The following is a 226,615-nucleotide window of genomic DNA, read 5'->3' as shown; positions in this document are numbered from 1 at the left end:
GGAGAGGTCGAGGACCAGACTGTGCCGCCCGTCGGCCACCGCGTCGTGGACGTGCTGCCGCACGGCGGGTGAGGTCACCAGGTCCATCTCGCCGGAGACGCGCAGGACGGTCCACTCACCTCGCTTCTCCTCCACCACCTTCAACGACACGTGTCCGCTTCCCTTTCGTCGCCGAGCGTTCTCCCCCGCGCCTTCCCACTGGATACTCCTCAGCTTCCGGCTGCCCGGGGGACGGCCGTCAAAACCGTCTGCCTGCTGCGACCCTAAGCCCTGACCCGCTCCGCGCTCTGCCGACTTCCGGTCAGAACCGCAAGACTCACGGGCATATGCGGGCGCTCCAGACCGACTTCGATCACGGAATCCTGCGGATTGTGAGGCTGTCGGCACCTTCCGCAGTCCCGTCCCGGCGCACATTGCCGTAAAGGGGCGTACGTTGTCAGCGCCTCCCACTACATTCGTTCACAGCGAGCGGGGATCTTTCGAGCGGGGGCAGGGGACGGGCGGCGGCACGGGAGCGGAACCGATGGCACAGGACACACCACCGCGCTGGGACCGGAAGATGCAGCAACGGCTGGCGCGGGGCGAGGCGGCGGCCCTCGGCGAGCTGTACGACCGTTTCGCCGCCATGGTGCACGGGCTGGCGCACCGCGTGCTGGACGACGAGCCGGCCGCCGACCGCACCACCCGCGAAGTGTTCCTGAACCTGTGGGAAAACCCCGGCGAGTGGAACCCGCAGGAAGGTTCGCTGCGCTCCTGGATCGCCACCGTCACCCAGCGGCTGGCCGCGGACATGCTCCGCGAGCGGCAGCGGGACGGCACACCCGAACAGATCGAGGAGAAGGTGCGGACCGCCTCCGCGGCCGCCCGTGCCGACTACATCGTGAACTGCATGCCCGCCTCGCTGCGCGCCGCACTCGAATTCGCCTACTTCCAGCGGCGGGACTACCGGCAGACCGCCGAGCGCCTCGGCGTCACGGAGGACGAGGCACGCCGCCGGCTCCGGCTCGGTCTTCAACTGCTCTCGTCGGCGGCCGCGCGGTCTCTCCCGGCCAGGCCCGGCGGGCCACCGGGCGCCGCACCGGACCTCGGGCGGGCCGGATGAACGGCCCCGACGCGCCGAACGGCCAGGATCCGCAGGAGCCGGACGGCTCCTCCGGTCTGCCGCGGGTGCCCCCGCCGCGCACCGCCGCCGAGGACGGCGCCTGGCCCCCGGACCCCGCGGCCCTGCCGCCACCCCGTCCGGAGAATCCGGGACCTGCGGCGCCTCGGAGCGGAGGGCCGGTGCCCCCCGACGCCGCGCCGCCCCGCCTCGCGCCGCTCAACGCGGGCCCGGTGCCGCACGGTTACAGCCACGGCCTGCTCAAGTCGCTTCTCGGCGCGTGGGCGCTCGCCGCCTGCTCGGCGGAGGAGACCGCGGCCGTCGAGGCACACCTGACCGACTGCACGGGCTGCGCGGACGAGGCGCTGCGGCTGCGCGACGCCGTGGGCCTGCTGCACCCCGAGGACGGACTGGACCTCGACCCGATGCTGCGCTCGGAGGTGCTGGAGGGCTGCCTGAGCCGCCGCCCCGCCCGGATACCCGTGCCCGAGTGGGCCACCCCGTACGACGCGGAGACCGCGCGGCTGGACGCGCTGCTGCACGACCTGGCCGAGGTGGAATGGCGCGCCCCGGTGCGGCTGCGCTGGTTCGACGGCCTCCGGCACGCCGAACGCACCACGACCGTCGGCGGCGTGCTCGGACACCTGAGCGTGGTCGACGGCACGGTGGCGGCCACGCTCGGGCTGCCCGACCCGCTGCACCCGGAAGCGTTGCGCGCCGACGCCCGGCCGTCCGCGCGTACCGACCCCACCGCGCGCACGGAGGCCTCCTGGCGCACGGAACCGGCGGCCCGGCGGGCCCGCGGGCAGTGGCGCGACCAGCGCCACGCATTGATCCGCACCGTGTCCTTCGGCGGCGACCGCACCCCCGGACTGCCGGTGCCCTACGGGGACTTCTCGCTGCCGATGCGGGACGCCTTCCTCGACCGCGCCTTCGAGTGCTGGGTACACGCGGGCGACATCGCAGACGCCATCGACTATCCGTACGGACCTCCGGCCGCGCCACACCTGTGGCGGATGCTCGATCTCGCCGCGCGGCTGCTCCCCGTCTCGCTGGCCGCCCGCCGCCGGGCCGGACTCGCCTCCCCCGCCCGCACGCTCGGCGCGGCCGGCGCGCCCGGCCGCTCCCTGCACCTGGAGGTGGAGGGCCCGGGCGGCGGCGACTGGTACGTGCCGCTGGACTCGCCGGGAGCAACCGGCTCGCCCGAGCACGCGGTGGCCCACGTCGCGCTGGACGGGCTGGAGTTCTGCCAGCTCGCGGCGGGCCACGTGGCGCCCGAGGAGGCCGCTGCGGGCCACGACGGCGACCGGGAGGCCGTCCGTGACGTCCTGTTCGCCGCGGCCTCCCTGTCCCGCATGTGACGGCCTCGGGCGACCGGGGCGTTCACCGGGTGGGAGGGGCGTGCGCTACGCGAAGACGACCGTGCGGTGGCCGTTGAGCAGGACCCGGTGCTCGCTGTGCCACTTCACGGCGCGGGCGAGCGCCTGGCACTCGACGTCCCGGCCGACGGCGACCAGTTGGTCCGGGGAGACCTCGTGGCCCACCCGTTCCACCTCCTGCTCGATGATCGGCCCCTCGTCGAGGTCGGCGGTCACGTAGTGCGCGGTCGCGCCGATCAGCTTGACCCCGCGCGCGTGCGCCTGGTGGTACGGCTTCGCGCCCTTGAAGCTCGGCAGGAAGGAGTGGTGGATGTTGATGATCCGGCCCGAAAGCGCCTTGCAGAGGTCGTCGGACAGCACCTGCATGTAGCGGGCCAGCACGACGAGCTCGACGCCCTCCTGCTCGACCAGCCGCAGCAGCTCCGCCTCGGCCTGCTGCTTCGTCTCCGGCGTGACGGGGAGGTGGTGGAAGGGCACGTCGTGCGAGGCCGCCAGCTCGGCGAAGTCGGTGTGGTTGGAGACGACCGCCGCGATCTCGACCGGCAGCGCACCGCTGCGGGCCCGGAACAGCAGGTCGTTGAGGCAGTGGCCGAAACGGCTGACCATCAGCACCACCCGCATCCGCTGCTCGGCCAGGTGCAGTTGCCAGTCCATACGAAAGGAGTCGCCGACGGCGGCGAAGCTGGCCCGTAGCTTCTCCAGCGTCACCGGCGGCTCGGCGGAGAAGTGCACGCGCATGAAGAAGAGCCCGGTGTCGTGGTCCCCGAACTGCTGGCTGTCCTCGATGTTGCAGCCGGTCATGAAGAGATAGCTGGACACCGCGTGCACGATGCCCATCCTGTCCGGACACGACAGCGTCAGGACGAACTGTTCGGGTGCGGGCTCGCTCATGAGCACAGCGTGGCACACCGGCCACGCTCCGGGCGGGGGTGTCCGCCCCTCGGGCGGGCCACGCCGGGGGCCCGGCCTCGCCGGTCCGGCCGGTCGTGCCGGTCCCGCAGTCGCCCGGTCATACCGCGCGCAGCGACAGCGCCAGGGCGTCCAGCGACTGCGGCGGCACCTCCGGGTCCTCCCCGTCGTTCACCGCGAGCCGCTGATGCGCGTCGCGCGCGGCCCGCACGGCCTCGGGCCAGGCGTGGTGCTCCAGGTACGCGGCGACGGGCGCGTCCGCGCCGACCTGGTGCATGATCCGCAGCACCCGCAGGACCGCGGTGTCCACGAGCGCGGCCTCCTGCGAGTCGCGGAATATCGTCCCGACGTATTTCTCGGCCGACCAGTTGTCCAGCCAGGTGTCCTCGACGAGGCGGTACACAGCGTCGGTGACGTCGCCGTAGCCGGGGCGCCCCGTCGCCCAGCACTCCTGCTGGAAGGCGGGGTCGGAGAGCATGTGCAGCGCGGAGCGGACGTTGCTGCGCCAGCGCCACCAGGGCATGTCGTGTACGGGCATGCCGCCCATGGTGGGGGAACGACGTCCGCGGCGGGAAGACTTCTCCGGAGCTTGGTGCGCGTGCTGCATGGCACCCGAGCCTATGTGCGCCCATCGCCGCCACCGTTCCGCCCCCCGGAATTCACCAACCGGTCACCGTCCGTCGACCGAAGGCCATCGTCGCGTTACGGACGCGGGGCATCGTGACCCGACATGACCGCTCGGAGACGTTTCCGCCGCTTCCATCCCCGACGTCCGTGCAGCGCCGCTCCCCGCTCTCCGCGCCACCCGCTCCGCGTCCGCCTCCGCCGGTACACCGCCCTCGCCGCCACTGCCGCCCTGAGCGGACCGCTGCTCACCGGCTGCGGGCTCCTTCCCGGCGAGGCCCGCGCCGACGACGAGACGGTGAAGGTGATGACCTGGGCCCCGCAGCACACCCACGCCGCCGCCATGGCCGGCATGACGGCCATGGCCCAGGCGTACGCCCGCTGGATCAACACCTCCGGCGGTGTCGCCGGGCGCCGCCTGGAGGTGCTGACCTGCGACGAGCGCAACGACCGCCTGGCGGCCGCGCGGTGCGCCGACCGGGCGGCCGACGAGGACGTGGTCGCCGTCGTCGGCTCGTACAGCAGGCACGGGCACACCTTCATGCCGCCACTGGAGGGTGCCGGCATCCCCTACCTCGGCGGCTTCGGGGTCGCCGACGACGAGTTCGAAAGCCCGCTCTCCTACCCCGTCAACGGCGGCCTGCCGGTCCTGGCCGCCGGCAACGGGCGGCAGCTCGCCGCGGGCGGCTGCACCGACGTCACCCTGGTCCGCCCCGACACCGTCGGCGGGGACCAGCTCGTCCCGCTGCTCGACGCCGGCCTGCGGGACGGCGGCGCCGACGCGGCCGCGCCGGTCCGGGACGTCGCCGCGCCGGAGGACGCGACGTCCTACCTGCCCTCCGCCCGGCGCGCCCTGGACGGCGCGGAGGCGGCCACCGCCTCCGGTGCCGGAACGCCGTGTGTCACGGCCGTCCTGGGCGGCCGTACGGACACGTTCTTCGACTCCTTCCGGCGGCTCGCGCCCGAGGACGCGGGCGTCACCACCGCCTCGGTACTGGGCAGCATCCGGCAGAACCTCGTGGACAGCACGGGCGGCGCCGCCAGTTCACTGGAGGGGACCTACGCCACCGGCTGGTACCCGACCGCCGACGACCCCCGCTGGGACCCGATGCGGCGGGTGGTGCGCGGACACGCCTTCGGCGACGACCGGATCGACCCCGACGACCCCGGCGTCCGCACGACATGGATCGCCTACACCGTGCTGCGGGCCGCGCTGGAGGAGATCGGTCCGGACACCCCGGTCACCGCCCGCTCACTGCGCACGGCCCTCGACGAGGGCCCGGCCTTCTCCACCGGCGGACTGACACCGAAGCTGCGCTGGCAGTACGACGACCTGCTGTCGGCCGCCGAGTTCCCGCGGATCGTCAACACCTCGGTGACCTACCAGCGCGTGCGGGACGGGCGGCTGGTCTCCGTGCACGACGGATTCGTGGACGTGGAGAAGTCCCTCCAGGCAGACGACGACCTGGGATGACGCCCACCGCTCCGTCCTGCCCCGTCCTGGACGGGGCAGAGCTCGACAGGGCGCGCGCATCGGCTAGAGCTGCGTGTACTGCCGTTCCGGGAGGCCGTACTCCAGGGCGGTCGGATTCCACAGCCCCGCCGCCTTCTTCTTCGCCGCCGTGGCCTCGCCGCTGGCCCGGTTGCCGAGGGCCGTCTTCTGGGTGGTGCGGGCCTTGCCCTTCTGGCAGCCCTTGTGGCCCGCGACCTGGTCGGCCCACGCGGCGTAGGCGTCGTCGGCCTTCGCCGAGGCCTTCCACGCCTCGGTGAGCGCCGCGTTGAGCTGCCGGCTCTGCGGGAGTGCGCCGGTCTCGATCTCGGAGAGGCGGGTCACCAGGCCGTTGCGCTGGTCGGCGGCGGCCCGCAGGTCCGCCGCGGCCTGCCCGAGCTTCTGGCACGTCTTGATGTTCTGCACCGCCCGGATGACGGAGTTGCGGCTGTTGTTGCTCTTCTCCAGCAGCTTGTCCAGCGTCTCGGCCTGCTTCTCGGCGGGGTCGCCCGGTTCCTGGGACTGCTCGCCCGCGGGCTCCGTCGGGCCGCCCGGCCCGGCCTTCGGGTCCTCCTCGCCACCGCCGCCGGTGAGCGCGCCGACGCCGAGTCCGAGTGCCAGCACCACCGCCAGGCCGATCCCCGCCAGCACCGGAGGCGACAGTCTGCGGCGGCCGGGCTCCCGGTCCTCCGCGGCGGCGGTCCGTCGTCCCGGAGGACCGCCGTACGCGCCACCCGGTGCGGTGTCCGGTGCGCCCGCGCCGGCCGGCGGGTACGGCCCGGGTGCGGACGGCGTGGTCGAGGCGCTGCGGAAGAGGCTGTCGAACTCGGACGGCGGCTGCCGTTCGCCGGGCGCGCCCGGATGCATGCCGTACGGCGCACCGCCCGGCGGCGGCCCCGGGTCCACGGGGGTGTGCTGTCCTCCGTACGCCCCCTCGGGCGGCAGCGCGCCGGGGTGACCCTGCGGCGGCAGCATCTGGGTTGCGTCCGCGTCTCCGTGACCGCCCTGGAGCGGGAGCATCTGCGTGGCGTCCGCGTCACCCGGGGCGGGCGGCGGCCAGGGCGCACCCGGACCGCCGGGTGCGGGCGGTTCCGCGGCCTGCTGGAGCGGGAGCATCTGCGTGGCGTCCGCGTCACCCGGGGCGGGCGGCGGCCAGGACTCGCCGATGTCACCGTATGGACCCTGCTGACCGGCCTGCGTCGGCTGGTGCTGAGGTGGCTGCTGCTGAGGTGGCTGCAGGGGCGGGAGCATCTGCGTGGCGTCCGCTTCGCCGTGACCGCCGTAGCCGCCGTAGCCGCCGTAGCCGCCCGAACCCCCGTAGCCCGTGTGGCCCGCCTGACCCTGGCCGTAGGGATCGGCCGGCGGGGCGGCGGGCGGCGGTGGCGCCCAGGGCGCCCCGGGCCGTCCGTGGCCACCAGCGGTGTAGTCCGCATTCTCCGGGTACGGCGAGGCGGCGGGGTACGGGCCGTCCGCGGGCGGGAGCGCTGCGGCACCGGTCTGGTGGGGCAGCGCCTCCCGGTACTCGGGGGCGGGCGGGGCCGCGGGCGGCGACGGGACGTCGGGCCCCCAGGGCTCGCCCCAGGGACGACCCTCGGCGGGCTGCGGCGAACGGCCCGCCGCGTCGGCCTCGCGCTGCTGTTCGGGCGTCCACGGCTCACCGTTCGCCGGCAGCACGACGCCCTCGTAAGGGAGGTCGCCACCCTGTCCGCCTCCGCTGTGCGCTGTCACCGGAACTCCTCGTACGCCGTCTGACTGCCGAAGTCGACGACTCACGCTACCCGTTCGCTCGAACTTTCGACCACGCTCGCGAACGGGGGCGGTGCCGCACCCCCTCCTCCACCCGGCCACAACGGGAGAAAAGGGAATCTCTCATGACGAATCACCGTGTCAGTTTCCGATCATGCACTCCGCATGCGCCACGAACTCCCGCGCGACCGGCTCGTTCGCGAACGGCTCCAGCCGCCGACGGAAGCCCTCCAGGTATTCCGCTCCGCGCTCCGACCGCAGACCGTAGAGAATTTCCACCGCTTTCGTCCCGTTATGACAGGCGTGTTCGACCTCACGCGACTGGAGATGGCCCTCAGCGAGCAGGAGCAGTCCGATCGCCCGCCGCCGCGTCCGCCGCTCCGGGTGTCCGGACAGCGACTCCTCGGCATACCGGACGGTCACGCGCGCGCGTCCCAGGTCCCGGTGGCAGTGCGCCAGCTCGTCCGCGAGGTAGGCGCCGTCGAAGTGCCTGATCCACACGGGGTCGTCCCCCCGGTCGCGCTCCGCCTCGGCCCGCTCCATAGCCTCCACGGCACGGCCCGCGACGGCCTCGCAGGTACGGGAGTCGCCGAGCTGGGCGTGCCCGCGCGCCTCGGCGGCGAGGAACAGGGCCTGCGCCCGCGGCGTGGCCCATCCGCGCGCACCCTCCTGCGCCGCGCGGGCCAGCTGGGCGATCTCGCGGGCGTTCCCGAGCGAGGCCGCGAGATGGCTCATCCCCGCGGCGAGCACGTAGCCGCCGTACGCCCGGTCCCCGGCCGCCTGAGCGAGCCGCAGCGCCTGGATGTAATAGCGCTGCGCCAGGCCGGGCTGACCGGTGTCGACGGCCATGTACCCGGCGAGCTCGGTCAACCGGGCGGTGGCGGCGAACAGTTCTCGTCCCACCTCCTCGCGGTAGCAGCCGTCGAGCAGGTTCGAGACCACGCTGTTGAGGTAGTGGACGACGACCGCGCGCACGTGTCCGCTGCCGTAGCGGTGGTCCAGGTCGGACAGCGCGGCCGTGGTGGCCCGCACCGCCTCGACGTCCGCCGGGCCGACGCGCGCCCCGTTGGCCCGGGCCACCTGGGCGTCGGGCGGCGTGATCAGCCAGTCGCGGCTGGGCTCCACGAGCGCGGCGGCGACCGGCGATCCGTCCGCCAGCAGGTCGCGCCGGCCCACGTCGCTGCGCCACAGTTCGCCCGCCTGCTCGACCGCGGTCGTGACCGTGGGCGCGAACTGGAGGCCCACACCGGCGGCCAGATGCCTCCCGTTCGCCATGCCGATCTCGTCGAGCGTCACCGTGCGGCCCAGCTTGCGGCCCAGTGCCTGCGCGATGACCGCCGGCGCCCTCCCCCGCGGCTGCTGACCACGCAGCCAGCGGGCGACGGACGTCTTGTCGTACCGGAAGTCGCACCCCTGCTCGCCACCGCACACGTTGACGCGGCGGGCGAGACCGGCATGGGAACAACCGGCTTCCTGGATGAGTGCCTGCAGCCTGTCATTGGGCTGCCGTGCGACCAGTGGCCTGGCGGCCATCGTGCCCCCTCAGCGGAAACGGATCCACGGGCCCGCCCGGGCGGCGGGTTCCGGATGATCACGATCACTGCCCAGTACATATGCCGGAAAATCGACTGTTCCGGACGTAATCGCCGTGAACACCCTTACCCACGCACAACCCTTCACCCCGTCGCGCGCCCCCGGTCGTGCACCCGTGCGCCCTGCGCGGCCGGACGTGCTCCGGCGGACTCCGGACGGACTCGCGGCGGAGGAACGCTGCGGCGGGGCAGGCGTCGCGGGGCCCGTAACCGTTGCCCACCGGGGCAGTTGTGACAGGCGTGGAAGAGACCATCGCAGTCACCTCAGCCGCCGCCCGCCCGGCCACCGCGCAGTCCGTACATTTCGCGCCGTCCACGCACCGCGAGGGCGCCGGGCGCGGCGTACCGGACCCGCGGGTACCGCACCGGCCCGGCGCACCGCAGCCGGCGCCGACGGCCGAGTACGCGGCGCGGTACGCGGAGGAACGCCACTGGGACGTCTTCCCCGGCACCTGGCTGGAACGGGTCGACGGCTCCCCCGTGCCGCGGTGCAGCTGCGGCGACACGCGCTGCGAGGCGCCCGGCGCCCACCCGCTGGACGGGCGCTGGTCCGGCGACGCGACGGGCAGCGCCACGGCCGCCCGCCGGATGTGGGCCAAGGTGCCGCACGCGTCCGTGCTGCTGCCCACCGGCCGCACCTTCGACGCCGTCGACGTCCCGGAGACGGCGGGTTGCCTGGCGCTGGCCCGCATGGAACGGCTCGCGCTCCCCCTGGGGCCGGTCGCCTCCACCCCGGACGGGCGGATGCTGTTCCTCGTGCTGCCGGGGGCGGCGAAGAAGGTCCCCGCCCTGGTGCGCGGCCTGGGCTGGTCGCCGGGCGCGCTGGACCTCGCAACGCGCGGCGAGGGCGGCTGGATCGCGGCTCCGCCGACCCGCATGGGCACGAAGGGGTCGGTGCAGTGGGCGTGCGCGCCGACGGCGGCGAACCGCTGGCTGCCCGACGTCGAGGAGATCGTCGCGCCCCTCGCCTACGCCGCCGGCCGCGAGGCGGCCACCGCCCGCGCCTCCTGACCCGGCCGGGGCACGCGTCGGGACACCCGCCGCCTCCCGCCGCCTGCGAGGGCGGGCCGGCGCACCCCGCGGCCGGCCGTCGACGGCATCGGCTCACCACCACCGCGCGCCGCGCCCCGACCGCCGGGCGCGGCGCGCGGTGGCCACGGAGGAGGGCGAACGCTCCTGCTGCGCGGCGCCTCGTGGCGGGCGGCAGGGCCCGGGCGGGGCCTCCCGCCCGAGGGAACCGGGACGTATGGTGGGCGCCGCGACGGGCGCACGAACAGCCCGTTCGGCGTGCATCCGGTACGCGGCGCACGCACGGGGACGAAGGGTGACCAGAACATGGCCGGCGACCACCAGAACCGAGACGGCGGCCCCGCCGCCCGCCCGCCCCAGGGCGTGCAGGGCAAGGACGGCGCCGTGCCGACCTTCGGCGGACCGGTGCAGGGACCCCGGCGGGATCAGCCGCGCGGCACCGGCCCCGACCCGATGGCCCCGCAGCCCGGCGTCCGGCTGGAGGACCGCCCGGAGAATCGTTCCGCCGGTGCCGTCGCCGCCATGGCCCCCGACGCGCCCGCGGCAGCCGTCCGCGTCCGCGCGCTGCGCAAGGCCTTCGGCGGCCAGGCGGCCGTCGACGGCATCGACCTCGACGTGCCCGCGGGCCGGTTCGTGGGACTGGTCGGCCCGAACGGCGCGGGCAAGACGACCACCCTGTCCATGGTCACCGGGCTGCTACGGCCGGACTCCGGGGCGGTCGAGATCGTCGGGCACGACGTGTGGCGCGACCCCGTCGCCGTGAAGGCCCGGATCGGCGTGCTGCCCGAAGGGCTCCGCCTCTTCGAACGACTCTCCGGTCGCGAACTCCTCTGCTATATCGGCGCGCTGCGCGGCATCCCCACCGCCGAGGCCGAACGCCGCGCCGCTCAGCTCCTCGACGTACTCGACCTGGCAGGCGCGCAGAACAAACTGGTCGTGGACTACTCCACGGGCATGCGGAAGAAGATCGGCCTCGCCGCCGCCCTGCTGCACAACCCCGAAGTGCTGTTCCTCGACGAGCCCTTCGAGGGCGTCGACCCGGTGTCCGCGCAGACCATCCGCGGCGTGCTGGAGCGCTACACCGATTCCGGGGCCACCGTGGTCTTCTCCAGCCACGTGATGGAGCTGGTGGAGTCGCTGTGCGACTGGGTCGCGGTCATGGCCACCGGCCGCATCCGTGCGCACGGGCCGCTGGCCGAGGTCCGCGGCGACGCTCCGACACTGCACGAGGCGTTCCTCGAGCTGGTGGGCGCCGGCGAACGGGCGGCCGCCGGGGACAGCCTGGACTGGCTCGGCGGCGGCGCGGCCACGAGCACAGACACCGGAACGGGCACGGGCGCCGAAAGCGGCGCGGACTCCACCCCGCGGAAGGACGGCGGCCGGTGACCGCCACGACGCCGACGTCCGCCGCACCCGCCGCGACGGCGTCCGCCCCCTCCGTCACCCCGACGTTCCTGCGCCTGAAGCTGTCCCTGCTGCGGAACGGCCTGCGCCAGTCGACGGGCCGCACGGTCGCGTTCGTCACCTCGATCGTCCTGGCGCTGCTCCTCGCCGCCTTCCAGCTGCTCGGCCTGATCGTGCTGCGCGGCAACGCCCACGCCGACGCGGTCGTCGTGCCGCTCACCGCGCTGGTCGCCCTGGGCTGGGCGGTGATGCCGCTGTTGTTCCCCGGCGGCGACGAGACGCTGGACCCCAGCAGGCTCGTCATGCTCCCGCTGCGGCCCGAGCGGCTGGTGACCGCGCTGCTGGGTGCCTCGCTGATCGGCATCGGCCCGGTGTTCACGCTCACCCTGGTGCTCGGCGCGGCGCTCGCGGTGACGCACGGCGGCCCCGCAACGGTCGCGGCCGTTCTCGCCGTTCCGCTGACCCTGCTGACCTGCGTCGCGCTGGCCCGCGCCGTGGCGGCGGCGAACGTGCGGCTGCTGACCAGCCGCAAGGGCCGCGACCTCGCGCTGCTGAGCGGCATCGTGCTGGCGATCGGCGCCCAGTTCCTCAACCTCGGCGTGCAGAAGCTGTCACAGCCGGGCGGGCTGTCCGCACTGGAGCCGGCCGCCGCCGTCCTGGGCTGGCTTCCGCCCGCTTCCGCCGTCGCGGCGGTCCAGTCCGCGTCCGACGGTGCCTACGCGGCCGCCGCCGTGCAGCTAACGCTCACGGCCGCCGGCCTGGCCGCGCTGCTCCGCTGGTGGCGTCGCAGCCTGACCCATCTGATGACCTCCCCCGACTCCTCCACCCTCCAGGCCGCCGCCACGGACTCCGCCGACCGCACCGGCGGCCGTTCGGCGGGGCTCGCCGCCTGGCTCCCCGAAGGCCGCCCGGGCGCGGTGATGCTCCGCACCCTGCTGTACGCCTGGCGGGACCCCAAGGCCAAGGTCGCCTGGGCCTCCTCGCTGGGCATCGGCATCCTGCTGCCGATCGTGTTCCTCGTGCAGGGCAACGGGAACGTGTACAACGCCTGCTTCGCGGCCGGCCTGCTGGGCCTGCAGATGTACAACCAGTTCGGCCAGGACTACTCCGCCTTCTGGCTGGTCGCCGCCACCACCGCGTCCGCGCACGACGCGCGCGTCGAGCTGCGGGCGCGGATGTCGGCCATCGCGCTCGTCGGCGTCCCGTACGTCGCCCTGGTGTGCATCGGCTCGGCCGCCCTCCTGGACGACTGGGCCGCGCTCGCCGAAGTGCTCGGGCTGGCCCTGGCCCTGCTGGGCGCGCTCCTGGCGACGGGCGTGTGGTCCTCGACGTACTTCCCCTACTCGATCCCGCAGGACAGCGCCAAGAACGTCGCACCCGGCCAGGGGTCGCTGGCCTACCTGAGCATCCTCGGCGGCATGCTGGTCGGCGCGGTGCTGTGCATGCCGCTGCTCGCCCTCACGATCTGGCTGCACCTCGCCGCCCTGCACGGCTTCCTCTGGCTGCTCCTCCCTCTCGGCGTCGCCTACGGTCTGGCCCTCTGTGCCCTCTCCCTCCGCCTGACGGCTCCCCGGGCCGCCGCCCGCCTGCCGGAGATCCTCGGCGCCGTGTCCCGCTGACGCCGCTGCGGCGGGCCCGCCCGGGCGGGCTCAGGAGTGGTCGGCGAGTGCGGCCTGGAGGAAGGGCTCGACGACGCGGCGCCAGCCTGCGGGCTGGTCGTAGTGGACGAGGTGACCGGCGTCGGGGACCTCGGCGTAGATGCCGCGCGGCAGCACCCGCACCATCTCCTGCGCCTCCGCCCGCCCGAGTTCGCCGTCCAGCCCGCGCACCACCAGCGTGGGGCACTGCACCTGGGCCAGCTCCTCCCAGTGCGCGTCGTGCACCCAGGTCTCGCGGACTCGGAGCATCTGCTCTCGGCGGAACACTGGACGCCAGCCGTCCGGGCTCTCCGCCATCACCTCGGCGAAGAAGTCCCCCCGCGAGGCCCGAGGACGCTCCAGCGTCGGGTCGTCCTCCCCGAACCACTTCCTCACGTCCGCCAGGGTCGCGAACGGCACCGGCCAGGACGCGTACCACTCCTCCCACTCGCGCTGCGAGCGCTCGCCGAGGGCGGAGGCCCGCATGTCGCAGATGACCAGGGCGCGCACCAGGTCGGGGCGGCGCGCGGCCAGCTGCCACGCCGTCAGGGCGCCCATCGCGTGGCCCACCAGGGCCACGGGCGCCAGACCCAGCTGCTCGACGGCCGCCTCGGCGTCCGCGACGAACTCCTCGCGGCCGAAGGCGTCCTCCTGCGGCCCCTCGCTCCGCCCGTGACCGCGCTGGTCGAGTCCGACCGCGCGGTACCGCGCGGACAGCCAGCGAGCGGTGTCCGCCCAGTGGCCCGCGCGGCCCATCAGGCCGTGCAGGAGCAGCACGCCGTACGGAGGCGGAGCCGGATCGGGACCCTCCGGCCCGCCGGAGCGCTGCGTCTCCTTCAGCGGATCCGCGAACTCCCAGGCCGCGAGCCGGACCCCCTCCGCTCCCGTCACGTCGATACGTCTCACCATGCGCTTCGGCACCCCCACTCCGTCTGGACGCGCTGACGACTCGGACGACTCCCACACGCTATCGAACTTCTATTCGAACATGGGACCCTGCGCGACAAGACCCCTCGTTCGAGTGACATCCGGCCGCGGTTGATCGCCACGGCCCCGGGGAGACAGTGAGCGGGAGGGAGAACGACCTTGGGGGCTCGGGGCTCCGGGTCGTGGTCGGGGGGGCATGGGGGAGGACGGGCCCCGGCCGCCGTCGTCGGCGCCGGGGCCCGCCTTGCCCACATCGCCTTTCGGCTCCTCACATCCCGGAAGGGCGCACCGAACGCCGTATCGGCGCATCGCCCGGCCTCCCTCCGACCGCCCGTCTCCGCCACGTGGCGGAATCCGCGTAGCGACAGGGTGACACGCCGCGACCGGGTACGGGCGGTTTCCGCCAACTTGCGCACGAAAAAGCGGCCGGGTGGGGCGCGCGGCAGCTCCGCCGCGCGCCCCACCCCGCCGGAAGGACCGACGTCCGGCCTGGCCTGCGCCGGAGCGGGTCAGCGCTTGGCGACGAACACGTGCGAGGCGATGCTGCTCTCCAGCTCCGCCGACTCGCCGCTGCTGGCGACGTGCACCCCGCCGCCCGGCCCCGCGGTCACGCTGACCACGGCGCCCGGCTGCACACCGGCGCGGCGCAGGGTGTGCATCAGCTGCGCGTCCATCTGGATCGGCTCCCCGATGCGCCGCACGACCACCGTCTTCGCGTCCGTGCCCGGCCGCAGGTCGGAGAGGCTGACCATGCCGTCGTCCAGGAAGGACTCCGCCTCGGCGTCCTCGCCCAGCTCCTCCAGGCCCGGGATCGGATTGCCGTAGGGCGACTCGGTGGGGTGCCGCAGCAGCTCCAGCACCCGGCGCTCCACCGCCTCGCTCATCACGTGCTCCCAGCGGCACGCCTCCGCGTGCACCTGCTCCCACTCCAGGCCGATCACGTCGACCAGCAGACACTCGGCGAGCCGGTGCTTGCGCATCACGCGGGTGGCGAGCCGCCGGCCCTCCTCGGTCAGCTCCAGATGCCGGTCGCCCGCGACCTGGACCAGGCCGTCCCGTTCCATGCGCGCCACCGTCTGGCTGACCGTGGGGCCGCTCTGGTCGAGCCGCTCCGCGATCCGGGCACGCATGGGGACGACGCCTTCTTCTTCAAGCTCCAGGATCGTGCGGAGATACATCTCCGTGGTGTCGATCAGTCCGGACATCCGTGCCCCTCGTCAACTCGTGCGGTGGCCCTGGCCTCAATTCTGACGCATCCGCGGGCCGGCCGTGCCCGCGCGGGGGGTCACGCTCCGTCCGCCGTGATGCGGCGGTGTTGACAGGGCAGTGGTCCAGACCTCACCGTGATCTTCCCGCCGGGACGGGCGGCACTCGAGGACGGAGCGGGCTGTGGGGACGGGCGAGGGTACGGCGACCGCGGATTTCTTCGCGGCGGCGATCGGACTGCTGCGCGAGGTGGCGGAGACCGAGGCGGGGAACGTCGCGGCGGCGGGCGAACTGCTGGCGGACACCGTCGCGGGGGGCGGACGACTCTTCGCCTTCGGCGCCGGCCACTCGTCGCTGGCCGCACAGGACGTGGTCTACCGGGCGGGCGGGCTCGCGGTCGTGAACCTCCTGGCCGTCCCCGGGGTCGTCGGCGTCGACGTGCACCCCGCGACGCTCGGCAGCGCGCTGGAACGCGTGTCCGGGCTGGCCGGCACGGTCCTCGACGCCTCGCCGCTGCGGGAGGGGGACACGCTGATCGTGGTCTCCCTCAGCGGGCGCAACGCGCTGCCGGTGGAGATGGCGCGGGACGCGCGGGCCCGCGGCGTGCGGGTCGTCGGGGTGACCTCCGTGGAGTACGCGACGCGGACGACGTCGCGCCACGCGTCCGGCACCTTCCTCAAGGACCACTGCGACGTGGTCGTCGACAGCCGGGTGCCGGTCGGCGACGCGACGCTCACCGCGCCGGGGGTGCCCGCACCGTTCGCGCCCGCGTCGACGGTGGTGACCAGCGCGCTGATGCAGGCCGTCGTGGCGACGGCGGCACGGTCGCTGGCGGCGCGCGGCATCGAGCCGCCGCTCCTGCGGTCCGGCAACGTCGACGGCGGGCACGAGTGGAACGCCCGCGTGCTCGCCGAATACGGCGACCGCATCTTCCACTCCTGAGCACCGCGCCGGTGCACCGCGCCGTCGCGCACGGCGCACATGGAGGCTGAACCTCGCCGCACCGCCGACCGCTGCCGGGGACCCGGACGGCGCGCGGCGGAAAGGGCGGAGCGCGTCCGAGTGCCCTCGGCGGCGAGCCTCCGGCGCCCGGCCGCGGTCAGCCGCGGGTGGTGCGGGCGAGGTCGACCGCGGAGGCGAGGCGGACGGCGATGTCCTCGGCGTAGGAGGCGTCCGCGCGGTCGAAGCCCCGGCGGCTGGAGCCGCGCAGGAAGGTGACGACCCCCAGCGTGCGGCCGCGGCTGCGGAGCACCGCGCAGAGGCCGTGCACCGTGCCGTCGGGCCATTTGCGCCCCTGCGCCCAGCCGGGCACGGCCGCGCCGCCGACGCTGGTGCGCACGGTCGTGCCGCGGTCGTAGGCCTGGACCGCCGGGTGGGTGGGCCCGTAGCCGACGGGGATGCCACTGGCCAGCCCCGCCTCCACGACGGGGCCGTGCCCGTGGGACGAGGCCGGGGTGGCCGCCGCCCGCACCAGTGGCACCGGCGCGCCGCCGTCCCCGCCGTCGCCCTCCGCGGACGCCGGGCGGCCCACCGGGAGCAGATCCAGCAGCGCGTGGTCGGCGAAGCCCGCGAGGGAGAAGTCGAGGTGGACGGCGGCCGCCTCCATCGGGTTCTCGCACTCTGCGGCGGCCCGCGCCGCGCGGTGCAGCTGGTTGTCCCGGAAGCGGAGCCGGGAGACGTCCTGCGCCGCCCGCTTCTCGTCGGTCACGTCGCGGAACAGCCAGGCCACGCCGAGCGGGACGGGCTCCTCCGCGAGCGGAGAGGCGAGGCGGAGGAAGCCGCTGCGCCAGCAGCGACCCCGGCGTCCGTCGCCGGATGCTCCCGCAGCGGGTGCCTTGGTGCCGGTCTCGCCGTCCCCCTCGCCGCGGTCGGTCCCGCGCCGCAGCGACACCCAGATCTCGGTCGGGGCGGGCGGCGCACCCTGTGCGAGGACGTGTTGCAGTGCGCCCTCCAGTTCGTCCAGGCCGTGGTCGAGGAGTTCGCCGAGCGGCCGTCCGAGAACGGCGGTGCGGGAGGTCAGGCGCAGGGCCCGCGCGGCGTGCGTGTTGACGACGGCGGGCCGCAGGTCGGCGTCGACCAGGACGACGCCCCAGGCGGCGTCCTCGAAGAGCGCCTCGCTCAGCGCGATGGACCGCTCCAGGTCGATCTGGGCGTGCACCTCGCTGAAGGCGCAGTAGACGCCGGTTGGTCTGCCGTCGGCACCGGCAACGCCGGAGGACTGCGTGCGCACCAGCACGCGCCCGCCGTCCTTGGTGACGAGGGCGAACTCGTGGACCTGGCGTCCGGGGGTGTCCATGGCGCCCAGCAGCCGGGGCTCGACGTGGGCGGCGTCGGCGCTGCGGACGGCCCAGCCGGCCAGCCCGCGGCGGCCGACGGCCTCCTCGGCGGTCCAGCCGAGGATGCGTTCGGCCTCGCGGTTCCAGTGGGTGACGACGCCGTCCGAGTCGAAGGCGCAGAGCGCGGCGTCCATGCCGTCGAGGAGCGCGGCAAGCAGCAGCTCGTCGTCCGGGGAGCCGGCGGTGCCGCCCCCGCCCGCGGCATCGCCGGGATCGGCGCCGACGTGCTCGGCGCGGCTCTTCCCCACGGCGCCACTCCCTCCGCCACCTGCGGCGGAGTGGTCGGAGTGGGTCTCTGACTGAGCAGTCACCTGGCACCCCCAAGCTGGACGCTGCCTGCGCTGCGCGACCTGCGGCACGCACCGATCATTCAACTCGAAACGTGACCGGGGGCACACCGCCTCCGCGTAAATCGTTGCCGCCCCGAAACTCGTCGCCGCCGGGAAAAACGGCTTGCCCGTACCGGGAACGGCCTCCTACCGTGTGGGGCACACGAGAAGGGAGGTGGTTCGGTAGTGAGTGAGATCCGGACGCGTGAGGTGGCTGCGGCCTAGGGGCCGTACGTCACAGCGTGACGCCGGCACCGCCGGCCAATCCCGAGCAGTCACCCGGCCCGCGGGCTCGTCGGACTCGTCCGACCGACGCCCTTTCGCCCTAGCGGCGGAGGGAGTCGCCCGCGGGCCGTTCCCTTGCCCGGAGACGCCCGGAGACATCCGGACACATCCGGACACCCCCGGACACCCCCGGGGCCGCCCGAGCGGATCGCCCGCCCTACGGCTACGGGCAGAGGCGCTCCACGGCCCAGCCCGCTTCGGTGCGCACGTACCGCAGCCGGTCGTGCAGGCGGTTCTCCCGGCCCTGCCAGAATTCCACGGTCTCCGCGGCGACGCGGTAGCCGCCCCACTGCGGCGGCGCCGGCACGTCCTCGCCCTCCGGGTAGCGGGCGGCCAGCTCGGCGTACGTCCGGTCCAGCTCGGCTCGCGAGGCGACGCGCGAGGACTGCTCACTGGCCCAGGCCCCCAGCTGCGAGCCGTGGGGCCGGGTGCGGAAGTAGGCGGCCGTCTCGTCGCGGCCGATGCGCTGCGCTGTGCCGCCGACGATCACCTGACGGGCGATCCCGTGCCACGGGAAGAGCAGCGACACGTGCGGGTTCTCCGCGATCTCCCGGCCCTTGCGGGACCCGTGGTGGGTGAAGAAGACGAAGCCGCGGGCGTCGTACCGCTTCAGCAGCACCGTGCGCGAGCTGGGGCGGCCGTCCGCGTCGGCGGTGGAGACGACCATCGCGTTCGGCTCGTGCAGCCCGCTCTCCGCCGCCTGCCCGAACCAGAGTGCGAACTGCTCGTACGGATCCGCCGCGAGATCGTCCTCGCTGAGTCCTTCCGCCCGGTACAGGGCGCGCATCGCGGCCGGGTCGAGCGTGGGGCGCCCGGCGTGGGCCCGGGCCTGGGCGGAAGCGTCGTCGACGTGTGGCACGCCCCCCATCTTGGCCCATCGCCTCCCCGGCCGGGACGGCCCGCCCACCGGTCCGTACGCGGCGGAGATGCGGTTCTAGTCGCCGGACCGGGCACGCAGCATCAGGGGCCGGGGCGGCGCGTGTTCCCTCGCGTTGCCGCGGATACACCTGTGATCGATGATCGAGCAGTGTGCCGCTTCTCACCCTTCCCTCATAGCTGTCGGGTCCCTCAAAATCGCTCCGCGGGACACTGTGGCCTTTCGACAGACGGGGCTATCGTGTGCCGTCCGGCAGAGCTGGGTGACCTCCAGCCGCACGGGACAGCACCCGACCGGGCCAACGGCAGGGACCGCGGTCCGTACGGCGCGCACGAGGTACGCGGTCCGACAGGGCTCGCGTACCGACGCGGCACGTCCGGCACGCGCGGACTCCCGGTCCGCCGGCACCACCCACCTGGTCACCAGTCGCCGTCGACCTGCCGGCCACACCCGCCGGCACGACCACGAGGAGCCGCCTGATGTCCGACTTCGTACCCGGACTCGAGGGAGTCGTCGCGTTCGAGACGGAGATCGCCGAACCCGACAAGGAAGGCGGAGCCCTCCGCTACCGAGGCGTGGACATCGAGGACCTGGTCGGCCACGTCTCCTTCGGCAACGTGTGGGGACTGCTGGTGGACGGGGACTTCAGCCCCGGCCTGCCGCCCGCCGAGCCGTTCCCCATCCCGGTGCACTCGGGGGACATCCGGGTCGACGTGCAGTCGGCGCTCGCCATGCTCGCCCCCGTGTGGGGCCTGAGGCCGCTGCTCGACATCGACGAGCGGCAGGCCCGCGACGACCTGGCCCGCGCGGCCGTCATGGCCCTCTCCTACGTGGCCCAGTCCGCTCGCGGACAGGGCCTGCCGATGGTGCCGCAGAAGGAGATCGACAAGGCCGACACCGTCGTCGAGCGCTTCATGAAGCGCTGGCGCGGCGAGCCGGACCCGAAGCACGTGGCCGCGGTCGACGCCTACTGGACGTCGGCGGCGGAGCACGGCATGAACGCCTCCACGTTCACGGCGCGCGTCATCGCCTCCACCGGCGCGGACGTCGCGGCCTCGCTCTCGGGCGCCGTCGGCGCCATGTCCGGGCCGCTGCACGGCGGTGCGCCGTCCCGTGTGCTGGGCATGATCGAGGAGATCGAGCGCGAGGGCGACGCCACGGCGTACGTGAAGCGGCAGCTGGACCGCGGCGAGCGGCTGATGGGCTTCGGCCACCGCGTCTACCGCGCGGAGGACCCGCGGGCGCGGGTGCTGCGCCGCACGGCGAAGGAGCTGGCCGCACCCCGCTTCGAGGTCGCGGAGGCGCTGGAGAGGGCCGCCCTCGCGGAGCTGCGCGCCCGGCGCCCGGACCGGGTGCTGGAGACCAACGTGGAGTTCTGGGCGGCGATCGTCCTGGACTTCGCGGAGGTGCCGGCACACATGTTCACCTCCATGTTCACCTGCGCCCGGACGGCCGGCTGGTCGGCGCACGTCCTGGAGCAGAAGCGGACGGGCCGCCTGGTGCGGCCGTCGGCGCGGTACGTCGGGCCCGAGGCCCGCAGCCCGCGCGACGTGCCGGGATACGGCGCCGCCGCACACTGACCGCCGCCCCGTCCGGAGCACGGCCCGTCCGTCCGGGCGGGGCTCCGGACGGACGGTCAACTCACCGGGCGGGACAGCGCGGTGTCGAGCAGGGCGGCCCATTGGGCGACGACACGGGCGCGGCGGGCGCTGTCGTCGGTGAGCAGGTTCGCGAGGCCCAGCCCGCGCGCCATGTCGAGCAGCCCCTGCACCGTCTCCCGTACGCCCGGCACGTTCTCGTCCGCGCCGAGCAGCTGCACCGCCATGCGGTGCGTCTCCCGCCCGATCCGTGCCTCCAGCGCGGTGACCCTGGGGCCGAGCTGCGGCTCGTTCGAGGCCGCGACCCACAGCTGCAGGGCGGCCCGGAACAGCGGCCCGGTGTAGAGACCGACGACCGTCTCCACGGCCGCCCGCGTGGTGGCCGGGGACGGAAGGTCCCGCAGGATCGCCGAGCGTTCCTCCGCGACGTACTCGACGGCGGCGGTGAACAGGTCCTCGCGGGTGGGGAAATGGTGCTGCGCGGCGCCGCGCGAGACGCCGGCGTGCTCGGCGACGACCGTGACCGTGCTGCCCGACCAGCCGTGCTCGGCGAGGCAGGTCACGGCGGACTCCAGCAGCCGGCGGCGCGTGACGCGGCTGCGGTCCTGCTTGGGGCCGTCGGTCAGTGCACCCATCCCGGGTCCCGTCGTTCGAGGAAGGCCGTCATGCCCTCCCGCGCCTCGTCGGAGGCGAAGAGCCGCGCGGAGAGTTCTGCGAGGCTATCGGTGTCGCGGTCGAAGGCCCGCAGCACCTCGGCCGTGGCCAGCCGTTTCGACTCCGCGAGCCCTTGGGGGGAGCCGCGGCGCAGCCCGTCCAGTACGGGTTCCAGCGCCTTGTCCACGTCCTGCGCGGCGGCCGTCACCAGCCCGATGCGCGCGGCTTCGGGCGCGTCGAAGCGTTCGCCGGTGAGGAAGTACCGCCCCACGGCGCGTGGGTCGACACGCGGCAGCAGGGGCAGGGAGATGACGGCCGGGGCCAGGCCGAGCCGCGCCTCGGTGAAGGCGAAGCTCGCGCCCGGCCCCGCCACGGCGATGTCGCAGGCGGCGACCAGGCCCGTGCCGCCGGCGCGGACGTGGCCCGCGACCCGGGCGACGACCGGCTTGGGGAACGCGACGAGGGTCCGCAGCAGCCGGGCCAGGCTCAGCGGGGCGTCCGTCGGCCCCTCCGCACGGCCCGCCTCGGCGAGGTCGGCACCCGCGCAGAACGTACCGCCGGTGTGCGTGAGGACGACGGCGCGGACCGCGTCGTCGTCCTCCGCGGCGGCCAGCGCCTCGTACAGCTCGGCGACCAGGCGCCGGGACAGCGCGTTGCGGTTGTGCGGCGAGTCGAGGGTGAGGGTGGCGATGCCGCCGGTGCGCGTGGTGCGGACGAGGGGTTCGTCCGGGTTCGGGGTGGCGTTCACGGTGTCCTCTCCGGGGGAACGCGGCGGACGGGCTCGGGGGGATCGGCGCGGCGGACGGGGTCAGTAGGACTTGGGCAGGCCGAGACTCTGGTGCGAGACGTAGTTGAGGATCATCTCCCGGCTCACCGGGGCGATCCGGGACACCCGGGCGGCCGTCACCAGGGAGGCGAGGCCGTACTCGCGGGTGAGGCCGTTGCCGCCGAGGGTGTGCACGGCCTGGTCGACGGCCTTCACGCACGCCTCGGCGGCCGCGTACTTCGCCATGTTGGCCGCCTCGCCCGCGCCCGTGTCGTCCCCGGCGTCGTAGAGGACGGCCGCCTTCCGCATCATCAGGCGGGCCAGCTCGATCTCGATGTGCGCCTGCGCGAGCGGGTGGGCGATGGCCTGGTGGGCTCCGATCGGTTCCTTCCACACCTGGCGGGTGCGCGCGTAGTCCAGCGCCCGGTCGAGCGCGAAACGGGCCATGCCGAGCGCGAACGCGGCCGTCATGATGCGCTCCGGGTTGAGCCCGGCGAAGAGCTGGAGGAGGCCCGCGTCCTCGTCGCCGACCAGCGCGTCGCCGGGCAGCCGCACATCGTCCAGCACCAGCTCGAACTGCTTCTCCGGCGCCGCGAGTTCCATGTCGATGAGGTGGCGGGAGAAGCCCGGGGTGTCGCGCGGCACGACGAACAGGCAGGGCTTGAGCCTGCCGGTGCGGGCGTCCTCGGTGCGGCTGACGATGAGCGTGGCGTCACTGATGTCGACCCCGGAGACGAACACCTTGCGGCCGTTGAGCACCCAGTCCGTCCCGTCCCGGCGGGCGGTGGTGGTGATGCGGTGCGCGTTGGAGCCGGCGTCCGGCTCGGTGATGCCGAACGCCATCTTCCGCGTGCCGTCACCGAGACCGGGCAGCCAGGCGCGCTTCTGCGCGTCCGTGCCGAAGCGGGCTATCACCGTGCCGGTGATGGCCGGGGTGACGATCAGCATCAGCAGCGGCGAGCCCGCCGCGCCCAGTTCCTCCAGGACGACGGCCAGCTCCGTGATGCCCTGGCCCCCGCCGCCGTACGCCTCGGGGAGGCTGACGGAGAGGTAGCCGAGCTTGCCGGCCTCCTGCCACAGCTCGTGCGTGTGCCGGCCGGCGCGGAGCGCCTCCTCGAAGTACGGGCGCCCGTACCGCCTGCCGAGCGCGGCGACGGCGTCGCGCAGGGCGCGCTGCTCCTCGGTCTCCAGCAGGCCGCCTGCGACGGCATGTTGCGTGGTCATGAGCGGGTCCTCTCCTCGGAGTGGCTCACTGCGCGGTTTCCGGTGGGGTGACGACGGCGAGAGTGGTGCCGGGCTGGACCTGGTCGCCGGGGGCGACGGGGAGGGAGAGGAGGATGCCGGCGGCGGGAGCGGCGACGCGGTGCTCCATCTTCATCGCTTCCAGCCACAACAGCGCCTGCCCGGCGGCCACTTCGGCGCCCACCTCGACCCCCTCGGCCAGCCGCACCACCGTGCCCGGCGTCTCGGCGAGGAGCGAGCCCGGCTCCGTACGGTCCTCGGGGTCGGGGAACGCCGGCCGGGTGGTGAACGTCCAGGCCCCCGGGGACGCGTCGACGCAGACCTGGCCGTCGTCGTACCGCGCGACGTCGAACGCCCGCTCCACGCCGTCGGCTTCGAGTACGACGCACTCCGGGGTGGGCGGCCGGGTCACCCGTACCCCGGGGAAGTCCTCGGCCGGCGGGGCCGGCCGGCCGCCCGACCAGTGGTAGCGGATCTCCAGGTCACCGCCGTCCGGATCGCCGCCGTCACCGTCGCCGCCTCCCGGCGCGGGAAAGGCGCGGTACGCCTTCCGGTGCGGCCGGGAGGGCACGTTGCGCCAGCCGCCCATCCGCGCCGCCGTTCCGGCGCCGGGCGCGACGGTCCGCGCGGCCGCGTCGGCCAGTGCGGCGGCCAGTGCGGCGAGCCGTGCCGCGCGGGGGTCGTCCCCGGCGGCGACCAGGTCCGGGAGGTGCCGGTCGTAGAAGCCGGTGTCCACGCGGCCGGCAGCGAAGTCCGGGTGCCGCAGCGAGCGGACGAGCAGGTCGCGGTTGGTCACCGGCCCGTGCACGCGCGCCCGCTCCAGCGCGCCCGCCAGACGCCGTACGGCCTCCCGCCGGGTCGGCGCCCAGGCGACGGCCTTCGCGAGCATCGGGTCGTAGTGGACGGTGACCGGGTCGCCGTCGCCGAAGCCCGCGTCCAGCCGCAGCCCGGCGCCGCTGCCGGCGGAGGGTCCGCCCGTGCCCTCGCCGTCACGCCCCTCGCCGTCGCGGCCCCGGCCGCCGAACGGCAGCGCGCCCGGCACGTGGAGGCGGTGCAGCCGCCCGGTCTGCGGCTGCCAGCCGCGCGCCGGGTCCTCCGCGTACAGGCGCACCTCGACGGCGTGTCCGCGCGGCACCGGCGGACCCCCCTCCGGCAGCGGGGCGCCCTCCGCGACGTGGAGTTGCAGCGCCACCAGGTCCAGCCCGTACACGCACTCGGTGACGGGGTGCTCGACCTGGAGGCGGGTGTTCATCTCCAGGAAGTACGCCCGCCCGTCGTCCGCCACGAGGAACTCCACGGTCCCCGCGCCCTCGTAGGCCACCGCACGCGCCGCGGCCTCGGCGGCGCGGTGCAGGGCGTCCCGGGTCTCCTCGCTCAGCCCGGGCGCCGGCGCCTCCTCGATCACCTTCTGGTGCCGGCGCTGGAGGGAGCAGTCCCGCGTGCCGAGCACCCACACACGGCCGTGCGCGTCCGCGAGCACCTGCACCTCGACGTGCCGGCCGCGCTCGACGTACGGCTCGACGAACACCTCGCCGTCGCCGAAGGCGGACGCCGCCTCCGCCGAGGCGGCGCGGATCTCGCCGTCCAGGGCGCCGAGTTCGCGCACCACCCGCATCCCGCGTCCGCCGCCGCCCGCCGCGGCCTTGACCAGCAGCGGAAGGTCCTCCGGCGTCGCGTCCTCCGCGCGCAGCGCTGCCAGCAGCGGCACCCCGGCCTCCGCCATGACCCGCTTGGCCCGCGTCTTGGAGGCCATCGCCTCGATCGCCTCCGGGGGCGGCCCGATCCACACCAGCCCGGCGTCCCGCACGGCCCGCGCGAAGCAGGCGTTCTCGGAGAGGAATCCGTACCCCGGGTGGACGGCGTCCGCGCCCGCGGCCAGCGCCGCCTTCACCAACAGGTCGCCGCGCAGGTAGGTGTCGGCGGGCGCGTCGCCCGGCAGCCGTACGGCGGCGTCGGCCTCCCGTACGTGGGGCGCGTCGGCATCCGGGTCCCCGTACACGGCGACGGTGGCCAGGCCCCGTTCCCGGCAGGTGCGGAAGACCCGCCGGGCGATCTCACCCCGGTTGGCGACCAGCACACTGGTGATCTCTGCAGTCATCCCGCCTCACATCCGGAAGACGCCGAAGCCGCCGCGCGCGCCCGCCACCGGGGCGTTGTGCACGGCCGACAGGCACAGGCCGAGGACCGTCCGCGTGTCGCGGGGGTCGATGACGCCGTCGTCGTAGAGCCGCCCGGAGAGGAACATCGGCAGCGACTCAGACTCGATCTGCTCCTCCACCATGGCGCGCAGCGCCGCGTCGTTCTCCTCGTCGTACGGCTTGCCCTTCGCCGCCGCGGACTCGCGCATCACGATGGACAGCACCCCGGCGAGCTGCTGCGGCCCCATCACCGCGGACTTGGCGCTGGGCCAGGCGAAGAGGAAGCGCGGCTCGTACGCCCGGCCGCACATGCCGTAGTGGCCGGCGCCGTAGCTGGCGCCCATCAGCACCGACAGGTGCGGCACCTTCGAGTTGGAGACCGCGTTGATCATCATCGCGCCGTGCTTGATGATGCCGCCCTGCTCGTACTCCCGGCCCACCATGTAGCCGGTGGTGTTGTGCAGGAAGACCAGCGGCACGTCCCGCTGGTTGGCGAGCTGGATGAACTGGGTGGCCTTCTGCGACTCCTCACTGAAGAGCACGCCGCGCGCGTTCGCGAGGATGCCGACCGGATGGCCGTGCAGCCGGGCCCAGCCGGTCGTCAGGCTCGTCCCGTACAGCGGTTTGAACGCGTCGAAGTCGGAGCCGTCGACGAGGCGGGCGATCACCTCCCGCGGGTCGAACGGCACTTTCAGGTCGCCGGGCACCACGCCGAGCAGTTCGTCCGCGTCGTACCGGGGCGGCCGTACGGCGTCCGGCGGCGGGTCGGGCTGCGCCTTGCGGTGGTGGAGCCGGGCGACGACGCGGCGCGCCTGACGCAGCGCGTCCGGCTCGTCGACGGCGAAGTGGTCGGCGAGTCCGGAGACGCGGGCGTGCATGTCGGCGCCGCCCAGCTCCTCGTCGCCGGACTCCTCCCCGGTGGCCATCTTCACCAGCGGCGGACCGCCGAGGAAGACCTTCGCGCGCTCCTTGACCATGATCACGTGGTCCGACATGCCCGGCACGTACGCGCCGCCGGCGGTGGAGTTGCCGAACACCACGGCCACGGTGGGGATTCCGGCCTCGCTCAGCCGGGTCAGATCGCGGAACAGCGCGCCGCCGGGGATGAAGATCTCCTTCTGGCTGGGCAGGTCCGCGCCGCCGCTCTCCACCAGGCTGATCACCGGCAGCCGGTTGGTGCGCGCGATCTCGTGAGCCCGCAGCGCCTTCCGCAGCGTCCACGGATTGCTGGCCCCGCCGCGCACCGTGGGGTCGTTGGCGATGATCACACACTCGATGCCCTCGACCACGCCGATGCCCGTTACCAACGAGGCGCCCACGGTGTAATCGCTGCCCCAGCCGGCCAGCGGCGACAGCTCCAGGAACGGGGTGTCCGGGTCGAGCAGCAGCTCGATGCGCTCCCGGGCGAGCAGCTTGCCGCGCTCCCGGTGCCGTGCGACGTACTTCTCGCCCCCGCCGGCGACCGCGCCCGCGTGCTCGGTCTCCAGCGCGGCCAGCTTCTCCAGCATGGCCTCCCGGTTCGCGGCGTAGTCCGCCCCGGTGACGTCCAGCGTGGAACGCAGCGCGGTCACAGCAACTCCTCCGGTATCTCGACGTGCCGGGCGCGCAGCCACTCCCCCAGCGCCTTGCCCTGCGGATCGAAGCGGGCCTGTGCGGCGACGCCCTCGCCGAGGACAGCGTCGAGGCGGAAGTTCATCGCCCGCAGGTTCGGCAGCACGTAGCGCGTCACCGGCAGGTCCGCGACCTCGGGGAGCAGGACGCGCAGCCGGTCGGCGGTCAGCTCGTGCACCAGGAGGCGCCACACCTCCTCCGCCCGTTCGCCGTCCGGGACCCACACCCCGACGTTCGCGCTGCCGCCCTTGTCGCCGCTGCGCGCTCCGACCAGTGCGCCGAGCGGCGCCCGCCGGGTCCGCCCGCGGGGCACGTACGGCTCCGGCAGCGGCGGCTCCGGCAGCTCGGCCGGCTCCAGAGTCCGCCGCGGGGCCGGGACCTCCTCGCGGCGGCCGTCCGGCAGCACCGCGGTGTGCGGCACGTCGCCCGCCGGCACGTACGCGGCCTCGAACACGCCGTACGGCGCGCCCTTCCCGGGCGGTGCGGTGACGTGGAAGCCGGGGTAGCTCGCCAGCGCCAGCTCGACGGCGGCGCCGCTCACCCCACGCCCGACCCGTGCCTCGTCGGGGTCGCGGACGACGAGGCGCAGCAGCGCGCTTGCCTCCTCCTGCACGTCGGCGTCCACCCGGTCCGTGCGGGCGAGCGTCCAGCGCACCTCGCGCGGGCGACCCTCGGGTGCGGCGGCGAAGTGCGCCTCCATCTGCTCCCGCACCAGTGCCGCCTTCGCCGCCACGTCGAGGCCGGTGAGGACGAACACGACCTCGTTGCGGTGTCCACCCAGCCGGGTCAGCCCGACCTTCAGCGTGGGCGGTGGCGCCTCGCCCCGCACCCCCTCGATCCGCACCCGGTCCGGCCCGTCCTGCGCCAGCCGTACGGTGTCCAGCCGCGCGGTGACGTCCGGCCCGGCGTAGCGGGGGCGGTCGGTCTCGTAGAGGAGCTGCGCGGTGACCGTGCCGACGGTGACGGCGCCGCCCGTGCCGGGGTGCTTGGTGACGACGGACGACCCGTCGCGCCGTATCTCCGCCAGCGGGAAGCCCGGTCGGCGCACGTCGACCCCCTCGCGGGCGAACAGCGCGTAGTTGCCGCCGGTGGCCTGCGCTCCGCACTCCAGCACGTGCCCGGCGACGACCGCCCCGGCGAGGGCGTCCAGGTCGTCCTCCGCCCAGCCGAAGTGGGCGGCCGCCGCGCCGCCGACCAGCGCCGCGTCCGTGACCCGGCCCGTCACCACGACGTCCGCGCCCGCGCGCAGGCAGGCGGCGATGCCGCCGCCGCCCAGGTAGGCGTTGGCGGTGAGCACCTCCTCGCCCCAGCCTCCCCGCGCCCGCAGATCGTCGCCCTCCACGTGCGCCACCCGCGCCGGGACCCCGACGCGCTCGGCCAACTCCCGCACTGCGTCGGCCAGTCCGGCGGGGTTGAGGCCGCCCGCGTTGGCGACCAGGGCGACACCCCGCTCACGGGCCAGCCCGAGCCCTTCCTCCAACTGCCGCAGAAAGGTGCGGGCGTAGCCCCGCGAGGGGTCCTTCATCCGGTCGCGCCCGAGGATGAGCATGGTCAGTTCGGCCAGATAGTCGCCGGTCAGGACGTCCAGCGGGCCGCCGGTGAGCATCTCGCGCAGCGCGTCGAACCGGTCGCCGTAGAAGCCGGAGGCGTTGCCGACGCGCAGCACCTCGGCATCGCGTGGGCGGGGATCGCGTGCGTGAGGATCACGTGGGCGGGGGCTGCGTGCGTTCACCGTGCACCTCCGGTCGTCGCCTTGCGTCCTGCTCCGGGCGGCCCGGCGAACGCCTGGGCGATGTCCAGCCAGCGCTCCGCGTCCGCGCCTTCGGCGCGAAGGGCGGTGTCGCCGCGGTGGACGCGTTGGGTGACGAGCAGGCAGAAGTCCGGCGCCGGACCGGTCACTCGTTGCCCCGCGTCCTCCGGGCCGTACGCCCAGGCCGCCTCGTCGCCCTCGGGCCCGGGGAAGCTAAGCTCGACGCGGAACGGCTCCCCCGGCGGCTCCAGCCCGCGCACCGCGTACGCGAAGTCGCGGGTGCGCACGCCCAGCCAGGCGACGTGCCGCAGGCGCACGGTCGGCTCCCGGCGCACCCCGAGGGCGGCGGCCACGTCCTCGCCGTGCGCCCAGGTCTCCATCAGCCGCGCGGTGGCCATGCCGGCGGCACCCATCGGCGGGCCGTACCACGGGATGCGGTGCGACCCGGGCACCTCGGCCAGTGCGCGAGCCAGCTCCAGACGCCCCACGCGCCAGCGCGCCAGCAGGGCGTGCGGCGCGTCGGCGGCGCCCTGCGCGGCGCCCTCGTCGACGAAGTCGGTCAGCGAGCCGCCGTCCGGCAGCGCGGCGAGCGCCTCCTCCACCTCCCGCCGGAACGCGGCCTCGTCCCGCACGGCGAGCAGCGCGCGCCGGTCCGTCCAGGCCAGGTGGGCGATCTGGTGGGCGACCGTCCAGCCGGACGCGGGCGTGGGAGCGGACCACTGCGCGGCGGAGGTGTCCGCGAGCAGGGCGTCCAGCTCCTCGCCCTCGGCCCGCAGGTCCGCGAACACCTGATCGGCTGCTCCTGCCACCACACACCTCTCCAGGAAGGGGCCGGAGCTTCAGCGTGGCAGGCGACCCGGAAAGAATCAAGCATGCTTGCATGTTTTTATGTGGCTCCCGCATCCCCCCACCGCGCACACGCACCCGCAGGCGCGCACCCGCGCGAACGCCCGGGCCCTACCAGGGCCCTACCGCTTCTCCCCCAGTGCCTCGGCCAGGACTTCCGCCAGGTGGCGGCTGGGACGGCCGTCGTCGAGCTGTTCCAGCTGGGTGCGGCAGGAGTAGCCGTCCGCCAGGACCTCCGTCGCCGGGTCGGCGGCCACGGCCGCCCGTACGGAGGGCAGCAGCTGGTCCTCCGCGCAGGCCGCGGACACTTCGTAGTGCCCCGCCTCGAAGCCGAAGTTGCCGGCCAAGCCGCAGCAGCCGCCGCTCAACTCGCCGACGAGTCCGGCCCGTTCACGCAGCCGCCGCTCCGCGGCGTCGCCCAGCACGGCGTGCTGGTGGCAGTGGGTCTGTCCGGCGACCGGCCGGTCCACGCGCGGCGGGTCCCAGTCCGGGGCGTACTCCTCCAGGGTCTCGGCGAAGGTGCGCACCGCCGACGCCAGCCGCTTCGCGCGCGGGTCGTCGCCCAGCAGCTCGGGCAGGTCGGTCTTCAGCGCCGCCGCGCAGGGCGGCTCCAGCACCGCGACCGGCAGGCCGGCGTCCAGGGCGGGCTCGATCCGGTCCAGGGTCCGCCGCATCACCTTCCGGGCCTGGTCGAGCTGGCCCGTGGACACGTACGTCAGACCGCAGCACACCTGTTGCGGGGGGACGGCCAGCCGCAGCCCGGCGTCCTGAAGGACCCGCACGGCCGCCGAACCGGCCTCCGGGGAGAGGTAGTTGGTGAAGGTGTCCGGCCACAGCACCACCCGCTGCCCCTCGCCGCCGCCCTGCTCCGCCATGCCACGCCGGCTCTGCCTGCGCCACCAGCGGGTGAACGACCCGTGCGGAAGCCGCGGGATGCCCCGCTCCGGGGCGATCCCGCCCAGCCGCTTCCCGACCGCAGCCAGCGGTCCGAAGGCCGCGCCGGCGTTGAGCAGCGGCGCGCCGCGCGTGGCGTCGACCAGGCGCAGCCACTGCGGCAGACGACCCATCGAGTAGTGCGCCATGGGCCGGCGCCGCCCTTCGTAGTGGTGGTGCAGGAACTCCGCCTTGTACGTGGCCATGTCGACGCCGACCGGGCAGTCGCTGCGGCAGCCCTTGCACGACAGGCACAGGTCGAGCGCGTCGTGCACCTCCTGCGAGCGCCAGCCGTCCGTCACGACGTCCCCGGCCAGCATCTCGTGCAGCAGCCGCGCCCGGCCGCGTGTCGAGTGCTGCTCCTCGCCGGTGGCACGGAACGACGGGCACATCACGTTCGCCCCTGCCGTGGTGTTGCGGCATTTGGCGACGCCTACGCAGCGGCGCACGGCGGCGGAGAAGTCGCCGTCGTCGTGCGGGTAGCCGAACTCCACATCCACGGCCCGGCGCGGCAGCGACGCGAAGCGCAGATTGTCGTCGATGCGGTCGGGGCGGGCGAGGACGCCGGGGTTGAGGCCGTTCACGGGGTCCCAGAGGTCCTTGAAGCGGTGGAACAGCTCCACCATCTCCGGGCCGTACATGCGCGGGAGCAGTTCGGCCCGCGCCTGCCCGTCGCCGTGCTCGCCGGACAGCGACCCGCCGTGCGCGACGACGATGCCGGCCAGGTCGTGGGAGAAGGCGCGGAAGTGCCGGATGCCCTCTGGGCGGATCAGGTCGAAGTCGATGCGGACGTGGATGCAGCCGTCCCCGAAATGCCCGTACGGCAGGCCGCGCAGGTCGTACTCGCGCAGCAGCTTGCGGAAGTCGCGGAGGTAGGCGCCCAGGCGCTCCGGCGGCACCGCGCAGTCCTCCCAGCCCGGCCACGCCTCGCCGCCTCCCGGTACGCGGGTGGCGGTGCCCGACGCGTCCTCGCGTACCCGCCACAGCGCGCGCTGCCCGGCCGGGTCGGCGACCACGCTGTGGTCGGTGGTGCCCTCGGCCGCGGCCCGGCACAGCTGCTCGGCGCGGGCCCGCGCCTCGGCGGCGTCCGCGCCGCCGGTCTCGACGAAGAGCCAGGCCCCGCCGCGCGGCAGGGAGGCCCGGGCGGCGTCGGAGACCAGGTCGTTGGCCATGCCCTCCACGGTCAGCGGGCCGTGCGGCAGCAGGGCGGCGGCGGCCTCCGCGGCGGCCGACTCGTCGGCGTAGGCGAGGACGGCGAGCGCGCGGGCGGCGGGCGCGGGGACGAGGCGTACGGTCGCCTCGGTGAGCACCCCCAGGGTGCCCTCGCTGCCGGTGAAGGCGCGCGCCCAGTCCTCGTCCTTCTCGGGCAGCAACTCGTCCAGGGCGTATCCGGAGATGCGGCGCGGCAGTTCGGGGAAGCCGGTGCGCAGCCGGGAGAGATCGCCGTTCACCAGGGCGCGCACCGGGTTCCGCAGGCTCGCCGGCACGCCGCCCCCGCCGGGGCCGAGCACGGCGCGTTCGCCCGCGTAGGTCAGGACGTCGAGTTCGTGCACGTTGTCGGCGGTGGTGCCCCAGGCGACGGAGTGAGAGCCGCACGAGTTGTTGCCGATCATGCCGCCGAGCGTGCAGCGGCTGTGGGTGGAGGGGTCCGGGCCGAAGGTGAGTCCGTACTGCGCGACTGCGTTCCGCAGGTCGTCGAGGATCACACCGGGCTGCACCAGGGCGGTGCGCGAGCCGGGGTCGACCGCGCGGATGGCGTTCATGTGCCGGGTGAAGTCCAGGACGACGCCGAGGCCCGTCGCCTGCCCCGCGATGGACGTGCCGCCGCCGCGCGCCACCACGGGCACGCCGCGCTCGCGGCACACGGCGAGGGTCGCCGCGACATCGTCGGCGTCGCGCGGGGCGACGATACCGAGCGGCACGCGGCGGTAGTTCGAGGCGTCCATGGTGAAGAGCGCGCGGTCGGCGGCGCCGAACTCCACCTCGCCGCGCACCGCCCCGCGGAGCGCCGCCTCGGTGTCCCGCGCCCCTGCGCCGGCCGCCGGCCCGGTCCCTGCTGCGTCCTTAGCTGCTGCCATGCCCCCCAGCGTGCAGCCTCGCCCCCCGTTTCGGGGAGGGGGCTCACCCGGGACGCCCCGGGGATTTCCCACGCCCGCCCGGGGGCCGGGTGGCCCGGCTCCCGCCCCGGGGCCACCCGGTATTGCACGTGAACCCTGGCGCGGAGGCGCATACGCTGCGGGGGTGATCGACCAAGGACACGTGGAGGAGACCGGGCGGCGCATCACGCTGCGGGACGTCGAGGAGGAGAACTGGCGCGCCGTCGCGGACGTCGCACCGTTCGACGAGCAGCGCGGCTTCGTCGCGGCGCTCGCCGCGCGCTACCTGCTGCTGTCGCTGTACGAGGGCCCGTGGCGTTCGCTGGGCGTGTACGCCGACGAGACGGTCGTCGGCCACGTCATGTGGGGCCGTGACGACGACGGCTCGCACTGGATCGGCGGCCTGCTCGTGGACCGCGCCGAGCAGGGACGGGGCATCGGCCGCGCGCTGCTGCGCACCCTGCTCGGGTGGCTCGCCGCGCAGCCGGACTGCTGGGTGATCCGCATGACGTACCAGCGGTCCAACGTCGCGGCGCGCGGCCTGTACGAGTCGCTGGGCTTCGTACCGGCCGGTTCGGTCGCGGCGGAGGGTGAGGACGAGGAGGAGATCCTCGTCGAGATCAGCCCGGCGGCGGCCCGGCGCGCGGCCGCCGAGGGGGCCGCGGGCGCGCCGCAGGGACCGTCAGAGAGCTGACCGCAGCTCCGGGAGCAGCGTCTTCTGCGCCCGGTCGAGGAAAACCTGCTGGGTGTCCCCGCCGATCTGCACGAGGGCGACGTCGGTGAACCCGGCGTCCACGAACGGCTTCATCGCGCGCACGAAGTCGTCGGGGTCGTCGCCGCACGGGATGGACCCGGCCACGTTCTCCTCGCGGACGAACGCGGTCGCCGCGTCGAAGGACTTCGGACCGGGCAGTTCGGAGTGTCGGCCGCGCCGAGCACGCTCCACACGTCGGGGGCGTGGCCCTGCGACTCCAGCCGGGGAGAGTAGTGGTCGGAGGAGACGGAGAAGTCGAAGCCCGCATCCTCGGCGTGCACCATGTGGTCGACGAGGTCCGTGGGCCCGGCCTGCTCGGTCATCATCGTGTACCCGATCTGCACCCTGCGCCGCCGGTAACCCCGCCGAAGCGGCACAAACGGGTTTGCGGCTGCACCGTGTGCGCCGTGAACTCCCGCCGTGCCCGGCCGGGGGTCGGGCGCCGGTCGGACACGCCCTGGCCGAGCGCGACGGCGGCACCCGCGGTTCAGGGCTGTTCCGGCGACGGCTCCGCCAGCTCGCGGGCGTAGCGGCCGACGGAGCGGGTGTAGGACGGGAGGTGGGGGGCCAGGGCGCCGAGCGCGACGCCGACGGCCTCGCGGGCGCGGCCCGCGTCGGCGAGTGTCAGGGCGAGGAAGGCGGCGACCGCGTCGTCCAGTGCGTCGGAGGCGGCGTCCCGTTCGGCGGTGAGGAGGGTGACGCCCTCGGCGGGGCGGCCGAGGTTCCGCAACGTGCTGGCGTACTGGATGACCGCCTGCCGACGGCGGGGGCCGGCCAGGCCGCCGGCGAGGGCGTCCCGGTAGAGGCCGGCGGCCGCCACCTCGTGGCCGAGGGCGTCGTGGACGGAAGCCCGTTCGTACGCCGCGACGGGGTGCCCGGTGGGCAGCTCCCGCACCAGCGCCGTCATGCGGGCGGAGAAGTCGCCGGGGGTGTGGGCGTCGAACGCGTCCCACAGCGCGGCGACGCGCCGTTCCCAGTCCGGGTCGGTGTCGTTCATGGCGGCAGCATGGCAGGGGCGGCGGCAGCCCGCCCCGACGACCGGCGGAAAAGGCGTTGCCGCCGCCCGCGGGCGACCCCCAGACTGTCCCGGTGCTGATCAGACGGGAGACGCCGGCCGACGTGCCGGCGGTGCGGGACGTGACCACGGCGGCGTTCGACCGGACGGACACGCCGGTACCGGTCGAGGTGCCGCTGCTGGACGCGTTGCGCGGGTGCGAGGGCTGGCTGCCCGCGCTGTCGATGGTGGCGACCGACCCGCAGGGCGCCGTGTCGGGGCACGTGGTGTGCACGCGCGGGCGGCTGGCGGAGGTGCCGGTGCTGGGGCTCGGCCCGCTGAGCGTGCATCCGAAGCACCAGCGGACGGGGGTCGGCTCCGCACTGGTGCACGCCGTGCTGGGAGCGGCCGACGCGCTCGGCGAACCGCTGGTCGCGCTGCTGGGCGACCCGGCCTACTACGGCCGTTTCGGCTTCCGCCCCGCCACCGAGTACGGCATCGCCCCGCCCGATCCGGCCTGGACCACGGCCTTCCAGGTGAGGACGCTCAGCGCGTACGACCCGGCGATGCGGGGCACGTTCGCGTACGCGGAGCCCTTCTCGCAAGTGTGAACGCGCACCGGCCGCCGTCGCCACGCCCGTCTCGCGGTGCGGACGAATCGGCCGGTGACCGGTGCGGAAGCACTACGCTCGCCACCGTGGCCGACATTCAGATTCCCGCTGACATCAAGCCCGCCGACGGTCGCTTCGGATCGGGTCCCTCCAAGGTGCGGACCGAGGCGCTGAGCGCGCTGGCCGCCACCGGCACGTCCCTGCTCGGCACGTCCCACCGCAAGCCCCCGGTGAAGAACCTCGTGGGGCGCGTACGCGAGGGCGTGCAGAGCCTGTTCCAGCTGCCCGAGGGCTACGAGGTCGTCCTCGGCAACGGCGGCTCCACCGCCTTCTGGGACATCGCCACCCACGGCCTGATCGAGCGCCGCTCCCAGCACCTGACCTTCGGCGAGTTCTCCTCGAAGTTCGCGAAGGCCGCCACGCTGGCGCCGTGGCTGGAGGAGCCCTCCGTCGTGTCCTCCGACCCGGGCACGCACCCGACGGCGCGCGCCGAGGCGGGCGTCGACGCGTACGCCCTCACGCACAACGAGACGTCGACCGGCGTGGCGATGCCGATCGAGCGGGTCGCGGGCGCCGACGAGGGCGCGCTGGTGCTGGTGGACGCCACCTCGGGCGCGGGCGGCCTGCCCGTGGACGTCGCCGGGACGGACGTCTACTACTTCGCGCCGCAGAAGTCGTTCGCCGCCGACGGCGGTCTGTGGATCGGCGTGTTCTCCCCCGCGGCGATCGAGCGGGCGGAGCGGATCGCCGCGTCCGACCGGCACGTGCCGGAGTTCTTCAACCTCGCGACGGCCATCGACAACAGCCGCAAGAACCAGACGTACAACACCCCGGCCGTCGCCACGCTGTTCCTGCTCGCCGACCAGCTGGAGTGGCTCAACGGGCAGGGCGGCCTGGACTGGGCGGTGCGCCGCACCGCCGACTCGGCCCGCCGCCTGTACGGCTGGGCGGAGGAGCACAAGCACGCCTCGCCGTTCGTCGCCGACCCGGCGCAGCGCTCCGCCGTCGTCGGCACGATCGACTTCGACGAGGCCACGGACGCCGCCGCGGTCGCGAAGGTGCTGCGCGCCAACGGCATCGTGGACACCGAGCCGTACCGGAAGCTGGGCCGGAACCAGCTGCGGGTGGCGATGTTCCCGGCGATCGAGCCGGCCGACGTGGAGGCGCTGACCGCCTGCGTGGACTACGTGATCGAGCGCCTCTGAGCGCGGATGCGGGACCCGACCGGAGAGGCCCGGACGGCTGCGCGCCGTCCGGGCCCCCTGGTCTGCCGGCCCGCAGGGGGCCGCGCCCGGCTCAGCGGCCGAGGCTCTGGTACTTGCGCGGCCTGGAGGGGCTCAGCCTCACCGACCAGCAGCGGCTCTCCGTCATCTTCGCCGTCGAGAGCTACGTCAGCGGCTCCGCGCGCGACCACCTCAACGCGCTGGAGGCGGCCCGGCTCACCGGCGTGAGCGACGAGGAGTTCTGGGCCGCCCAGGCCCCCTTCCTCACCGAGGCCATGCAGAGCGGCGGCTTCCCCTCGCTGGCCGAGCTCGACGAGGACACCTTCGACGTGGCCGGCAACGACTCCTTCACGTTCGCCCTGGCCCGGCCCGCCGACGGCATCGCCGACTTCGTCGAGACCGCCCGCGCGGACGGCTGAGCGTCCGGGCCCGTCAGTCGCGCCTGCGGCCGAACACCCGCCGCAGCGACAGCCAGATCACGGTCGCGGCGGCGAACACGATCGCCCCCACCACCAGGTCGCGCTCCTCGCCCTCCTCGCCCTCCCGGGGCGGCGCGCCGTCGGAGCTCCGCTCCGCCTTCTCCCGCTGCGCGGCGGCAGACTCCGGCAGCGCCTCACCCTCCAACTCCTGCGGCGCGACACGGCTGTTGGAGCCCTCAGAGCCGAACATGAGCGTGAGGCCGTCCGGGGTGAAGGTCACCGACTCGCCCTGCCCGAACGTCGACACCGGTACCGAGCCGACGGGCTCGGGACGTCCTTCGTCCGTCCACCGGTACATCTCGGAGCCGAAGTAGCTGCGCAGCACCAGCCGGGAACCGTCCGGGGAGAACGCCCCGTCCGTCGCCTCGATGTCCACGTCCGCGATGCGGGCGAACTCGTTCACGCCCGAAGCCGTCAGTTCCTCGGGGCCGGCATAGACGCCGGCGCTCCGTTCACTCTTGCTCGCCAGATAGACCCGGCCCGTCTCCGGATGCACCATCAGCGACTCGGCGTCGCGCGGCCCGTCGGCATACCTGACGGTGTAGCGGGTGGGCGTGACGGTGGTGTCGCGCAGCCGCTCCGGCTCGGCGAAGCGGTAGATCCACACCTCGCTCCAGCCGCCGCCCAGGTTGTCGCCGATGTCGCCGACGAACACGTCGCCGTCGGGACCCACCGACACCGCCTCCACGTCGCGCGGCTCGACGCCCTCGAGAGTGACGGTCGCGACGGTCTTGCCGGTGCCGCCGTCTACGGCGTACATGTACGGGCCGTCGTCGGAGTCGTTGTGCGTCCAGTAGACGCCGGGGTGCGCCCGGCTGGCGGCGAGCCCGCTGGACTCGGTGATGCGGGGGTCCTCCAGGATGAACGCCGACGGCTCCTCCGTCGACGACGCGGCGCCGGCGGCACCGGCCCCGAGACCGAGGGCGCCCCCCACGACCACTGCACCGACCACCCGCGCGAACCCCTGAATCCCCATGCGCCAAGAGTGCCATCCCGCCGGGCCGCTCCGGCGCGCGACGGCGCCCCGCGGGCGCGGCGGCGGGTGACCGGGGCCACGGCCGGCGGGCCGTCCCGTGCGGCAGAATGCGGCGATGCGCATCATGCCCGTCGGCGACTCCATGACCATCGGCAGCGCCGGCGAGCACCCCTGGCGGTGCCGGCTGTGGCAGCACCTCACCGCGACGGCCGCGCCCTCCCCCGTACGGTTCGTCGGCCCGCACACCACTCTCCACGACGGCTCCGCGGCGTACGCCGACCCCGCACTCCCCGCGGAGGCCCGCGGCCACCTGGCCGTGTGGGGCACCGGCTGGCAGCACCACGCGTCCACCGTCGCCGACGCCGTCCGCGCACACCGGCCGGACACGCTGCTGGTGTCCCTGGGCCTGATAGACCTCGGCTTCTATACCGACCCCGACCAGACGGCGGCCCACGTGCACCGCTTCGTCGCCGGCGCACGCCACGCCGACCCGCACGTCCGCGCCGTGCTGCTGCCCGTCCTGCCCAACATACGCGCGGCCACCGACACCGCCTTCGCCGCGCAGGTGCGGCGCTTCAACGAACTACTCGCGAAGGCCGTCGCGGACCTCTCGACACCGGCCTCCCCGCTGCTGCTCGCCTCCGAGCCCGCGCGCTGGGAGCACGCCCGGGACACCCACGACGGCACCCACCCGTCGTCCCGCGGCGCACACCGCATCGCCGCCGCGTTCGCCGCCGCGCTGCACCAGGCGTGGGAGATCGGCGGCCCGTACCCGCACCCCCGCCCGGCGGCGGACGCCCCGGTCGCGACGCCGCTCCCGTAGACGCTTGCCTCGAGTCCCCTCCAAGGCGTTGGCTTGGGTCTCATGAAGTACACGCAGCTGGGACGCACCGGGCTCAAGGTCAGCCGACTCGTACTCGGCACGATGAACTTCGGCCCGCAGACCGACGAGGCCGACAGCCACGCCATCATGGACGCCGCGCTCGACGCGGGCGTCAACTTCTTCGACACCGCCAACGTCTATGGGTGGGGCGAGAACAAGGGCCGGACCGAGGAGATCCTGGGCAGTTGGCTCGCCCAGGGCGGCGGACGCCGCGACCGGACCGTGCTGGCCACCAAGGTCTACGGCAACATGGGCACGGACGGCGCGGCCTGGCCCAACCACGACAAGCTGTCCGCGGTGAACATCCGCCGCGCGGTCGAAGCGAGCCTCAAGCGGCTGCGGACCGACCACATCGACCTGTACCAGTTCCACCACGTCGACCGTGCGACGCCGTGGGAGGAGATCTGGCAGGCCGTCGACGTGCTGGTGCAGCAGGGCAAGATCCTCTACGCCGGCTCGTCCAACCACGCCGGCTGGCACCTCGCGCGGGCCAACGAGACCGCCGCCCGGCGCGGCAGCCTCGGGCTGGTCAGCGAGCAGTGCCTGTACAACCTCGCCGAACGGCGCGCCGAGATGGAGGTCATCCCGGCCGCGCAGGGCTACGGCCTCGGCGTCATCCCCTGGTCGCCGCTGCACGGCGGCCTCCTGGGCGGCGCGATCCGGAAGGCGGGGGAGGGCGGCGGCGCGCGGACGGCGTCCGGCCGTGCGGCCGACGCGCTGGCCAACGCGTCCTCCCGCGAGCAGATCCAGGCGTACGAGGACCTGCTCGACAAGCACGGCCTGGAGCCGGGCGAGGCGGCGCTCGCCTGGCTGCTGACCCGTCCCGGCGTCACGGGCCCGATCGTCGGCCCCCGCACCGCGGAACAGCTCGCCTCGGCCGTCCGCGCCGTGGACCTGGAGCTGAGCGACGAAGTACTGAGCGGCCTCGACGCGATCTTCCCCGGCCCGGGCCCCTCCCCGGAGGCCTTCGCCTGGTGACGCACCCGCCGGTGTGCGCTGCCCGTCACCCGGAACGGGCGGCGCACACCGGCAGCGTCCCGGACGGTCTCGTCGGGAGGTGGTCCAGGGAGATGACGTTCCTGCGCCGAGGCGCCGGAGGTGCACCGCCCGCGGAATGCGGTGGGCGAGCGCGGGTACGACGGTCAGCCTGAGGGTGCCTGAAGGACCTGGTGCGCGGCGCGGAAGCCGCGCGCTGTCGGAGGCCGGACGAGAGGACACGTGAACGATGCAGACCCGCCGTATCGGGGATGCCGTGGTCGGGGCGGTCGGTCTCGGCGCCATGCCCCTGTCCGTCGAGGGACGGCCGGACGAGGACCGGGCCTTCGCGACGCTCCACGCCGCGCTGGACGCGGGCGTGACCCTGATCGACACCGCCGACGCCTACTACGCGCAGGCCGACGGTGTCGGCCACAACGAAGCGCTTGTCGCGAAGGCGCTCGCCGCGCACGACCGGGGCGGTGACGTGCTGGTCGCCACCAAGGGTGGCCATCTCCGGCCGGACGGCGGCTGGACGGTCGACGGCTCGCCGGAGCACCTGCGGCGCGCCTGCGAGGCGTCGCTGGCGCGGTTGGGCGTGGAGGCGATCGGGCTGTACCAGTTCCACCGGCCCGACCCCGCGGTGCCGTACGCGGAGTCGCTGGGGGCACTGAGCGAGCTGCTGTCCGAGGGGAAGATCCGCATGGCCGGCGTCTCGAACGTCGGCCCCGGCCTGATCCGGATGGCCCACGACATCCTCGGCGAGAACCTGGTATCGGTGCAGAACCAGTTCTCGCCGGACTTCCGTTCCAGTGAGCCGGAGCTGCGGCTGTGCGACGAGCTGGGGCTCGCGTTCCTGCCGTGGAGTCCGCTGGGCGGCATGTCCCGGGCGGGCGATCTGGGTTCGGCCCACACGGCGTTCGCCCGGGTCGCCGAGGAACATGGGGTGAGCCCGCAGCGGGTGTGCCTGGCGTGGATGCTCGCGAAGTCGCCGTACGTCGTCCCGATCCCGGGCGCCAGCCGGCCCGAGACGGTGCGCGACTCGGCCGCTGCGGCGGACCTGGTCCTCGCCGACGAGGAGATCGCCGCGCTCGACGCCGCCTGAGCACCCGCCCGGTCGGGGCCTGCTGTCTGCGCCGGGTCAGCCGCCGAGGGCGGCGGCGACGGCGACGGCGATGAGGAGGAGCACGAGGGCGGCGCTGACGACGCGCGTGCGGGTCTTGGCGTTCACGTGCCCACGGTAGCGGGCGCGGTCAGCCGCCCAGCGGCCAGGCGGCGATCGGCGCGTAGTGAGGCTGCTCACCCGGCACGCCGCTCGCGGGCAGCCGGCTGTGCACGAGCGTCAGCTCGGATGCGATCCACGGGTCGCTCTCGAAGCCGCCGAGTGCCTCGACGTACGGACGCAGGTCGGTGGCGGCCCCCTCGGACGGCCCCCGGCCGCGGCCCCTGATCCGGGCGAGCGTGAGGTGCGCACGGAACGGGCGGCCCGCCTCCCTCTGCACGCCGCTGCGGCGCCCGGCGGCCTGCGCGGCCTGGGCCAGCCGTTCCAGGGCGCGGCGGTCGCCGTCCGCCCCCACCCACAGGGCGCGGTCGCCGAACCGTCCGGCGCCGGAGAGACGCAGAGGGAGGGGGCTGCTGCGCCGGGCGGCGCGGGCGAGCCGTTCGCTTAGGTCGGGGAGGGTGTGCGCGGCGTCGACCTCGCCGTAGAAGGCGAGGGTGAAGTGCCAGCCCTCGCGGTGGGTCCAGCGGAGCCGGTCCGCGCCCGGGAGCCCGTGCAGGGGCGCGACGGCTCCGGCGAGTGCGGCGACCGCCGGGTCGGGCGGCAGCAGGGCGGCGAACAGGCGCATGCCGTCACGGTACGGCTCGCCGCCGCCTGTCTGCCTGTCACTCGCGCCAGGGCGCCCGCAGCGCGGCGTTGGCCAGGAAGAGTCCGGCGAAGACGGCCGACCACTCCGCACGGCCCGCGGCGGCGAGTGCGGCGACTCCGGTGCCGAACCAGAGCACCTCCAGCAGTACCCGCGTGCCGCCCCTGGCCGGGTGGGGCGCCTTGGGCGAGCCGAAGAGCGCCCAGACGACGGCCAGGGCCGCCGGGGCGAACACCGTCAGCAGGATGCGGACCGCTCCAGAATCGGCCACGGTGTAACCCCAGTGGCCCGCGGAGGCGTACACCGCGAGTTCGAGCAGGAACATCAACAGCAGGTTGAGGGACCTGAGCACGGGGGTCATCGGCACGCCTCGGGTTGTCGGTCGGGACGGGCGGCGGCCGGCGCCCCGTGTGCGGGCACCGGCCGCCGTGTGTCAGACCGCGGTGGGGACGCGGGCACGGTCCGGGGCGGGCTCTCCGGACGAGGGCACCGGACCGGTGGCATCGGCCCCGACTGCGGCGGGCACCCCGGAGGGCTCCTCCTCGCGCGGGACGAACGTCAGCACGCGACGGCCGTTCCCGGGCCGGAAGGCCAGCCGCAGGCCGCTGGCGCGCGCCAGTGCCAGAGCCACGCCCACCGCGACGAGCGCCGAGACCAGGCCGCCGGCGAGGAAGCCGGCCCGCGCGCCGTAGGTGTCGGTGATCCAGCCCATGATGGGCCCGCCGATCGGGGTGCCGCCGACGAAGACCATCATGTACAGGCTCATCACCCGGCCGCGCATAGTCGGGTCGGAGGCGAGCTGCACGCTGGAGTTGGCGGTGACGTTGAAGGTCATGCCCATCACGCCGATGGGCAGCATGACCGCGGCGAACAGCCAGAACGATGGGGTGAGGGCGGCGGCCATCTCCAGGACGCCGAAGAGCAGCGCGGCGCCCAGCATCAGCCGCATGCGGCTGACCGCGCGCCGGGCCGCGAGCAGCGCGCCCGCCAGCGAGCCGATCGCGATCAGCGTGTTGAGCAGGCCGTACGTCCCGGCACCCTCCTCGAAGACGCGGTCGGTGAACGCGGTCAGCCAGATGGGGAAGTTGAAGCCGAAGGTGCCGATGAAGCCGACCAGCACGATGGGCCACAGCAGGTCGGGACGGCTGCGGACGTAGGCGAGACCCTCGCGCAGCTGCCCCTTGCTGCGCGGGGCGCGTTCGGTGGCGTGCAGCTCGCCGGTCCGGATCATCAGCAGGCCCGCGATGGGCGCGAGGAAGGACAGCCCGTTGAAGAGGAACGCCCAGCCGCTGCCCACCGCGGTGATCATCACGCCGGCGACGGCGGGGCCGACCAGCCGGGCGCTCTGGAAGTTCGCGGAGTTCAGCGAGACGGCGTTGCGCAGCATGCGCGGGCCGACCATCTCGGAGACGTAGGTCTGCCGGGTCGGGTTGTCGACGACGGTCGCGAGGCCGAGAGCGAAGGCGAGGGCGTAGACATGCAGGACGTGCACGTGTCCGCTGAGCGTGAGCCCGGCGAGCACCAGGCCGGTGACGCCCATCGTGGACTGGGTGAGCAGCAGCAACCGCCGCTTGTTGCAGCGGTCGGCGATGACGCCGCCGTAGAGGCCGAAGAGCAGCATCGGCAGGAACTGGAGGGCGGTGGTGATGCCGACGGCGGTGGCGGAGCCGGTGAGGCTGAGCACGAGCCAGTCCTGGGCGATCCGCTGCATCCAGGTACCGGTGTTGGAGACGGCCTGGCCGAGGAAGAAGAGGCGGTAGTTCCGCACCCGGAGGGAGCTGAACATCGAGGTCTTCGACGGCGCTTCGCCGGTGGCGTCCGTGGGTGCGTCCGTGGGTGCGGGGGTGGGCCGGGGGGTGTCGGCAGTGGTCTCGGCGGTGGTGTCGTGCGGCGCGGGTGCGGAGTCTGCTCCGTGGCCCGAACTCAAGGGTGGCCTCCTCGTGGTGTTCTCCTTCGGCAGAGGTGCGGTCGTCGTCCTCGGAGCGTCGTCCTCTGTACAAGGTGCGGTCGTCGTTACAGGTGTGCGAGTTTCTCCAGGACGGGCGCGGCCTCGCGCAGCTTCGCCCATTCGTCCTCGTCGAGCCCGCCGGCCAGCTCCGCCAGCCAGGCGTTCCGCTTGGTGCGGCTCGCCGCGAGCATCGACTCGGCCTGCTCCGTCTGGGTGACCACCTTCTGGCGGCGGTCCTCCGGGTGCGGTTCCAGGCGGACGAGCCCCTTGCCTTCGAGCATCCCGACGATGCGGGTCATCGATGGGGGCTGGACGTGCTCCTTGCGCGCCAGCTCGCTGGGCGTGGCCGAGCCGCAGCGGGCGAGGGTGCCGAGCACCGACATCTCGGTCGGGCTCAGCGACTCGTCGACCCGCTGGTGCCGCAGGCGCCGGGAGAGGCGCATCACGGCGGAGCGGAGCGCGTTGACCGCCGCGGCGTTCTCCGCGGTGAGGTCGGTGTCGGGCACCGCTGCGAGCGTGCCGTGAGAGGACGGTTCCGGCATGTCATTAGCATAACTCATTACCCGCGCTAACGACCAGCCTCGTTCGAGCGGGTTTGACGAGGGTCTGGTCACACGTACGGGTGAGCTCGCACGGGAAAACGACACGCGCCGCGGGCCGGGTCACGGACCGTGGGAGGCATGAATTCCACGGTGCTCAGTCTGCGCATGGACAGCGAGCTGTGCGCACGGCTTCACGATCACGCCGCCCGGCGGGGCATGAGCGTGCAGGACTACGTGATACGCACACTGGTCCGCGAGGACTTCGATCAGCGCTTCCAGGCAGCCGTCGAGGAGACGGAACGTTTCTACGGCCGCACCTGACACGGGGAGTGCCGCCCGCTCAGACGCCGAGCAGCTGCTCGATCGGGCCCAGCAGGAAGTACACCAGGAAGCACAGGCCGACGACGTTCAGCAGCCAGGGCACCGAACGGAAGCGTCCGGTGGCGGCGCGCAGCAGGATGAAGGCGAGCACGCCGATACCGATGCCGTTGGTGATGCTGTAGGTGAACGGCATCGAGACCAGGGTGAGGAACGCCGGGATGCCGACGGTGGGGTCGGCCCAGTCGATCTCCCGCACGTTCGAGGCCATGATCAGGAAGCCGACGACGACCAGCGCGGGCGTCGCCGCCTGCGACGGCACCACGGTGGCCAGCGGCGTCAGGACCAGGGTGAGCAGGAAGAGGCCGCCGGTGACCAGATTGGCGAGGCCGGTGCGCGCGCCCTCGCCGACGCCTGCGGTCGACTCGACGAAACAGGTGTTCGCCGAGCAGGAGCCGAAGCCGCCACCGGCCACGGCGGCGCCGTCCACCATGAGGATGCGGCCCATGCCGGGCAGCTGACCGTTCCGGTCGGTCAGCCCGGACTCCTCGCCGACGCCGATCACCGTGCCCATCGCGTCGAAGAAGCCGGACAGCAGCACGGTGAAGACGAAGAGGGATCCGGTGAGGACGCCGACCTCCTCGAATCCGCCGAACAGGCTGATGTCGCCGATCAGACCGAAGTCGGGCGAGCCGATCACGTCGTCCGGGACGTTCGGCACCGCCAGACCCCACGCGGCGTCGGGGATCACGGCCAGCGCGTTGATCACGACGGCGACCACCGTCGCCACCGCGATGCCGATGAGGATGGCACCGCGCACCTTGCGGACCACCAGCACGCACATCAGCGCGAGGCCCAGCACGAAGACCAGCACCGGCCAGCCCTCCAGCCGGCCGGCCTCGCCGAGGCCGAGCGGGACGGTGGTGTGGGCGGAGTCGGGGTTGCGGGTGACGAAGCCGGAGTCGACCAGGCCGATCAGGGTGATGAAGAGGCCGATGCCGATGGCGATCGACCGGCGCAGCCCGTTCGGGATGGCGTCCATGACGCGCTGCCGCAGACCGGAGGCCACGAGGACCATCAGCACCAGACCGGCGAGGACGACCATGCCCATGGCGTCCGGCCAGCTCATCTTCGGCGCGAGCTGGAGCGAGACGACGGCGTTGATGCCGAGCCCGGCGGCGAGCGCGATGGGCACGTTGCCGATCAGGCCCATCAGCAGCGTGGTCAGCCCGGCCATCAGCGCGGTGGCCGTCACCAGTTCCGCGTTGTCGAGCTGGTGACCGAACTTGTCCGTTCCGGCCCCGAGGATGATGGGGTTGAGGATGACGATGTAGGCCATCGCGAAGAAGGTGGCGAGCCCGCCGCGCACCTCCCGGCCGAAGCTGGAGCCGCGCTCGGACACCCGGAAGAAGCGATCGAGGGCGGCGGAGCGCCCGGAGGGCCCGTCCGGAGCGTCGGGCTGCGGCGCGTGGGTGAGCGTCTTGCCGGCCGTGGGGGACATGCGTGACCTCGGTGGTGCGGGCGCGCGACGGGCGCGAAGGGCGGCGGTGCGAGGTGCCGGATTGGAGCTTCCGACGAGGAAAACCAGCCAGGCACAGATGGTTGCAGTATGAACAGATGATGCGCGCGGACGCCATCTCCGCGCGTAGACCACGTCGGGGCAGCGCCTGCGGGCGGGAGCCGCGGCGCACGACCGGAGCCGGGCCGAACGCCCGACCGGGCCTGCGACCGGGCCAGGCGCAGCACGCCCTAAGCTGGGTGCGACGGGCGAGCGGAGGAGCCGGAGCGCATGGGTCTGATCAGCAAGTGGACGGACGGCGAACGCGAAGCCCCCGAGCCGCTCGAGGGGCCCGTCGTCGGCGCCGTGGTCACCGGCACGCTCGTCTGGTTCCTGCTCTTCGTCGGCCAGCTCCCGTTCTACGGCTGGTTCTCCGACCACGGCCACACGTGGTGGATCTGGGCCTGCGCCGCGGGCGCCGGCCTGGGCCTGGTCGGCCTGCTGTACGTCCGCCGCCGCTTCGCGGCGCTGCGCCGTACGGCCGGCCCCTCCACGGGTGACGCGTCCCAGCCGGCACCGGACCCGGCGGGGGGAAGCGGCCGGCGCGCCCCAGCCGAATAGGCGGACGGCAGGCAGAAAGCGGTCGGTCAGACGGCGGCCAGAGCCGGCGCCGACGCCTCCGCCCACTCGGTGGCGCGGTACAGCGCGGCGTCCACCGCCGCAGCCGACGCCGACAGCAGCGGCAGCCGCACGTCCGGGCTGGGAATGCGGCCCTGCGCGTGCAGCACGCCCTTCACCACCGTCGGGTTCGGCTCCGTGAACACCGCCGAGGCCAGCCGCACCGCCCCACGCCCGAGTTCCCGCGCCCGCGCCACGTCGCCGTCCCGCCACGCCGCGACCAGCTCCGCCCACCGCGCCGTGCACAGGTGTGCGGAGGCGAGGATGCCGCCCTGACCGCCGAGCGCGAGCAGCGGCGGCAGGTACGCGTCGTCCCCGCCCAGCACGGCGAAGCCGTGGGACGCGGGCGGCGGGTCGGCGAGCAGGTTCACGGTGTCGGCGTCGATGCCGCCGACGGCGTGCTTGACGCCGGCGATGTTCGGCAGCGCGGCCAGTTCCCGCAGCGTGTCCGCGCCGATCCGCTGCCCGGTGCGGTACGGGATGTTGTAGACGACCAGCGGGACCGGGCTGTGCGCGGCGAGTGCGCCGAAGTGCGCCAGCACACCCGCCTCGGAGGGCCGTACGAACGACGGTACGGTCACCAGGGCGGCGCCGATCTCCGGCCGGCCGCCGAGCGCGGCCAGCTCGCGAACGCTCGCCCGGGTCGAGGAGGAACCGGCGCCGACGACGAGGCTCGCTCCGCGCTCCCGGCACACCCGCACGCAGACGTCCACCACCGCCCGGCGCTCCTCGTCCTCCAGCACGCCCGGCTCTCCCGTGGTGCCCAGGGCCACCAGCCCGTCGGCGCCGTCGTCGAGGACCTGGTGCGCCAGCCCCTCCAGCGCGTCGGCCGCCAGGTCGCCCTGCGCGGTGAAGGGGGTGACCAGCGGCACGTGGAGGCCCGAGAGGGCGGGCCCGGGGACGGCGGGCGCGGCGAGGGCGGCGGTGGCATCCATGCCACCGAGCGTCCCCCGCCCACTGCCGGAGCGTCCATCTCGAACTTCTGCGGTGGACCGTAAGCTGAGCTGATGCTCGACGTACGGCGGCTCCGCCTGCTGCGGGAACTCTCCCACCGGGGCACGATCGCCGCGGTCGCGGAGGCGATGGCGTACACGCCGTCGGCCGTCTCGCAGCAGCTCTCCGTGCTCGAACGTGAGGCGGGCGTGCCACTGCTGGAGCGTACCGGGCGGCGTGTCGCGCTGACCGAGGCGGGCCACGCGCTGGTCGTCCACGCGGACGCCGTACTGGAGCGACTGGAACAGGCCACCTCGGAGCTGGCGGGCATCCGCCGCGAGCCGTCCGGTCCGCTGCGCATCGGCACCTTCACGTCCGCCGCCCGGCTGCTGCTCCCGGAGGCGCTGGCGCGCCTGGCCGACACCCTGCCCCGGCTGGAGCCGCTGGTCAGCGAGGTCGACCCGGCACACGTCGCGGACGACCTGCGGTCCGGCGCGCTGGACGTGGCGCTCCTCCAGCACTACGAGGCGGAACCGCCGCCGCCCCCACCGGGGCTGAGCACGGTGCCGCTGTGCACCGAGCGCATGTACCTGGCCTCCCCCGCGCGGTGGAAGCCGCCGCCCGGCGGCCGGCACGCGGTGCGCGGCTGGCGCGAGGCGCCCTGGATCACCGCCACGCGCGGCACGCTGTGCCACGACGCGGCGCTGGAACACTGCGCGGCCGAGGGGTTCGAGCCGCGCACGGTGCACCACGTCGACGACTTCGGCGCGGTGCTGGCGCTGGTCGCGGTGGGCATGGGCGTGGCGTTCGTGCCCGAACTCGGCGTGGCGGACGGCCTGCCGGACGGGGCGGTGCTGGCGGAACTGGGCGCCTACCGCTGCACCGAGGTCGCCTTCCGCCGCGGTGCCGAGGGCCATCCGGGCGTCACGGCCTTCGCCCACGCCCTGCTGGCCGCCGTCCCGCCGACCATGCGCGGCTGACTCCGGCGCCGCACACGGCCTGCGGCGGTCACTCGAACCAGCGGGCGCGGGCCAGTTCGCCGGCGCGGGAGGGGTCCTCCAGGAGGGCCGCCAGTTCGAAGCGGCGGGCCCAGGCGCCCGCGGCCCACGCCAGCCCGGCGGCGACACCCTCCAGGGTGGCGGCGTGCAGGGTGCCGTCCGGTGTCATCCGCCAGTCCACCTCGACACCGTCGACCAGCAGTTCGTCGTGCTCCAGGTACTCCGTCGGCGCCGTCGGCAGCAGGTGCCGCACGGCCTCCGGCACGTCGCGGCGGGTGCCGGGATCGCCGCCGGGTGTGCCGGGGACCATGTCGCCCAGCCGCCGCACGTCCAACACCGACGCCAGGTCGGCCGCCCGCGCGGAGCGGACGGGGAGCATCGGGCGGTCGCCGAGCAGCGGCATCAGGTCGGGGGCCTCCACCACGACCGCCTCCGCCGCCGCGACCACGCGGACCGTCCCGCCCACGACCGCGCGGAGTTCGTCGGGCAGCGTGACCTCGTCCGGGTCCAGGCCGGCGAGCAGACCGTAGAGGCCGTGCAACTGCTGGGCGGAGACGGGCAGTCCGGGGTCGGCGAGCCGCGCGAGGAGTTCCGCCGCGCCGCCCGGCTCGTCCAGCAGGGCCACGGCGGAGGTGCGCACGCCCAGGGCGCGCAGCACCTGCTCGTCGGGCGCGCCGTCGCCGTCCGGCGCGACCAGCGCGGAGGCGTCGGCCTCCTCGTAGAGCCCGGCGAGGAGCCCGTCGCCGCCGGCGGCCCGCAGCCCGGCGGGCCGGCGCCCGTCCAGCACCGGGTGCCCGCGCAGCCACCACGCGGTGTACGGCCGCACGGTCTCCCGCGTGCCGTCCGGCAGCAGCACCCGGACGGGCGTGGTCAGCGCCTCCCGCAGCGGCGGCCGGGCCAGCATGGCGAGGGCCTCCGGCCAGTGGTCGTCGTCGACGAGGTCCAGGTCGCGGACGGCGACCAGTTCGGCGGCGACGGGCGGGACGGGTGTCTCGGGGAGACGGTCGAGCACGTCCTCGCACCACACGTCGACCGCATCGAGGAGACCGGTGTCGTCGGGAGCCGCGTACTCGCCGCCGGCGTGGGCGATCTCCGGTTCGACGACCTCGTCCGGGTCCAGGACGACGTCCCCGGCGCGGACGAGAGCGAAGTCGGCGAGCACGCCGACGGCGGTGAGGGGCTGTTCGCCCCAGCGTTCGGCGAGCGCGGCGTCGCAGGCGGGGAGTTCGCCGTCGCGGATGACGCGGGCGAACGCACTGCCGGGAAGGACGAGTTCGCCTGCGGGTGCGAGTTCGCCGTCCTCGTCGGGGAGGGCGAGGGCGCCCAGCCACGGTTCGTCGCCGGGGGCCAGTCCCGCGTCGCGCACCAGCGCCAGGACGGTTTCGGCGAGTGCGTCGGCGTCCGGGGTGTCCGCGTCCTCGTCCCAGATCTCGCCCGCGTCCAGCGACCCGGCGACGGCCTCCCGCACCTGCGGTGTGGTGAGCACCGCGCGCGGCGTGGCGGGGGTGGCACCGAGCTTCTCCAGCAGCGGGTGCACGGCGTCCGGGTGGGCGACCCGCAGCCCCAGCCGGGCCAGCGCGCGGTGTCGTTCCCCGGGGTCGCCGTGGGCGCCGGCCGGGCCGGCGCCGTCCGCCGAGGGCATGAGCACCTGCCGCGGGCCGATGACCGTACGGCCGTCGGCGAGCGGCACGGGCAGCCCGCTGAGCCGGTCCGGGTCGACGCCGGCGAGCGCGTCGTACAGGCGCCGCCACCAGGCCGGATCGCGTTCGACACCCGCGAGGCGGTCGACGGCCTCGCCGAGCGGCACGCGGCCGACATCCAGGGCGCGCAGTTCGCTGCGCCGCTCCAGCCCGGCCGGGAGCAGCGCCGGGTACAGCTCCGCAAGGACGCGCACGGTCTCCGCGCCGGCGCCCTCGATCAGCTCGGCCTCGCGCGGGCGGAGCGGGCGCAGCGCCTCGTCGGAGCCGTCGGCCGGGCCCCGGCCCGAGCGGTGCGCGAGGGCGGCCGCGCTGGGGAGGAAGGCCACGTCGGGCAGCCGTTCCAGAAGCATCCGGCGCAGCTCGCCGTCGAGTTCGCCCTTGCCGAGCGGGCCGGGCACCAGGTCGACGAGGCCGGTGCCCGCCGGGCCCCAGCCCTCCAGGAGACCGGCGTAGGTCTCGGCCGCACGGGCCAGCAGGAAGTCCGCGAGCGGGCCGGGCGCGACGTGCCGCCGGGTGGGCTCCAGCGGGAAGGACGCGACCAGCAGGGCGGGCACGCCCAGCGGCTCGTCCGTGGGCGTGGGCGCGTGCAGCACGGGTTCGGTGCGCGGACGCACGGGTGCGCCGGCGTCGTCCACCGGGATCGCCCACGTGACCGTCCACCAGGGGCGCAGCCGTTCCTCCACGGGCCGGTCCGCGAACAGGTCCGGGTCCACGCGTCCGCCTGCGGTGGACACCCGCCAGCGGGTGTGGTGGCGGACGGCGGGCGGCGTCGGCCCCTCGGTGCGCGCCACCGGCTCCGCCGCGTCGTCCACCACGACGTACGGGCCGTCGGTGCGCCGGGTCAGTGTGCGGACGCCGTCCGGGGTGTCGACGACGACCTCGGCCAGTCCGGGCAGCGCCAGCAGCAGCGCGTCGTCCACGGAGGCGAGCAGCCGCTCGGCGAGTGCCGCGGCAGCGGCGTCCCGCAGCGGCAGCACGACCGCGGTGTCGTAGCCCTCGGGGGCTCCGCCCTCGGCCGGGAGCGGCAGGCGCAGGAGCGGCACGTGGCCGTCGCGGCGCCGTACCTCGTCGGCGAGGGCGTCGGTGCGCTCTCCGGCCTCGGCGAGCGTGAGGTCGCGCGCCTCGGTCAGCGACCAGCGCACGCCGCCGGCCCTGCTCAGCACGGCCGGGGCATCGGTCACGGCGAGCACGGCGGCGAAGCCGACGCCGAACCGCCCCACGGCTTCACCGGCGCCGCTCGACGAGCCGTGGTCCTCGCGTTTGGCGGAGGCGCGCAGCGTGGACAGCGATTCCACGGCGGCCGCGTCGAGCGCGGCGCCGGTGTTCGCGGCGACCAGCACGTCGCCGCGGAGGGTGAAGCGGATGCGGCCGGGAAGACCGGCCCGTCCCGCCGCGTCGGCGGCGTTCTGCGCCAACTCCACGACGAGGCGATCGCGGTAGCCGCCGAGCGCGAGGTCCTGCTCAGCGTTGGCGTCCTCGCGGAAGCGGGCGGGGGACGCGGACCACGCGTCGAGGACGCCGCGTCGCAGGCGCAGGGTCCCGAAAGGGTCCTCGCCGCCGCCCTGCCCGACCATCACCGTGCCGCCGCCGCTCACGTCGCCGCCTCCTCGCCGCAGTGGTGCGAGGCTTGCGCCCGCACCGTTCCGTACGCCGTTTCACCCGGCCTGGTCCGGGTGACGGTACGGCATCCCGCCACAGGCCGTGCAGACGGCACGTCCCGCACCGGCGCGGGGGCGGGGCGAACGGAGGCGTAGGCTCGGGCGACGTGCCCGATCCGCAGTTCTTCGTCGTCGCCGGCCTCGCCGTCCTGGTGGGCGCGCTCGTGCAGAGCTGCGTCGGCCTCGGGCAGGGCATGGTCGCCGCGCCGGTGCTGATCGTGGTGGAGCCCTCAATGATGCCGGGCGGGCTGCTGGTGGCCAACGCGTCGATGGCGATGCTCACCGTCACCACGGACTGGCGGCACATCGACTGGCGGGGCCTGGGCTGGGCCCTTCCCGCACGGGTGGTGGGCAGCGTCGGCGGCGCGTGGGTGGTGGCCGTGCTGGAGCCGACGGTGCTGGGCGCGGCCGTCGGGGTCATGGTGCTGCTCGCGGTCGCGGCCTCGTTGTGGGGCGACGTCCGGGTGGGGATCCGCCCCGGCACCCTCGTCACAGCCGGGACGCTCTCCGGCGTCACCGGCACCGCGACGACCATCGGCGGGCCGCCGATGGCGCTCCTCTACCAGCACGAACCCGCCTCCCGCGTCCGCGCGACGCTGGGCGCGTACTTCTTCATCGGCACCGTGCTGTCGCTGGTGGTGCTCGCGGGCGCCGGAGAACTCACCGTGCCGCAGGTGCAGTCGGGCCTGCTGCTCTTCCCGTGCGTGCTCGCCGGTTTCGCGCTCGGCCGGCCCACGCGCCGGCGCTTCGGGACCGACGGCCTGCGGACGCCGCTCCTCGCCGTCGTCTCCCTCTCCGGAATCCTGCTCCTGGGCCGCGCCCTGCTCTGAGCACCCGGTGCTCTGAACGGACGCGGCTCTGAACGGGCGCTTCCCCGGCGTGCGGTGAGCCGGGCCCTCAGAGGCAGATGATGAGCACGCAGTCGTCGGACGGTTCCGGCTCGGGGTCCGGGCTGGTGGGCGTGGGCTCCGGCGCGGGCGTGTCCGGTGCCGGCGGTTCTGTGGGGGCCGGTCCGGTGTCGCCGCCGCCCGGGGCGGTCTGTTCCGGTTGCGGCTGCTCGGGGGATTCCGTCTCGGTCCGGCTGGGCTCGGCGGAGACGGAGGGGGACGGTTCGGCCGAGGAGGACGCGGAGGACGAGGGGGACGGCGAGGGGGGCGCGCTGTCCCCGGCCGTCGCGGACGGCGCGATGCGGTCGTCCTCGGGCCCGGCGGGCGTCTCGTCCCCGCCGAACGAGAAGGCGGCGACACCCGCCAGCACGACGGCGCACAGGGCGGCGACGACCACGGCGGGCCGGCGCCTGCGGCGCGGGGGTATGTCGTCCGGGTCCGGGGCCGGCCCCGGGGGCAGGGCTCCGCCGTCGCCTTCGTCACCGCCGCCGGGGCCGTCACCGGGGCCGGGGTCACCGGGGCCACCGGGGTCGCCGGGGCCACCGGGGCCACCGGGGCCGGGGTCACCGCCGGTCGGCGGCACGGCGGCGAGCGGGGCCGTCGGCTGGCCGCCGGGGCCGTGGACGGGTTCCGGTCCGGTACGGTCGCGCGCCTCCGCTTCGCGGTCGGTCCCGCCCGGCGGCCGCTCCGGTGCCGGGGCCGGCTCGGGGTCCACGTTGGGTGGGCCCTCCTGCTGGAACGGCTTCGCGACGTAGGCCTCTTCGCGAGGCGTTCCGGTCGCCGGGGCGGAATCCCGGTCCGCGGGCGCGGCGGTGGTCGTCCCGCAGTTGGGGCAGGACGCGCCGGCGTCGAAACGGCGGAGGCATCTGGGGCAGTAGTTCATGACCCGGGCAGGTTAAGCCACTTTCACGCCGTCACCGAACACACGTGCCCGTGGATGTTCGGGCCCCCGCCGGTGGAGGAACTGTGACGGCACCGGCAATGCGGCGGCGCTCCGGCGCCGAACGACCTAGGACTGCCCGTGTCGCGCCGACGCACCGATCGCTTCCGGCCACGGCGCGCGCCACGGGACGACCGGAGAAACGCGTGGAGTCGCGCGGGGGTGAGGAAGATCGACGACATCGAACGAGTCAGAGCGAGCTTCGAGATAGCGCAGCGCCGCGCGGACCGTGTGGTGCGGTTCTTCTACGCGCATCTCTTCGACTCCGATCCGCGGCTGCGCGGCATGTTCCCCGCCGAGATGCGCGAGCAGCACGACCGGCTGTTCGCCGCACTGGCGCAGATCGTCACGCACCTCGACGATCCTGCGCTGCAGGCGCAGTTGGAAGCGCTGGGGCGGGACCACCGCAAGTTCGGGGTGTGCACCGCCGACTACGACACCGTGGGCCACAGCCTGATCGCCGCGATGCGCATGGGCTGCGTCTCGGCCTGGGACGACGCGACCGAGGCCGCCTGGTGGGCCGTGTACGGCCGGGCGGCCCGCACGATGCTGCACGGCGCGGCCGCGTCCATCCGGGAGCGGGAACCGGCGTGGTGGGACGCCACCGTCGTGGAACAGAGCCTGCACAACGGCCGTACGGCCGTCCTGCGGATCCTTCCCGACCAGCCCTACCCGTACCGGGCCGGGCAGTACGCGACGTTGGAGTGCCCGCAGGTGCCCCGGGTGTGGCGCCCTTACTCGCTCGCCCGCGCCCCGCGCGCCGACGGGCTGCTGGAGTTCCACGTCGCCCGGGTGCGCGGCGGGTCGCTGAGCACAATGCTGTGCGACCACGTGCGCGCGGGCGACCGGCTGCGGCTCGGCGCCGCGTCCGGCACCGCTACGGCCCCCGGAGCCGACGGCGCACCGGTCACGCTGATCGCCGCCGGTACCGGCTGGGCGCCGGTGAAGGCCGTGCTGGAGGACCTGCTGCGCGCCCGAGCCCCGGGCCCGCCGCGGCGGATACGGCTGGACGTGCTCGCACGCACGCCGGACGACCTGTACGACGGCGCCACGATCGACGCGCTCGCGTCCGGGCACCCGCACCTGGAGGTGGCGGTGTGGACGGCGCGCGCCGCCGAGGGCGCGAGCACCCTGACCCGACGCTTCCACGAGGCGCTGCGGCGACGTGACGACTGGGCCGACGGTCACGTGTACCTCGCCGGGCCCACGCCGTTCGCCGCCGAACTCCGCGACCTGCTTCCGCGGTGGGGGGCGGACCCGGCTCGTCTGATCCACGACCCGTTCGCCCGGCGCGGCGGGGCGTCGGGGGCCACCCGTACCGCGCCGGCCGAGTACTTCCTCGCCGACCGCTCGGTGTCCTGGATCGATCCTGCGGCCCGCGCCCCCGCGGCCACCGGGCCGGAACCGGAAACGGAACCTGTCACGGAGCCGGAGGCGGAGACGGAACCAGGTCCGAGCGATCACGGAGACGAGCAGCCTGACGGCAGTCGGACTCCGGAGTCCAGTCAGCCTGCGGAGGACGAAGCGGAAGGAGAGCCGGAGGGCGAACCGGAAGGCGAGGCGCGGTGCGCGACCTCGACGGTGACAAAGTCGCCCTTCACCTCCACCCGGTAGCCCGCCGGACCCTCGCCCTCGGAGTCGAGGCCGAGACCGACGATCATCTCGCCCTCGAAGACCCCGCTCGCCCGCACCTCGCGGACGGTGTCGGTGGTGTCCGCGCGCACGGCGGGATCCTGCCGGGCGACGCCGACGAAGACCAGCACCAGCTTGTGCTCGCCCTTCAGGTCGATCGTCCTGCCCCGGCCGGGCTCGCGCAGTGCATCCATGTACTCGGCGAAGACCTGTGAGACGCCGCCGTCGAAGGTGAACCGCACGCGGTCGTACGCCGGAAGCCGGGTCACCTTCACGGAGGAGAGCTTCGCGGCGCCGCCGGCGTCGCCCTGCTCCCCCGCCTCGACGGTTCTCGGCGTGACGTCCACGGGTGCGGCGGACGGCGGGGCCGAGGACTTCCCGGCAGACGGAGCGGCTTCACCTCCGGGGGTGGAACGGCCGGAACCGTCCTCCACCGTGCCCTGACCACAGCCCGAGGTGAGCAGCGCGGACGCGAGGCCGAAGGCGACGAGGGCGAGACGAGGTTTCATGGGGCGCTCCAGTGCCGTAGGTGTCGACGGGACGACGATCGTCTTCCGGAGCCGCCCACGACGGACCCGGCCGCCACCGGTGTCGCGACGGATTCATCCACGCGGGTACCCGGCTCGAACAGCGCAGCGAACCGTCCGCCCGGCGCCGGCGGACATCCGCACGCCCCTACGCCCGCCCTGTCCGCCGTACCACTTTCGGCGGCCTCAGCGGGCGGCGGCGCGACGGCGGCCGCGGCCGTTCCGGGAGCTTTTGCCGCTCTTCCCCGCCTGCTTGCCGCTCGCGCCGTCCGCCGTGCCGTCTGCCGTGCCGTTACGACCGGACGTCCCGCTCGCGTCCGCCGTGCCGCCGTCGCCGTTCCCACCGCTGCGGTCGGCGCGACCGGTCTCGCCCGGTTCGGTCTCGGTGGCGTCGCCCGCGGGCCCGGCGGCCCGGTCGTGCAGGTCGAAGGCGTCGGCGCGGGTCTCGTCGACTACCGGGGGCGGCGGCTGGGGCGGCTTCGGCATGACCGCGGCCTCGGAGTGGCCGCCGCAGCCGTAGGACAGGGACACCACCTGGCCGTCGGCGGGGCTGTACTCGTTGGCGCAGACGCCGAACGCCTGCCGCAGCGAGCCCGCCAGGGGCACCAGGAAGCCGCAGGAAAGGCAACTCGCGGGCGCCGCCTGCGCCATGGCGGTGCGGGGGCCGTGCGACTCCTCCCAGCGGTCGGCCGCGGTGTGCAGGCCGTAGCGGGAGAGGACGCGGGCGCGTGCCATGCCCAGTTCCTGCGCGACGGCGTTGATGCCCGCCCGGGTGGGCAGCGGCTGCGCGGGAACCGCGACCGCCGCGGCGCCCCCGGCCCCGGGCTCCTCCGCGTTCCCTTCCTCGTCGCGGCCGGACATCTCCTCCGCGACGGGCGAATTGGGCGGCGGTGCGTCCTCGCCGGTGAAGCCGGGCTCCAGCCGCAGGTCCTCGCTCTCGGTGGGCAGCAGGTCGCCGGGGCCGAGGTCACCGGGACGGAGCCGTTCGTTCCAGGGCAGCCACGTGGGGGCGAGCACCGAGTCGGGCCCGGGCAGCAGGACCGTCTCGTCGAGGGTCACGACGCGGGCGCGGGACGCGCGGGCGACGGTCGAGGCCCAGCGCCAGCCCCGGTAGCCGGGTTTGCGGCACTCGAAGAGGTGCGTCACCACCCGGTCGTCGTCCGCGACGGCCTCGAGCCACTCCCCGATCTCGTCGGCCGGGGCCACCTCCTCGACGGCCCCGCGCGCCAGGGCGACGGCCTCGGCGCAGAGCCGGTCGGGCGTACGCGTCGTACGGCGGCGTCGCGTGCCGGCGCTCATGCTGCACTCACAAGAATCGTCTCCCACGCCGAAGCGCCGTCGTAGTCGTTGGCGGGCGCTGGCCGTGCGGCCGGGCGGGGCGGGGGAAGCGGACGGAGCGGAGCCTGTGGCCGCTGCGACGTCCGCGCCCACACTCGAGGCCGTGCGGGGCGCACCGTTTCATCCACGCTACCCCAACACGCCCGCCGCGACTCCGCGCGGCCCCCGGGCGCCCCCGGCCGTCGCCGGCGCGGACCCGGCCCGATCCGCCCGCGTCGCGCCCGGGGCACGCCCAATCCGCCGCAACGCGGTAGCCGCCGACATCTGGGGCACACTGAACGTCGTGGCTGCCGACGAGGCGTATCAGGAGACACCGCCCGCGGTCCGCCCGATTCCGTCGCGTACCGAGAGCGAGGGGACCGGTCCGGACCGGGCGGGCACCGGACGATTGCTGGGCGAGAACGCCGAGCGGCCGGAGAAGGCCCGGCCCGGGCGCGCCGCCCGGATGGCACGCGCGGCCGGGCGTCCACCGGCGGCGCTGGCCCGCCGTATCCGGCGTGCCACGCACGCGCAGGGGGCGGGCGAGTCGGGGCTGGGCAAGCTGATCGAGCTGCACGCGGTGAACTCCGCGGGCGACATGCTCATCACCATCGCGCTGGCATCGACGATCTTCTTCTCCGTGCCGACGGGCGAGGCGCGCGGCCGGGTGGCGCTCTACCTGCTGGTGACGATGGCGCCGTTCGCACTGCTGGCGCCGGTCATCGGTCCCCTGCTGGACCGCATCCCGCACGGCCGCCGGTTCGCGATGGCGGGCGCGATGCTGGCGCGCGCGCTGCTGGCGATCACCATGGCGGGAGCGGTGGCCGGCGGCGGCCTGGAGCTGTACCCCGCGGCGCTGGGTGTGCTGGTGTCGTCCAAGGCGTACAACGTGGTGCGTTCGGCCGTAGTGCCACGGCTGCTGCCGCCGCGCTACCCCCTGGTCAAGGCCAACTCCCGGGTGACGCTGGCCGGTCTGCTGGCGACCGGGGCGGCGGCGCCGATCGGTGCCGGCCTGCATCAGCTCGGTCCGTCGTATCCGCTGTACGGGGCGATGGCGCTGTTCGTGCTGGGCACCTTCCTGTCGTTCTCGCTCGCACCGAAGGTCGACTCGGCGAAGGGCGAGCGGAAGGCGTTCCTCGCGGGTGAGAGCGTGCACCGGCGTCGGCCGGGGCTGCGCACGGTCGGCGTGTCGGTGCGCAGCGGGCTGGTGGCGAACTCGTGCGTACGGGCACTGTCCGGCTTCCTGATCTTCTTCCTGGCCTTCCTGCTGCGCGAGGAGCCGCTGTCGGGGATGAGCGCGTCGGTGTCGCTGGGCCTGGTCGCCGTGGCGGCGGGCGGAGGCAACGCGCTGGGCACGGCCATCGGCGCCTGGCTCAAGGAACGCGCCCCCGAGATGATCATCACCACGGTGCTGCTGTGCGCGCTCGGCGCCACGGTCGTGGCCGCGGCCCTGTACAGCACGGTGATGGTGGCGGTGGTGGCCGCGACCGCCGGCATCGTGCAGGCGCTGGGCAAGTTGTCGCTGGACGCGCTGATCCAGCGCGACGTGCCGGAACAGGTGCGCACCTCCGCGTTCGCACGGTCCGAGACGCTGATGCAGATGTCCTGGGTGGTGGGCGGCGCGATCGGCATCTCGCTGCCGCTGAACGGCATCCTCGGCATGGCCGTCGGCGCCGCGCTGATCGCCGTGGGCACGCTCACCGCCGGGCGCGGCCTGCTCTCCTCGGCCCGGCGCGGGTCCCCGCACCCCCGCGTGGCCTGAAAGCGACCGCCGGGTAGATTGCCCCGCATGAGCTATGCCTTCTCCGTCTCGCGGCGCGGCCTGCGCACGGCCGCCGCCCTGGGCGCCGCCACCCTCGGCCTCCTCGTCACAACGGCCTGCGAGAAGCCGACGCCGCTGATGACGGTCACGGTCGGCAGCGAGACCGTGACGACCGAGGCCGCCTGCTACGCCGAGGACGGCAAGGCACTGTCGCGCGACGAGGGCTTCGCCTGCCTGAAGCAGAAGCCGGACGCGACCATCGGCGTTCGCCAGGGCGACCGGGTGCACGTCGGCGTCGAGCCGGAGATGGCGGACGCGGGCTGGGTGGTCTTCGCCAACCAGCGGCCCATGTCGGCCGAGGAGCTGACGAGCACGTACCAGACCTTCGACGCCGAGCAGTGGTTCCAGCCGCAGCCCGGCCAGGGCTCGGCACCCGACGAGGTGACGCTCAGCGTCGCCACCCTCGGCGAAGACGAGCTCGAGGGCGTCTGGAACATCAAGGTCACACGCGAGAAGTGACGGTGGCCGCCGAGGTGTCCGCTCCCCTTTCCCCTGCCGCCGCCGGACCGCTGCGCGTCCTGGTCGCCACCGCCGTCGCGGCGGAGCGCGACGCCGTGACGGCCGGATTCGACACCCCCGACGAGACCGCAACGCCCCACGAGACCGGCACCCGGCACGACGTGAGCACCCTGCCCGGCGGGTACGCCCTGCACCGCGTGCGCCCGGCCGCCGCCCCCGGCGGACGCGGCCTGGCCGTGGACGTGCTGGCCGCGGGAGTGGGCCCCGCGGCGGCCGCCGCCGGTGCGGCGAGCGCGCTCACCGCCGCGGCCCTCGCCGGCGAACCGTACGACCTGGTGGTGTCCGCCGGGATCGGCGGCGGCTTCGCCGGGCAAGTGGCGGTGGGCGGCACCGTGGTGGCCACCGAGATCGTCGCCGCCGACCTCGGCGCCGAGACCGCAGACGGCTTCACCTCCGTCACCGACCTCGGGTTCGGCCGCGTCGTGCACACGCCGCCGCCCGCGCTCGTACGCGCCCTCGCCGACGCCGCGGGCGCCGTCACCGGGCCGGTGCTCACCGCCTCGACGGTCACCGGCACCGCCGCACGCGCCGGCGAACTGGCCGCCCGGCACCCCGGTGCCGTGGTGGAGGCCATGGAGGGCTTCGGCGTCGCCGAGGCCGCCGCCGCACACGACCTGCCGGTGCTGGAGGTGCGCACCGTCTCCAACCCGGTCGGCCCCCGGGACCGCGACGCCTGGCGCATCCCGGAGGCGCTGCGTGCACTGACCACCGCCTTCCGGGCGGCGGCACCCGTCCTCGGCCCCTGGCCGGAAGGTCCGGAGACGCACAAGGCGGAGGCGCCGGTGCGGATCACGTATTCGCCGTGCCCCAACGACACGTTCGTCTTCGACGCCTGGGCGCACGGCCGCGTCCCCGGCGCCCCCGAACTCGACGTGACGTTCGCCGACATCGACGTCACCAACGCCCTGGCCGTGCGCGGCGAGGGCGACGTGCTCAAGGTCTCCTACGCCGTGCTGCCGTGGGTGCTGGAGGAGTACGCCCTGCTGCCGTGCGGCGGGGCGCTGGGAAGGGGCTGCGGGCCGCTGGTCCTCTCCCGCACGGCCGGAGCCGGCGGCTCCTCGCTCACCGGCGCCACGGTCGCGGTGCCGAGCGAACGGTCCACCGCCTACCTGCTGTTCCGGCTGTGGGCCGCCGACGCCGTGCCGGGCGGCGTCGGCGAGATCGTGGTGCTGCCGTTCCACGAGATCATGCCCGCCGTGCGCGACGGCCGCGTCGACGCCGGCCTGGTGATCCACGAGGCCCGCTTCACGTACGGCTCCTACGGCCTGCACTGCGTCGCCGACCTGGGCGAGCACTGGGAGCACACCACCGGGCTGCCCATCCCGCTGGGCGCGATCATCGCCCGCCGCTCGCTGGGCCCGGAACGGCTGCGCGCCCTCGCGGAGGCGGCGCGGACCTCCGTACGGCTGGCGTGGGACGACCCGGAAGCCTCCCGGCCGTACGTGCGCGAGCACGCGCAGGAGATGGATCCGGCGGTCGCCGACCAGCACATCGGCCTGTACGTCAACGAGTACACCGCGGACCTGGGCGAGTCCGGCTACGCCGCCGTGCGCGGGCTGCTCACCCGCGCGGCGGCCGAAGGACTGGTCCCGCCCATCCCGGCGGACGCGCTGCGCTTCCCCTGACCGCCGTGCGCCCGGTCCCCGCGCGCGGGGACCGGGCGCACGGCGGTCAGACGTCCAGCTGGTCGGCGACGTGCCGCAGCATGCCGGCGATCTTCCGGCCGTGAGCCTTGTCGGGGTACCGGCCGCGCTCCAGCGACTGCGAGACGCCGTCCAGCAGCGTGGTGAGGTCCTGCACGATGCCCGCCAGCTCGTCCGGCTTCCGGCGCTGAGCCGCCGCGACGGACGGCGTCGGGTCGAGCAGGGACACAGACAGCGCCTGGTCGCCGCGCTGCCCGGCGACGACGCCGAACTCGACGCGCTGACCGGGCCGCAACACCTCCACCCCGTCCGGCAGCACGGACGAGTGGACGAAGACGTCACCGCCGTCGTCGCGGGAGAGGAAGCCGAAGCCCTTGTCACCGTTGAACCATTTGACCTTGCCGGTAGGCACGTCCGTCTCGTCCCTCGTCACTCGTTCGCGCAGCCGGACGGGTCGTCCGGCTGCGCGATGGTCTGCTGATCGTGATCGCTGAAGCAGTCGAGGCGGGCCCTCCAGCCCGCCTTCCCCCAGGCTAGTGCTCCGCGGCGGGGTGGCAAGACGACCCCGGGCGCCTTCTCGCCTCCTCGGTCGCCTGTCCACGGATCTACCCTGAGCGGGTGAACACTGAAACTCCCCGAGCCGGAGACGCGCTGGTACGGACCGGTGGCGTCGTCTTCCTCGTCGGCGCCGTCGCCACCCTGGTGACGGTCGCGCCGCTGTTCCTCGGCACCGATCCGTTCCCGGCCGCGGCGTATTTCATCTGCATGCTCATGGGCGTCGGCTTCGCCCTGGCCGGGGCGGGCGTCCTCCGCTCCGCCGCCGCCCAGCGCCGCGCCGCCCGCGCCTCCAGGGCCGGGGGCCCGCCCTCCACCCGGGGCTGAGCAGGCGTCGGGCACAGCCCGGAGCTCAGGTCGCCCGGTGGCCCCCGGCCACGTACCGCGCGAGCCAGCCGGGAAAGTCGGGGAGCCCACCGTCCAGCACGACGTCGGCGCCGGCCTCGCGCAGCGCGTGCGCCCCGCACGGCCCCGTCGGCACCGTCACGGCCAGTGCTCCCGCCGCCCGTGCGCCCCGCACGTCCCCCGTGTGGTCGCCGACGTACACCTGCGCCCCGTAGGCGCGCAGCGCCTCGGCCTTCGCCTCGGCCCACAGCCACCCGACCACCGCGTCCGGCTCCAGCCCCAGATGTTCCAGGTGCAGCTTCGCGTTCGGCTCGTGCTTCGCCGTGACGACAACCGTGCGGCCGCCCGCGTCCCGCACTGCGTCCAGCGCCTCGCGGGCGCCGGGCAGGGCCAGGGCCGGGGTGATCGCGTACGCCGGGTACAGCTCGCGGTAGCGCTCGCCGGTCTCGGCGATCCGCTCGGCCGGGAACCAGTGGGCCAGCTCCTGTTCCAGCGGCGGCCCCAGGCGCGACACCGCCAGCTCGGCGTCGATGTGCACGCCCGTCTCGGCCGACAACGCCTCGTAGGCGGCCCTGATGCCCGGCCGCGAGTCGATCAGGGTCATGTCCAGGTCGAATCCGACCGTCAGCGGGTGGGAGGGCATGCCCGCCATTCTGCCGGGGGCCCGAACCCGCCGGACCGGCGCCCTCAGGCCGGGCGCCTGCGCGCCCGCCACAGCAGGAACAGCGCGGACGCCACCGCCGCAACGCGCAGCGCCACCGGCCACGACTCCTCCATCGCCTGCTGCATCGCGTCCCCGCCGGACGGCAGCGGCGGCCCCCAGCGGCCGTCCTGCCGCCCCCACAGCCACACCAGACCGCCCACGGCGGTGACGCCCGGCACACCGAGCGCGGCGCCCTTGGCCTCGCTCCGGGTCAGCCGCGGGGACCAGTACGCGGCCAGCCAGCCCAGCCCGAGCGGCACCAGAGAACCCAGCAGCGCGCCGGCAACCAGCAGCCCGGCGGCGAGGAGTTCGACGACTCCGCCCGCGGCCGGGCCCGCCGCCCGCTTCCGGCGCCCCGCGAGCAGGGCACCCAGCAGCGGCGCTCCCCCTGCCGGAGCGGCGTCGGCGACCACGGCGGCGGCGGGCGCCTGCGGCGGCGCGGCCGGGGCACCGTCCTTCCCGTCCTCGGGCGGGCGCTGGAACACCTCGGGCAGCTCGATGCCGCCGCTGAACGCGTCCGGGATGTCGAACCGCGGATCGCGGGCCCCGGGCAGCCCCGAACGGGCGGCGCCGCCCGTCGCAGGGCCGCTCCGCCACCAGTCGGGGTCGGTCTCCTGAGGGCCGAGCTCGTCCATGCCGGCCATGTGCGGCGGCGACGCACCACGCGAGGGCGGCGGCCCGGACCCGGTGTCCTCCTTCCTCATCTGCGGAAGGAGGGGCAGCCTGCGGCCGCGCGGCCGGTCCGGGTCCGCGTCGTCCGCAGGGCCGGTCTTCCGCAGTGAGACGGTCTCGCCGCCGAGCGCCTCGGAGACGACCTCCTCCGGCTTCCCGAGCCGGTCCAGCACCTTGCGTACGGCGGCCTTGCCGTCACCGCCGCCGGATGCGGCACGCATCCGTTCGATCTCGGTACGCAGCCCGCCGACCAGCCGTGCCCGGTCGGCCGCGGTCATCGACGTTCCGTGCGCGAGGTCGCCGACCCGGCTCAGATAGTCGAAGACGAGCTGCTCGCTCTCGATCCCCACCGCTGCCTCAACACCCGCCTCGCCGCCCGGAGATGTCCGATCACCGCAGACGGTACCGCGTGGCGGCGGGGCGCGTCGGCAGGTCAGTCGGCATCGCGGGTCAGGTGGCGGGTGGTGCCGCCGTCCTCCTCCGCGATATCGCGGACATGTCGAAAGTCGATCCGTTGCAGAAGCGTGAGGGAAGCGGTGTTCGCGGCGTCGACCGTGGCATGCACCTTGGTCAGCCCCAGCGTGCGGAAGCCGTAGGCGACCACCGCCCCGGCCAGCTCCGTGCCCAGGCCCGCGCCCCACCGGTCGGGGCGCAGGGCGTAGACGATCTCGTGGCCGTCCACGTCGTCGGTGCGCTTGATCTCCGCGTGCCCGACGAGGCGCCCGCCCTCCCACACCCCCCACACGTCGAGCCTGCGCGCCGGATGGACGTGGGTGAAGATCCGCCGGAACAGCGCCCGGTCCTCCGCCTCACTCTGCGGGCCGTCCCCCATCCAGCGCGACACCCGCGCATCCTGGAAAAGTGTGACGAAGTCGTCCTCGTCATCGGGCGTCTACGAGGTGAGGAGCAGCCGCCGCGTGCGCAGCTCCGGACTCGGTTGGTCGGGCATGGACGCGAACCTAGAGCGCCCCTCCTACCCCCACAACGTGTTTTCCCCCGGCCCGGCGCCGGGAAGCACGGGGTCCCGCCGACACCCCCGCTACCGTAGGACGGATGAGTCAGGAGCAGCAGCCCACCGCCGCGGCGCCGTCCCGCACGCTCGCCGACGACCTGCGCGGCCGGGACGACGCGGCGCTGGCCGCGCTGCTGCGCACCCGCCCCGACCTGCTCTCCCCCGTCCCCGGCGACCTCACCCAGCTCGCCACCCGCGCCGGTACCCGCGCCTCCGTCGTCCGGGCCGTCGAGCGGCTGGACCGGTTCGCACTGCAGGTGGCCGAGGCGCTGGCGGCCGGCCCGGACCCGTGCGGCTACGAGGAGCTGCGCGGCCTGCTGACCGGCATCGACGGCGAGGAGGCGGCCGCCGTCGACCGGCAGCTGCCCCGGGCGCTCGCGCTGCTGCGAGACCGCGCTCTGCTGTGGGGCGACGACGAGCGGCTCCGGCTGCTCCGGACGGCCCGCGTGATCCTCGCTCCCCCGCCTCCCGCGGTCTCCCCCACCGGGCTGGGCCCCTCGCTCGCCGAGGCCACCGCCGGCATCTCGCCCGGCCGGATGCAGGACCTCCTCACCGCGAACGGCCTCCCCGCCACGCACGACCCGGTCAGCGCGCTCACCGAGCTGGCCACCCTGTTCACCGACCGGGAGCGCATGACGGCTCTGCTCGCGGAGCACGTGCCGGAAGACAGCGCGGAGGTGCTGTCCCGCCTGGTGTGGGGGCCGCCGTACGGGACGGTCGACCACCGGGCGCCGACCCCGCCCGTGGCCCGGCTGCTGCACCACGGCCTGCTGCTGCCGAGCGGGGAACGTACGGTCGTGCTCCCCCGCGAGGTCGCGCTGCACCTGCGCGGCGGCCGCGCGCACCGGTCGCTGGAACCGGAGCCTCCGCAGCTCGTCGCCCGGCGCGAGCACCCCCCGCGCACGGTGGACGCCACAGCCGCCGGCCAGGCCCTCACCGCGCTGGCCACCGTCGAGGAGCTGTGCGGCGGCTGGGAGACCGACCCTCCGGGCGTGCTGCGCGCCGGCGGCCTCGGCGTCCGCGAACTCAAACGCACCGCCGTCGCCCTCGACCTTCCCGAACCGACCGCCGCCTTCTGGGTCGAGCTGGCCCTCGGCGCCGGACTGCTGGCCTCCGACGGCGCCGTGGACGAGACCTACGCGCCCACCCCCGCGTACGACGACTGGCTGCGTGCCGCACCCGGCGAGCGCTGGACCTGGCTGGTCCGCGCCTGGCTGACCGGCACCCGCGTCGCCGGCCTGGTCGGCGAGCGGGACCCGAAGGGCCGCAGCCTCGCCGCCCTCGGGCCCGGTCTCGACCGGGGCCCCGCCCCGGACGTACGGCACCGGGTGCTGTCCCTGCTGGCCTCAGCGGCACCCGGCACCTCGCCGGAACCGGAATCCGTGGTCGCACGCGTCACCTGGGAGCGCCCGCTGCGCGCCGCCGCGACGACCGGCGGCACCCCGCGCCCCCGGCCCCGTGCGGCGTCGCCGCCCGACGCCCCGGACGGCGACGGCACCGCACTCCGCACGCGCCTGGTCCGCTGGACCCTCGACGAAGCCGAACTCCTCGGCCTCACCGGACGCGGCGCCCTCGCGTCCTACGCCCGCCCCCTCACCACCCCGGAGGCGGACACCTGGGGACCGTCCCTCACCGCCCGGGAACTCACCACCGCCCTCGCCGAGGCCACCTCCGGGCTCGCGCCGCTGCTGCCCGAGCCGCTGGACCACGTGCTGCTCCAGGCGGACCTGACCGCCGTGGCCCCCGGCCCGCTGGTACGCGAACTCTCCCTGGCCCTCGGTGTCCTGGCGGACGTGGAGTCCAAGGGCGGCGCCACCGTGTACCGCTTCACCCCCGCCTCGGTGCGCCGGGGACTGGACGCGGGCCGCAGCGCGTCCGAGATCCACGCCTTCCTCGCCGCCCACTCCCGCACGCCGGTGCCACAGCCGCTGTCCTACCTGGTGGACGACGTGGCCCGACGGCACGGACGGCTCCGCGTCGGCGCCGCCTCCGCATACCTGCGCTGCGACGACGAGACGCTGCTCGCCGAGATCCTCGCCGACCGGCGCTCCGCCCCGATCCGGCTTCGGCTGCTGGCCCCGACCGTCGCCGCGACCACCCTCCCGCCCGACCAACTCCTCGCCCGTCTACGGGACATGGGCTACGCTCCGGCTGCCGAGTCGGCGGAGGGCGACGTACTGCTCGCCCGGCCGGACGCACACCGCACGCCGCCGCGCAGCGCACCGGACCCGGTACCGGACGGCCCGCCCGTACCGGACGGCGCCCTGCTGACGGCCGCCGTGCGCGCCATCCGCGCCGGCGACCACGCGGCGACGGCGGCCCACAAGCCGCGGATCCCGGCCGCGGCCGCCCGCCCGCGCGACGGCGAGCCGCCGCGCACGACCTCCGCCGACACCATCGCCACGATGCAGTCCGCGGTACTCACCGGTTCCGCGCTGTGGATCGGCTACGTCAACGCCGACGGCGCCGCCAGCCAGCGCGTGATCGCACCGGTCCGGGTCGAGGGCGGCTTCGTCACCGCCTACGACCACACCGCCGACCAGGTGCGCACCTACCCCCTGCACCGCATCACCGGCGTCGCCGAACTCGCGGAGGGCTGAAGGGGAGAGCGGCACAACCGGGCTGCGCCGCTCGCCTCCGCCCTCCTCCGACCCGCAAGGGCGAAACCGTCAGAGTTGCACACCGTATGCCGAACCGTGCAGTCGGGTGACAGTTCCGGACATTCAGTGCCTGCACCTGGCGTAATGCGTTGGTCCCTTTGTGGAACCCCGTGATCTGTGGGAGCGCAATTCCCTGCTTGCCGAGGCCTTCTGCGCCAGTGACGACGAGGTGCGGCACGCCCAGAGAATCCTGGACGAGGCGCAGGCCAATCGTACGAGAATACTGGCTGCCTTCGCGGTGACCGTCGGCAGCGACGGCGGCGTCGCCGACCTGATGGGACTGAACGAACGCGAAGTGCGGCTCGCACGGCGCACCGTCGGCAAGGACGACGCCCGCAGCGTGGCGAAGCGTCTCCTCACCTGCGACGCCCAACTCCGCCAAGAGGCAGCGACCGAGCAAGCACCTGCACCGGAAGAGACGCCGCACGCCCCGCCGCCGGAGCCGCGCACGGAGGAGCCGCCCGCCCCTTCGCAAGCCCCTCACCCGCCACACGTCCCGCACCCGGAAACGGTGGCATGGTCACCGGCGATGGACTCCGTTCTCCTCTGGAGCTGGCAATCCGGACTCGACCTCACCACGGTGGCGTTGGAACTCGGCCTCAGCCCCCGCGACCTCCTGCTCCGCGCACAGGCTCTGGCGGCGGAGGGGCGGCTCACCCTCAGGCCGTCCGAGGACTTCGGGCAGACTGGAGGGCGCCACCGCCGCGAGGGCCTGGAGGTATCTGTTCCCGACAGCCCGCAGGACCTCTACAGCCTCGCCTACCAGACCTGATTCCCGTCCGGGTGCGTCACAGCGGGCCGTCGAAGCCCGCACCGGCCTGTCGGTTCCCGGTACTCGGCCGCAGCGCGACCAGCGGTACGCCCCCTGCGTGGTCGGCGCCGATCGCGGCGTACTCCTCGGCGGACTTCGGAGCGTGCCCGAGTGCGTCCATCAGCTTGGCCGCCGTACGAGGGTGCCGTTCCGCGTACGCGGCGAGGCGGCGCCCGGACTCCTCCGGCGCGTACGGCAGCGCCGTGCCCTCGTACTTGCGGCCACCCACCTGGTACCGCACACCAGGGTGGGCGAGGATGTTCCGGAACCACTGGGACCGCTCGCCGTAGCCGGAGGCGACGACGAAGCTGCCCGGCTCCTCGCCGCGTCCGACGACCTCCAGGCAGACCTGCCGGGGCTGCCCGCTCTTCCGGCCGATGTGGGTGAGCAGGACCAGGCGCCTGCCGAGCAGGGCCCCGAGGCCCCACCGGTAGAGGGGAATCGGGGCACGCAGCACCGTGCGGCGCCAACCGCCCTGCGGCGGACCGCCCTTGAGGGGATTCACGGCGTGGACGCTCCTCTGTGCGCACCGTTCCGTGCGCGCTCGTGGTCAACGTGGTCACGGCCGTCACCGCCGGACCCGGACCACGCACCCGCACCCGCACCCGCACCCGCACCCGGCACCAGCAACCGCACCAGCGGCTCGGCCAGGGCGGCCGGGTCCACCGCCGGGTCGAAGAGCCACTGGAGCAGGCACCCCTCAAGGGCGCCCACGACCACCGCCGCGTGCGCGTCGGGAGCCGCCACCGCACGTGCCGCCCCCTCCGCCGGCACCCCCTCCGCACCCGCCTGCTCCAGCAGCGCGGCGACGACCGCCCGGTAGTCGCGATACGCAGCGGCCATGTCGACCGGCGAGTCGACATCCCGTCCGGCGGCCCAGATGTCCAGGAGCACCCGTGCGAGGTCGCGGTCCGCCGAGAGTTCCGTCACCGCGCCGCGGATCAGCGCGGCGAGCCGTCCGGCCGCCGGACCGTCGCCCTCCGCGGCCTCCCGCAGCAGTTCCGCCGAGCGCGCCGCGACGGCCTCGAAGGCGGCGTGGAGCAGCGACTCGCGGCCGTCGAAGTAGAGGTAGACGCTGCCCTTCGCGATGCCCGCCTCGCGCGCCACGTCGTCGATACGCGCGGCCGCGTACCCGCGGCGGGCGAAAACCCGTACGGCCGCCGCCAGGATCTCCTCCCGCCGGCGGGCGCGGTCCACCTTCTTCGCCATGCTGCTACCGCCCACCCTTCCGCAGCGATGGTGACTGACCAGTCAGTCACCATACACTCCCGGCCCCGGCCCCGCCCGGGTTCCGCGCGGAATGCGCGACACTGGTGGGCGGCCCTCCGGCCACCCGCGCCCGCCAGGCACCCCCGACCCGAAGGGAGAGCACGTGAACGGCCCGCTCATCGTGCAGAGCGACAAGACCCTGCTGCTCGAGGTCGACCACGAGCGGGCGGGCGACTGCCGTCGCGCCATCGCCCCGTTCGCCGAGCTGGAGCGCGCACCGGAGCACATCCACACCTACCGGGTGACGCCGCTGGGCCTGTGGAACGCCCGCGCGGCCGGTCACGACGCCGAGCAGGTCGTCGACGCGCTCGTGGAGTTCTCCCGCTACCCCGTGCCGCACGCCCTGCTGGTCGACGTCGCGGAGACGATGGCCCGCTACGGCCGGCTCCAGCTCGTCAAGCACCCCACGCACGGTCTGGTCCTGGAGACGAGCGACCGGCCGGTGCTGGAGGAGATCCTGCGGTCGAAGAAGGTGCAGCCGCTGGTCGGCGCCCGGATCGACCCGGACTCCGTCGTCGTGCACCCCTCCGAGCGCGGCCAGATCAAGCAGGTGCTGCTCAAGCTGGGCTGGCCCGCCGAGGACCTCGCGGGCTACGTGGACGGCGAGGCGCACCCGATGGAGCTGGAGCAGAACGGCTGGGCGCTGCGCCCGTACCAGGAGCAGGCCGTGGAGGGCTTCTGGCACGGCGGTTCCGGAGTCGTGGTGCTGCCCTGCGGCGCGGGGAAGACGCTGGTCGGCGCGGGGGCCATGGCCCGTGCGCAGGCCACCACGCTCATCCTGGTCACGAACACCGTCTCCGCCCGGCAGTGGAAGCACGAACTGGTGCGCCGCACCTCGCTCACCGAGGACGAGATCGGCGAGTACAGCGGCACGCGGAAGGAGATCCGGCCGGTCACCATCGCCACCTACCAGGTGCTGACCACCCGGCGGAAGGGCGTCTACCCGCACCTGGAGCTGTTCGACTCCCGCGACTGGGGTCTCATCGTCTACGACGAGGTGCACCTGCTGCCGGCGCCGGTCTTCAAGTTCACCGCCGACCTCCAGGCGCGCCGCCGTCTCGGCCTGACCGCGACGCTGGTGCGCGAGGACGGGCGGGAGACGGACGTCTTCTCCCTCATCGGCCCCAAGCGGTTCGACGCGCCGTGGAAGGAGATCGAGTCGCAGGGCTACATCGCGCCCGCCGACTGCGTCGAGGTGCGGGTGAACCTCACGGACTCCGAGCGGCTCGCATACGCGACCGCGGAAACGGACGAGAAGTACCGGTTCTGCGCCACCACGGACTCCAAGCGCCGCGTCACCGAGGCGCTGGTGCAGCGGCACGCGGGGCAGCAGACCCTCGTGATCGGCCAGTACATCGACCAGCTCGACGAACTCGGCGCGCACATCGGCGCCCCCGTGATCAAGGGCGACACCTCCAACGCGCAGCGCGAGAAGCTCTTCGACGCCTTCCGGCGCGGCGAGATCCAGGTGCTGGTGGTCTCCAAGGTCGCGAACTTCTCCATCGACCTCCCCGAGGCCACCGTCGCGATCCAGGTGTCCGGCACCTTCGGGTCGCGGCAGGAGGAGGCGCAGCGTCTCGGCCGGGTGCTGCGGCCCAAGGCCGACGGCCACGAGGCCCGGTTCTACTCGGTGGTCGCCCGGGACACCGTCGACCAGGACTTCGCCGCGCACCGGCAGCGCTTCCTGGCCGAGCAGGGATACGCGTACCGCATCGTGGACGCCACGGAACTGCTCGCCGGCGACGACGTCTGAGTCCACGACGGGACAGCGCCACACGGGGGCGACCCGCCGGTCAGCGTGTGGTCACCCCACGCCGTCGGGCCAGGACGGCGAGCAGGGCGAGGATGGCGAGACCGAGGCAGACGTACGGCGAGGTGAACGGCTGTACCCACCAGGGCCCGCGCAGGTCGAGGTCCCCGTCCCGGGGCACCAGCCACATGGTGCGGGCGGCGAACACGGCCGCCACCGCGGCGCAGAGCACCCGGCGTCCCCACAGCAGCGCCAGCAGCGGCACGCACCACACCCAGTGGTGCGTCCAGCTGATGGGCGACACCAGGAGGGCCGTGAGGGCGACGCACAGCAGCCCCCACGCGTCGCCGCGCGCCGCCCCACCGCATGTCACACCCCACGCCGGGTCGCCGACTCCGCCGGGGGGCCCGCCCCGCAGGCACAGGCGGCGGCCCAGCCACAGACCGGTCCCGGCCACCGCGGCCGCGGGCAGCATCCACAGCGGGCCGGGGTCGGCGTCGTGCAGCACGCGCGCCACCGCCCCCTGCACGGACTGGTTGTCGACGATCCACGCCGTGCCCACCCGGCCGGTCTCGAAGAGCCGGTCGGTCCAGAAGACGACGCTGTCACCGGGCAGGAAGAACGCCCCGGCCAGCACCGTGCCGCAGAAGCCGCCGAAGGCGGCGCACGCGGCCCGGGGCCGCCCCGTCAGCAGCAGGTACACGGCGAAGATCGCCGGCGTGAGCTTGATCCCGGCGGCCAGGCCGACGGCGAGGCCCTTGCCGCGAGCGCCGTCCGGCCGTCCGAGGTCCCACAGCACCAGGCACGCCAGCGCGAGGTTGACCTGCCCGAACGCCATGGTCTGGAAGACCGGCTCCAGCCACAGCGCCGCCCCGGTCAGCGCGGCCAGCGCCGGCGGCGTGACCGACCGCCCCGCGAGCCGTGCCGAGAGGTGGACGAGCAGCGCGAGCAGGGCCAGGTTTCCGGCGAGGAACGCGAGCTTCGCCCCGGCCGCCGGCAGGAGCGCGAGCGGGACGAAGAGCAGCGCCGCGAACGGCGGGTAGGTGGCGGGCAGTTCCCACTCGGTGACCGTGAAGTCGTACAGACCGTGGCCGCGCAGTGCCGCCGCGCCCTCGGCCCGGTAGACCTGCACGTCGGCCATGGGAAACGGCGTGACCAGGGTGTAGGCCGCGAAGGCCGCCAGCGACAGCGTGAGGACGGCGCCGCCGAGGAGTGCCTGAAGGGAGACGGGCGGCCGCCGCGGCGGAGACCTGCGGGGGTCGGGGACGCGGGTGGTGGCCCCGGCCGGGAGCCCTCGGGCGGCGACGGAGCCGTCTTTGAGTCGCGTGCTCGCCACCGCGCCGGTCGCCCCTTCCGTCCGGTTTCCACCAGTCCGTGCGGTGACCCTAGTCGACCGGGGTGCCTACCCGGCGATGCCCGCGCGAAGATCGGCAACGAATCGTGGGCACGCCGGGAAACGACCCGGCCTGCGCGCACGGCGGACCGTCCGGGCACGAGGCCACCGTCCCGCGGGCTCGGTACCGGCGGGCCGTGGGGCGGAGGTCAGCCCTGGCGCGTCGCGGGCTGCTCGGGCCGACCGGACTGCTCCGGCCGCGCGGAACGGCCACCCTCCAGATCACCGAGCACGACCACGTCGAACGCGGAGCTGACGAAGACCCGTGCGACGCGGAGCGTGTTGCCGACCATGTGCCGCGAGTGCCGACGCGGGCGGCCCTTTGCATCCGCCCCGAGCGCAGTGGCACCGCACCCGTGCCCAGGCCGCTGACCTGGGACGAGGCGTGCGTGCGGTGCTTTGCTCATACCCCCAGCATGGGCACTGCCCCGCCCGGGCGCATCAGCCTAAAGTCCCGATTCGCCCCGATCGTCTCGCTCTCGGTGACCACACTTCCCCCTACGGGGACCGGGCCGGGAAATCCGTTCGCCCGCGGCGCCCCGGAGGTCTAGACTTCCGCGTCTCCGCCTCCCGTCGGGAGGCCCCCGGCCGTTCGGAAACCGGCTGGCACCCGCCCACGCACCCGTTCACTCGTACGTGTCGCGCCCTGCCGCGCGCGCGTTCGCGGAGTCCAGCGGCGTGCGGCCCGTGCCGTGGCCCGGCCCTCGACGGTCAGGGGCCCGACGGCCGCGCGCTGCACCTCGGTCACTTCGCGCTCTCGCGCGCCCGCAGCCGTGCGCGCGTACGGTCAGACCGCACCGGAGGCCGTCCCGTGCCCGCGCACGACACCGACCCGTCCGCCGCCCCCGCGCCCGCCACCTCGGCGGGCGACGACGGCCCGCTGGAACGCGAACGCGCCCACCTCGCTGGCTCGCGCGCCGCGCTGCGCGCGATGCGCGCCGACGCCGAATCCCTCGACATCTCCGACGTCAGCGCGAACTGGGTGAACGCCGAAGTCCTGCGCGCCCAGCTCGACCAGCGGATCGAGTCCCTCGCCGACCTCGCGCACACCCCGCTGTTCTTCGGCCGCCTCGACTACGGGCATCCGCACACCGAGGCCGATTCCGCGCCCGCCTCTCCGTACGCCCACCACGCCGGCCACTCCTTCTACATCGGCCGCCGCCACGTCCACGACGCCGAGGGCGACCCCATGGTGGTGGACTGGCGCGCGCCGGTCTCGCAGCCGTTCTACCGCGCCTCGAAGAAGGACCCGCAGGATGTGGCGCTGCGCCGCCGCTTCGGCTACACGGGCGGCGAGCTGACCGCGTACGAGGACGAGCACCTCGGCGACCCGACCGAGGCGTCGCAGGCGAGTGCGCTGCTCCAGCGGGAGATCGAGAAGCCGCGCGTCGGCCCGATGCGCGACATCGTCGCCACCATCCAGCCCGAGCAGGACGTCATCGTGCGGTCCGGCATCGAGGGGACGGTGTGCGTCCAGGGCGCGCCCGGCACCGGGAAGACGGCCGTCGGACTGCACCGGGTGGCGTACCTGCTCTACACCCACCGCGAACGGCTGGCCCGCACCGGCACCCTGGTCATCGGACCGAACCGCTCGTTCCTGCACTACATCGAGCAGGTCCTGCCCGCCCTGGGCGAACTCCAGGTGCGGCAGGCCACGGTGGACGGGCTGGTCGAGGAGGCCGCCGCACGGTACGGCGTGCGGGTGCGCGGCCGGGACGGAGCGGAGACCGCCCGGCTCAAGGGTGACGCACGGATGGCGCAGGTGCTGCGCCGCGCGGTGCGCGCCGGGGTCACCATGCCCGCCGAGGGGTGCGTGGTGGTGCGCGGCTCCCGGCGCTGGCGCATTCCTTCGTACGAACTCCAGGAGCTGGTCGAGGAGTTGCTGCAGCGCGACATGCGGTACGGGGCGGCGCGGGAGGCGCTGCCGCAGCGCATCGCGCACGCCGTGCTGGTGCGCATGGAGCAAGCGGGCGAGGCTCCGGACGACCGGGTGCAGGACGCGGTGGCGCGGAACGCGGCGGTCAAGGCCGTGGTGAAGGCGGTCTGGCCGGCCGTCGACCCGGCGAAGCTGGTGCTGCGGCTGCTCTCCGACCCGGATTTCCTCGCCGAGCAGGCCGACGGGCTGCTGGACGCGGACGAGCAGCAGGCCGTGCGGTGGGCGAAGCCGGCCCGCGGGGTGAAGTCCGCGACGTGGTCGGCGGCGGACGCGGTGCTGGTGGACGAGGCGGCCGACCTCGTCGCGCGCACCCCGTCGCTGGGGCACGTGGTGCTGGACGAGGCGCAGGACCTCTCCCCGATGCAGTACCGGGCGGTGGGGCGGCGCTGCACCACCGGTTCGGCGACCGTGCTCGGCGACCTCGCGCAGGGCACCACCCCGTGGGCCACGTCGAGTTGGCAGGAGGCGCTGTCGCACCTCGGCAAGCAGGGCTCGCACGTCGAGGAGCTCACCCAGGGCTTCCGCGTCCCGCGTGACGTGATCGCCTACGCCTCCCGGCTGCTGCCCAGCATCGCCCCCGGGCTGGCCGAGGCGACCTCGATCCGCGAGTCGCCGGGCGACTTCGCGGTGCGGGCCGTCGCGGCGGAGGAGCAGACCGCCGCGGTACTGGCGGCGTGCCGCGCGTCGCTCGGCCGCGAGGGGTCGACGGGGCTCATCGTCGCGGACGCGCGCGTTCCCGCCCTGGCGGCCGCGTTGGAGGAGGCGGGCCTGCCGCACCTCGCCCCGGGCGAGGAGACCTCGGCCGGTGTGCGGCTGACGTTGGTGCCGGCGACATTGGCGAAGGGCCTGGAGTACGACTACGTGGTGCTCGATGAGCCGGCGGCGATCGTGTCCGGGGAGCCCGACGCGCGCACCGGCCTGCGCCGCCTGTACGTGTGCCTGACGCGCGCGGTCTCCGGTCTCGCCGTCGTGCACGCCGAACCGCTGCCGGAGGCGCTCACGCGTACGTGACGTCGACCCGCTCGTAGCCCAGCGAACGCAGCAGCTGCTCCAGCATCTGCGTGGTGTTCTTCTCCGCCCGCTTGCGCAGGCCGCTGTCCTCGGCGGCCTGCGTGATGTGCTTCACGGCGGTCTGACGCACCTTCTGCTCGCTGTTGGGGTTGTCGGAGAACCAGTCGCCGTAGCGGTCGAAGAGGCCGCGTTCGCGGGCGACGACGTAGGAGCGGTCCTCGTTCAGTGCCGGCTTCTCCAGCTCGGCGCGCGGCAGGGTGAGGGTGGCGGACGTGCGGGCGTCGTTCACCTTCACCGCCTTCTTGTCGACGTCGCCGAGGTCGACGTACGCGCCGACCGAGCCGGCACCGACGAAGAGGGTGCGCTCGCCGAGGAGGGCGTCCGGCAGGTACTTGGCGTCCTTCTCCAGGTCGACGACGACCTGGAAGTTGCCGGAGGCGGCCTGGTAGCGGCTCATGTCCTGGATGGAGGTGAGCAGCGTCGGGCCGGTGCGGTCCTTGGTGTCGCTCTCGAACGGGTTCGGCAGCCCGGGGATCAGGTTGAGCCGCCCGGCGGCCGCGAGCAGGGCGACCAGGACGACGAGGGCGAGGGGCAGCGAGACCCACCAGGGGAGTCGTACGGCCCGCACGGTTCACCTCCGGTGAGTGTTCGACGGTCGTACCTTCCGCGATGTCCTCTTCCCCGTCCCCGCGGGTCTGAACGCCGCTGGGGCACCGTCGGCGCGTGCGGCCCCGCTCGCGGGCGTCGATGCCGGGGACGGCTGGCTGCTCTTCGAGCCGCGGCACGACACGGCGACCGCGCTCCGACGGGCCGCTCCCGACCGGCGGGCCGGGTCCGCGTCAGCCGTCCAGCAGGGTGCGCCAGCGGGCGACCGCCCCGGCCGTGACCGGACCGTGCCAGCCCTCGGGTCGCGCGGCGCCCCCGATGTGAAACGCCGTCACCCCGGCGTCCTTCAGGCCGGGCACGTGGTCCAGCCGCAGACCGCCCCCGACCATCAGCAGCGGCTCGTAGCCGGGTTCGCCCGCAGCCGTACGGGCCGCCTCCGCGACCAGCACGTCCCAGCCGTCGTCCACGCCGGCCGCGGAGCCCGCGGTCAGGAAGGCGTCCGGGCCGGGCAGGTCGGCCAGGCGCTTGCGCAGGCCGTCCCGGTCGGCGGCCCGGTCGATGGCGCGGTGGAACGTCCACCGGCCGCCGCCGGTCGCCGCCGCCAGCGCGGCGACCGCCTCCACGTCGGGCTGCCCGGACTCCTCCAGGAAGCCGAGCACGAACTCCTCCGCGCCCTCCGCGCGCAGCGCCTCTGCCTGCGCACGGAGCACCGCGACACCTTCCGGTCCCCCGGCGGAGAACCCGTCCGCCGCGCGCAGCATCACCCGCACCGGCAGATCCACGGCGGCCCGTACGGCCGCGAAGGTACCGGGCGAGGGCGTGAGCCCGTCGGCGGCCATATCCGTCACCAGTTCGAGGCGGTCCGCCCCTCCGGCCTGCGCGGCCCGGGCGTCGTCCGCGTCGAGCGCGATCACCTCGAGCAATGGTCTAGACATGTAGCACAGCCTGCCACACCCCCGGTGACCCGGAAACCCCGCCCCGGCCCGCCCACGCCGCACCGCGCGGCTCCTCGCGGAGCTCCTCGCGGGCCGGAGTGGGCACAATGGCGGTATGCCATCCGGGATTCCGTACGTGCCCGAGCCGCATCAGGAGCCGGGACCGGACCGCGACGCGCTGCTCGCGCGGTGGCGCGAGCTGCTCGTACGCACGCGGGGCGGGACCGCGGAGCCGGCCCCGGAGCCGTACGGGCGGGACCTGCTCGACCGGTGGGAGGAGCGGCAGCGGCACTACCACACGGTGCGGCACCTGCGCGCCGTGCTGGACCGGGTGGACGAGCTGGCCGCGCACGCCGCCGACCCGGACGCCGTACGGCTGGCCGCGTGGTTCCACGACGCGGTGTACCGGCCGGACCGCAGCGAGAACGAGGAGCGCAGCGCGCAGCTCGCCGAGCGGGCGCTGCCGGAGGCGGGGGTGCCGGACGGCACCACGGCGGAGGTGGCACGGCTGGTGCGGCTGACGGTCACGCACGCGCCCGAGCCGGGGGACGCGAACGGCGAGACGCTGTGCGACGCGGACCTCGCGGTGCTGGCGGGCTCGCCCGAGGAGTACGCGCACTATGCCGCGTCCGTGCGCCAGGAGTACGGCTTCGTGCCGGACGAGATGTTCCGCGAGGGCCGCGCCGCGGTGCTGCGGCAACTCCTCAACCTGCCGCAGCTGTTCCGCACGGCACACGGCCGCACCCACTGGGAGCGCACCGCCCGCCACAACCTGCGCGGCGAACTCGACCTGCTGAGCGTCTGAGACCGGCCGGGGCTCACCGCTCCAGCAGGAACTCTGTCTCCAGCGCCGGATACGGCTCCGGAAGGGGCAGGGGGCGGCCGATCTCGACCTCCGTCTTCGTCGCGTAGTGCGGGTCGCCGCGCTCCGGCGCGCTCACGGGGTCGGAGTACGCGTACGCCTTGCCCTCCTGCCGGTGCAGCAGCACGTACACCGGCACGCCGGCAGCGGCGTACGTGCGGTACTTCGGGCCGGTGTCCGTCTCGTGGTTGGTCGAGGTGACCTCCCCGACGAGTGCGAGCAGGTCGATGGAGTACCAGCCCTTGTGGGTGCGGCGGTACGCCTCGTCGAGATCCGTGGGACGCCGGTGCTTCACGTAGAAGTCGGGGATGAGGAGCGCCTGCGTCCGCTCGTACTTGACCCCGCACCTCAGGCCGATGCCCATGCCGGCGAGCGGGAAGCCTGCGGTGCGCAGCTGGAAGTAGAACTCGGCAGCGGCGTCCATGTGCTGATCGTCCGGTTGCGGCGGCAAGAACGCGCCCCTCTCGACGTACTGCGCCCGGACAGGCTCTCCGTAAGCCTCTTCGAGCGCGCTCAACTGGTCGATGGGGTCCGGCGCGTCTTCCATGATGTCGGTGACGGGGTCGGCGGTGACGGTCACGCTTACCTCCCTCTCGTAACTCCAGGCTACGCGGGAGCCTGGTCCCCGGCGCCATGATCGGCCGCGCGGGGCGGTGAAGGGGCCGTTCGGGCGTACGTTCATCCGTTCGGACGGCGCGGATGCGGAAGCGTTGACGCTGGGCGCACCATGGACGGATGGAACTCATCGAGGCGTTCGACACCGCCTACGCCGAGTGGGACCGGCTGGTGCACGAGGTCGGGACGGAGCAGTGGCACACGGCGACGCCCTGTGCGGACTGGAGCGTCCGGGACCTGGTCAACCACGTGACCGCCGAGCACCTGTGGGCGCCGCATCTGCTGGGCGGGGCGACGCTGGCGGAGGTCGGCGACCGCTTCGACGGCGACGTGCTGGGCGACGAACCCGTCGCCGCCTGGGAGGCGGCGGGCGCGGCCTCCCACCCGGCCTTCCACCGGCCGGGCGCGCTGGAGGGCGAGGTGCACGTCACCGGTGGCCGCGAGGCGGCGGATGCGTACGGCTGGCAGATGACGACCGACCTGGCCGTGCACGGATGGGACCTGGGGACGGGGATCGCCCGTGCCGCGACTATCTCCGACGCACTGGCGCAGGACCTGCTGGAACGGGTGCGTCCGATGGTCGGCGACCAGGGCATTCCGGGCGTCTTCGCGCCCCCGGTGGACGTCGCGGCCACCGCCACCCCGCAAGAGCACCTGCTGGCCCTGCTCGGCCGCCGGCCCTGAGACACGGATCCGGACCCGGTCCGGGCGGACCACGGCCGGAGGTCTCGCGACCTGAGAGCTCGGACACCACCGCGCCGGGACGGGAATGCGCCCGTCGGGGTGCGCCGTTGAACACGACCATGCCCGCCGACGCACCGACAGCCGATCCGCACCTGCCCCGAGCCGCCACCAAGGCGACGCGCACCCGCATGCCCGCTGCGGTCTACGTGCTGGGCATGTCCGTCTTCGCGCTCGGCACCTCGGAGTTCATGCTCTCGGGCATCCTGGAGCCGCTGGCCCGCGACATGGACGTCTCCATCCCGCAGGCCGGGCTGCTGGTCTCGGCGTTCGCCATCGGAATGGTCGTCGGGGCGCCGCTGCTGGCGGCCGCCACGCTGCGGCTTCCGCGGCGCACCACCCTGATCGCACTGCTCACCGTGTTCGGCCTGGGGCAGGTGGCGGGGGCGCTGGCGCCCTCGTACGGGATGCTGTTCGCGTCCCGTGTGGTGAGCGCGCTGGCCTGTGCCGGGTTCTGGGCCGTCGGTGCGGCGGTCGCCGTGTCGCTGGTGCCGGTGAACGCGCGGGCCCGCGCGATGGCCGTCATGGTGGGCGGCCTCAGCATCGCGAACATCGCGGGCGTCCCGGCCGGAGCGTTCCTCGGGCAGAGCGCCGGGTGGCGTTCGGCGTTCTGGGCGGTGGCCGCGATGTCGGCGGTCGGCCTCATCGGGGTCGTCGCCGTGGTGCCGCGCACCCAGCCGCCGACCGGCGAGGATGCGCCGCGCCTGCGCCGCGAGCTGCGCATCTACCGCGACCGGCAGGTGTGGATGACGCTGGTGACCATCGCCGCCACGGCCGCCACCGGCTTCTGCGTCTTCTCGTACCTCTCGCCGATCCTCACCCGCACCGCGGGCCTGTCGGAGAGCTGGGTGCCGTGGGTGCTGGGGCTGTTCGGCCTGGGCGCACTGATCGGCACCTCGGTCGGCGGCCGCATCGCGGACGCGCACCTCTTCGGCACCATGTACGCCGGGATCTCCGCCGCCGCGGTGGTGCTCACGGCGCTCGCGCTGCTCGCGCACGTGCCGGTGGCCGCGGTCACCCTGTCGTTCCTGCTCGGCCTGGCCGTCTTCACGGCCGCGCCCGCGCTCAACGCGCGCATGTTCAACGTGGCCGACGCGGCGCCCACACTGGCCGGGGCGACCACCACCGCCTCGTTCAACATCGGCAACACGCTCGGCCCGTGGCTGGGCGGGCTGGTCATCGGCGCGGGCTGGGGCTTCGCCGCCGTGGCGTGGACGGGCGCTGCGCTGGCGGTGACGGCGCTGCTCGCCACCGCCGTCGCCTCCCGCCTCCGCGGCGCCCCGGCGGGCACCCGCGTGATCGCCCACGCCCCGGCGGCCCCCCACGACGTCCCTACGGACGCGCGCCAGCAGTGCTACGAGTGATCGTGCTGGACGCGAACGTCCTCTCGGAGCTGGTGCGCACGAATCCCGGGCAGTCGGTGATCGCCTGACGCGACGGGATCCCCCGCGTCGCACTCCGCGACCGCAATGCCACCGGCATGACCGCCTCGGTGCCCGACGCCCGGATCGCCGCCGTCCGCCGGGCTCACGGGGCCACACCGGCCACCCGAAACGTGAAGGACTTCGTCCGCACGGGCATCGCCCTGATCGGCCCGTGGAGCATCCCCGCGGGCGGAACGGCCACGCTGGACTGACCGGCCGTCACTCGCGGTTCGGGCGGGGGCGGCGGAGGCCGGCGGCGCGCAGCCGGAGCAGCAGTTCCTTGCTGCCGACCTCGACGGCGCCGTGGTGCACGGCGGTGGCGTAGCGCTCGGCGGGCACGTCGTAGTGGTCGCGGTCGAACGCGCGGCGCGGACAGCCGATCGCCGCCGCGAACGCGTGCAGTTCGTCGTACGAGCTGTCGCTCACCAGGTGGGACCACATGCGGCCGTGGCCGGGCCAGGTCGGGGGGTCGATGTAGACCGTCACGCGCTCAGGCGCCCCCGCCGAGCGAACCGACGCGGGCCACGGCGGTGGCCGTCTTGGCACAGACCCAGTGCGGGTTCTCCCCGAGAGCCGGCTCGACCTCCAGGGCGTGCAGGTCGGATCCGCCGCAGACGGGGCACAGCGGCCAGCGGCCGTAGCGTTCGAGAAGGGCGTCCTGGACGTCCTGGGCGATCAGGCCGTCGACGAAAGCGACACCGTCCGGCCACTGCTCGACCCACCAGCGGCGGTGCACCACGGCGTCCTCCACCAGGGAGACCACGTCCGCCTGCGCGACGTCGCCCGCGGTCAGGTCGGCGAGAACGAGCGCCCGCGCGGTGTGCAGCGCCTGCTCGAGCGCCTGGTCCTGGGGGGATTGCCGATCCATGTCCATGCCCTCCATTGGACCAAAGTCGGACCGTTCGCGGCGGACGGCCCGACGGCCCGACGGCCGGGCGGCCCGCGGCCCGCCGACCACCCGGAACCCGCCGGGGCCCCGGTCGTGCACAGGGGCTTGACGCCACTCCTGGCTGAAAATACCTTCCTCCTGTGACGTACAGCGTGAAGGAAAGTTTCTCCGGAGCTGCCGGTCCGGGTGCCGGCAGAGGCCCCTCGGCGGGCCGCGGACACTCCCACCCGGCACCGCCCGGCCCGCCCGGACCGGGCGCGCTCGCGGCGAAGGTGCGCACCATGGCGCCGTCGATGACGCGTTCCATGCAGCGCGTCGCGGAGACCGTCGCGCACGACCCCGCCGGCTGCTCGCGGCTCACCGTCACCGGCCTCGCCGAGCGCACCGGCACCAGCGAGGCCACCGTCGTACGCACCTCGCGGCTGTTGGGCTATCCGGGTTACCGGGACCTGCGGCTGGCACTCGCCGGCTTGGCGGCGCAGCAGGAGTCCGGGGCGGCGCCGTCGGTGACCGCGGACATCGCGGTGGACGACCCGATGGCGGACGTGGTGGCGAAGCTGGCGCACGACGAGCAGCAGACGCTCGCGGACACCGCCGCCGCCCTGGACACCGGCCAGGTGGAGGCCGCCGTGGGGGCGCTCGCCTCGGCCCGCCGGGTCGACATCTACGGCGTCGGCGCGTCCTCGCTGGTGGGCACGGATCTCGCGCAGAAGCTGCTGCGCATCGGCCTGATCGCCCACTCGCACGCCGACCCGCACCTGGCCGTCACCAACGCTGTCCAGTTGCGCGCGGGCGACGTGGCCCTCGCCATCACGCACTCCGGTCGTACGGTGGACGTGATAGAGCCGCTGCGCGTCGCCTTCGACCACGGCGCGACGACCATCGCGATCACCGGCCGTCCCGACGGCGAGGTGGCGCAGTACGCCGATCACGTGCTCACCACCTCCACCGCGCGGGAGAGTGAACTGCGCCCGGCAGCCATGTCCAGCCGCACCAGCCAGCTGCTGGTGGTCGACATCCTGTTCATAGGCGTCGCGCAGCGCACCTACGAGACGGCGGCCCCGGCGCTGTCCGCCTCCTACGAGGCGCTCGCCCACCGCCACTCGCCGCGGCAGCGCTGACCCGCAGCCGCACGCACGCGCACACCCGCTCGCAGGCGCACCCGCCGCACGTACGCCACCAGCACGTACGCCCCCAGGACCTCACGCACCGGAAAGAGCCACCCCCACTCATGACCTCCACCGCCGACCCCTCGCACAGCCCGTCGTACAGCGAGCTGCGCGCGCAGCTGGAGACGCTGACCACGGAGGCGTTCCGCAGCGAACTGGCCGAGATCGACCAGCTGCCCACCCTGGAGATCGCCAGGCTGATGAACGCCGAGGACGCCACCGTTCCGGCCGCCGTCGCCGAGCAGCTGCCCGTGATCGCCGCCGCGATCGACGGCGCCGCGGAGCGCATGGCGCGCGGCGGCCGGCTGGTCTACGCGGGCGCCGGGACCGCCGGGCGGGTGGGGGTGGTGGACGCCAGCGAGTGCCCGCCGACCTTCAACACCGCGCCCGAGCAGGTGGTCGGGCTCATCGCGGGCGGCCCGGACGCGGTGATCACGTCCGTGGAGGGCGCCGAGGACAGCCGGGAGCTGGCCGCCGCAGATTTGGACGGACTCGGCCTCGGCCCGGAGGACACCGTCGTCGGCGTCTCGGCCTCCGGCCGCACCCCGTACGCGGTCGGCGCCGTCGAGCACGCACGGGAACTCGGCGCCCTGACCGTCGGACTGTCGTGCAACGCCGGGTCGCCGCTGGCCGCCGCCGCGGAGCACGGGATCGAGGTGGTCGTCGGCCCCGAGCTGCTGACGGGTTCCACCCGGCTCAAGGCCGGCACCGCACAGAAGCTGGTGCTCAACATGCTGTCGACGCTGACGATGATCCGCCTGGGCAAGACCTACGGGAACCTGATGGTCGACGTGCGTGCCTCGAACGAGAAGCTGCGGGCCCGTTCCCGCCGCATCGTCGCACTCGCCACCGACGCCTCCGACGAGGAGATCGAGAACGCGCTCGCAGCGACCGGCGGCGAGGTGAAGAACGCCATCCTCACCCTGCTCGGCGAGGTCGACGCACCCACCGCGGCACAGCTGCTGGCCGACGCGGACGGTCATCTCCGCGCGGCCCTGCGGGCGGCGAAGAGCTGAGGTGCTCAGGCACCGCCACGCCGCCAGGGCCACCACACAGCCACCGGGAGCGCGGGCGGCCCGCCGAGGCGGTCCGGGCGGTCACATCTTCCGCGTGTCCCGCGGCTCGGCGTACGGCTCCTCGTCCTCCGGGTGACCGGTCTCCATCGCCCGCTGGCGCTCCAGCTCCGCGTTGAACTCCAGGCCGAGCAGGATCGCGATGTTGGAGATCCACAGCCAGACGAGGGAGATGATGATCCCGGCGAGACTGCCGTACGTCTGGTTGTAGCCGGCGAAGTTCGCCACGTAGAAGGCGAAGGCCACCGAGGCGACGATCCAGATCAGCACCGCCAGCAGGCTGCCGGGCGTGACCCAGCGGAAGCGGCGCTTCACGTTCGGCGCGGCCCAGTAGAGCAGCGAGAAGACGACGCTGACCAGCAGCACCATCACCGGCCACTTGGCGAACGACCAGACGGTGACGGCTGTGTCGCCGAGCCCGAGCGCGTCACCCACCGTGCGGGCGACCCCGCCGCTCACCACCACCGCGACCGCGACCAGGGACAACATGACGAGCACCGCGACCGTGGTGAAGAAGCGGGTCGGCAGCGTCTTCCAGAAGGGGCGGCCCTCGCGGATGTCGTAGATGCGGTTGCCGGCCCGCATGAAGGCCGCGACGTACCCGGAGGCCGACCAGAGCGCCAGCACCAGACCGATGACCAGGGCGATCCCCGCACCGCTGCTGCCCTGGAGCTGCTCCAGGATGCTGGTCAGCGTCGACTTCACGGGCCCCGGGGCGAGACCCCCGACTTCGTCGATGACCGACTGGATGGCCGAACTGCCGAGCAGCCCCATGATCGACACGACGGCGATCAGCGCGGGGAAGACGGACAGCACGCCGTAGTAGGTCAGGGCCGCGGCGATGTCCGTGAGCTCGTCCTCCTGGAACTCCTTCCCGGTGCGCTTCAGGACCGCCCCCCACGAGCGTTTCGGCAGGTCACCGGGACCCTTTGCCGGGCGGCCGGGCTCCGGTTCCGCCGACCCGGGGCTCTGCTCGCCCGCCTGTGGGGTGTTCTGCTCCATGGTCTCCGCTCCTCCGTTCCGGGCTCCGGCCCGCCGGAGCCCGGCCGTCTCGCGTCGGACGACGGCCGGGTACCCCGGGGGCGGGGCGGAACGCAGGGCCGGGCCCCCTTTCACCGGTACGGGTCCCCCGGAGCGGCAGTGCTCAGCCGACGCGCACGTCCTGCGCCGCGGACGGGTCGGCGTCCCCGCCGGCCTGTGGGCCGGACGTCCCGCCCGCGGGCTCCCAGCACTCCACGCCCTTCAGGCCGGGTACCCGGTCGCGGGTGAAGACGGGATCGAGTCCGGCGCGCCGCTGCGCGACGTAGTCCTCCAGGAGCCGGAAGGCGATGACCGACAGCGGCAGCACGGCCAGCAGGTTGACCAGCGCCATCGCGCCCATCGTGACGTCGGCGAGGCTCCACACCACGCTGACCGAACCCATCGCGCCGAGCACCGTGCAGGCCAGGATGACGACCCGGTACCCCGCCATGACCGGCTTGCTGCCGGTGACGAAGCGGACGTTGGACTCACCGTAGTAGTAGTTTCCGATCATCGAGCTGAAGGCGAGCATGAACACCACGACGGCCAGCACGTAGCCGGCCCAGCCGCCCAGCGTCTCCTCCAGCGCGGACTGGGTGAGGTCCGCCCCGCCGCGCTCGGACAGCGACGGATTGGTGGAGAGGATGATGAAGGCGGTCATGGAGCAGACGATCAGGGTGTCGAAGTAGACGCCGAGGGTCTGCACCAGCCCCTGCTTGACCGGGTGGCTGACCTCCGCGGTCGCGGCCGCGTTCGGGGCGGAGCCGAGACCGGCCTCGTTGGAGAACATGCCGCGCCGCACGCCCTGCATGATTGCGGCGCCGATCGCGCCGGACGCGGCCTCCCGCAGACCGAACGCGCCCTCCACGATCGAGGCGAGGACCGACGGGAGCTCGCCGAAATTCAGGGCCAGCACCAGCAGGCCCATCAGCAGGTACAGCACTGCCATCACCGGGACGAGCACCTGCGTGATGTGGGCGATCCGCTTCACGCCGCCGAAGACGCTGAGCGCCAGCAGGCCGGCCAGGGCCATGCCGACGACGAAGGTGAAGGAGGACGCGTCGCTGCTGCCGGAGCTCTTCAGCACCGTGGTGATGGTGTTGGACTGCACGGCGGTGAAGACCCAGCCGAAGGTGAGCGTGATGATCACGGCGAAGGTGACGCCGAGCCAGCGCTTCCCCAGGCCCCGCTGCATGTAGTACGCCGGGCCGCCGCGGTAGGTGCCCTCACCGCCCGGGTGGGTGTTGCGCACCTTGTAGAGCTGGGCGAGCGTCGACTCGACGAACGAGGACGCGCCTCCGACCAGCGCCATGACCCACATCCAGAACACCGCGCCCGGGCCGCCGAGGGTGATGGCGGCGGCGACGCCCGCGACGTTGCCGGTGCCGATGCGGGCGGCGGCGGAGATGGTGAAGGCGCCGAAGGCCGAGACGGACCTGCGGCCGGTCCCGGTGTTCTGCGCGGGGGTCTTCAGGACCCGCAGCATCTCGGGAAGCAGCCGCAGCTGCACGGCCTTGGAGCGGATCGTGAACCAGAGGCCCGCGATCGCCACCAGGGGGATCAGCAGGTACGTCCAGAGGTGGTCGTTGATCTCGACGATCAACGCGTCCAGCGTGCTCATGGGATGGGTGGTTCCTCGGAGTCGGGTGGTTGCTCGGCTCTGGACGACGGGACGTACGTGCAGGCCGCGGAGGAAGCGGAACACCGCCCTCCGTTCACAGCGGTCCCAGGGAACCTCACCGTGGCGTTCGGCGTTAATCGCCGTTCACCCGGTGCGGTATCTCACACGCGCGCGAGCGGCCCCCTCCCGCGAAGGGAGGGGGCCGCTCGAAGGTGCAGGCGTCGATCCGCGAGGATCAGAAGCCCATGTCACCGCCCATGCCACCGGTCGGGTCGGCGGCGGCGCCGGCCTTCTCAGGCTTGTCGGCGATGACGGCCTCGGTGGTGAGGAACAGCGCCGCGATGGAGGCGGCGTTCTGCAGCGCGGAACGCGTCACCTTGGCCGGGTCGATGATGCCCTCGGCGATCATGTCGACGTACTCGCCGGTCGCGGCGTTCAGGCCGTGGCCGACGGGCAGGTTGCGCACCTTCTCGACGATGACGCCGCCCTCGAGACCGCCGTTGACGGCGATCTGCTTCAGCGGAGCCTCCAGCGCCAGCTTGACGGCCTGGGCACCGGTGGCCTCGTCGCCGTCCAGCTCAAGCTTCTCGAAGACCGAGGAGGCCTGGAGCAGGGCCACGCCGCCGCCGGCGACGATGCCCTCCTCGACGGCCGCCTTGGCGTTGCGCACGGCGTCCTCGATGCGGTGCTTGCGCTCCTTGAGCTCCACCTCGGTGGCGGCGCCGGCCTTGATGACGGCCACGCCGCCGGCCAGCTTCGCGAGGCGCTCCTGGAGCTTCTCGCGGTCGTAGTCCGAGTCGGAGTTGTCGATCTCGGCACGGATCTGGTTGACCCGGCCCTGGACCTGCTCGCTGTCGCCGGCACCGTCGACGATGGTGGTCTCGTCCTTGGTGATGACGACCTTGCGGGCGCGGCCGAGCAGCTCGACACCGGCGTTCTCCAGCTTGAGGCCGACCTCCTCGGAGATGACCTGGCCGCCGGTGAGGATGGCGATGTCGCCGAGCATGGCCTTGCGACGGTCGCCGAAGCCCGGGGCCTTGACCGCGACGGACTTGAAGGTGCCGCGGATCTTGTTCACCACGAGGGTGGACAGGGCCTCGCCCTCGACGTCCTCCGCGATGATCAGCAGCGGCTTGCCCGACTGCATGACCTTCTCCAGCAGCGGAAGGAGGTCCTTCACGTTGCCGACCTTGGAGTTGACGATGAGGATGTACGGGTCCTCGAGCTCCGCCTCCATGCGCTCCATGTCGGTGGCGAAGTAGGCGGAGATGTAGCCCTTGTCGAAGCGCATGCCCTCGGTGAGCTCCAGCTCCAGCCCGAAGGTCTGCGACTCCTCGACGGTGATGACGCCTTCCTTGCCGACCTTGTCCATGGCCTCGGCGATCAGCTCGCCGATCTGGGGGTCGGCGGCGGAGATGGAGGCGGTGGAGGCGATCTGCTCCTTGGTCTCCACGTCCTTGGCCTGCTCCAGCAGGGCGGCGGAGACGGCCTCGGTGGCGCGCTCGATGCCGCGCTTCAGCGCCATCGGGTTGGCGCCGGCGGCGACGTTGCGGAGACCCTCGCGGACCAGCGCCTGGGCGAGAACGGTCGCGGTCGTCGTGCCGTCACCGGCGACGTCGTCCGTCTTCTTCGCGACCTCCTTGACCAGCTCGGCGCCGATCTTCTCGTAGGAGTCCTCGAGCTCGATCTCCTTGGCGATGGAGACACCGTCGTTGGTGATGGTGGGAGCGCCCCACTTCTTCTCCAGCACGACGTTCCGGCCCTTGGGGCCGAGCGTGACCTTGACGGCGTCGGCGAGCTGGTTCATCCCGCGCTCGAGGCCGCGCCGCGCCTCCTCGTCGAACGCGATGATCTTGGCCATGGAAGTGGTCCTCCGGGACTCGGGTGGGCTTCGAAGGACCGTGCCGGCGCCCGCGACGGACGACCTGCGGACCCGGCGGTTCCTTGCCCCACCCGGCCTGCGGGCCTCACCGGACCCGGTCCTGCTGTCACTCTCACCTTCAGAGTGCTAACGCCAATGATTAGCACTCTCCCCCCTCGAGTGCAAGCGCCCACCGCACCCCGGGACGGCCGGACGGAGAGCACCCCCGGCCCCCGCGGCGCCCGACGGACACGAGCAGGGCCCGCACCTCCGAGTGGAGGTGCGGGCCCTGCTGTCGCTTACGTCGGTCGGTACCGGTCGGCGCTCAGCCGGTCACGCGGACCATGTCCGCCTGCGGCCCCTTCTGACCCTGCGAGATCTCGAACTCGACCCGCTGTCCTTCGTCCAGGGTGCGGTAGCCGTCCATCTGGATCGCGCTGTAGTGGACGAACACGTCCGCACCACCGTCGACCGCGATGAAGCCGTAGCCCTTCTCCGCGTTGAACCACTTGACGGTGCCCTGAGCCATTGCAAACTCCCCTATTACTGGCCCTTGCACGAGCCCGCACTTCGCGGACCCGGGTCAGACCTCACCCCCGGCGGAGCCGGTGGCGTGCGCCGGAACGCGTCGACCGCCGCTGAATGTATCTGTCCGAACGCCGTCTGCAACAGGTCGCGCGGACGAGAAATCGGGGCACGACACTTCACGGAATGTGGGGAGAAAGTGCGGGAAAGCGGGGCAATCGTGAAGAGGCAAACCGGCACAGGCGCGGCAAAAGAGACATCGAATTCGCGCAGAAGTTGTCGCGTTCTCATATGCGCGCGGCATTCACAGGAGGGGAACGGCTTCACTCTACTCCCTCGCAGAACGCGGAATCGCCCCCTCCGTTTCTGTGTCGGAGGAGGCGATTCCGTTCCCGCGCGCTTCCTGCGCGGTTCCGCGGGCCGTTCCGCGGGCCGCTGCCCGCGCCGGGGCGCGTCAGCCGCCGGCCACCGCCGGGATGATCGAGACGCCCGCGCCGTCCGGCGTCGGCGTCTGAAGACCCTCGGCGAAGCGCACGTCGTCGTCGTTCACGTAGACGTTCACGAAGCGGCGCAGCTTGCCGGAGTCGTCCAGGACGCGGGCGCCGATGCCGGTGTGGTTCTTCTCGAGGTCGGCCAGCACCTCGGCCAGCGTGACCCCCTCGGCCGGGACCTCGGCCCGGCCGCCGGTGTAGGTGCGCAGGATGGTCGGGATGCGGACGTTGACGCTCATGGGTTCACCTTCCGTGGGTTCGAAGTTCGCAGCAGTGCGCAGCAGGGGGACGCGGCGGCACGGCGCCGCGGGACGCCCGTGCCGCGTCAGGCCAGGCCCGCGTCGCGGAACGCGTCCAGGCTGGGGCGGATGGTCGCGCTGGGCCGGGCGGCGTCCGCGACGGCGTCCAGCGTCTTCAGCCCGTCACCGGTGTTCAGCACCACCGTGTTCAGCGACGGGTCCAGCAGGCCGTCCTCGATCAGCTTCCGGGTGACGCCGACGGTCACCCCACCCGCCGTCTCCGCGAAGATGCCCTCGGTACGGGCCAGCAGCGTGATGGCGTCGACGATCTGCGCGTCGGTGACGTCCTCCACCGCGCCGCCGGTGCGCCGCGCGATGTCCAGCACGTACGGGCCGTCCGCCGGGTTGCCGATGGCCAGGGACTTCGCGATCGTGTCCGGCTTCACCGGCCGTACGACGTCGTGGCCGTCCTTGAAGGCGCGGGAGACCGGGGAGCAGCCCTCGGCCTGCGCGCCGAAGATCCGGTACGGCTTGTCCGCGACGAGGCCGAGCGCGATCAGCTCCTTGAACCCCTTGTCGATCTTGGTGAGCTGCGAGCCGGACGCGATCGGGATGACGATCTGGTCCGGCAGCTCCCAGCCGAGCTGTTCCGCGATCTCGTACGCCAGGGTCTTGGAGCCCTCCCCGTAGTAGGGGCGCAGGTTGACGTTGACGAAGCCCCAGCCCTCGCCCAGCGGGTCGCCGATCAGCTCGGAGCAGAAACGGTTCACGTCGTCGTACGTGCCCTCGATGCCGACCAGGTCGCCGCCGTAGACGGCGGCCATCACGACCTTGCCCTGTTCCAGGTCGTGCGGGATGAACACGCAGGACCGGAAGCCTCCACGGGCCGCGGCGGCGCCGACCGCGCCGGCCAGGTTGCCCGTGGAGGAGCAGGAGAGGGTGGTGAAGCCGAAGGCGCGGGCCGCCTCGACGGCGATGGCGACGACCCGGTCCTTGAACGAGTGTGTCGGGTTGCCGGAGTCGTCCTTGACATGGAGCGTGCCGCCCGCCGCGGCCACGCCCAGCTCGCGGGCCAGGTTGTCGGCCTTCACCAGCCGGGTGAATCCGGGGTCGGTGTTCGGCTGGTCCGCGACGTCGGCGGGCACGGGCAGCAGCGGCGCGTAGCGCCAGATGCTCGCCGGACCGGCCTCGATCCGCTTCCGCAGGCCCTCCGGGTCGCCGGTCGGCAGGTCGTAAGCGACCTCCAGCGGGCCGAAACACTCCTCGCAGGCGAAGAGCGGCCCCAGCGGGTTCCGGGCACCGCACTCGCGACAGGACAGAGCGGCGGCGGGGCCGAGCGAAACGGTGGCGGCACCGGCGGCAGCGGTTGCGGCGGAGGTGTCGGCGGACTGCTCGGGAGCTTGCACAGCCATGAAGGCGAGGCCCTTTCTCCTCATCTTCCCCGTGACGTATCTCGCCACGAGCCGGAATTGGCACCTTCCCTAGCCGGGGGCCCGCCTGGATGCGCGAGACCGGCTGGAGGGTTGCCGGGGCTTCATCGGGCCGTTCCCTCTGCCCCTCTGGATGAGCGGTGTGAAGTTGTGGTCGGGTCATTCGGACCCGTGCGTCCGACCCCGGCATGTCCGGGCCGGTCGCGTTGTTCAAGACTGTAGCCCAGGGCCCCCGCACCGGCTGCGAGGCGTCCGCACCGCGAGACGCGGTGCCCGCAGTACGGTCGCAGCGGCGCCGTGCCCGCGCGCGGCGTCACGCTGGAGCGGGAACGCATTCCGACACCTACAGGAAAGCAGCAGGAGAGCAGACGTGCTGGACGAGGTCCGCGACTGGCTGGACCGCCGCTCCTGGGCGGCGGCAGACCGCCCGCTCCCGGCGCTCGCCGCGGCGAAACGCGCCGCCGGGCCGGCCGGCGGCGTCAGCGTCGTGCTGCCCGCCCTCGACGAGGAGGCCACCGTCGGCGAGATCGTCGCCGTGATCCGCCGCGATCTGATGGACGGTCCTCACCCGCTGGTCGACGAGTTGCTCGTGCTCGACTCCGGCTCCACCGACCGCACGGCGGAGGTCGCCGCCGCGGCCGGCGCGAAGGTGGTGCACCGCGACGAGGTGCTGCCTCGGGTCCCCGCCGTCCTCGGCAAGGGCGAGGTGCTCTGGCGCGCGCTGCTCGCGACCAGCGGTGAGATCGTCTGCTTCGTTGACGCCGACCTGCGGGACTTCTCCGCCGACTTCGTCTCCGGGATCGTCGGCCCGCTGCTCACCGATCCCGGCCTGCAGCTGGTCAAGGCGATGTACGACCGGCCGTTCGGCGACAGCCCGGAGGGCGGCGGCCGGGTCACCGAACTGGTCGCCCGGCCGCTGCTCAACCTCCACTGGCCGCGCCTCGCGGGCTTCGTCCAGCCGCTCGGTGGCGAGTACGCGGCGCGGCGCACGCTCCTGGAACGGCTGCCGTTCCCCGTCGGCTACGGCGTGGAGCTGGGCCTGCTGGTGGACGCGCTCGGCCTGGCCGGCCTGGACGCGCTGGCCCAGGTGGACGTCGGCGCGCGGCGCCACCGGCACCAGGACGGTCAGGCGCTGGGACGGATGGCCGCGGCGATCCTCCGCACGGCGGAGGTGCGGCTGCCCCGCGGGGGCGACGAGCTCGCGGTGCGGCACCGCCTGACGCAGTTCGCCCGGGCGGACGCGGGGGGCTTCGCGGCCCGGACCTTCGCCGTGGACGAGGTGGAGCGGCCGCCCATGCTGAGCGTCCCCGAGTACGCCGCCCGCCGGCCCGGCTGAGCACCGGCTGCCCGGCCCCTGCCACGGCGTCTCCTCCCGGCCCGGCGGCGGCCGACGGCCCCGGAGGGACGGCTTCCGGACGGGGGGTGCCGCCGGGCGGGAGGGTGCGGCGGCGCGGGAGCGGCGTACGTTTGCGCGGGAGCGCGGACGGCTAGGCTCCGGCCATGGTCGCTGAGCGCTCCGCCCAGGTACTCGTCGCGTCGAACAGAGGCCCTGTCGCCTACCGCCCCGCCGAGGACGACCCGGCCCGCCTCACCGCCCGACGGGGCGGCGGCGGCCTCGTGTCGGGGTTGAGCGCGATCGGCCCGGAGACGGGGGCCGTCTGGGTGTGTTCCGCGCTGAGTTCCTCCGACCGGGAGGCCGCCTCCCGCGCCGGACGGCGGCTGGACTCCGCCGACACCGGCGGCCAGGCCGTGCGGATGCTCGACATCCCCGCCGACGTGCACGACGGCGCCTACAACGGCGTGGCCAACTCCGTGCTGTGGTTCGTGCACCACCTGCTCTACCGGACGCCGGTGGAGCCCTCCTTCGACGCCGAGTTCGCCCGGCAGTGGGCGGCCTACGAGGCGTACAACGCCGCGTTCGCTGACGCCTTGGCGGAGGAGGCCGCCGAGGGCGCGGCCGTGCTGGTGCAGGACTACCACCTCTCCCTGGTGCCCGCGCTGCTCCGCGAACGCCGACCCGACCTGCGGATCGGGCACTTCTCGCACACCCCGTGGGCGCCGCCGGACTACTACCGGATGCTGCCCGACGACGTCGCCGCCGACGTGCTGCGCGGGGTGCTCGGCGCGGACCGCGCCGGGTTTCTCACCGCCCGCTGGGCCCGGGCCTTCGCCGACTGCTGCGCGGACGTGCTGGGCGCGGAGGTGACGACCGGCGAGGACGGCCGCGTCGACGTCGTGCACGAGGGCCGCACCACCCGCCTGGGCGTGCACCCGCTCGGCGCGGACGGCGACTTCCTCCGCGAGCGCTCCCGGCGCCACGACGTCGCGGAGCGGCGGCAGCAGCTGCGCGCCCAGGTCGGTGGCGGCGACCGCCGCATCGTGGTGCGGGTGGACCGCACCGAGCTGTCGAAGAACATCGTCCGCGGCCTGTACGCGTTCCGCCGCCTGCTCACCGACCACCCGGAGTGGCAGGGGCGGGTGGTGCACCTGGCGTTCGCCTACCCCTCGCGGCAGGACCTGGCGGTGTACCAGGAGTACACCGCGGAGGTGGCGGAGGTCGCAGAAGAGATCAACGCCGACTTCGGCACGCCGGCATGGACCCCGGTGGTGCTGCACGTGGAGGACGACTTCGCCCGTTCGCTGGCCGCCTACCGGATGGCGGACGTGGCCCTGGTCAACCCCATCCGCGACGGCATGAACCTGGTCGCCAAGGAGGTCCCCGTGGTCTCCGACGAGGGCTGTGCGCTGGTGCTGTCCCGGGAGGCGGGCGCGTACGCCGAACTGGCCGAGGACGCGCTGACCGTCAACCCGTACGACATCGCGGAGACCGCGCGGGCGCTGCACGAGGGGCTGAGCATGCCGAAGGGCGAGCGGGCCGAGCGGTCCAAGCGGCTCGCCGACGCGGCGACCGCGCTGCCGCCCGCCGACTGGTTCGTGGAGCAGCTGGAGGGGCTCCGCGGCTGAGGCCGCGTCGGCCGACCGGACCGGTCGCCCCGGATGCCCCGGATGCCCCGGATGTCAGTCCTCCTCCTGGAGGGCGAGGTCGGCGACCACGGCAAGGTGGTCCGACGGCCAGACGCCGTCCACCGGCCCGTCCCCGGCCCGCCGTACCGACCGCACGTGCCCGACGTTGCCCGGCCCGGGCGGACCGACGTGGACGTAGTCGATGCGCACGCTCGGGTCCCGGCGGGCCGCGACGTAGGGGTTGGCGGCGTCCCAGGTGGCGGCGGGCAGGCCCGGCGCGGCGAACTCCCAGGCGTCCAGGAAGACCTGACGGCCGACCGGCGGCGTGGTGCGCAACCCGCCCAGCAGCCGCATCTCGTCGCTGTCCGGCCAGGCGTTGTAGTCGCCGGTGAGCACCGGCGGGAAGTCCGTGCCGGCGCGGTGCTCGGCGACGAAGGCGGCGAGCGCCCGCACCTGGGCGCAGCGGACGGCCGACTCGTGCGCGCCGGAGTTGAGGTGGGTGGTGAAGAACGGCACCCGCCTGCCGCCGGGCGCGTCGATCAGTGCGTGCAGGCTGAGCCGTCCGTCCGTCCGCCCGGCCGCCGTCGGTGGGCAGCCGCAGCCGGGCCCGGTCGACGACCGGCCACCGGCTCAGCACAGCGTTGCCGACGCCGATCTCGTGCGCGTCCGGGGCGTGGAGCCGGCGCTGCCAGCCCCCGGGCGCGTCGGAGTCGGCGCGCACGCAGTACATGCCGAGGTCCCTGGCGAGGCGGTCGGCGAGGCAGTCGTCGCCGTGCGACCACACCTCCTGCAGGCCCAGTACGTCGGGGCGGACGTCGAGCAGGACCTGCCGGATCGCCTTCCAGCGCCGCTCCCACGGGCCGAAGCGCCACCACAGGTTCCAGGTCATCACGCGCACACCGGGTGCCTCCCCCGTGGTCGGCCGCCTCATGCGCCACGCTCGGGGCGGGCCGGACAGGCCTTAGCCCCCGGCGTTCCCGTCCGGGCCGAGGGCGGCGGCCAGCGCCTCCAGCAACGCGACCACGCCGTCCGGGCCGTCCACCACCAGGTCGGCGCGGTCGGCGAGTTCGCGTACCTCGTCGCTGCCGCTGCACACCAGCAGGCCGCCGACGCCCTCGCTGCGCAGCGCGTCGACGGCCGCGAACGCGGCCAGGTCACCGAGGTCGTCCCCGGCGTACACCACGGACGTCGCACCCGTCTCGCGGGCGAGGTCGGTCAGCGCCCTGCCCTTGTCCATCCCGGGCGGGCGCAGTTCCAGCACCATCCGCCCCGGCTCGACGGCCAGTCCGTGCCGTGCGGCGAGCGCCGCCATCGGCTCGCGCAGCCGCGCGAAGGCGACGGCCGGCTCGGCGGCGCGGCGGGTGTGCACGGCGAGCGCGTTGCCCTTGTCCTCGACGTGCACGCCGTCGGTACCGGGGACGTCGGCGAGTGCACCGGGCAGTTCCTCCCGCACGGCCTCGACTCCGGGATGCGGGGGCGGCGCCTCGACGGCGCCGGTGACGGCGTCCCAGCGCTCGGCGCCGTAGGCGCCGAGCACCACCAAACGGTCCAGGTCCGGCACGCCGGCGAGGCCGCCGTACTCGACGGCGGTCGCGGCCGGGCGGCCGGTGACGACGGCGACCGTGGCGAGGTGGGGCGCGAGCCGGGCCAGGGCCGGGACGGCGTCCGGGTGCGCCCGTGCCTGCTCCGGGTCCGGCACGATCGGGGCGAGCACGCCGTCGAAGTCCAGGGCGAGCAGGGCCCGTCCGGGCTGTTCGAAGAGCTTCTCCAGACCACGGCGCCCGGCAGGGGCCAGGGGCGCCGGGCATCGCCGGGTGAAGGACGGGGGGAGAGAATCGAGGTCACTGCCCATGGGCCCGACCCTACCCACGCGTCGGCCCTGCACGGGCCGACTCACGGCCGACACACCGCTCAGCCGCACGACGCCTCCGCCTCCCGCCGCAGCGGGAGTCCCCGTCACGGGCGGCCGGACCCGGCGCGGGGCATCCGGTGGCCGGCGACAAGGGCACCCACACACCGGCGGCCGGCGACGGGGACGGTGGCCCACCGGTGCGTCCGGCGTCGCTGGGCCCCACTCCGGAGCCACGGCCGGACCGCCGGGCCGGCCGTCGGTGCGACCCGCCGGGGCGGTCAGCGGTGGGCGCGGTGGGCTTCGCGGAGGCGGCGGAGGCGGTTGACGGTCACCGGGTCGTGTGCCAGCGCGCGCGGATCGTCCAGGAGCGCGTTGAGTAACTGGTAGTACCGGGTCGGGGACATGTCGAGCCGTTCCCGTATGGCGCGCTCCTTCTCGCCCGGACCGGACCAGCCGCGTCGTTCGACGGCGAGCACCGCCCTGTCCCGCTCGGACAGACCGCCTCCGTCATCCGCCTCCGCATCGGCGTCCGCGTGCGCACTCATGCGACAAACCTACTCGCACCGGGAACCCCGGACCTCCCTACACCTCGATAAAGATCGCGCAAGTGGACTAGACCTCTCACGGGTGAACGCGGGAGACTGTCCCCGTGAGTCCATACGTCATCGCCCTCGATGTGGGCGGCACCAGGATGAAGGGTGCGCTGCTGGGGCCCGACGCCGGGCGGACGCCGCTGTACGAGGCGCGCCGCAGCACGCCGCGCGAGAGCGGCCCGGGGGCGGTCGTCGGCGCCGTCCTCGACTTCGTCGCCGAGCTGCGCGCGGAGGGCGTCGCGCGCCTCGGCGCGGAGCCGCGTGGCGCGGGCGTTGTCGTACCCGGCATCGTCGACGAGGCCGGCGGCACGGCGGTTTTCGCGGCGAACCTGGGCTGGCGGGACGTGCCCCTGCGGGACCGGCTGCGTGAACGGCTCGGCACACCGCACGTGGCGCTCGGCCACGACATGCGGGCCGGCGGGCTCGCCGAGGCCCGCATCGGCGCGGGCTCGGGCGTGGACCGGTTCCTGTTCGTCGCGCTCGGCACGGGGATCGCCGGCGCCGTCGGCATCGACGGACGCATCGAACCCGGGGCCCACGGCGGCGCCGGGGAGATCGGCCACGTCGTGCTGCGCCCGGACGGCCCGCCCTGCGGCTGCGGGCGGCGCGGCTGCATGGAGACCCTGGCGTCGGCGTCCGCCGTGGGCCGCGCCTGGGCGGAAGCGAGCGGTGTTGCGACGGCGACGGCGGCGGACGCCGCTGCCGCGGTCGCGGCCGGCGACCCGCGCGCCGCGCAGGTGTGGCGGGACGCCGTCGCCGCGCTGGCGGACGGCCTCGTCGTCGCGGTGACGCTGCTCGACCCGCGGACGCTGGTGATCGGCGGCGGACTCGCGGAGGCCGGCGCCACCCTGTTCGACCCGCTGCGGGCCGCGGTCACCGAACGGCTGACCTTCCAGCACGTGCCCTCGATCGTCCCGGCGGCACTGGGTGACGCCGCCGGCTGCCTGGGCGCGGGACTCCTCGCCTGGGATCTTCTCTCCGCGGAGGTTGTGAGCCGATGACGGCGCAGACACGACGAACGGTCCTGACCGGGGCCCGGCTGGTCCTGCCGGACGGGGTGGCGGACGGCGGCCGGGTGACGGTCCAGGGTCGCACCATCGCCGCCGTCGCCACCCGTCCTGGCGAGGCGGTGCCGCCGGTCACCGCCGCCACCGCGGACGACGAGGTGGACACCCACGAGCTGACCGGCCACTGGCTGGTGCCGGGCTTCGTCGACATGCACGTGCACGGCGGCGGCGGCGCCTCCTTCTCCGCGGGCACGGCCCAGGAGGCGCTGACGGTCGTCGAGACGCACCGCCGGCACGGCACGACCACCATGGTCGCCTCCACCGTGACCGGCGACCTGGACGATCTCGCGCGGCAGGCGGGCGCGCTGAGCGAACTGGTGCAGCAGGGCGACCTGGCGGGCGTCCACTTCGAGGGCCCCTTCATCGCCCGCAACCGGTGCGGCGCGCACCAGCCGGAGCTGCTGCGCGACCCCGACCCGGCGGACGTGCGGAAGCTGCTGGACGCCGCACACGGCACCGCCCGGATGCTGACCCTCGCCCCGGAACTGCCCGGCGGGCTGGACTCGGTGCGGCTGCTCGTCGAGCACGGCGTCGTGGCCGCCGTCGGGCACACCGACGCGACGTACGACGCCACCCGGGAGGCGATCGACGCCGGTGCCACCGTGGCCACGCACCTCTACAACGCGATGCCCGCGCTGGCCCACCGCGCGCCCGGTCCGGTGGCGGCACTGCTGGAGGACGAACGGGTCACCGTCGAGCTGATCGACGACGGCACGCACCTGCACCCGGCCGCACTCGGTGTGGCGTTCCGCGCGGCCGGGCCGGGCCGGGTGGCGTTCGTGACGGACGCGATGGGCGCGGCCGGGATGGGCGACGGCGTGTACCCGCTGGGCCCGCTGGAGGTCGAGGTGCGCGACGGCGTGGCCCGGCTGGTGGAAGGCGGCTCCATCGCGGGCTCGACGCTGACCATGGATCAGGCGTTCCGCCGCGCGGTCACGGTGGACGGGCTTCCCGTGGCGGACGTGGTGCGGGCGCTGAGCGCCACCCCGGCGCGCCTGCTGGGCGTGTTCGACCGGGTCGGCTCGCTGGAGGCCGGGAAGGACGCGGACCTGGTGGTGCTGGACGCGGACTTCGCGCTGACCGCCGTGATGCGGAAGGGCGAGTGGCTGGTTCCGCCGCCGGCAGGGTGACCGCCGGTAAGCCGACGGGGCCGAGGTCTGTGCTCGGCCGCAACACGATGGCATGATCACCCCCGCACATCAGGTTTTCGTACTACGACGAGGGAACGGCGCACGTGTACTCAGGGGGTGGATCCGCGTGATCCTGACGGTAACGCTCAACACCGCCCTGGACGTCGGCTACCGGGTCCCCCGCCTCGAACGGCACGGCACGCACCGCGTGAGCGAGGTGCGGGTCAGACCCGGCGGGAAGGGACTGAACGTCGCCCGGGTACTCGCCGCCCTCGGCCACGACGCGGTGGTCACCGGCTTCGCCGGCGGCCGTACGGGCGAGGAGGTGCGGACACTGCTCGCCCGCCGGGCGGAGGACGCCTCGGCCGCACCGGACGCCGGCTCGCTCACGGACGCCCTGGTCGACGTCGGCGGCGAGACCCGCCGCACGGTCGCCGTGATCGACGACGCCACCGGCGACACCACCCAGCTCAACGAGCCCGGCCCGCACGTCGCCCCGGAGGAATGGACGGCGTTCCTGACCGCGTACCGGGACCTGCTCGCGGCCGGCGGCGGCAGGTGCCGGGCGGTCGCATTGTGCGGCAGCCTGCCACCGGGCGTACCGGTCGGTGCGTACGGGACGCTGGTGCGGGAGGCGAGGAACGCGGGCGTGCCGGTGCTGCTGGACACCAGCGGCGAGCCGCTGCGGCGCGGTCTGGCCGCCCGTCCGGACGTCGTCAAGCCCAACATCGCGGAACTGGCGGGCATCACCGGCACCAACGAGCCGCTGCGGGCGGCGCGCGAGGCGCGTCGCCGGGGGGCGCGGGAGGTCGCGGCGTCACTCGGCCCGGACGGGATGCTGGCTCTCACCCAGGACGGCGTGTGGCGGGCCGCCCCGGCGCGTCAGCTGGCCGGGAACCCGGCGGGCGCCGGGGACTCGGCGGTCGCCGGGCTGCTGTCCGGTCTGGTCGAGGGCCTCTCCTGGCCGGACCGGCTGGTGCGCGCGGTGGCCCTGTCGGCGGCCACCGTCGCGGCCCCGGCTGCCGGGGAGTTCGACGCCCCGGTCTACGCCGAGATGCTGCCCCGCGTCGAGGTCACCGAGCGGACGGCGGCGGCGTGACAGCCCAGGGGACGCACGGACCGGGGCTGTGTGGACGCGGCGGGGCCCGGCCGGTCAGCCCTTCCAGCCGGGCTTCAGCCAGACCTGGTCGAGGGCGAACGCGCACGTGTTGCCCTGCTCGCAGGACACCGTGATGTCGTTCCTCCCCTCCTGAAGGACCACGTAGGAGTAGCTCGTGGTCCAGCCCTTCTCCCAGTCGCCCTTCTTGGCGTTGGCGAAGTTCTTCATGCTCAGCGGCCGGTCGTGCGGGTCGCCGTTGACCACGAGGGTGGAGTCCGCGTCCCGGCCGGGGACGGAGTAGCGCACCATCACGGTGTACTTGCCCGCCTTCGGCACCTCGGGGCTCCAGGTCGCGCTGTCGCCGGCGTTGGGCATCGTCACGTACGAGCCGTTGCGGCTCTGGGCGCCGGGGACGTCGTTCGCGGCGGTGGCCTTGCCGCCCAGCGTCAGCGCGGCGGCGTCCTCGGCGGGAAGGTCGAGCGGCTTGTCCTTCTGCCCCTCGTCCTTGCCGCCGGTGTCCTGCTCCTCGCCACCGGCGCCCGCGGTCGGGGTGGTGCCGGCCTGCGGGTTGCCGGTGCCGCCGCTGTCGTCGCTGTTGAAGAGCATGGCGGTACCGATGCCGATGACCACGGCGGCGACCACGGCCACGGCCACGACGAGCAGTCCGTTCCGGTTGCCGCCGGATCCCCGGCCGCCCCGGCCCCGGCCGGACGGGCCGCCCGGGGAACCGTCCCCCTGCCGGCGGACCGCGGCGCGGCCGCCGGGCATCGTCTCCGGCGCGGCATAGTGCGCGCTGGGGCTGCCGGTGCCGTGCTGCTGGAACGCGGTGGCCTGGCCACGCTGCTGCCCGCCATAGGTCTGCTGTCCGCCGTACTGGCGTTCGCCGACCGCGCGGACCTGGTTGTACGAACGCCGGGGGACCCCGGGCTGCGGTGCCGTCGCCGCGCGCCCCTCCGCGCCGCCGCCTTCCTGGCGGTACAGATAGGCGAACGGATCGTCGCCCTCCGGCGCACCCGTGCCCTGGTTCTCGGCGGTCATCCCCTGTCACTCCCTCTGCGTCAGGTATCCGGCCGAGCCTACATCCCGGGGGTGGGCCCGACGCCAACGCGGAAGTGATCACTCGTCGGACATCGGGCGAAGTCCCAGCTCACCGCGCGTCCCGTGGCGCCCGGCCGTCAAGGCACGTCTCAGCCCTCGGGACACGGACGGCGACACCGCGGTGCGGACGCCGCGCGGCGACCCGTCAGCCCGCGCGGCGGCGGCCGCCGGACCGGGAACGCTTCTCCACGTACATGCGCTGGTCCGCGGACTGGAGGACCTCCTCGGCCGTCATGCCGCAGGCCGCCCAGCCGATGCCGAAGCTCGCCCCGACGCGGACCGCGCGGCCGTCGACGCGGATGGGCGGGATGATGGCGTTGCGCAGCCGCACCGCCAGGTCCTGGGCCTCTGCGAGGCCGACGCCGTCCGCCAGCACCACGAACTCGTCGCCGCCCAGGCGGGCCACGGTGTCATTGTCGCGGACGCCCGCGGAGAGCCGGCGGGCGACCTCGATCAGCACCGCATCGCCGCAGTGGTGGCCGAACCGGTCGTTGATCGACTTGAACCCGTCGAGGTCGCAGAAGAGGACGGCGAGCCCCTTCTCCCCGTCGTGGTGCGGCGGCACGGCGTGGTCGTGGTGCGCGGCGTACCCGTCGAAGGCGGGGATTCCGGAGGCCGGAGTGTCGTACGGCCCCTCGAAGGCCTCCAGCGCCCCCAGGCCCGCGGCGGTCGCCGCGGCGGGGTCGGTCAGCGGCGCGACGGTCGGGTCGGCCGCCGGGCGGGGCGCCTGGGTGAGCACCGGTCCGATGCCCCCGTCGGCACCGCCGGGTGCTCCGGCCGTGCCGGCGCACAGCCGGGCCCCGAGCCGCGCGCGCAGTTCGGCACTGTTGGGCAGGCCGGTGAGTGAGTCGTGGCTGGCGCGGTGGGCGAGCTGGATCTCGTGCCGCTTGCGCTCCTCGATGTCCTCGACGTGCGTCAGCAGGAACCGGGGCCCGTCGGCCGCGTCGGCGACGACGGAGTTGCGCAGCGAGACCCAGACATGGCTGCCGTCGCGCCGGGCCAGGCGCAGCTCGGCGCGGCCCCCCTCGGCGGAGGTGCGCAGCAGCGTGCCGATGTCCTCGGGATGGACGAGGTCGGAGAAGGAGTAGCGGCGCATGGCGGCGGCCGGGCGGCCCAGCAGCCGGCACAGCGCGTCGTTGGCGCGCATCAGGCGGCCGTGCTGGTCGCCGCCCATCTCGGCGACGGCCATGCCGCTCGGCGCGTACTCGAACGCCTGGCGGAAGCTCTCCTCGCTGGCCCGCAGTGCCTGCTGCTCGCGTTCGAGGCGGACCAGGGCGCGCTGCATGTTGGCGCGCAGCCGGGCGTTGGAGAGGGCGATGGCGGCCTGGGTGGAGTAGAGCTGCAGGGCTTCCAGGGTCCAGGCGCCGGGGCGGCGGCCGTTGCGCGGCTTGTCCAGGGACATCACGCCGAGCAGTTCGCTGCCGGAGGTGTGGAGCGGCGCGAAGAGGCGGTCGCTGGGCTGCCACCGGTCGGTGTCGTCGCTGACCGGTGCGGGCGTGTGCCATTGGGGGACGTCGTCGTTGTCGAGTATCCAGCCCTCGTGGCAGGGGATGAAGCGCAGCGACCCGAACGGCTCGCCCATCGCGAGGCGCCGTTCCCAGGACGCCCGGGAGCCCACCCGGCCGGCCATGGCCGTCTCGGCGGCCTCGCTGCCGGCCACGGCGGCGACCACCAGGTCGCCGTCGGGGCGGACGAAGTTGACGGCACAGAGTTCGAAGCCGAGTCCTTCGACGACGCCGTCGGCGATGGTCTGGAGGGTGTCGGCCATGCTGCGTGCGGTGTTGAGCTTCGCCACCGCCTGGTGCAGGGCCCGCAGACTGGCGAGGCGGACGTAGGGCTCCGACTCTGTCTCCATCGCCTCCCCCTGAGCTTGGGCGTGAACGTCGGCTCCGCGAGCGTTCCGCGCGCCTCCCGGCGCGCGTTCCCGTGCACGTGCACGTGCAGGTGACCACTGAATCACAGTCAGCACCACAGCCGGTACACAGGGTCAACAATAAAACGCTTCTGTGACTCAAGTCACTGGAGGGGGCGCGAAAGGGGCGCACAACCCGCGCGAAAACGGCGCGGACGGGACACCGAACCGGCACGGACCGGACGTCGGTCGTCCGTTTTCCTCCGTCGCCAGGCCGCCAGGCCCGGCGGCGCGGACGTCGGGGCGCGGGTCCTAGGTGTATTGACCCGGAGCGTTGTTCACACGGCTGATCGGTGGCTGGCCGCCGAGTGCGGTGTGGCAGCGGTGGTGGTTGTAGGTGTGCAGGAAGTCTTGCAGAGCTGCGGTCCGCTGCTCGTTGCTGGTGTAGGGCCGCAGGTAGGCCCATTCGTCGAGCAGGGTGCGGTTGAAGCGTTCGACCTTGCCGTTGGTCTGCGGTCGGTAAGGGCGGGTGCGTTTGCTGGTGGCGCCGAGGTAGGTCAGGGACTGCTTCCAGAGGGTGCTCTTGCGGTAGGACCAGGCGTTGTCGGTCAGCACCCTTTCGATGCGGTCGATGCCGAGGGCGGCGAAGTGGGCGGCGGCTCGGCGGAGGAAGCCTGCGCAGGTGGCGGCCTTCTCGTCGGGGTGGACCTCGCTGTAGGCGAGGCGGGTGTAGTCGTCGACGACGGAGTGGATGTAGTCGAAGCCGACTCCGGTCTTGGTCAGGCGGCTTTCCGCGCGGCCGTGGACACGCCAGCCGCCGCCGTCGGGAATCCGCCCGAGTTTCTTCACGTCCACGTGCACCAGCTCGCCGGGCCGCTCGCGTTCGTAGCGGCGAATGATGCGCCCGGTTGGCCGGTCCATCCAGGCCAGCCGGTGCAGGCCGTGCCGGGTGAGGATCCGGTGCACGGTCGAGGGCGGCATGCCCAGGATCGGGCCGATGCGGGCGGGTCCGAGTTTGCGTTCGGTCCGCAGCCGGCAGACCCGTGCTTCGGTATCGGCATCGGTGCGGTGCGGTGTCGTGTGCGGGCGGCTGGGGCGGTCACACAAGCCCGGCTCGCCCTCGGCTCGCCACCGGTGGACCCACTTGTGGGCCGTGGCCCGGGATATGCCCATCTCCGCAGCCACATGGGCCACCGGGCGGCCGGAACGGACACGATCGACCAGCAGACGCCTGCCCAAAGGAGTCAGACGGGCATTACGGTGGGACACGAAGGCCTCCGTGCGGTGAAGATTCGACACCTCCACCACACACGGAGGCCTTCGCCATGATCAAGACCTGTGAGTGTCAACAACGCTCATGAGCAATACACCTAGGCCCTGCCTGGTTCCCAGGTCCGATGCGGGGGCGGCGCGACGCGGGATACCGTCTTCTGACGTGTCCCGAGCATTGCAGCAGCAGACGACGAAGACGCCCGTGCCCCATCCTGAAGGGGTGAGCGAGGAGGAGTTCAAGGCCGCCATGGCCCGGCTGGCGGCCGGAGTGGTCCTGGTGTCGGCCCACGACCCGGACGACGGGCCCCGCGGCGAGGACGTCGGCATGACCGCGACCGCATTCCTGTCCGTCTCGCTGGAACCCCCACTCGTCATGGTCAGCGTGCGGGACGGCTCACGCATGGACGAGGTGCTGGAGCGGCAGCCGCGCTGGGCGGCATGCCTGCTCACCGAGGGGCAGCGGCACATCGCCGGCCGGTTCGCGATGAAGGGGCGCCTCAGCGACCGGCTGCTCTTCCAGGAGCTGCCGCACGACCGCGGCGAGGCCAGCGGCGCCCCCCTGCTGCGCGAAGCGCTGGCCGTCGTGGAGTGCCACACCGAGCAGCGGGTGCGGGCGGGCGACCACAACCTGGTCATCGCCCGCGTCCTCACCTCGTCCGTGCGGCACGGCGAGAGCACCGGCCCGCTCACCTACTTCCGCGGCCGGTACCGCACGCTCGCCTGACCCGTCCCCCCGCCCTCGTCCGGTCTCAGTCCAGGACGCGCACCCCCAGCTGGGCCGCGAACGCCGGAGCCAGGTCCATCAGCTGACCGGTACCGATCACGGCGCCGGAGAGCCGGTCGACGCCGCCCGCGAAGCCGAGTTCGGCGGCGTCCCGCAGGTCCACGTCGCGCAGCCGGGCGGCGGACAGGTCCGCGCCGCGCAGGGCGCAGTCGCGAAAGGACACCCGCTCCAGACGCGCCCCGCCGAAGTCCGGCTCGACCAGGACGCAGCCCTCGAAGGTCACGTCCACGAGCGTGGCCTGCCGCAAATTGAGGACGTCGAGCTTGCCGCCGCGGACGTGCACCCGGGTCAGCCGGGCGCCGTGCAGCTGAGCGCCGCCGAGCCGGGCGCCGGTCAGCTCGACGTCCCGCAGCTCCGCGTCCGCGAGGTCGGTGCCGACGCCGGTGACGCCCTCCAGGACGGTGTCGATCAGGCGGGCACGCTTCAGCCGGGTCCCGGTCAGGTCGCACTGCCGCAGCGCGCAGTCCAGGAAGGTGCTGCCGCCGCCGTCCGCGCGCGACAGGTCGAGTCCGGTGAGCGACTCGGTGTCGTGGTCGCCGTCCGGCTCCAGGCCCGGCCCCGCGTACGGGGTGAGGTCGGGCAGCGAGAGCTGCGGAAGCTGCGGCCGGGGTACGGAACGTCGCGTGCTCGCCATCCCGCCATCGTGCACCGGGCCTCTGACAACGCCACCGCCAGTGGCGTACGGCCCGTGCGGCACGCGCCGACTCCGGCGGCTCCGGCCCGTCCGCTACGGCTCCTCGGTGCCGTCGGGCAGCCGCTGGCCGGTCCAGATGGTCTTGCCGCACGGCGTGTAGCGGCTGCCCCAGCGCTCGGTGAGCTGGTGGATCAGGAACAGGCCACGGCCGCCCTCGTCGGTGGGGCGGGCGCGGCGCAGATGCGGATGGGTCTGCGTCGGGTCGGAGACCTCGCAGATCAGCGTCTCGTCCTTGATCAGCCGCAGCGTCACCGGCCCGCCGGCGTACCGGATGGCGTTGGTGACCAGTTCGCTGGCGATGAGCTCGGTGGTGAAGACCAGGTCGTCCAGCCCCCAGGAGGCGAGCTGGGCGGCGACGACCTCGCGTGCCTGTCCGACGATCGCCGGGTCGGCGGGGAACCGCCATTCGGCGGTGTGGTCGGCGGGCAGTCGCCGCGGCCAGGCGAGGAGAAGGGTGGTGTCCGCGTCGGGCGCCTTCGGGACCAGGCTGCTGAGCGTCTCGCGGACGACGTCGGCGGGCGAGGAGTGCGTCCGTGCGGCCTCCCCGAGGGCGTCGCACAGGCGCGAGGCGGGCGAGTGGTCCTCCCGTGCAGGCGGCAGGTTGCCGGAGTAGAAGGCGAGCCGGCTGCCGGGTTCGAGGGCCAGCTCGAACGGTTCGAGCGGTTCGCCGGCCTCCCCCAGCGGCGGGCCCGGTTCGCACGTCGCCAACGCGCAGTCCCCGTCCGGGGAGATCACGGCGGGCGGCGGGTGCCCCGCGGACGCCATCGTGCAGTGCCCGGTGACCGGGTCGTAGACCGCGTAGAGGCAGGTGGAGCCCCTGATCCGGCCGGCCGGTCCGCAGGTGGTGGCGTCGTCCGCGGAGAGGCGTTCGACCAGGTCGTCCAGGTGGGCGAGGAGTTCGTCGGGCGGAAGGTCGAGGTCGGACAGCGTCTGCACGGCCGTACGCAGCCGCCCGGTGGCCGCCGTGGCCTCCAGGCCGTGGCCGACCGAGTCGCCCACGACGAAGGCGACGCGCGCGGAGGACAGCGGTATGACGTCGAACCAGGTGCCCCCGACGCCCGCCGTGGTGGCCGCGGGAAGGCAGCTGCCGGCGGCCTCGGCGGCGCTCACCTCGACCAGCGAGGGCGGCAGCAGGCTGCGGCGCAGTGCCTCGGCGGTACGCCGTTCCTGGGTGTAGCGGCGGGCGTTGTCCACTGCGAGCGCCGCCCGGCTGACGACCTCCTCGGCGAGATCGGCGTCGCGCCGGTCGAACGGGGCGGAGCCCTTCCGGCGCCACAGGTGCGCCGAGCCCAGCACCAGGCCGCGGGCGTGCAGCGGCACCCACATGTAGGACACGGCGCCCTCGGCGAGGAAGAGCCGCCGCCGGTGGTCGTCGTCCGACCAGGCGTCCCGCATCTCGTCCAGGTCGGGCACCTGCACGGCAGGCTCCCGCAGGTACTCGGTCTCCAGCGTGCGGGTGAGGGCCGTCTCGCCCGGCTGGTACAGCTCGGCGGGCCACTCCCCCTCGGCGGCCGCCACGCCCACCCGCGTGAACGGCGCGCCGCGCGCGATGTCGCCCGGCTCCTCGCCGACCAGCACCACCTCGGTGAAGTCGACGGCGGCGAGGTCGGCGAACTCCGGCACGAGGAAGTCGGCGAGTTCCTCCGCGCAGCGGGTCAGGTCCAGGGAGGTACCGATGCGCTTGGCGGCCTCGCTGACCATGGCCAGCCGCTCCCGGTCGCGGTGCTCGTCGGTGATGTCGATGACCGAGGTGAGCACGCCTCGGCCGGCGCCGTCGGCGTCGAGCAGCGGGAGCGCGGAGAGCGACACGACGCGGTCATCGTCCGGCCGACCCAGGCAGCGCGCGCGGTGCGGCACGCCCATGACGGGCTCGCCGGTCTCGGCGACCCGGCTCAGCGTGGCGACCAACCGGGCCGCGTCCTCCGCCTCCAGGAACGACTCGGGGTGCCGGGGCACCGGCCGGGCGACCCGCCCGCTTCCGTCGGGGTCCCCGCGGCCGACGGCGAGGGGACGGAAGCAGTCGTGGCCGAGGTTGGTGCGGGTGACGCGCAGCAGGGCGTCGTGGACGGCCAGGCCGACACGTGACTGCGAGAACAGGGCGCGCACCAGCGCGTCCTCCTCGAGGAGACGTTCCTGCCGGTCTCGTTCGGCGGCCCGCCGGTCCGCGACGCGCCTCGGACGCCGCCGCCGGTCGCCGTCGTCGTCCCCGCAGGGCCGCTCCTCGCCGCCCCACAGGCGCCGGTCGTCACCGGAGGCCGGGGCAGGCACGGGATGGCCGCCCGGTTCGTCGTCGGAGTCGCGGGAGATGCCGCCCTCAGGCCCGTCGGCGGAACGCGCCACGCCAGGGGTCTCCGCGGCGTGCTCGGGGGAGGGGGACCGCGGTTCGGGTGGATTCATACGGCATGTCCTGTCTGTGGCGACACCATCGGGCGGGAGGCGCTGCGACGGCACCTGGCCGGCGCCACGATGAGACCCATAGGGGGAAATGTCTCACCTCCACCGTAGCTCCGCACCACCCCGGGACGGAACCGATGAGTAACAAACCCCCGGCACCCCCACGCAGCGTCGCCGACCGCCTACAGACGGGGAAAGCGTGCCCGAAGGCTCCACACCTCGGGGTTCGCGTCGAGCCCCTCGTGCATGTCGACGAGGTCGGCCAGCAGGTCGTGCAGGAAGTCGCGGGCCTCGCGCCGCAGCTCCGCGTACCCGAGGACGAGCGGAGGCTCGTGCGGAGCGGCCCAGTCAGCGGTGACCTCCACCGTGCCGAAACGGCGCTCGAAACGCAGCCGGTCGACGCTCTCGGTGAAGTCGATCTCGGCCCGCTGCGGGCCCGGCGAGCGGCCGCCGAGGGGGTCGCGGTCCAGCCGCTCGGCGATGTCGCAGAGCGCCCAGGCGAAGTCCAGCACCGGCAGCCAGCCCCAGGCCGTGGACACCTCATGGTCCGTGTCGACGTCCGCGAGATACACGTCGCCGCAGAAGAGGTCGTGCCGCAGCGCGGTCCGGTCGGCGGCGCGGTAGTCGGTCTGCGGCGGGTCGGGGAAGCGGGAGGAGAGGGCGTAGCCGATGTCGAGCACGCCCCGATGCTGTCACGGGCCCGGTGCGCGGCCGTCGGGCGGGCGCGCGGGCGCGCGACGGCGGTCGACGCGTAACTCGCCGGGCGCGCTCCCGCCGGCGCGCACCGCGGCTCAGGCGCCGCGCGGGTCCGGCGCCGTGCGCAGGGCGATCAGCGCGATGTCGTCGCTGGTCCCGGGGTTGTGGCGGTCGACCAGTTCGTCGCAGAAGTCCTCCAGCGGTGCCGTCACCAGCGTCTCGGCTCGCTCCCGGAGACGTTCCAGGCTGGTGTCGATGTCCTCTCCGGGCCGCTCGACCAGGCCGTCGGTGTAGAGCAGCAGGGTGCAGTCGGGGCTCAGCCGCTCCAGCGCGTTGCCGCGGGGGATCTCCGGGGAGACGCCGCCGAGCAGCGGGCCGTGCGACGCCTCCAGGAAGCGTGAGCTGCCGTCGGCCTCGACGACCAGCGGCGGCGGATGGCCGGCGACGGCGTAGTTGAGCCGCCAATGGCCGTCGCCCATCGGCTCGACACGGCCGAACACGCAGGTCGCGGTGGTCTCTTCGGGGCCGAGGCACTGCGCGGCCAGGTCGAGGCGGCGCACGATGTCGCCGGGCGGCTCGGTGCGGTCGACCGCCAGCCCGCGCAGCATGTTGCGCATCCGGCTCATGGTGACGGCGGCGGCCAGGTCGTGGCCGGCGACGTCGCCGATCACCAGGCTGGCCACGCCGTCCGGCAGCAAGAAGGAGTCGTACCAGTCGCCGCCCACCTGGGCGGTGGTGGCGCTGGCGCGGTAGCGCGCGCTGATCTGGAGTCCGGGAACGTGCGGCGGCGAGGTCAGCAGACTGTGCTGCAGCGCGTTGGCGACCCGCCGGGTTCGGTGCAGTTCCAGGGCGTTGCGCAGCGGTCCGTGGGCGTGCTCCAGGATGTCGCGGATGAGTTCGGTGTCCTGGTCGGAGATGGCCTCCCGCACGCCGCAGACGAACGCCGAGACCATCGCGGCGACCGTGCCGTCCACCAGCACGGGCACCAGGACGCCGCTGTGCGCCTGGGCCTTGACGATCCACGGCGCGAGCGCGGGCGGGGCGAACCCGGGCGGCGCCTGGCCGGGCGGAAACGTCGCCCGGGCGGGCACCCGGGCCAGCGCGGCGTGGGTGAAGGCGCTGTGGGCGTGCGGGTCGACGTGCTCGTCGCGCAGCGGAGGCAGCCGCGCCTCCAGTCCGCGCCGGGCGGTGGCGGCCACTCGCTGTACCGTCAGGGCCTCGGTCTTCGAGCCGTCGCCCGGCGACTCGGGCAGCAGGTAGATGCCGCACTGGTCGGCGAGCGCGGGCACCACGACGTGGCTGAGCGCGGCGAAAGACTCCTCCGCGCTCGAGGCGTCGCCGACCACGGCGGCGGCCCGGGCGAGCAGCGTGGCGCGGCGCTCCTCCAGCCACTCTTCCTCGATGTCGGAGCATCCGGCCACCCACTCCACGAGCGTCCCGTCCTCCCGCAACGGCACGGCACCGATGCGGCAGTGCCGGTAGGAGCCGTCCCGGTACCGCAGCCGGTAGACGTGCTCGAAGCGCTCGGGAACGTCGCGTACGGCGTCGCGCCACGCCTTCTCCAGGGCGGGCCGGTCCTCCGGGTGCGCGGTGTCCAGCCAACCGTCGCCGATCAGCTCGGCCCGCGTACGGCCGGTCACGTGCTCCCAGCCGGACACGTCCAGCGCCCGGCCGGCCGGGTCGGCCACCAGGGTCTTCTGCTCGCTGGCCCCGACCAGCCGCTGGAACCGGTGGAGGATGCGCCGCTGCGCCTCGATCTGGCCGGTGACCTCGCTGGACACCACCAGCACGCCGCGCAGGCCGTCCGGTGCGACCGCCGGGGAGAGGCTGCAGGTGAACAGCTTCTCGGCGGGCCCTTCTCCGGGGACGTGCAGCACCACCGGGAGGGCGGTGAAGACGTACGGCTCGCCGGTGCGCTGGACGGCGTCCATGCGGCTCAGGAACTCGTCGCCGGCCAGGTCGGGGCAGGCCCGGGCGAAGGGGGTGCCGAGCGGGGCGTCGCCGAACAGGCCGCGGTGGCGGGGGTTGGCGTAGGCGAGGCGGTGGTCGGCGTCCCAGGTCGCGGCGACCGTGAACGGCGCGGCGTCGAACGCCTGCGCGGGCAGTCCCGGGGAAGGCGCGGCACGCCGGCCGCGCGGCCTGGCGGAGGAGGTCACGAGGTGTCACCCCCTACCGGTGCGACGAGTGCCTGGGCTGTCAGGTCTCACCCGGCCATTGTCGCTCCGCCACCCGCCCCGGTCCACGCGGCGGCGACACCCGGACGAGCCGGTCCGGGGGAGGGACGGGGCGCGTGAGGTCGCCCCGCACGACGCCGGCCCGGCCTCCCTGCGGGGAGGCCGGGCCGGCGGGGCGGTGCGTCGGGCCGCCGGGGCCCTGGCGGCAGTGCGCGCGGTCAGACGTTGACGCCGAAGTCCTGCGCGATGCCGACGAGACCGGAGGCGTAGCCCTGACCCACGGCGCGGAACTTCCACTCGGCGCCGTTGCGGTACAGCTCGCCGAAGACCATCGCGGTCTCGGTCGCCGCGTCCTCGCTGAGGTCGTAGCGCGCGATCTCGGTGCCGCCGGCCTGGTTGACGACACGGATGAACGCGTTGCGCACCTGGCCGAAGTTCTGGCTGCGGGACTCCGCGTCGTAGATCGAGACCGGAAAGACGATCTTGTCGATCTCACCGGGCAGCGCGGCCAGGTTGACGTTGATCTGCTCGTCGTCGCCCTCGCCCTGACCGGTGACGTTGTCGCCCGAGTGCACGATCGACTGGTCCGGGGTGGCGCGGTTGTTGAAGAAGACGAAGTGCTGGTCGGAGTGGACCCGTCCGGCCCCGTTCACCGCGATGGCGCTGGCGTCGAGGTCGAAGTCCGTGCCCGTGGTGGTACGGACGTCCCAGCCGAGGCCGACCGTGACGGCGGTGAGGCCAGGCGCCTCCTTGGTGAGCGAGACGTTGCCGCCCTTGGACAGGCTTACAGCCATGGGGTTGCCCTTTCGTTGCGAATCTCTCGGGTCCCTACCCTTCACCCCCCACAACGCCACCGGGCCGGGCCCGGGTTCCCACACGGTGCGAAAACGCCGTGACGGCGGACGGCCGGACGCGCGACGATGGGACGCATGTCCGGTCCCCATGTCATCCGCGGCTCCGTCCCGCTCCCGGAGTCCGAGCTCCGCTGGCGTTTCAGCAGGTCCTCGGGGCCGGGCGGGCAGCACGTCAACACCAGTGACAGCAGCGTCGAACTGCGTTTCGACCTCGCCGCCACCGAGGCGCTGCCCCAGGTGTGGAAGCGGCGCGCCCTGGAGCAGTTGGCGGGCCGCCTGGTGGCCGGTGTCCTGGTCGTACGGGCGAGCGAGCACCGCTCGCAGTGGCGGAACCGCGAGACGGCCGCCGTACGGATGGCCGCGCTGCTCGCCGAGGCCACCGCGCCGCCGCCGCGACCGCGGCGGAAGAAACGGATACCGCGCGGCGTCAACGAGCGGCGGCTGCGGCAGAAGAAGCAGCGCGGCGACCTCAAGCGCGGGCGCTCCGGGCGCGACTGGGGGTAGACCCCGCGGCGACCGCGCGACCCCGGGGACTCACCGCGGCCCCCGCAGCGACGGAAGCTCAGCGCAGGGCGTGCCGGCCGCGGCGGCGCGGCCGGGCGGCCCGCCGGGCGGCCCTGCGTCCGGCGTCGTGGCTCTGCCCGGAGCCGCCGCCGTTTCCGCCGCCGCCCTGGTCGCCGTCCCCCGGACCCCGGCTCTTCCCGGAGGAGCGCCGGGCCCGCAGGTACTCGATCACGATCGGCAGCACCGACAGCAGCACGATGCCGATCAGGATCGCCTCGATGTGCTGGTGCACGAAGTCGACCTGGCCCAGCGCGGCCCCGAGCAGTGTGACGCCCGCGCCCCACAGGACACCGCCGAGAACGTTGAAGGTGACGAACGAGCGGTAGTTCATCCGGCTCACGCCCGCCACGATCGGCGTGAAGGTCCGCACGATCGGCACGAAGCGGGCCAGCACCAGCGACTTGGGACCGTACTTCTCGAAGAAATCGTGGGCCTTCTCGACGTTCTCCTGTTTGAAGAACCGCGAGTCCGGGCGTTTGAAGAGCGCCGGACCGACCTTGCGGCCGAAGAGGTAACCGACCTGGTCACCGAGGACCGCGGCGATCACGATCAGGCTGCACACCAGCCACAGCGGGTAGTGCAGGTACTGGCCCGTCGCCACCAGCAGGCCGGTGGTGAACAGCAGCGAGTCGCCCGGCAGGAAGAAGCCGAAGAAGAGCCCCGATTCGGCGAAGACGATGACGAGGATGCCGATCAGTCCGAAGGTCTGGATCAGGTAGTCCGGATCCAGCCAGCTCGGCCCGAGCGCGAGATTCGTCACGGAAGCGGCTCCTCGTCATGCGGAAGACGGGCGGAAAGCGGACGACAGGACGTCAAGAAGGACCAGGCCCGCACGCCGGGCTCTGGTCCTGCACGAAGCCCTGCCGACGCGGCGCCGGGCTCGGGGGGTACGTCTGCCGCCTCAGTCTACCGCCTGGGCCGACACCCCCTCAGACGCCGACATGCAGGCGCCTGCGGCCGGTCCTAGCATCGGAAGAGGGTTCACTTCCAAGGGGGCGGCTTCCTTGATCGGAACACCGCGGACGGGCGCACTCATGGCCGGTCTCGTCGTGCTGGCCGTCCCGCTCACGGTCGCCTACCTGCTCTTCCCCGCCCGCCACACCAGCCTGTGGGCCGCCATCGGCTTGCTCGGGGTCGCCGCGATGCTGGTCGGCGTCCGCCGCAACCGGCCCGCCCCCGCCTGGCCGTGGGCGATCCTGGCGGCCGCCTCGCTCGCCTTCACCGCGGGCGACACCACCTACAACCTGCTGGAGAACCTCTTCAACCAGCCCAACCCGTTCCCTTCCCCCGCCGACGTCTTCTACCTGCTCACCTACCCCCTGTACGCCGTCGGGCTGTACGCGTTCACCCGGTACCGCAGGCCGGGGCGGGACCTGGCCAACCTCCTCGACGCGCTGATCCTCACGCTCGCCCTCGCGCTTTTCTCCTGGCGCTTCCTCATCGACCCTCTCGCCAGCGCCGAGGACACACCCTTCCTCGACAAAATGATCTCCATCGCCTACCCGCTGGGCGACGTGCTGGTCCTCGCGCTGCTGCTGCGGCTGCTCGTGCCCGGCGGCGCCCGGTCCCGGGCGGTGCAACTGCTGGTGCTGGGCTCACTGGGCCTGCTGGTCTCCGACGTGCTGTACGGCTACCTGCAGCTCCAGGGCACCTGGCAGGTCGGCTCGCCCATGGACCTGGGCTGGGTGGTCTTCTTCCTCGCCTGGGGCCTGGCCGCGCTGCACCCGTCCATGGTCGAACTGACCGAACCCATGCCGCCCCCCGCCCCCGGCATCCCCCGCCGCCGCCTCGCACTGCTGGGCGCGGCCTGCCTGGTCGCCCCGGGGATGCTGGCGTACGAGGCCGGCGCCGGCCGCCCCCTGGATGCCGCGGTGCTCGCCGCGTTCGCCGGCGTGATGTTCCTCCTGGTGCTGGCGAGGCTGGGCGGCGTCATGGCCGACCACCGGCGCGCCGTCGGCCGGGAGCGCGGCCTGCGCGTCGCGGCCGGCTCGCTGGTCTCGGCGATCAGCCCGCGGGAGGTGGCGGCCTGTGTGGACGTGGCCGCCACCGCCCTCTTCGGCCGCGGAGTCCGGCACTCCACGCTGCTGCTGGTGTCCGACCCGGAAGGCAACCTCCAGGCCATGCCCACCGCGGGGCGCCCCTGGGTACGGCAGGTCGAGGAACACCCCGAGGAGCCGGGGGGCCGTCTCTCCGCACTCGCCTCCGGCAAGCGCCTGGTCTCCGTCGAGGCGCTGGGACCCGCCCTCGCGGCCGACCTGGGAGAGTCGGAGAAGGTGCTGCTCTGCCCGCTCACCGCCGAGGGGCCGCGCGGCCGCCCGTTGCTGGGCATGCTCCTCGTCGCAGGCTCCGAGCGCAGGCTCCTCGGCCTGTGGGGCGCCCTGGAGAGCCTGTCCTCGCAGGTCGCGCTCGCCCTCGAACGGGTGGGCCTGAGCCGGGAGATCGGCCGCCGCAACAGCGAGGCGTACTTCCGCACCCTGGTGCACAACACCTCGGACGTGATCCTCATCGTCAACGACGACGACACCGTGCGCTACGCCAGCCCTTCCGCGGACGGCATGTTCGGCACCACCCACCTCCCGGGAACGCCCCTCGACCGGCTCCTCCACCCCGACGACCGGGCGGCCGTGCTGGAACGCCTGGCCCGCATCCGGGCGGGCGGCAGCGGCGACACCCGCGGCGACTGGCGCGTGGCGCGGGAGGAGGGGGATCCTCTCGACGTCGAGGTGCGCTGCTCCAATCTGCGCCACGAGAACACGGTGCACGCCCTGGTCCTGACCCTGCGCGACGTCACCGAGCAGCGGAAGCTCGAACGGGAGCTGACCCACCGCGCGTTCCACGACCCGCTGACCGGGCTGCCCAACCGCGTCCTGCTGCTGGAACGCATCGAGCGTGCGCTGCTGCGCGGGCGCCGGGACGCCACCCTCACCGGTGTGCTCTTCATCGACCTGGACGACTTCAAGATCGTCAACGACACCATGGGCCACTCGCTGGGCGACGAGCTGCTGACGGCCGTGGCCCGCCGGCTCACCTCCACGGTGCGCCGCAGCGACACTGCGGCCCGGCTGGGCGGTGACGAGTTCGCCGTGCTCATCGAGGGTTCCAAGCGGCCCGCGGACACGGAGCGGCTGGCCGGGCAGGTCGTGCAGGCCCTGTCCCAACCGTTCCGGCTCACCAGCGGGACGGTCAACGCGTCCGCGTCCGTGGGCATCGCTACCTCCGAAGACAGCGCGGACAGTGAGGAGTTGCTCGGCCACGCCGACCTGGCCCTGTACGCGGCGAAGACCGCGGGCAAGCGGCAGTGGCGGCACTACCGCCGCGAGCTGCACTCGAGGCTGCGGGAGCGGCACGAACTCCAGGCCGGGCTGGACAGCGCCATCGCAAAGGAGGCGTTCGCGCTGCGCTACCAGCCCATCGTGCAGATCTCCTCCGGCGACCTGGCCGGCTTCGAGGCCCTGGTCCGGTGGCCGCACGAGCGGCGCGGCCTGGTGGCGCCGGACGAGTTCATCACCCTGGCGGAGGAGACCGGCCACATCATGCCGCTGGGCGCCTGGGTGCTGGCGCGGGCGGCGTCGGACGTGGCCCGCTGGCAGCAGGTACGCCCCCGCGCCGAGCCGGTGTGCGTCAACGTCAACGTCTCCGCACGACAGTTCCGCGACGGGGCGTTCCTCGGGCAGGTGCGCCAGGTGCTGGACACCTCGGGGCTGGCGCCGCGTTCGCTGATCCTGGAGCTGACCGAGAGCGCCTTCATGCGCCGCGACGACCAGGTCCGCACCACGATGTCCACGCTCAAGGACCTCGGCGTGTCCATCGCCATCGACGACTTCGGCACCGGCTTCTCCTCGCTCAGCTACCTGCGGGACTTCCCCATCGACATGCTCAAGGTCGACAAGTCCTTCATCGACCACCTCACCACCGACGCCCAGCAGGTCGCCCTCGTCGAGGGCATCGTGCGGATCGCGGACGTGCTCGGCCTCCAGGTCGTCGCCGAGGGCATCGAGGAGCGCGGCCAGCGCGACCTGCTGGCCGCGATGGGCTGCCACTTCGGCCAGGGCTACCTGTACGCCCACCCGATGACCTCGCAGGAGGGCGAACGGCTGCTCCTCGACGGTGCGCAGCAGCACCGCCCGAAGGCCCCGAGCACCACCGCCCGGCACACGCAGCAGCGGCCCGAGGGGTGGGCGATCCGCCGCGACCCGCGCTGGGGCGACCTGTCGAAGCTGTGGCACTCCAGCCCCATGGTCGACGCGGTGATCGACGAGGTGGACGGACGCCGCATCCGCTGCGGGAACCACTGGCTGACCGACTTCGCGTCCTGCAACTACCTCGGCTTCGACCTCGACCCCGAGATCATCGAGGCCATCGGGCCGCAGGTGAGGCGGTGGGGCACCCACCCGAGCTGGTCCCGGCTGATCGGCAACCCGAACCTCTACCCGCGCATCGAGGAGCGGCTGGCCGGCCTGCTCGGCGCCCCGGACGCCCTGGTGCTGCCGACCATCAGCCTGATCCACCAGTCGGTGATTCCCGTCCTCGCGGGCGAGGGCCATGTGTTCGTGGAGGCCAAGGCGCACCGCACGGTCTACGACGGGTGCGTGGTGGCGCGCGGCCACGGAGCGAGCGTGCAGCGCTTCCACGCCGACCGGCCCGACCAGCTCGACGCCCTGCTGCACGCCGTGCCCGCCGGCTCGTCCCGGCTGGTCTGCCTGGACGGCGTCAACAGCATGACGGGCAACTGCCCCGACCTGGCCGCCCTCGTCCGCGTCTGCCGGGAGCACGGCGCCCTCCTGTACGTCGACGACGCGCACGGCTTCGGCGTGATCGGTGAGCGCCGGCCGGACGAAACCTCGCCGTACGGGTGCCGGGGCAACAGCATCATCCGGCACATCGGGGAGAGCTACGAGGGGATCGTGCTGGTCGGCGGATTCTCCAAGGCGTACTCGTCGCTGCTGGCGTTCCTCGCCCTGCCGACCTGGCTCAAGGAGCACCTGAAGGTCGCCGCCGCGCCCTACCTGTACTCCGGCCCGTCACCGACCGCCTCGCTGGCGACCGTACTGGCCGGAATGGACGTCAACGACCGCCGGGGCGACGCGCTGCGCGGCGACCTGTACCGGCGGACGGCGGCGGTCCTGCACCACCTGAGGGAGCTGGACGTCGGCACGCCGAACACCGACGGACTGCCCATCATCGAGATCCCGCTCGGGGACGCGGCCGACCTGGACGACGTGAGCGGCTTCCTGTGGGACCGCGGCGTCTACGTGACGCTCGCCGCATACCCCTTGGTGCCGCGGGACCAGGTGGGTTTCCGGGTGCAGATCACCGCGAGCAACACCGACGAGCAGATCGAGGAACTCAACGCGACGCTGACCGACCTTGCCCGCCGCTTCCCGCTGCGTCCCGCGGACGACGCGGGCGGGGCGGGCACCGGTCCCCGTGCGGCGGCTGGCGGTACGGGGAGGCGACGGTGACCACCCACCCGGCACACGGCCCGGCGCGCGACCGCCGCCCGGCCGGGGTGCCACCGCCGTGGCGCAACGCCGAGGCGGACTGGGACCGTTGGCCGGTCGGCGACTACCTGGCGGAGAACTACCGCGAGATCCATGACGCCGACGCGGCGGTCATCCGCCACCACGCGGCCGTGTACCGCCGCATCCCGCCGGGCAGCGTCGCACTCTCCCTGGAGCTGGGCTGCGGACCGAACCTGTATCCGCTGATGCAGGCCGCCGCGGTCAGCCGTCGTATCGACGCGCTGGAACCCGGCGCGGCAGCGCGCGCGTACCTGGCCCGGCAGTTGGCGGGCCTGCAGGACTCCAGCTGGCAGGAGTTCTACGCGCTGTGCCGCGACCTCGATCCCGCCCTGCCCGGAACGCTGACCGAGGCGCTGTCCCGGGTGCGGCTGGTGCCGGGCGGCGCCGCCGCCGTCCGCGCCGGTGCGTACGGTCTGGCGTCGATGCACTTCGTCGCGGAGAGCGTCACCGAGGACGGGGACGAGTTCGCCGCGTTGTGCCGCGCCTTCGTCCACGCGGTGTGCCCGGGCGGGCAGTTGCTGGCGGCGTTCATGGAGAACATGCCGACCTACCGGATCGGCGCCGACTCGCGCTGGCCGGCGTTCCCGGCCGACGCGGACACCGTGCGCGCGGTGTTCGCGCCGCTCACCGAGGACCTGCGGCTGACCCGCGTCGCCAAGGACGCCGGCCTTCCCGACTACGGCGACACCGGCATGCTGCTGCTGCACGCCCGGCGCGCCCCTTGAGGGCATGGGGCCGCCCCGCACGGTCCCTATCGCCACCCTCCCAGCCGGGCCCGCACGGCGCGGACCGCGTCGGCGTGCTTCGCGCGCAGCCCGGAGACCCGCGTGCCGCGTTCCCCCCTGCCCTCCCCAGCAGCACATCCGCCGACTTCACCTGCTCCTCGTGTCCCTCGCCGCAGCCCCGGCCCAGCTCGATGCGGTCGATGCCGCGGCCCGCCGCCCCCTCGGCGGGCATCAGGTACATCAGCAGCCCCAGCGAGTACCGGGCGAACGCCGTGTCGTAGGCGGGGAAACGGTTCACCAGCACCCGCCGGGACCGCAGCCCGAAGGTGCACGCGATCAGCCGCCCGTTCGCGTACAGGGCCGACACCAGACCGGAGCAGCCCCCGGCCCGGGTGTCGTGGAGGTCGGACACCAGCGCGCGGACCGCCGGCCGGGCGAGGGGGTCGGGCCTGCTGACGGTCCGGCACCGTGCGGAATGCCAGCGCATCAGCGTGTCCAGCACGTCGGGCGCGCGTTCGTCGAACACGAAGCGCAGGTCGCCCGCCTCGCGCGCCAACCGGCTCTCGCAAGCCCGCAGTTCGCGCAGCTCGCCGGGCGCGCGCCGCCACAGCAGGTCGGTGTAGGCGGTGGAGCCGTCGTCGACGCGGCCGGTCCGGTCCGCCCCGTCCGTACGCCTGCCGCGCCCGCGGCCGTGCCCGGCGCACGGCGGCCACGGCGACGGCGGGCTCGCGCGGCGGTCGACCGGACGGTGGCGGGGCGAGCGGGAGGGCGCCGTACGAACCGGTCCGAGGCCCGGCGGGCGGGGTGCCCGCGCACACAGGGCGGGCTCGCACCACCCGCGTCGGGTGGCGAACGTCGCCCCGCGGCAGGCCAGTCGGTGGCGCGTCGCAGCGGGTGCGGCACGCACGTCTCGCGGATGGACTGCGCCGACGAGAACGGCACGGAATCGCCCGAGCGTTGCTGATTGCAGAGGCGAACGCTCCCCGTACTTCCAGGTGTACTTCCGGCGACGGGCGCCGTCAACTCGCCGCCGAAGATCACGCGCGTAGAATGACAGGTGTGCCCGGATGGATCGAGGACTACGCCCTCGTCGGAGATCTGGAGACCGCGGCCCTCGTCGGCAGGGACGGGTCGGTGGACTGGCTGTGCGCCCCGCGTTTCGACTCCCCGGCCTGCTTCGCCGCCCTGCTGGGCGGACAGGAGAACGGACACTGGCGGCTCGCCCCGGCAGGTGCCGGGCGCTGCAACCGTAGGTCCTACCGCGGTGACACGCTGGTGCTGGAATCGGTGTGGGAGACCGTCTCCGGCACCGTCCAGCTGACCGACTTCATGCCGCCGCGGATGCGAAGCCCGTACCTGGTGCGGGTGGTGGAGGGCGTTTCCGGGCGGGTCGCGATGCGCGGCGAGCTGCGGCCGCGCTTCCATCACGGGCGCATCGTGCCGTGGATGCTGCCCGGCAACGGTACGGGCCGACAGGCGCGCGCGGCCTCCGCGGTGGCGACGGCCCCCGGGATGACCGCGTTCGCCGGCCCGGACGCGCTGCGGCTGACGGGTGAGCCGCCGCCCGAGGTGGACGTGGCGGAGGGCTGCGCGCGGATGGATTTCACGGTCTCCGCGGGCGAGCGGCGCGCCGTCGTCCTCAGCTGGAGCCCGTCCTACGACCCGGCGCCCGCGGATCTCGACACCCGCGCCGCGCTGGCCGCCACCCTGGGCTTCTGGGAGACCTGGTCGCAGCAGTGCTGCTACCGGGGCCCCTGGCGGGAGGCCGTCGTCCGCTCTGTGATCACGCTGAAGGCACTCACGTACGCGCCGACCGGCGGCATGCTGGCCGCCGCGACCACCTCGCTCCCGGAGGACGTCGGCGGGGAGCGCAACTGGGACCACCGGTACTGCTGGCTGCGCGACTCCACGTCCACGATGTCCTGCCTGCTGCGCAGCGGATTCCGGGACGAAGCCGTCGCCTGGAAGGACTGGCTGGTCCGCGCGGTGGCCGGTGACCCGGCCGACCTGCAGTCACTCTACGGCGTCGCGGGCCAGCGCAAGATCGGGGAGGGCACGGCGGACTGGCTGGGCGGCTACGAGGGCTCGGCGCCGGTGCGCATCGGCAACCACGCGGTCCAGCAGCTTCAACTGGACGTCTACGGCGAGGTGCTGAACACCTTCTACTCGGCGCTGCGGGCGGGCGTGCCGATCGAACGCCACACCTGGAGCCTGCTCGCGTCCTTCATGGACTACCTGCAAAAGCACTGGCGGGACGCGGACGAGGGACCGTGGGAGGTCCGGGGCCCGAGGCGGCACTTCGTCCATTCCAAGGTGATGTCCTGGGTGGCCGCGGACCGGGCGCTGCGGATGGCCCGGGCCGCCGGAATGCGGCCGATGGCCTCCCGGTGGCGGGCGATGCGGCAGGAGATCCACGACGAGGTGTGCCGCCTCGGCTGGGACGCGGGGCAGGGCACGTTCGTGCAGTACTACGGCGCGCCCTCGGTGGACGCGACGGCGCTGCTTCTCCCCCGTCTCGGTTTCCTCCCCGCGCGGGACCGGCGGGTGCTGGCCACCGTCGACGCGATCCGCGACCGTCTGGGCCATCACGGCTTCCTGCACCGGTACGCGCCGGTCTCCGACTCCGCGCGGCACGCGGTGGACGGCCTGCACGGTGGCGAGGGAGCCTTCCTCGCCTGTTCGCTCTGGTACGCGGACGCTCTCGCGGCCGCGGGCCGGCGCGCGGAGGCCCGGGCGGTGTTCGAGGACGTCCTGTCCGTCCGCAGCGACCTCGGTCTGCTGTCGGAGCAGTGGGACCCGGTCGGCGGACGTCAACTCGGCAACGCGCCGCAGGCCTTCAGCCACGTGGCGCTGGTCAACACCGCGTTCACCCTGTACGGCACCCGGTCCGGCCCGCGCCGCTGAACCCGTCCCGCAGGGCGTGCAACCCTCGCGCCGCGCCAGGCGTCACTTCTTCGCAAGGCCCCCGCCCCCTCTCCTCCGGAGTGCCCGTGAACCCCGAGCCGGCCACGAAGTCGAGCACGCCGCAGCGGATCGGCGTGGGGCTCTGCTCCGTCCTGGTACTCGTGGGCGCCGCCGCCGTGGCACACGACGCCCGCACCGTTCCGGCACCCGCACCCCCGGGCAAGCCCTCGCACAAGGCCTCCGTGCCGGAGTCGGAGCCCGGACCGCCCGTCGTCCGCGCCGGTGACGGCCGCCCGCAACCGTCCCCGTCGCTCACCGAGACGGCGGTGCTTCCCGGCCTCGTCGGCCAGAACCTCGACGCGGCACGAGAGGCCGCACGGGCGGCCGGCTTCTCGACGCCGACCTCGCACGACGCCTCGGGGGAGGGCCGGCGGCAGATCTCCGTCCGGCACTGGAAGGTCTGCGCCCAGACGCCCCTCCCGGGCACACACCCGACGCACATCGCGGTCGACCTCGCCACGGCCAGGATCTCCGAGCCCTGCCCCGGCTGACCGCGCCACGGGCCCCGCCGGGGCCACCGGGTGCACGACCCCCCGTATCACCGGCGCGGCCGTGGGGGCACCAGCCTGTCCAGCAGGGCGTCGAGCCCGGCAGCCAGCCCTTCCACGCCCCCCTGCTCGGCGAGCACGGGCGCGCTGTCCCGCAGCCGCGGCAGTTCGTTGACCGGCATCCGGTGCAGACCCAGCCGGAACGCCGGGTCGGTCTCCTCCGGGTTGTCCACCATGGCGCGGAGCTCGACGAAGAGGTAGCCGAGCACCCACCCGTTGTAGGCCCGGAACACCGCGGCGGCGGCGTCCTCGTCGAGACCGCCCCGGTCCAGCAGCACCAGCACCCGCTCCTGCTGCTTGAGGACGGGAAGGGGCCGGCGTGCCAGCGGCACCGCCAGCATGCGGGTCGCCAGCAGCGGGACGACGTGCGGGTGGGCGAGTGCCACCTCGTACGTCGCCCGCGACACGCGGTGCAGCTCCGTGCGCCAGCCCGCCGCCTCGGTCCCGGCGTCCAGCCGCTCCTGGAGTTCGGTGTACAGCGCTTCCACCAGGCCGTCCAGGAGCGCGTCCTTCCCCTCCGCGTACCGGTAGACGGCCATGGCCTCGACGTCCAGCTCCGCCCCCAGCCTCCGCATGCTCAGCGCGGAGAGCCCTTCCCGGTCGACCAGCTCCAGCCCGACGGCCAGCACGCGCTCCCGGCTCAGGCGCCCGGTCCGGTTGCGTGGCCGGGCCCGGCGCTCCGGACCGTTGCGCCCCCGGCCACCTCCGTCGGCCTGCGTCGGCATCGTCGCTCCCTCGAAGGGCTTGACTTGAATGTCTGATTTACCCTAGAAAGTACATATACGGTGTAAACATACACGATCTGGGACGGGAACACCATGAACGCCACACCGCACTCGACGGCCGGAACACCGTCGGCGCACGCGGCGCCGCCCGCGCACCCCGCACGTCGGGCCACCGACAACACACCGCACCCGATGCGGCGGGCGGAGGACGTCCCTCCGGCCCGGCCGACCGTCAGCGTGGTCGTTCCGGCCCGCAACGAGGCCCGCAACATCCCGTGGGTCTTCGAGCAGATCCCCGACTGCGTCGACGAGGTCATCCTGGTCGACGGCGACTCCAGCGACGCCACCGTGCTCATGGCGACGCAGTGCCTCCCTGCGGTCCGCTTCATCCCCCAGTGCGGGCCCGGCAAGGGCAACGCACTGCGGACGGGCTTCCTGGCGGCCACCGGCGACCACGTCGTGATGATCGACGCCGACGGCAGCATGTCCCCCGCAGAGATACCCCACTTCCTGCACTTCCTCGAGAACGGCTACGACTTCGTCAAGGGGTCCCGCTTCATGGCGGGAGGCGGCTCCCTCGACATCACCCGCTTCCGCCGGCTCGGCAACCAGGTGCTCCTCGGGGCCGTCAACCATCTCTACGGCACCAAGCTGACCGACCTCTGCTACGGGTTCTGCGCCTTCCGCCGCAGCTTCCTGGAACAACTGGACCTGCATGCGGCGGGGTTCGAGATCGAGGCCGAGATGATCGTGCACGCGCTGCGTTCCGGGCTGCGCATCGCCGAGGTGCCGAGCCTGGAGCTGCCCCGCCGCAGCGGGCGGTCGAACCTGCACGCCGTCTCGGACGGACGCCGCGTGCTTCACACACTGCTCGCGGAACGCCCCGGCGCCCGCCCCCGGACCGCCCCCGCCGACGACTGACGCCGCGATGACCGACGCGCCCCGGGAGCCTCCCCGTCAGGCGGTGAGCGCCGCTCTGCGACGGGCGGCGGCTCACCTCACCGGAGGCACGGCGGTGCTCACGGCAACGGCGACGGCCGTGCTCCTTGCGGGCTGCGGCACGCCGTCGGACTCCGGCTCGCGCGAGGCGGGATGGGAGAGGGGCGGCGCTCCTCCCGCGACGGACACGGGCCTGGGATGGGGCTTCACCCACACCCAGCGCAGCGCCGACGGCGACGGCCCCGCGGAGCGGAAGGCGATCGTCGACGAGCTGTCCGTGCAGCCGCTCCCGCAGGTGCAGGCGATCATGGGCTGGGGCGCGGGCAATCCGGAACCATCGCCGGGAGACTACGACTTCGACAGTCTCGACAGCCGCATCTCCCTGATCCGCAGGACCGGCGGCACACCGGTCATCACCCTGTGCTGCGCACCGGACTGGATGAAGGGCGGCAAGGCCGGAAGGACCGACTGGTCCCGGATCGAGGAGGCGCCGTCCCCCGAGCACTACGACGACTTCGCCGCGCTGTCCGCCAGGATCGCCGAACGGTACCCGGACGTCCGGCACTTCGTCGTCTGGAACGAGCTCAAGGGCTTCTGGAACCCGGACGAGGGCCGCTGGGACTACGAGGGCTACACGCGCCTCTACAACGCCGTCCACAAGGCCGTGAAGAAGGTCGACCAGCGGAACCTGGTGGGCGGGCCCTACCTGGGCATGGACAGCGTGCCGCCGGGGCAGTCGCACCACGCGTCCGCGGTGCGGGGCCCCTGGGGCTCGCTCGACCAGCGTGTGGTGGACGCGCTGGACTACTGGCTCGCCCACCGTGCGGGCGCCGACTTCCTGGCCGTCGACGGCTCCAGCGCGGCCCGGGACGACTCGCTGAGCCCGGACCGGTTCACGGCCACCGAGAAGTTCTCCGACGTCGGCCGCTGGCTGCACGAGCGCAGCTCCCTGCCCCTGTGGTGGTCCGAGTGGTACGTCACGACGTCGGACGCCGGCTGGCAGGAGGACGAGCACACCGCTGTCCAGGCCACCGCGATGATGGAGATCGCCCGGGGCGATCCCGCCGCCGCCTTCTACTGGAACCCCCAGAAGGCCGGAGGCCGCTGCACCGGCTGCCTGTGGAAGAACGGCCCGGCGCCCGGCGACGAGGTCGCCGGGCCCATGCTGGAGCTGCTGCGCGGCTTCGCCGCCGCGTTCCCGCCGGGGACCGAATTCGCCACGCTCTGGGCCGACGACGCGCGGGTGCGAGTCCTCGGCGACGCCGACACCGTGCTCGCCGTCAACACCTCGGGCCGCGCGCTACGGGCCGAGGTGGACGGGGAGCCCGTCGACTTCGGCCCGTACGAGGTGGCCTGGCTGCAGCGGTGAACGCCGCCGGCCCGCCCCGCCGAGGGGGTCAACTCAGCGTGAGGAAGCGGTTGACGATCGCCACCGCCAGGAGGCCCACGAGCGGCAGCGCCGCCAGCAGGGACACCCGCATCGCGCGCAGCCGTCGCCGGTCCGGCACCAGCACCCGTACGAACTCCCGGGTCGTCAGCAGGACCAGCAGCACCGCGGCCACCACCCCGCCGAGGACCGACCAGACCGTCCAGGTCACGTTCAGGCCGGTGTTGCCGACCTGGGGCTGATCCGCCGGCTCGCTGTAGGGATCGGCCAGCCGGTACACGGACGCGTCCCGCCGGTCGACGACCTCGGTGACGTCCGGGCGCCGGTCGAGCGCGGCCGTCGCCCGGTCGTACCAGTGCTCCGGGTAACCCGCCGTCAGCTCCAGGTACTTCGCGGAGCCGCGGGTGAGCACCAGGTAGGAGTTCGGCCCCGCGTCCTCCAGCCCCTGCACCAGAGGGCCCGCCTTCTCCGGGACGCGCGGCGAGACGACCGGCTTGTAGACGGTCTTCTCCATGTCCTGGGTCACCCGCCAGGGGAGGTTCGGCGACAGGACGGAGGGCGGGTCGGTGTCGAGCCACAGCGCACGGGCGGTCGGGGCGTCGTGGCGGGCCAGGTGGTCCATCGCCGCCACCTCGCTGGGGCGGACCCGTTCGTAGGACTCGTTGCCCCAGCGGGCGACGAGGAAGCCGCCCATGAGGACCAGGCCCGCCATCAGCGCGGCGAGCAGACCCAGCCACGGCCGCCTGCGGTACGAGAGGCGTGGGAAGAACGCCAGACCCGCCAGGACCGCGGCGGCGGGCAACATGAACATGAAGACGCGCAGAGCGATCTCGCCGCCGTAGGACTGCAGCCAGACGCCCATGAACGGCATCACGAAGAGGATGACGAGCGCCCGGTCGCTGATCCCGCGCCTGCGCCGGCGCAGCCAGCCGTACGCGGCCAGCGCCATCACGCTCGCGGCCAGGAGCACCCGGCAGTAGAGCACCATCGAGTGCAGGCTGCTGCCGCCTTCGATGCGGCCCGAGGTGCTGGAGGTGATGTTCCCGCCGAGCGAGCCGAAGCTGCTGAACAGCGGGTGCCCCGACCAGTACGGCTCGACGAAGAACCCGGTCCACGTGGCCACGATCACCAAGCACAGCAGCGGAAGCCCACGGAGCCGGGAACGCTTCCACAGCACCAGCCCGGTCACCGCGGCGAGCATGATGAACGGGGTGAGCGGGTGGCTGACCGTGGTGAAGGCGAACAGCCCGATGAGGAGCGCCAGCAGCAGCGCCGCCCGGGTGCCCCGGGCACGCCGCGGCCGCGCCTCACCGGGGACCCGGGCGCCCGCCTTCCGTGCGTCCGGCGGCGAGGAGCGGAACCAGAGCAGCAGCACCGCCACGAACACCAGGTACGCGAGGAAGCCCACCGACTGCGGCGAGAAGTAGTCCTGCCCGACCCAGCCGCACAGCACGAACACCCAGGCCGCGCACCACTTGGCCCGCCAGGTCGCGCGCACGGCGCGGAGCAGCAGGAACACCGGGACGAGGTAGAGCAGGTTGATCGCGACCGGCCACCACTGCATCAGGGGGGTGAGGTCGGAGATGCCGCCGGCCCTGGTGAGCAGGGCGACGCCGACGAAGAAGCCGGGCCAGGTGAAGCGGCCGTCCATCTCGGGGGCCACGCTGCCGGTCCGCTCGACGTACTCCACGAACCCGGCGTGCTCCCAGGCGGTGGAGAAGCGGGGGAATGCCTCGATCACCGCCGGCACCGCGTGCAGCGACACCACCGTCGCGAGCAGCACACCCAGGAGGAGACCGCGGTGCTGCGTGCGCAGCCACAGCCCGCAGCAGAACGTGACCACCAGCAGGAACGCGCCGAGCAGTGTGGTGCGCGGCAGGACGGACACCAAGCCGAGGCCGTTCATCGCGTCCAGCGAGGCGTCGGTCATCCCGCGCAGCGGCAGCCAGTACAGGGCCAGCGCCGCACCCAGCATCGCCCAGCCGACAGCCACCGGCCACGCCCACCGACGGCGGCGCACGCGACGGGTGGCGGCCCGTGGCGCGCCGGAGGGCGTGCCCGGCGGTGCCGCGGCCTTGGTCAGGGACACACGCCCGGACCCGGGCCCCGCCGGAGGCGCCGGCGTCGGGCGGGGGCGCAGCACCCGTGCCAGGCCGACGCAGGCGACGGCGGCGATGAGGGTCTGGCTGGCCAGCTGCGCGTAGCCCGCTCCCGTGATGCCGAAGGGCCCCAGCAGGACCACCGTCGAGCCGAGCAGCAGCACGCAGAGCGAGCCCTGCAGCAGCGCCACCCGGGAAGTCCGGTTCTGCACACGGAGCACCGCGAAGTACACCTCGAACAGGACCCGGGTCAGGGTGGCCACCGCCATGAGCCGGAGCAGCAGCGTGGCGTGGTCGGCGTACTCGGCACCGAAGACCCGCAGGATCTGCGGCGCGAAGAGCACCGTGAGCACACTGATCGGCACCATGATCAGGGCCATCTTGCGGAGCGAGGCCCGGCAGAGCGCCGCGAGCCGGGACGGGGCGTGCGCCCCCTCCACGGTCAGGGAGGCGCCCATGTTGATCGCGAGGAGGTCGATCGAGGAGCCGATGACCGCCGCGAGGTAGAAGTAGGCGTTCAGTTCGGAGCTGATCTGCGTGGCCACGACGACGGGCAGCAGGTAGATCACGGCCAGCGAGAACAGAGATCCGGTGCAGTCGCCGGCCAGGAAGCGCCCGATCTGCCGGGGCGCGGGAAACACGGCCTTTCTGGTGGCGCTGACGTGGCGGGGTATGAGCCGCCGGAAGACCAGCCACGTCAGCGGAACGACCGACAGGGCGATCGCGGCGGCCCAGGAGACGAAGACCCCGGCGACGGGGAACACCGAGGCCAGTGCCACGACGAGCACCATCTTGGCGACGAGGAAGACGGTGTTACCGGCGGGCACCCACACCGCGCTGCGCAGCCCGGTCAGCACGCCGTCCTGCAGTGTCAGCAGTGCCCAGAGGATCACCGAGGCCAGGAAGGCGAGGGCGGGCAGCCCTCCGTCCACCAGGCGGTAGGTCGGACCCCAGAAACCGAGGGTGATGACGAAGATCGTGGCCGCGGCCGCGACGATCAGCGCGCTGACCAGATACGTACCGAGGACCAGCCTGGGGGTGCGGTGGCCCGCGACCGGGATGAAGCGCTGCAATGCGCCGGGGAGGGTCAGGGCGGTGAGTCCGGCGAGGAACTTCATCGCCGCGATCAGCGCCGACCCCTGACCCACAGCGCTGTCCGAGTAGTAGCGGGCGGCGAGCACCCAGAAGGCGATCCCCAGCACCCCGGAGAGGGCGGTGTTGAGCATCAGCGCGTAGGCGTTGCGGAACAGCGGGGTGCCGGTGCCACCGCCCGCCTTCCCGGACTTTCCGCCGGCGGGCGGCGGTGCGGGAGGCGACGGAGGCTCGGAGGGCCCCGGCCCCTCGGAGGGGGTGGCCGCTTCGGGAGGTGGGGGTGATTCGGGAGGTGGGGGTGGTTGGGGACGTGGGGGTGGTTGGGGACGTGGGGGTGGTTCGAGAGCTGCGCGAGCTGCGGTCGGGGCCGGCGTCGGGGCCGAGGCCAGGGCCGAGGCAGGGGCCGGAGTCGGGTCCGGGCCCGGGTCCGGGGCGCGCGTCCGGGGGCCGTCGCCGACCGCCGGAGGCGCTGCGGCCCACCACGAGATCACGGTCCCCGGCCCGGGATGGCACAGCTTGCGGGCTGCGCGCTGGGACGCCCGGCCGACCGCGAAGCCGTGCGTCAGCAGCCGGTCGAGGACGAAGTTCGGGCCGACCAGCCGGTCTTCGACGAGGGCCTCGAACTCCTCGATGCAGGTGGAGCGCCGCACCGTCAGGCGGCGCAGCGCGTACAGGCACTGGGTGGGCCGGGCCATCGCGTTCCCCACCGAGAGCCCGACGGTATACCCGGCCTCCCCCACCGCACGCCGGACGCGGGCGCTGGAGTAGCCGTAGGGATACGCGAAGGAGACGGGGCGGCGGCCCAGTCGCTCTTCGAGGAGATGCCGGCTGTGGAGCAGTTCGAACCACAACCGGTCGTCGGGAAGCTGGTCCAGCGGGGGGTGGCGGTGGGTGTGGGCGCCGATCTCCACGCCCGCGTCGGAGAGTTCGTGCACCTGCTGCCAGTCGAGCATGCCGCACGGGGCGCTGTCCGCGGCTTCACCCCCGCGCAGCCAGCCCGTGGTCACGAAGACCGTGGCGGGGAAGCCGTGCCGGCTCAGCACGGGGAGCGCGTGCCGGTGCACGCCCTCGTAGCCGTCGTCGAAGGTGATCAGTACCGGCCGGGCGGGCAGGGAGCCCGTGTCCCGCCACGCGACCGACAGCTGCCGGGTGGTGAGAGGGGAGAACCCGTGGCCGGTCAGCAGCTCCATCTGCTCGGCGAAGGCCGCCGGAGACACCGACAGGCGGTAGACGGACCGGTCCGGGCGGTCGGCTATCGCGTGGTACATCAGGATCGGCACGGCCGGGCGGGCCGTCGGAGTCACGGTCATGGCGGCCCGCACCCCAGACCGGTCGGTACGGCGAACACGGTGCCGCCCCGGCGTGCCCGCAGGGCGCCGAGGACGTACCCGGCGGCGGCGGTGACAGCGCCGGCAAGGATCGCCCCCGCGCGTCCCGCGGCGCCCCGGCGTCCGCGCAGCGCGTCCCGCATCCCCGCCAGCACCCCGGCGGGCAGTACGCGGGTGACGTAGCGGCGTTCCGTCTCCAGCCCCGCCGTCGCGCCCACGCTTCGGCTGACCAGCGCCTTCGACAGGCCCTCCGCGTGACAGCGGGAGGCGAAGTAGCGGAAGCGCTCCCGGTCGGCCGGGACCTTGTGATGGATCACGGCGCGGTCGTCGAGCAGGACCAGCGCGTCGGGCAGCGCGTGCTGCAGCCGGATGCACAGTTCGGTCTCCTCGCACCCCAGCGGCCGGCTGCCGTGGTCGCGTCCGATACCGACGGCGAAGCCGCCGACCTGGTCGAAGACCGCCCGGCGGAAGGCGGCGTTGCCGCCGAGGACGTTGCGCACCGTGGCGCGGCCCTCCGGCTGCCCCCGGTAGGAACCGCCCACCACCCAGTCGAACTCGTACGGGAACCAGGCGGGCCGCTGGCCGGACGCCCAGGCGGGTACGGTCCGGCCGCCGACCGCCCGCACGCGCGGGTCGTCGAACGCGGCGGCGAAGTGCCGGAGCCAGTCGCGTTCGGCCACCGCGTCGTCGTCGAGAAAGGCGACGAGTGTGCCGGTGGCCGCCGCGAGCCCCGTGTTGCGGCCCGCGGACAGGCCCTGGGGCCCGGCGTTGGCGAGCACGGTGACCGTCCCGTGCGGCGCAGGAGCGTAATGGGCGGCGAGCTGCCGGAGCAGTGCGGGATTGTGGTCGACGACGAGCAGCGTCTGATGGGCCGGAAGGGTCTGTGCGCGGACCGAGGCCACTGCGGCGAGGATGTCCGACCAGCGCTTCTCGGTGTAGACGCAGATGACCACGGAGATCGTCTCAGGACTCAAGGGGTCCTCCCTGAAACTGAGGCCGCAGCCGGGCTGCGCGCGGAGAACGTCGTATGTTTACAACGTATGCCCGGATTGCGCGGAAAGTCCAGAGCGGTCGGAAGGGCACCCCCAGCGGTCGGCGGCGGCCGATGGCGACGGAACGTGCGGGGACGGGCGACGAGGGGGAAGGATCACGCCTCGCTGCCGGAGCGCAGTCGCCCCAGCCGCCTGAGCAGCCTGTCCGCCGGGCGGCGCAGCCCGGGACGGCCGAGCACGGTCCGCCGCAGCGCGCGCAGGGGACCGCGCCGCACCTGGTGGGCGAACGCCACGGGGTGCGGCCGCTTCACCCAGCCCTCGCCGACCCGCAGCTCACGGGTCTTGAGCGCGTCCTTGTACCACATCTCGCCCCGGCCCAGGTCGAGATACGCCTGCCCGGAGGCCGCCGCGTGTTCGGCCATCTTCAGGTGCAGCAGCATGCCCGGCGAGAGATTCGAGTGGTCCGTGTCGTATGCCGGGAACCAGCAGCTGATCACCTGCTGCGACCGCAGACCGAAGTGCCCGGCGATCGGCCGCTCGCCCGCGTACAGCACGGACAACAGCCCGGCGCACTCCGGCTCGTGCGCCCCGAAGAGCTGCTCCACGAGCCCCAGCAGCTCCGGCTGCGCGAAGCGGTCGCTGCGGCCGGTCCTCCGGTACTGCGCCGACTTCCACCGCATCAGCGTGCGGAGCAGGTCCGGGTCGCGCTCGTCGTGCACGTAGCGCAGCTCGCCCAGCTCGCGCTCCAGCTTGCGCTCACGTCGGCGCAGATCGCGTACGAGCTTCGGCGAACGGCTCCGCAGACCTTCGAGATACGGCTCGTAGCCGTCCCCGACGTCGATCACGGGCGACGGGTACCACCGGGTGGCCGCCGCCCCGAACGGCCACTGCATTTCGGCGAGATGGTCGAACTCCCAGATGGCCAGCCCGCAGGCGCGCAGCAGTTCGTGCGGGTCGGCCCGGAAGTCCCCGTCGTGCACCATGCCCTGACAGTCGGACACCCCGAGGCCGACGGCCGTCCCCACCCCCAGAGGGCTACGACGGAAGGGGAAGAACGCGGCGGCCGTACCGCCGTCCGCCACACCGGGCCCCTCGCGCCGGTCACGCACCACGGCCACCTGCACGCCGCCGAAGCAGTCACCCACCGCGGCCGTGAAACCGTAGGAGAGGAAGGGGTTCGCGAGCGCGTCGTTGCCCGACTCCCAGGCCCGGGCCTGCAAACCGGCCCAGGCCGCCCGGTCCGCCGCGCTCAGCTCCCCGGGGGCGTGCACGGTGACGTCCACGTGGTCCCCACCTTCCCGCAGTGCGGCCTGCAGGGGGATCGACCGTGGGGGTGACCCCTTTTGTCACGGTAATGCCGAATCCCCCGCCCCGCAGACCGGGAGCAACCCCCCGCCCCGCGCAGCCCCGCACAGTCGCGCCACCCGGAACCGTCGGCTGATGTCAGCCGGTGATGCCACAAGCCCCCAGCGATTCCGCAAGGGCCTTGCGAGCTGGAGTGGACTGGAGCCGCCTGTCGGATTCGAACCGACGACCTTCTGTTTACAAGCTGTAACCGGCTCGGTCATCTACGGCCATACTGGCCGCTGCAGAACCTCGCGCGGCTACCACCGGTCGGGGACGGTCACCAAGGTTGCTGTACTCCGCTGCTGTACAGCACTGCCAACGAGGAGTGAAGCGTGACCCTGTTGCGCAAGGGCTCACGGCATCTGACGGTCGACGGCGTACGGTACCGCTGGCTGATGCGCCGTACGCCTACCTACAGCCAAGGCATCTGCGAGACGCCGATGACTGTCGCCGTCGAGTTGGCCGAGCAGCTGGTATCCGCTCCGGTGTCGGTCAGCTGATCAGCGAGTGTGACGGTCGTCAACCTCCCTCGCCTTCTGTCAGCCGTGGCCACCTTCGCACGGTCCCAGAGACGGCCCCGGCCGCAGCCGGCCCCCGCCATCGTGTCCAATGCGGTGCCGCTGCCAGCTCTCACTCTGCACGGGAGAGACCGGGAGTTGTTCATCCTGGTAGTGCCACGGGACGATGCGGTCGACTTCAACGACGCAAGATGAGCCGATTGAAGAGACCAAGCGCCATCGGTCCTTTATCCTGGAAGGTGGTGGTCACACCGTCAGAAGCAGCGCCCGTATCGTTACCCTGCCACACTTGGAAGGTCTCACTTCATGACCATTTCCTTCATTCCCGCTTCCAGGATGCTCGAACGATCGAGGTTGGCGCAAGAGGAGTCCGATACTGCCTATTTTTTCGACCTCCTTTACTTGGGCGAGATGGTGACGAAAGTGCTCGTCATTGAGATTCTAACTGCAATCGAAGACGATCGCGAGCGGCATAGGTACTCTCTCGAGTACGAGCTGGTTCGAGCAGATGGAATTGGAAGATGGGCTGAGGTTTTGGACCAGGCGGTTTCAGGGCCTGCGAGTCAGCATCTCAACATCGCAGGCCGCGATTCTCAGCGGGCTATTTCTGAGACGTTTAAGCCAGGCGCCGATGGCTGGCAGCGTAAGGCAGTCGATTCTCTCAATGAGGTTTGCAGATGTCTTGAAGCGACGTACGAGGACCTCACGCGTCAAAGAACCAGTCTAAGGGCTTGGGTGCGCCAATTCAGCTGGCTGAGAAACCGCACGCGCGGCCACGGTGCCCCACGCGGTGCCACGCTTTCCAGCATCTGCCCACCACTCGAAGAATCACTTGCAGCGGTCTTGGAGCATGCACCTGCCTTCAACCGAGCATGGGCCCATCTCCACCGAAGCCTGTCAGGAAAGTACCGCATCAGCGCTTTCGGTAATGGGCGAGATGAGTTCGCCCACCTCGCTCGCGAGAGTGATCACTCCCTCCCGGATGGCAGCTATGTCTATCTAGGGGAACCCCGCCGTTCTTCGCTTCTCTTCACAGACCCCGACCTTACAGACTTTTATCTACCGAATGGCAATTTCCGTAACGGCAAATTCGAAGCGCTGTCTTATGTCAGCGATGAGGTGCGCACCATTGATGGTAGCGGATACCTTCTCCCGAAGGAGGCACAACCCCCTTCGGAGACAACCGCGAATCCGGCTATGGACTATGTAGGGCAGGCTCTCAGTAACGTACCTCCGCGCCCGGATCGTTATGTGGAGCGTGCTGCCCTAGAAAGAGAACTTGCGGAACTTCTCTGTGACGATCGCCACCCGGTAGTTACTCTGCAAGGCCGCGGGGGCGTAGGCAAGACCTCCCTGGCTTTGGAAGTGCTTCATAAAATCTCCCAAACGGACTCCTTCTTTGGCATTATCTGGTTCAGCGCACGGGATATTGACCTGCTGCCAGAAGGACCTAAAGTGGTGCGCCCCGACGTACTTTCTATCGATGACGTAGCGAGAGATTTCGCCGGATTGATGGAAATTACACCTTCACCGAAGGCGGCCGAGGCGCGAGAATACTTGTCGAGCAATTTGTCCGGAGATTCAGAATGGGGTCCATTCATTTTCGTGCTCGATAACTTCGAAACCATCAGAGATCAAGCTGAACTCTTCCAATTTCTTAGCAATTCCGTTCGCCTCCCAAATAAGGTGCTTATTACGACGCGCACGCGTGATTTTAAGGCAGACTACCCTATCGAAGTAAGCGGAATGAACGAAAGTGAGTTCAATGAACTTGTTGATGTGACGGCCGTTAGGCTTGGCATCTTCGAGCTCATCGACCCTGAATACAGGGACGCACTTTACCGCGAATCCGGCGGTCACCCGTACATTACGAAAGTACTGCTTGGGGAAGTGGCAAATGAAGGGCGCCGGATCACCCCGCGGCGCGTCATGGCCGCTAAAGAGGTTATGCTTGACGCCTTGTTTGACCGTTCCTACGCTTCTCTTTCCTCGTCCGCTCAGCGGGTCTTCCTAACTCTGTGCAATTGGCGCTCCCTTGTACCACGCATCGGCCTGGAGGCGGTGCTCCTTAGGCCTGTGCCCGGACATTCCGATACCAACATGGCCCATCTCGACGTCGATGCCGCTTTGCGAGATCTTGAGCAGAAGTCTCTCATTGAAATTGTTCGCGAGGGGGGCGATGGACAGGAATTTCTCTCCATTCCGCTTGCGGCAGCGGAATTTGGGAAGAAGAAACTGGTGACGAGTCCGCTTAAATTTGCCATCGACTCAGATCTTGAGTTGATAAGAGGCTTTGGAGCTACAAGCACCACAGACCTGGCGCATGGTCTAGGCCCCCGGGTTGACCGCTTGGCAAGATTGGCAGCGCAGCGAGCCGAGAACGGAGAAGATGTCAGTCAGGAACTTTCTGTAATCGAATACATTGCTACCGGATTTCCGTCGGCATGGCTTACCCTAGCGCAACTTCAGCGAGATCAGATGTCCGACCTGACGGCGGCTATTCATTCTGTTAATCGCTACATCGAAAATAATCCAGTAGACCAAGAAGGATGGAATCGTCTGGTGGCTCTGTACCAGGCGGCCGACGATCCGCTCGCTGAAATGAACGCCCGGTTGCAACTTGCCGAGCTCACTCGCCCAGCATTCAAAGATCTGAGTTCTGCGGCTTCTCGGCTTAACGGCCTCCTCTCTCGCAGGGAGCTAGTTCTTGACGCTGACGAACGGCGCCTCATGGTTCGTAAGCTGCGTTTGCTACTCGAATCGCGTCATCAGGAAGCAGACGCAACCGATCTTTCTCGCCTCGCCTGGCTATGCATGTTTACCCAGGATACTCAGGCTGCCGATGGCTGGACGACAGAAGGACTAAAACGAGATCCACACAACGAGCACTGTCTGCGCCTGAAGCGTCGACTTGCTTCTGGCGCTAACGATGACTGAACTACTGCCGAAGGCCAGTCAGAGCGGACTGTCACCTTCGAGGTTGGTGGAGTGACTTTGGGCTGGAGCTGCCATGGGGCGAGAGATCGGGGGCCCGTAAGCTTGCCGCGACTCGGGCAGCACCTAGCCTGCCCGCAATAGCCCGAAGTGGGCCCCCGATCTTCGAGGCTCGCCCCATGGTGGCTGCCTAAAGTCACGGAGCCGACCGCCCCAGCCACGATGGCGCCCCCTTCTGTGGCTCGCACCGTGCGCGGGCCGGCGGCCGGGCCGGAGCGGGGCGGAGACAGGAGCGTCGGCCCGGCGGCGAGCCGGGCCGCGCGGCGAGCGGAGCGAGCCGTCTTGATGAAGTAGGGAAACTCTTACCGCGTCTCGATGAGCTGGCGGCCATCGTGGTTGCGAACATGCGGCCCATCGCTGGCAGTTGCGTCCATCAGGCGTACTGCGTAGACCTCGCTCATCCGCTCGGTCACCTCTTCGGGCGTGAGCCATGCGACGGCGGTGGACTCGTCGGAGGTGCGCTCGGCTCCGCCGGACGGCTTGCAGCGGAAGACCAGAGCCACGACGCCTCGCGCCAGGTTCTTGTAGACGCCGCTGAGCTGGTCTACCTCGACCCGGATGCCGGTCTCCTCGTAGACCTCGCGTCGCACGCCCTCCTCCGGTGACTCGTCGAGTTCGAGTACGCCCCCGGGGAGCTCCCACTTGCCGTTGTCCGCGCGCTTGATCGTAAGGAACCTGCCATCCTCGCGGATGACCGCTCCGGCGACGGACACGGAGTGCAGCGGCGTTGACCGCGCTGTCGGGGTACCGATACTCATGTATAGGAGCATAGGAGGAAGCAAGGACATGGGTACACCTGCGGCACGCGACTCGGCCGTCCCGAAGTATCTCCAGATCGCCGAGGGCCTGGCCCAGCAGATCCGCGAGGGCGTACTCGCCCCCGGTGAGCAGGTGCCCAGTGAGGCCGAGGTGATCAAGCAGTACGGCGGCTCTGTCGGCACCGTCCGGAAGGCCATCGCCGAGCTGCGCACGGCCGGGCTCGTCGAGACGCACCACGGCCGCGGCTCCTTCGTGAAGCGCCGGCCTCCTGTGCGCCGGAAGTCCTCCGACCGGTTCCGCCGCTCGCACCGCAAGGCCGGGAAGGCCGCGTACCTGGCCGAGAGCGAGCAGACCGGGTCCACTCCGTCGGTGAACGTGCTCTATGTCGGTCCGATGGAGGCGCCCGAGGAGATCGCCGAGCGACTGACTGTCGAGCCTGGCACGAAGGTGCTCGCCCGGCGGCGGCTGTACTTCAGCGACGGCATCCCGACCGAGGAGGCCACCTCGTACCTGCCGTGGGACGTGGTCAAGGACATCCCGGAGATGTTCGCGGAGAACCCCGGCGGCGGTGGCATCTACGCCCGCCTGGAGGAACACGGCAACACCCTCGCCGAGTACGTCGAGACCGTCCGCGCCCGGCTGGCAACCAAGCAGGAGACGTCCGGTCTGAGCCTGAGCCCCGGCTCGCCCGTCATCCACCTGGTGCGCGAAGCGATCACGGACACCGGCCGCGTGGTCGAGGTGTGCGACACCGTGATGGCCGCTGACAAGTTCGTCCTCGACTACCGCATCGCCGCCGGGGACTGACGCACCGGCAGGTCAGAGCGTCGCGAACAAGAAACTTCGAGAAGGGACTTGACTCATACACATGAGTGCGCGACTCTTCTAACCGTCACTCATATACATGAGTGACGGAGTCGATCACATCTAGAGGAGTCTCCTCATGCGTCAGATCCCCGTCGACACCAACGCCGCTCAGGTCATGGCTGCTGGTCCGGCTGAGCCGAAAGTCAACCGGCAGACCGGTGAGGTCCAGACCGACCGCGAGACCGGCGCGAAGCTCATGACGGTGAACGTGATGTTCGCCCTGGAGGGCAACGCCCCGGAGATCCTGGCCATCACAGTTCCGGACACCGGCGTCTCCGGTGAGCTGGCCATGGGCACGCCGCTGGCGCTGACCGGCCTGGTCGCGCGGCCGTGGGAGAACGAGTTCAACGGCCAGCGTCGGCACGGCATCGCCTTCCGCGCCGTCGCTGTCACCTCCCTGGCCGACACCGGCGCCAAGGCCAAGGCGGCCTGACCATGGAGACGCTGACGATCGCCTCCGTGGTGGTCATCCTGGGCATGGCGGCGCTGCTGCGGTGGCGCCGCCCGGCCTGGTACTGGCTCACCTTCGGTGCCCTGGTCGCGGTGATCCGGCTCCGTGTCCGGTACGCCTCGGTCATGGAAGCCTGCGGGCTGACCGTTCCGCCGTCGCGACTGCGGCTGCTGCTCGCACGAGCCACCCGCAGCGAGGTGCCGGCCTCCCGCGTCCCACGCATCCGCCGTCTCCGGGTGACTCGGACTGGTCTGGTGGTGCGGGTCAAGCTCCAGCCGGGGCAGGACGCGTTCGACTTCGCCGCCGCCTCGGACCGGTTGCGGCACTCCTTCGGCATGCAGGGCGTCTCCTCGCGAGAGGTCAAGGCCGGGATGGTCGAGCTGCGCATGACCGGCTACGACGTCCTGCGCCGGGTACAGATGCCCACCAAGACCGAAGAGTCGACGCTGCGGGTTCCGGTCTCCCTCCGCGAGGACGGCTCGGTGCACTACCGCGACTACCGGCAGGTCCCGCACGCGCTGAACATCGGCGCCACACAGTCCGGCAAGTCCGTCTACCAGCGCCGTCTGGTGGCTGCGCTCGCGCCGCAGCGGGTCGCCCTGGTGGGGATCGACTGCAAGAACGGTGTGGAGCTCTACCCGCTGGCCCGCCGCTTCTCCGCCCTGGCCGACAACCCGGACGACGCCCTGGGCCTGCTCGAAGCACTCATCGACCGCATGGAGACGATCCTCGACGTCATCCGGCGTGAGCAGCGCATCAGCGCCGACGTGCCGGACGCGGAGATCACCGCCGACATCTGGGGCCTGCCCGAGCATCTGCGGCCGGTACCGGTCGTGTTGCTGGTCGATGAGGTCGCCGAACTCGCCCTCGCCACGAAGGCGGAGGAGAAGCGGCGCGACGCCATCGTCACCGCCCTGGTCCGGCTCGCCCAGCTCGGCCGCGCCGCCGGCATCTACGTCGAGGTCTGCGGGCAGCGCTTCGGCGCCGACCTCGGCAAGGGCATCACCCTCCTGCGCTCCCAGCTCACCGGCCGCACCGCCCACCGCGTCAACGACGAAGCCTCCGCGAACATGGCCTTCGCCGACATCGCACCCGACGCCGTACTCGCCGCCGTCCAGATCGGCACCGACCGGCCCGGCACCGCCGTAGCCGCCGACTCCTCCGGCGGCTGGGTCCTCACCCGCACGCCGTTCACGACGCTGCGGCAGGCCGTCAACACCTGCAACCAGCACGCCGACCTCACCCCCGAGCTCCCGGAGCTGGCCGACTACCGGCCCGCCCTCGACACGGCCCGGGCCCGTGAGCTGACCGAAGCGGCCTGACCCCTTCGCGCGCTCCCCCTCGGTTGGTGTGACCGCCTCACGCCACGCCCCTACCCCACCCATGCCGAAAACCGGAAGGAGTGAACCGACCATGACGCAGCAGCAGGCAGAACGGGCCGCGATCCTCACCGCCGGGGCCGTCATCCTCGTCCTGACCGTGGCCGCGTTCTGGCTCTCCTACGCCCACCTCGCCGACGTCGCCAAGGAACACGGCCTCGCCTCCAGCCCCGAGCGGGCCTGGGCCTGGCCCGGCACCATCGACCTGTTCATCCTCGCCGGTGAAGTCCTCATGTTCCGCGCCGCACTGCGCGGGGCCTGGGACTGGTGGGCCTTCGCCCTCACCGCCGCCGGGTCACTCGGGTCCATCGGCCTCAACGTCGCCGGAGTCGAACAAGACGCCCTGAGCCTGGAACACGTCGTCGCCGCCGTCCCCCCGACCGCCGCCCTCCTCGCCTTCGGCGCACTCATGCGGCAAGTCCACGGCCTCGTCACCGACACCTCGACCGCCGACGAACCGGAGCACGCCCCGGCCGCGCTCGCACCGGCCGAAGAGCCGGCACCCACGACCACCCAGGTCGAGCAGGAGCCCGCACCGGTCGAGCCGGTCAAGGCCCCCGCCCCGGCACCGGCGGTCTCGGTTCCGGCTCCGCTGGTCGAGCACGCCCGGAAGCTCGCCACTGCTCACCAGGAGCGCACCGGGGCGCCGATGGACACCGACACCCTCCGCGCCCGCCTGGGCGTCCCCGCGCCGATGGCCGACGCCATCGCCGCCCAACTCACCTGACCGGAAGGACACACCCGCCATGGCCGGACGAGAGCCCACCGCCGCAGAGTTCCGCGACGCCGCCGACGAGATGGACGCCACCGGACACCACTTCCTCGCCCGCGAACTCCGGGCCGAAGCCGACGAACGCGACGCCCGCACCACCGACACCGACAAGGAGAACTGATCGTGGCTGCCCGTGACTTCTTCCACTCCGTCGAGCGCATCGGCCCGGTGCAGATCGGCACCCACCGCGACCGCCGCACCGGTCAGACCCGCCACGCAGCCGTGTGCACCTCCGAGCGCTGCGGCTGGTCCGCCGACTACGGCACCCGCTCCGCCGCCCAGCTTGCCGCCCGCACCCACCGCTGCCGCATCCGCTGAAAGGAGAGACCGACCCATGTCCGTAGAGATCCCGCTCGTCGCGCTCCTGGCCGTCTTCGGCTACTTCGGCATCAAGCTCTTCCGCCCCCCGACCTGGCTCGTCGTGACCCTCCTCCTCGGCGGCTTCCTGCTGGCCGACACCTTCATCGCCCCGGTCATCGAGGGCGGCGCCGAGACCGGCACGCAGATCGTCAACGGCACCAACGACTGAACGAAAGGACCCGCCATGTTCCGACCGAAATACCCCACCGTCCCGGCCCCGACCGGCACCACGCCGCACGTGGTCACTCCGGCCGCAATCCGTCCCGGCGCCGCTGTCGAACCGACCGGCTGCGACTGCCAGCACCCGGCCCCGGTGCATGCGCCGGCCACTCCGGTCCCCGCGGCTTCGGCCCGGATGACGCCCGGAACCGCTGCCGCGCTGGTGGCCGGTGGAACCGCGGCCGTCCTCGTCGTCGGCACGGTCCTGGTCTCCATGCTCCTGGCAGTCGCCATCACCGCCGCATCCCTCGCGGTCTGCGCCCTCGTCGTCCGCTCCCTGCTCAACGGCCAGCACCAGCGCTGACCGGCCCTCCGGGCGGCACCGATACCGCCAAGCATCCGCCGCCCCGGCAGGGCACAGCCCCCAACCAACCCAGTCAGATCAGAAGAGACACCCATCATGACCCACACGATCACCGCCCGACGGATGCGGCACTGCCGCGACTGCGACGGCTTCCCCGTCGTCGCCATCGACACCGGCCAGCGCCACCCCGACGGCACCCGCCGCACCCTCCGCGCCACCTGCCCGGCCTGCAACGGCACCGGCACCACCCCGCTCCGCACCCGCCCGGCAGAGGTGCGCGCATGACCCACACCGCCACACCGGCGGCCACGCTGGACCCGACCACCCTCGCCGACGCGCTCAGGGTGGCCGGGTCCCCCGGCTTCGACCGCTGGCAAGAACAAGTGCGCCGCACCGGCGGCTGCGCCAACCCCATCCACCTCACCGGCTGGACCCTCACCAAAGACAAGACCACGGGCGAGACGCTGCAGCGCTACTCCACCGAGGATGAGCCCGGCGGACGGCTCCGCGTCGCCTGCGGCAACCGCCGCGCCTCACGCTGCCCCTCCTGCGCCCACACCTACGCCGGGGATACCTGGCACCTCATCAGGGCTGGACTCGCCGGGGACGACCGCCGCGACATCCCCGCCACGGTGCGGGATCACCCGCGCGTCTTCGCCACCCTCACCGCGCCGTCGTTCGGCCCCGTGCACAACCGGCCCGACTCCGGCCGCTGCCGCTGCGGCACCCGCCACCCCGCCGACTCCGACACCCTGGGCACGCCACTCGACCCGGAGTCGTACGACTACGCCGGGGCCGTGCTGTTCAACAACCACGCCGGACAGCTCTGGCAGCGCTTCACCACCCGCCTCCGCCGCGAGATCGCCCGCCGCGCCGGGATCACCCAACGGGAGCTGTCCAACACGGCACGGGTGTCCTTCGGCAAGGTCGCAGAATTCCAGCGCCGAGGCGCGATCCACTTCCACACCGTGATCCGCCTCGACGGCCCCGACGGGCCACAAGACCCGCCGCCCTCCTGGGCCACGCTCGGGCTACTGACCGACGCCATCCGGGCTGCGATCCGGCACTCGTACACATCGGTCACCGTGCCCGCGACCGATGGGCATCCTGCCCACACCCTGCGCTGGGGCACACAGCTCGACGTGCGGCCGGTCAAGGCCTTCGGGGACGGATCAGAACTCACCGAGCAAGCCGTCGCCTCCTACATCGCCAAGTACTCCACCAAAGCCGCCGAGACCACCGGCACCCTCGACCGCCGCATCGGCGAAATGGCCGAACTCGACCACCACCAGGTGCCCGACCACACCCGCCGCCTTGTCCGGGCCTGCAAGGACCTCGACCCGGTGTATCCGGACCGGCGGCTGTGGGCCTGGGCACACATGCTCGGCTTCCGGGGCCACTTCTCCACGAAGTCGCGCCGGTACTCCACCACCCTCGGCGCCCTCCGGCAGGCCCGAGCCGACTACCGCGCCGCCGAGCAGACCGCCGCACTCGGCATCGAGGACCTGGAGCCGGACACCGTCCTCGTCCTTGCCGACTGGCAGTACGCCGGTCACGGCCACACCCCTGGCGAATCCGCACTCGCCGCCGGCATCGCTGCCGAGATCCGAACTCGACGCGAGACAGCCCGCGAAGCCCTGCAAGACCTACGTGCTCAGGAAGGAGACTAGCCATGAGCGCAGCCGTGATCGAGAGGAAGTGGCACACCACAGCCGAGGTCGCCGAGATGCTCGGCTTCGGGCTGTCCAAGACGAAGATGCTCGTTCTTACGGGCGAGATCCGCTCCGTGAAGATCGGCCGCAACCGTCGCATCCTGCCCGCGTGGGTGGACGAGTACGTCGAGCGCTGCGCTGCTGAAGCTGAGCGGTGGTCGGCATGAGCGGCAAGCGGGGCAACGGCGAAGGTTCGATCTACCCCTACCGCAACGGTTTCGCGGCATACGCCTGGGTCGACACGCCAGACGGGAAGCGGAAGCGGAAGTACGTGTACGGCAAGAGCCGTGCCGAGGTGCATGAGAAGTGGGTCAAGCTGCACGGCGAGGCGAGTAGGGGCCCGGTCGCCACCCGGCACCGCACGGTGGCCGGCTTCCTCGACTACTGGCTGACCTCTGTCGTGAAGCCGAACCTCGCTCCTCTGACGTATGTGGCGTACGAGGGGGCGGCGCGTCTGTACATCGCTCCGCACCTGGGCGCCAAGCGGCTCGACAAGCTGACCGTGCGGGACGCGCGCGAGTGGTTGACGAAGCTCGCCGACACCTGCCAGTGCTGCGCACAGCGCAAGGACGCCAAGCGCCGTCCCGAACGTCAGCGGTGCTGCGCCATCGGTGAGTGCTGCGAGCAGTACCCGAGCGGGCGAGTCGTGCAGATCGCTCGGGACACGCTGCGTGCGGCCCTGAGTCAGGCGGTGGTCGAGGAGGAGATCTCCCGCAACGTCGCCAAGCTCGTCCGGGTCCCCAAGCCGCGGCGCCGCAAGATCAAGGCGTGGTCCGTCGAGGAGGCGAGCCGTTTCCTGGAGCACGCCGCCACTGCCGATGACCCGCTCTACGCGGCGTGGGTCCTGGCGCTCACGCTCGGACTGCGACGCGGGGAGATCCTGGGCCTCACCTGGGAGTCCATCGACTTCGACGCCGGGCAGCTCTACATCGACCACCAGTTGCAGCGGGCCGGCAGTGAGGTGCTGCACCGCGAGACGAAGACGGAGGACTCGGAGACGTTCCTTCCTCTGCCCGAGCTCTGCCTCGGCGCGCTCAGGAAGCGTCTCGGTCAGCAGGAGCAGGACCGCCAGAAGGCCGGCGACCTCTGGCAGGACGGGCACGGGCTGATCTTCACCACCCGCTACGGCACCCCTATCGAGCCCGGCAACCTCACCCGGGCCTTCTCCGTTCGCATCCGCCAGGCCGGCCTCCGGGGCATCCCGCTCCGGAACACCCGGCACACCACGGGCTCGCTGCTCGTTGCCATGAAGGTGCACCCCAAGGTGGCACAACGAATCTTGCGGCACTCCAAGTTCACGATGACCTTCGACGTGTACTCCGAGGCCAGCGACGAGGAGATCCGGGACGCGCTGCAACGGCTCTCCAACAGGTTCGGCGGTCCCCCCTAGGAGCCAAGGCCCGAGCCTTAGCCGCAAGCGTCCGAGTCAACGTCGGCGGCTGGAGCGCCTGACCGCTACTCAAGACGGAACACAATCCGGAGTAGCTCCTTTGCACGGGCGCGCAGGTGATCACTGCGAGCGAGGAGAGCCAGCCAGAGGAACGCCGAGACTGTAGCGATGAAAAGGAACGCCCCAGAAGCAGCGGAAGCCATAAGTGATGCCAAGTCAGGTGCCACAGCAAGACCGTAGCTCCTACCATCAATGACTGCGAATGTAAAGCACTTTACAGGTTCAGTAAGCCGCTTTACGAGAGTATCCATCTGTACAGCTCACACGCCTGATGGAAGGCCGGACAGCGAGGGAGCACCCCTCCGATGTGGCGGACTTCACATGCGCCGCTGCATCCGCGGCGCACTGCAACGGTCAGTCAGAGCCCACCCAGCTCCTGACGATCACCCCGGTTGCTGTACTTCGCTGCTGTACGCACGACAGAGGCCCCGTTCCGATCTTGGGACGGGGCCTGTGAACTGGAGCCGCCTGTCGGATTCGAACCGACGACCTTCTGTTTACAAGACAGATGCTCTAACCAGCTGAGCTAAGGCGGCGTGCCGGGTGGCGCCCGGGGTGCAGTGTACCTGCCCGCATCGGGGTGACGACGTGGAGTTTCGACCGGCCGGGACTACTGACAAGCACGTGGGCGACGGGTTAACGTCTCGGAAACCTCCCCGCCGGGAGGACAATCCCCCTTTACTACGGATCGTCCGGCACGTACCTGCCGGTGAAGGAGTACACAGGCATGGCCACGGTCACCTATGACAGCGCCACCCGGATCTACCCCGGTGGCGACAAGCCCGCTGTCGACAAGCTCGACATCGACATCGAGGACGGCGAGTTCCTCGTCCTCGTCGGCCCCTCCGGCTGCGGCAAGTCCACCTCGCTCCGGATGCTCGCCGGGCTCGAGGACGTCAACGAGGGCGCCATCCGCATCGGTGACCGTGACGTCACCCACCTGCCACCGAAGGACCGGGACATCGCAATGGTGTTCCAGAACTACGCGCTCTACCCGCACATGACCGTCGCCGACAACATGGGCTTCGCCCTGAAGATCGCCGGTGTGCCGAAGTCGGAGATCCGGCAGAAGGTCGAGGACGCGGCGAAGATCCTGGACCTCACGGAGTACCTGGGCCGCAAGCCGAAGGCGCTCTCCGGCGGTCAGCGGCAGCGCGTCGCGATGGGGCGCGCCATCGTGCGTGAGCCGCAGGTGTTCCTCATGGACGAGCCGCTGTCGAACCTCGACGCCAAGCTCCGCGTCCAGACCCGTACGCAGATCGCCAGCCTGCAGCGCCGCCTGGGCATCACCACGGTGTACGTCACCCATGACCAGGTCGAGGCCATGACGATGGGCGACCGGGTGGCCGTGCTGAAGGACGGCCTGCTGCAGCAGGTCGACTCGCCGCGCCACATGTACGACAAGCCGGCCAACCTGTTCGTCGCGGGCTTCATCGGCTCGCCGGCGATGAACCTGGTCGAGGTGCCGGTCACCGACGGCGGTGTGAAGTTCGGCAACAGCGTGGTGCCCGTGGAGCGCGAGGCCCTGTCCTCGGCCACCTCCAAGGGCGACACCACGGTGACGGTCGGCTGCCGCCCCGAGCACTTCGACCTGGTGAACGGCGACGGCGGCGGCCTGAAGAAGGACGAGCACGCCGGCCTGGCCGTGTCCGTCGACGTCGTCGAGGAACTCGGCGCGGACGGCTACGTGTACGGCAACGCCGAGATCGGCGGCAAGGAGAAGGAACTGGTGATCCGCGTCGCGGGTCGCGACGTGCCGGAGAAGGGCTCCACCATCCACGTCGTGCCGCGCGCGGGCGAGACCCACGTGTTCTCGACCTCGACCGGCGAGCGCCTCAGCGACTGACGGCGCCGAGGGCGCGGGACGGCGACACGCCGTACGCCCCTTGTCGGACGACGGGCCGTACCTCCGGAACTCCCGGGGGTACGGCCCTTTTACACCGGTTTCGGGCGGTGCGCGTCAACACCATGACGCGACTTCGAAGTTTTTCTTCCCTCGACAGAGTGACGGAATGTCGCTTCATCATCACTCCTCGCTACGATCGCTCCGTGACACACCACGCAGCGAACAAAGCAGCCCGCAGGATCGGCCGCTCCCTCGCACTCGTGCTGCCCGTCGTCCTGGTCATGTCCGGGACGCTCGCGGTGGCCCGCGTGCCCTGGGCGGCCGACCCCTCCGAGTCCCAGCTCCTCACGGCATCGGCGGAGAAGTCGTCGACGCGCCAGGGGGCTCCGGCGGCGCCGGAGGACGTACTTCAGGAGCGTCTGATCACCGAACTCCAGGCCAAGGACCCGGGAGTCGCGCTCACCAGCCTCCAGCGGGAGATGCAGCGCCGCCCGTCCCTCGCCGAGCACTGCACGTCCATCGCGAAGGCGCTCGGCCGCGCCGCGGTGAAGAAGTACGGCGCCGTGCACCGTGCGCAGGGCTTCTCCCGCCCGGTCTGCGACACCTCGTTCGCGACCGGCGTCGCGCAGATGCGCTAGCGCGACCACGCGGAAGCGCCCGAAGGCGCTCCGACGCGGCTGCGCGGTGGCCTGCGGAGGGTGCGCGTCCAAGGACGTGCGCCCTCCGCAAGCGCGTGCGCGCCCGCCCGCCCGGCGCCGCCCCCACCGCGGCGGGTGGCGGCCGGCCCCTGCGTCTGGCCCGGCGCCTCCGCATCACGCCCGGGCCGCCCATAGGGTGCCGTCATGACCAGTGACCGGACCGACGAGCCCGACGTTCCGCACACCTCGCACCGCCCCAGCCAGGCGGTCGTCCTGGCAGGCGGCCAGGGCACGCGCCTGCGCCCGTACACGGACGACCGCCCGAAACCAATGGTGGAGATCCCCGGCACGGGCACGCCGATCATCGGGCACCAGCTGGCCTGGCTCGCCGCCGAGGGCGTGACGGACGCCGTAATCTCCTGCGGCCACCTCGCCGAGGTACTGGAGGGCTGGCTGGAGGCGACCGAACTCCCGCTGCGGGTCAGCGTGGTGGTGGAGCACGAGCCACTCGGCCGCGGCGGCGGCCTGCGCTACGCGGCCGCCTCCCTCCCCCGCCCCGAAGAGCCCTGGTATGCCACCAACGGCGACATCTGGACCCGTTTCTCGCTGCGCGAGATGGCCGACTTCCACGCCGAACGGGACGCCACGGCGACGCTCGCGCTGGCCCGGCCGCGCATCCCCTGGGGGGCGGTGGAGACCAACGAGTTCGGGCACGTGCTGGACTTCATCGAGGCCCCGCCGTCGCCGTACCTGATCAACGCCGGCGTGTACGTGTTCTCCGCGGCGTTCACCGCCCTGCTGCCCACGCGGGGCGACCACGAGCGGACCACCTTCCCCCGCCTCGCCCGGGAACGTGCGCTGGCCGGCTACCCGCTGCCGCACGGCGCCTACTGGCGGGCCATCGATACGGCGAAGGACCTCACCGAAGCGGCACGGGAACTCGCCGGGGAGGCATGAGAACGCCCCGGCCGGACAGCCGTCGGGTAGCGGCCGAGACGCCCACGGGCACGGCGCGCCCCGGACGCTCTCCATGTGCGATCCGTACGGCGTGCGGCAATGCTGGGCCGTGGACGAGCGGCAGAGGAGTGTAGATCCAGATGTCCATGATGAACAAGATCAAGAGCATGCTGAAGGGCCACGAGAGCAAGGCCGCGAAGGGCATCGACGTGGCGGGCGACCTGATCGACCGCAAGACGCACGGCAAGTACCGGCGCCACGTGGACAAGGCCCAGCGCAGGCTCAAGCAGGAGCTCGGACGGCCCGGACCGCACGGAGGGACGCAGGGCGGACCGCACGGAGGGACGCAGGGCGGACCGCACGGAGGGACGCAGGGCGACACCCGCGGCGGACACGACCGTCCCGGCGGGCCCGGCGGGAACCCGTACGGCGACCAGGGCCGGCCGCCCGGGCGCTGACGCCGCCCGTCTCCGGGGGCGGACGTACGAACGGCCCGGCGGGATGTCCCGCCGGGCCGTTGGTACGTCGCGGCGCCGCCGTGGCTCAGCCGAGCAGGCCGCCCAGCGCGCCGCCCCGCTCGGGCCCGCCGCCGCCCGTCGTGCCGCCGCCCGTCGATCCGCCGGTGGCCGTGCCGCCGCCCGCGGAGCTGTCGTCGCCGGACGGGCCGGAACTGCCGGTCCCCGTGGTGGAGGGGGCGGCCGGCTGCTCCGGCGCCTGCGGCGCGGCGGGCTGTGCCGGTGCCTGCACGGTCTCCTGCTGGCTCGGGGCGCTCGGCGCCCCGCTGCGCCCGCTCGGCGTGCCCGCGCTGGAGGCGGACGGCCCCGGGGTGCGGTCGGTGCCGGGCGTGCGGACGCCGGTGCTGCCGTCCGGCCCGGTCTTCTTCTTCGGCTCCTGCGGCAGCGGCGAGCCGGGCAGGTGGTTGACCGGCGGCTGGCCGGGCTCGGAGACCCGGGGGGCGTCCGAGGCGCGGACCGCGCCGCCGAGGACCGCGCCGACCAGCAGCGCCAGACCGCAGACGAGCACCGCGACGACCGCGCCGCGGCGCAGCACGCGGCGCCGCAGGTCCCAGATGTCCGCGCGCGGCCCGAGGGTGCGCCACGCCTCTCCCGCCAGCCGGCCGTCGAGTGAGTAGACCGGGGCTCCCGCGATCAGCAGCGGGCTCCAGGCGGCGAGGTAGATGATGTCCGGGGTGTCGTAGACGGGCACCGAACTCCAGCTCACGGTGACCAGCAGGGCGAGGGACAGGGCGGCGCCGATGCCGGCGGCGAGGCGCTGCCAGAGCCCGAAGATGGTCAGGACACCCACCACGACCTGGAGGAACGCGACGGTGAGGCCCGCACCGACCGGGTGCGACACCGCGAAGTCGTGCAGCGGTGTGGCGATGGCCCACGGCTCGAGCGAGCGCAGCCAGGTCACCATCGAGCCGCGGGCGCCGCCGTTGAAGTAGACGGGGTCGCTGAGCTTGCCCATGCCGGCGTAGACCGAGATGAAGCCGAGGAAGATCCGCAGCGGGAGCAGGACCATCCCGAGGTTCATCCGGCGGCCGGGGTAGTACGCGTGCCGCACCGGGTCGTTGCGGCGCGGGCGGCGCACCCCGTCGGCGTACGCCTCGCCGTCGTCAGCCGGTCCGTCCAGGTGGCCTGTGCCGTCCGGGCCGCCGGGCAGGTCGTCGTACGCGCCGCGCGCGGGCCGTACGCCGGCCAGCAGCGGCTGGGTGTGCTCCGAGGGACCCGGTCCACGCGGGCCGACGACGGTCGGGGGCGCGTCGTCGAGGCGCGGGAGCGTCCGGGTGGAGGCGTTCGCCGCCTCGGGCGCCGCGGACGGGCTCGGGAGCAGGCCGGTCGGGGGCACCCGTACGGCCTGGAGCAGCCGGATGGCGCCGGTGTCCTCGGGGTTGGCGTGGCCGCTCCACACGAGAGGGGCCCGGCGTCGTCCGGCTCTGGGGGCGGCGCCGACGGAGGCGCCCGCCGTCGCGCCGAAGCCCACTTTGGCGCCCGCGGCACGGGCGGCGCGCAGCCGTGGGGCCTCAAGGGCCGCGCTGCGGGGTGCGGGGCCGGCGAGCAGCACCCGGAAGCTCACGTGGTTGACGATGACCTGCCCGGGGTCGGACGGGACCTTGACCGTGCTCAGCACGGGCTCGTCGTCGGTGAATCCGCGCGTTCCCCCGGTAGGTGTGCGGGGTGTTCTCGTGTCCACACTCATCTAACCGAGTGACGGACGGAGAAGACACTGCCTTGACCGCGCCGATCTGTCCGCGACCCGTCAAGCGACCAGATCACCACACGAAGCGATCGCTTCCGGGCGCAGGTGCGCCCGCCGGTGCCACCGGCGGGCGCGGTCCTCAGATCACGCGCGGCGGCGGGCCGCCTCGTACAGCACCACGCCCGCGGCGACGCCCGCGTTCAGCGACTCGGCTCCGCCCGGCATCGGAATGCGCACCCGCACGTCGCAGGTCTCGCCGACCAGACGTGACAGGCCCTTGCCCTCCGAGCCGACGACGACCACGACCGGACCGTCGAGCACGTCCAGCTCGGTCAGCTCGGTGTCCCCGTCCGCGGCGAGACCGACGACCGTGAGACCGGCCTTCTGGTACGTCTCCAGTGCACGGGTGAGGTTCGTCGCGCGGGCGACGGGCGTGCGGGCGGCGGTTCCGGCGCTCGTCTTCCACGCGCCCGCCGTCATCCCCGCGGCGCGGCGCTCGGGCACGACGACGCCGTGGCCGCCGAAGGCGGAGACGGAGCGCACCACCGCGCCGAGGTTGCGCGGGTCGGTGACCCCGTCCAGGGCGACGATGAGCGGGTCCTCGCCGTCGTCGAAGGCGGCGGCGGTCAGGTCCTCCGGGTGCGCGTAGTCGTACGGCGGCACCTGGAGCACGACGCCCTGGTGGTTGAGGTGGTTGGTCATCCGGTCGAGTTCCGGACGCGGCGCCTCCATCAGGTGGATGCCGCCGCGCTCGCCCGCGAGGCGCACGCACTCCCGGACGCGGTCGTCGTTGTCGATGAACTGCTGCACGTAGAGGGTGGTCGCCGGGACGCCCTCGCGCAGCGCCTCGACCACGGAATTGCGGCCGACGACCAGCTCGGCGCTGCCCCTGCCCTTGCCGGCCCCGCGGCGGGGGCCGCTCTGCCGGCCCTGCGCACGGCGCGCCTTGGACTGGGCGGCACGCTGCTTGGCGTGGCCCTTGCGCATCTCGGCGGGCGGGGTCGGGCCCCTGCCCTCCAGGCCGCGACGGCGCTGGCCGCCGCTGCCGACCTGCGCGCCCTTCTTGTTGGACGTGCGGCGGTTGCGGCGTGCGCTGTTGCCGGCCATGGGGTACCTCTGTGCTTCCTGCGTTCCTGCGATGGAAATGTCGTGGAGTGGTCCGACGGTGGTCGTGCGTACGGTGCGATTATCCCCGACCGTACCGGGGACCGGGGCCGTGGCGCCCCTCGCCCGCGCCGGCCCGTCGGCGCGGGCGCCCGACCCCGCGTCCCTCGCCCGCGACGGGCGGGAGGGGGACGCGGGTCGGGCGGGGGTGCGTCAGGAGGCGGACGAGGAGCCGATCTCCCACCGGGGGCCGGAGGGGGTGTCCTCGATGGTGAGGCCGGCGCGGGCGAGTTCGTCGCGGATCGCGTCGGCGGTCGCGTAGTCCTTGCGTCCGCGCGCGGCCTGCCGCTGCTCCAGGATGAGCGCGACCAGCGAGTCGACCACGCCGTGCAGTTCGTCCGCCGCCTTGGCCGCGCCGCCGCCGGACCACTGCTCTGCCATCGGGTCCAGGCCGAGCACTCCGAGCATGGCCCGCAGGTCGGCGAGGTGGCGAGTGGCCGCCTCCTTGTCGTCGGCGGACAGGGCCTGGTTTCCGTGCCGGACGGTGGTGTGCACCAGGGCCAGGGCCTGCGGGACGCCGAGGTCGTCGTCCATGGCCTCGGCGAAGGCGTCCGGCACCTCGTCCGCCGGGGCGACCTCGCCGGTCATCTCGGCGACGCGGTGCATGAAGCCCTCGATGCGGCCGAACGCGGCCTCCGCCTCGCGCAGCGACTCCTCGCTGTACTCGATGGTGGAGCGGTAGTGCGGGGTGCCCAGGTAGTAGCGCAGCACGATGGGCCGCCAGCGCTTCACCATCTCGCTGACCAGCACCGAGTTGCCGAGCGACTTGCTCATCTTCTCGCCGCTCATGGTGACCCACGCGTTGTGCACCCAGTAGCGGGCGAACGCGTCACCGTACGCCTCGGACTGCGCGATCTCGTTCTCGTGGTGCGGGAACACGAGGTCGACGCCGCCGCCGTGGATGTCGAACTCCCGGCCCAGATACTTGTGCGCCATGGCGGAGCACTCCAGGTGCCAGCCCGGACGGCCGGTGCCCCAGGGCGTCTCCCAGCTGGGCTCGCCCGGCTTGGCCGCCTTCCACATCGCGAAGTCGCGCGGGTCGCGCTTGCCGGTCTCGTTCTCCCCCGACGGCTGACGGAGGTTGTCCAGTTCCTGGTTGGACAGCTTGAGGTAGCCCTCGTGGGAGCGCACGGCGAAGTAGACGTTGCCGTCGGCGGCGTACGCGTGACCGGAGTCGATCAGCGTGCGCATCATGTCGATCATCTCCGGAACGTGTCCGGTGGCCCGCGGCTCGCAGGTGGGCGGCAGGCAGCCGAGCGCGGCGTAGCCGTCGTTGAACGCGCGCTCGTTCTCGTAGCCGATCGCCCACCAGGGGCGGTGCTGGTCGGCGGACTTGGCGATGATCTTGTCGTCGATGTCGGTCACGTTGCGGACGAACGTCACGTCGAGGCCGCGGTGTTCGAACCAACGGCGCATGATGTCGAAGTTCAGACCGGAACGGATGTGCCCGATGTGCGGCGCCGCCTGGACGGTGGCACCACACAGGTAGATCGAGACGCAGCCCGGCCGGAGCGGGACGAAGTCACGGATCTGCCGGGCGCTGGTGTCGTACAGGCGAAGAGTCACGCGGCCAAGAGTAGTCGGCCGCGGGCGGGGTGTGCGCGCACCTCGGCAAGGCCCGTCCCCAGGGGATCTTCCCGGAGCCGCGCCGGTACGGGCGCCCCCCGGGGCGGCACCGCGTCTCAGAGCCGGCCGACGACCTTCCGCGGGGTGATGCGCACGACGACGCGCTCGCCGTCCTTGTGCGACTCCGGGTTGAACTCGGCGTAGGTCTTGCCGGTGTACTTCCTGGCCAGCTCGTCGATCAGCTCCTGCCCGCCCTCGGTGGTGAGCGTCACGGAGCCGCGGATCTCGGCGTACGTGTAGGGGTCTTCCGCGGGCTGCACCACCACGGTCACCCGCGGGTCGCGTTCGAGGTTCCGGGTCTTGCGGCGGCCCAGTGTGGTGGAGATCAGCAGTTCCTCGCCGTCCCGCTTCACCCACACCGGCGACACCTGCGGACTGCCGTCCGGCTGGATCGTGGCGATGTGGACGAAGACGTTGCCGTCGAGGACCTTCTTGAGCTCGTCGGAGAACACGGTGGAGGTGCTCCTTCCTGCTAACGGATGCGGTGGGCGTCGGCTCCGGTGGAGGACGAGGCGCCCGGCCTCGCGCCGCCGACTGTGCCGCCCCTCACACAAGGTGCAACCCCGGCCGGCCCGTCGCCATTCCCCCCTTCTGCCGGACACCCGGCCGCCGCACGGACGCGTCAGGCCGCGGGGACGGGGAGAACCAGCGCGGTGGCGACGGCCGCCAGCCCCTCCGCGCGTCCGGTGAGGCCGAGGCCGTCGGTGGTGGTGCCGGATACGGACACCGGCGCGCCGCAGGCGGCGGACAGCGCCTGCTCGGCCTCCGCACGCCGCTTGCCGATCTTCGGCCGCACGCCGATGACCTGGATGCTCACGTTGCCCACCGCGTAACCCCCGGCGGTGACGATGCGTGCGGCCTCCGCGAGCAGGCTGACCCCGGAGGCTCCGGACCATTCGGGGCGCGAGGTGCCGAAGTGCGCGCCGAGGTCGCCCAGGCCGGAGGCGGAGAACAGCGCGTCGCAGGCGGCGTGCGCGGCGACGTCGCCGTCGGAGTGGCCCGCGAGGCCGTATTCCTCGCCCTCCCAGAGCAGGCCGGCGCACCAGAGCGCGCGGCCCTTCTCGAAGGCGTGCACATCGGTGCCGACACCGATGCGCGGAACCGGGAACGGAAGCTCACGCCGAGGGCCCCGCTGAAGCTCCCGCTGGGGATCAGAAGCCATCGGTGGCCCTCCTCCGGGCGAGGACGGCCTCGGCGAGCACCAGGTCCAGCGGGCGGGTGACCTTGAACGCCTCCGCGTGCCCGGGGACGACCACCACCTCCACGCCCAGCCGCTCGACCATGCCGGCGTCGTCCGTGACGCCGTCCCCTTCACGGGCCACCCGGGCGTGCGCGTCGGCGAGCGTCAGGCGGTCGAAGCCCTGCGGCGTCTGCACGGCCCGCAGCAGGGACCGTTCCGGGGTGCCGACGACCGGCTCGGGGTCGCCCGGCCGCTCCGGCGGCCGGATCTCCTTGACGGTGTCGGGCACCGGCAGCGCCGGTACGACGGCGGGCGCGCCGTCCCGTACCGCCGCGGCCACGGCGTCCACGGTGTCCACGGGGACCAGCGGGCGCGCCGCGTCGTGCACCAGCACAGCGGTGACGTCTTCGGGCAGCGCGGCCAGGCCGAGGCGTACGGAGTCCTGACGGGTCTCGCCGCCGGGGACGACCAGCACCTCCGGCAGTGAGTGCTCGTCCAGCAGGTGGCGCACGCCGTCGACGCCGTCGGCCGGAGCGACCACCACGACCAGGGACACCGCCCGGGCGCGTGCCATGGCCCGTACGGCGTGCACCAGCATCGGTGTCCCGCCGAGGGCGCGCAGGGCCTTGGGGGCCCCGGGGCCGAGGCGCACACCGCGCCCGGCGGCCGGGATCACCGCGGCGGTACGGACGGCGGGCCGGACGGTGGAGAGTCGCGCCGGGCCGGGGACGGCGGCGGAAGCGGAGGTGGAGGTGGAAGCGGAAGTGGGATCGTGTGACATCGGTTGCGCGTTCAGGTTTGTGTCCTCAGCCGGGTTGGGTATGGCATGGGCGTAACCCCGGCCGGTGGCTGGGGAGTGCCGGGTGCGACACCTCGATCGGACCCTTCCGTGACAGCCGGTCGAGCGCGCTGCCGGGCCCGGCACAAGGGGTGCGAGGGGTACACGACGGGCGGCTGCCGATCGTGACACCCAGCGTACTGAACGCGATACAGCGATGCCGCAGCGCCCGGGACGAACCGGTCGGTCGTGGACCGCACGGTTTCCGGGCACCGCGGCATGGCGGTGGCGACGCCGCCCGTTCCAGGACTCGCCGGATGGCACTCGACGACTCACATGGGGCGGCCGGGGGTCAGGAGGCGAGAACCTCGTCGAGAAGCGCCTCGGCCTTGTCCTCGTTGGTCTTTTCCGCCAGCGCCAGCTCGCTGACGAGGATCTGACGCGCCTTGGCGAGCATCCGCTTCTCGCCGGCCGACAGACCGCGCTCGCGCTCGCGACGCCACAGGTCGCGGACGACCTCGGCAACCTTGATCACGTCGCCGGAGGCGAGCTTCTCAAGGTTCGCCTTGTAGCGGCGCGACCAGTTGGTGGGTTCTTCGGCGTACGGAGCGCGCAGCACCTCGAAGACCTTGTCCAGGCCCTCGGAACCGACCACGTCACGCACACCCACGAACTCCGCATTGTCCGCCGGCACACGAACAGTCAAGTCGCCCTGCGCGACCTTCAGAACCAGATAGGTCTTGTCCACGCCTTTGATCTGGCGAGTTTCGATGGCCTCGATCAGCGCGGCCCCGTGATGGGGATAGACCACGGTGTCGCCAACCTTGAACGTCATGTGTCAGGTACCCCTTCCGTGGCTATCCAGTCTAACACGTGAACGAGCCGTTCTGAATGACGTTTCCGCAGGTCAGGCCGGCATCTCGGGGCTTGACAAGCGACCCGTTGTCATGCTGCGGACCTTGAGTGGAACGAAGAATTCGCAGGTGGGGACGCGTCTTCGCGGGTGCCGAAACGGACCCCGGAAGGGCCCCACGAGAAGGGGAACCGTAGCCTGAATGCCCGTTATGTCCGGTTCACAGGGGGACCCGTTCGCTCGTTCTCCGGAATTGATCAGCGAACTGTTCCGCAGGGCGAACACGGCTGCGTTCCGCCGGTCGGCCGCACCGACAGTGATCAATTCCGGCCGACGTTCTCACATTCTTTCCCGAGAATCCCACCGACCCGTCCGGACGGGGGAACCGGCCGGGGAATCCGCCGCATCGCAGCCGCCCCTCCGGCGCGGCACGCGCCCGCTCCGCGCCGCGCCGGAGGGGCGGCTGCGGCCCTTGCGCGCGGGGTCGGTAGCCTGTGAGCCCACAACCGACCACCGTCCGCGACCGGGCACGCCGTTCGGCCGCCAGAGCTCGTCCTAGGAGTTGCCGCCGCCGTGAGCAGCAGCCTTCGACGCGGCACCCTCGCCGCCACCGCCCTCGCCTCCTGCGTCCTCACGCTCACCGCGTGCGGCGCGGGGGACAACGCCGCGACCCTGCAGGTCGAGCCGGACAGCGCCAGCAAGCAGGCCGGCCCGATCAAGGTCGAGGCCGTCAACATCATCACCACCGAGGGCGGAGACGGTCCCGTCGGCGTGTCGGCCCGCATCTTCAACGACAGCCGGAAACCGGAAACCCTCGAGGCCATCCGCATCAAGGGCGTCGACGGCCGCGTCAGGCTGAGCCCGCCCGCGGGGAAGAACTCCCTCACGGTGCCCGCCGAGGGCCACCTGGCGCTGGGCGGCGAGGGCCACGCCTCCGCGTTCGTACCGGGCCCGGGCACGGTCAGCCCCGGCGAGATGCAGGCCGTCACCTTCGTCTTCAGCCGCACCGGCAAGGTGGAACTGCGCGCCGCGGTCGTGCCTTCGGACCACGACGGTTACGAGCGCTTCGCCCCCAGCGCGCGGCCGACCCCCTCCGGCGCGCCCACCGGCAACCCGTCGCCGCGCCCCGGCGAGGAGACCGGCGAACCCACCGGGTCGCCCACGGGCTCCCCGACCGGCTCTCCCACGCCCGGCGAGGAGAACACCGAACCCGCGACGGGCGAGAGCCCGGCCGGCGAGTAGCGCCGGCACACCCGCAGACGGAAGCGGCCGGGGGCCGGCGGAGATCCGCCGGCCCCCGGCCGCTCTCGTCCTGCCCCGCGGCGCGCCGACGTGCAGCACCCTGGAGGCGGTCCGGTCAGGGCTCGAACTTGTAGCCCAGGCCGCGCACCGTGACCAGGTAGCGGGGCGCGCCCGGGTCGGGCTCGATCTTCGCCCGCAGACGCTTGACGTGCACGTCCAGCGTCTTGGTGTCGCCGACGTAGTCCGCGCCCCACACCCGGTCGATGAGCTGCATGCGGGTCAGCACGCGGCCGGCGTTCCGCAGCAGCATCTCCAGCAGGTCGAACTCCTTCAGCGGCAGGTCCACCTTGCCGCCTCCGACAGTCACCACGTGCCGGTCGACGTCCATGCGCACCGGTCCGGCCTCCAGCGCCGCCGGCTCGACCTCCTCCGGCTCGCCGCGGCGCCGCAGCACCGCGCGCACCCGGGCGACCAGCTCCCGGGAGGAGAAGGGCTTCGTCACGTAGTCGTCGGCTCCTATCTCCAGCCCCACGACCTTGTCGATCTCGCTGTCCTTGGCGGTCACCATGATCACGGGGACGTTGGAGCGGCCGCGGAGCTGCCGGCACACCTCCGTCCCGGGCAGGCCCGGCAGCATCAGGTCGAGCAGCACCAGGTCGGCGCCGTTCCGCTCGAACTCGTCAAGCCCTTCCGGCCCCGTGGACGCCACCGCGACCTCGAAGCCTTCCTTGCGCAGCATGTAGGACAGTGCGTCGCTGAACGATTCCTCGTCCTCGACGACGAGCACTCGGGTCACGGGAGGACCTCCGGGGCGTCAGATGTACGTGGTCGTGATGGGGATGTGGTGGGGTCGTGCACCCCGTCGTCCTCGTCGTCGAAGTCGGACGGTTCCTGCAGCGCACCGCTGAGGCGGTGCTCGTGGCGGCCGGACTCCGCCTTCTCCCGGGCGTTGCCGGCCTCCGGCAGCCGCAGGGTGAAGGTGGAGCCCTGGCCCTCCGCGCTCCACACGGTGACCTCTCCGCCGTGCGAGGCGGCCACGTGCTTGACGATGGCGAGGCCGAGGCCGGTGCCACCGGTGTCGCGGGAGCGGGCCGGGTCGACGCGGTAGAATCGCTCGAAGATCCGCTCCTTGTCCGCAGCCGAGATGCCGATGCCCTGGTCGGTCACCGCGATCTCGACGAGGTCGCCGCCCGGCGCGGCGATGCGCCGTCCGGCGATGCCGACCCGGGTACGGGCCGGCGAGTAGTTGACCGCGTTCTCGACGAGGTTGCCGAGCGCGGCGGCGAGCTGCCCGCGGTTCCCCCACACGTGGAGGTTCTCGGTGCCTCCGGACGCGAGGGTGATCTGCTTGTTCGACGCCGACTGCCGGCAGCGGTCCAGCGCCTCCCCGACCAGTTCGGTGACCTGCACCGGCTCCGAGTCCTCCAGCGGGTCGTCGTTCTGCACCCGGGAGAGGTCGATCAGCTCCTGCACCAGGCTGGTCAGCCGGGTGGCCTCGTTCTGCATCCGGCCGGCGAAGCGTTCCACAGCCTCGGGGTCGTCCGAGGCGTCCATCACGGCCTCCGAGAGCAGCGACAGCGCGCCGACCGGCGTCTTCAGCTCGTGGCTGACGTTGGCGACGAAGTCGCGGCGCACCGCCTCGATCCGCCGGGCCTCCGTCAGGTCCTCGACCAGCAGCAGCACTAGGCGGGACCCGAGCGGCGCCACGCGCGCCGACACGGCGAGGGCGTCGCCGCCCCGGCCCGAGCCGCGGCGCGGCAGGTCCAGCTCGATCTGACGTATCTCTCCGTCGCGGCGCGTGTCGCGGGCCATCCGCAGCATCTCGTCCACGGTCAACCGTCCGCCGCGCACCAGCCCCAGGGCGTACGCGGCGGAGCTGGCCTTCACCACGGCGTCGGCCTCGTCCAGCACGACGGCCGACGAGCGGAGCACGGACAGGACGGTGTCCACGCCTGGCGGCAGCGTCGCCGGGTCGGTGTGCAGCGCGGTACGGGTGGGGCGCGCCTGCTCGCGCTCGCTCCACCGGAACGCCAGCATGGCGATCACGCCGGTGCAGACACCGGCGATCGCGGCCACTGCGGCGACTGCCGCGTTCACGTCCATGGCTCCCAGGTTATGCGGCCGAAACCGCACGCCCCCAGCCCTTCCGGGGCGGTCTCGAACACTCGTCCCCCAGAGTTCACCTCGGTGTCGGAGCTGATTCACTTGTGCGGCCGGAAGAGGACGCATTCCACCCCGAACGTGGCAGCGTGGGGGGCGAACCACCCGGTCGGAGCAACAGCCCGTCCGCCCCCGGACACGCCACGCGAGGAAGGACAAGCATGCGGGACGCGTACCACGAGGAGCTGGACTCGATCAGCGACAGCCTGGTCGAGATGGCACGGCTCGCCGGCTCCGCGATCGGCCGCGCCACCACGGCGATGCTCGACGCGGACCTCAAGCTCGCCGAGAGCGTGATCGCGGCGGACGAGAAGGTCGACGACCTCCAGCGCGACCTGGAGACCAAAGCCATCCAGCTGCTCGCCCGGCAGCAGCCCGTCGCCACGGACCTGCGGATCGTCGTCACGTCGCTGCGGATGAGCGCGGACCTGGAGCGTTCGGGCGACCTCGCCCAGCACGTGGCGAAGGTCGCACGGCTGCGCTTCCCCGACTCCCCGGTGCCGCGGGACCTCCAGGCCACGCTGCTGGAGATGGGACAGCTCGCGCAGCGGCTGATGGCCAAGGCCGCCGAGGTGATCATCACCAAGGACGTCGACACCGCGCTCCAACTGGAGCACGACGACGACAAGATGGACGACCTGCACCGCACGCTCTTCCAGCACCTGATGGACGACCGCTGGAAGCACGGCATCGAGACGGCCGTCGACGTCACCCTGCTCGGCCGGTACTACGAACGGTTCGCCGACCATGCCGTGTCGGTGGCCCGGCGCGTGGTCTACCTCGTCACCGGCGACTACGTCGACGAGCTGACCGAGGGCGGTGCACCGGCGGGTGCTGCCCCCGCCTCCTCCCCTTCGGGCACGGACTCGACGGAGCCCGCCGAGGGCGCGTGACGCACTCCGGGCGGGAACCGGCGCACGCTGTACGCCCCGCCGCGCTCCCGCACGCCGGGGCCGCGCACGGCTAGGACGTGTCCGGACGGGCAGGGATCGGAGCGCATGACAGTCCCGCCCGAAGAGGAGGAACCATGCCCCACCCGCCCCTCTCCCCCACGGCCCGCGACAGCCCGCCCCCGCCGGTGCTCGGCGCCTGCGGCTGCGGCTCCGGCTGTGGCTGCGGCTGCCAGTCCGGAGGCTCCTGCCAGTGCGGCGGCAGCTGCTGCGGCGACTGACACCAACACCCCGTCGTCACGGGGCCGGGCGGGCACACGGTGCCCGCCCGGCCCCCGCACTCCGCCGAGCCGAGCCGAGCCGACGGTGTTCCTGGGGTGGGTCTTCGCCGACGCCGTCCATCGCGACCGCGGACGTGCCTGACCCGCACCGCGTACGGGTCAGGGACCTGATCGGGCTGGCTACTTCTTCTTGCCCTGATTTTTGACGGCCTCGATGGCCGCCTTGGCGGCGTCGGGGTCGAGGTAGGTGCCGCCGGGGTTGAGGGGGCGGAAGTCGGCGTCGAGCTCGTAGGAGAGCGGGATGCCGGTGGGGATGTTGAGGCCCGCGATGTCGGCGTCGGAGATGCCGTCGAGGTGCTTGACCAGGGCGCGGAGCGAGTTGCCGTGGGCGGCGACGAGAACCGTGCGGGCGGCGAGGAGGTCGGGGAGGATGCCGTCGTACCAGTAGGGCATCATGCGGCCGACGACGTCCTTGAGGCACTCGGTGCGGGGCCGCAGCTCGCTGGGGATGTCGGCGTAGCGTGCGTCGCCGCTCTGCGACCACTCGGTGCCGTCGGCGAGCTCCGGCGGCGGGGTGTCGTACGAGCGGCGCCACAGCATGAACTGCTCTTCGCCGAACTCGGCGAGCGTCTGGGCCTTGTCCTTGCCCTGGAGGGCGCCGTAGTGGCGCTCGTTGAGGCGCCAGCTGCGGTGGACGGGGATCCAGTGGCGGTCGGCGGCCTCGAGAGCGAGGTTCGCGGTGCGGATGGCGCGCTTCTGGAGCGAGGTGTGCACGACGTCCGGGAGCAGGCCGGCCTCCGTCAGCAGCTCGCCACCGCGGACGGCCTCCTTCTCGCCCTTCTCAGTCAGGTTGACGTCCACCCAGCCGGTGAACAGGTTCTTCGCGTTCCACTCGCTCTCGCCGTGGCGGAGCAGGATCAGCTTGTACGGTGCGTCGGCCATGCGTCCGAGCGTAGACGACCGGGCGGGCGCGGCCTCGGGACGGTCCGAGGCGCGGACCGGGGGCCTACGACGCGGTGGTCCTGGTGAGGATCAGGGAGGGCGGACCGTCCGGGTCGTACCGGAAGTACACCGTCCCATGGCTTCCCGTGTAGAGCTGGATGCCGCCGATCCGGCCGAGGGTGCCGTCCTCGATCGCCAGGTGGACGAAGTCATCGGCGGCGCCGAGCCATCGTCCGGCTGTTCTCTTGTCCCTCACCCGCTCAGCGTGGCGTCACCCCGTTCGACCTGGTGTTGGGGTGTCATCCCGGACGAGGTGGGCGAAGGCGTCGAGGTTGCGCGTGGACTCGCCGCGGGAGGTGCGCCAGGCGTACTCCTTGCGGATGGCGTCGGCGAAGCCCATCTCCAGGAGGGTGTTGAAGGAGCCGTCGGCGTTCTCCAGGACGGTGCCGAGGAGCCGGTCGATCTCGTCGGGCGTGACGGCGGCGAGCGGGAGGCGGCCGACGAGGTAGACGTCGCCAAGCCTGTCGATCGCGTAACTCACCCCGTAGAGGCGGGTGTTGCGCTCCAGCAGCCAGCGGTGCACCTCGGCGTGGTTCGCGTCGGGGCAGCGCACCACGAAGGCGTTGACGGAGAGGGAGTGCCGTCCGACGACGAGGGAGCAGGTGGTCGACAGTTTGCGGGTGCCCGGGAGGGTGACGACGTAGGTGCCGTCGGAGGGGTTCTCCCAGTCGATGTCGGCGTCCCGGAGCGACTGCTCCAGCACAGCGGTCGGTGACGTCGGCGTCGGCTCAGCCATGCAGTGATCGTAGGCGACGGCGCCGGGACTGGAGCGCGGCGGTGTACGTCTCGGCGGTGGCGGCGGCCGCCGCGTCCCAGCCGAAGTCCGCGGCGTGGCGGGCGGCTGCCTCGCCCATGCGGGCGCCGAGGGCGTCGTCGTCGAGGAAGCGGCGCAGGGCGCGCGCGTAGTCGGCCGGGTCGTGGCCGGGGATGAGGAAGCCGCTCTCCCGGTCGCGTACGGCCACGGGGAGGCCGCCGACGGAGGCGGCGACCACCGGCGTGCCGCATGCCTGCGCCTCCACGGCGACCAGGCCGAACGACTCGCTGTACGACGGCATCACCAGCACGCTCGCCGCGCGGTACCAGTCGGCCAGCTGCGCCTGCCCGACCGGCGGGCGGAAACGGACCAGGTCGGCGATGCCGAGCCGGGCCGCGAGCTTCTGGAGGCGTTCGGGTTTGGCGAGGCCGCTGCCGCTGGGCCCGCCGACCACCGGCACCAGCAGGCGGGAGCGGAGGGAGGGGTCCGCGTCGACCAGTTGCGCGACGGCGCGCAGCAGGACGTCGGGGGCCTTGAGGGGCTGGATGCGGCCGGCGAAGAGCGGGATCAGCGCGTCCTGCGGCAGCCCGAGCCGGGCGCGGGCCGCGGCCCGCCCGTCGGCGGGCCGGAACGTCTCCAGGTTCACTCCGGGGTGTACGACGGCGGTGCGCGCCGGGTCGGCGTCGTAGTGATGGACCAGGTCGCGGGCCTCTTCGGCGGTGTTGCCGATGAGCCGGTCGGCGGCCCGTACGATCTGCTGCTCGCCGATCACGCGGGCGGGCGGCTCCGGGGTGTCGCCCTCGGCCAGGAAGGCGTTCTTGACCTTGGCCATGGTGTGCATGGTGTGCACCAGGGGGACACCCCAGCGCTGCGAGGCCAGCCAGCCGACATGGCCGGACAGCCAGTAGTGGGAGTGCACCAGGTCGTAGTGGCCCGGCCGGTGCCCGGCCCACGCCTGCATCACGCCGTGGGTGAAGGCGCAGAGCTGCGCGGGCAGCTCCTCCTTCGCCAGCCCTTCGTACGGGCCGGCGTCGATGTGGCGGACGAGGACGCCGGGGACGAGTTCGACGGTCGGGTCGAGGGCACCTGTGGTGGCGCGCGTGAAGATCTCGACCTCGATGCCCGCGGCGGCGAGCTGGCGGGCCAGTTCGACGATGTAGACGTTCATGCCGCCCGCGTCGCCGGTGCCGGGCTGGTGCAGCGGGGAGGTGTGCACGCTCAGCATGGCGATGCGGCGGGGGCGCCGGGGGTGCAGAAGGTGACGTGGCGACGGCAGCATGCCCTGTGGGGCGCCGCCGGGGGCGACGCCGCCGGGCGCCGTACCGTGCGGGCGCGTGCGGCGGCGGAGGCCGCCGCCGAGCCGGGACGGGGACTGGCTCACGTCGCGTGCCTCCTCCGTGGGCGGTAGTGCGACGGCTACAACGCCGTGGGGGTTGCTCTGCATTTCGACTTTGCCGAATCGTGACGGTCGGGGGCCTTGGGACCGTGCCCGCGCGGGCCCGTCCGGAGGGCCCGTCCGGAGGGCCCGTCCGGAGCCGGGTGCCCGGTGGGGCGGGATTCCTCACCGCGCCCCGCATGCGCGGCGCGGCAGCGCACCCCCTCACCGCCGCACACCCGGCGGTCAGGGCGAAGCACCGTTCGCGCAGTCCACGCGGAGTGGGACGCGCACCGCCGGGAGGGAGGGGCGGGATAGGGTCGGGGGATGGTCGGCCGGCTCCCCTCACGTCCCGTCGGGACGGCGACACGGGGCACGACGCATCCGAACCGGCTGCGCCGGATGGACCGGTGGATCGCCCACGCGCACGGACCCGCGCTGCGGCGCGCGTCGGAGGAGCCGCTCGCCGTCGACCTGGGCTACGGCGCCGCGCCGTGGACGGCGGTCGAGCTGCTGACCCGCCTGAAGCGGGTGCGCCGGGACGTGCGGGTGGTGGGTCTGGAGATCGACCCCGCGCGGGTCGCCGCCGCACGGCCGTACGCGCGGGAGGGACTGGACTTCCGGCCGGGCGGGTTCGAGGTGCCGCTGGAGCGGCGTCCGCTGCTGATCCGCGCGGCGAACGTGCTGCGCCAGTACGCCGAGGAGGAGGTGCGGGGCGCCTGGGAGCGCCTCGCGGCCCGGCTGGCGCCGGGCGGGCTGCTCGTCGAGGGGACCTGCGACGAGATCGGCCGCCGCCACGTCTGGGTGGCACTCGGGCCGGAGGGCCCGCGCACGGTGACGTTCGCGGCCCGGCTCGCCGGTCTGGACCGGCCCTCCGACCTGGCCGAACGGCTGCCCAAGGCGCTGATCCACCGGAACGTGCCGGGCGAGCCGGTGTACGCGTTCCTGCGTGACTTCGACCGGGCGTGGGCGGCCGCGGCACCGTACGGCGCGCTCGGCGCGCGGCAGCGCTGGGTGCGTGCCGTGCAGGCGCTGGCCGACGGCTGGCCGCTGGTCGACGGGCCGGGCCGCTGGCGGCACGGCGAGGTCACCGTCCAGTGGCACGCCCTCGCGCCGCGGACCTCCCCCGCGCCCCGCCGCTCCGGCTGACGACGGCTCCGGCCGGGCCGGAACGGCCGTCCGGCAGGCGGCCGTCCTCAGCCGCGGTCCAGTGGCGACCGAAGGCGAAACGGGCGGCCTCCACCTCGTGCCGCTGGTCGGCGTGCAGCACGCCGAGGGCGTACGCCGTGGCGGGGGCGATGCGCGGGGTACGGGCGGCCGCCGCGGCGGCGGCCGCGGCCTCCGCTGCGTCGTGGTGCCGGTCCAGTTCCCGGCCCGCGGCGGCGAGCGCCGCGTCGTAAGCCGTGCCGGGCGCCGTGCCGTGCGCCGGGTCCTGCGCGTCCGGGCCCACGACCTCCTGCGCGTACCGGTGCAGCCGCAGGAGCAGCCGCACGTGCAGCCAGGCGCTGTCGCCCTGCATCTCGGCGGAGAGTGCCCGGGCCAGCGCCTCGGCGTGGAAGGGGTGTTCGGAGCGGGCGAGCGGCAGTCCGTCGACGGCGTCGAGGAGCCGCAGGCGGGCCCGCTCGGCGTGCGCGCCGAGGGACGGAGCCTCGCCCGGCTCGGGGGTGCGGGTCTCGGGCGGTTCGGAGGCCAGCACGGCGAGGGTGTCCGCGAGGGCGTGGAAGCGGGAGGAGCCGAGGGCCTGGAGCGCGGCGGAGTGGGCGCGCGTTCGGGCCAGGGTGAGCCGGCGGTCGAGCAGGGCTCCGGCGCGGGCGACCCCTGCGGGGAGGGCCTCGTCCCGCCGGTCGCGCCCCTCCCCCGCCGTGCCCCTCCGCGTGGTGGCCGGGGGCGGCACGGGCGTCATCGCGCCCCCGTCGTGGGCGAGGCGGTGCAGCGCGGCGAGCAGCCGGTCGAGCCGGTCGCCGTAGGCGTACTCGCGCGCCAGGGTGCCGGACAGCCAGCTCAGTTCGGTGCGGAGCTGTTCGGCCCAGGCGGGGTCGAACAGCGGGCGGAAGGTGTGCAGCGTGGCGCCGATGCGGCGGGAGGAGCGGCGCAGCCGGCGTACGGCCTCGGCCGCGTCGGCGGCGCTCTCGGCGTGGGCGGCGGCCTCCCGGTGGTCGTGCAGGGTGCGCAGGAGGGCGGCGGCCCGGGCCTGGAGGTAGCCGCCGAGCGGGTCCGGGTCCGAGGGCGCTCCCGGCTCCGCACCCGCCCGTTCCGGTGCCGTCGGCGGAGCGGCCGAGGCCGCACGGCGGGCGGCGGGTTCCGGCGATGTCTGCCGCGCGGGGCGCGGACGTTCGGTGGCGCGGACGTCGGCGCGTCGTCCGGTGGTCACGGCGTTCCCCCCTGGTGGCGCGGGGCGGGCGACGACGTCCTGCGCGCCGCTGTACCGCCCCCGCCGAGGGGGCGGAGCGGCGGACGGTCAGGTCGTCGGGGCACGTCGCCGTCTCCGCGCGTCGATGAGCATTTCCTGGATGTTCCGCAGCGGCTGTCCCTCGCCGTCGTGGGCGACCCGCGTCCATTCCCCGTCGGAGCCGAGGTGCCAGGACGCGGTGCCGTCCGCCGTGCCGCTGTCCAGCAGCCGCGTCAGCGAGGCCCGGTGGCCGGGGTCGGTGACCCGCACCATGGCCTCGATGCGCCGGTCGAGGTTGCGGTGCATCATGTCGGCGCTGCCGAGCCACACCTCCGGCTCGCCGCCGTTCTCGAAGGCGAACACGCGGGAGTGTTCGAGGAACCGTCCGAGCACGCTGCGCACACGTATCCGGTCGCTCAGCCCGGGCACGCCGGGCCGCAGGGCGCAGATGCCGCGCACCCACACGTCCACCGGCACGCCCGCCTGCGAGGCGCGGTACAGCGCGTCGATCACGGTCTCGTCGACCATCGAGTTGACCTTGATCCTGATACCGGTGGGCTGCCCGGCCTCGTGGTGGGCGATCTCCCGGTGGACGCGGGAGACCAGGCCGTCGCGCAGCGAGAGCGGGGCGACCAGCAGCCGCCGGTAGGTGGCGCGGCGCGAGTAGCCGCTGAGGCGGTTGAAGAGGTCGGAGAGGTCCGCGCCGACCTGCGGGTCGGCGGTCAGCAGGCCCAGGTCCTCGTACAGGCGGGCCGTCTTGGGGTGGTAGTTGCCCGTGCCGACGTGCGCGTAGCGGCGCAGCGTCTCGCCCTCCTGGCGGACGACGAGTGACAGCTTGCAGTGGGTCTTCAGGCCGACCAGTCCGTAGACGACGTGGCAGCCTGCCTCCTCCAGCTTGCGCGCCCACTTGATGTTGGCCTGCTCGTCGAAGCGGGCCTTCAGCTCCACGAGGACGAGGACCTGCTTGCCGGACTCGGCGGCGTCGATCAGGGCGTCCACTATCGGGGAGTCGCCCGACGTGCGGTACAGCGTCTGCTTGATCGCGAGTACGTCCGGGTCGGCGGCGGCCTGCTCCAGGAACGCCTGCACGGAGGTGGAGAAGGAGTCGTACGGGTGGTGCAGCAGGACGTCGCGCTCCCGGAGGGCCGCGAACACGTCGGGGGCCGACGCGGACTCCACCTCGGCCAGGTCGCGGTGCGTACCGGCGACGAACTTGCGGTACTTCAGGTCGGGGCGCTCCATCGCGGCGGCGACTCCGCCCAGCCCGGTGAGGTCCAGCGGACCGGGCAGCGGGTAGACCTCGGCCTCGCTCACCTTCAGCTCTCGGACGAGGAGGTCGAGCACGTACGGGTCGATGGACTCCTCGACCTCCAGCCTGACGGGCGGCCCGAAGCGCCGCCGCATCAGCTCCTTCTCCAGTGCCTGCAGCAGGTTCTCGGCGTCGTCTTCCTCGACCTCCAGGTCCTCGTTGCGGGTGACGCGGAACATGTGGTGGGCGAGGACCTCCATGCCCGGGAAGAGCTCCTCCAGGTGCGCGGCGATCACGTCTTCGAGGGGGACGTACCGCTGCGGTCCCGCCTCCAGGAAGCGGGAGAGGAGCGGCGGGACCTTCACCCGGGCGAAGTGGTTGTGGCCGCTGACGGGGTTGCGGACGACGACGGCCAGGTTCAGGGACAGCCCCGAGATGTAGGGGAAGGGGTGCGCCGGGTCGACGGCGAGTGGGGTCAGCACGGGGTAGATCTGCTGGCGGAAGAGGGTGAACAGGCGGGCCTGCTCCTTCTCCGTCAGGTCCGGCCAGCGGATCAGGTGCAGGCCCTCGTCGGCGAGGGCCGGGGCGATGTCCTGCTGGAAGCAGGCCGCGTGCCGGGCCATGAGCTCGCGGGACCGGGTCCAGATGCCCTCCAGCACTTCGCGCGGCTGGAGCCCGGAGGCGGAACGGGTCGCCACGCCGGTCGCGATGCGGCGCTTGAGGCCGGCGACGCGGACCATGAAGAACTCGTCGAGGTTCCCGGCGAAGATCGCCAGGAAGTTGGCCCGTTCGAGGAGCGGGGTGTCCGGGTCCTCGGCGAGCTCCAGGACCCGCTCGTTGAAGGCCAGCCAGCTGCGCTCGCGATCCAGGAAGCGGTCCGCGGGCAGGTCCGGCGCCTCGGCGTCCGGGCCGTGGCCCGGCTCGTAGGAGTCCGGGTCGGAGTCGAGGTCCGGGTCGAGGGCGGGAGAGCCGGCGCCCACGGCGTGCGGGCGGTGCGCGGCGATGGAGCCGACGGAGGGTTGCGGGGCGGGAGCGGTGGGCTGCGCCGCAGCGCCCCCGCCGGTGAGCGGCGCCTCGACGGTGTCGCCGCGCCGTGCGGCGGCCACGGTGTGCGGCGGGTGCGGGCGTCCTGGTCCTGCGGCGGCTGGCTCACTCATGCCCCCATTGTTCCGCGTGCGCGCCGTGGCGGGCGCGGCGACGGCCGGCACCGGGGCGGGAGCACCGGCGCGGCGACGGGAGCGGGCGGCGTGCTGCATTCCGCGATGCTCGCAAGCGTGCGTGAATCGCCGGTTACGCGCACGTGGCCCCCAGCCGACATGCGGCCCGCCGCGCGCGGCGCCCTCCGGCCGCGCCCGGAGCCGGAGCCGCCTCCTCCGTACGGTCGGGGCCCGCGCGCCGCGATGAGTCCGGCGGCCGTCGGCGGTCGTACTGTCGAACCCGTGACGAAGGGAGGCCTTCCCATGCGCAAGGTGACCTTTTCGATGAACGTCTCGCTCGACGGCTACATCGTCGGGCCGGACGGCGACTTCGACTGGACCGGCCCCGACGAGGAGGTCTTCCGCTTCTGGATCGACGAGATCCGGGGGGTCGGCGTCCACGTGATGGGACGGCGGCTGTACGAGACGATGCTGTACTGGGAGACCGCCGACGAGGATCCCTCTCTGGACGCACCGACGCGCGAGTGGACCGCGCTCTGGAAGCCGCTGCCCAAGGTGGTGTTCTCCCGCACGCTGTCGGCGGTGCAGGGCAACGCCCGCCTGGCCTCCGGCGGCCTGGCGGAGGAGATCGGGCGGTTGCGGGCCGAGCCCGGGGAGGGCGAGGTCGCGATCGGCGGGGCGACCCTCGCCGCCGAAGCGGCCGCCTCGGACCTGATCGACGAGTACCGGGTGATGGTCTGCCCGGTGCTGGTCGGCGGCGGCATTCCGTTCTTCCCCCGGCACGAGCGCCGGGTGGACCTCGAACTCGTGGAGACCCGCACCTTCGGCGCGAACGTCGTCCATCTCCGCTACCGCGTGGCGCGCTAGGCGGCGTCGGGCCGGCCGCCCGCACCCCGGACCGGCCTGCGGTCAGGACTCCGTGCGGTACATCAGGTCCGTCTCGTGGGTGCGGAAGCCGAGACGTTCGTAGACCGCGACGGCGGGCTCGTTGTCCGCATCGACGTACAGCATGGCCGTGGGGAGGCCGCGGTCGCGGGCCAGGTGGCGCAGACCGAGGGAGGTGAGGGCGCGGCCGAGGCCGGAGCCCTGTGCGTCGGGGGCGACGCCGACCACGTACACCTCACCCAACTGTTCCGCGCTGTGCACCTTGGTCCAGTGGAAGCCGACCAGCCGGTCGCCGCTTACCGCGAGGAAGAAGCCGTGCGGGTCGAACCACGGTTCGCCCTTGCGGTCGTCGAGGTCGCGCTGCGTCAGGCCGCCCTGTTCGGGGTGGTGGGCGAACGCGGCGGCGTTCAGCGCGAGCCAGTCCTTGTCGTCGGTGCCGGGCTGGAACGTGCGGACGGTCACGCCCTCCGGGAAGGCGGGCTCGGCGCGTTCGAACGCGCCGAGCGGGCAGCGCATCTGCCTCAGTTCGCGGAAGAGGGTGAGGCCGAGGAGCTGCGCGAGGTGGCGGGCGGCCGGGTGGCCACCGTGGGCCCACAGGCGGAGCCGCTTGCCGGAGACGTCCAGCAGGGCCTGGCCGAGCTTGCGGCCGTAGCCGCGCCCCCGGTGGGCGGGGTGCACGACGAGTTCACCGGCGGGCGCCTCGACGGGGTCGGTGTCCTCGAGTTGGGCGTAGCCGACCAGCGTGCCCTCATGGCGCAGCAGCAGATGCCGTACGCCGGTGCGCCGTCCCCCGCGCAACTGCAGGCGGCCCTGTTCCGAGACGGCCGGCTGGCCGTCGTTGACGGCTGCGGCGTCGATCAGGTCCTGCGCCTCCCGTACGCCCTCGGTCGAGACCTCGTCCACAACAACCACGTCGCTCATGGGGGGAGAGCCTAGGACAACGCGCCGCCACCTGGGGGTTCCCCAGCGGTACCGAGTCGTCACCGTCCCGACCGCTGACACGCTACGCGCGTCACCGTAGGCTGCCTCCGCCTGCCCACCCATCCCAGAGGGGGACCCAGCACGATGGCAGCGAATACCTCCCCACGAGCCCGCCGCAGGCGAATCGCCGCGGCGGGCGCCGCGTTCGCCGTCGCGGCCGGCCTGCTGGCCACCGCGATCCCGGCGTCCGCGAACCCCGACGGCCGCGACGCGGACCGCGGCCACGGTCACGGCCGTCACCACGGCCGCACGGTCGACGTGCAGTTGCTGTCGTTCAACGACTTCCACGGCAACCTGGAGCCGCCGCAGGGCTCTTCCGGCGAGGTGGCCGAACTCCAGCCGGACGGCACCACGAAGGAGATCCCGGCCGGCGGCGTGGAGTACCTGGCCTCCAGCCTGCGCGACGCCCGCGAGGGGCACCGCTACTCGGTGACCGCGGCGGCCGGCGACCTGGTGGGTGCGAGCCCGCTGCTGTCGGGGCTGTTCCACGACGAGCCGACCGTGGAGGCCATGAACAAGCTGGATCTGGACGTCACCTCTGTCGGCAACCACGAGTTCGACGAGGGCATCGCCGAGCTGACGCGTCTCCAGGACGGCGGCTGCCACCCGGAGGACGGCTGCTACGTCGACGGCCGCCGCTACCGTGGCGCCGACTTCCCGTATCTGGCCGCGAACGTGACCGACGAGGACACCGGTCGCCCGGTCCTGGAGCCGTACACGATCTGGAAGCACCGCGGGGTGCGGATCGGCTTCATCGGCGTCACCCTCGAGGGCACACCGGACATCGTCTCGGCCGAGGGCGTGAAGGGCCTGGAGTTCCACGACGAGGTCGAGACCATCGACCGGTACGCGAAGAAGCTGAAGCGGCGCGGCGTGAACGCCGTGGTCGCGCTCGTGCACGAAGGTGGCGCCCCGGCAGGCGACGCGTACAACTACGACTGCGACAGCCCCGGGCCGGGCGACGGCATCTCCGGTCCGATCGCCCAGATCGCGAAGAACACGACGCCGATGGTCGACGCCTTCGTCACGGGGCACACCCACGAGGCGTACGCGTGCACGATCCCGGACCCGAAGGGCGCCCCGCGTACGGTGACGTCGGCCGCCTCGTACGGCCGGCTGTTCACCGACACCACGCTGACCTACGACCGCCGCACCCGTGACATCGTGCGCACCAGCGTCGACTCCGCGAACCACGTGGTGAGCCGTGAACAGCCGAAGGCGCGCGACATGACGCGGCTCATCGGCCGGTGGAACGAGCTGGCCGCACCGGTCGCGAACCGCCCGGTCGGCTGGATCGGCGAGGACATCCCGGGCCGCGGCGCGAGCACGCCGGAGTCGCCGCTCGGCGATCTGATCGCCGACGCGCAGCTCGCGCACGCCCAGGGTCTGGACGCCGAGGCGGACCTGGCGCTGATGAACCCCGGCGGCATCCGCTCCGACCTCGTATACGGGGCGTCCGGCAGCGAGGGCGACGGCGTGGTGACGTACGCCGAGGGCTTCACGGTCCAGCCGTTCGCCAACACGGTGAACATGATCGATCTGACCGGCGCCCAGCTCCTCCAGGTGCTGCGCGAGCAGGTCAGCGGGGACAACGCCGAGTCGCCGAAGGTGCTCCAGGTGTCGGAGGGCTTCAGCTACACCCTCGACCTGACGCGCTCCGGCGCGGACCGCGTGGTCGCCGACTCGGTGCGGCTGAACGGCGAGGCGATCCAGGAGGACGCCACCTACCGTGTGGCGGTGAACAACTTCCTGGCCGGCGGCGGCGACGGCTTCCCGACCCTGGCGGAGGGCGCGAACCCGTACGTCGGCGGGAACGACCTGGACGTGCTGGTGGACTACATGACCGCCAACTCGTCCGAGAGCGAACCGCTCCAGGCTCCGGCAGCCGACCGGATCACCGTCGTCGAGTGACCCGCGCGCGCTGAGCACACCCGCGGCACCCGCTCCACCGGCCGCCCCGCCCCGGACCTCTCCGGCGCGGGGCGGTCGCCTGTCAGCCCCGGCTTCCGTACGGCGAGCGGGCGCGCGCCGCGTGCAGCGCGTCGGCCCACCACCGGAGCTGCCGGAGCATGGCGGCGGCCGCCGCGGAGGTGCCCTCGGCGTCGCGAGGAAGGCCGTCCGCGTCGAAGCGCTCCCAGGCGCTGTGGAAGCTGAGCCCGTCGCGGACGGTGACGGCGTGCAGTTCGGCGAAGACCTGCCGCAGCTGCTCGACGGCGCGCAGACCGCCGCTCACGCCACCGTAGGAGACGAAGCCGACCGGCTTGGCCTGCCATTCCGTGGGGAACCAGTCGAGGGCGTTCTTCAGCGACGCTGGGAAGCTGTGGTTGTACTCCGGGGTGACGACGACGAAGGCGTCGGCGGCGTGCAGGCGCTGGGACAGGGCGGCGCAGATGCGGGCCGTCCCGGCGTCGGTCTCCCCGGCGGAGCCGGGGAAGACCAGCGGCAGCCGGTGGTCCGCCAGGTCGACGACGTCGACCGTCGCGAAACCGCCGATCCGCTCGGCCTCGCGGGCGAACCACTCGGCGACGACCGGCCCGAAGCGGCCCTCGCGGACACTGCCGACGATCACGGCGAGCCGCGTCGCGCGAGGCTCGGAAGCTGCGGCGGCGGAACGGGAAACGGCGGCGGGATGGGGAACGGCGGACGGGGCGGTGCGGACGGTGGGGGACATGTGAGGCCTCCAGGGCACGTCAGGTCCTGCTCGGCGGCGGACCGGTTGGTCGGGCGACGCACACGAGAGTGCAACTTCAACTGAAGTTCAGGTCAACGTCCACTGGGCCGCCGCGCCCCGGGAACGCTCCCGCCACCCGCACAGACCACCGCACACCCGCCAGATTGCCGAATTCCGTAGCATGAACGCATGGAACAGGGCGAAGTGCTCCTTCTGGACGCGGCGATCGAGGTCCTCGCCGCCGGCGGCATGCAGAGCCTGACGCACCAGGAGGTCGACGCCCGGGCGGGAGTCTCCGAGGGCAGCACGTCGCACCTGTACCGGACCCGCGACGATCTGCTCGGCGCCGTTCTCCGGCGCGTGCTTGAGCGGGAGAACGCCGTGTGGGCCCTGCTCCCCGTGGTGCCGGGAGCCTCGACCATCGAGGGCTTCGCCGACCGTATGGGACGCCTGCTCCAGATCCTGGCGGGCCCCGAGCGGACGCTGACGATGGCGCGCCAGGCCGTCTTCGCCCACGTCGCGACGTCGCCGGGGCTGCGGGCCGAACTGCGTTCCGCCCGCAGCGGGGTCAACGCGTGGCTGAGTCCCCTGCTCGCCGAGCTCGGCTCACGGCACCCGGAGGGCGATCTGGACATGCTGCTCGTGTTCATGGACGGGCTGCTCGCCTCACAGGTCGCCGGGCCCACCCCGGGGTGGAACCCGGCCCCGGCGATCGCCGCCCTGCTGCACGGCCTCATCGAGCGGCAGGCGGCGTAGGGACTGGCCGGCGGAACACTGCCCCGGCGGGCACCGGCGCTCGGTTACACGCAGCCGCAGCTGTGGCGGACGACGAGGCCGGAGGGGAACAGGCGGACGCGTTCGCGGCGCGAGCCGGCCACGCGCAGGCCGTCGTCCAGCACCAGGTCGACCGCCGCGCGCGCCATCGACTCGCGGTCCGAGCCGACCGTGGTGAGCGGCGGGTCGGACAGGCCGGCCTCCTTCACGTCGTCGAACCCGGCGACGGCCAGCTCGCGCGGCACGTCGATGCCGAGTTCGCGTGCGGCGCGCAGCACGCCGAAGGCCTGGTCGTCGGTGGAGCAGAACACCGCGGGCGGCCGGTCCGGGCCGCTGAGCAGGTCGAGCGCGAGCAGGTAGGTGTCATAGCGGTTGTACGGCGCCTTGAAAAGGCGTCCTTCCGCGGAGCGTCCGGCCTCCCGCATCGCCCGCGACCAGCCTTCGACGTGGTCGGTGACGGGGTCGCCGCTCTCGGGAGTGGAGTCCACGCCGCCGAGGCAGGCGACATAGTCGTGGCCGTGCTCCAGCAGGTGGCGGGTGGCGAGCTGGGCGCCGCCGACGTCGTCGACGACGACGGCCACGTCGTCGATCGCCTCGGGGCGGCGGTGCAGCAGCACAACCCGGGCGTCCCAGGCGTCGATCTCGGTGGCGGCGTGTTCGGACGGGCCGGAGCTGATGAGGATCAGGCCGGAGACCCGCATGCCGAGGAACGCCCGCAGGTAGTGGACCTCGCGCTCGTCGAGGTAGTCGGAGTTGCCGACGAGGACCATCTTTCCGCGCTCGGCGGCGGCCTGCTCGACGGCGTGTGCCATCTCCGCGAAGAAGGGCTGCCGGGCGTCGGGAACGATGAGACCTATGAGGTCGGTGCGACGGGAGGCCATGGCCTGGGCGACACGGTCGGGACGGTAACCGAGCTCCTTGATCGCGGCCAGCACCCGTTCCTTGGTGGCCGGCGCCACCGGACGCGGTCCGTTGTTGATCACATAGCTGACCACCGCGGTCGAGGTACCCGCCAGTCTTGCCACGTCGTCGCGCGTCACCTTGGCCACGGCGGTCAGTCTACGTGCGATGGCTCAGCCCTTGGCAGACCGCGTGCCGGTGCGACGAACGTCACCGGAGGCGCCGCCGGAGTCCCGGTCGGCGCCCGATTCCGGGGCGTCGCCGACCGCCCGCTTCGCGACCTCCTCGGCCTCGTCGGTCACCGCCCTGGCCTCGGCCTTCGCCTTCTTCGCGGCAACCGACTTCTCGCCCTTCTCGGGGGAGACGAAGCGGTAGCCGACGTTGCGGACGGTGCCGATCAGGGACTCGTGCTCGGGGCCGAGCTTCGCCCGCAGGCGCCGCACGTGCACGTCGACGGTGCGCGTGCCGCCGAAGTAGTCGTAGCCCCAGACCTCCTGGAGGAGCTGGGCGCGGGTGAAGACCCGGCCCGGGTGCTGGGCGAGATACTTCAGCAGCTCGAACTCCTTGAAGGTCAGGTCGAGGACCCGGCCCTTGAGCTTCGCGCTGTACGTCGCCTCGTCCACGGACAGGTCGCCGTTGCGGATCTCCATCGGGCTGTCGTCGGTGGCCGCGCTGAGCCGGCCGGTGGCCAGCCTCAGCCGGGCCTCCACCTCGGCCGGCCCGGCGGTGTCGAGTACGACGTCGTCCACACCCCAGTCGGCGGTGACCGCGGCGAGACCGCCCTCGGTCACGATCAGCAGCACGGGCGATCCGGGGCCCGTGGAGCGCAGGAGCTGGCACAGCGACTTGACCTGCGGCAGGTCGCGCCGGCCGTCGATCAGGATCACGTCCGCGCCCGGGGTGTCGACCAGGGCGGGCCCGGAGGCGGGGGCGACCCGCACGTTGTGCAGGAGCAGGCCCAGGGCGGGAAGGACTTCGGCGGAGGGCTGGAGGGCGTTGGTGAGCAGCAGCAGGGAGCTCATGCGGCCACCTCCCGCTGCCCGGGGTTCGTATGGTGGCTGGTTCCGTCTCGCTTGCCCATGACGTCGGTCGTCCTTCCTTCGGTCCCGGTGGGGCCTGGGGAACACATGCCCGTCGTACGTCGTCGTACGGCCGGTCGTACGGCTGCCGAAAGCACGAAAGGACCCGGGGGCGGCGCTGCCCGAGTCCTCTCCCAGCAGAATAGCCCACATGAGCAGGGAATCGGAGTGTGAGTTCGCTCGCCTTGGTCACCCGCCGGTCGCCGACGGTGACGCGAAGGCCGTGGACCAGGCCCGGCATACGGTGCTGCGGACCGCGGACGGGGTGCGGCTGGAAGCGGCGTACACGCCCTGGTCCGGCGGCGGCGACGCGGCGGGTTCGGCCGTTCCGGTGATCGTGGTCGCGCACGGGTTCACCGGGGCGCTGGACCGCCCGGCGCTGCGCCGGGCGGCGGGTGCCTTCGCCCGGCACACGGCAGTGGTGACGTTCTCCTTCCGCGGGCACGGGCGGTCCGGCGGGCGCTCGACCGTGGGCGACCGCGAGGTGCTGGACCTGGCGGCGGCCGTCCGCTGGGCCCGGGAGCAGGGGCACCGGTCCGTGGCGACGGTGGGCTTCTCCATGGGCGGCTCGGTGGCCCTGCGGCACGCGGCGCTGTGCGAGGACGCGGCGGAGCGTACGGACGCGGTGGTAGCGGTGAGCGCGCCCGCACGCTGGTACTACCGGGGCACCGCCCCGATGCGGCGGCTGCACTGGGTGGTCCAGCGGCCGGTGGGGCGGCTGGTCTCCCGCTGGGGCCTGCGGACCCGGGTGCAACCCGAGGACTGGGACCCGGTGCCGCCGTCCCCCACGCAGGTCGCGCCGAAGATCGCGCCGACGCCGCTGCTCGTCGTGCACGGCGACCGGGACGCGTACTTCCCGCTGGACCATCCGCTCGGGCTGGTGCGGGCAGCCGATCCGCGGTGCACGGAGTTGTGGGTGGAGCACGGTTTCGGACACGCGGAGAACGCCGCGCCGGACGACCTGCTGCACCGCATCGCCCGCTGGGCCACCGGCGCCCTCGCGGCCTGAGGCCTCCGGCCGTCGGGGGCAGGCACGGCGCCGCGGGCAGGGAGGGTACGGGGAGCGCCGCGCGGGGGCCATCATGGAGGGCGCACCGACGACACCTGCCACACCGACCACACCGGCGACACGCAGTCAGCCGGCGAGAGGGACGAACCACGATGGCTCGCGGAACCATCCGCTACTGGGCCGCGGCCAAGGCCGCGGCCGGACACGCCGAGGAGACGTACGAGGCCCACACCCTCGGCGAGGCCCTCGACGCCGCCCGCGTCCGCCACGCCGGGCGGCCCGACTTCGACCGCGTACTCGGGCGCTGCTCCTTCCTCGTGGACGGCACCGCCGTGGGCCCCCGCCCGCACTCCGCGGTGGAGCTGACCGACGGCGGCACCGTCGAGGTGCTCCCGCCGTTCGCCGGGGGTGCCCGGTGACCGGCGCCCGCCCGCACCCCTCGCCCGGCCCGCTGCCCCCGGAGCGGCCCGCAGCCGCGCCGCCGCCCGCCGCAGCCCCGCACACCCTCAGCCCGGCGTCCGTGCCCCCGGGTCCGCCCGGCCAGGCGTCCGCGCCGGGCGGACCGGCACGGGAGCCGGCCGACGGCGGCGCGACGGCCGGGGGGCGCCGTTCGCGCAGACGCAGCCCGATCATCGCGCCGGGCATCCTCCCAGCCCTGCTGACCACCGTCCTCGCCGGCCTGCTCGCGGGCGCGGCCCGGCTGCCCCTACCGGCCTTCGCCGTCGCCGTGGTGGTGCTCCAGGCCGTGACGGCAGCCGGCTGGTTCCGGCTGAACGGGATGTGGCCCGCCCGCCAGGGCATCGCGCTCGCGTTCCTCGCGGGCGTCGCAGCCGACGCGGTGATGCTGCTGGCCGGGAAGGCCCACGTGCCGACGGCCATGGCAGCGACGCTCGGCGCGTTCTTCGTGCTGAACCTGGTGTTGCACCTGCGCAACCGCTCCGCCCCCGACGAGCGCCTCTACGCCCTGACGGTCGCGCTCACCTCGACCGCGCTGACGGTGGCCGCGGGCGGCTGGGTGGCCGCACTCGCCACCGCGGAGTCCGGCGCGGACGGCGGCTCGGGGGCCGTCCCGGAAGCCGCCGCGCTCGTCGCCGTGGCAGCGGCCGGGATCGCCGCCGCGACGCTGGTCCGCGCGATGCCGCTGCCGCCGTACCTCTCCCCCGCGCTCGCCCTCGCGGCCGCCGCCGGAGCCGGGTTCGCCGCCGTGCGGGCCGGGGCCGCCTTCGACGCTTCCGGCCTGCACGCCGCGGGCGTCGGTCTGGCGGCGGGCGCGTGCGCGCTGACCGGGCTGCGGACGGCGAGCTACGACTTCCCCTCCCGGTTCGTGCACATGACGGCCGGCGTCGCGCTGCCGCTCGCGCTCGCCGCCCCTGCGGTGTACGGGCTCGGCCTCGCCCTCGGCTGAGGGCTCACCGCGCTCTCATCCGAATCCGACCGAACGCACGTTAGGCTCCCCCGGAGTCGAACACCTGCCCTGGGGGATGCCCGCATGCGCGCAACACGTCGCACACTCGTGATCCTGCTCGTGCTGGCCGGCCTCTTCACCGGGGCGGACCGGCTGGCGGTGTACCTCGCCGAGCAGGAGGCGGCCGACCGGATCAGGTCCGCGGAGGGCCTGTCCGGCACCGAGTCGACCAGCGTCGACATCCGCGGCTTCCCCTTCCTCACCCAGGTTCTGGACCGGAACCTCGACGAAGTGGACGTCGAGCTGACCGGCATGACGGCGGAGGCCGGAAACCGCGAGATCACCGTGACGCAGATGCAGGCCACCCTGACCGACGTCCGGCTCGGGGAGGGCTACGACACCGGAACCGCCGCGCGGGCCACCGGCAGCGCGTCGATCTCGTACGCCGACCTCAACGCCATAGCGCCCCCCGGCGTGAAGGTGTCGTACGCCGGAGCGGACCGGGCGGCCCGCAACCAGGTGAAGGTCAAGGTCGGCATCGAGATCTTCGGGCAGGAGCTGAAGCTCCCCGAGGCGATCCACAGCACCGTCGAGGTGAACGGCGACGAGCTGGAGCTGCACGCCGACGCCGTGCCGGGCGCCTCGATCCCGGGTGCCGAGGCGCAGGTCAGGTCGCGGATCGACTTCACCACCGGGGTGCGCGGGCTGCCCTCCGGCATCGCCCTGGACGACGCCGAGGTGACGGAGCGGGGCGTGCGTTTCACCCTTTCCGGCACGGACGTGCCCCTCGGCTGACCGCCATGTCCGCCCGGGGACGGGCTTCTCGTCCACAGAGCGAGACATTCCCGCCCGCAGAACGGATACGGACGCCCGTCGCCCCCGTGGCGCCGGGCGTCCCGGCGTTCCGGCCTCCGCCTCTATCTCGCGTCACGGACGATCTCGTCTCACCATCCGGATCAGCGGTGACAGATCCGCCCGCCCCTCCGTACGATCGGGCACATGAAGCGACAGGCGGATCTCACCAAGCGACGGGCGGTCGACCTCTGCCGCGTCGCCGCCATGCTCTGTCGCACAGCCGTCTGACGGCCGTCCCCCGGCGCCCCGCGCCGGCCTGACGCCGCCGCGCACCGCCGCACGGACCGCGCTCCATTCCGCGTTTCCCGCACCTCGCGCTCCCGCGCCTCCCCGGCGCACACAGCGCGGCACATCCGGCGTGCGCCCGTACCCACGCGTACGCACCCACACTGCTCACCCCGCTTCCGGAGGAGAACTGATGAGCCGCAGTGACGTCCTGGTGGACGCCGACTGGGTCGAGGCCCGTATCGACGACCCGAAGACGGTCATCGTCGAGGTGGACGAGGACACCTCGGCGTACGAGAAGAACCACATCCGCAACGCCGTCCGCATCGACTGGAAGCAGGACCTCCAGGACCCGGTGCGCCGCGACTTCGTCGACCAGACCGGCTTCGAGGAGCTGCTGTCGAAGAAGGGCATCGCCAACGACGACACCATCGTGCTGTACGGCGGCAACAACAACTGGTTCGCCGCCTACGCCTACTGGTACTTCAAGCTCTACGGCCACCAGGACGTCAAGCTCCTGGACGGCGGCCGCAAGAAGTGGGAGCTGGACTCCCGCGACCTGGTGGCCGAGGTGCCCGAGCGCCCGCGGACGCAGTACCGGGCCACGGCGCAGGACCTGTCGATCCGCGCCTTCCGCGACGAGGTCGTCGACGCGATCGGCAAGCAGAACCTGGTCGACGTCCGCTCCCCCGACGAGTTCAGCGGCAAGCTGCTCGCTCCCGCGCACCTGCCGCAGGAGCAGTCGCAGCGCCCCGGCCACGTGCCGACCGCGCGCAACATCCCGTGGTCGAAGTCGGCGAACGACGACGGCACCTTCAAGACGGACGACGAGCTGAAGGAGCTGTACGAGGCCGAGGGCGTCGACCTGGGCAAGGACACCATCGCCTACTGCCGCATCGGCGAGCGGTCCGCCCACACCTGGTTCGTGCTGCACGAGCTGCTCGGCCAGGAGAACGTGAAGAACTACGACGGCTCCTGGACCGAGTACGGCTCGCTCGTCGGCGTGCCCGTCGAGGTCGGCGCCAACAACTGAGTCGGCCCGTCGGCCCACGGCACACGAGCGAGAGGAACGCGACACCCATGTGCGGAGCACAGGCAGGCGGCCCGGACGCCTCCACCGTCAAGCCCGGTGAGACCACCATCCAGGGCAACGTGACCCGGGACGGCGAGCCCGTCACCGGTTACGTCCGGCTGCTGGACAGCACCGGCGAGTTCACCGCGGAGGTCCCGACCTCCGCGACCGGTCAGTTCCGCTTCTACGCGGCCGAGGGCACCTGGACCGTACGGGCCTTGGTACCCGGCGGCACCGCGGACCGTACGGTCGTCGCCCAGCAGGGCGGGCTCGCCGAGGTCGCGATCGCGGTCTGAGGCGTTCGACCGGACGAGGCCGGTCCGGGCGCGGACCGGCCGGACCGGGTCCGAGGGCCGCACCCCACGGGTTGGACACCCGGGGTGCGGCCCTCGACGCGTCCGGACGCGGCACCAGCCGCCACGTCAGTACACGAGGGCCTGCGTGCCGTCGGCCATAGCCTCGCTGACGAACACCTGCGCCCCGGCGATCCGAACGCCCTCCAGGACGTCCTTCTCCCCGATGTCGCGCCGCTTGGCGCACTGCGTGCACAGGGTGATCCGGCCGCCTGCCCGGATGCCGTCGATCAGCTCGGGCAGCGGTGCGGCGTGCGGCAGTTCGAACTCCGCCGCACGGCCCGGCAGAGCGAACCACGCCGACTCACCCGTCAGCCACAGCGACACCTCCACGCCGCTGGCGGCCGCGACCGCCGCCACCGTGAACGCCTGCGAGCAGCGCTCGGGCGCGTCCGCCCCCGCCGTCACCTTGATCACCAGCCTCTTCGCCATGCCCCCACGGTATGCGGCGCCCCGCCGCGTCCCGCTCCGCCCCGCCGCAACCGGATCGTGATCATGCGTAGGGCAACTTTCCCGCCTCCTCCCCGGTCAGCGCGTTGACGAGAACATGAGGAGCCCCATGGAAGACCAGCCCGCGAGACCGGCGGACCCGCCGGCCGCCCCCGCGGCGGCACAACAGGAACCGGAGCCGGAGACCACGCCGGAGGCCAGGAGCTCGGCCGGTGACGCCGACGCACCCGCGCCGGAACCCACGACCGCGCCCGCGCCGGGTGCGCCCGACCTCGCCGACGCCCCCGCCACACCAGGCGCGGACGCGCCGGAGGAGCCGGCCCGCCGCCCGCGCGGCCGTACGACCCTGCTGCTGGCGGCCGCCGCCCTGCTCGGCGTCGTGGCGGGCGTCGCCACCGGCTACACCGTCCAGGCCGAACGCGCACCCACCCCGCTGCCCCCGCTCTCCCAGGCCGCGTTGTCCTACCCGGACAAGCACGTCCCGGCCGACGAGTGGGAACCCGTCCCGGCGAAGCACGACCGCCGCGTCCGCACCGACGGCGACCTCCGCAAGCTCCTGGTGAAGAAGCCGAAGGGCGCGCGGGAGTTCTCCTTCCTTCCGATCACGGACGGCTGGGTGACCCCGACCGACTACGCCCGCGGGTTCGAGCAGCCGGGGAGCATGTTCGACAGCCTCCTGGAGATGAACGTCCGGCGCATCGCGGCGACGGAGTGGGAGCACGGTGACCAGGTGACCAGCGTCGTGCTGGTGCAGTTCCACGACCTGTCGGCGCGGTCGGCTCCAGGCCACGCGTCGTCGCAGGGTTCGTACATGGTGGGCGACGACTTCGCCGGCAACGGCGGCCACCCGATCGAGGGTTCGGACGACGGCCGCTACTGGGTCTACGACACGCCGTACCGCGAGCCGGGCTACCTCCCGGTATACGGCGCCCGCGCCCTCGCCTGCCGCGGCGACATCGTGCTGGACATCCACATCACGGACACCGGCCCGATCGGTTCCGACGAGATCCGCGACATCGCCGAGCGTCAGTTGGAGCGCCTGTGAACGCCCGCCGGAAGCAGACACTCACCCTCGCCCTCGCGTCGGTCCTCGTGCTGGGCGCGGCGGGGGGCGGGCTCGCCTACACCAAGGTCACCGTGGACGCCGCCGACCGGACGGCCGCCACCAGGGTCTGGAAGGCGCCGCCCAGGGCCCCCTCGGTGGACGACCCGGTGCCGGACGTGTCGGACGGGCGCGTCGACACTCCGCTGAGCAAGGAGCTGCTCCCCGTGTCCGCCGACTACCGGCTCGGCCCCGACGTCGAGGGCTTCGGCAACGACGCCCACCTGACCGGCCCGGAGGCCGAGGCGCTGTTCCGGAAGGGCTCGGAGAGCCTGCCCAGCAAGCAGCGCAAGGAACACCGACGCTTCGTGCGGAAGCTGCGCATCGAGGGCATGGCCATGCGGTCGTACACCCGCTACAGCGACGACCTGGAGGTCGAGATCACGCTGTCGCAGCTGGGCGACCGGGGCGCGGTCGAGGACCTGAACACCTTCCAGCGCGAACTGGCCGACGCCTTCTCGATCCTGCGCAAGGGACCGGAGATCAAGGGCCACGACGCAGCGAAGTGCTTCCTCCTGCCCGAGGACGACGACGCGGAACTCGGGGAGATGTTCTGCACGGCGCACGAGGACGACGTCCTGGTGTCCCTGTCGGCTGCCGGGTCCGACGACTACGACGGCACGGAGTTCGACCGGAAAGAGGTGGCGAAGCTGCTGGAGAAGCAGTTGGACCGGCTGAGCAAGGGCGGAGGGGTCAGCGCATGAGCGAGTCCACGGTGACCGGCCCCGAGCCGGCCGCGCCGGACGCGGCCCCCGACACCGTCCCCCCGACGGGCGCGACGCCCGCGCCGCCGGTCGCACCGCCGCCGGTCGCACCGCCGCCGCCGGAGTCCCCGCCCGCCGCCGGGCCGGTGGCGGAGCCCTCGCAGACGGACGAGACGCCGGCCGGACCCTCCGCGCCCGCCCGCCGCCGGCGGGTGCTGCGCGCAGTCGCCCGCTGGACGGCGGCCGTGGCCGTCTTCGGCGTGCTCGGCACCGGCGTCGCCTACGGGATCACCGAGCTGGAGCGGACGGATGTGCCGGGCCTGGCCACCGCGCGGGACGGGCGCTGGGCCTATCCGGAGCTGAAGCTCCCTGCTCTGCCGGAGGGTTCGCCGCGCCCGTTCGCCGAGGGCAACGACGGCGAGATCCACCACGCGGACCTCCGCGACCTGCTGCTGCCCGCACCGCGGGGAGCGCGCGATGGCGAAGACCTGCCCGGCATCGAGGGCACCTGGGTGTCCGTCGACACCTTTGCGCAGGCGTACGTGGACGCGGACCGCGACGAGCTGAAGCAGACGCTGCGCGACACCGCGGTCCGGCACATCGCCGCCCGCGGCTGGCGGATGCCCGACGGCACCCGCACCACCGTCTACCTGCTCCGGTTCAACAGCGCCGCCTATCCCGGCGACTTCCTCTCGACCACCGCCAGCGGGGCCTCCCCGTACGTCACGGTCACCGACGGGGAGATGGCGACGCTGGACGACGGCTGGCCGGAGGACGTCGAGGTGCCGGACATCGAGCACTACACGTTCGACGAGTCCGAGCCGCGCGGCGAGCGGCACGTGCGGCAGGCGTATCTGGTCGCGGGGGACACTGTCGCCGTGATCGTCCAGTCGCGGAAGGGCGAAGCGGCCGCCGTGCCGTTTCAGCAGACGGTGATCCTGCAGTCACAGCTGCTCGGCTGAGCCGCCCGCCAGGGCACACCGCCGGGCGGTGCACGTCACAGCACCGGCCCGGCGGGCCGCCCGCGGCGGCGACTAGACTCGGGGCCGGCGCGGAGCCCGCGCCGGCCCCGTCACGACAGAGCGCGCAAGGAGAGCCCGACGTGCTGCACGCATTCTTCACCACCCTGATGGTCCTGGTGGGCCTCGGGACCCTGGCCTTCACGGTTCTCGTCGTCAAGAAGCTCTACCAGGGCCAGCGCTGACCCCCCTTTTCCGCCGCATCCGTTCACCACAGATCGTCTGGTTCCCATGATCGAGATTCCCTCCGACCTGCACCCGGACCTGGTTCCGCTCGCCTTCCTGCTCGGCAACTGGACCGGTGCGGGCGTCGCAGAATTCCCGGGCACGGACAAGTGCAACTTCGGCCAGGAGGTCACCTTCTCCCACGACGGGCGCGACTTCCTGGAGTACGTCTCGCACAGCTGGGTGCTCGACGACGAGGGGAAGAAGACCGCCCCGCTGGAGACCGAGACCGGCTACTGGCGCATCGACGCCGAGCGCAAGGTCGAGGCCGTGATGATCCGCGACCAGGGTGTCGCCGAGGTCTGGTACGGCGAGCTGGCCGACCAGAAGCCGCAGATCGACCTGGCCACCGACGCCATCGCACGCACCGCGTCCGCCGGCGAGTACAGCGGCGGAAAGCGGCTCTACGGCTACGTCAAGGGCGACCTGATGTGGGTCGGCGAGAAGGCCACCCCCGAGGTGCCGCTGCGGCCGTACATGTCCGCGCACCTGAAGAAGGTCGTCGATCCCAGCGAGTGGGCGAAGGACCTCAAGGACCTCCCGGACGACGGCATCGCCTTCTTCAAGTAGGCCGCCCCCAGCGCCCCGCCCCGGGCTGAGCACGGGGGCGACCGTCACCCGGCGGCTCGTAGAATGGGCGGGTGGTGACCACCGACTGGCAGAGCGATCTGAGGGCGCGCGGGTACCGGCTGACCCCGCAGCGCCAGCTCGTACTGGAGGCCGTGGACAAGCTCGAGCACTCCACCCCCGACGACATCCTCGCCGAGGTGCGGAGGACCGCGGGCGGCGTGAACATCTCCACGGTCTACCGCACGCTGGAGCTGCTGGAGGAGCTGGGCCTGGTCTCGCACGCCCACCTGGGGCACGGCGCGCCGACGTACCACCTCGCGGACCGGCACCACCACATGCACCTGGTGTGCCGGGACTGCACCGAGGTCATCGAGGCGGAGCTGTCCGTCGCCGACCCCTTCACGGCCGCGCTGCGCGAGCGCTTCGGGTTCGAGACGGACATGAAGCACTTCGCGATCTTCGGACGCTGTGAGAAGTGCCGGAACCGGGCCGCGCAGGAGGGCGAGGACGGGCCGTAGGCTGGGGGCCATGAAGAGCCCGCTCCTCTCCCTTCCCGGCGCCGTCCCCGCCGAAGGCGCGGACGAAGGTGTCGCCGCGCACTACGGCGACCTCTTCCGCGAGCAGCGCGCCCTCGCCGACGGCACCGGATTCGTCGACCTCTCCCACCGCGGCGTGGTCACCGTCACCGGCGACGACCGGCTGACCTGGCTGCACCTGCTGCTCACCCAGTACGTGGAGGACCTGCGGCCGGGGCACGCCACCGAGGCGCTCGTCCTCTCCGCACACGGTCACGTCGAACACGCGCTGTACCTGGTCGACGACGGCGGGACGACCTGGCTGCACACCGAGCCGGGCACCCAGGGCGACCTCCTCGCCTACCTGGAGTCCATGAAGTTCTTCTACCGGGTGGAGACCGCCGACCGCACCGACGCGTACGCCGTCGTGCACCTGCCGGCCGGTTCGATCGCGGAGACCCCCGCCGACGCCGTCGCCCGCGAGACCGCGCACGGGCGGGACCTGTTCCTGCCCCGCGAGGCGCTGGAGTCGTTCGCCGAGGCGCACGGCCCCGCCGTCGGCGTACTGGCGCACGAGGCGCTGCGCGTGGAGACGCACCGGCCGCGGCTCGGCATGGAGACCGACCACCGCACCATCCCGCACGAGGTCGGCTGGATCGGCTCCGCCGTGCACCTGCAGAAGGGGTGCTACCGCGGCCAGGAGACCGTCGCCCGCGTCCAGAACCTGGGGAAGCCGCCGCGGCGGCTGGTCTTCCTGCACCTGGACGGCAGCGAGGTGCGCATCCCGCAGCACGGCGACGCGGTGCGGCTGGCAGCCGAAGGGGTCGAGGGCCGGAAGCTGGGCTTCGTCACCACCTCGGCCCGTCACCACGAACTCGGGCCGATCGCCCTGGCGCTGGTCAAGCGGAACGTGCCGGTGGACGCCCCACTGATCGCCGGGGAGGACGCCACCGCGGCGGCGCAGGAGGTCGTCGTCGCCCCCTGACGCCGCCGGGCGCCGTACCTTGTCAGACCTCCAGGAGCACGGTGAACGGGCCGTCGTTCGTCAGCGACACCTTCATCTGCGCGCCGAACCGGCCCGTCGCCACCTCCGCCCCCAACGCGCGGAGCTGCGCGACGACTTCGTCCACCAGCGGCTCGGCGACCGGACCGGGCGCGGCAGCCTGCCAGGTGGGCCGGCGCCCCTTCCGGGCGTCACCGTAGAGAGTGAACTGGCTGACCACCAGCAGCGGTGCGCCCGCATCCGAACACGACTTCTCCCCGTCGAGGATGCGTACGGACCACAGCTTGCGGGCGAGTTGCGCCGCCTTCGCCGCTGTGTCGTCGTGCGTGACCCCGACCAGCACGCACAGGCCCTCGCCGACGATCTCTCCGACCGTCTCGCCGTCCACGACGACGCGCGCGCCGTCCACTCTCTGCACCACTGCTCGCATGCCCGCCATGATGCCGTGCCGCCCGACGCGGACGGGCGGGGTGCCGCCGTATGGGTGCCGAACGCTGCGCGCGACGGCCACGCGGTGGCACGATGCGCGTACGGGATGCGTACACGAGGTGCGTACCGTGGCACCACGGGCAAAAGGGCACGAGGGGACGTCACCATGGACTCAGCCGGAACCGGACGCGCTCCTGGGGGCACGTCGGCCCCCTCCGGCCGTACGCCCGCCTCGGCCGCCTCCTCCCTGCCGCCCGCACAGCGCGCGGCGGCGGCCCGGGAGGCCCTGCGTGAGGAAGAGCCGCCGGAGCTGACCGGCCGCACGCTCCCCGAGCTGCGCGACCTGCGCCGCGCCGCCCAGCGCGAGGAGGCCGACCTCAGCTATGTGCGGCGGCTGCTCCAGGGCCGCATTGACATCCTGCGCGCCGAACTGGCCCGGCGCACCGAGCCCGGTTCGCCGCTGCTGGACCTCCTGCCGGAGATCCTGGTCGACGCCCCTTCCCGGCACCGCCAGTCGGCCCGCCACGTCACGGTCGGCACCCCGCACCGCGCCGAGTACCGGGCGCTGGCGGAGGAGATGCTGGCCGAGGTCGAACTCTCCGACCTCACCGCCCGGACCGACGACGAACTGCACGGCGCGATGGGCCGCCTGGTCCGGTACGAGCAGCAGGTCTCCGGCCGCCGACAGGCCCTCCACCGCACGGCGGACGCTTGCAGCGCCGAGATCGCCCGCCGCTACCGCGAGGGCGAGGCGCATGTCGACGATCTCCTGGCCTGAGAACTTTCTGAGCCGCTGACGGGCCGCACCTCCGCACCCTCCGGGCGCGCGGGCGCACGGACGCGGGCGCGGGTGCGGGCGCGGGTGCGGGTGCGGGTGCGGGTGCGGGTGAGCCCACAGGAAGGAGGCGGGAAAGGATGCCCGGCGCACGGACCAGGGCGGCGCACCCGCTACCGTAAGGAGCGTCCCCGCAGAACGCACCGTACAACCCGCAGCACACCGCCCACCCTCCGTCACCCCGGACGGGTCCGGGCGGACCGCCCGGAGGCCCCGCCCATGACCGCTCCCGCAGCGCAGCAGCCGCCCGCGCACCCGATCCTCGCCGAGATCGTCCGCTCCGGCTTCGTCGAGGGCCACCACCGCGGCTCCCTCGTCACCCTCGCCGCCGACGGCACCGTCGACGTCGCCCTGGGTGACGTCACCACCCCGGTCTTCCCGCGCTCCTCGACCAAGCCGGTCCAGGCGGCCGCCGTCCTGCGGGCCGGCCTGGACCTGGCCGGCGAACGCCTCGCGCTCGCCGCGGCCAGCCACTCCGGCGAGCGCTTCCACCTGGAGCTGGTGGAGAAGATGCTCGCCGAGCACGGCCTGGCCGAGTCCGACCTCCGGTGCCCGCCGGACCTGCCGCTGGACCGCGAGGAGGCGGACGCCCGCCTCGCCGCGGGCGGCACCCGTACCCGCGTCGCGATGAACTGTTCCGGCAAGCACACCGCCATGCTGGCCGCCTGCAAGATCAACGGCTGGTCGACGGACGACTACCTCGCACCCGGCCACCCGCTCCAGAGACTGGTCGCCGGCACGGTGGCCGACCTGGGCGGCGAACCCGTCGCCCACACGGGCGTGGACGGGTGCGGCGCGCCGCTGATGGCCGTGTCGCTCACCGCGCTGGCCCGCACCTTCCGCACCTTCGTGCTGGCCGGCGACGGCACCCCCGAGGGACGGGTCGCGGCGGCCATGCGCGCCCACCCCGAGTACGTCGCGGGCACCCGCCGGCACGACACGTGGGTGATGCGGGACGTGCCGGGCACGGTGGCCAAGATGGGCGCGGAGGCCGTGCAGGCGGTGGCGCTGCCCGACGGCCGCGCGCTGGCGTTCAAGGTCGACGACGGTTCGGTCCGCGCCCTGGGGCCCGTGCTCGCCCGCGCCCTGGCCGTACTGGGCGTCACCGGTCCGGTCCTCGACCGCCTCGCGGACAGCCCGCTGCTGGGCGGTGGCGTGCGCGTCGGGGAGATCCGCGCCGCGTTCTGAGACCGCGCCGCCCGCCGGCCCGTCGCCGCTTCCGCGCCGTGGCCGGGCGGAAAACGACGTGCGCCGTTGGTCAGCACCCACTTAGCGTGGTGGCCATGACGCCCGAGATCCGGACCCTCACCGCCGACGACCTGCCCGCCTGGTTCCGCGCGGTCCACGTCGGCTTCCTGAACGGCAAGGAGCTGACGGACGAGGAGATCGCGGTGCGCGGCGGCGGGGTGGCCGTCGACCGCACCCAGGGCGCGTTCGACGGCGGCCGCTGCGTGGGCACCTTCCGCACCATGCCGCAGCAGCTGACCGTGCCGGGCGGTGCCGCGCTGCCGTCCTGTGCCGTCACCAACGTCACCGTCTCCCCCACGCACCGGCGTCGCGGCCTGCTCACCCGCATGATGGGCGAGGCCATGGCGGCGGCGAAGGAACGCGGCGACGCCGTCGCCTCCCTGATCGCCGCCGAGTACCCGATCTACGGGCACCACGGTTTCGGCCCGGCCGCCTGGACCACCGAGTTCACGGTCGACGTCCCCCGGACCGGCCTGAACCGCCGCTACGCCGGGCCGCCTCAGGGCGAGGGACGCGTCGACTTGGTCGAGCCGGACGCGTTCCGCCGCGTGGCCCCGGAATTCCACGAGCGTTTCCGCGTGCAGCCGCACCGCCAGGGCGTCATCGACCGGAACGACCGCTGGTGGCGGATGAACACCGGCGAACTCCGCTGGCCCGACGACGAGTGGGAGCCCCCGTTCTGCGCCGTCTTCCGCGACACCGACGGCGTCGTGCAAGGCACCGTGACGTACACCGCCCAGCACGACAACTGGCACAACAAGCTGCCGCACTGCACCCTCAGCGTCGGCAAGCTGGAGGCCGCCACTCCGCAGGCCGAACGCGCGCTGTGGCACTTCCTGTTGTCCGTCGACTGGGTCACCACGCTCCGCTCCGGCTACCGCGCACCCGACGACGTGCTGCCGCTGCTGCTGCCGGACCCCCGGGCCGCCCGCATCGACGCGCACGCCGACTTCCTCTGGCTGCGCCCGCTGGACGTCCCGCGCATGCTGGCGGCCCGCACGTACGCCGTGCCCGGGACCCTCGTCCTCGACCTGCACGACGAGACCGGCCTCGCCGACGGGAGGTTCCGCCTGGAGACCGGCCCGGAAGGCGCCGCGTGCACGCGCGCCGGGGAGGGCGCGGACCTGTCGATGGACATCGCCGCACTCGGCACCCTCTACCTGGGCGACGAGACGGCGACCCGCCTGGCCGCCCTGGGGCGCGTGGTCGAACACACGCCCGGTGCGGCGGCGAAGGCCGACGCGCTCTTCCGCACCACGCGCCGCCCCTGGTGCCCGGACGTCTTCTGACGGCGCACGGCGATGCGGCCGGCCCGTTTCCAGACTTCCCCGCGATCAGTGCTCCAGCACCGAGTCGTCCTCCGGGCGCGCGCCGGGCAGGTGGTGCCGCGCCGCGATCAACGCGGCGTCGATGTCCTGCGTGCCGGTCGCGATGCACAGCGTGTACGACACGTCGTCCAGGCGCTGCCGTGCCTTGTCGCTGCCCTCCTCGGCGTGCAGCGCGCGCAGCGTCTCGTACTGCTCGACCAGCTTCTCCAGGACCGCGGGGTGAGCCATCAGCATGTCCGGCTCCTTCCGTGGTTCGCCGCCTGCGGCGGCATCGGGCGCTTCTGCGGTGCTCAGCCGGGACGGTGACGTTCGGAGAGCGGCGGGAGCGCGCCGGGCGGCACACCGGTCCGAGTGCGACCCGAAGGTCGCTCCCGCGGGTGCCTGAGGTCCCAAGCACGTAAACCGCTTACAGTCCACGCCCCTCGCCGGGGTACGTCAAGTCGACCTGTTCCGGGGAGCGACCATACGGTGACACTCAGTGCACGAGCAGCAGAGTGAGCACCACGGCGCCCACACAGCTGCACGTGACGTTCTTCGCGTGCCAGCCGATGCTCAGCAGCACGAGCGCGAAGACTCCGGCGACGCCGAAGCGCCACTCCACGAGTTCCTCGAAGGCGACGACGAAGACGGCGAAGAGCATCGCGAGGACGGGCATGGCGTTCTCCCTCCGGGAGAATCCGGACCACTGCGCGGCCCGGACGCGGACCTTGACGGGGTGGAACCCTTGAGCCCGAGGGCCATCGGCGGAGAACTTCGTCGTCCTCCCGCGAGTTACTGATGAACATCGACCAACTCTGCCCAACTTCTTCCCAGTTGGCACGAGGTCGAAAACAGTTCGCCTCGAACAACGTCCAACAACTCCCCAACTCACCGCCCGCGTTGTACGGTCGATCAGTGAGCTCCCAGAGCACGTCCCTGACCGTCGCCGCCATGCTGCGCGAGCGCATCACCAGCGGTGTGGTGGCCCCCGGCGACTCGCTGCCCAAGCGGGCCGACCTCGCGGCCGAGTTCGGCGTGAGCGGCAACGTGATCCGGCAGGCGCTGACCACGCTCGAGGACGAGGGCCTGGTCACCCTCGGCCGCGGCGCCCCGGCCACGGTGAACGAGCCCCCGCCGTCCGCGCCTGCTCCGCAGACCGCCGGCGTCCTCCTCCCGGATCGCATCCGCGCGGCCTTCGAAGCCGAACACGTCACGATCGACAGCTTCTCCCTCACCGCGGAGACCCTGCACGAAGCTCTCGCCGTCGCCTACCTGGGCGTGAGAGCCGGCGCGCTCACCCCCCGGTCGATCGCCCTGCGGGTCATGGTGCCCGCCATCGACACCCGCCTCGCCCTGCCCAGCCTGATCGACGACCCGGGCGACACCAGGCCGCTGGAACGCCTGCGCGGCATCATGAACACCTGCCACGACACCTTGGCCATGGGCCTGAACTCGCTGCACCTGAGAGGTCACGTCCCCGAGGTCGCGCTGGAGTTCCGCAGCGTCCCGCTCACCCCCATGCACAAGCTGTACCTCCTCAACGGCACCGAGTCCCTGATCGGGTACTACGAAGTCGTCCCCGAGACGGTCATCCTCGAGGGCGGCGAGGCGAGGATCTACGACGTGCTCGGCATCGACTCCCTCCTCTTCCGCTCCTCGTCCGGGCCGGACAGCCGGGACGCGCAGGACGCCGCCTTCGTCGTCTCCTCCCAGAGATGGTTCGACTCGCTCTGGAATTCGATCGCCCGCCCCATCGAGTCCGGCTGAGCCGGGTGGCAGCCCTGTCAGTACGCTCTGTGCCGCCCGCCCCTCGTCCCGCGATCGAGTCCCGATGCCCCTGCCACCGACGCTGCACCAACTGCACCTGCACTGGCACGTGAACCGCCACCAGCGCGCCCCTGACGGCCGGGTCCTGGCGGGCCATCACCACCACAACGTCGTCGTCCCCCTGCGCCAGCCGCTCGCCACCCTGGTCAGCGCCGAAGTGGGCGAGGTGGTGACCATCCGCGCCCGGCGCCGGACACTGGGGGTGGTCCTGCGCGCGTGGGAGGACGAGGCGGCCGTCGTGGAGGCGGTGCGACCGCAGTTCCCGGAGCTGCCCCGCCCCCTGCACGCCCTCCGCCGTGGCTCGGTCTACACCTACGTCGACGGGACCTCGCTCGCCGAGACCGAACCACCGGGTCGCCCGGTGCAGAACGGCACCATGCGGCGCATCGCCGGCATCTTCGGGCGGCTGGCCACCGTGGACGGCCACCGGCTGCCGCCGCGGCCCGCCGGCGACGCGCACGAGGCGTGGCCCGACGAGGGCGACTCCGCGGGCTTCCTCGCCCGGCTGGCGCGGCACGCCGAGCACCGCGTGCACCTGCCGAACCGGAGGCGCTTCGGGCAGCTCTTCGACGACCTGGAGGTGCCGCGGGACGCCGTCGCGCGGTTCGAGATCACCGCCAAGTCGCTGACCCCGCGCCCGTTCGGTCTGCTGCACACCGACATCCATCGCTCGAACCTCGTCGTCCGGCCCGGCGGAGACCTCTGCCTGGTCGACTGGGAACTGGCGCTCTACGGCGATCCGCTGCACGACCTGGCCACGCACCTGGCCCGCATGCGCTACGGCAAGCAGGAGCGTCTCAGGATGGTCGAGCTGTGGCGGCAGGAGATGCTCTCCCGCGACCTGCACGCCCGCGTCGCCGGTATGGGCGGCGGCAGGCGCGACGGCGACCTCGCCCGCTACCTCGACTTCGAGTACGCCCAGTCCGTGCACGCGGACACGATGCGAGCGGCCCTCTCACTCCCCGGATCTCCCACGGCGGCCGAGTTCGTCGCCGCGGCCGCTGCGGTCCGCAGGGCGCTGCGCCGGGCGCAGGCGCCGCTCGACCTGGTCCACGTGCCGACCCGGAAGGCGGTCGAGGAGGCGCTGCGTGCCTGGCACGCCCGCCATCACTCGGTCTCGGGCACCCTCGCCCGCGTGCTCGGCGCTGTACGGAGGCCGATGGGGCGGCGATAGTTGAACTGTCCAGCCCGCCCGGCGAAACGGATCGCGATGCGCCCACTCGTAGACGCCGCCAGCACCGTCCTGTTCGACTTCGACGGCCCGCTCTGCGCCCTCTTCCACGGACGCCCTGCTCCCCAGGTGGCCGAACGGCTGCGGACGCTCGCCGACGGCTTCGACGAGGGCGGTCAGAGCAAGCGCCCGCTGCCGGACACGCGCGACCCGTACGTGATCCTCGCGAGCGCCGTCGACACGGGCCGCAGCCGGGAGCTCACGACGCTGCTGGAGAAGGCGCTGACGGAGGAGGAGTGCGAGGCGGCGCCGCTCGCCTACCCCACCCCGTACGCCGACCGGCTCGTGCACACGCTGCGCGCGACCGGCCGGCGGCTGGCCGTCGCCTCGAACAACTCCCCCTCCGCCGTCGAGCGCTACCTGCGGACCCGGGCCACGGACGAGGTGTTCGCCGGGCACATCCACGGCCGCACGCCCGACGAGCTGCGGCTGAAGCCGGACCCGTACTGCCTCGAACGGGCGCTGGCGTCGACGGCGACCGCGCCCGCCGACGCCCTGATGATCGGCGACGCGGCACGGGACTTCGAGGCGGCGCGGGCCCTCGGGGTCCCCTTCCTCGGGTATGCGAGCACCGAGGGCAAGGCGGCGCGGCTGCGTGCGTCGGGGGCGGAGCACGTCGTCGACTCGCTGGCGCCCGTGCTGCGCGCAGTCGACCCCGCCGCGCGCGTCTGACCGGCCCAGCCGGCCCAGCCGGTCGGGCCGGTCGGGCCGGTCGGGAGAACGGCGGTCAGTGCCGCTCCAGCTCCACCCTCGGCAGGAGCCGCGCCAGCGGGCGGGGCAGCCACCAGGCGCGGGCGCCGAGGAGCTGCATCACGGCCGGGACGATGAGGCACCGGATGACCACCGCGTCCAGCAGGATCGCCACGGCCAGGCCGAGGCCGAACTGCTGGAGCATCCGGTCGGGGCTGAGGATGAACGCCGCGAACACGACGATCATGATGGCCGCCGCCGCGGTGATGACCCGTCCGGTGTGGGCGAGCCCTTCGCGGACGGCGACCGCCGGATCGTGCGTACGCTCCCACTCCTCGTGGATGCGGGAGAGCAGGAACACCTCGTAGTCCATGGAAAGCCCGAAGACGATCGCGAAGATCATCACCGGGATGAACGCCTCCACCGGGCCGGGCTGGGCACCCAGCCAGCCCTGCTGGAAGACGAGCGTGACGACGCCGAGGGAGGCACCGATGCTCAGTAGGTTCAGCACCGCGGCCTTGAGCGGGATGAGCAGCGAACGGAACACGGCGGTCAGCAGCAGCGCGGAGAGTCCGATCACCAGGGCGACGACCAGCGGCATCCGGTCCGCGACCGTCGACGCGAAGTCCTGCGCGGCGGCCGTCGATCCGCCGACCAGGAACTCCGCCCCGGTGTCGGCCTCCAGCGGTGGCAGCACCTCGCCGCGCAGGGCGGCGACCAGGTCGGAGGTGGCCTCGTCCTGGGGCGCGGTCTCCGGGTAGGCGATCACGGTCGCCGTCGAGGAGTCCCCGGTGGGCAGCGGCGGGGAGGCCGCGGCGACGCCGGGGGTGTCGAGCAGGGTGGCCCGCAGGGCCCCGGCCGCGTCGCCGACGGCTTCGCCGCCGCCGTCGGCGACGATCACGAGCGGCCCGTTGAACCCCGGGCCGAAGCCCTCGGCGAGGAGGTCGTACGCCTGCCGGCTCGTGCTCGCCGCGGGGTCGTTGCCGGCGTCGGCGAAGCCGAGGCGCAGCCCCGCGGCGGGTGCGGCCAGGGCGCCCAGCGCGAGCACGGCGACCAGCAGCGCGGCCCACGGCCGCCGCTGCACGGCGCTGGCCCAGCGCCGCCACGCGGCGCCGTCGTCGCCGCGCCCTCGCGCGGCCCGGCGGGCGTCGCGCCGCTCCACGCTCCGCTGGATGCGGCGCCCGAACACGCCGAGCAGCGCGGGCAGCAGGGTCAGCGACGCCACCATGGTGACCAGCACGGTCAGCGCCATCGCGAGAGCGACGCCCTGCAGGGAGCCGAGGCCGAGGGCGACGAGCCCGAGGAGGGCGATGACGACGGTGCAGGCGGCGAAGAAGACCGTACGGCCGGCCGCGTCGAGCGCGACCCGCGTGGCGCGTTCCCGTACGGCAGCCGGGTCGGCCGGGCCGGCGACACCGTCGGCCGGGCCCCCGGCGCCCTCCGTCCCGCGCCCGCCGTGGGCGAGCAGTTCGGTGCGGTAGCGGGAGAAGACCAGCAGCGCGTAGTCGATCCCGACGCCGAGGCCGACCAGCATCATCAGCGGCGGCGTGAAGTCGGCGAGCGTCACGACGTGCGAGGCGAGCACGATGAGACCCATGCTGCTGCCCACCGCGAACAGCGCGGTGACCACCGGCAGTCCGGCCGCGACGACCGACCCGAACAGAAACACCAGGATGACCAGAGCGCCGAGGATGCCCGCGCCCTCGGCTCCGCCGCCGCCCTCCTCGCCGGCGGCGCGCACCGCCTCGCCGCCGAGGGCGACGCTCAGGCCGTCGCCCTGCGCGTCCTGCGCGGTGTCGATGAGGCGGCGCGTGTCGGGGACGGGCATCTCCTCGGCCCTGCCGTCGAGCGTGACCGTCGCGTAGGCCAGGGTGCCGTCGTCGGAGACCGCCCCGCGGTCCTGGTACGGGCTGCGTACCTGGGCCACGCCGTCGAGCGCGCGGACGTCGTCGAGCACCGCCTCGACGCGGCGTTCGGTGCCCGGGGCGGCGAGGCCGTCCTCGTCGTGCAGCACGATCTGGACGGTGTCGCCTGCCTGCGCGGCGCCGTGGCCCTGCAGTGTCTCCAGCGCCTGCTGGGACTCGGTGCCGGGGAGGGAGAAGTCGTTCCGGTAGTCGCTGGAGACGACTCCGGCCGCGGCCTGGACCCCGATGAGCACGGCGGCCCACAGCGCGAGCGCGGTCCACCGGCGGCGGTGCGAGAAGGCGGCGACGCGTTCGAGGACGCCGGGCCGTCGCTCGGGGTCGTGTCCGGCGGCGGGCGCCGTGGGGCGCGTGCCGGGCGGAGAGGTGGTCATCGTGAGCTCCGTTCTGTGCGTGAGGTGCCGGTGCCGTGCGGCCGGGGGCCGCGCCGGGCGCGGTATGGGGGCACGCCCGGGGCGTCGGGAGGTGTCGCCCGCTTCACGGCGGTCACTGCGGTCACGGCGGTCACGGCGGCCCTCCCCGTTCCGCAGGGGGCGCGCCTGCGGCCGGGAGGCCGGCCGCTGGGGCGGGGGCGGCGGTGTGCACCCGCCCGCGCAGCGCCCAACGCAGCCAGACCTGGGCGCCGAGCAGCAGCGGCAGGGCGGCCAGCAGCGCGGGGACGAGCAGGCCCAGCACCGGCCCGTCGGCGGCGGACTCCCGCAGCGGCAGCCGTACGCCGCCCAGCAGCGGCAGGGCCGCGGCGGCGACGGCGGTGAGCGCGTACGCCGGCGCCGTCCGCCCGGTGAGGGCGCGGACGCGTGCCAGCGGCGGCCCGGTGAGGCGCCGCCCCGCGTAGGCCAGGCCGTGGGCGGCGAAGAGGACCGCGGTGGTGAGCGCCATGCCGACGGCGAACGACCCTCCGGCGGGCCGGGTCGGATCGCCCTGGAGGAGCCCGGCGAGCAGCCGGCCCCAGGACAGGGCGACGGCCCAGCTCCCGGCCACCACCAGCCCGTCGGCGAACCGTCGCCAGGCGCGCGAGGTGCCGCAGCCCCGCCACCACAGGCCGGCATCCCGCACCACCCAGCCCGCGAGCAGGCCCAGCAACACGGCGAACTGCCCCTGGAACAGGGCGCCTTCCAGGTCGGGGAAGCAGCCGATGAACACGCCGGCGGCGGCGACCAGCCACACCTCGTCGGCGAAGAAGTACGGGAGGACCGTGCGCAGCACGAGGCGGCGTTCGTCGTCGTCGCGGCCGAGGTGGGGCAGCAGCATGCCCACGCCGAGGTCGGCTCCGGACAGCACGGACCACCCAGCGGTGAAGAGGCCCAGCAGGGCGACGGCGAGGACGTCCATGGCGGCGTTGCGCCTCCTTCTCGGGTTCGGCGTGCGTCTCGGGTTCGGCGTGGGGTCAGTACGTGGGGGCGGGCGCCGGGTGCCACGCGCGGGGCCCGTCCGGGTCGTCGCCGCCCGGCGCCCCGGGGCCCGCGTCGTCCGTGCCGAGGGTCACGGCGGCGGGACCGCGTCCGGCGGCGCGCAGCAGGAAATACCCGTTGCCGGCGATCAGCAGGGCGAAGAGGACGCCGAACACCGCGAGGGAGAGCCGCATCTGCCCGGCGGAGAGCTGCGAGGCGGCGTCCTCGGTGCGCAGCAGGCCGTGGATCACCCAGGGTTGGCGTCCGGCCTCGCGGAAGACCCACCCGGCCGTCATGGCGACGTACGGCAGCGGCACGACCGCCATCAGCAGTACGTGCCACACCCGCAGGCGGTGCACCACGAACCGGATCGCCCCCAGCACCACGCCGAGCCCGGCGACCAGGAACATCAGGGCGAAGGCGACGAGCATCAGCGTCGCCCCGAGCTGCGTCCACGTCTCGGACGGCACGTAGTCGCCGGGCCCGATGCGCGCGGTCAGTTCCGCCTGCAGCCGGGCGATCTCGGCCTCGTCGCGCCGGAAGACGGCCATCTTCATCGGCTGGTTTCCGGTGAGGAAGGGGAACTGCACGCCACCCGTGACAGCGGTGAGGAAGACCGCGGGCGCCCCCAGGAACACGCCGATGCGCAGCGACCGGCGGAACACCTCGTGTTCCGGGGACCGCCGGAAGAGGTGGTAGGCGCTCACCCCGGCCATGAAGAACGCGGCCGTGACCAGGGCGCCGGCGGCGATGTGCCCGAAGGCGAAGAGCGTGGACGGGTTGGTGAGCACGGCCGCGGTGTCGTGCAGCACCAGCCCGTCGGGGGTCTCCCGGTGGCCGACGGGGTTGTTGAGGAAGCCGTTGGTGACCAGGATCCAGTACGCGGACAGGTAGGCGGTCAGCGTGACGACCCAGAGGGTGCCGAGGTGCACCCACCGGTTGAACCGGCCCCAGCCGAAGATCCACAGCCCGAGGAACGTCGACTCGACGAAGAACGCGAGGACCGTCTCCAGCGCGAGCGAGGCGCCGAACACGTCGCCCGCGTAGTGGCCGAGGCCGCTCCAGTTCATGCCGAACTGGAACTCCATGACGATGCCGGTGACGATCCCCACCGCGTAGTTGATGACGTAGAGCTGCCCCCAGAAGCGCACCATGCGGTGGTGCACGGGCTTCCCGGACGCCACGGCGACGGTCTGCACGCAGGCGACGACGGTCGCCAGGCCGAGAGTCAGGGCGACGAACAGGAAGTGCCCGGCGGCGGTCAGGGCGAACTGCAGCCGCGCCAGGTCGAGGGTCTGTGCATCCACGCCCCACACGGTGCCGGTCCGGCGCCCCCGGCCGCGTCGGGCCGGGGATGCGACCTGCGCTACCGCGCCGGTTGCGGCGTCCGCCTCCCGCGTACCCCCGGGGTTGCGCCGGCCCCCGACCCGACCCGGGGCCGGGCCGGTCCCCGACCCCTAGGGGCAGTGTCGTTCCGGGGGCTCCCTGCCCGGCTGCGGCACCGGGATCGGCGCAGCCGGGGGAGGCGGGGAGCCGTCAGTCCAGCCAGCCGGGGGCGACCAGCCCCGACTCGTAGGCGAGGATCACCAGCTGCGCGCGGTCCCGTACGTCCAGCTTGGTCATCACGCGGCTGACGTGCGTCTTGGCCGTCGCCGGGCTCAGCACGAGGCGGGCGGCGATCTCGTCGTTGGTCAGCCCGGCCGCGACCAGGGCCATGACCTCGCGCTCGCGCCCGGTGAGCACGTTCAGGCGGGGGCCCGGTTCGGGCCGTGCGACGCGGCCGGCGAACTCGGCGATCAGCCGGCGGGTGACGGCGGGGGCGATCAGCGCGTCGCCCCGCGCGACCACCCGCACCGCGTGCAGCAGTTCCGTCGGCTCGGTGTCCTTCAGCAGGAATCCCGAAGCACCGGACCGCAGCGCCCCGTAGACGTAGTCGTCCGCGTCGAAGGTGGTGAGGATGACGACGCGTACGCCGTCCAGGCGCGGGTCGCCGACGATCTCCCGGGTGGCCTCCAGGCCGTCCGTTCCGGGCATCCGGATGTCCATCAGCACCACGTCGGGGCGCAGTTCGCGTGTCGCGCGCACGGCCGCCGCACCGTCGCCGGCCTCGCCGACGACCCGGATGTCGTCCTCGTCGTCCAGGATGGACCGGAAACCGGCCCGGACGAGCGTCTGGTCGTCGGCCAGCAGGACACCGACGGCGTCCGCCGCCGCTCCGTCCGCGTTCACGTGCTCTCCTCCCGCCCCGGCCGGCCGCCCCGGCCCTCCCGGTCCCCGCGCCCGGCGGGGCCGCGTGCGGGGGTCTCGCGCACCGGCAGCCGCGCCGCCACCCGGAAGCCCCGGACCGCGCCGGCGTCGTCGGTGACGTTACCCGTGGTGAGCTCGCCGCCCAGCGCCCGGGCCCGTTCGGCCATGCCGCCCAGCCCGCTGCCCTCCGCGCCGGCCTTCTCCTCCGGCGGCGCACCGCTGCCGTCGTCCTGCACGGTGACCAGCAGGGCGTCGCCCTCGCGCCGCACGCGCACCTCGGCCGTCGCCGCTCGCGCGTGCCGGACGACGTTGGTCAGCGACTCCTGCACGATGCGGTACGCGGCGAGGCCGACCTGCGGCGGAAGGCCCTCCGCGGCGCCCTCCCCCGGGAGTTCGGCGCGGACCCGGAGTCCCGCCCCGCCGGTGCGCTCGGCCAGCTCGGCGATCCGGGCGAGACCGTCGCCCGCGGGCGACGTCGGCGCGGCCGCGTCGTCGACCTGCCGCAGCACACCGAGGGTGGCACGCAGTTCGCGCAGCGCCTCCCGGCTGGTGTCCCGCACGGTCTCCAGGGCGGGGACCATGTCCTGCGCCGCCGCGCCCCCGTGCTTGGCGTACCGGTGCAGGGCGGCCGCGGACTGCACGTTGATCAGCGAGATGTTGTGGCCGAGGACGTCGTGCAGCTCGCGGGCGATCCGCAGCCGTTCCTCGGCCGCCGACTGGCGCGCGCGGACGTCCTTCTCCCGTTCGGCAGCCAGCGCGCGCTGCTCCGCCTCGCGCAGGTAGGCCAGCCGCGTGCTGTACGCGGTGCCAGCGGCGACCAGGCCGACGAACCAGCCCGCCAGCAGGAAGATCGACGTGTCGTCGACGTGCCGCTGTCCGGGCTCCGCGAGCACTTCGGAGAGCACGATCGCCAGCGTCGTCACGACCGCGAGGGTGACGGCGGAGACCAGGTGCCCCTGGGCGGCGACCGTGAAGAGGGCCACCGCGAAGGCCGCGACCAGGAGCGGAACGTCGCGGTCGGCGAAGGGAAAGTAGAGCGCGCTGCACACCAGCGTCACGAGGGCGACCGCCACCGGCCGGCGGCGACGCCACCACAGCGCGCCGCAGCCCACGGCGATCAGCGCCCAACCGAGCACGGCGCGCGGCCACGACTCCGCGCCGACGCCGTCGCGGCCGACGTCCCACACCAGCAGCAGCACCACGACCGCGGCGACGGCCACGCCGAGCACGATGCGCCTGGTAGCCGGGGCCATGCGGGCAAGCGTACGTAAAGTGGGCGGCAGACGGCACGCCACGGCGCGCCGACCGGCGCCTGCGCGGCCCCGCACGCACCAGGAGAGGACGCACGCGATGACCAACGCCCCGATGCCCGAGAGCGACGAGCCCGCGCACGACCCGGAGGTCCTCGAACTCGCCCAGAAGATCTTCGACCTGGCCCGGCACGGGGACACCGACACCGTCAGCGCATACGTGGGCATGGGCGTCCCGCCGAACCTCACCAACGACAAGGGCGACTCGCTCGTCATGCTCGCCGCCTACCACGGGCACGCCGCGACCGTCCGGGCCCTGCTGGAGCGCGGCGCGGACCCGGACCGGGTCAACGACAAGGGCCAGACGCCGCTCGCCGGCGCGGTCTTCAAGGGCGAGGACGAGGTGGTCGAGGCGCTGCTCGACGGCGGTGCCGACCCGCACGCGGGGACACCGTCGGCCGTGGAGACGGCCCGCATGTTCGAGAAGGACGAGTTGCTGAAGCGCTTCGGCGCCTGAGCCGGGCGGCCCGTCCGCGCCGGCCCTGCGGGGCGGACGGGCACCGGGGTGCCGCGTCGGCCTCCGCGGGCCTCACCCCCGGCCGGCCGCCGTGGCGAGGCGGGCGGTGGCGAGGTGGGCCGTGGCGAGGTGGACGTCGAACGCGCAGGGCACCGGCCCGCCGCCGGGCAGTGCCAGAGCCGCCGCCTCCGCGAGGAAGGCGGCGCGCAGCCCGGCGAGCGCGGGCCCGTCCAGCGTCCGCACGTCGTAGATCCCCGACACGGACCGCCACACCTCTTCCGGCGAGCCATCGAGGTCGATCCGCAGCGTCTCCCACTCGACCGGGCCGAACCCGGCCGGGCCGAGCACCGCGTCCAGCCCGTCGCGGCTGCGGACCCGCCGGTCGCCCAGCGGCGGCATGCGCCGCTCCTCGGGTACGGCGGCCAGCAGCGGACGCAGCAGCCGGAGGAACGCCTCGTACGCCTCCCCGCCCGCGGCGCCGCCGCCCAGTACGCAGGCGAACAGCCCGCCCGGTGCGAGCACCCTGGCCGCTTCCGCGGCCACCCGCTCGACGTCGTCCATCAGCATCAGCGCCATGTGGGACACGCACGCGTCGAACGCCCCCGCCGCGAAGGGGAGTTGCTGTGCACGGCCCTCCACCAGCACGGCCCGTGCCAGCTCCGGCCGCAGCCGGGCCAGCGCCAGGGCCTCCGGCGACAGGTCCACGCCCGCGACGGTCTCCGCACGCCGGCCGTCGCCGCCGGCGGCCAGGAGACGCAGCAGCACCCCGTCACCGCAGCCGAGATCCAGCACCCGGCGGCAGCCCGCGACCCGGTCGCGCAGCGCCTCGTAGCCGGTCCGCCCGTCGGCCGCCCGTCCGTGCCCGAACGCCTCGCCCGTCACCGCAGGCCGCTCCGCGTGGAATCCGCGCAGAAACGCCTCACCCGCCGTCGTCACCATGCCGCCAACCTACGGCGCGTTCCCGTCCGTCGCGCGCTGCTCGCCGTGGTTCCTCGGCAGGCCGAAGCCGCTCATCTGCTTCTCGGCGAGGCTCAGGAAGCCCATGCTGCGGTAGAACGCGTGGTTCCGCGCGCCCTCGGACGTCGACGGATGGTCGGTCGAGAGGAGGAAGAAGCGGCAGTGCGCGTAGCGCTCCCGCAGCCGGTCGAGCAACGCCCGGCCGACGCCCCGCCGTTGCGCCTGCGGCCGCACCAGCACGTCCTGCACGTAGACGACGTGCTCGTCGTCGGGCGCCGTCCGCGCCAGCCCCAGCAGGACACCCGCCTCGTCCCGGGCGGTGAGCACGAGGTGGGAGTTGTGCAGCCCGCGGCACAGCTTCCCGGCGTCCGCCGTGTACCCCTCCCAGCCGACGGAGTCGTACAGCGCGTACATCTCCTCCGCGTCGAACTCCCGCTCCTCCGCGATGACCACCCGTGCCCTCCCACCGTCGCCGGACCGAAACCCGGGCGACTCTACGCGGGCCGGTGGCTAGGTTCGCCGGATGAGCGCGCCCTCCGCACCACCGCATCCCCTGCTCGGGTACCTCCTCGACGCGTACGCGGGACGTTTCCCGGCGGCCGACGGGCGGCGCGAACTCAGCATCGGCCTCTGGAACCCAGAGGACCGGACGACACGACTCCGCGCATGCCCGCACTCCGAGCCACACGCACCGTCCGGTGGCGACTCCGTGCGGCATCCACAGCCACGGCTTTCATCCTTCTGCGCCCTGTCCGAAACGGAACGGGCCCGTCCCGCTCCCTGGGGGACGACATGCACTGGTACCTCGACGTGCTGAAGAACTACGCCACGTTCAGCGGCCGCGCGCGCCGCAAGGAGTACGGGATGTTCACGCTGTTCAACGTGATCGTCCTGGTCGCTCTGCTGGCGATCGGCTTCGCCGCCCTCGGCGAGAACGGCGTGTACCTCCACCCGGTCTACGTCGTGGCCGTGCTGGTCCACACCCTCGCGGTGACGGTGCGCCGTCTGCACGACACCGGCCGGACCGGCTGGTGGTACTTCATCAGCTTCGTCCCGCTGGTCGGCCCGATCGTCCTGCTGGTCTTCCTGTGCACCGCCGGCAACCCGGCGCCGAACCAGTACGGCGCCGACCCCAAGCTGGTCGCCGCCGCCCGGCACCTTCCCGCGCCCACCCGCCGGCGAAGAGTTCCGCGCGACAGCATCGGGTGGGCGCCCGTCGCTCAGTGGACGGTCAGCCCTTCTTCGAGCCGTGCGGCGAAGCGCAGCACCCCCGCCTTGGCGAAGCGCTCCCCCAGTTCGATCGCGGTCATCGGCGGGCGTCGTTTCTCGGCCGCCAGGCGCCTCACCGTGCCCACGACCTCTGCGGGCGCCATGTCGAACAGCCGAGGTAGGTGTCGGGGTCGACTACTCGCACACGACCTGATGCACCGCGTCCTCCGTCAGCGCGAGCATCAGGTCCATGAGCGAGAACGGAAACAGAACGTTGGTGTCGACGAAGACCCGCCCCATGCCTGCTCCCCCTCCAGCCTCAGTACGGGAGGTCCGTGTCCTCGACCACGTCGGAGATGCGCCGACGTCCCTCTTGGCGGCGTCGGCGCCGCTCTGCGAAGGCGAGCACGTCGTCGAGTCGCACGACACGGTGGCGGCTGCCGGGCAGGTGCGTGCTCGGGATGGCGCCCTCGTCGAGGAGGCGGGCGACGAACGGCCGGGACAAGCCGAGGAGGGCGGCCGCCTCGGCCGGTGTGAGCTCGGTCTCGGTGGCCAGTATGGTCACCGCATGCCCCTGGGAGAGTTCCCCCGCTGCCGCCCTCAGCACCTCCAGCAGCGGTGACGGCACGCGCAGCTCTGTGCCATCGGCGTAGCGGACCACCGCGTCGGGTTCCCGGGCCCGCCTCTCGGCCACCTGTTCCAGCACCTCGCGCAAGGACGGGTCGGGTTCGATGCGTGCAGCCTGGGTCAGGGTACTCGTCCGGGGCATGAACGCCTCCTCCACCGATCCCATATCTGCAACAACTGTAACCGAAGGCTTCCCTTGCCGCGCGGTGTCGCGTTTTCCGGCTCCTCCGGTGGCGTCAGTGCTTCTCGTAGACGGAGACGTGGCGGCGGCTGGCGGCGGTGAAGGGGGTGCGGCCCCAGTCAGTCCAGCGCTCGCGCAGACGCATGCCGGCGAGCTGCGCCATCAGGTCCAGCTCGCTCGGCCAGCAGTAGCGCAGGCGCAGCGGACGCAGCGTGGTGCCCTGGGCGTCGAAGGTCACGCGCTGGAAGGTGACGGCCTGCTCGACGGGGTCGTGGAGCAGGAACTCCATCGTCACCGCGTCCTCCCAGAGCGCCCGGGTGGCGACCCGCTGATGGCGGTCGAACTCGGTCAGGTCCTGGATGAAGCACTCGACGACGAAGAGTCCGCCCGGCGCGAGGACGTCGGCGACGTTGCGGAAGCAGTCGACCTGCCGGGCCTGGCTGGGCAGGTTGAACAGGGTGTTGAAGACCAGGTAGGAGAGCTGGAAGGGGCCGGTCGCCGCCACGTCCGCCATGTCGCCGATGGTCACGGGGATGTCCGCGCCGCCGGGCTTCGCGCGCATCTGCTCGACCATGCCGGTCGAGCCGTCGATGCCTTCGACGGAGATTCCGCGTGCGGCCAGCGGGACGGCGACCCGGCCGGTGCCGATCGCCAGCTCGAGGACACGCCCGCCCTCGGGGACCAGCTCTGCCAGGAAGTCGACGGTCGGCGTCGGCTCGTAGGCGTCGGCCACGTCGTACTCGTGGGCGTAGCGGTCGAAAAACGCAGGGTCGTTGAGTCCGGTCATGGCGGCGGAGTCAACCACCCCCGGGGCAGCCGCGCCATCGGTTATCCGCCGGTGGCGACACACCTGCAAGCGGCTTGCTTGCAAAAGTTAGCAAGGCGGTGCACGCTGGGGTCATGGCTTCCCTGCATGTCGGCAATCTCGGCGAGTTCCTGCGGGAGCAGCGCCGCAGCGCGCAGCTCTCGCTGCGGCAGCTCGCCGAGGCCGCAGGGGTGTCGAACCCGTACCTGAGCCAGATCGAGCGCGGCCTGCGCAAGCCGAGCGCGGAGATCCTCCAGCAGATCGCCAAGGCGCTCCGCATCTCCGCCGAGACGCTGTACGTGCAGGCCGGGATTCTCGAGGAACGCGACGCGGACGAGGCCCGTGACGAGGTCTCGGTCGGCGCCGCGATACTCGCGGACCCGTCGATCAACGAGCAGCAGAAGCGGGCGCTGCTCCAGATCTACGCCTCGTTCCGCAAGGAGAACGGGCACCTCGACGACCCCGGGCAGGCGTCTTCGAGCCGGCCGGCGCAGCCGCCGCGGAAGACGGAAGCCTGACGGAAACCCGAGCCATGACCGCCGATACGTCCCGGAAGGGATTCCTCATGCCGCTGAACGACGACATCCGCAAGACGCTCACCGACCCGACCCCGCTGTACTTCGCGGCGGGCGTCCTCGACAAGATCCGCGAGGAGGCGCCGGGGGCGATCGCCGCCGTACGGGCGACGGACCCGAAGGAGGTCCAGGCCAAGGTCACCGACCGCGCGAAGGAGACGCAGGTCCGGATGAACGAGGCGCTGGGCAGCATCGACACCGACATCAAGAAGCTGCGCGAGCAGGCGCAGTCGCTGGCGATGCAGGGCCTGGGGTACGCCGCCGAGTACGCGGTGAAGGCGCGCGAGGCCTACGGCGACCTGGCCGAGCGGGGCCGCGGCGCGGTGCAGACCTGGCGCGGCGAGGGCGACAGGCCCGAGATCACCGTGGAGCGGGAGTCGGTCCGCGTGGCGCAGCCGCCGAAGCAGCCGCGCAACGGCTCCTCCTCCGCCCGGACGGGCACCAGGACCGGCACCGGGACCGCCACCAGGGCAGGGGCCGGGACCGGGAGCAGCAACGGCGCGAAGAGCGCCAACGGCTCCGGCGCCGCCAGGAGCGCGAACGGCTCCGGCAACCAGGGCGCGGCCGCCGGCACCACGGCCCGCTCCACCAGCGCCAAGGCGGCGGCCCCGAAGAACACCGCCGCGAAGAACACCGCCGCGAAGAGCGCGAACGGCAACGCCAAGGCCGGCGGCAAGGGCTCCACCGGCGGGTCCACGCCGAAGTCGGGCTCCTGACCCCCGGCCGCGGGCCGGGCACAGAACGCGTGCCCGGCCCGTTGTACGGGTAGCGTGACCAGTCGGGGGCCGATCCACGGCTCCCGGGCGGTGACGGCACCCGCCGCGCCCGCCGCGGCGACCGCAGAACGAACAGGACGTGACACAGATGCTGATCGAGGGCTTCAACACCGTGATGCTGGTGATCATGCTGGCGTTGCTCTGCTTCGCCGTGTTCGCGTTCATCGACGCCATGCTGCGCCGCGAGGACGCCTACCGGGCGACGGACAAGAAGACCAAGGGCTTCTGGCTGATCATCCTGGGCCTTGCGGTCGTGGTGAACCTGCCGTTCCTCGGCGTGGGCCTCTGGATTCTGAAGATCATCGGTCTGATCGCGAGCATCGTGTACCTCGTCGACGTCCGCCCGGCGCTCAAGCAGGTCATGGGCGGTGGCGGCGGGCCGAAGCGCCGCGGCGGCAGCAGCAGCGACGGGCCGTACGGGCCGTTCAACGGCGGACGCTGAGACCGCCGGACGCCCGGAGCTTCGTGCCGCGGGACGGACGCCGCCGCAGGAAGGTCAGCCCCGGTCCAGCAGCAGGACCGCCACGTCGTCGGTCAGCTCCCCGCCGTTGAGGTCGTGGACCTCGCCCAGCGTGCCGTCCAGGAGCGCCTCCCCACGCTCACCCGTCGCGAGGCGCCGTGCCACGATGTCGATCATGCCCTCCTGGCCCAGCCGGGGGCGCCCCGGGCCGACGTGGCCCTCGATGAGCCCGTCGGTGTACATCATCAGCGACCACCGGCCGCCCAGCTCCACCTGCCTGCGCGGCCAGCGCGCCTGCGGCAGCAGGCCCAGCGCGGGGCCGCTCTCGTCGTACGGCAGCAGCCGCGGCGCCGAACCGCCGCCCGCGATGATCAGTGGCGACGGGTGCCCGGCCAGGCACACCCCGGCCCGCCGCCCGTCCGGCGCGATGTCGACGGTGCACAGCGTGGCGAAGACCTCGTCGCTGGCGCGCTCGTGCTCCAGCACCTTCTGGAGCGTGCCGAGGAGCTGGTCGCCGCAGAGCCCGGCGAAGGTCAGCGCGCGCCAGGCGATGCGCAGTTCGACGCCGAGCGCGGCCTCGTCGGGGCCGTGGCCGCACACGTCCCCGATCATGGCGTGCACGGTGCCGTCGGCGGTGCGGACGGTGTCGTAGAAGTCGCCGCCGAGCAGGGCGCGGGAGCGGCCGGGCCGGTAGCGGGCGGCGAACCGCAGGTCGCTACCGTCGAGCAGCGGTGTCGGCAGCAGGCCGCGTTCGAGCCGGGCGTTCTCCTCCGCCCGGATCCGGGACTCGGTGAGCTGCCGCTGTGCCAGGTCGGCGCGCTTGCGCTCCACGGCGTAGCGCACGGCGCGGCCGAGCAGCCTTCCGTCCAGCTCGTCGCGGAAGAGGTAGTCCTGCGCCCCGACGCGCACGGCGGCCGCCGCCCGTTCGGCGTCGGCGCCGTCGGTGAGGGCGACCACCGCGTGCCGCGGCGCGAGCTGCAGCACCCGCCGCAGGGTGTCCAGTTCGTCGCCGCCCGCGGCGCCGCTCTCCTCGGCGCCGTCACCCGTGGCGTCGGGAGCGACGACGGGCAGCTCCAGGTCGAGCAGGATGCACTGGACGTCGTCGGTGAGAAGGCGTTCGGCCTCGGTGAGGTTGCGGGCGGTGCGGGTGCGGATGGGGCGCCCGTCCAGCAGCGCGGGCACGCTGAGGGCGCTCGCCGGGTCGTCCTCGATGACGAGGAGCATCAGCGCACTGTCGGACCCTCCCCCGGGGCCCTCCGGGCCGCGACGGCCCTCGGGCCCTTCTCGGTCCGTAGGACCGGGAGCGGGCCCGCCCTGTGACGGAATGGCCGCGATGGGCCCTGCCGTCGTGTCGTCCCGCTGCACGGGTGCCGGCATGTTCGAAGCTTCCCTTCCCTCCCCCCGAGGGCGCGGCGCCCATGGTCGCGGACGCCGTGGCGACCTTAGCGCCCCCGGACGCCGGTACGGAATGCCTGATCGTCAACATGCCAATGCCATATGCCACAGGTCCCGGTGCAGGCGCACGGCACCGGCCGGACGTATGGGCGCACAGCGTCACTTGTCGGGACGCACCACGCCCAGGATCGGGTACGAGCCGGCACCCTCGACGGTGATCTGCCGCCCGGTGCGCGGCGCGTGCACCATCACGCCGTCGCCGAGGTACATGCCGACGTGGCTGGCGTCGGACTTGTAGACGATCAGGTCGCCGGGGCGCATGTCCTCCACGTCCACGCGCGGCAGCCGCCGCCACTGTTCCTGCGAGGTGCGTGGGATGGTCACACCCGCCGCCTCCCAGGCGCGCATGGTGAGACCGGAGCAGTCGTACGTCGTCGGCCCCTCGGCGCCCCACTCGTAGTCCTTGCCCGTCTGGGCGGTGGCGTAGGCGAGGGCCTTCCTCCCCTGGGCGGAGGCCTTGCCGTCGATCTCCTCCAGCACACCGGTGCGCAGCCAGCGCAGTTGGCGCGCGTACGCGGCCTGGCGTTCGAGCTCACGGAGTTGCTCGCGCTGGTCGGCGGCGAGCCGGGACTCCAGACGTTCGGCCTTCTTCAGCTGCTTCTCGACACGCTTCTTCGCGGCGGCCTTCCGTTCGCGGTTGCGTTCGAGGTCCCGGTAGCGCTCCTTGGCGTCGCGGGTGTAGCCCTCGAGGCGGTCCTCGGTGTCGGTGAGCGAGGTGACCAGCGACGTGGCCGCATGGTGGCCCTGGCGGGCGAGCCCGGCGTCACGGAGGAAGGACTCCGGGTCCTCGGAGAGCACGAGCCGGGCGGTGGCGGGCAGTCCACCGCCACGGTACTGGGCGCGGGCGAGGGCACCGGCCTGCTTCGTCAGCTTCGCCAGCTGCCGCTTCGTCGAAGCGACGCGGCGTTCGAGGTCGTCGATCTTCTCGCGCTGCTTCTCGGCCTTCGTCTCCGCGGCGTTGAACGCGTCGGTGGCCGAGCCGGCACGGTCGTGCAGGCGCTGGATGCGCTTGCGCAGGTCTGCCAGTGACTCCTCGTCGCCGGCGCCCGCGCCGTTCCCGTCCGCGCCGGAGTCGCCGCCGGGTGCGTCGTCGGCCGTGCCGCCGCCCGGGCCGCCGGGGTCGCTGCCGCCCGTCTCGGGAGTGGGCGTCGCGGGGGACCAGTGGTCGTCGCCGGCGCCGCCGCTCGTCCCGCCGCCCGGGCCCCCGGGTGCGTCGTCGGCCGAGTCGCCGCTCCCGCCGCCGGGTTGACGCGGGGTGGGAGGAACTCCCGGCGAGGGCTGGGGAGTCGGCGCGTCCGCAGCGGCCGTCGTCTGACGCGCCGCCACCGGGCTCGCCGGTGCCGCGTAGGCGGCGCCCACGGTGGCCGGCCCGCCGAGCACCGCCAGCACGCACGCCACCGCCAGCGTCGTACGCCGCCCCAGCCCGCCACCCGTCCCGCGTCCGCCGTCCGACGCGCGCCCGCGCGCGTCGGGATGCCGTTCCGGTCTCCGCTCCGGCACGGTCCCCCCTTGCCTCAAGATTCTCCTGCCGCACGGTACGACGCCCGGAGGGGCCGTACGGATGTAACGGTGTGCGGATCGTCCCACGCGGAGCCCCGGACCGACAGACCGCAGCGACGGAACGCGGCGACGCAGAGCCCCGCGCCGGACACCCTCCGTCACCGGAATCCGGCCGCACGGAGGCCAGGTCTCGGCGGGATCACGGGGGCCACCACACCGACGGTCGAGGTTCACCTGTCGTTCACTCTCGCCCGTCGGCGGCTTCACCTGCTCTGCCTAACTTCGGCATCGAAGCCGGCGCAACGCCGTGCCGCACCCTGCGGTCCGCCCGCACCGGCTGAACAGTCGGCCGAACAGCCAGACACATACCCCAAACCACTCCGCTTGCCCGACCCCACCGGCGAGCACCTGGGAAGGAAGATCCGACAGTGAAGCTTCAGCGCACCAACCGGCTCCGGTCCCTCGCCGCCGGCGCGGTCGCCGTCTCCGGTGCCCTGGTCCTGACGGCCTGCGGCACGGACAACCAGTCCGGTCAGCAGGGGCAGAACGCCCAGCCGGTCGGCGACATCGCGTGCGAGGGCAAGGGCAACCTGCTGGCCTCGGGTTCCAGCGCGCAGGCCAACGCCATGGACGTCTGGATCAAGAACTACCAGTCCGCCTGCGCCGAGACGAAGGTCAACTACAAGCCGACCGGCTCCGGCGCGGGCATCCAGGAGTTCCTCCAGGGCACCACCGCCTTCGCCGGCTCCGACTCCGCCCTGGAGCCGGAGGAGATCAAGCAGTCGCAGAAGATCTGCAAGGGCGGCCAGGCGATCGACCTGCCGATGGTCGGCGGCCCCATCGCGGTCGGCTACAACCTGCCGGGCGTCGAGAACCTCGTCCTTGACGCCGAGACCATCGCCAAGATCTTCGACTCGAAGATCAGCCAGTGGGACGACCCGGCGATCAAGAAGCTGAACCCGGACGCCGACCTTCCGTCCACCAAGATCCAGGCGTTCCACCGCTCGGACGACTCCGGCACCACCGACAACTTCACCAAGTACCTCAACACCGCCGCGCCCGACGCCTGGACCTACGAGCCGGCCAAGCAGTGGACCGCCAAGGGCGGCCAGTCCGCGGACGGCTCGTCCGGCATCGCGACCAACGTGAAGCAGAACGAGGGCGCCATCGGCTACTTCGAGCTGTCGTACGCCACCGGCAACGAGATCCCGGCCGTGGCGCTCGACACCGGCGCCGGAGAGCCCGTCCAGGCCACCACCGCGAACGCTTCGAAGGCCATCGCCGAGGCCGAGATCGTGGGCCAGGGCAAGGACCTCGCCCTGGAGCTCGACTACACCACCAAGGCCGAGGGCGCGTACCCGCTGGTGCTGGTGACCTACGAGATCGCCTGCGACAAGGGCAACGACAAGGCCACCCTCGCCGCCACCAAGTCCTTCCTGAACTACATGGCGAGCGGGGACGGCCAGAAGGCCATCACCGACATCGACTACGCGCCGATGCCCGAGGAGATCATCACCAAGGTCCGGGAGACCGTCGACGGCCTCTCCTGACGCGTCCGGCCCGCGAGCCGGCCGACCGACCGCAACCGAAGCACGCGCGCCGGTCCGGAGTGAGTGGAGTGACAACGGGGGGGAGCGGCCATCGCGCCGCTCCCCCGCACCCGCTCCGGCCGCGCCCCATCCGGTGCACCGCCGCCCGGGAGGTCCCTCGCCCCGCGCAGGGACTCCCCATCAGACCGGAGACGAACCCATGAAACTCGACTCACCGTCCACCACGTCCCCACCCCCGCCGGACATCGCGCGCACCTCCGCCGCGGACGCCGGCCTGCGCAAGGGCCGCACCCGTCCGGGTGACCGCATATTCAGCGGCCTCGCCCGGGGGTCCGGCATCACGCTGCTGCTCATCATGGCCTCGATCGCCGTGTTCCTCAGCGTGCAGGCCGTCGTCGCGCTCGAAGCCAACGCGGGGAACTTCCTCACCACCTTCGAGTGGAACGTCAACGCGAAGCCGCCGGTCTTCGGCATCGCGGTCCTCGCGTACGGCACGATCGTCACGTCCCTCATCGCGCTGGTCCTCGCCGTGCCGGTCTCCGTCGGCATCGCGCTCTTCATCTCGCACTACGCGCCGCGCCGGCTCGCCGCCCCCGTCGCGTACGTCGTCGACCTGCTCGCCGCCGTCCCCTCCGTGGTGTACGGCCTGTGGGGCTTCCTCTTCCTGGTGCCGCACCTGGAGGGCCTCTACCTCTGGCTCGACGCATACTTCGGCTGGACGGGGATCTTCCAGTACTCCGGCGGCGCCCCCCGCACACTCTTCGCTGCGGGCATCCTGCTGGCGATCATGATCATTCCGATCGTGACCAACGTCTCCCGCGAGGTCTTCCGGCAGTCGCCGAAGATGCACGAGGAGGCGGCACTGGCGCTGGGCGCCACCCGCTGGGAGGTGGTCCGCACCGCCGTCCTGCCGTTCGGTCGTTCCGGTGTGATCAGCGCCTCCATGCTCGGCCTCGGCCGCGCGCTGGGCGAGACCATGGCCGTCGCGCTGATCCTCTCCCCGAGCTTCGACATCCGGGCGAGCCTGCTCAACCCCGGCGGCGGCACGTTCGCGCAGAACATCGCCGCCTCCTTCGAGGAGGCCTCACCCACGGGCGTCGGCCGCGAGGCGCTCATCGCGTCCGGGCTGGTGCTGTTCCTCATCACCCTGCTGGTGAACGGCCTGGCCCGTCTGATCATCGCCCGCCGCAAGGAGTACTCGGGGGCCAACGCATGAGCAACGCCACCACCACGAACGTCCCGCCGCCCGCCGAGCCGTCGGTGCAGCCCACGACGCTGCGCCGCCCGCGGCTCCCGCGCTGGGCGCCCGCAGCCCTCGCCGCCGGCTCCGCCGCGGCCGGAGCCGGAGCGGGCCTGGCCCTCGGCCTCCAGAGCCGCGTCCAGTGGGGCCTGATCGCCGCCGTCGTCTTCATCGCCGCGACGTACGCGCTGACCTCCAAGGTGGAGGGCGCCCGGCAAGCCCGCGACCGGTTGGCGACCAGCCTGGTCTGGGTCTGCTTCCTCATCGCCCTGCTGCCGCTGGTGTCCCTGCTGTGGGAGACGGTCTTCCGCGGCTCCAAGGTGCTGGACGGCTACTTCCTCACCCACTCCATGCAGGGCATCATCACCCTCGAGCCGGGCGGCGGCGCCTACCACGCGCTACTCGGCACACTGGAGCAGATCGGCCTGACCGTGCTGATGGCCACGCCGATCGGCATGCTCACCGCGATCTACCTCGTCGAGTACGGCAAGGGACGGCTGGCCAAGGCCGTCACCTTCTTCGTCGACGTCATGACCGGCATCCCGTCGATCGTCGCGGGCCTGTTCATCCTGTCGTTCTGGATCCTGATCCTGGGCTTCGGCTACTCCGGCTTCGCCGGCGCGCTCGCCCTGACGATCCTGATGCTGCCGATCGTCGTCCGCTCCACCGAGGAGATGCTCAAACTCGTCCCGAACGAGCTGCGCGAAGCGTCACTGGCACTCGGCGTCCCCAAATGGCTGACGATCGTCAAGGTGGTCATCCCGACCGCCATCGGCGGCATCACCACGGGCGTCATGCTCGCCGTCGCCCGCGTCGCGGGCGAGACCGCGCCGATCCTGCTGCTCGTCTTCGGCGCCAACTCCATCAACGGCAATCCGTTCGAGGGCCCGCAGTCGTCCCTGCCCTACTACGTCTACCGGCAGTGGTCACTCGGCAACGAGGCCTCCTACGACCGTGCCTGGGCGGCGGCCCTGCTGCTGATCGCCTTCGTCATGGCGCTCAACCTCGTGGCCCGCGCCATCGCGCGCTGGAAGGCGCCCAAGGCCGGCCACTGACGCCGGCCCCTCCCCCATCACCTGGACCTCCCCGGGGCTCCACCCCCGGCGACCCGAGAAAGAGACCCCTCATGGCCAAGCGCATCGACGTCAGCGGCCTCTCCGCCTTCTACGGCTCGCACCGCGCCATCGACGACATCTCCCTGAGCGTCGAACCGCGCGCCGTGACCGCCTTCATCGGCCCCTCCGGCTGCGGCAAGTCCACCTTCCTGCGCACCCTCAACCGCATGCACGAGGTCACCCCCGGCGGACGTGTCGAGGGCAAGGTCGCCCTCGACGGCGAGGACCTCTACGGCTCCGGCGTCGACCCGGTGTCCGTCCGCCGCACCATCGGCATGGTCTTCCAGCGGCCCAACCCGTTCCCGACCATGTCCATCTACGACAACGTCGCCGCCGGCCTTCGGCTGAACGGCAGGTTCAAGAAGTCCGAACTGGACGGCGTCGTCGAGAAGTCGCTCAAGGGCGCCAACCTCTGGAACGAGGTCAAGGACCGGCTGAACAAGCCCGGTTCCGGGCTGTCCGGCGGCCAGCAGCAGCGCCTGTGCATCGCCCGCGCCATCGCCGTCGAGCCGCAGGTGCTGCTGATGGACGAGCCCTGCTCGGCGCTCGACCCGATCTCCACCCTCGCCATCGAGGACCTGGTCGGCGAACTGAAGTCGCAGTACACGATCGTCATCGTCACCCACAACATGCAGCAGGCCGCACGCGTCTCCGACCGCACCGCGTTCTTCAACCTCGCGGCGGTCGGTCAGCCGGGCAGGCTCGTGGAGGTCGACGACACGGAGCGCATCTTCTCCAACCCGACGGTCCAGGCCACCGAGGACTACATCTCGGGCCGCTTCGGCTGACGGTGCCCGGCCACGGGCCGGAAAGCCTCCCGTCGGCGGCATCACCCCGAGCAGGTGCCGCCGTGGAGGGTGGCCGCGCGGTGCTGCATGGCGGTGCCACCGCTCGCCACGCACGGGCGGGGCCGGGGAGTCCTCCCCGGCCCCGCCCTCTCGTCGTCTCCCCGTGCGCCCTTCTCACCCGTCCTCGGGGGCTGTGCCCGGGACGGCGTCAGCCGGTGACGAGCACGAGGGCGCCGTAGCACAACGCGGCGACCCCCGCCGCGGCTGGCATGGTGACGAACCAGCCCATCACGATGTTCTTCGCCACCCCCCACCGGACCGCGGAGAACCGCTTCGTCGCGCCCACGCCCATGATCGCGGACGTGGTCACGTGCGTCGTCGAGATCGGCGCGTGGAAGAGGTAGGACGCGGTGTACATCACCGAGGACGCCGTCGTCTCGGCCGCGAAGCCCTGCGGCGGGTCCAGCTCTATGATGCGGCGCCCCAGCGTCCGCATGATGCGCCAGCCGCCCGCGTACGTGCCCAGCGACAGCATGCCCGCGCTGGCGATCTTGACCCAGAGCGGGATGCCGTTGTGGTCCTGGACGTCGGCGATGGTGAGCGCCATCACCACGACGCCCATGGTCTTCTGAGCGTCCTGGATGCCGTGGCCCAGTGCCATGGCCGCCGCCGAGACGGTCTGCGCGATACGAAAGCCGCGCTTCGCCCTGCTCGGGTTGGCCCGACGGAACGCCCACATCAGGCCGAGCATCACCAGGTAGCCGAGCAGCATGCCGACCAGGGGCGAGAGGAACATCGGGATGACGATCTTCTCGACGACCCCGGACCAGTAGACGGCGATCCCGCCGGCCAGAGCCGCTCCGACGAGTCCGCCGAACAGCGCGTGGCTGGAGGACGACGGCAGCCCGAAATACCAGGTGATCATGTTCCAGGTGATGGCGCCGACCAGCGCGGCGAACAGGATGGCCATCCCGCCGCCGGAGCCGCCGGTGGTGTCGCCGCCGGGCGTCTCGATGACGCCCTCGCTGACCGTCTTGGCGACGCCGCTGCCCATGAAGGCGCCGGCGAGGTTCATCACGGCGGCCATCAGCAGGGCCGCCCGGGGGGTGAGGGCTCGTGTCGAGACGGACGTCGCGATCGCGTTCGCCGAGTCGTGGAAGCCGTTGGTGTAGGTGAAGAAGAACGCGACGCCTATGGTCACGACGAGGGCGAACGTGTCCACGGCCGGTCAGGACTCCTTGACCGCGATGGTCTCGACCGTGTTGGCCACGTGCTCGAAGGCGTCCGCAGCCTCCTCCAGCACGTCCACGATCTGCTTGAGCTTCATGACCTCCATGGCGTCGTACTTGCCGTTGAAGAGGTGGGCGAGCAGCTTGCGGTGGATCTGGTCGGCCTGGTTCTCCAGCCGGTTGACCTCGATCCAGTACTCGGTGAGGTGGTCCATCGTCCGCAGGTGCGGCATGGCTTCGGCGGTGAGCTCGGCGGCGCGCGCCAGCACCTCGATCTGCTGCTCGACGCCCTTCGGGAGCTCCTCGATCTGGTAGAGGACCACCAGGTCGACGGCCTCCTCCATGAAGTCCATGATGTCGTCGAGCGACGAGGCCAGCTTGTAGATGTCCTCGCGGTCGAACGGCGTGATGAAGGAGGAGTTCAGCTGGTGGAAGATCGCGTGCGTCGCGTCGTCCCCGGCGTGCTCCGCGGCCCGCATCCGTTCGGCGATCTCGGAACGTGCGGACGACTCCGCCCCGAGCAGTTCCATCAGGAGCTTCGAGCCGGTCACGATGTTGTCCGCCGACGCGGCGAACATGTCGTAGAAGCTCGTCTCCCTGGGGGTCAGACGAAAGCGCACTGGGTGTCCTCGGTGTGAACGATTACGGACTCGATCGATGCTAGGTGAGCGCGTCCGGAGATTCGCCCACCCGCTCTGCGTGCGGACGGCGCTCTTCCGGGCCCACTCGTCTGGGCGCATCATCCAGCCACGGCGTCGTGGCGTCCACCAGTGTCGCCGATCGGAGGGAGAGCACCGGCAGCGGGATCGGACAATCGGCTACCATATACCCAGAGGGGGTATATGCCCGCACGGGCGCCCGTTTCGTCCACCCGGGAGGACCGATGACGACCGCCGACCCCACCTCCGCCACCGGCACCGCCGCCGGCGCCGGCGCCGAGGCGTCCGACGCCTGCTCCGCCCACTCCGCCACCGGAGAGCACGGCTACACCAAGGACAAGGACGCCCACCTGCGCCGGCTGCGCCGCATCGAGGGGCAGATCCGCGGCCTCCAGCGGATGGTCGACGAGGACGTGTACTGCATCGACATACTCACGCAGGTCTCCGCCTCCACCAAGGCGCTGCAGTCCTTCGCACTACGGCTGCTGGAGGAGCACCTGCGGCACTGCGTGGCGCACGCCGCGCTGGACGGCGGTGCGGAGATGGACGCCAAGGTCGAGGAGGCCACCGCCGCCATCGCCCGCCTACTGCGCACCTGACGCCCCGCGGGCCCGGCGCTCCGCTGCTCCGCCGGACAGGTCCTAGCAGCGTCGGCGCTGGCACGGCACGTGGGCGGCGGGTACGCGGTCGCCGCGCGCGTCGCCCTCCCCCGGCCCCCGGCGCCGTACGCGCAGCACCTCGTCGATCCGCGCGGCGCTCAGCCGCTCCGTCGTCGCCGTGGATGCCGCGATCATCAACTCGCAGCACAGCTCTATCTCGTCCAGCGCGACGCGGTCGTGGACCGCGGAGCCGCGGTGGCCGCGCGCGCTGCCCGGCAGGTGTCCGGAGACGGACACAGGCACCCACATCACCTCCACACCACGTAGCGGCGGGGCACCCGCGACACCCGCCCGCGCTTCCAGAGTAGGGACGGAGCACCCCGCCGTGCATGGCACTTCCGAACCATTTGGCGAATGCACGGACTAGCCGGTGCGGGCGCCGGTGCCACTGCCGTCGTCGGGCACGGCCTCGATCCGCCCGGTGTAGATGTCGGCCGGGTCCGGCATCCGCACCGTCACCGGGACGCCGAAGTCGAACAGCGTCGTGGTGGACGTCACGGACACGTCCGGGAAACGATGCCGCACCTTCCGCAGGCGGCCCTCCCGGTCGAACCAGGCGTCGAAGGTGAACACGTCCGTCCCGAACCCCTCGGCCGCCGCGGCCAACTCCCCGGCCGACCCTCCGCGGGCCCGTGCCGCGGCGCGCGCGGCCGCGTCGAGCGCCGCCGTGCCGCTGTAGTGCCGCACGTCGGTGTCGCCGAACCGTCCCTGCCCCTCGTACGCCACCGCCACGGCGCCGCGGAGCAGTTCGGCGGCGCGCAGCGGATCGGTCGCGCCGTTGGCCAGGAGGTTGCCGTCGGCGAGACGGGTGGTGTCCACGCGCACCCATGTGCCGTCGGGCACGCCGGCGCCGCGGTTCTTCATGTGCAGGGCGCCCGGGGTGAGGAGTTCGGTGATGGGCTCGCCTCCGGTACCGCCGTGCTCCTCGTCGGGGGGCGTGACGACGAGCGTCCCGCGCCGGTTCGCGTAGTCGAAGCGCCCGTGGCCGGTGATGGTGACGCGGGTGCCGCCGGACGCGGTGTGCAGTGTGGTGCGGGTGCGGGAGGTACCGGCCCGCACCAGTAGATCGGCGGCCTGCCGTACGGTCGCGAGGTGGTCGTCGGCCGGCCTGTCGTCGGCGGCGGCGCCGCGTTCCGCACACCCGGCGGACGTGACGACGACCACCGCGCCGAGCATGCTCACCGCGGCACGCACGACCACCGCACGTCTCGGTCCGCAACTCCTCGGTCCGCGCCACCGCGACACCATCGTGAGCCGACCCCCTTAGGCCGTCCTCTTGGGCTCGTTCCGCTTGCCCAACGAGAACCCGGGCGGACCGTCACGCCTTCGCCGGGCGGCGGGGAGGCCGGAGGGCTCCGACCGGTACGGTGAGCCGGTGGCCATCGAGGACGCGTCCGGCACCGCGACGGAGGATTCCGGCGGCGCCGCCGGGCACCGCGCGGAGACCGTGGAGCAGGGCTCGTTCGCCCACGCCCGGTGCAGCTGCGGCTGGCGTGGCCCGGCCCGCCGCGCCCGCGAGCGGGCCCGCGTGGACGCCGCCGCGCACCAACCCGACGCCGGCTGACCCTCCGCTCCCGGCGCGCGCCGACGACGACGAAGCCCAAGCCGACGACGACGAAGCCCAACGAGAAGGCGCCCCGCAGGTCTTCGCCCGCGAGGCGCCCGGAGAACGAGGAGCGGGCCCCTCAGCCGCTGAACGGCTTACGCCGCCAGGTCGCGGTCCCGCCGCGCCCGTCCGGAGCCCGCCTTGGCGCGCCCGCCGGCGTGCGCGCCGTACGCGCCCCCCGGCTGGGGCTCTTCGTCGGTGTCCCCCGCCCAGACCAGGAAGCCGGCCCGCGGTGATCCGGCGATGGCCCGCACCAGCGGGGTCAGCAGCCATGTGGCGAGCGGCGCGAGGAGCAACGCCACGGCGGTGCCGAGGGCGAGGCCGCCGATGACGTCGGTCGGGTAGTGGACGCCCATGTAGACCCGGCTGAAGGCGGCGAACACCGCGACGGCGATGCTGATCAGCCCGTATTTGCGGTGCACCATGAAGATGCCGACGGCGACGGCCATGGTGAGCGTCGCGTGGTCGCTGACGAAGGAGTAGTCGGTCTTGCCCTGGACCAGGACCTCCAGGCCCTTGTGGTCGACGAAGGGCCTGGGTCTTTCCACCAGGTTGCGGATGGGGATGTTGACCAGCAGCGCCACACATGCGGCGAGGGGTGCCCAGATGAGGCCGGAGACGGCGCCGACGGCGCCCGCCCGGTCGGCGCTGTTGCCCCGCACCCACCACCACGTCCACAGGCCGAGCAGCATGACGGCGAAGACGGTGCCGTACTCGCCGACGTACTCCATCGTGAGATCGGCCCAGGTCGGCGCACGCTCGGCGAGACCGTTGACGTCGTACAGCAGGTCGACGTCCGGGTTGTCCCATCCAGCCATCGGTACGGCCCTTCATGTGGTCGGTCGGTCGATCCGCAGTTGCTTGCCGCCCCGTGACCCCGTACCCCCGCGGTGGTGCTCGTGATAGCGGAATGCCCATTCCGCAGCAGAGAACGCGCGGACATCCACTCCGCGTTCCGCTCTCCACCGAAAGATCACCTGGACGTTATCGGAGGGTGACCCGGGCGCGCAGCCCGAGGCCTCCGCCTCACGCAGAGTTCACGTCGTCGTGTGGTACGGCTCATCCGTCCGTCGGTCGCGTGGCGCCGAAGTAGTCGGGGGTGTCGACCGGGTCGAACCTGATCGTCGCCCCCGTGTAGGGCGCGTCGATCATGTAGCCGCCGCCGACATAGATCCCGACATGGTGGATGGACCGGGGATCGTTCAGATCGTACGCGAAGAACACGAGGTCTCCGGGCAGCAACTCGTCCCGGGAGGGGTGCGGGCCGGAGTTCCACTGGTCGTTGGCGACCCGCGGCAGTTCGATGCCGACCGACGCGTACGCCGCCTTGGTCAGCCCCGAGCAGTCGAACCGCCCCCGGTCGGCTGCCGTGCCGTCGCCGCCCCACAGGTACGGCGTGCCCAGCTTGTCCTGCGCGAAGTGGATCGCGCCGGCCGCCTGCCGCGACGGGTCGACCCGGTCGTCGGGGGCCGCGAAGCTCTTCTCCAGCTCCTTGATCCGGTCGACGTAGTTCCGCGTCTCCTCGTACGGCGGCACCCCGCCGTACCGGATGACCGCGTACGAGCCCGCGTTGTAGGCGGCGAGCATGTTGGCCGTCGGATCGCCCGGCACGTCGTCCACGTAGCCGGCGAGTGTGCAGTCGTACTGGGCGGCGGACGGGATGGCGTCGGCCGGGTCCCACACGTCGCGGTCGCCGTCGCCGTCGCCGTCGATGCCGTGCGTGGCCCACGTACCGGGGATGAACTGGGCGATGCCCTGCGCCTCGGCGTGGCTCTGCGCGTCCGGCTGCCAGCCGCTCTCCTGATACAACTGGGCGGCCAGCAGCGCCGGGTTGATGGCGGGACACAGGTTGCCCCACTCCTGCACCAGCTTCTGGTACGCCGCCGGGACCGCGCCCTTGGCCAGCGTCACCGGCCCGCCCCCCAGGCCACCGCGCAGGCCTGCGGCCGCGACGAACGTACCGATCACGAGTAACGCGACGAAACCGGCCAGCAGACCGGCTCCCGCTCCGAGACCCCACCACGCTTTGCGCACGGGTCAACCATCACCGGTTACCCCGCGATGTCACAAGTCGGCGGTACAGTCGGGGTGAGACGGATCCGTGTCGGATCCAACCTTCCGATCGGGGCGGTGAGTTCCACATGATCCTGGCAGCCGAAAAGGGTGACATCACCACCATCATCGGCGGCATCGCGCCCGACTGGGGGCCGTTCGGTTCCCTCGGTCAGGAGGCGCGCGTGATGATCGAGGTGGTGATGGCCATCGCCATCCTCATCTGCCTCGGCATCGCGATCTGGGGAGCCGCCAAGCAGCGCATCGGCGCGACGGCCCTCCGCGACACCTTCAGCGCGGAGCAGGGCAAGGGCCTGATCGTCGCCGGGCTGACCGGCGTCTTCATCATCGGCTCGCTCGGCACGCTCTTCACCATCGTCTACGGCATGGCGGTCTGACCGCCGGTCAGCAGCGGTTCCGGCCGGCGCGGCCCCGGCCCCGCCGGCCCAGCCGGGCCCGGGGCCGCGGCTGGGCCGACGGGGCCGGGGCGAATCCGCCCGCTCCGCGGCCGTTCGTCGTACGGTCGGCGCCATGACGCACATCGTGAACCCCGCCCTCGACGACTACCTCCTCTCCCACTGCAGCCCGGCCGAGGACGAAGTCCTGCGCGACCTCGCGGCCGAGACCCAGCGCGCCGTCCCCGGCACCACCATGCAGATCTCGCAGGACGAGGGCGTCTTCCTCGCGATGCTGGTCGGCCTCACCCGCGCCCGGCTCGTCGTCGAGGTCGGCACGTTCACCGGCTACTCGGCACTGTGCATGGCCCGCGCGCTGCCCGCCGAGGGGCGCCTGATCGCCTGCGACGTCAGCGAGGAGTGGACGGACATCGCCCGCCGCTACTGGGAGCGCGCCGGCGTCTCCGAGCGGATCGACCTGCGAATCGCGCCCGCCGCCGAGACGCTGCGCACGCTGCCCGCCGAGGAGACCGTGGACTTCGCCTTCATCGACGCCGACAAGTCCGGCTACCCGGTCTACTACGAGCAACTGGTCGCGCGCCTGCGTCCGGGCGGCCTGATCGCGCTGGACAACACCCTCCAGGGCGGGCGCGTCGTCGACCCGGCGGACCACAGCGAGCAGGTGGTCGCCATCCGGGAGGTCAACGACACCATCACGGCCGACCCGCGCGTCCAGTCCGTCCTGCTTCCCGTGCGGGACGGCGTCACCCTCGTACGCAAGCGCTGACCCCGCCAGGTCCGCGGCCGCGCAGAGCTGTTCGGCGCGGGTTTTCACGCGCCGAGCGGCAGCGGCCTCGCCACGTACTCCCACAGCGAGTCGAACCACTGCTGGATCTGCTCGAACCGCGCCTCGTCCAGCGCGTCCGGCACCGGGCCCGCCGCCTCGCCCCGCACCAGCGGGAAGAGGCTGCCGTCGCTGTACAGCTCCAGCACGTCCAGCGAGGAGCCGTCCGCGGAGTTGTGCATGTGGCTGCGCCGCACCTGGTAGAAGCCGGTGAGAATCTCGCTGCCGTTGATGATGTACCGCTTCTCGCCGGGGATGGTGGGCACGCCGCAGACCTCCACCCGCACGTCGTCGACCAGGTGTTCCTCGGCAAGCGCGGTCAGCGAGTGCTCCATCGCCCCGGCATAGGTGCGGATCACGTGCCGCAGTCGCTGCAGCGGGCGCGGGTCGTCCGGGTCGCCGATCCGGCACGGGTACGGGTGGCGCGTCTCCAGGTCCGGCAGCAGCACCCGCACGGCGACGGACTCCGGCCGGTGCTCGCCGGCCCGGATGGCCTCGGTCTGGATCTGCACCGCCTTGCTCAACTGCTCCGCCGTCAGCGCCCACACGTCCAGCCGCACGTGCCGCGCCGCGAACGCGCGGGCGATGTGGTGGCCCAGGGGCTGCAGTGTGGCGCCGGGGCGGGCCACCCGCGCGGCCCGCCCCGGGACGCCCTCCTCGATCAGTCCCTCCTCGCGGAGCACCTGGATTGCGCTCTGCACGGTGCCGCGCCCGATGCCGTACCGGCGGCGCAGGCTCTGCTGGGTGGGGAGGTTCTGTTCCGGCGCGAGGCGGCCGTCGAGGATCAGGCCGCGCAGGTCGGCGGCCACCTGACGGTAGCGCGGCGCGGTGTCGTCCACGCCCCCGTCGCGGTCCACGGTCCCGGAATCCACCTCATGAGGCTACAACTGCCATGCAGGACAGCACAGATGGCTGCGTCTGCCGGACGTCCGAGCGTTCGGTCGTCCACTGTCCGGCATGTGCCTGCGGCCTGCCGCCGCCCGGCGGTCAGGCCCGCCTGGTCGCTCTGAGATGGCAGCAGATGGTGGGGGGTAGGTGTCTCCCCCTGGGAGCCATTCGGCCAATGGGCGGCACTCGACGAGGAGTTCCTGCCAACGGGGAGACCAACCGCAGGCTCCGGTCCCCCGGGTTCCCGGTTCCCGTTCCACCGGGCGCGGATCCCCGAGGAGGGTGCCATGAGTGCGCTGTTACGTACGGAACTGCTCGCGGAGGTGCTGTCCCGGGTGGCCGGCGAACTGCTGATCGCCCTGGGCTGGCGCGGCACGGCCGTCCTGGTGCTGGCGGCCGTCGTCGTCCGGGCGTGCAGGGGGCCGCAGCAGGAGGCGGCCGCCACCGCGCCGCGGGGCGTCGACGTGGCGTGCGTGGCCACCGTGCTGCTGGCCCTGCTTCTGATCGACGGCTGACCGGCGGCTGACCGGCGGCTGACCGGCGGGCCGTCCGCGGGAGCGGGCACCGCGGAGGCAGGCACCGCACCGTCGAGGCGCCCGTGCGGCGTCTCCCTCGCCCGGTCACTCCCCCGTGGGCCGGGCGATCGTCTCCCACAGCGAGTCGAACCACTGCTGCGTCTGCTGCACGTACGCCTCGGTCACCTGGTCGCCCGGCACGGCCGTGTGCCGGAAGAGCATGCCCTCCAGGCCCAGCACGTCGTAGATCTCCATCGGGTCGCGGTACAGCTCCACCCGGCGCGGCTGCACCCGGTAGTGGCCGGCCAGCACCTCCTCGCCGTTGAGGATGTACACGCGCTGCGTCGGCGTGATCGCCACCCGCCGGGCCTCGACCCGGACCTCGGGGACGATCTCGCGCACCTCCAGCATGCGCAGCGAATGGCGGAGCGAGCCGTAGATGTTGTCCATCACCTCGCGCAGCCGGGCGCGCGGCCGGGCGTCCTCCGGGTCGCCGATGACCTGCGGCAGGGCGAGGGCCCGGTCCGGGTCGGGCAGCAGGACGCGCACCCGCACCGATTCCGGCCGCGGTGCGTCGGCCGTCATGGCGACCATCGGCCCGGCCAACGCGGAGGCCAGCGTCTCGCCGCTGGAGCAGTACGCGTCCACCGTGACCCGGTCCTGCTGGAAGGCCCGCGTCAGCCGTTCGGCCAGTTCCAGACCGGCGCTGCGCGGCAGGTGCGTCCGCGCGCGCACGGCCCGTTCGCGCTCCCGCTGCGCCCGGGACGTCTTCGCGGGGGTGGGGGCGTTCGGGGTGAGGCGGCCGGACACGGCCCGCACGACTTGGGCGGACGTCCCCTGCCGGGCCCGCCTGATCAGGCCCTCGTCCTCGAGCACCTCCAGCGCCCGCCGCACGGCCCCGCGCGGCACGTCGTACTCCTCGCTGAGCCGCGCCTGCGTCGGAACCTGCTGGCCGACCCGCAGGTCGCCGCAGGAGATGCGCTGCCGCAACGCCTGCACCACGACGTCACGCGGACGCCGCTCACCACCGGCTGAATGGCTGTCACCCGACACGACCAAAACACTACAACAGGGTGCCAATGAACAGGAGTTGCACGACAGGGCTTTCCCCGGGCAGCCAATGGCTGCCATTGTCCGCAGCGCCCGGCCCGCCCGCCCCGCCGACGACCGTCCGGGCATGCCTCGCCGCCCACGGGAAAACCCGGCTGCCGTCGCGCCGACCTGCGGCTAGTGTCCCCGCCATGACGACCAGCACCTCCCCCGATCCCCGGCTCGACCACGCGCGGTACTGCGCGGAGATCCTCGAACAGACCCGCCTGCTGCGCCGCACCCTCGACGGCGCCGACCTTTCCGCGACGGTCCCCACCTGCCCCGAATGGTCGCTGCGCGAACTCGTCGTGCACGTCGGCGGCTCGCACCGCTGGGCGCACGAGATCGTCCGCACCCGGGCCGCCGAGGAGGTGGAGGAGGAGACCGTCCCCGGCTTCCACGGGCCGACCGCAGCACCGGACGCCGGTGGTGACGACGGCCGTGACGCCGCCGATGCCCAAGCCCTGGACGCGTGGCTCGCCGAAGGCGCCGAACTGCTGGTCGCGGCGCTGCGCGAGGCGGGCCCGGACACCCGCGTCTGGTCCTGGTCAGCGCGGGCTGACGCCGGATTCTGGGCGCGGCGCATGACGCACGAGACGGTCGTCCACCGCTTCGACGCCGCCGGCGCCGTGCCCGGCACGCCGTACGAGGTGGATGCCGAGGTGGCGGCCGACTGCGTCGACGAGTGGCTGGACATCCTCACCGACCCGGTCAACGAGGACGACGAGGAGCTGCACGCGCTGCGCGCCCGCGCGGGCGAGAGCCTGCATCTGCACGCCACCGACGCCCCGGACGGCGTCGACGCGGAATGGGTGATCGAGCTGACCGGCGACGGCATCGCCTGGCGGCGCAGCCACGCCAAGGCCACCGTCGCCCTGCGCGGCCCGCTCACCGACCTGCTCCGCGTCTTCCACCGCCGGCTCCCGGCCGACGCCGGGAGCGTGGAGGTCCTGGGGGACCGCGGACTGCTGGACGTCTGGCTGGAGTGCACCCGCTGGGGCTGAGCGAACCGGCGCTGGAAGCGGAGGGCTTCCCTGCGGGAGCCCTCCGGCCCCTACAGGAAGCGTCCGAGGAACGAACGGGTCCGCTCGTGCGACGGGCGGTCCAGCAGGCTCGGCGGGCCTTCCTCGACCACCACTCCGTCGTCCATGAACACCACGCGGTCCGCCGCCTCCTTCGCGAAGGAGACCTCGTGGGTGACCACGATCATGGTCAGGCCCTCGCGCGCGAGGTCGCGCATGGTCGCCAGCACCTCCCCGACGAGTTCGGGGTCGAGGGCGCTGGTCGGTTCGTCGAAGAGCATCAGCTTCGGACGCATCGCCAGCGCCCGCGCGATGGCCACACGCTGCTGCTGCCCGCCGCTGAGCTGCCGCGGATAGGCCCCGGCCTTGTCCGACAGGCCGACCCTGGCCAGCAGTTCGCGCGCGTCCTTCTGCGCCTCGGCGCGGGGGCGCTTCAGCACGCCGACGGGCGCCTCGACGATGTTCTGCAGGACCGTCTGGTGCGGGAAGAGGTTGAAGTGCTGGAAGACCATCCCGATGTCGCGGCGCTGCCGCGTCACCTCGCGGGGCCGCAGGTGGTGGACGCGGCCGTTGTGGACGCGGTAGCCCATGAGCTGTCCGCCGACGTGGATGGACCCGGCGTCCATGGCCTCCAGGTGGTTGATGCAGCGGAGGAAGGTCGACTTGCCGGAGCCGGAGGGGCCCATGAGGACCACGACTTCACCGGCGGCGACCTCCATGTCGATGCCGCGGAGCACCTCCAGCGAGCCGAAGCTCTTGCGGACGTCCCGGGCGCACATCATCGGCAGGTCGCTCTCGGGGGCCCGCGCCGCGGCGGCCGGGCTGTTCTCCTTGAGGGGCGTGGTCGTCTTCACGGCGTCTTCTCCTTACCGGACTGCGCCTCCGCCTCCCGGACGTCGGCGCGCGCGCCGCGCCGACGGAAGAGCGCGAAGTCCCAGAAGCTCTGCGGCGCGTTGCGTGTCGCGCCGCGCGCGTAGTGGCGTTCGATGAACGACTGCCCGATGTAGAGGACCGACGTCATCAGCAGGTACCACAGGCACGCCACGAGGAGCAGCGGAATGGTCTCGAAGGTGCGGTTGTAGATGGACTGGACCGTGTAGAGCAGGTCGGCGAGGGCGATGACGCTCACCAGCGAGGTCGCCTTGAGCATGTTGATGACCTGGCTGCCGGTGGGCGGCACGATGAAGCGCATGGCCTGGGGGAGCACCACGCGGCGCAGCGTGCGGGGTTGCGACATGCCCAGCGCGGAGGACGCCTCCCGCTGGCCGGGGTCCACCGCGAGGAGGCCGCCGCGCACGATCTCCGCCATGTAGGCGGCTTCGTTGAGGCCGAGGCCGAGGATGGCGGCGAGCAGCGGCGTGATGAGCGCGTTGGTCTGCCCGCTGGCGAACTCCGGCCCGAAGGGGATGCCGAAGGAGATGCGCGGCAGCAGCGCGGAGAGGTTGTACCAGAGGATGAGCTGCACGAGGACGGGTACGCCGCGGAAGAACCAGACGTACGCCCCGCACACGCCGCTGAGGACGGGGTTGTCGGACATCCTGCCCACGGCCAGGAGCACACCGAGGAGGATGCCGATCACCATGGCCACGACGGTGAGTTCCAGGGTGATGAGGATGCCCTTGCCGATGATCTCCGACCCGAAGTAGGCGCCGACCGTGCCCCACTCGAAGTTGGGGTTGGTGATCAGGAAGTGGCCGAACTGGGTGGCGAGCACGGCCAGGACGAGGACGGCGAGCCAGCGGAGCGGGCGTCGTACGGGCGCGGCCGAGGCGACGTCGACCTCGGGGATGCGCGCGGCTCCGGAAACGTTTCTGCGGCCTGTTTCCGGCCGGTCGGTGGTGGGCGGCGGGTGGGAGGTGGCCATGGTGGCGTTCACTCCTGTCGGGGGAGGGTCCGGCTCAGGAGCCGAGGTTGACACCGGGCTTGTCCAGGGCGTTGTCCGAGAGGTCCCACTTCTTCATGATCGACGCGTAGGTGCCGTTGTCCATGAGCTTGGTCAGCGCCTCGACCAGGACCTTCTTGAGCGGTGAGTCCTTGGGGATGACGGCGCCCTGGTACAGGTCGTCGAACCCGTTGGACTTGCCGGTGCCCGCGAGCTCCAGCTCGCCCTTCGACTGGTTGACGAAGTACGTCAGCGGCGCCTGGGAGGAGAAGAAGGCGTCGGCGCGGCCGGACTTGACCGCGAGGATGGAGCCGGGCTGGTCCTTGTAGGACTGCACCTTCACCGGGCGCTTCCCGGACGAGGCGCACTCCTTGGCCTGATCCTTGATCACGCCCTCGGCGGAGCCGCCCGCCATGACGGCGATGCGCTTGCCGCAGGTGCTGTCCAGGGACTCGATGTTCTTCGGGTTGCCCTTGTGCACGGCGAAGACGACGTACTCCTGGACCCAGTCGACGAAGTCGTTCGACACCTGGCGGTCCTTGAAGTCGCCCACGGGGCCGAGCGCCATGTCGTAGCGCCCCGCCTTGATGCCGGTGAGCGAGCTGGGCAGGCCGTCGGCCGTGATGTGCGTGATCTTCACGCCGAGGAGCTGGCCGAGCGCGGTCGCGAGGTCGGCGGAGGCGCCGGTGAGGCTGCGGCCGTCGGAGCCGGCGATCTCGTAGGGCGGGAAGGAGCCGTTGTTGACCGACACCAGCTTCTTCGACTCGCGGATCTTCTCCGGGAGCATGGCGTGCAGCTTCGGGTCCTTCTCCAGCGCAGGCTGTTCGGCGGTCTTCTCCGCGTCCTCCTGGGCACCCTCCGACTGCGGCGGGTTGCTGCCGCAGGCGGCGAGACCGAGGCAGGTGAGAGCGGAGGTGACGGCTACGGCGAGGCGGGTCGAACGGCGGATGCTGGCGTGGTTCATCGGGGCCCTCCGGAGGCGAGTATGGCGGGGCTGACGGCGAAGCGGCGGTTGGCGAGCACGGGAAGAACGGCGCGGGCCCTCGCGGTGGCTTCGGGTTCCGCGTCGGCCCAGGTCAGACCGGGGGTGGCGGTCAGCCGGGCGCGGACGTTGCCGAGCGGG

At 73.1% G+C, this 226,615-nt stretch carries 212 protein-coding genes, 1 tRNA gene, 7 pseudogenes and 1 riboswitch (2 of these 221 running past the window's edge); of the genes and pseudogenes, 106 read left to right on the top strand and 114 right to left on the bottom strand.

What is annotated here, in order from left to right; translation table 11 throughout:
* Positions 1-150: the beginning of an STAS domain-containing protein gene (locus E4198_RS15300; protein WP_210732830.1), read on the bottom strand. 234 nt of this gene lie to the left of the window's left edge; 150 of the gene's 384 nt are visible here — the first part of the coding sequence; the start codon lies at positions 148-150; its stop codon lies beyond the left edge, outside the window.
* A gap of 373 nt (positions 151-523) precedes the next feature.
* Between E4198_RS15300 and E4198_RS15295 the strand changes: the two genes are divergently transcribed.
* Both E4198_RS15295 and E4198_RS15290 read left to right on the top strand, forming a co-directional pair.
* Positions 524-1,102, top strand: coding sequence for a sigma-70 family RNA polymerase sigma factor (locus E4198_RS15295; RefSeq protein ID WP_136183637.1), 579 nt, complete (start codon positions 524-526; stop codon positions 1,100-1,102).
* The gene (locus tag E4198_RS15290; RefSeq protein ID WP_136183636.1) at positions 1,099-2,460 is read left to right on the top strand and encodes a zf-HC2 domain-containing protein; all 1,362 of its coding nucleotides are present in this window, start codon (positions 1,099-1,101) and stop codon (positions 2,458-2,460) included. Before E4198_RS15295 ends, E4198_RS15290 begins: the two co-directional genes overlap by 4 nt.
* A gap of 45 nt (positions 2,461-2,505) precedes the next feature.
* On the opposite strand, the gene purU is transcribed toward E4198_RS15290, so the two are convergent.
* Together purU and E4198_RS15280 are read right to left on the bottom strand one after the other, a co-directional pair.
* Complete coding sequence (gene purU, locus E4198_RS15285; protein ID WP_136183635.1) at positions 2,506-3,369, bottom strand: formyltetrahydrofolate deformylase; 864 nt, start codon at positions 3,367-3,369, stop codon at positions 2,506-2,508.
* Positions 3,370-3,487: 118 nt separating this feature from the next.
* Positions 3,488-3,994 (bottom strand): hypothetical protein, encoded by a 507-nt coding sequence (locus tag E4198_RS15280; RefSeq protein WP_136183634.1) that lies wholly within the window; start codon positions 3,992-3,994, stop codon positions 3,488-3,490.
* A 123-nt stretch (positions 3,995-4,117) separates the two neighbouring features.
* Between E4198_RS15280 and E4198_RS15275 the strand changes: the two genes are divergently transcribed.
* Complete coding sequence (locus tag E4198_RS15275; protein WP_136183633.1) at positions 4,118-5,485, top strand: ABC transporter substrate-binding protein; 1,368 nt, start codon at positions 4,118-4,120, stop codon at positions 5,483-5,485.
* Between the two features lie 63 nt (positions 5,486-5,548).
* Here the strand turns inward: E4198_RS15275 and E4198_RS15270 are convergent, their stop codons facing one another.
* Positions 5,549-7,228, bottom strand: coding sequence for a hypothetical protein (locus E4198_RS15270; RefSeq protein ID WP_136183632.1), 1,680 nt, complete (start codon positions 7,226-7,228; stop codon positions 5,549-5,551).
* A 159-nt stretch (positions 7,229-7,387) separates the two neighbouring features.
* Positions 7,388-8,779, bottom strand: a complete 1,392-nt coding sequence (locus tag E4198_RS15265; protein WP_136183631.1) for a transcriptional regulator — start codon at positions 8,777-8,779, stop codon at positions 7,388-7,390.
* 299 nt (positions 8,780-9,078) lie between these two features.
* Between E4198_RS15265 and E4198_RS15260 the strand changes: the two genes are divergently transcribed.
* The 3 genes from E4198_RS15260 (at position 9,079) to E4198_RS15250 (ending at position 12,890) form a co-directional block, all read left to right on the top strand.
* Positions 9,079-9,849 carry a bifunctional DNA primase/polymerase gene (locus E4198_RS15260; protein ID WP_281727987.1) on the top strand — a complete coding sequence of 257 codons (771 nt, stop codon included), beginning with the start codon at positions 9,079-9,081 and terminating at the stop codon, positions 9,847-9,849.
* Positions 9,850-10,389: 540 nt separating this feature from the next.
* Complete coding sequence (locus tag E4198_RS15255; RefSeq protein ID WP_136185405.1) at positions 10,390-11,253, top strand: ABC transporter ATP-binding protein; 864 nt, start codon at positions 10,390-10,392, stop codon at positions 11,251-11,253.
* Entirely contained in the window at positions 11,250-12,890 is a 1,641-nt protein-coding gene (locus E4198_RS15250; RefSeq protein WP_136183630.1) for a transporter, read from the top strand. The genes E4198_RS15255 and E4198_RS15250 overlap by 4 nt, the downstream gene beginning before the upstream one ends.
* Before the next feature lie 30 nt (positions 12,891-12,920).
* Here the strand turns inward: E4198_RS15250 and E4198_RS15245 are convergent, their stop codons facing one another.
* Positions 12,921-13,817 (bottom strand): alpha/beta hydrolase, encoded by an 897-nt coding sequence (locus tag E4198_RS15245; RefSeq protein WP_136183629.1) that lies wholly within the window; start codon positions 13,815-13,817, stop codon positions 12,921-12,923.
* Positions 13,818-14,344: 527 nt separating this feature from the next.
* A complete protein-coding gene (locus E4198_RS15240; protein ID WP_027765772.1) occupies positions 14,345-15,040 on the bottom strand; it encodes a metal-dependent transcriptional regulator in 696 nt (231 codons plus the stop codon).
* Positions 15,041-15,224: 184 nt separating this feature from the next.
* Here E4198_RS15240 and E4198_RS15235 point away from each other — a divergent pair, with 184 nt between their 5' ends.
* A complete protein-coding gene (locus E4198_RS15235; RefSeq protein WP_136183628.1) occupies positions 15,225-15,983 on the top strand; it encodes an SIS domain-containing protein in 759 nt (252 codons plus the stop codon).
* Positions 15,984-16,140: 157 nt separating this feature from the next.
* On the opposite strand, the gene E4198_RS15230 is transcribed toward E4198_RS15235, so the two are convergent.
* Both E4198_RS15230 and pdxH read right to left on the bottom strand, forming a co-directional pair.
* Positions 16,141-17,625, bottom strand: a complete 1,485-nt coding sequence (locus tag E4198_RS15230; RefSeq protein ID WP_247597697.1) for a PAS domain-containing protein — start codon at positions 17,623-17,625, stop codon at positions 16,141-16,143.
* A 529-nt stretch (positions 17,626-18,154) separates the two neighbouring features.
* On the bottom strand, positions 18,155-18,778 hold the full coding sequence (pdxH, locus tag E4198_RS15225) for a pyridoxamine 5'-phosphate oxidase (RefSeq protein WP_136185404.1): 624 nt from the start codon (positions 18,776-18,778) through the stop codon (positions 18,155-18,157).
* Positions 18,779-19,347: 569 nt separating this feature from the next.
* Between pdxH and E4198_RS15220 the strand changes: the two genes are divergently transcribed.
* Positions 19,348-20,448 carry a citrate synthase 2 gene (locus tag E4198_RS15220; RefSeq protein WP_136183626.1) on the top strand — a complete coding sequence of 367 codons (1,101 nt, stop codon included), beginning with the start codon at positions 19,348-19,350 and terminating at the stop codon, positions 20,446-20,448.
* Between the two features lie 56 nt (positions 20,449-20,504).
* On the opposite strand, the gene E4198_RS15215 is transcribed toward E4198_RS15220, so the two are convergent.
* The 8 genes from E4198_RS15215 to E4198_RS15180 form a co-directional block, all read right to left on the bottom strand.
* Positions 20,505-21,101: a TetR/AcrR family transcriptional regulator gene (locus E4198_RS15215; protein ID WP_136183625.1), complete on the bottom strand. Its 597-nt coding sequence runs from the start codon at positions 21,099-21,101 to the stop codon at positions 20,505-20,507.
* Positions 21,089-21,868, bottom strand: a complete 780-nt coding sequence (locus E4198_RS15210; protein WP_136183624.1) for an enoyl-CoA hydratase family protein — start codon at positions 21,866-21,868, stop codon at positions 21,089-21,091. Before E4198_RS15210 ends, E4198_RS15215 begins: the two co-directional genes overlap by 13 nt.
* A gap of 60 nt (positions 21,869-21,928) precedes the next feature.
* Positions 21,929-23,110, bottom strand: a complete 1,182-nt coding sequence (locus tag E4198_RS15205) for an acyl-CoA dehydrogenase family protein (RefSeq protein WP_136183623.1) — start codon at positions 23,108-23,110, stop codon at positions 21,929-21,931.
* A 25-nt stretch (positions 23,111-23,135) separates the two neighbouring features.
* The gene (locus E4198_RS15200; RefSeq protein ID WP_136183622.1) at positions 23,136-25,226 is read right to left on the bottom strand and encodes a biotin carboxylase N-terminal domain-containing protein; all 2,091 of its coding nucleotides are present in this window, start codon (positions 25,224-25,226) and stop codon (positions 23,136-23,138) included.
* Between the two features lie 6 nt (positions 25,227-25,232).
* The gene (locus tag E4198_RS15195; protein ID WP_136183621.1) at positions 25,233-26,837 is read right to left on the bottom strand and encodes a carboxyl transferase domain-containing protein; all 1,605 of its coding nucleotides are present in this window, start codon (positions 26,835-26,837) and stop codon (positions 25,233-25,235) included.
* Positions 26,834-28,543 (bottom strand): acyclic terpene utilization AtuA family protein, encoded by a 1,710-nt coding sequence (locus E4198_RS15190; RefSeq protein WP_136183620.1) that lies wholly within the window; start codon positions 28,541-28,543, stop codon positions 26,834-26,836. Before E4198_RS15190 ends, E4198_RS15195 begins: the two co-directional genes overlap by 4 nt.
* A gap of 62 nt (positions 28,544-28,605) precedes the next feature.
* On the bottom strand, positions 28,606-29,436 hold the full coding sequence (locus E4198_RS15185) for a TIGR03084 family metal-binding protein (RefSeq protein WP_136183619.1): 831 nt from the start codon (positions 29,434-29,436) through the stop codon (positions 28,606-28,608).
* Between the two features lie 159 nt (positions 29,437-29,595).
* Positions 29,596-32,484, bottom strand: a complete 2,889-nt coding sequence (locus tag E4198_RS15180) for an FAD-binding and (Fe-S)-binding domain-containing protein (RefSeq protein WP_136183618.1) — start codon at positions 32,482-32,484, stop codon at positions 29,596-29,598.
* A gap of 163 nt (positions 32,485-32,647) precedes the next feature.
* On the opposite strand from E4198_RS15180, the gene E4198_RS15175 reads away from it, so the two are divergent.
* Entirely contained in the window at positions 32,648-33,196 is a 549-nt protein-coding gene (locus E4198_RS15175; RefSeq protein ID WP_136183617.1) for a GNAT family N-acetyltransferase, read from the top strand.
* Here the strand turns inward: E4198_RS15175 and E4198_RS15170 are convergent.
* Together E4198_RS15170 and E4198_RS15165 are read right to left on the bottom strand one after the other, a co-directional pair.
* Positions 33,185-33,582, bottom strand: a pseudogene (locus E4198_RS15170) (hypothetical protein). The gene E4198_RS15175 and the pseudogene E4198_RS15170 overlap by 12 nt on opposite strands.
* Positions 33,583-33,743: 161 nt before the next feature.
* Positions 33,744-34,253, bottom strand: a complete 510-nt coding sequence (locus tag E4198_RS15165; protein WP_136183616.1) for a tetratricopeptide repeat protein — start codon at positions 34,251-34,253, stop codon at positions 33,744-33,746.
* A 92-nt stretch (positions 34,254-34,345) separates the two neighbouring features.
* On the opposite strand from E4198_RS15165, the gene E4198_RS15160 reads away from it, so the two are divergent.
* The 3 genes from E4198_RS15160 to E4198_RS24940 all read left to right on the top strand — a co-directional run bounded on the left by E4198_RS15160 (position 34,346) and on the right by E4198_RS24940 (position 36,503).
* Positions 34,346-34,861: an N-acetyltransferase gene (locus tag E4198_RS15160; protein ID WP_136183615.1), complete on the top strand. Its 516-nt coding sequence runs from the start codon at positions 34,346-34,348 to the stop codon at positions 34,859-34,861.
* An 86-nt stretch (positions 34,862-34,947) separates the two neighbouring features.
* Positions 34,948-36,066, top strand: coding sequence for a phosphoserine transaminase (gene serC, locus E4198_RS15155; protein WP_136183614.1), 1,119 nt, complete (start codon positions 34,948-34,950; stop codon positions 36,064-36,066).
* Between the two features lie 113 nt (positions 36,067-36,179).
* Positions 36,180-36,503 carry a TetR/AcrR family transcriptional regulator C-terminal domain-containing protein gene (locus tag E4198_RS24940; protein WP_168711444.1) on the top strand — a complete coding sequence of 108 codons (324 nt, stop codon included), beginning with the start codon at positions 36,180-36,182 and terminating at the stop codon, positions 36,501-36,503.
* 13 nt (positions 36,504-36,516) lie between these two features.
* Here E4198_RS24940 and E4198_RS15145 read toward each other — a convergent pair whose 3' ends face one another.
* The gene (locus E4198_RS15145) at positions 36,517-37,539 is read right to left on the bottom strand and encodes a hypothetical protein (protein ID WP_247597696.1); all 1,023 of its coding nucleotides are present in this window, start codon (positions 37,537-37,539) and stop codon (positions 36,517-36,519) included.
* Positions 37,540-37,654: 115 nt separating this feature from the next.
* On the opposite strand from E4198_RS15145, the gene E4198_RS15140 reads away from it, so the two are divergent.
* From E4198_RS15140 to E4198_RS15130, 3 genes are all read left to right on the top strand, one after another.
* A complete protein-coding gene (locus E4198_RS15140; RefSeq protein ID WP_136183612.1) occupies positions 37,655-38,362 on the top strand; it encodes a GDSL-type esterase/lipase family protein in 708 nt (235 codons plus the stop codon).
* A gap of 42 nt (positions 38,363-38,404) precedes the next feature.
* Entirely contained in the window at positions 38,405-39,400 is a 996-nt protein-coding gene (locus E4198_RS15135; protein ID WP_136183611.1) for an aldo/keto reductase, read from the top strand.
* Between the two features lie 247 nt (positions 39,401-39,647).
* On the top strand, positions 39,648-40,502 hold the full coding sequence (locus E4198_RS15130) for an aldo/keto reductase (protein WP_136183610.1): 855 nt from the start codon (positions 39,648-39,650) through the stop codon (positions 40,500-40,502).
* 148 nt (positions 40,503-40,650) lie between these two features.
* On the opposite strand, the gene thpR is transcribed toward E4198_RS15130, so the two are convergent.
* The 4 genes from thpR to E4198_RS15110 form a co-directional block, all read right to left on the bottom strand.
* Positions 40,651-41,244, bottom strand: a complete 594-nt coding sequence (thpR, locus tag E4198_RS15125) for an RNA 2',3'-cyclic phosphodiesterase (protein WP_136183609.1) — start codon at positions 41,242-41,244, stop codon at positions 40,651-40,653.
* Positions 41,245-41,281: 37 nt separating this feature from the next.
* On the bottom strand, positions 41,282-41,623 hold the full coding sequence (locus tag E4198_RS15120) for a YrdB family protein (protein WP_136183608.1): 342 nt from the start codon (positions 41,621-41,623) through the stop codon (positions 41,282-41,284).
* Positions 41,624-41,695: 72 nt separating this feature from the next.
* Positions 41,696-43,189 (bottom strand): MFS transporter, encoded by a 1,494-nt coding sequence (locus E4198_RS15115; RefSeq protein ID WP_136183607.1) that lies wholly within the window; start codon positions 43,187-43,189, stop codon positions 41,696-41,698.
* An 86-nt stretch (positions 43,190-43,275) separates the two neighbouring features.
* On the bottom strand, positions 43,276-43,752 hold the full coding sequence (locus tag E4198_RS15110; protein WP_136183606.1) for a MarR family transcriptional regulator: 477 nt from the start codon (positions 43,750-43,752) through the stop codon (positions 43,276-43,278).
* 138 nt (positions 43,753-43,890) lie between these two features.
* Here E4198_RS15110 and E4198_RS15105 point away from each other — a divergent pair, with 138 nt between their 5' ends.
* A complete protein-coding gene (locus tag E4198_RS15105) occupies positions 43,891-44,073 on the top strand; it encodes a ribbon-helix-helix protein, CopG family (RefSeq protein ID WP_136183605.1) in 183 nt (60 codons plus the stop codon).
* Between the two features lie 19 nt (positions 44,074-44,092).
* Here the strand turns inward: E4198_RS15105 and E4198_RS15100 are convergent, their stop codons facing one another.
* Positions 44,093-45,571 (bottom strand): NCS2 family permease, encoded by a 1,479-nt coding sequence (locus E4198_RS15100; protein ID WP_136183604.1) that lies wholly within the window; start codon positions 45,569-45,571, stop codon positions 44,093-44,095.
* 288 nt (positions 45,572-45,859) lie between these two features.
* Here E4198_RS15100 and E4198_RS15095 point away from each other — a divergent pair, with 288 nt between their 5' ends.
* Positions 45,860-46,189 (top strand): DUF2530 domain-containing protein, encoded by a 330-nt coding sequence (locus E4198_RS15095; protein ID WP_136183603.1) that lies wholly within the window; start codon positions 45,860-45,862, stop codon positions 46,187-46,189.
* Between the two features lie 26 nt (positions 46,190-46,215).
* On the opposite strand, the gene E4198_RS15090 is transcribed toward E4198_RS15095, so the two are convergent.
* Complete coding sequence (locus E4198_RS15090) at positions 46,216-47,181, bottom strand: dihydrodipicolinate synthase family protein (protein WP_136183602.1); 966 nt, start codon at positions 47,179-47,181, stop codon at positions 46,216-46,218.
* A 72-nt stretch (positions 47,182-47,253) separates the two neighbouring features.
* Here E4198_RS15090 and E4198_RS15085 point away from each other — a divergent pair, with 72 nt between their 5' ends.
* Complete coding sequence (locus E4198_RS15085) at positions 47,254-48,159, top strand: LysR substrate-binding domain-containing protein (protein WP_136183601.1); 906 nt, start codon at positions 47,254-47,256, stop codon at positions 48,157-48,159.
* 28 nt (positions 48,160-48,187) lie between these two features.
* Here E4198_RS15085 and E4198_RS15080 read toward each other — a convergent pair whose 3' ends face one another.
* Positions 48,188-51,451 carry a molecular chaperone Hsp90 gene (locus E4198_RS15080; RefSeq protein ID WP_136185402.1) on the bottom strand — a complete coding sequence of 1,088 codons (3,264 nt, stop codon included), beginning with the start codon at positions 51,449-51,451 and terminating at the stop codon, positions 48,188-48,190.
* Positions 51,452-51,642: 191 nt separating this feature from the next.
* Between E4198_RS15080 and E4198_RS15075 the strand changes: the two genes are divergently transcribed.
* Entirely contained in the window at positions 51,643-52,365 is a 723-nt protein-coding gene (locus E4198_RS15075; RefSeq protein WP_136183600.1) for a sulfite exporter TauE/SafE family protein, read from the top strand.
* A 67-nt stretch (positions 52,366-52,432) separates the two neighbouring features.
* Here E4198_RS15075 and E4198_RS15070 read toward each other — a convergent pair whose 3' ends face one another.
* On the bottom strand, positions 52,433-53,305 hold the full coding sequence (locus E4198_RS15070) for a hypothetical protein (RefSeq protein WP_136183599.1): 873 nt from the start codon (positions 53,303-53,305) through the stop codon (positions 52,433-52,435).
* A 219-nt stretch (positions 53,306-53,524) separates the two neighbouring features.
* On the opposite strand from E4198_RS15070, the gene E4198_RS15065 reads away from it, so the two are divergent.
* Positions 53,525-54,976 carry a globin domain-containing protein gene (locus tag E4198_RS15065; RefSeq protein WP_136183598.1) on the top strand — a complete coding sequence of 484 codons (1,452 nt, stop codon included), beginning with the start codon at positions 53,525-53,527 and terminating at the stop codon, positions 54,974-54,976.
* Here E4198_RS15065 and E4198_RS15060 read toward each other — a convergent pair.
* On the bottom strand, positions 54,868-55,503 hold the full coding sequence (locus E4198_RS15060; RefSeq protein WP_136183597.1) for a hypothetical protein: 636 nt from the start codon (positions 55,501-55,503) through the stop codon (positions 54,868-54,870). The two genes, E4198_RS15065 and E4198_RS15060, sit on opposite strands and share 109 nt — an antisense overlap.
* Before the next feature lie 459 nt (positions 55,504-55,962).
* Positions 55,963-56,820 (bottom strand): annotated as a pseudogene (locus E4198_RS15055) (DUF3027 domain-containing protein); the annotation flags it as partial.
* Positions 56,821-57,304: 484 nt separating this feature from the next.
* On the opposite strand from E4198_RS15055, the gene E4198_RS15050 reads away from it, so the two are divergent.
* From E4198_RS15050 to E4198_RS25480, 4 genes and pseudogenes are all read left to right on the top strand, one after another.
* Entirely contained in the window at positions 57,305-58,600 is a 1,296-nt protein-coding gene (locus tag E4198_RS15050; RefSeq protein WP_136185401.1) for an MFS transporter, read from the top strand.
* A gap of 27 nt (positions 58,601-58,627) precedes the next feature.
* The gene (locus E4198_RS15045) at positions 58,628-59,119 is read left to right on the top strand and encodes a hypothetical protein (protein ID WP_027765740.1); all 492 of its coding nucleotides are present in this window, start codon (positions 58,628-58,630) and stop codon (positions 59,117-59,119) included.
* A pseudogene (locus tag E4198_RS25485) lies at positions 59,116-59,901 on the top strand (futalosine hydrolase); the annotation flags it as partial. The gene E4198_RS15045 and the pseudogene E4198_RS25485, both read left to right, overlap by 4 nt.
* A 60-nt stretch (positions 59,902-59,961) precedes the next feature.
* Positions 59,962-60,804 (top strand): 1,4-dihydroxy-6-naphthoate synthase, encoded by an 843-nt coding sequence (locus E4198_RS25480; RefSeq protein WP_168711516.1) that lies wholly within the window; start codon positions 59,962-59,964, stop codon positions 60,802-60,804.
* 46 nt (positions 60,805-60,850) lie between these two features.
* On the opposite strand, the gene E4198_RS25720 is transcribed toward E4198_RS25480, so the two are convergent.
* Positions 60,851-61,234 carry a cold-shock protein gene (locus E4198_RS25720; RefSeq protein ID WP_136183595.1) on the bottom strand — a complete coding sequence of 128 codons (384 nt, stop codon included), beginning with the start codon at positions 61,232-61,234 and terminating at the stop codon, positions 60,851-60,853.
* A 206-nt stretch (positions 61,235-61,440) separates the two neighbouring features.
* Here E4198_RS25720 and E4198_RS15025 point away from each other — a divergent pair, with 206 nt between their 5' ends.
* Positions 61,441-61,704, top strand: a complete 264-nt coding sequence (locus E4198_RS15025) for a hypothetical protein (RefSeq protein WP_136183594.1) — start codon at positions 61,441-61,443, stop codon at positions 61,702-61,704.
* Positions 61,705-61,729: 25 nt separating this feature from the next.
* On the opposite strand, the gene E4198_RS15020 is transcribed toward E4198_RS15025, so the two are convergent.
* The 3 genes and pseudogenes from E4198_RS15020 to E4198_RS15010 form a co-directional block, all read right to left on the bottom strand.
* Positions 61,730-62,374, bottom strand: a complete 645-nt coding sequence (locus E4198_RS15020) for a haloacid dehalogenase-like hydrolase (protein WP_136183593.1) — start codon at positions 62,372-62,374, stop codon at positions 61,730-61,732.
* A 35-nt stretch (positions 62,375-62,409) separates the two neighbouring features.
* On the bottom strand, positions 62,410-63,447 hold the full coding sequence (locus E4198_RS15015) for a hypothetical protein (protein ID WP_136183592.1): 1,038 nt from the start codon (positions 63,445-63,447) through the stop codon (positions 62,410-62,412).
* Positions 63,448-63,530: 83 nt separating this feature from the next.
* Positions 63,531-64,046, bottom strand: a pseudogene (locus E4198_RS15010) (GNAT family N-acetyltransferase).
* A gap of 104 nt (positions 64,047-64,150) precedes the next feature.
* Here E4198_RS15010 and E4198_RS15005 point away from each other — a divergent pair.
* Positions 64,151-66,709, top strand: a complete 2,559-nt coding sequence (locus E4198_RS15005) for a helicase-associated domain-containing protein (RefSeq protein ID WP_136183591.1) — start codon at positions 64,151-64,153, stop codon at positions 66,707-66,709.
* Between the two features lie 160 nt (positions 66,710-66,869).
* On the top strand, positions 66,870-67,541 hold the full coding sequence (locus E4198_RS15000; protein ID WP_136183590.1) for a hypothetical protein: 672 nt from the start codon (positions 66,870-66,872) through the stop codon (positions 67,539-67,541).
* 16 nt (positions 67,542-67,557) lie between these two features.
* Here the strand turns inward: E4198_RS15000 and E4198_RS14995 are convergent, their stop codons facing one another.
* Positions 67,558-68,085 carry a nitroreductase family deazaflavin-dependent oxidoreductase gene (locus E4198_RS14995; RefSeq protein ID WP_136183589.1) on the bottom strand — a complete coding sequence of 176 codons (528 nt, stop codon included), beginning with the start codon at positions 68,083-68,085 and terminating at the stop codon, positions 67,558-67,560.
* Positions 68,082-68,789, bottom strand: a complete 708-nt coding sequence (locus E4198_RS14990; protein WP_136183588.1) for a TetR/AcrR family transcriptional regulator — start codon at positions 68,787-68,789, stop codon at positions 68,082-68,084. Before E4198_RS14990 ends, E4198_RS14995 begins: the two co-directional genes overlap by 4 nt.
* 163 nt (positions 68,790-68,952) lie before the next feature.
* On the opposite strand from E4198_RS14990, the gene E4198_RS14985 reads away from it, so the two are divergent.
* Positions 68,953-70,602, top strand: coding sequence for a DNA repair helicase XPB (locus tag E4198_RS14985; RefSeq protein WP_027765731.1), 1,650 nt, complete (start codon positions 68,953-68,955; stop codon positions 70,600-70,602).
* A gap of 40 nt (positions 70,603-70,642) precedes the next feature.
* On the opposite strand, the gene E4198_RS14980 is transcribed toward E4198_RS14985, so the two are convergent.
* Positions 70,643-71,740 carry a glycosyltransferase 87 family protein gene (locus E4198_RS14980; protein WP_136185399.1) on the bottom strand — a complete coding sequence of 366 codons (1,098 nt, stop codon included), beginning with the start codon at positions 71,738-71,740 and terminating at the stop codon, positions 70,643-70,645.
* A gap of 401 nt (positions 71,741-72,141) precedes the next feature.
* On the bottom strand, positions 72,142-72,285 hold the full coding sequence (locus tag E4198_RS24925) for a hypothetical protein (RefSeq protein WP_168711443.1): 144 nt from the start codon (positions 72,283-72,285) through the stop codon (positions 72,142-72,144).
* 518 nt (positions 72,286-72,803) lie between these two features.
* Between E4198_RS24925 and E4198_RS14975 the strand changes: the two genes are divergently transcribed.
* On the top strand, positions 72,804-74,939 hold the full coding sequence (locus tag E4198_RS14975; protein ID WP_136183587.1) for an AAA family ATPase: 2,136 nt from the start codon (positions 72,804-72,806) through the stop codon (positions 74,937-74,939).
* Here E4198_RS14975 and E4198_RS14970 read toward each other — a convergent pair.
* Entirely contained in the window at positions 74,926-75,567 is a 642-nt protein-coding gene (locus tag E4198_RS14970; protein ID WP_136183586.1) for a DUF4230 domain-containing protein, read from the bottom strand. The two genes, E4198_RS14975 and E4198_RS14970, sit on opposite strands and share 14 nt — an antisense overlap.
* 211 nt (positions 75,568-75,778) lie before the next feature.
* Positions 75,779-76,480, bottom strand: coding sequence for a copper homeostasis protein CutC (locus tag E4198_RS14965; protein WP_136183585.1), 702 nt, complete (start codon positions 76,478-76,480; stop codon positions 75,779-75,781).
* A 115-nt stretch (positions 76,481-76,595) separates the two neighbouring features.
* On the opposite strand from E4198_RS14965, the gene E4198_RS14960 reads away from it, so the two are divergent.
* The gene (locus E4198_RS14960; RefSeq protein ID WP_210732828.1) at positions 76,596-77,285 is read left to right on the top strand and encodes a hypothetical protein; all 690 of its coding nucleotides are present in this window, start codon (positions 76,596-76,598) and stop codon (positions 77,283-77,285) included.
* A gap of 13 nt (positions 77,286-77,298) precedes the next feature.
* Here the strand turns inward: E4198_RS14960 and E4198_RS14955 are convergent, their stop codons facing one another.
* Entirely contained in the window at positions 77,299-77,922 is a 624-nt protein-coding gene (locus tag E4198_RS14955) for a Uma2 family endonuclease (RefSeq protein ID WP_247597695.1), read from the bottom strand.
* A 155-nt stretch (positions 77,923-78,077) separates the two neighbouring features.
* Between E4198_RS14955 and E4198_RS14950 the strand changes: the two genes are divergently transcribed.
* The 3 genes from E4198_RS14950 (at position 78,078) to E4198_RS25470 (ending at position 80,334) form a co-directional block, all read left to right on the top strand.
* The gene (locus E4198_RS14950; protein WP_136183583.1) at positions 78,078-78,641 is read left to right on the top strand and encodes a TIGR03086 family metal-binding protein; all 564 of its coding nucleotides are present in this window, start codon (positions 78,078-78,080) and stop codon (positions 78,639-78,641) included.
* 188 nt (positions 78,642-78,829) lie between these two features.
* Positions 78,830-80,062, top strand: a complete 1,233-nt coding sequence (locus E4198_RS14945) for a Cmx/CmrA family chloramphenicol efflux MFS transporter (protein ID WP_136185397.1) — start codon at positions 78,830-78,832, stop codon at positions 80,060-80,062.
* 116 nt (positions 80,063-80,178) lie between these two features.
* On the top strand, positions 80,179-80,334 hold the full coding sequence (locus E4198_RS25470; protein WP_247597694.1) for a hypothetical protein: 156 nt from the start codon (positions 80,179-80,181) through the stop codon (positions 80,332-80,334).
* Between the two features lie 7 nt (positions 80,335-80,341).
* Here the strand turns inward: E4198_RS25470 and E4198_RS14935 are convergent, their stop codons facing one another.
* Complete coding sequence (locus E4198_RS14935; protein WP_136183582.1) at positions 80,342-80,608, bottom strand: DUF4031 domain-containing protein; 267 nt, start codon at positions 80,606-80,608, stop codon at positions 80,342-80,344.
* Between the two features lie 4 nt (positions 80,609-80,612).
* Positions 80,613-80,990, bottom strand: a complete 378-nt coding sequence (locus E4198_RS14930; RefSeq protein ID WP_136183581.1) for a hypothetical protein — start codon at positions 80,988-80,990, stop codon at positions 80,613-80,615.
* A gap of 293 nt (positions 80,991-81,283) precedes the next feature.
* Between E4198_RS14930 and E4198_RS14925 the strand changes: the two genes are divergently transcribed.
* Both E4198_RS14925 and murQ read left to right on the top strand, forming a co-directional pair.
* Complete coding sequence (locus tag E4198_RS14925; protein ID WP_247597926.1) at positions 81,284-82,132, top strand: MurR/RpiR family transcriptional regulator; 849 nt, start codon at positions 81,284-81,286, stop codon at positions 82,130-82,132.
* Between the two features lie 110 nt (positions 82,133-82,242).
* Positions 82,243-83,196: an N-acetylmuramic acid 6-phosphate etherase gene (gene murQ / locus E4198_RS14920; RefSeq protein WP_136183579.1), complete on the top strand. Its 954-nt coding sequence runs from the start codon at positions 82,243-82,245 to the stop codon at positions 83,194-83,196.
* Between the two features lie 81 nt (positions 83,197-83,277).
* Here the strand turns inward: murQ and E4198_RS14915 are convergent, their stop codons facing one another.
* From E4198_RS14915 to thrC, 6 genes are all read right to left on the bottom strand, one after another.
* Positions 83,278-84,255 carry a YihY/virulence factor BrkB family protein gene (locus tag E4198_RS14915; protein ID WP_136183578.1) on the bottom strand — a complete coding sequence of 326 codons (978 nt, stop codon included), beginning with the start codon at positions 84,253-84,255 and terminating at the stop codon, positions 83,278-83,280.
* A gap of 142 nt (positions 84,256-84,397) precedes the next feature.
* On the bottom strand, positions 84,398-85,894 hold the full coding sequence (locus E4198_RS14910; RefSeq protein ID WP_136183577.1) for an alanine/glycine:cation symporter family protein: 1,497 nt from the start codon (positions 85,892-85,894) through the stop codon (positions 84,398-84,400).
* A gap of 235 nt (positions 85,895-86,129) precedes the next feature.
* A complete protein-coding gene (groL, locus tag E4198_RS14905) occupies positions 86,130-87,755 on the bottom strand; it encodes a chaperonin GroEL (RefSeq protein ID WP_136183576.1) in 1,626 nt (541 codons plus the stop codon).
* A 325-nt stretch (positions 87,756-88,080) separates the two neighbouring features.
* Complete coding sequence (locus E4198_RS14900; protein WP_016472377.1) at positions 88,081-88,284, bottom strand: cold-shock protein; 204 nt, start codon at positions 88,282-88,284, stop codon at positions 88,081-88,083.
* Positions 88,285-88,734: 450 nt separating this feature from the next.
* Positions 88,735-89,010 (bottom strand): MoaD/ThiS family protein, encoded by a 276-nt coding sequence (locus tag E4198_RS14895; protein WP_136183575.1) that lies wholly within the window; start codon positions 89,008-89,010, stop codon positions 88,735-88,737.
* Positions 89,011-89,096: 86 nt separating this feature from the next.
* On the bottom strand, positions 89,097-90,446 hold the full coding sequence (gene thrC, locus E4198_RS14890) for a threonine synthase (protein ID WP_136183574.1): 1,350 nt from the start codon (positions 90,444-90,446) through the stop codon (positions 89,097-89,099).
* A riboswitch (SAM riboswitch) is annotated at positions 90,440-90,580 on the bottom strand. (Overlaps the previous gene by 7 nt.)
* 230 nt (positions 90,581-90,810) lie before the next feature.
* Between thrC and E4198_RS14885 the strand changes: the two genes are divergently transcribed.
* A complete protein-coding gene (locus E4198_RS14885) occupies positions 90,811-91,776 on the top strand; it encodes a glucosyl-3-phosphoglycerate synthase (protein ID WP_136183573.1) in 966 nt (321 codons plus the stop codon).
* Positions 91,777-91,940: 164 nt separating this feature from the next.
* Complete coding sequence (locus tag E4198_RS14880; RefSeq protein ID WP_136183572.1) at positions 91,941-93,404, top strand: trehalose-6-phosphate synthase; 1,464 nt, start codon at positions 91,941-91,943, stop codon at positions 93,402-93,404.
* A gap of 54 nt (positions 93,405-93,458) precedes the next feature.
* Here E4198_RS14880 and E4198_RS14875 read toward each other — a convergent pair.
* The 3 genes and pseudogenes from E4198_RS14875 to E4198_RS14865 all read right to left on the bottom strand — a co-directional run bounded on the left by E4198_RS14875 (position 93,459) and on the right by E4198_RS14865 (position 95,801).
* A pseudogene (locus E4198_RS14875) lies at positions 93,459-94,293 on the bottom strand (endonuclease/exonuclease/phosphatase family protein).
* Positions 94,294-94,365: 72 nt separating this feature from the next.
* Complete coding sequence (otsB, locus tag E4198_RS14870) at positions 94,366-95,256, bottom strand: trehalose-phosphatase (protein ID WP_136183571.1); 891 nt, start codon at positions 95,254-95,256, stop codon at positions 94,366-94,368.
* A gap of 278 nt (positions 95,257-95,534) precedes the next feature.
* Positions 95,535-95,801 carry a DUF3263 domain-containing protein gene (locus tag E4198_RS14865; protein WP_136183570.1) on the bottom strand — a complete coding sequence of 89 codons (267 nt, stop codon included), beginning with the start codon at positions 95,799-95,801 and terminating at the stop codon, positions 95,535-95,537.
* 146 nt (positions 95,802-95,947) lie between these two features.
* On the opposite strand from E4198_RS14865, the gene E4198_RS14860 reads away from it, so the two are divergent.
* The 3 genes from E4198_RS14860 (at position 95,948) to E4198_RS14850 (ending at position 99,145) form a co-directional block, all read left to right on the top strand.
* Positions 95,948-96,850 (top strand): ROK family protein, encoded by a 903-nt coding sequence (locus E4198_RS14860; protein WP_247597925.1) that lies wholly within the window; start codon positions 95,948-95,950, stop codon positions 96,848-96,850.
* A complete protein-coding gene (gene nagA, locus E4198_RS14855) occupies positions 96,847-98,046 on the top strand; it encodes an N-acetylglucosamine-6-phosphate deacetylase (protein ID WP_136183568.1) in 1,200 nt (399 codons plus the stop codon). Before E4198_RS14860 ends, nagA begins: the two co-directional genes overlap by 4 nt.
* Positions 98,047-98,173: 127 nt before the next feature.
* Positions 98,174-99,145 (top strand): 1-phosphofructokinase family hexose kinase, encoded by a 972-nt coding sequence (locus E4198_RS14850; protein WP_136183567.1) that lies wholly within the window; start codon positions 98,174-98,176, stop codon positions 99,143-99,145.
* Positions 99,146-99,199: 54 nt separating this feature from the next.
* Here E4198_RS14850 and E4198_RS14845 read toward each other — a convergent pair whose 3' ends face one another.
* The 3 genes from E4198_RS14845 to E4198_RS14835 form a co-directional block, all read right to left on the bottom strand.
* Entirely contained in the window at positions 99,200-100,183 is a 984-nt protein-coding gene (locus tag E4198_RS14845) for a hypothetical protein (RefSeq protein WP_136183566.1), read from the bottom strand.
* A 205-nt stretch (positions 100,184-100,388) separates the two neighbouring features.
* Entirely contained in the window at positions 100,389-102,098 is a 1,710-nt protein-coding gene (gene cdgB, locus E4198_RS14840) for a diguanylate cyclase CdgB (RefSeq protein WP_136183565.1), read from the bottom strand.
* 309 nt (positions 102,099-102,407) lie between these two features.
* The gene (locus tag E4198_RS14835) at positions 102,408-103,364 is read right to left on the bottom strand and encodes an IS481 family transposase (protein WP_136181712.1); all 957 of its coding nucleotides are present in this window, start codon (positions 103,362-103,364) and stop codon (positions 102,408-102,410) included.
* Between the two features lie 166 nt (positions 103,365-103,530).
* On the opposite strand from E4198_RS14835, the gene E4198_RS14830 reads away from it, so the two are divergent.
* Positions 103,531-104,091, top strand: a complete 561-nt coding sequence (locus tag E4198_RS14830) for a flavin reductase family protein (protein ID WP_247597693.1) — start codon at positions 103,531-103,533, stop codon at positions 104,089-104,091.
* A gap of 25 nt (positions 104,092-104,116) precedes the next feature.
* On the opposite strand, the gene E4198_RS14825 is transcribed toward E4198_RS14830, so the two are convergent.
* The 5 genes from E4198_RS14825 to E4198_RS14805 form a co-directional block, all read right to left on the bottom strand.
* Positions 104,117-104,785 carry a pentapeptide repeat-containing protein gene (locus tag E4198_RS14825; protein WP_136183563.1) on the bottom strand — a complete coding sequence of 223 codons (669 nt, stop codon included), beginning with the start codon at positions 104,783-104,785 and terminating at the stop codon, positions 104,117-104,119.
* Positions 104,786-104,878: 93 nt separating this feature from the next.
* Complete coding sequence (locus E4198_RS14820; protein ID WP_168711442.1) at positions 104,879-107,185, bottom strand: SpoIIE family protein phosphatase; 2,307 nt, start codon at positions 107,183-107,185, stop codon at positions 104,879-104,881.
* A gap of 236 nt (positions 107,186-107,421) precedes the next feature.
* Positions 107,422-107,919, bottom strand: a complete 498-nt coding sequence (locus E4198_RS14815; protein WP_136183561.1) for a hypothetical protein — start codon at positions 107,917-107,919, stop codon at positions 107,422-107,424.
* Between the two features lie 111 nt (positions 107,920-108,030).
* On the bottom strand, positions 108,031-110,091 hold the full coding sequence (locus tag E4198_RS14810; RefSeq protein ID WP_136183560.1) for a SpoIIE family protein phosphatase: 2,061 nt from the start codon (positions 110,089-110,091) through the stop codon (positions 108,031-108,033).
* A 236-nt stretch (positions 110,092-110,327) separates the two neighbouring features.
* Positions 110,328-110,903 (bottom strand): TerD family protein, encoded by a 576-nt coding sequence (locus tag E4198_RS14805; RefSeq protein ID WP_027765698.1) that lies wholly within the window; start codon positions 110,901-110,903, stop codon positions 110,328-110,330.
* 135 nt (positions 110,904-111,038) lie between these two features.
* Between E4198_RS14805 and arfB the strand changes: the two genes are divergently transcribed.
* A complete protein-coding gene (gene arfB, locus E4198_RS14800) occupies positions 111,039-111,467 on the top strand; it encodes an alternative ribosome rescue aminoacyl-tRNA hydrolase ArfB (RefSeq protein ID WP_136183559.1) in 429 nt (142 codons plus the stop codon).
* Between the two features lie 58 nt (positions 111,468-111,525).
* On the opposite strand, the gene E4198_RS14795 is transcribed toward arfB, so the two are convergent.
* Positions 111,526-112,287: a VTT domain-containing protein gene (locus E4198_RS14795; protein WP_136183558.1), complete on the bottom strand. Its 762-nt coding sequence runs from the start codon at positions 112,285-112,287 to the stop codon at positions 111,526-111,528.
* A gap of 244 nt (positions 112,288-112,531) precedes the next feature.
* Here E4198_RS14795 and E4198_RS14790 point away from each other — a divergent pair, with 244 nt between their 5' ends.
* The 4 genes from E4198_RS14790 (at position 112,532) to E4198_RS14770 (ending at position 121,229) form a co-directional block, all read left to right on the top strand.
* Positions 112,532-116,989 (top strand): aminotransferase class I/II-fold pyridoxal phosphate-dependent enzyme, encoded by a 4,458-nt coding sequence (locus E4198_RS14790; RefSeq protein WP_348771304.1) that lies wholly within the window; start codon positions 112,532-112,534, stop codon positions 116,987-116,989.
* The gene (locus tag E4198_RS14785; protein ID WP_348771303.1) at positions 116,986-117,774 is read left to right on the top strand and encodes a class I SAM-dependent methyltransferase; all 789 of its coding nucleotides are present in this window, start codon (positions 116,986-116,988) and stop codon (positions 117,772-117,774) included. The genes E4198_RS14790 and E4198_RS14785 overlap by 4 nt, the downstream gene beginning before the upstream one ends.
* A gap of 1,059 nt (positions 117,775-118,833) precedes the next feature.
* Positions 118,834-120,678: a glycoside hydrolase family 15 protein gene (locus E4198_RS14775; protein ID WP_136183557.1), complete on the top strand. Its 1,845-nt coding sequence runs from the start codon at positions 118,834-118,836 to the stop codon at positions 120,676-120,678.
* A gap of 86 nt (positions 120,679-120,764) precedes the next feature.
* Complete coding sequence (locus E4198_RS14770; RefSeq protein WP_136183556.1) at positions 120,765-121,229, top strand: hypothetical protein; 465 nt, start codon at positions 120,765-120,767, stop codon at positions 121,227-121,229.
* Positions 121,230-121,276: 47 nt separating this feature from the next.
* On the opposite strand, the gene E4198_RS14765 is transcribed toward E4198_RS14770, so the two are convergent.
* A complete protein-coding gene (locus E4198_RS14765; RefSeq protein WP_027765695.1) occupies positions 121,277-122,011 on the bottom strand; it encodes a TetR/AcrR family transcriptional regulator in 735 nt (244 codons plus the stop codon).
* 93 nt (positions 122,012-122,104) lie between these two features.
* On the opposite strand from E4198_RS14765, the gene E4198_RS14760 reads away from it, so the two are divergent.
* Complete coding sequence (locus E4198_RS14760) at positions 122,105-122,932, top strand: glycosyltransferase family 2 protein (protein WP_136183555.1); 828 nt, start codon at positions 122,105-122,107, stop codon at positions 122,930-122,932.
* A gap of 7 nt (positions 122,933-122,939) precedes the next feature.
* Positions 122,940-124,319: a xylan 1,4-beta-xylosidase gene (locus tag E4198_RS14755; protein ID WP_136183554.1), complete on the top strand. Its 1,380-nt coding sequence runs from the start codon at positions 122,940-122,942 to the stop codon at positions 124,317-124,319.
* A gap of 28 nt (positions 124,320-124,347) precedes the next feature.
* On the opposite strand, the gene E4198_RS14750 is transcribed toward E4198_RS14755, so the two are convergent.
* The 3 genes from E4198_RS14750 to E4198_RS14735 form a co-directional block, all read right to left on the bottom strand.
* The gene (locus E4198_RS14750) at positions 124,348-128,838 is read right to left on the bottom strand and encodes a polysaccharide deacetylase family protein (protein ID WP_247597692.1); all 4,491 of its coding nucleotides are present in this window, start codon (positions 128,836-128,838) and stop codon (positions 124,348-124,350) included.
* A complete protein-coding gene (locus E4198_RS14740) occupies positions 128,835-129,830 on the bottom strand; it encodes a glycosyltransferase family 2 protein (RefSeq protein ID WP_136183553.1) in 996 nt (331 codons plus the stop codon). Before E4198_RS14740 ends, E4198_RS14750 begins: the two co-directional genes overlap by 4 nt.
* A gap of 173 nt (positions 129,831-130,003) precedes the next feature.
* Positions 130,004-131,131, bottom strand: a complete 1,128-nt coding sequence (locus E4198_RS14735) for a GNAT family N-acetyltransferase (RefSeq protein ID WP_136183552.1) — start codon at positions 131,129-131,131, stop codon at positions 130,004-130,006.
* Positions 131,132-131,527: 396 nt separating this feature from the next.
* Between E4198_RS14735 and E4198_RS24920 the strand changes: the two genes are divergently transcribed.
* Both E4198_RS24920 and E4198_RS14730 read left to right on the top strand, forming a co-directional pair.
* Positions 131,528-131,695 (top strand): hypothetical protein, encoded by a 168-nt coding sequence (locus tag E4198_RS24920; RefSeq protein WP_168711440.1) that lies wholly within the window; start codon positions 131,528-131,530, stop codon positions 131,693-131,695.
* Between the two features lie 324 nt (positions 131,696-132,019).
* Positions 132,020-134,650, top strand: coding sequence for an NB-ARC domain-containing protein (locus tag E4198_RS14730; protein WP_136183551.1), 2,631 nt, complete (start codon positions 132,020-132,022; stop codon positions 134,648-134,650).
* 359 nt (positions 134,651-135,009) lie between these two features.
* Here the strand turns inward: E4198_RS14730 and E4198_RS14725 are convergent, their stop codons facing one another.
* Positions 135,010-135,477, bottom strand: coding sequence for an NUDIX domain-containing protein (locus E4198_RS14725; RefSeq protein WP_136183550.1), 468 nt, complete (start codon positions 135,475-135,477; stop codon positions 135,010-135,012).
* Positions 135,478-135,493: 16 nt separating this feature from the next.
* Here E4198_RS14725 and E4198_RS14720 point away from each other — a divergent pair, with 16 nt between their 5' ends.
* From E4198_RS14720 to E4198_RS14670, 12 genes are all read left to right on the top strand, one after another.
* Positions 135,494-136,273, top strand: coding sequence for a GntR family transcriptional regulator (locus E4198_RS14720; RefSeq protein ID WP_136183549.1), 780 nt, complete (start codon positions 135,494-135,496; stop codon positions 136,271-136,273).
* Positions 136,274-136,409: 136 nt separating this feature from the next.
* A complete protein-coding gene (locus tag E4198_RS14715) occupies positions 136,410-136,766 on the top strand; it encodes a hypothetical protein (RefSeq protein ID WP_136183548.1) in 357 nt (118 codons plus the stop codon).
* 2 nt (positions 136,767-136,768) lie between these two features.
* Complete coding sequence (locus E4198_RS14710; protein WP_136183547.1) at positions 136,769-138,106, top strand: FtsK/SpoIIIE domain-containing protein; 1,338 nt, start codon at positions 136,769-136,771, stop codon at positions 138,104-138,106.
* A gap of 91 nt (positions 138,107-138,197) precedes the next feature.
* Complete coding sequence (locus E4198_RS14705) at positions 138,198-138,890, top strand: DUF2637 domain-containing protein (protein WP_247597691.1); 693 nt, start codon at positions 138,198-138,200, stop codon at positions 138,888-138,890.
* A gap of 19 nt (positions 138,891-138,909) precedes the next feature.
* The gene (locus E4198_RS24915; protein ID WP_168711439.1) at positions 138,910-139,056 is read left to right on the top strand and encodes a hypothetical protein; all 147 of its coding nucleotides are present in this window, start codon (positions 138,910-138,912) and stop codon (positions 139,054-139,056) included.
* 2 nt (positions 139,057-139,058) lie between these two features.
* Positions 139,059-139,253, top strand: a complete 195-nt coding sequence (locus tag E4198_RS14700) for a mobile element transfer protein (protein WP_136183545.1) — start codon at positions 139,059-139,061, stop codon at positions 139,251-139,253.
* Between the two features lie 16 nt (positions 139,254-139,269).
* Positions 139,270-139,464 carry a hypothetical protein gene (locus E4198_RS14695; RefSeq protein WP_136183136.1) on the top strand — a complete coding sequence of 65 codons (195 nt, stop codon included), beginning with the start codon at positions 139,270-139,272 and terminating at the stop codon, positions 139,462-139,464.
* Between the two features lie 15 nt (positions 139,465-139,479).
* Entirely contained in the window at positions 139,480-139,818 is a 339-nt protein-coding gene (locus E4198_RS14690; protein ID WP_136183544.1) for a SpdD-like protein, read from the top strand.
* Positions 139,819-139,914: 96 nt separating this feature from the next.
* Positions 139,915-140,103 (top strand): hypothetical protein, encoded by a 189-nt coding sequence (locus E4198_RS14685; protein WP_136183543.1) that lies wholly within the window; start codon positions 139,915-139,917, stop codon positions 140,101-140,103.
* Complete coding sequence (repSA, locus tag E4198_RS14680) at positions 140,100-141,488, top strand: replication initiator protein RepSA (RefSeq protein ID WP_136183542.1); 1,389 nt, start codon at positions 140,100-140,102, stop codon at positions 141,486-141,488. The genes E4198_RS14685 and repSA overlap by 4 nt, the downstream gene beginning before the upstream one ends.
* A 2-nt stretch (positions 141,489-141,490) precedes the next feature.
* Positions 141,491-141,697 (top strand): excisionase family DNA-binding protein, encoded by a 207-nt coding sequence (locus E4198_RS14675; RefSeq protein ID WP_136183541.1) that lies wholly within the window; start codon positions 141,491-141,493, stop codon positions 141,695-141,697.
* Positions 141,685-142,920: a site-specific integrase gene (locus E4198_RS14670; protein WP_210732827.1), complete on the top strand. Its 1,236-nt coding sequence runs from the start codon at positions 141,685-141,687 to the stop codon at positions 142,918-142,920. Before E4198_RS14675 ends, E4198_RS14670 begins: the two co-directional genes overlap by 13 nt.
* A gap of 519 nt (positions 142,921-143,439) precedes the next feature.
* Here E4198_RS14670 and E4198_RS14665 read toward each other — a convergent pair.
* Positions 143,440-143,516, bottom strand: a tRNA-Thr gene (locus E4198_RS14665).
* 191 nt (positions 143,517-143,707) lie between these two features.
* Between E4198_RS14665 and ugpC the strand changes: the two genes are divergently transcribed.
* The 4 genes and pseudogenes from ugpC to E4198_RS25465 all read left to right on the top strand — a co-directional run.
* The gene (gene ugpC / locus E4198_RS14660; protein ID WP_136183539.1) at positions 143,708-144,826 is read left to right on the top strand and encodes a sn-glycerol-3-phosphate ABC transporter ATP-binding protein UgpC; all 1,119 of its coding nucleotides are present in this window, start codon (positions 143,708-143,710) and stop codon (positions 144,824-144,826) included.
* Positions 144,827-144,984: 158 nt separating this feature from the next.
* The gene (locus tag E4198_RS14655) at positions 144,985-145,464 is read left to right on the top strand and encodes a hypothetical protein (RefSeq protein WP_247597690.1); all 480 of its coding nucleotides are present in this window, start codon (positions 144,985-144,987) and stop codon (positions 145,462-145,464) included.
* A 204-nt stretch (positions 145,465-145,668) separates the two neighbouring features.
* Positions 145,669-146,421 (top strand): nucleotidyltransferase family protein, encoded by a 753-nt coding sequence (locus E4198_RS14650; RefSeq protein WP_136183537.1) that lies wholly within the window; start codon positions 145,669-145,671, stop codon positions 146,419-146,421.
* A 140-nt stretch (positions 146,422-146,561) separates the two neighbouring features.
* Positions 146,562-146,720 (top strand): annotated as a pseudogene (locus E4198_RS25465) (antitoxin); the annotation flags it as partial.
* 244 nt (positions 146,721-146,964) lie between these two features.
* On the opposite strand, the gene E4198_RS14640 reads toward E4198_RS25465, so the two are convergent.
* From E4198_RS14640 to E4198_RS14610, 7 genes are all read right to left on the bottom strand, one after another.
* Positions 146,965-148,623 (bottom strand): DoxX family protein, encoded by a 1,659-nt coding sequence (locus E4198_RS14640; RefSeq protein WP_136183535.1) that lies wholly within the window; start codon positions 148,621-148,623, stop codon positions 146,965-146,967.
* A 144-nt stretch (positions 148,624-148,767) separates the two neighbouring features.
* Positions 148,768-149,730 (bottom strand): 23S rRNA (guanosine(2251)-2'-O)-methyltransferase RlmB, encoded by a 963-nt coding sequence (gene rlmB / locus E4198_RS14635; protein WP_136183534.1) that lies wholly within the window; start codon positions 149,728-149,730, stop codon positions 148,768-148,770.
* 210 nt (positions 149,731-149,940) lie between these two features.
* Positions 149,941-151,353, bottom strand: coding sequence for a cysteine--tRNA ligase (gene cysS / locus E4198_RS14630; protein WP_136183533.1), 1,413 nt, complete (start codon positions 151,351-151,353; stop codon positions 149,941-149,943).
* 116 nt (positions 151,354-151,469) lie between these two features.
* Entirely contained in the window at positions 151,470-151,865 is a 396-nt protein-coding gene (locus E4198_RS14625) for a PPOX class F420-dependent oxidoreductase (RefSeq protein ID WP_136183532.1), read from the bottom strand.
* Positions 151,866-152,035: 170 nt separating this feature from the next.
* Positions 152,036-152,575 (bottom strand): 2-C-methyl-D-erythritol 2,4-cyclodiphosphate synthase, encoded by a 540-nt coding sequence (ispF, locus tag E4198_RS14620; protein WP_136183531.1) that lies wholly within the window; start codon positions 152,573-152,575, stop codon positions 152,036-152,038.
* The gene (gene ispD, locus E4198_RS14615) at positions 152,565-153,374 is read right to left on the bottom strand and encodes a 2-C-methyl-D-erythritol 4-phosphate cytidylyltransferase (protein WP_136183530.1); all 810 of its coding nucleotides are present in this window, start codon (positions 153,372-153,374) and stop codon (positions 152,565-152,567) included. Before ispD ends, ispF begins: the two co-directional genes overlap by 11 nt.
* A 349-nt stretch (positions 153,375-153,723) precedes the next feature.
* Complete coding sequence (locus E4198_RS14610; RefSeq protein WP_027765682.1) at positions 153,724-154,206, bottom strand: CarD family transcriptional regulator; 483 nt, start codon at positions 154,204-154,206, stop codon at positions 153,724-153,726.
* Between the two features lie 591 nt (positions 154,207-154,797).
* On the opposite strand from E4198_RS14610, the gene E4198_RS14600 reads away from it, so the two are divergent.
* Positions 154,798-155,466: a DUF461 domain-containing protein gene (locus E4198_RS14600; RefSeq protein ID WP_136183529.1), complete on the top strand. Its 669-nt coding sequence runs from the start codon at positions 154,798-154,800 to the stop codon at positions 155,464-155,466.
* A 115-nt stretch (positions 155,467-155,581) separates the two neighbouring features.
* Here E4198_RS14600 and E4198_RS14595 read toward each other — a convergent pair whose 3' ends face one another.
* Together E4198_RS14595 and E4198_RS14590 are read right to left on the bottom strand one after the other, a co-directional pair.
* Positions 155,582-156,262: a response regulator transcription factor gene (locus tag E4198_RS14595; RefSeq protein WP_023527581.1), complete on the bottom strand. Its 681-nt coding sequence runs from the start codon at positions 156,260-156,262 to the stop codon at positions 155,582-155,584.
* On the bottom strand, positions 156,259-157,569 hold the full coding sequence (locus E4198_RS14590) for an ATP-binding protein (protein ID WP_136183528.1): 1,311 nt from the start codon (positions 157,567-157,569) through the stop codon (positions 156,259-156,261). Before E4198_RS14590 ends, E4198_RS14595 begins: the two co-directional genes overlap by 4 nt.
* A gap of 218 nt (positions 157,570-157,787) precedes the next feature.
* On the opposite strand from E4198_RS14590, the gene phoU reads away from it, so the two are divergent.
* Both phoU and E4198_RS24910 read left to right on the top strand, forming a co-directional pair.
* A complete protein-coding gene (gene phoU, locus E4198_RS14585; protein ID WP_136183527.1) occupies positions 157,788-158,519 on the top strand; it encodes a phosphate signaling complex protein PhoU in 732 nt (243 codons plus the stop codon).
* A gap of 134 nt (positions 158,520-158,653) precedes the next feature.
* Complete coding sequence (locus E4198_RS24910; RefSeq protein ID WP_168711438.1) at positions 158,654-158,797, top strand: hypothetical protein; 144 nt, start codon at positions 158,654-158,656, stop codon at positions 158,795-158,797.
* Positions 158,798-158,977: 180 nt separating this feature from the next.
* Here the strand turns inward: E4198_RS24910 and E4198_RS14580 are convergent, their stop codons facing one another.
* The 4 genes from E4198_RS14580 to mshA form a co-directional block, all read right to left on the bottom strand.
* Positions 158,978-159,739, bottom strand: coding sequence for a phosphoglyceromutase (locus E4198_RS14580; protein ID WP_136183526.1), 762 nt, complete (start codon positions 159,737-159,739; stop codon positions 158,978-158,980).
* A 64-nt stretch (positions 159,740-159,803) separates the two neighbouring features.
* On the bottom strand, positions 159,804-159,995 hold the full coding sequence (locus E4198_RS14575; protein ID WP_136183525.1) for a hypothetical protein: 192 nt from the start codon (positions 159,993-159,995) through the stop codon (positions 159,804-159,806).
* Positions 159,996-160,010: 15 nt separating this feature from the next.
* A complete protein-coding gene (locus tag E4198_RS14570) occupies positions 160,011-160,535 on the bottom strand; it encodes a YbjN domain-containing protein (RefSeq protein WP_136183524.1) in 525 nt (174 codons plus the stop codon).
* Entirely contained in the window at positions 160,528-161,832 is a 1,305-nt protein-coding gene (mshA, locus tag E4198_RS14565) for a D-inositol-3-phosphate glycosyltransferase (protein ID WP_136185392.1), read from the bottom strand. Before mshA ends, E4198_RS14570 begins: the two co-directional genes overlap by 8 nt.
* Before the next feature lie 423 nt (positions 161,833-162,255).
* Here mshA and E4198_RS14560 point away from each other — a divergent pair, with 423 nt between their 5' ends.
* Positions 162,256-163,077, top strand: a complete 822-nt coding sequence (locus tag E4198_RS14560; RefSeq protein WP_136183523.1) for a class I SAM-dependent methyltransferase — start codon at positions 162,256-162,258, stop codon at positions 163,075-163,077.
* Here the strand turns inward: E4198_RS14560 and E4198_RS14555 are convergent.
* The gene (locus tag E4198_RS14555; RefSeq protein WP_136183522.1) at positions 163,016-164,299 is read right to left on the bottom strand and encodes a CHAD domain-containing protein; all 1,284 of its coding nucleotides are present in this window, start codon (positions 164,297-164,299) and stop codon (positions 163,016-163,018) included. The genes E4198_RS14560 and E4198_RS14555 overlap by 62 nt on opposite strands.
* 87 nt (positions 164,300-164,386) lie before the next feature.
* Entirely contained in the window at positions 164,387-166,723 is a 2,337-nt protein-coding gene (locus tag E4198_RS14550; RefSeq protein ID WP_247597689.1) for an RNA degradosome polyphosphate kinase, read from the bottom strand.
* 303 nt (positions 166,724-167,026) lie between these two features.
* On the opposite strand from E4198_RS14550, the gene E4198_RS14545 reads away from it, so the two are divergent.
* Entirely contained in the window at positions 167,027-167,590 is a 564-nt protein-coding gene (locus tag E4198_RS14545; RefSeq protein WP_136183521.1) for a dihydrofolate reductase family protein, read from the top strand.
* A 42-nt stretch (positions 167,591-167,632) separates the two neighbouring features.
* Here the strand turns inward: E4198_RS14545 and mshD are convergent, their stop codons facing one another.
* A complete protein-coding gene (gene mshD, locus E4198_RS14540; protein WP_136183520.1) occupies positions 167,633-168,529 on the bottom strand; it encodes a mycothiol synthase in 897 nt (298 codons plus the stop codon).
* Positions 168,530-168,673: 144 nt separating this feature from the next.
* Between mshD and E4198_RS14535 the strand changes: the two genes are divergently transcribed.
* The gene (locus tag E4198_RS14535; protein WP_136183519.1) at positions 168,674-170,500 is read left to right on the top strand and encodes a bifunctional metallophosphatase/5'-nucleotidase; all 1,827 of its coding nucleotides are present in this window, start codon (positions 168,674-168,676) and stop codon (positions 170,498-170,500) included.
* A gap of 82 nt (positions 170,501-170,582) precedes the next feature.
* On the opposite strand, the gene E4198_RS14530 is transcribed toward E4198_RS14535, so the two are convergent.
* A complete protein-coding gene (locus tag E4198_RS14530; RefSeq protein ID WP_136183518.1) occupies positions 170,583-171,260 on the bottom strand; it encodes an NAD(P)H-dependent oxidoreductase in 678 nt (225 codons plus the stop codon).
* A 189-nt stretch (positions 171,261-171,449) separates the two neighbouring features.
* On the opposite strand from E4198_RS14530, the gene E4198_RS14525 reads away from it, so the two are divergent.
* Positions 171,450-172,016 (top strand): TetR family transcriptional regulator, encoded by a 567-nt coding sequence (locus E4198_RS14525; RefSeq protein WP_136183517.1) that lies wholly within the window; start codon positions 171,450-171,452, stop codon positions 172,014-172,016.
* A 44-nt stretch (positions 172,017-172,060) separates the two neighbouring features.
* On the opposite strand, the gene E4198_RS14520 is transcribed toward E4198_RS14525, so the two are convergent.
* Both E4198_RS14520 and E4198_RS14515 read right to left on the bottom strand, forming a co-directional pair.
* The gene (locus E4198_RS14520) at positions 172,061-173,083 is read right to left on the bottom strand and encodes a LacI family DNA-binding transcriptional regulator (protein ID WP_136183516.1); all 1,023 of its coding nucleotides are present in this window, start codon (positions 173,081-173,083) and stop codon (positions 172,061-172,063) included.
* Positions 173,084-173,107: 24 nt separating this feature from the next.
* Positions 173,108-173,956 (bottom strand): response regulator transcription factor, encoded by an 849-nt coding sequence (locus tag E4198_RS14515; RefSeq protein WP_136183515.1) that lies wholly within the window; start codon positions 173,954-173,956, stop codon positions 173,108-173,110.
* 208 nt (positions 173,957-174,164) lie between these two features.
* Between E4198_RS14515 and E4198_RS14510 the strand changes: the two genes are divergently transcribed.
* From E4198_RS14510 to E4198_RS14485, 6 genes are all read left to right on the top strand, one after another.
* A complete protein-coding gene (locus E4198_RS14510) occupies positions 174,165-175,022 on the top strand; it encodes an alpha/beta fold hydrolase (RefSeq protein ID WP_136183514.1) in 858 nt (285 codons plus the stop codon).
* A 152-nt stretch (positions 175,023-175,174) separates the two neighbouring features.
* The gene (locus E4198_RS14505) at positions 175,175-175,441 is read left to right on the top strand and encodes a MoaD/ThiS family protein (RefSeq protein WP_136183513.1); all 267 of its coding nucleotides are present in this window, start codon (positions 175,175-175,177) and stop codon (positions 175,439-175,441) included.
* The gene (locus E4198_RS25715; RefSeq protein WP_136183512.1) at positions 175,438-176,427 is read left to right on the top strand and encodes a hypothetical protein; all 990 of its coding nucleotides are present in this window, start codon (positions 175,438-175,440) and stop codon (positions 176,425-176,427) included. The genes E4198_RS14505 and E4198_RS25715 overlap by 4 nt, the downstream gene beginning before the upstream one ends.
* 84 nt (positions 176,428-176,511) lie before the next feature.
* Entirely contained in the window at positions 176,512-177,222 is a 711-nt protein-coding gene (locus tag E4198_RS14495) for a DUF2993 domain-containing protein (RefSeq protein WP_136183511.1), read from the top strand.
* 478 nt (positions 177,223-177,700) lie between these two features.
* A complete protein-coding gene (locus E4198_RS14490; RefSeq protein WP_136183510.1) occupies positions 177,701-178,540 on the top strand; it encodes a sulfurtransferase in 840 nt (279 codons plus the stop codon).
* 47 nt (positions 178,541-178,587) lie between these two features.
* Positions 178,588-178,875, top strand: a complete 288-nt coding sequence (locus E4198_RS14485; protein ID WP_027765651.1) for a DUF1416 domain-containing protein — start codon at positions 178,588-178,590, stop codon at positions 178,873-178,875.
* Between the two features lie 126 nt (positions 178,876-179,001).
* Here the strand turns inward: E4198_RS14485 and E4198_RS14480 are convergent, their stop codons facing one another.
* Positions 179,002-179,364 (bottom strand): DsrE family protein, encoded by a 363-nt coding sequence (locus E4198_RS14480; RefSeq protein ID WP_136183509.1) that lies wholly within the window; start codon positions 179,362-179,364, stop codon positions 179,002-179,004.
* 127 nt (positions 179,365-179,491) lie between these two features.
* Here E4198_RS14480 and E4198_RS14475 point away from each other — a divergent pair, with 127 nt between their 5' ends.
* The 6 genes from E4198_RS14475 to E4198_RS14450 all read left to right on the top strand — a co-directional run bounded on the left by E4198_RS14475 (position 179,492) and on the right by E4198_RS14450 (position 184,502).
* Positions 179,492-180,427 carry a hypothetical protein gene (locus tag E4198_RS14475; RefSeq protein WP_247597688.1) on the top strand — a complete coding sequence of 312 codons (936 nt, stop codon included), beginning with the start codon at positions 179,492-179,494 and terminating at the stop codon, positions 180,425-180,427.
* A complete protein-coding gene (locus E4198_RS14470) occupies positions 180,424-181,188 on the top strand; it encodes a hypothetical protein (RefSeq protein WP_136183508.1) in 765 nt (254 codons plus the stop codon). The genes E4198_RS14475 and E4198_RS14470 overlap by 4 nt, the downstream gene beginning before the upstream one ends.
* On the top strand, positions 181,185-182,150 hold the full coding sequence (locus E4198_RS14465) for a hypothetical protein (protein WP_168711437.1): 966 nt from the start codon (positions 181,185-181,187) through the stop codon (positions 182,148-182,150). Before E4198_RS14470 ends, E4198_RS14465 begins: the two co-directional genes overlap by 4 nt.
* Before the next feature lie 288 nt (positions 182,151-182,438).
* The gene (locus tag E4198_RS14460) at positions 182,439-183,002 is read left to right on the top strand and encodes an FABP family protein (RefSeq protein ID WP_136183507.1); all 564 of its coding nucleotides are present in this window, start codon (positions 182,439-182,441) and stop codon (positions 183,000-183,002) included.
* 71 nt (positions 183,003-183,073) lie between these two features.
* Entirely contained in the window at positions 183,074-183,520 is a 447-nt protein-coding gene (locus E4198_RS14455) for a Fur family transcriptional regulator (RefSeq protein ID WP_136183506.1), read from the top strand.
* Positions 183,521-183,530: 10 nt separating this feature from the next.
* Complete coding sequence (locus E4198_RS14450) at positions 183,531-184,502, top strand: folate-binding protein YgfZ (RefSeq protein WP_136183505.1); 972 nt, start codon at positions 183,531-183,533, stop codon at positions 184,500-184,502.
* A 22-nt stretch (positions 184,503-184,524) separates the two neighbouring features.
* Here the strand turns inward: E4198_RS14450 and dtd are convergent, their stop codons facing one another.
* Positions 184,525-184,950, bottom strand: a complete 426-nt coding sequence (gene dtd, locus E4198_RS14445) for a D-aminoacyl-tRNA deacylase (protein WP_136183504.1) — start codon at positions 184,948-184,950, stop codon at positions 184,525-184,527.
* 165 nt (positions 184,951-185,115) lie between these two features.
* On the opposite strand from dtd, the gene E4198_RS14440 reads away from it, so the two are divergent.
* The 3 genes from E4198_RS14440 to E4198_RS14430 all read left to right on the top strand — a co-directional run bounded on the left by E4198_RS14440 (position 185,116) and on the right by E4198_RS14430 (position 188,321).
* Positions 185,116-185,727, top strand: a complete 612-nt coding sequence (locus E4198_RS14440) for an ABC transporter substrate-binding protein (protein WP_136183503.1) — start codon at positions 185,116-185,118, stop codon at positions 185,725-185,727.
* Positions 185,728-186,003: 276 nt separating this feature from the next.
* Complete coding sequence (locus E4198_RS14435; RefSeq protein WP_136183502.1) at positions 186,004-186,972, top strand: asparaginase; 969 nt, start codon at positions 186,004-186,006, stop codon at positions 186,970-186,972.
* A 95-nt stretch (positions 186,973-187,067) separates the two neighbouring features.
* Positions 187,068-188,321, top strand: coding sequence for a GNAT family N-acetyltransferase (locus tag E4198_RS14430; protein WP_136183501.1), 1,254 nt, complete (start codon positions 187,068-187,070; stop codon positions 188,319-188,321).
* A gap of 45 nt (positions 188,322-188,366) precedes the next feature.
* Here the strand turns inward: E4198_RS14430 and E4198_RS14425 are convergent, their stop codons facing one another.
* Positions 188,367-188,594 (bottom strand): DUF5133 domain-containing protein, encoded by a 228-nt coding sequence (locus tag E4198_RS14425; RefSeq protein ID WP_136183500.1) that lies wholly within the window; start codon positions 188,592-188,594, stop codon positions 188,367-188,369.
* 241 nt (positions 188,595-188,835) lie between these two features.
* Positions 188,836-189,015, bottom strand: coding sequence for a hypothetical protein (locus tag E4198_RS14420; protein WP_136183499.1), 180 nt, complete (start codon positions 189,013-189,015; stop codon positions 188,836-188,838).
* A gap of 239 nt (positions 189,016-189,254) precedes the next feature.
* Between E4198_RS14420 and E4198_RS14415 the strand changes: the two genes are divergently transcribed.
* The 3 genes from E4198_RS14415 (at position 189,255) to E4198_RS14405 (ending at position 192,069) form a co-directional block, all read left to right on the top strand.
* On the top strand, positions 189,255-190,106 hold the full coding sequence (locus tag E4198_RS14415) for a GntR family transcriptional regulator (protein WP_168711436.1): 852 nt from the start codon (positions 189,255-189,257) through the stop codon (positions 190,104-190,106).
* A gap of 64 nt (positions 190,107-190,170) precedes the next feature.
* The gene (locus tag E4198_RS14410; RefSeq protein WP_136183497.1) at positions 190,171-191,340 is read left to right on the top strand and encodes an aminoglycoside phosphotransferase family protein; all 1,170 of its coding nucleotides are present in this window, start codon (positions 190,171-190,173) and stop codon (positions 191,338-191,340) included.
* A 36-nt stretch (positions 191,341-191,376) separates the two neighbouring features.
* Positions 191,377-192,069, top strand: a complete 693-nt coding sequence (locus E4198_RS14405; RefSeq protein WP_136183496.1) for an HAD family hydrolase — start codon at positions 191,377-191,379, stop codon at positions 192,067-192,069.
* A 55-nt stretch (positions 192,070-192,124) separates the two neighbouring features.
* Here the strand turns inward: E4198_RS14405 and E4198_RS14400 are convergent, their stop codons facing one another.
* From E4198_RS14400 to E4198_RS14380, 5 genes are all read right to left on the bottom strand, one after another.
* Positions 192,125-194,383, bottom strand: coding sequence for an MMPL family transporter (locus tag E4198_RS14400; protein WP_136183495.1), 2,259 nt, complete (start codon positions 194,381-194,383; stop codon positions 192,125-192,127).
* A gap of 130 nt (positions 194,384-194,513) precedes the next feature.
* The gene (locus E4198_RS14395; RefSeq protein ID WP_136183494.1) at positions 194,514-195,341 is read right to left on the bottom strand and encodes a cytochrome d ubiquinol oxidase subunit II; all 828 of its coding nucleotides are present in this window, start codon (positions 195,339-195,341) and stop codon (positions 194,514-194,516) included.
* 55 nt (positions 195,342-195,396) lie between these two features.
* On the bottom strand, positions 195,397-196,707 hold the full coding sequence (locus tag E4198_RS14390) for a cytochrome ubiquinol oxidase subunit I (RefSeq protein ID WP_136183493.1): 1,311 nt from the start codon (positions 196,705-196,707) through the stop codon (positions 195,397-195,399).
* Between the two features lie 229 nt (positions 196,708-196,936).
* Entirely contained in the window at positions 196,937-197,629 is a 693-nt protein-coding gene (locus E4198_RS14385) for a response regulator transcription factor (protein WP_136183492.1), read from the bottom strand.
* Positions 197,626-198,900 carry a sensor histidine kinase gene (locus tag E4198_RS14380; RefSeq protein ID WP_136183491.1) on the bottom strand — a complete coding sequence of 425 codons (1,275 nt, stop codon included), beginning with the start codon at positions 198,898-198,900 and terminating at the stop codon, positions 197,626-197,628. Before E4198_RS14380 ends, E4198_RS14385 begins: the two co-directional genes overlap by 4 nt.
* Positions 198,901-198,997: 97 nt before the next feature.
* On the opposite strand from E4198_RS14380, the gene E4198_RS14375 reads away from it, so the two are divergent.
* A complete protein-coding gene (locus E4198_RS14375) occupies positions 198,998-199,414 on the top strand; it encodes an ankyrin repeat domain-containing protein (protein WP_136183490.1) in 417 nt (138 codons plus the stop codon).
* Positions 199,415-199,486: 72 nt separating this feature from the next.
* Here the strand turns inward: E4198_RS14375 and E4198_RS14370 are convergent, their stop codons facing one another.
* The gene (locus E4198_RS14370) at positions 199,487-200,353 is read right to left on the bottom strand and encodes a class I SAM-dependent methyltransferase (RefSeq protein ID WP_136183489.1); all 867 of its coding nucleotides are present in this window, start codon (positions 200,351-200,353) and stop codon (positions 199,487-199,489) included.
* A gap of 9 nt (positions 200,354-200,362) precedes the next feature.
* On the bottom strand, positions 200,363-200,824 hold the full coding sequence (locus tag E4198_RS14365) for a GNAT family N-acetyltransferase (RefSeq protein ID WP_136183488.1): 462 nt from the start codon (positions 200,822-200,824) through the stop codon (positions 200,363-200,365).
* A 339-nt stretch (positions 200,825-201,163) separates the two neighbouring features.
* Between E4198_RS14365 and E4198_RS14360 the strand changes: the two are divergent.
* Positions 201,164-201,511 (top strand): annotated as a pseudogene (locus E4198_RS14360) (DUF805 domain-containing protein); the annotation flags it as partial.
* 80 nt (positions 201,512-201,591) lie between these two features.
* Here E4198_RS14360 and E4198_RS24905 read toward each other — a convergent pair.
* From E4198_RS24905 to E4198_RS14350, 3 genes are all read right to left on the bottom strand, one after another.
* Entirely contained in the window at positions 201,592-201,744 is a 153-nt protein-coding gene (locus tag E4198_RS24905) for a hypothetical protein (RefSeq protein ID WP_168711335.1), read from the bottom strand.
* A 155-nt stretch (positions 201,745-201,899) separates the two neighbouring features.
* Positions 201,900-202,349 carry a helix-turn-helix domain-containing protein gene (locus tag E4198_RS14355; RefSeq protein ID WP_136183487.1) on the bottom strand — a complete coding sequence of 150 codons (450 nt, stop codon included), beginning with the start codon at positions 202,347-202,349 and terminating at the stop codon, positions 201,900-201,902.
* 94 nt (positions 202,350-202,443) lie between these two features.
* The gene (locus E4198_RS14350; RefSeq protein ID WP_136183486.1) at positions 202,444-203,175 is read right to left on the bottom strand and encodes a class I SAM-dependent methyltransferase; all 732 of its coding nucleotides are present in this window, start codon (positions 203,173-203,175) and stop codon (positions 202,444-202,446) included.
* A gap of 113 nt (positions 203,176-203,288) precedes the next feature.
* On the opposite strand from E4198_RS14350, the gene E4198_RS14345 reads away from it, so the two are divergent.
* The 3 genes from E4198_RS14345 (at position 203,289) to E4198_RS14335 (ending at position 204,986) form a co-directional block, all read left to right on the top strand.
* Entirely contained in the window at positions 203,289-203,711 is a 423-nt protein-coding gene (locus tag E4198_RS14345) for a helix-turn-helix transcriptional regulator (RefSeq protein WP_136183485.1), read from the top strand.
* 14 nt (positions 203,712-203,725) lie between these two features.
* Positions 203,726-204,484, top strand: coding sequence for a hypothetical protein (locus E4198_RS14340; protein WP_210732826.1), 759 nt, complete (start codon positions 203,726-203,728; stop codon positions 204,482-204,484).
* 148 nt (positions 204,485-204,632) lie between these two features.
* Positions 204,633-204,986 carry a DUF2516 family protein gene (locus tag E4198_RS14335; RefSeq protein WP_136185388.1) on the top strand — a complete coding sequence of 118 codons (354 nt, stop codon included), beginning with the start codon at positions 204,633-204,635 and terminating at the stop codon, positions 204,984-204,986.
* A 54-nt stretch (positions 204,987-205,040) separates the two neighbouring features.
* Here the strand turns inward: E4198_RS14335 and E4198_RS14330 are convergent, their stop codons facing one another.
* Together E4198_RS14330 and E4198_RS14325 are read right to left on the bottom strand one after the other, a co-directional pair.
* Entirely contained in the window at positions 205,041-206,381 is a 1,341-nt protein-coding gene (locus tag E4198_RS14330; RefSeq protein ID WP_136183484.1) for a fused response regulator/phosphatase, read from the bottom strand.
* 177 nt (positions 206,382-206,558) lie between these two features.
* A complete protein-coding gene (locus E4198_RS14325; protein ID WP_247597687.1) occupies positions 206,559-207,959 on the bottom strand; it encodes a C40 family peptidase in 1,401 nt (466 codons plus the stop codon).
* Between the two features lie 428 nt (positions 207,960-208,387).
* Here E4198_RS14325 and pstS point away from each other — a divergent pair, with 428 nt between their 5' ends.
* From pstS to pstB, 4 genes are all read left to right on the top strand, one after another.
* The gene (gene pstS / locus E4198_RS14320; RefSeq protein ID WP_136183483.1) at positions 208,388-209,509 is read left to right on the top strand and encodes a phosphate ABC transporter substrate-binding protein PstS; all 1,122 of its coding nucleotides are present in this window, start codon (positions 208,388-208,390) and stop codon (positions 209,507-209,509) included.
* 199 nt (positions 209,510-209,708) lie between these two features.
* The gene (pstC, locus tag E4198_RS14315) at positions 209,709-210,725 is read left to right on the top strand and encodes a phosphate ABC transporter permease subunit PstC (RefSeq protein WP_136183482.1); all 1,017 of its coding nucleotides are present in this window, start codon (positions 209,709-209,711) and stop codon (positions 210,723-210,725) included.
* Positions 210,722-211,804 carry a phosphate ABC transporter permease PstA gene (gene pstA / locus E4198_RS14310; RefSeq protein WP_136183481.1) on the top strand — a complete coding sequence of 361 codons (1,083 nt, stop codon included), beginning with the start codon at positions 210,722-210,724 and terminating at the stop codon, positions 211,802-211,804. The genes pstC and pstA overlap by 4 nt, the downstream gene beginning before the upstream one ends.
* Before the next feature lie 71 nt (positions 211,805-211,875).
* Positions 211,876-212,652, top strand: coding sequence for a phosphate ABC transporter ATP-binding protein PstB (pstB, locus tag E4198_RS14305; RefSeq protein WP_136183480.1), 777 nt, complete (start codon positions 211,876-211,878; stop codon positions 212,650-212,652).
* 208 nt (positions 212,653-212,860) lie between these two features.
* Here pstB and E4198_RS14300 read toward each other — a convergent pair whose 3' ends face one another.
* Both E4198_RS14300 and E4198_RS14295 read right to left on the bottom strand, forming a co-directional pair.
* Positions 212,861-213,874: an inorganic phosphate transporter gene (locus E4198_RS14300; RefSeq protein ID WP_136183479.1), complete on the bottom strand. Its 1,014-nt coding sequence runs from the start codon at positions 213,872-213,874 to the stop codon at positions 212,861-212,863.
* Between the two features lie 6 nt (positions 213,875-213,880).
* On the bottom strand, positions 213,881-214,501 hold the full coding sequence (locus E4198_RS14295; RefSeq protein WP_027765618.1) for a DUF47 family protein: 621 nt from the start codon (positions 214,499-214,501) through the stop codon (positions 213,881-213,883).
* 263 nt (positions 214,502-214,764) lie between these two features.
* On the opposite strand from E4198_RS14295, the gene E4198_RS14290 reads away from it, so the two are divergent.
* Positions 214,765-215,139: a metal-sensitive transcriptional regulator gene (locus tag E4198_RS14290; RefSeq protein ID WP_136183478.1), complete on the top strand. Its 375-nt coding sequence runs from the start codon at positions 214,765-214,767 to the stop codon at positions 215,137-215,139.
* Between the two features lie 42 nt (positions 215,140-215,181).
* Here E4198_RS14290 and E4198_RS14285 read toward each other — a convergent pair whose 3' ends face one another.
* Both E4198_RS14285 and E4198_RS14280 read right to left on the bottom strand, forming a co-directional pair.
* A complete protein-coding gene (locus tag E4198_RS14285) occupies positions 215,182-215,448 on the bottom strand; it encodes a hypothetical protein (protein ID WP_136183477.1) in 267 nt (88 codons plus the stop codon).
* Between the two features lie 114 nt (positions 215,449-215,562).
* Positions 215,563-216,375, bottom strand: a complete 813-nt coding sequence (locus E4198_RS14280) for a hypothetical protein (RefSeq protein ID WP_210732928.1) — start codon at positions 216,373-216,375, stop codon at positions 215,563-215,565.
* A 199-nt stretch (positions 216,376-216,574) separates the two neighbouring features.
* Between E4198_RS14280 and E4198_RS14275 the strand changes: the two genes are divergently transcribed.
* Complete coding sequence (locus E4198_RS14275) at positions 216,575-216,763, top strand: hypothetical protein (RefSeq protein WP_247597686.1); 189 nt, start codon at positions 216,575-216,577, stop codon at positions 216,761-216,763.
* A gap of 137 nt (positions 216,764-216,900) precedes the next feature.
* Here E4198_RS14275 and E4198_RS14270 read toward each other — a convergent pair whose 3' ends face one another.
* Both E4198_RS14270 and E4198_RS14265 read right to left on the bottom strand, forming a co-directional pair.
* Complete coding sequence (locus E4198_RS14270) at positions 216,901-217,623, bottom strand: phosphatase PAP2 family protein (RefSeq protein WP_136183475.1); 723 nt, start codon at positions 217,621-217,623, stop codon at positions 216,901-216,903.
* 241 nt (positions 217,624-217,864) lie between these two features.
* On the bottom strand, positions 217,865-218,839 hold the full coding sequence (locus E4198_RS14265) for a bifunctional lytic transglycosylase/C40 family peptidase (RefSeq protein WP_027765615.1): 975 nt from the start codon (positions 218,837-218,839) through the stop codon (positions 217,865-217,867).
* A gap of 107 nt (positions 218,840-218,946) precedes the next feature.
* Between E4198_RS14265 and E4198_RS14260 the strand changes: the two genes are divergently transcribed.
* Together E4198_RS14260 and E4198_RS14255 are read left to right on the top strand one after the other, a co-directional pair.
* Positions 218,947-219,255, top strand: a complete 309-nt coding sequence (locus tag E4198_RS14260) for a hypothetical protein (protein ID WP_027765614.1) — start codon at positions 218,947-218,949, stop codon at positions 219,253-219,255.
* A gap of 133 nt (positions 219,256-219,388) precedes the next feature.
* Positions 219,389-220,039, top strand: coding sequence for a class I SAM-dependent methyltransferase (locus E4198_RS14255; RefSeq protein ID WP_136183474.1), 651 nt, complete (start codon positions 219,389-219,391; stop codon positions 220,037-220,039).
* Between the two features lie 44 nt (positions 220,040-220,083).
* Here the strand turns inward: E4198_RS14255 and E4198_RS14250 are convergent, their stop codons facing one another.
* On the bottom strand, positions 220,084-220,968 hold the full coding sequence (locus tag E4198_RS14250; RefSeq protein WP_136183473.1) for a winged helix-turn-helix domain-containing protein: 885 nt from the start codon (positions 220,966-220,968) through the stop codon (positions 220,084-220,086).
* Between the two features lie 303 nt (positions 220,969-221,271).
* Between E4198_RS14250 and E4198_RS14245 the strand changes: the two genes are divergently transcribed.
* A complete protein-coding gene (locus tag E4198_RS14245; RefSeq protein ID WP_136183472.1) occupies positions 221,272-221,499 on the top strand; it encodes a hypothetical protein in 228 nt (75 codons plus the stop codon).
* Between the two features lie 105 nt (positions 221,500-221,604).
* Here the strand turns inward: E4198_RS14245 and E4198_RS14240 are convergent, their stop codons facing one another.
* Positions 221,605-222,552, bottom strand: coding sequence for a winged helix-turn-helix domain-containing protein (locus E4198_RS14240; protein WP_168711435.1), 948 nt, complete (start codon positions 222,550-222,552; stop codon positions 221,605-221,607).
* Positions 222,553-222,740: 188 nt separating this feature from the next.
* On the opposite strand from E4198_RS14240, the gene E4198_RS14235 reads away from it, so the two are divergent.
* Complete coding sequence (locus E4198_RS14235; protein ID WP_136183470.1) at positions 222,741-223,592, top strand: maleylpyruvate isomerase N-terminal domain-containing protein; 852 nt, start codon at positions 222,741-222,743, stop codon at positions 223,590-223,592.
* Positions 223,593-223,642: 50 nt separating this feature from the next.
* On the opposite strand, the gene E4198_RS14230 is transcribed toward E4198_RS14235, so the two are convergent.
* From E4198_RS14230 to E4198_RS14215, 4 genes are all read right to left on the bottom strand, one after another.
* Positions 223,643-224,392: an amino acid ABC transporter ATP-binding protein gene (locus E4198_RS14230; RefSeq protein ID WP_136185385.1), complete on the bottom strand. Its 750-nt coding sequence runs from the start codon at positions 224,390-224,392 to the stop codon at positions 223,643-223,645.
* Positions 224,393-224,460: 68 nt separating this feature from the next.
* Entirely contained in the window at positions 224,461-225,474 is a 1,014-nt protein-coding gene (locus E4198_RS14225; protein ID WP_136183469.1) for an amino acid ABC transporter permease, read from the bottom strand.
* A 34-nt stretch (positions 225,475-225,508) separates the two neighbouring features.
* On the bottom strand, positions 225,509-226,456 hold the full coding sequence (locus E4198_RS14220; protein ID WP_136183468.1) for an ABC transporter substrate-binding protein: 948 nt from the start codon (positions 226,454-226,456) through the stop codon (positions 225,509-225,511).
* Positions 226,453-226,615, bottom strand: the end of a protein-coding gene (locus E4198_RS14215; RefSeq protein ID WP_136183467.1) for a deaminated glutathione amidase. 647 nt of this gene lie beyond the right edge of the window; the window shows 163 of its 810 coding nt (coding positions 648-810); its start codon lies beyond the right edge, outside the window; its stop codon occupies positions 226,453-226,455. The genes E4198_RS14220 and E4198_RS14215 overlap by 4 nt, the downstream gene beginning before the upstream one ends.

This window comes from Streptomyces sp. RKND-216, assembly GCF_004795255.1.
In the GTDB taxonomy this organism is placed as follows: domain Bacteria; phylum Actinomycetota; class Actinomycetes; order Streptomycetales; family Streptomycetaceae; genus Streptomyces; species Streptomyces hazeniae.
Note: the sequence above shows the minus strand (reverse complement) of the source record. Positions and strands in the feature narration are given on the sequence as shown.

Coding starts and splice junctions, on each gene's coding strand:
- E4198_RS14860 (WP_247597925.1), top strand. CDS start 95,948: ATGAAGGGTGCGCTGCTGGGGCCCGACGCCGGGCGGACGCCGCTGTAC.
- E4198_RS14285 (WP_136183477.1), bottom strand. CDS start 215,448: ATGTGGGTGCCTGTGTCCGTCTCCGGACACCTGCCGGGCAGCGCGCGC.
- E4198_RS14510 (WP_136183514.1), top strand. CDS start 174,165: ATGAGCAGGGAATCGGAGTGTGAGTTCGCTCGCCTTGGTCACCCGCCG.
- ugpC (WP_136183539.1), top strand. CDS start 143,708: ATGGCCACGGTCACCTATGACAGCGCCACCCGGATCTACCCCGGTGGC.
- pstA (WP_136183481.1), top strand. CDS start 210,722: ATGAGCAACGCCACCACCACGAACGTCCCGCCGCCCGCCGAGCCGTCG.
- groL (WP_136183576.1), bottom strand. CDS start 87,755: ATGGCCAAGATCATCGCGTTCGACGAGGAGGCGCGGCGCGGCCTCGAG.
- E4198_RS14950 (WP_136183583.1), top strand. CDS start 78,078: ATGGAACTCATCGAGGCGTTCGACACCGCCTACGCCGAGTGGGACCGG.
- pstC (WP_136183482.1), top strand. CDS start 209,709: ATGAAACTCGACTCACCGTCCACCACGTCCCCACCCCCGCCGGACATC.
- E4198_RS14475 (WP_247597688.1), top strand. CDS start 179,492: ATGGAAGACCAGCCCGCGAGACCGGCGGACCCGCCGGCCGCCCCCGCG.
- E4198_RS14760 (WP_136183555.1), top strand. CDS start 122,105: ATGAACGCCACACCGCACTCGACGGCCGGAACACCGTCGGCGCACGCG.
- E4198_RS15060 (WP_136183597.1), bottom strand. CDS start 55,503: ATGAAACCTCGTCTCGCCCTCGTCGCCTTCGGCCTCGCGTCCGCGCTG.
- E4198_RS14805 (WP_027765698.1), bottom strand. CDS start 110,903: ATGGCTGTAAGCCTGTCCAAGGGCGGCAACGTCTCGCTCACCAAGGAG.
- E4198_RS14405 (WP_136183496.1), top strand. CDS start 191,377: ATGCGCCCACTCGTAGACGCCGCCAGCACCGTCCTGTTCGACTTCGAC.
- E4198_RS15145 (WP_247597696.1), bottom strand. CDS start 37,539: ATGGGGATTCAGGGGTTCGCGCGGGTGGTCGGTGCAGTGGTCGTGGGG.
- E4198_RS15005 (WP_136183591.1), top strand. CDS start 64,151: ATGAGTCAGGAGCAGCAGCCCACCGCCGCGGCGCCGTCCCGCACGCTC.
- thrC (WP_136183574.1), bottom strand. CDS start 90,446: ATGAGGAGAAAGGGCCTCGCCTTCATGGCTGTGCAAGCTCCCGAGCAG.
- E4198_RS14640 (WP_136183535.1), bottom strand. CDS start 148,623: ATGAGTGTGGACACGAGAACACCCCGCACACCTACCGGGGGAACGCGC.
- E4198_RS14845 (WP_136183566.1), bottom strand. CDS start 100,183: ATGACCGCCGAGAACCAGGGCACGGGTGCGCCGGAGGGCGACGATCCG.
- E4198_RS14235 (WP_136183470.1), top strand. CDS start 222,741: ATGACGACCAGCACCTCCCCCGATCCCCGGCTCGACCACGCGCGGTAC.
- E4198_RS14690 (WP_136183544.1), top strand. CDS start 139,480: ATGTTCCGACCGAAATACCCCACCGTCCCGGCCCCGACCGGCACCACG.
- E4198_RS14345 (WP_136183485.1), top strand. CDS start 203,289: ATGGCTTCCCTGCATGTCGGCAATCTCGGCGAGTTCCTGCGGGAGCAG.
- E4198_RS15105 (WP_136183605.1), top strand. CDS start 43,891: ATGAATTCCACGGTGCTCAGTCTGCGCATGGACAGCGAGCTGTGCGCA.
- E4198_RS14930 (WP_136183581.1), bottom strand. CDS start 80,990: ATGGATCGGCAATCCCCCCAGGACCAGGCGCTCGAGCAGGCGCTGCAC.
- E4198_RS24905 (WP_168711335.1), bottom strand. CDS start 201,744: ATGGCGCCCGCAGAGGTCGTGGGCACGGTGAGGCGCCTGGCGGCCGAG.
- E4198_RS14580 (WP_136183526.1), bottom strand. CDS start 159,739: ATGGCCGACGCACCGTACAAGCTGATCCTGCTCCGCCACGGCGAGAGC.
- E4198_RS14495 (WP_136183511.1), top strand. CDS start 176,512: ATGCGCGCAACACGTCGCACACTCGTGATCCTGCTCGTGCTGGCCGGC.
- E4198_RS14675 (WP_136183541.1), top strand. CDS start 141,491: ATGAGCGCAGCCGTGATCGAGAGGAAGTGGCACACCACAGCCGAGGTC.
- E4198_RS15165 (WP_136183616.1), bottom strand. CDS start 34,253: ATGAACGACACCGACCCGGACTGGGAACGGCGCGTCGCCGCGCTGTGG.
- E4198_RS14750 (WP_247597692.1), bottom strand. CDS start 128,838: ATGACCGTGACTCCGACGGCCCGCCCGGCCGTGCCGATCCTGATGTAC.
- E4198_RS14355 (WP_136183487.1), bottom strand. CDS start 202,349: ATGCCCCGGACGAGTACCCTGACCCAGGCTGCACGCATCGAACCCGAC.
- E4198_RS15140 (WP_136183612.1), top strand. CDS start 37,655: ATGCGCATCATGCCCGTCGGCGACTCCATGACCATCGGCAGCGCCGGC.
- E4198_RS14715 (WP_136183548.1), top strand. CDS start 136,410: ATGCGTCAGATCCCCGTCGACACCAACGCCGCTCAGGTCATGGCTGCT.
- E4198_RS14380 (WP_136183491.1), bottom strand. CDS start 198,900: ATGGCCCCGGCTACCAGGCGCATCGTGCTCGGCGTGGCCGTCGCCGCG.
- E4198_RS14570 (WP_136183524.1), bottom strand. CDS start 160,535: ATGGCTGAGCCGACGCCGACGTCACCGACCGCTGTGCTGGAGCAGTCG.
- E4198_RS14255 (WP_136183474.1), top strand. CDS start 219,389: ATGACGCACATCGTGAACCCCGCCCTCGACGACTACCTCCTCTCCCAC.
- E4198_RS15275 (WP_136183633.1), top strand. CDS start 4,118: ATGACCGCTCGGAGACGTTTCCGCCGCTTCCATCCCCGACGTCCGTGC.
- E4198_RS15045 (WP_027765740.1), top strand. CDS start 58,628: ATGAGCTATGCCTTCTCCGTCTCGCGGCGCGGCCTGCGCACGGCCGCC.
- E4198_RS15090 (WP_136183602.1), bottom strand. CDS start 47,181: ATGGATGCCACCGCCGCCCTCGCCGCGCCCGCCGTCCCCGGGCCCGCC.
- E4198_RS14915 (WP_136183578.1), bottom strand. CDS start 84,255: ATGGAGCAGAACACCCCACAGGCGGGCGAGCAGAGCCCCGGGTCGGCG.
- E4198_RS14965 (WP_136183585.1), bottom strand. CDS start 76,480: ATGTCTAGACCATTGCTCGAGGTGATCGCGCTCGACGCGGACGACGCC.
- E4198_RS14765 (WP_027765695.1), bottom strand. CDS start 122,011: ATGCCGACGCAGGCCGACGGAGGTGGCCGGGGGCGCAACGGTCCGGAG.
- E4198_RS24915 (WP_168711439.1), top strand. CDS start 138,910: ATGGCCGGACGAGAGCCCACCGCCGCAGAGTTCCGCGACGCCGCCGAC.
- E4198_RS14945 (WP_136185397.1), top strand. CDS start 78,830: ATGCCCGCTGCGGTCTACGTGCTGGGCATGTCCGTCTTCGCGCTCGGC.
- murQ (WP_136183579.1), top strand. CDS start 82,243: ATGACCTCCACCGCCGACCCCTCGCACAGCCCGTCGTACAGCGAGCTG.
- E4198_RS14485 (WP_027765651.1), top strand. CDS start 178,588: ATGTGCGGAGCACAGGCAGGCGGCCCGGACGCCTCCACCGTCAAGCCC.
- E4198_RS15290 (WP_136183636.1), top strand. CDS start 1,099: ATGAACGGCCCCGACGCGCCGAACGGCCAGGATCCGCAGGAGCCGGAC.
- E4198_RS15280 (WP_136183634.1), bottom strand. CDS start 3,994: ATGCAGCACGCGCACCAAGCTCCGGAGAAGTCTTCCCGCCGCGGACGT.
- E4198_RS15135 (WP_136183611.1), top strand. CDS start 38,405: ATGAAGTACACGCAGCTGGGACGCACCGGGCTCAAGGTCAGCCGACTC.
- E4198_RS14350 (WP_136183486.1), bottom strand. CDS start 203,175: ATGACCGGACTCAACGACCCTGCGTTTTTCGACCGCTACGCCCACGAG.
- E4198_RS14730 (WP_136183551.1), top strand. CDS start 132,020: ATGACCATTTCCTTCATTCCCGCTTCCAGGATGCTCGAACGATCGAGG.
- E4198_RS14410 (WP_136183497.1), top strand. CDS start 190,171: ATGCCCCTGCCACCGACGCTGCACCAACTGCACCTGCACTGGCACGTG.
- E4198_RS14465 (WP_168711437.1), top strand. CDS start 181,185: ATGAGCGAGTCCACGGTGACCGGCCCCGAGCCGGCCGCGCCGGACGCG.
- pdxH (WP_136185404.1), bottom strand. CDS start 18,778: ATGCGCGCCCTGTACCGGGCGGAAGGACTCAGCGAGGACGATCTCGCG.
- E4198_RS14685 (WP_136183543.1), top strand. CDS start 139,915: ATGACCCACACGATCACCGCCCGACGGATGCGGCACTGCCGCGACTGC.
- E4198_RS14515 (WP_136183515.1), bottom strand. CDS start 173,956: ATGAGCTCCCTGCTGCTGCTCACCAACGCCCTCCAGCCCTCCGCCGAA.
- E4198_RS14530 (WP_136183518.1), bottom strand. CDS start 171,260: ATGTCCCCCACCGTCCGCACCGCCCCGTCCGCCGTTCCCCATCCCGCC.
- E4198_RS14280 (WP_210732928.1), bottom strand. CDS start 216,375: ATGCTCGGCGCGGTGGTCGTCGTCACGTCCGCCGGGTGTGCGGAACGC.
- E4198_RS14900 (WP_016472377.1), bottom strand. CDS start 88,284: ATGGCTCAGGGCACCGTCAAGTGGTTCAACGCGGAGAAGGGCTACGGC.
- E4198_RS14290 (WP_136183478.1), top strand. CDS start 214,765: ATGACGACCGCCGACCCCACCTCCGCCACCGGCACCGCCGCCGGCGCC.
- E4198_RS14880 (WP_136183572.1), top strand. CDS start 91,941: ATGGTCGCTGAGCGCTCCGCCCAGGTACTCGTCGCGTCGAACAGAGGC.
- E4198_RS14980 (WP_136185399.1), bottom strand. CDS start 71,740: ATGGCCGACGTGCAGGTCTACCGGGCCGAGGGCGCGGCGGCACTGCGC.
- E4198_RS15095 (WP_136183603.1), top strand. CDS start 45,860: ATGGGTCTGATCAGCAAGTGGACGGACGGCGAACGCGAAGCCCCCGAG.
- E4198_RS14505 (WP_136183513.1), top strand. CDS start 175,175: ATGGCTCGCGGAACCATCCGCTACTGGGCCGCGGCCAAGGCCGCGGCC.
- E4198_RS15215 (WP_136183625.1), bottom strand. CDS start 21,101: ATGGGTGCACTGACCGACGGCCCCAAGCAGGACCGCAGCCGCGTCACG.
- E4198_RS15240 (WP_027765772.1), bottom strand. CDS start 15,040: ATGTCCGGACTGATCGACACCACGGAGATGTATCTCCGCACGATCCTG.
- E4198_RS14720 (WP_136183549.1), top strand. CDS start 135,494: ATGGGTACACCTGCGGCACGCGACTCGGCCGTCCCGAAGTATCTCCAG.
- E4198_RS14610 (WP_027765682.1), bottom strand. CDS start 154,206: ATGACGTTCAAGGTTGGCGACACCGTGGTCTATCCCCATCACGGGGCC.
- E4198_RS24910 (WP_168711438.1), top strand. CDS start 158,654: ATGCCCCACCCGCCCCTCTCCCCCACGGCCCGCGACAGCCCGCCCCCG.
- dtd (WP_136183504.1), bottom strand. CDS start 184,950: ATGCGAGCAGTGGTGCAGAGAGTGGACGGCGCGCGCGTCGTCGTGGAC.
- E4198_RS14590 (WP_136183528.1), bottom strand. CDS start 157,569: ATGGACGTGAACGCGGCAGTCGCCGCAGTGGCCGCGATCGCCGGTGTC.
- E4198_RS14340 (WP_210732826.1), top strand. CDS start 203,726: ATGACCGCCGATACGTCCCGGAAGGGATTCCTCATGCCGCTGAACGAC.
- E4198_RS14370 (WP_136183489.1), bottom strand. CDS start 200,353: ATGGTGACGACGGCGGGTGAGGCGTTTCTGCGCGGATTCCACGCGGAG.
- E4198_RS14480 (WP_136183509.1), bottom strand. CDS start 179,364: ATGGCGAAGAGGCTGGTGATCAAGGTGACGGCGGGGGCGGACGCGCCC.
- nagA (WP_136183568.1), top strand. CDS start 96,847: ATGACGGCGCAGACACGACGAACGGTCCTGACCGGGGCCCGGCTGGTC.
- E4198_RS15070 (WP_136183599.1), bottom strand. CDS start 53,305: ATGAACTACTGCCCCAGATGCCTCCGCCGTTTCGACGCCGGCGCGTCC.
- E4198_RS14490 (WP_136183510.1), top strand. CDS start 177,701: ATGAGCCGCAGTGACGTCCTGGTGGACGCCGACTGGGTCGAGGCCCGT.
- rlmB (WP_136183534.1), bottom strand. CDS start 149,730: ATGGCCGGCAACAGCGCACGCCGCAACCGCCGCACGTCCAACAAGAAG.
- E4198_RS14705 (WP_247597691.1), top strand. CDS start 138,198: ATGACGCAGCAGCAGGCAGAACGGGCCGCGATCCTCACCGCCGGGGCC.
- E4198_RS14375 (WP_136183490.1), top strand. CDS start 198,998: ATGACCAACGCCCCGATGCCCGAGAGCGACGAGCCCGCGCACGACCCG.
- ispD (WP_136183530.1), bottom strand. CDS start 153,374: ATGTCACACGATCCCACTTCCGCTTCCACCTCCACCTCCGCTTCCGCC.
- E4198_RS14450 (WP_136183505.1), top strand. CDS start 183,531: ATGAAGAGCCCGCTCCTCTCCCTTCCCGGCGCCGTCCCCGCCGAAGGC.
- E4198_RS14825 (WP_136183563.1), bottom strand. CDS start 104,785: ATGGCGAGCACGCGACGTTCCGTACCCCGGCCGCAGCTTCCGCAGCTC.
- E4198_RS14245 (WP_136183472.1), top strand. CDS start 221,272: ATGAGTGCGCTGTTACGTACGGAACTGCTCGCGGAGGTGCTGTCCCGG.
- E4198_RS15085 (WP_136183601.1), top strand. CDS start 47,254: ATGCTCGACGTACGGCGGCTCCGCCTGCTGCGGGAACTCTCCCACCGG.
- E4198_RS14435 (WP_136183502.1), top strand. CDS start 186,004: ATGACCGCTCCCGCAGCGCAGCAGCCGCCCGCGCACCCGATCCTCGCC.
- E4198_RS14220 (WP_136183468.1), bottom strand. CDS start 226,456: ATGAACCACGCCAGCATCCGCCGTTCGACCCGCCTCGCCGTAGCCGTC.
- E4198_RS14460 (WP_136183507.1), top strand. CDS start 182,439: ATGATCGAGATTCCCTCCGACCTGCACCCGGACCTGGTTCCGCTCGCC.
- arfB (WP_136183559.1), top strand. CDS start 111,039: ATGTCCGGTCCCCATGTCATCCGCGGCTCCGTCCCGCTCCCGGAGTCC.
- E4198_RS15180 (WP_136183618.1), bottom strand. CDS start 32,484: ATGGCAGCAGCTAAGGACGCAGCAGGGACCGGGCCGGCGGCCGGCGCA.
- E4198_RS15120 (WP_136183608.1), bottom strand. CDS start 41,623: ATGACCCCCGTGCTCAGGTCCCTCAACCTGCTGTTGATGTTCCTGCTC.
- E4198_RS14910 (WP_136183577.1), bottom strand. CDS start 85,894: ATGAGCACGCTGGACGCGTTGATCGTCGAGATCAACGACCACCTCTGG.
- E4198_RS15295 (WP_136183637.1), top strand. CDS start 524: ATGGCACAGGACACACCACCGCGCTGGGACCGGAAGATGCAGCAACGG.
- E4198_RS15245 (WP_136183629.1), bottom strand. CDS start 13,817: ATGGTGAGACGTATCGACGTGACGGGAGCGGAGGGGGTCCGGCTCGCG.
- E4198_RS14755 (WP_136183554.1), top strand. CDS start 122,940: ATGACCGACGCGCCCCGGGAGCCTCCCCGTCAGGCGGTGAGCGCCGCT.
- E4198_RS14420 (WP_136183499.1), bottom strand. CDS start 189,015: ATGCCCGTCCTCGCGATGCTCTTCGCCGTCTTCGTCGTCGCCTTCGAG.
- E4198_RS14695 (WP_136183136.1), top strand. CDS start 139,270: ATGTCCGTAGAGATCCCGCTCGTCGCGCTCCTGGCCGTCTTCGGCTAC.
- E4198_RS15080 (WP_136185402.1), bottom strand. CDS start 51,451: ATGGTCGGGCAGGGCGGCGGCGAGGACCCTTTCGGGACCCTGCGCCTG.
- cdgB (WP_136183565.1), bottom strand. CDS start 102,098: ATGGAGACAGAGTCGGAGCCCTACGTCCGCCTCGCCAGTCTGCGGGCC.
- E4198_RS15255 (WP_136185405.1), top strand. CDS start 10,390: ATGGCCCCCGACGCGCCCGCGGCAGCCGTCCGCGTCCGCGCGCTGCGC.
- E4198_RS14330 (WP_136183484.1), bottom strand. CDS start 206,381: ATGCCGGCACCCGTGCAGCGGGACGACACGACGGCAGGGCCCATCGCG.
- E4198_RS14560 (WP_136183523.1), top strand. CDS start 162,256: ATGGTCGGCCGGCTCCCCTCACGTCCCGTCGGGACGGCGACACGGGGC.
- E4198_RS15220 (WP_136183626.1), top strand. CDS start 19,348: ATGTCCGACTTCGTACCCGGACTCGAGGGAGTCGTCGCGTTCGAGACG.
- E4198_RS14525 (WP_136183517.1), top strand. CDS start 171,450: ATGGAACAGGGCGAAGTGCTCCTTCTGGACGCGGCGATCGAGGTCCTC.
- E4198_RS14650 (WP_136183537.1), top strand. CDS start 145,669: ATGACCAGTGACCGGACCGACGAGCCCGACGTTCCGCACACCTCGCAC.
- E4198_RS14425 (WP_136183500.1), bottom strand. CDS start 188,594: ATGCTGATGGCTCACCCCGCGGTCCTGGAGAAGCTGGTCGAGCAGTAC.
- E4198_RS14440 (WP_136183503.1), top strand. CDS start 185,116: ATGGACTCAGCCGGAACCGGACGCGCTCCTGGGGGCACGTCGGCCCCC.
- E4198_RS15200 (WP_136183622.1), bottom strand. CDS start 25,226: ATGACTGCAGAGATCACCAGTGTGCTGGTCGCCAACCGGGGTGAGATC.
- purU (WP_136183635.1), bottom strand. CDS start 3,369: ATGAGCGAGCCCGCACCCGAACAGTTCGTCCTGACGCTGTCGTGTCCG.
- E4198_RS15110 (WP_136183606.1), bottom strand. CDS start 43,752: ATGCCGGAACCGTCCTCTCACGGCACGCTCGCAGCGGTGCCCGACACC.
- ispF (WP_136183531.1), bottom strand. CDS start 152,575: ATGGCTTCTGATCCCCAGCGGGAGCTTCAGCGGGGCCCTCGGCGTGAG.
- E4198_RS14990 (WP_136183588.1), bottom strand. CDS start 68,789: ATGGCGAAGAAGGTGGACCGCGCCCGCCGGCGGGAGGAGATCCTGGCG.
- phoU (WP_136183527.1), top strand. CDS start 157,788: ATGCGGGACGCGTACCACGAGGAGCTGGACTCGATCAGCGACAGCCTG.
- E4198_RS14865 (WP_136183570.1), bottom strand. CDS start 95,801: ATGAGTGCGCACGCGGACGCCGATGCGGAGGCGGATGACGGAGGCGGT.
- E4198_RS15205 (WP_136183623.1), bottom strand. CDS start 23,110: ATGACCACGCAACATGCCGTCGCAGGCGGCCTGCTGGAGACCGAGGAG.
- E4198_RS14430 (WP_136183501.1), top strand. CDS start 187,068: ATGACGCCCGAGATCCGGACCCTCACCGCCGACGACCTGCCCGCCTGG.
- E4198_RS14230 (WP_136185385.1), bottom strand. CDS start 224,392: ATGATGTGCGCCCGGGACGTCCGCAAGAGCTTCGGCTCGCTGGAGGTG.
- E4198_RS14710 (WP_136183547.1), top strand. CDS start 136,769: ATGGAGACGCTGACGATCGCCTCCGTGGTGGTCATCCTGGGCATGGCG.
- E4198_RS24925 (WP_168711443.1), bottom strand. CDS start 72,285: ATGGTCGGCAACACGCTCCGCGTCGCACGGGTCTTCGTCAGCTCCGCG.
- E4198_RS14895 (WP_136183575.1), bottom strand. CDS start 89,010: ATGAGCGTCAACGTCCGCATCCCGACCATCCTGCGCACCTACACCGGC.
- E4198_RS14395 (WP_136183494.1), bottom strand. CDS start 195,341: ATGGACGTCCTCGCCGTCGCCCTGCTGGGCCTCTTCACCGCTGGGTGG.
- E4198_RS15020 (WP_136183593.1), bottom strand. CDS start 62,374: ATGGCGGGCATGCCCTCCCACCCGCTGACGGTCGGATTCGACCTGGAC.
- E4198_RS14225 (WP_136183469.1), bottom strand. CDS start 225,474: ATGGCCACCTCCCACCCGCCGCCCACCACCGACCGGCCGGAAACAGGC.
- otsB (WP_136183571.1), bottom strand. CDS start 95,256: ATGGGCAGTGACCTCGATTCTCTCCCCCCGTCCTTCACCCGGCGATGC.
- E4198_RS14725 (WP_136183550.1), bottom strand. CDS start 135,477: ATGCTCCTATACATGAGTATCGGTACCCCGACAGCGCGGTCAACGCCG.
- E4198_RS15130 (WP_136183610.1), top strand. CDS start 39,648: ATGCAGACCCGCCGTATCGGGGATGCCGTGGTCGGGGCGGTCGGTCTC.
- E4198_RS25470 (WP_247597694.1), top strand. CDS start 80,179: ATGACCGCCTCGGTGCCCGACGCCCGGATCGCCGCCGTCCGCCGGGCT.
- pstB (WP_136183480.1), top strand. CDS start 211,876: ATGGCCAAGCGCATCGACGTCAGCGGCCTCTCCGCCTTCTACGGCTCG.
- mshA (WP_136185392.1), bottom strand. CDS start 161,832: ATGCTGCCGTCGCCACGTCACCTTCTGCACCCCCGGCGCCCCCGCCGC.
- mshD (WP_136183520.1), bottom strand. CDS start 168,529: ATGAGCGACGTGGTTGTTGTGGACGAGGTCTCGACCGAGGGCGTACGG.
- E4198_RS14400 (WP_136183495.1), bottom strand. CDS start 194,383: ATGACCACCTCTCCGCCCGGCACGCGCCCCACGGCGCCCGCCGCCGGA.
- E4198_RS15100 (WP_136183604.1), bottom strand. CDS start 45,571: ATGTCCCCCACGGCCGGCAAGACGCTCACCCACGCGCCGCAGCCCGAC.
- E4198_RS14960 (WP_210732828.1), top strand. CDS start 76,596: ATGCCATCCGGGATTCCGTACGTGCCCGAGCCGCATCAGGAGCCGGGA.
- E4198_RS14545 (WP_136183521.1), top strand. CDS start 167,027: ATGCGCAAGGTGACCTTTTCGATGAACGTCTCGCTCGACGGCTACATC.
- thpR (WP_136183609.1), bottom strand. CDS start 41,244: ATGCGCCTGTTCGCCGCCCTGCTGCCGCCCGACCCGGCGGTCGCCGCA.
- E4198_RS14260 (WP_027765614.1), top strand. CDS start 218,947: ATGATCCTGGCAGCCGAAAAGGGTGACATCACCACCATCATCGGCGGC.
- repSA (WP_136183542.1), top strand. CDS start 140,100: ATGACCCACACCGCCACACCGGCGGCCACGCTGGACCCGACCACCCTC.
- E4198_RS14550 (WP_247597689.1), bottom strand. CDS start 166,723: ATGAGTGAGCCAGCCGCCGCAGGACCAGGACGCCCGCACCCGCCGCAC.
- E4198_RS15050 (WP_136185401.1), top strand. CDS start 57,305: ATGGCACGCGCGGCCGGGCGTCCACCGGCGGCGCTGGCCCGCCGTATC.
- E4198_RS14335 (WP_136185388.1), top strand. CDS start 204,633: ATGCTGATCGAGGGCTTCAACACCGTGATGCTGGTGATCATGCTGGCG.
- E4198_RS14535 (WP_136183519.1), top strand. CDS start 168,674: ATGGCAGCGAATACCTCCCCACGAGCCCGCCGCAGGCGAATCGCCGCG.
- E4198_RS14270 (WP_136183475.1), bottom strand. CDS start 217,623: ATGGCTGGATGGGACAACCCGGACGTCGACCTGCTGTACGACGTCAAC.
- E4198_RS15265 (WP_136183631.1), bottom strand. CDS start 8,779: ATGGCCGCCAGGCCACTGGTCGCACGGCAGCCCAATGACAGGCTGCAG.